This window comes from Flavobacterium aquidurense, assembly GCF_001404985.1.
Taxonomy (GTDB): Bacteria; Bacteroidota; Bacteroidia; order Flavobacteriales; family Flavobacteriaceae; genus Flavobacterium; species Flavobacterium aquidurense_B.
This window is the reverse complement of record NZ_JRLF01000012.1, coordinates 403,700-634,385: the sequence shown is the minus strand read 5'-3', so window position 1 is coordinate 634,385 and position 230,686 is coordinate 403,700. Positions and strand designations below refer to the sequence as shown.

The 230,686-nt window shown below is 33.5% G+C and carries 197 protein-coding genes, 7 tRNA genes and 1 pseudogene (2 of these 205 cut by a window edge); 124 read left to right on the top strand and 81 right to left on the bottom strand.

Annotation, left to right across the window (positions count from 1 at the left end; all coding sequences use genetic code 11):
* The 5 genes from RC62_RS14610 to RC62_RS14590 form a co-directional block, all read right to left on the bottom strand.
* On the bottom strand, window positions 1-170 hold the start of the coding sequence (locus tag RC62_RS14610; protein ID WP_055096418.1) for a putative glycoside hydrolase. It extends 910 nt beyond the left edge of the window; the window shows 170 of its 1,080 coding nt (coding positions 1-170); its start codon is at window positions 168-170; its stop codon lies beyond the left edge, outside the window.
* Between the two features lie 6 nt (window positions 171-176).
* Window positions 177-1,244, bottom strand: a complete 1,068-nt coding sequence (locus RC62_RS14605) for a carbohydrate-binding family 9-like protein (RefSeq protein WP_055096416.1) — start codon at window positions 1,242-1,244, stop codon at window positions 177-179.
* Between the two features lie 8 nt (window positions 1,245-1,252).
* On the bottom strand, window positions 1,253-2,218 hold the full coding sequence (locus RC62_RS14600) for a glycoside hydrolase family 130 protein (RefSeq protein ID WP_055096414.1): 966 nt from the start codon (window positions 2,216-2,218) through the stop codon (window positions 1,253-1,255).
* 225 nt (window positions 2,219-2,443) lie between these two features.
* On the bottom strand, window positions 2,444-4,321 hold the full coding sequence (locus RC62_RS14595) for a sodium:solute symporter family protein (protein WP_055096411.1): 1,878 nt from the start codon (window positions 4,319-4,321) through the stop codon (window positions 2,444-2,446).
* Between the two features lie 37 nt (window positions 4,322-4,358).
* Window positions 4,359-6,602, bottom strand: a complete 2,244-nt coding sequence (locus RC62_RS14590) for a GH92 family glycosyl hydrolase (protein ID WP_055096409.1) — start codon at window positions 6,600-6,602, stop codon at window positions 4,359-4,361.
* Window positions 6,603-6,723: 121 nt separating this feature from the next.
* Between RC62_RS14590 and RC62_RS14585 the strand changes: the two genes are divergently transcribed.
* Both RC62_RS14585 and RC62_RS14580 read left to right on the top strand, forming a co-directional pair.
* The gene (locus tag RC62_RS14585) at window positions 6,724-7,782 is read left to right on the top strand and encodes a sensor histidine kinase (RefSeq protein WP_055096407.1); all 1,059 of its coding nucleotides are present in this window, start codon (window positions 6,724-6,726) and stop codon (window positions 7,780-7,782) included.
* 67 nt (window positions 7,783-7,849) lie between these two features.
* Window positions 7,850-8,563: a LytR/AlgR family response regulator transcription factor gene (locus RC62_RS14580; RefSeq protein WP_055096404.1), complete on the top strand. Its 714-nt coding sequence runs from the start codon at window positions 7,850-7,852 to the stop codon at window positions 8,561-8,563.
* A gap of 338 nt (window positions 8,564-8,901) precedes the next feature.
* Here RC62_RS14580 and nagB read toward each other — a convergent pair whose 3' ends face one another.
* The 3 genes from nagB to RC62_RS14565 all read right to left on the bottom strand — a co-directional run bounded on the left by nagB (window position 8,902) and on the right by RC62_RS14565 (window position 14,097).
* Window positions 8,902-10,815: a glucosamine-6-phosphate deaminase gene (gene nagB / locus RC62_RS14575; RefSeq protein ID WP_055096401.1), complete on the bottom strand. Its 1,914-nt coding sequence runs from the start codon at window positions 10,813-10,815 to the stop codon at window positions 8,902-8,904.
* Window positions 10,816-10,954: 139 nt separating this feature from the next.
* On the bottom strand, window positions 10,955-13,054 hold the full coding sequence (locus tag RC62_RS14570) for an alpha-L-fucosidase (RefSeq protein WP_055096399.1): 2,100 nt from the start codon (window positions 13,052-13,054) through the stop codon (window positions 10,955-10,957).
* 221 nt (window positions 13,055-13,275) lie between these two features.
* Window positions 13,276-14,097: a phospholipase A gene (locus tag RC62_RS14565; protein ID WP_055096397.1), complete on the bottom strand. Its 822-nt coding sequence runs from the start codon at window positions 14,095-14,097 to the stop codon at window positions 13,276-13,278.
* Window positions 14,098-14,424: 327 nt separating this feature from the next.
* Between RC62_RS14565 and RC62_RS14560 the strand changes: the two genes are divergently transcribed.
* The 5 genes and pseudogenes from RC62_RS14560 to RC62_RS14540 all read left to right on the top strand — a co-directional run bounded on the left by RC62_RS14560 (window position 14,425) and on the right by RC62_RS14540 (window position 18,294).
* Window positions 14,425-14,802: a hypothetical protein gene (locus tag RC62_RS14560; RefSeq protein WP_055096394.1), complete on the top strand. Its 378-nt coding sequence runs from the start codon at window positions 14,425-14,427 to the stop codon at window positions 14,800-14,802.
* A gap of 116 nt (window positions 14,803-14,918) precedes the next feature.
* Window positions 14,919-15,371: pseudogene (locus RC62_RS14555) on the top strand (IS1595 family transposase); the annotation flags it as partial.
* A gap of 193 nt (window positions 15,372-15,564) precedes the next feature.
* Entirely contained in the window at window positions 15,565-16,101 is a 537-nt protein-coding gene (locus RC62_RS14550; RefSeq protein WP_055096390.1) for an STM3941 family protein, read from the top strand.
* A 74-nt stretch (window positions 16,102-16,175) separates the two neighbouring features.
* Window positions 16,176-17,054, top strand: coding sequence for an AraC family transcriptional regulator (locus tag RC62_RS14545; RefSeq protein WP_055096388.1), 879 nt, complete (start codon window positions 16,176-16,178; stop codon window positions 17,052-17,054).
* Between the two features lie 70 nt (window positions 17,055-17,124).
* A complete protein-coding gene (locus RC62_RS14540) occupies window positions 17,125-18,294 on the top strand; it encodes an iron-containing alcohol dehydrogenase (RefSeq protein ID WP_055096386.1) in 1,170 nt (389 codons plus the stop codon).
* A gap of 133 nt (window positions 18,295-18,427) precedes the next feature.
* Here RC62_RS14540 and msrA read toward each other — a convergent pair whose 3' ends face one another.
* The 4 genes from msrA to RC62_RS14520 all read right to left on the bottom strand — a co-directional run bounded on the left by msrA (window position 18,428) and on the right by RC62_RS14520 (window position 21,786).
* A complete protein-coding gene (gene msrA, locus RC62_RS14535; RefSeq protein ID WP_055096384.1) occupies window positions 18,428-18,922 on the bottom strand; it encodes a peptide-methionine (S)-S-oxide reductase MsrA in 495 nt (164 codons plus the stop codon).
* Between the two features lie 134 nt (window positions 18,923-19,056).
* Window positions 19,057-19,842 carry a DUF2490 domain-containing protein gene (locus RC62_RS14530; RefSeq protein ID WP_055096383.1) on the bottom strand — a complete coding sequence of 262 codons (786 nt, stop codon included), beginning with the start codon at window positions 19,840-19,842 and terminating at the stop codon, window positions 19,057-19,059.
* Window positions 19,842-20,561 (bottom strand): carbonic anhydrase family protein, encoded by a 720-nt coding sequence (locus RC62_RS14525; RefSeq protein ID WP_082421301.1) that lies wholly within the window; start codon window positions 20,559-20,561, stop codon window positions 19,842-19,844. Before RC62_RS14525 ends, RC62_RS14530 begins: the two co-directional genes overlap by 1 nt.
* Before the next feature lie 205 nt (window positions 20,562-20,766).
* A complete protein-coding gene (locus tag RC62_RS14520; protein ID WP_055096380.1) occupies window positions 20,767-21,786 on the bottom strand; it encodes a hypothetical protein in 1,020 nt (339 codons plus the stop codon).
* Window positions 21,787-21,983: 197 nt separating this feature from the next.
* On the opposite strand from RC62_RS14520, the gene RC62_RS14515 reads away from it, so the two are divergent.
* From RC62_RS14515 to RC62_RS14485, 7 genes are all read left to right on the top strand, one after another.
* Window positions 21,984-22,499, top strand: a complete 516-nt coding sequence (locus RC62_RS14515; protein WP_055096377.1) for an RNA polymerase sigma factor — start codon at window positions 21,984-21,986, stop codon at window positions 22,497-22,499.
* 50 nt (window positions 22,500-22,549) lie between these two features.
* A complete protein-coding gene (locus RC62_RS14510; RefSeq protein WP_055096375.1) occupies window positions 22,550-23,449 on the top strand; it encodes a FecR family protein in 900 nt (299 codons plus the stop codon).
* On the top strand, window positions 23,450-25,984 hold the full coding sequence (locus RC62_RS14505; protein WP_055096373.1) for a TonB-dependent receptor: 2,535 nt from the start codon (window positions 23,450-23,452) through the stop codon (window positions 25,982-25,984).
* 270 nt (window positions 25,985-26,254) lie between these two features.
* Entirely contained in the window at window positions 26,255-26,659 is a 405-nt protein-coding gene (locus RC62_RS14500) for an OB-fold protein (protein ID WP_055096371.1), read from the top strand.
* 7 nt (window positions 26,660-26,666) lie between these two features.
* Complete coding sequence (locus RC62_RS14495; protein WP_055096369.1) at window positions 26,667-27,509, top strand: DUF5777 family beta-barrel protein; 843 nt, start codon at window positions 26,667-26,669, stop codon at window positions 27,507-27,509.
* Window positions 27,510-27,529: 20 nt separating this feature from the next.
* Window positions 27,530-27,925: a c-type cytochrome gene (locus RC62_RS14490; RefSeq protein ID WP_055096367.1), complete on the top strand. Its 396-nt coding sequence runs from the start codon at window positions 27,530-27,532 to the stop codon at window positions 27,923-27,925.
* Window positions 27,926-27,930: 5 nt separating this feature from the next.
* The gene (locus RC62_RS14485) at window positions 27,931-28,485 is read left to right on the top strand and encodes a YceI family protein (RefSeq protein WP_167343862.1); all 555 of its coding nucleotides are present in this window, start codon (window positions 27,931-27,933) and stop codon (window positions 28,483-28,485) included.
* A gap of 548 nt (window positions 28,486-29,033) precedes the next feature.
* Here RC62_RS14485 and RC62_RS14475 read toward each other — a convergent pair.
* The 10 genes from RC62_RS14475 to RC62_RS14415 all read right to left on the bottom strand — a co-directional run bounded on the left by RC62_RS14475 (window position 29,034) and on the right by RC62_RS14415 (window position 46,912).
* A tRNA-Lys gene (locus RC62_RS14475) sits at window positions 29,034-29,107 on the bottom strand.
* A gap of 502 nt (window positions 29,108-29,609) precedes the next feature.
* A complete protein-coding gene (locus RC62_RS14455; RefSeq protein ID WP_157472528.1) occupies window positions 29,610-30,569 on the bottom strand; it encodes a hypothetical protein in 960 nt (319 codons plus the stop codon).
* Window positions 30,562-33,882, bottom strand: a complete 3,321-nt coding sequence (locus RC62_RS14450; protein ID WP_055096362.1) for a hypothetical protein — start codon at window positions 33,880-33,882, stop codon at window positions 30,562-30,564. The genes RC62_RS14455 and RC62_RS14450 overlap by 8 nt, the downstream gene beginning before the upstream one ends.
* Window positions 33,875-34,555 (bottom strand): condensin complex protein MksE, encoded by a 681-nt coding sequence (locus RC62_RS14445; protein ID WP_055096360.1) that lies wholly within the window; start codon window positions 34,553-34,555, stop codon window positions 33,875-33,877. Before RC62_RS14445 ends, RC62_RS14450 begins: the two co-directional genes overlap by 8 nt.
* The gene (locus RC62_RS14440; RefSeq protein ID WP_055096358.1) at window positions 34,525-35,850 is read right to left on the bottom strand and encodes a hypothetical protein; all 1,326 of its coding nucleotides are present in this window, start codon (window positions 35,848-35,850) and stop codon (window positions 34,525-34,527) included. The genes RC62_RS14445 and RC62_RS14440 overlap by 31 nt, the downstream gene beginning before the upstream one ends.
* A gap of 27 nt (window positions 35,851-35,877) precedes the next feature.
* Window positions 35,878-37,725 carry a UvrD-helicase domain-containing protein gene (locus RC62_RS14435; protein ID WP_055096357.1) on the bottom strand — a complete coding sequence of 616 codons (1,848 nt, stop codon included), beginning with the start codon at window positions 37,723-37,725 and terminating at the stop codon, window positions 35,878-35,880.
* Window positions 37,718-39,715, bottom strand: a complete 1,998-nt coding sequence (locus RC62_RS14430) for an ATP-dependent nuclease (RefSeq protein WP_055096355.1) — start codon at window positions 39,713-39,715, stop codon at window positions 37,718-37,720. Before RC62_RS14430 ends, RC62_RS14435 begins: the two co-directional genes overlap by 8 nt.
* 38 nt (window positions 39,716-39,753) lie before the next feature.
* Entirely contained in the window at window positions 39,754-41,916 is a 2,163-nt protein-coding gene (locus RC62_RS14425) for an AAA family ATPase (protein WP_055096352.1), read from the bottom strand.
* 24 nt (window positions 41,917-41,940) lie between these two features.
* Entirely contained in the window at window positions 41,941-45,675 is a 3,735-nt protein-coding gene (locus RC62_RS14420) for an AAA family ATPase (RefSeq protein WP_055096350.1), read from the bottom strand.
* Between the two features lies 1 nt (window position 45,676).
* On the bottom strand, window positions 45,677-46,912 hold the full coding sequence (locus RC62_RS14415) for an exonuclease SbcCD subunit D (RefSeq protein WP_055096345.1): 1,236 nt from the start codon (window positions 46,910-46,912) through the stop codon (window positions 45,677-45,679).
* 281 nt (window positions 46,913-47,193) lie between these two features.
* Between RC62_RS14415 and RC62_RS14410 the strand changes: the two genes are divergently transcribed.
* The gene (locus RC62_RS14410; protein WP_055096728.1) at window positions 47,194-48,681 is read left to right on the top strand and encodes a recombinase family protein; all 1,488 of its coding nucleotides are present in this window, start codon (window positions 47,194-47,196) and stop codon (window positions 48,679-48,681) included.
* Entirely contained in the window at window positions 48,668-48,832 is a 165-nt protein-coding gene (locus RC62_RS14405) for a hypothetical protein (protein ID WP_055096343.1), read from the top strand. Before RC62_RS14410 ends, RC62_RS14405 begins: the two co-directional genes overlap by 14 nt.
* A 188-nt stretch (window positions 48,833-49,020) precedes the next feature.
* On the opposite strand, the gene RC62_RS14400 is transcribed toward RC62_RS14405, so the two are convergent.
* The 3 genes from RC62_RS14400 to RC62_RS14390 form a co-directional block, all read right to left on the bottom strand.
* A tRNA-Arg gene (locus tag RC62_RS14400) sits at window positions 49,021-49,094 on the bottom strand.
* 29 nt (window positions 49,095-49,123) lie between these two features.
* A tRNA-Pro gene (locus RC62_RS14395) sits at window positions 49,124-49,198 on the bottom strand.
* Between the two features lie 17 nt (window positions 49,199-49,215).
* Window positions 49,216-49,299: transfer RNA gene (locus RC62_RS14390), tRNA-Ser, on the bottom strand.
* A 238-nt stretch (window positions 49,300-49,537) separates the two neighbouring features.
* Between RC62_RS14390 and RC62_RS14385 the strand changes: the two genes are divergently transcribed.
* From RC62_RS14385 to RC62_RS14375, 3 genes are all read left to right on the top strand, one after another.
* Window positions 49,538-50,716, top strand: a complete 1,179-nt coding sequence (locus tag RC62_RS14385; RefSeq protein WP_055096340.1) for an acetyl-CoA C-acyltransferase — start codon at window positions 49,538-49,540, stop codon at window positions 50,714-50,716.
* Between the two features lie 68 nt (window positions 50,717-50,784).
* A complete protein-coding gene (locus RC62_RS14380; RefSeq protein WP_055096337.1) occupies window positions 50,785-51,546 on the top strand; it encodes a C40 family peptidase in 762 nt (253 codons plus the stop codon).
* 29 nt (window positions 51,547-51,575) lie between these two features.
* The gene (locus RC62_RS14375; protein ID WP_055096335.1) at window positions 51,576-52,634 is read left to right on the top strand and encodes an SMI1/KNR4 family protein; all 1,059 of its coding nucleotides are present in this window, start codon (window positions 51,576-51,578) and stop codon (window positions 52,632-52,634) included.
* Window positions 52,635-52,702: 68 nt separating this feature from the next.
* Here RC62_RS14375 and RC62_RS14370 read toward each other — a convergent pair whose 3' ends face one another.
* Window positions 52,703-53,548 carry an AraC family transcriptional regulator gene (locus RC62_RS14370; RefSeq protein ID WP_055096333.1) on the bottom strand — a complete coding sequence of 282 codons (846 nt, stop codon included), beginning with the start codon at window positions 53,546-53,548 and terminating at the stop codon, window positions 52,703-52,705.
* Between the two features lie 118 nt (window positions 53,549-53,666).
* Between RC62_RS14370 and RC62_RS14365 the strand changes: the two genes are divergently transcribed.
* From RC62_RS14365 to RC62_RS14350, 4 genes are all read left to right on the top strand, one after another.
* Entirely contained in the window at window positions 53,667-54,653 is a 987-nt protein-coding gene (locus RC62_RS14365) for an aldo/keto reductase (RefSeq protein WP_055096331.1), read from the top strand.
* 135 nt (window positions 54,654-54,788) lie between these two features.
* Window positions 54,789-55,391, top strand: coding sequence for an NAD(P)H-dependent oxidoreductase (locus tag RC62_RS14360; protein ID WP_055096328.1), 603 nt, complete (start codon window positions 54,789-54,791; stop codon window positions 55,389-55,391).
* A 12-nt stretch (window positions 55,392-55,403) separates the two neighbouring features.
* Window positions 55,404-55,682: a putative quinol monooxygenase gene (locus RC62_RS14355; RefSeq protein WP_055096326.1), complete on the top strand. Its 279-nt coding sequence runs from the start codon at window positions 55,404-55,406 to the stop codon at window positions 55,680-55,682.
* Window positions 55,683-55,692: 10 nt separating this feature from the next.
* The gene (locus tag RC62_RS14350) at window positions 55,693-56,670 is read left to right on the top strand and encodes a zinc-dependent alcohol dehydrogenase family protein (protein WP_055096322.1); all 978 of its coding nucleotides are present in this window, start codon (window positions 55,693-55,695) and stop codon (window positions 56,668-56,670) included.
* A 292-nt stretch (window positions 56,671-56,962) separates the two neighbouring features.
* Here RC62_RS14350 and RC62_RS14345 read toward each other — a convergent pair whose 3' ends face one another.
* Complete coding sequence (locus RC62_RS14345; protein ID WP_055096321.1) at window positions 56,963-57,670, bottom strand: class I SAM-dependent methyltransferase; 708 nt, start codon at window positions 57,668-57,670, stop codon at window positions 56,963-56,965.
* Window positions 57,671-57,920: 250 nt separating this feature from the next.
* On the opposite strand from RC62_RS14345, the gene RC62_RS14340 reads away from it, so the two are divergent.
* Complete coding sequence (locus tag RC62_RS14340) at window positions 57,921-58,799, top strand: LysR family transcriptional regulator (protein ID WP_055096319.1); 879 nt, start codon at window positions 57,921-57,923, stop codon at window positions 58,797-58,799.
* 282 nt (window positions 58,800-59,081) lie between these two features.
* Window positions 59,082-60,359, top strand: coding sequence for a DUF2130 domain-containing protein (locus RC62_RS14335; RefSeq protein WP_055096315.1), 1,278 nt, complete (start codon window positions 59,082-59,084; stop codon window positions 60,357-60,359).
* Between the two features lie 68 nt (window positions 60,360-60,427).
* Here the strand turns inward: RC62_RS14335 and RC62_RS14330 are convergent, their stop codons facing one another.
* On the bottom strand, window positions 60,428-61,210 hold the full coding sequence (locus RC62_RS14330; protein WP_055096313.1) for an META domain-containing protein: 783 nt from the start codon (window positions 61,208-61,210) through the stop codon (window positions 60,428-60,430).
* Window positions 61,211-61,476: 266 nt separating this feature from the next.
* On the opposite strand from RC62_RS14330, the gene nirB reads away from it, so the two are divergent.
* From nirB to RC62_RS14280, 10 genes are all read left to right on the top strand, one after another.
* Window positions 61,477-63,990, top strand: a complete 2,514-nt coding sequence (gene nirB, locus RC62_RS14325; RefSeq protein ID WP_055096311.1) for a nitrite reductase large subunit NirB — start codon at window positions 61,477-61,479, stop codon at window positions 63,988-63,990.
* Window positions 63,991-64,216: 226 nt separating this feature from the next.
* Window positions 64,217-64,594 (top strand): nitrite reductase small subunit NirD, encoded by a 378-nt coding sequence (gene nirD, locus RC62_RS14320; RefSeq protein WP_055096305.1) that lies wholly within the window; start codon window positions 64,217-64,219, stop codon window positions 64,592-64,594.
* Window positions 64,595-64,740: 146 nt separating this feature from the next.
* The gene (locus RC62_RS14315) at window positions 64,741-65,325 is read left to right on the top strand and encodes a DUF4202 domain-containing protein (protein ID WP_055096302.1); all 585 of its coding nucleotides are present in this window, start codon (window positions 64,741-64,743) and stop codon (window positions 65,323-65,325) included.
* A 70-nt stretch (window positions 65,326-65,395) separates the two neighbouring features.
* Complete coding sequence (locus RC62_RS14310; RefSeq protein WP_055096299.1) at window positions 65,396-67,201, top strand: ATP-binding protein; 1,806 nt, start codon at window positions 65,396-65,398, stop codon at window positions 67,199-67,201.
* A 271-nt stretch (window positions 67,202-67,472) separates the two neighbouring features.
* Window positions 67,473-68,132, top strand: coding sequence for a response regulator transcription factor (locus tag RC62_RS14305; RefSeq protein ID WP_055096298.1), 660 nt, complete (start codon window positions 67,473-67,475; stop codon window positions 68,130-68,132).
* Window positions 68,133-68,227: 95 nt separating this feature from the next.
* Complete coding sequence (locus RC62_RS14300; RefSeq protein ID WP_055096296.1) at window positions 68,228-69,706, top strand: MFS transporter; 1,479 nt, start codon at window positions 68,228-68,230, stop codon at window positions 69,704-69,706.
* Between the two features lie 98 nt (window positions 69,707-69,804).
* Window positions 69,805-71,067 carry an alginate export family protein gene (locus RC62_RS14295; protein WP_055096294.1) on the top strand — a complete coding sequence of 421 codons (1,263 nt, stop codon included), beginning with the start codon at window positions 69,805-69,807 and terminating at the stop codon, window positions 71,065-71,067.
* Between the two features lie 185 nt (window positions 71,068-71,252).
* Complete coding sequence (locus tag RC62_RS14290) at window positions 71,253-71,966, top strand: endonuclease/exonuclease/phosphatase family protein (protein ID WP_055096291.1); 714 nt, start codon at window positions 71,253-71,255, stop codon at window positions 71,964-71,966.
* Between the two features lie 3 nt (window positions 71,967-71,969).
* Window positions 71,970-72,593, top strand: coding sequence for a class I SAM-dependent methyltransferase (locus RC62_RS14285; RefSeq protein WP_055096289.1), 624 nt, complete (start codon window positions 71,970-71,972; stop codon window positions 72,591-72,593).
* Window positions 72,594-72,848: 255 nt separating this feature from the next.
* Entirely contained in the window at window positions 72,849-73,619 is a 771-nt protein-coding gene (locus RC62_RS14280; protein ID WP_055096285.1) for an alpha/beta hydrolase, read from the top strand.
* A 73-nt stretch (window positions 73,620-73,692) separates the two neighbouring features.
* Here RC62_RS14280 and RC62_RS14275 read toward each other — a convergent pair whose 3' ends face one another.
* Window positions 73,693-74,403 (bottom strand): Crp/Fnr family transcriptional regulator, encoded by a 711-nt coding sequence (locus RC62_RS14275; protein ID WP_055096726.1) that lies wholly within the window; start codon window positions 74,401-74,403, stop codon window positions 73,693-73,695.
* 183 nt (window positions 74,404-74,586) lie between these two features.
* Between RC62_RS14275 and RC62_RS14270 the strand changes: the two genes are divergently transcribed.
* Window positions 74,587-78,105, top strand: coding sequence for a nitrate reductase (locus RC62_RS14270; RefSeq protein WP_055096283.1), 3,519 nt, complete (start codon window positions 74,587-74,589; stop codon window positions 78,103-78,105).
* A 77-nt stretch (window positions 78,106-78,182) separates the two neighbouring features.
* A complete protein-coding gene (locus tag RC62_RS14265) occupies window positions 78,183-79,613 on the top strand; it encodes a rubredoxin (RefSeq protein ID WP_055096280.1) in 1,431 nt (476 codons plus the stop codon).
* Window positions 79,614-79,645: 32 nt separating this feature from the next.
* Here RC62_RS14265 and RC62_RS14260 read toward each other — a convergent pair whose 3' ends face one another.
* Genes RC62_RS14260 through RC62_RS14250 form a run of 3 tightly spaced genes read right to left on the bottom strand, consistent with a single transcriptional unit; the run spans window position 79,646 to window position 80,979 of the window.
* A complete protein-coding gene (locus RC62_RS14260; protein WP_055096278.1) occupies window positions 79,646-80,104 on the bottom strand; it encodes a MarR family winged helix-turn-helix transcriptional regulator in 459 nt (152 codons plus the stop codon).
* Between the two features lie 21 nt (window positions 80,105-80,125).
* A complete protein-coding gene (locus tag RC62_RS14255) occupies window positions 80,126-80,563 on the bottom strand; it encodes an EVE domain-containing protein (RefSeq protein WP_055096275.1) in 438 nt (145 codons plus the stop codon).
* Entirely contained in the window at window positions 80,560-80,979 is a 420-nt protein-coding gene (locus tag RC62_RS14250; RefSeq protein WP_055096273.1) for an SRPBCC family protein, read from the bottom strand. Before RC62_RS14250 ends, RC62_RS14255 begins: the two co-directional genes overlap by 4 nt.
* Before the next feature lie 322 nt (window positions 80,980-81,301).
* On the opposite strand from RC62_RS14250, the gene RC62_RS14245 reads away from it, so the two are divergent.
* Complete coding sequence (locus RC62_RS14245) at window positions 81,302-81,925, top strand: hypothetical protein (RefSeq protein WP_055096270.1); 624 nt, start codon at window positions 81,302-81,304, stop codon at window positions 81,923-81,925.
* 112 nt (window positions 81,926-82,037) lie between these two features.
* Here RC62_RS14245 and moaA read toward each other — a convergent pair whose 3' ends face one another.
* The 16 genes from moaA to RC62_RS14165 all read right to left on the bottom strand — a co-directional run bounded on the left by moaA (window position 82,038) and on the right by RC62_RS14165 (window position 97,558).
* Window positions 82,038-83,045 (bottom strand): GTP 3',8-cyclase MoaA, encoded by a 1,008-nt coding sequence (gene moaA / locus RC62_RS14240; RefSeq protein ID WP_055096268.1) that lies wholly within the window; start codon window positions 83,043-83,045, stop codon window positions 82,038-82,040.
* Window positions 83,032-83,946, bottom strand: coding sequence for a bifunctional molybdenum cofactor biosynthesis protein MoaC/MoaB (gene moaCB / locus RC62_RS14235; RefSeq protein WP_055096266.1), 915 nt, complete (start codon window positions 83,944-83,946; stop codon window positions 83,032-83,034). The genes moaA and moaCB overlap by 14 nt, the downstream gene beginning before the upstream one ends.
* Window positions 83,939-84,376, bottom strand: coding sequence for a molybdenum cofactor biosynthesis protein MoaE (locus tag RC62_RS14230; protein WP_055096264.1), 438 nt, complete (start codon window positions 84,374-84,376; stop codon window positions 83,939-83,941). Before RC62_RS14230 ends, moaCB begins: the two co-directional genes overlap by 8 nt.
* 224 nt (window positions 84,377-84,600) lie before the next feature.
* On the bottom strand, window positions 84,601-85,671 hold the full coding sequence (moeB, locus tag RC62_RS14225; RefSeq protein WP_055096262.1) for a HesA/MoeB/ThiF family protein: 1,071 nt from the start codon (window positions 85,669-85,671) through the stop codon (window positions 84,601-84,603).
* An 11-nt stretch (window positions 85,672-85,682) separates the two neighbouring features.
* A complete protein-coding gene (locus tag RC62_RS14220) occupies window positions 85,683-85,919 on the bottom strand; it encodes a MoaD/ThiS family protein (RefSeq protein WP_055096260.1) in 237 nt (78 codons plus the stop codon).
* Entirely contained in the window at window positions 85,919-86,710 is a 792-nt protein-coding gene (gene cobA / locus RC62_RS14215) for a uroporphyrinogen-III C-methyltransferase (RefSeq protein WP_055096257.1), read from the bottom strand. The genes RC62_RS14220 and cobA overlap by 1 nt, the downstream gene beginning before the upstream one ends.
* 5 nt (window positions 86,711-86,715) lie before the next feature.
* Complete coding sequence (locus RC62_RS14210) at window positions 86,716-87,288, bottom strand: molybdenum cofactor guanylyltransferase (protein ID WP_055096255.1); 573 nt, start codon at window positions 87,286-87,288, stop codon at window positions 86,716-86,718.
* 188 nt (window positions 87,289-87,476) lie between these two features.
* The gene (locus RC62_RS14205; RefSeq protein ID WP_055096254.1) at window positions 87,477-88,223 is read right to left on the bottom strand and encodes a sulfite exporter TauE/SafE family protein; all 747 of its coding nucleotides are present in this window, start codon (window positions 88,221-88,223) and stop codon (window positions 87,477-87,479) included.
* 127 nt (window positions 88,224-88,350) lie between these two features.
* Entirely contained in the window at window positions 88,351-89,523 is a 1,173-nt protein-coding gene (gene glp / locus RC62_RS14200) for a gephyrin-like molybdotransferase Glp (protein WP_055096253.1), read from the bottom strand.
* Between the two features lie 176 nt (window positions 89,524-89,699).
* Window positions 89,700-89,948, bottom strand: a complete 249-nt coding sequence (locus RC62_RS14195) for a DUF6755 family protein (protein WP_055096251.1) — start codon at window positions 89,946-89,948, stop codon at window positions 89,700-89,702.
* A gap of 17 nt (window positions 89,949-89,965) precedes the next feature.
* Complete coding sequence (locus RC62_RS14190) at window positions 89,966-90,484, bottom strand: ubiquinol-cytochrome c reductase iron-sulfur subunit (RefSeq protein ID WP_055096248.1); 519 nt, start codon at window positions 90,482-90,484, stop codon at window positions 89,966-89,968.
* Between the two features lie 10 nt (window positions 90,485-90,494).
* The gene (locus RC62_RS14185) at window positions 90,495-91,064 is read right to left on the bottom strand and encodes a 4Fe-4S dicluster domain-containing protein (RefSeq protein WP_055096246.1); all 570 of its coding nucleotides are present in this window, start codon (window positions 91,062-91,064) and stop codon (window positions 90,495-90,497) included.
* An 18-nt stretch (window positions 91,065-91,082) separates the two neighbouring features.
* The gene (locus tag RC62_RS14180; protein WP_055096244.1) at window positions 91,083-93,299 is read right to left on the bottom strand and encodes a molybdopterin oxidoreductase family protein; all 2,217 of its coding nucleotides are present in this window, start codon (window positions 93,297-93,299) and stop codon (window positions 91,083-91,085) included.
* Window positions 93,300-93,382: 83 nt separating this feature from the next.
* A complete protein-coding gene (locus RC62_RS14175) occupies window positions 93,383-94,435 on the bottom strand; it encodes a hypothetical protein (RefSeq protein WP_055096242.1) in 1,053 nt (350 codons plus the stop codon).
* A gap of 27 nt (window positions 94,436-94,462) precedes the next feature.
* Entirely contained in the window at window positions 94,463-96,055 is a 1,593-nt protein-coding gene (locus tag RC62_RS14170) for a magnesium transporter MgtE N-terminal domain-containing protein (RefSeq protein WP_055096240.1), read from the bottom strand.
* A gap of 27 nt (window positions 96,056-96,082) precedes the next feature.
* Window positions 96,083-97,558, bottom strand: coding sequence for an MFS transporter (locus tag RC62_RS14165; RefSeq protein WP_055096238.1), 1,476 nt, complete (start codon window positions 97,556-97,558; stop codon window positions 96,083-96,085).
* Window positions 97,559-98,807: 1,249 nt separating this feature from the next.
* Here RC62_RS14165 and RC62_RS14155 point away from each other — a divergent pair.
* From RC62_RS14155 to RC62_RS14115, 9 genes are all read left to right on the top strand, one after another.
* Window positions 98,808-101,939, top strand: a complete 3,132-nt coding sequence (locus RC62_RS14155) for a SusC/RagA family TonB-linked outer membrane protein (protein ID WP_055096235.1) — start codon at window positions 98,808-98,810, stop codon at window positions 101,937-101,939.
* Window positions 101,940-101,953: 14 nt separating this feature from the next.
* On the top strand, window positions 101,954-103,426 hold the full coding sequence (locus tag RC62_RS14150) for a RagB/SusD family nutrient uptake outer membrane protein (protein ID WP_055096233.1): 1,473 nt from the start codon (window positions 101,954-101,956) through the stop codon (window positions 103,424-103,426).
* Window positions 103,427-103,454: 28 nt separating this feature from the next.
* Window positions 103,455-105,380, top strand: coding sequence for an arylsulfatase (locus RC62_RS14145; protein ID WP_055096231.1), 1,926 nt, complete (start codon window positions 103,455-103,457; stop codon window positions 105,378-105,380).
* A gap of 104 nt (window positions 105,381-105,484) precedes the next feature.
* On the top strand, window positions 105,485-106,036 hold the full coding sequence (locus tag RC62_RS14140; protein ID WP_055096229.1) for a DUF1254 domain-containing protein: 552 nt from the start codon (window positions 105,485-105,487) through the stop codon (window positions 106,034-106,036).
* Window positions 106,037-106,061: 25 nt separating this feature from the next.
* The gene (locus tag RC62_RS14135; protein WP_055096227.1) at window positions 106,062-106,655 is read left to right on the top strand and encodes a DUF1214 domain-containing protein; all 594 of its coding nucleotides are present in this window, start codon (window positions 106,062-106,064) and stop codon (window positions 106,653-106,655) included.
* 281 nt (window positions 106,656-106,936) lie between these two features.
* Window positions 106,937-107,998: a sterol desaturase family protein gene (locus RC62_RS14130; RefSeq protein ID WP_055096224.1), complete on the top strand. Its 1,062-nt coding sequence runs from the start codon at window positions 106,937-106,939 to the stop codon at window positions 107,996-107,998.
* Window positions 107,999-108,066: 68 nt separating this feature from the next.
* Entirely contained in the window at window positions 108,067-108,783 is a 717-nt protein-coding gene (locus RC62_RS14125; protein ID WP_055096222.1) for a rhodanese-like domain-containing protein, read from the top strand.
* A 6-nt stretch (window positions 108,784-108,789) separates the two neighbouring features.
* Window positions 108,790-110,406, top strand: coding sequence for a sulfatase-like hydrolase/transferase (locus RC62_RS14120; RefSeq protein ID WP_055096220.1), 1,617 nt, complete (start codon window positions 108,790-108,792; stop codon window positions 110,404-110,406).
* A 300-nt stretch (window positions 110,407-110,706) separates the two neighbouring features.
* Window positions 110,707-111,969, top strand: a complete 1,263-nt coding sequence (locus RC62_RS14115; RefSeq protein ID WP_055096218.1) for a YeiH family protein — start codon at window positions 110,707-110,709, stop codon at window positions 111,967-111,969.
* A 73-nt stretch (window positions 111,970-112,042) separates the two neighbouring features.
* Here RC62_RS14115 and RC62_RS14110 read toward each other — a convergent pair whose 3' ends face one another.
* Together RC62_RS14110 and rocD are read right to left on the bottom strand one after the other, a co-directional pair.
* Window positions 112,043-112,504: a DUF1810 domain-containing protein gene (locus RC62_RS14110; RefSeq protein WP_055096216.1), complete on the bottom strand. Its 462-nt coding sequence runs from the start codon at window positions 112,502-112,504 to the stop codon at window positions 112,043-112,045.
* Between the two features lie 253 nt (window positions 112,505-112,757).
* Window positions 112,758-114,011, bottom strand: coding sequence for an ornithine--oxo-acid transaminase (gene rocD, locus RC62_RS14105; RefSeq protein WP_055096214.1), 1,254 nt, complete (start codon window positions 114,009-114,011; stop codon window positions 112,758-112,760).
* A gap of 218 nt (window positions 114,012-114,229) precedes the next feature.
* On the opposite strand from rocD, the gene RC62_RS14100 reads away from it, so the two are divergent.
* From RC62_RS14100 to RC62_RS14080, 5 genes are all read left to right on the top strand, one after another.
* Entirely contained in the window at window positions 114,230-114,682 is a 453-nt protein-coding gene (locus tag RC62_RS14100) for an Lrp/AsnC family transcriptional regulator (protein WP_055096212.1), read from the top strand.
* A 90-nt stretch (window positions 114,683-114,772) separates the two neighbouring features.
* Window positions 114,773-116,899: a penicillin acylase family protein gene (locus tag RC62_RS14095; RefSeq protein WP_245176831.1), complete on the top strand. Its 2,127-nt coding sequence runs from the start codon at window positions 114,773-114,775 to the stop codon at window positions 116,897-116,899.
* Between the two features lie 101 nt (window positions 116,900-117,000).
* Window positions 117,001-117,774 carry a dienelactone hydrolase family protein gene (locus RC62_RS14090; protein ID WP_055096208.1) on the top strand — a complete coding sequence of 258 codons (774 nt, stop codon included), beginning with the start codon at window positions 117,001-117,003 and terminating at the stop codon, window positions 117,772-117,774.
* A 159-nt stretch (window positions 117,775-117,933) separates the two neighbouring features.
* Window positions 117,934-118,911 (top strand): DUF3667 domain-containing protein, encoded by a 978-nt coding sequence (locus RC62_RS14085; protein ID WP_055096206.1) that lies wholly within the window; start codon window positions 117,934-117,936, stop codon window positions 118,909-118,911.
* Window positions 118,912-118,917: 6 nt separating this feature from the next.
* A complete protein-coding gene (locus RC62_RS14080) occupies window positions 118,918-119,934 on the top strand; it encodes a M28 family peptidase (RefSeq protein ID WP_055096204.1) in 1,017 nt (338 codons plus the stop codon).
* A 181-nt stretch (window positions 119,935-120,115) separates the two neighbouring features.
* Here RC62_RS14080 and rho read toward each other — a convergent pair whose 3' ends face one another.
* Window positions 120,116-122,032, bottom strand: coding sequence for a transcription termination factor Rho (gene rho, locus RC62_RS14075; RefSeq protein WP_055096201.1), 1,917 nt, complete (start codon window positions 122,030-122,032; stop codon window positions 120,116-120,118).
* Between the two features lie 183 nt (window positions 122,033-122,215).
* Here rho and RC62_RS14070 point away from each other — a divergent pair, with 183 nt between their 5' ends.
* From RC62_RS14070 to RC62_RS14060, 3 genes are all read left to right on the top strand, one after another.
* Window positions 122,216-122,629 (top strand): DUF4293 domain-containing protein, encoded by a 414-nt coding sequence (locus tag RC62_RS14070; RefSeq protein WP_055096199.1) that lies wholly within the window; start codon window positions 122,216-122,218, stop codon window positions 122,627-122,629.
* A gap of 153 nt (window positions 122,630-122,782) precedes the next feature.
* Complete coding sequence (locus RC62_RS14065; protein ID WP_055096197.1) at window positions 122,783-123,445, top strand: response regulator transcription factor; 663 nt, start codon at window positions 122,783-122,785, stop codon at window positions 123,443-123,445.
* 46 nt (window positions 123,446-123,491) lie between these two features.
* On the top strand, window positions 123,492-124,418 hold the full coding sequence (locus RC62_RS14060; RefSeq protein ID WP_055096195.1) for a sensor histidine kinase: 927 nt from the start codon (window positions 123,492-123,494) through the stop codon (window positions 124,416-124,418).
* A 6-nt stretch (window positions 124,419-124,424) separates the two neighbouring features.
* On the opposite strand, the gene RC62_RS14055 is transcribed toward RC62_RS14060, so the two are convergent.
* Both RC62_RS14055 and RC62_RS14050 read right to left on the bottom strand, forming a co-directional pair.
* Window positions 124,425-124,919: a metallophosphoesterase family protein gene (locus RC62_RS14055; protein WP_055096193.1), complete on the bottom strand. Its 495-nt coding sequence runs from the start codon at window positions 124,917-124,919 to the stop codon at window positions 124,425-124,427.
* 203 nt (window positions 124,920-125,122) lie between these two features.
* A complete protein-coding gene (locus RC62_RS14050) occupies window positions 125,123-127,039 on the bottom strand; it encodes an SPFH domain-containing protein (protein WP_055096191.1) in 1,917 nt (638 codons plus the stop codon).
* A 502-nt stretch (window positions 127,040-127,541) separates the two neighbouring features.
* On the opposite strand from RC62_RS14050, the gene truA reads away from it, so the two are divergent.
* From truA to RC62_RS14015, 6 genes are all read left to right on the top strand, one after another.
* Window positions 127,542-128,282, top strand: coding sequence for a tRNA pseudouridine(38-40) synthase TruA (gene truA / locus RC62_RS14045; RefSeq protein WP_055096189.1), 741 nt, complete (start codon window positions 127,542-127,544; stop codon window positions 128,280-128,282).
* Window positions 128,283-128,431: 149 nt separating this feature from the next.
* Complete coding sequence (locus tag RC62_RS14035) at window positions 128,432-130,186, top strand: ABC transporter ATP-binding protein (RefSeq protein ID WP_055096185.1); 1,755 nt, start codon at window positions 128,432-128,434, stop codon at window positions 130,184-130,186.
* A gap of 142 nt (window positions 130,187-130,328) precedes the next feature.
* A complete protein-coding gene (locus tag RC62_RS14030) occupies window positions 130,329-130,913 on the top strand; it encodes an NUMOD4 domain-containing protein (RefSeq protein WP_055096184.1) in 585 nt (194 codons plus the stop codon).
* Window positions 130,914-131,183: 270 nt separating this feature from the next.
* Window positions 131,184-132,572 carry a dihydrolipoyl dehydrogenase gene (gene lpdA / locus RC62_RS14025; RefSeq protein ID WP_017496030.1) on the top strand — a complete coding sequence of 463 codons (1,389 nt, stop codon included), beginning with the start codon at window positions 131,184-131,186 and terminating at the stop codon, window positions 132,570-132,572.
* 369 nt (window positions 132,573-132,941) lie between these two features.
* A complete protein-coding gene (locus RC62_RS14020; RefSeq protein ID WP_082421300.1) occupies window positions 132,942-134,426 on the top strand; it encodes a DUF1254 domain-containing protein in 1,485 nt (494 codons plus the stop codon).
* A 191-nt stretch (window positions 134,427-134,617) separates the two neighbouring features.
* The gene (locus RC62_RS14015; RefSeq protein WP_055096182.1) at window positions 134,618-135,373 is read left to right on the top strand and encodes a YegJ family protein; all 756 of its coding nucleotides are present in this window, start codon (window positions 134,618-134,620) and stop codon (window positions 135,371-135,373) included.
* 118 nt (window positions 135,374-135,491) lie between these two features.
* Here RC62_RS14015 and RC62_RS14010 read toward each other — a convergent pair whose 3' ends face one another.
* Window positions 135,492-136,334 (bottom strand): hypothetical protein, encoded by an 843-nt coding sequence (locus RC62_RS14010; protein ID WP_055096180.1) that lies wholly within the window; start codon window positions 136,332-136,334, stop codon window positions 135,492-135,494.
* A 406-nt stretch (window positions 136,335-136,740) separates the two neighbouring features.
* Between RC62_RS14010 and RC62_RS14005 the strand changes: the two genes are divergently transcribed.
* From RC62_RS14005 to RC62_RS13885, 25 genes are all read left to right on the top strand, one after another.
* A complete protein-coding gene (locus RC62_RS14005) occupies window positions 136,741-136,875 on the top strand; it encodes a SymE family type I addiction module toxin (RefSeq protein ID WP_245176830.1) in 135 nt (44 codons plus the stop codon).
* 69 nt (window positions 136,876-136,944) lie between these two features.
* Window positions 136,945-137,844, top strand: coding sequence for an arginase family protein (locus tag RC62_RS14000; RefSeq protein ID WP_055096176.1), 900 nt, complete (start codon window positions 136,945-136,947; stop codon window positions 137,842-137,844).
* A 110-nt stretch (window positions 137,845-137,954) separates the two neighbouring features.
* On the top strand, window positions 137,955-138,629 hold the full coding sequence (locus tag RC62_RS13995; protein WP_055096174.1) for a carbonic anhydrase: 675 nt from the start codon (window positions 137,955-137,957) through the stop codon (window positions 138,627-138,629).
* A 145-nt stretch (window positions 138,630-138,774) separates the two neighbouring features.
* The gene (locus tag RC62_RS13990; protein WP_055096173.1) at window positions 138,775-139,419 is read left to right on the top strand and encodes a suppressor of fused domain protein; all 645 of its coding nucleotides are present in this window, start codon (window positions 138,775-138,777) and stop codon (window positions 139,417-139,419) included.
* A gap of 261 nt (window positions 139,420-139,680) precedes the next feature.
* Window positions 139,681-140,070, top strand: coding sequence for a DUF1801 domain-containing protein (locus tag RC62_RS13985; RefSeq protein ID WP_055096170.1), 390 nt, complete (start codon window positions 139,681-139,683; stop codon window positions 140,068-140,070).
* A 67-nt stretch (window positions 140,071-140,137) separates the two neighbouring features.
* Window positions 140,138-140,791: a hypothetical protein gene (locus RC62_RS13980; protein WP_055096168.1), complete on the top strand. Its 654-nt coding sequence runs from the start codon at window positions 140,138-140,140 to the stop codon at window positions 140,789-140,791.
* Between the two features lie 7 nt (window positions 140,792-140,798).
* Window positions 140,799-141,230, top strand: a complete 432-nt coding sequence (locus RC62_RS13975) for a GNAT family N-acetyltransferase (RefSeq protein WP_055096166.1) — start codon at window positions 140,799-140,801, stop codon at window positions 141,228-141,230.
* A gap of 40 nt (window positions 141,231-141,270) precedes the next feature.
* Window positions 141,271-141,765 carry a hypothetical protein gene (locus RC62_RS13970; RefSeq protein WP_055096165.1) on the top strand — a complete coding sequence of 165 codons (495 nt, stop codon included), beginning with the start codon at window positions 141,271-141,273 and terminating at the stop codon, window positions 141,763-141,765.
* Window positions 141,766-141,787: 22 nt separating this feature from the next.
* The gene (locus RC62_RS13965) at window positions 141,788-142,198 is read left to right on the top strand and encodes a hypothetical protein (protein WP_055096163.1); all 411 of its coding nucleotides are present in this window, start codon (window positions 141,788-141,790) and stop codon (window positions 142,196-142,198) included.
* A 128-nt stretch (window positions 142,199-142,326) separates the two neighbouring features.
* Entirely contained in the window at window positions 142,327-142,746 is a 420-nt protein-coding gene (locus tag RC62_RS13960) for a hypothetical protein (RefSeq protein ID WP_055096161.1), read from the top strand.
* A 187-nt stretch (window positions 142,747-142,933) separates the two neighbouring features.
* Window positions 142,934-143,713: a hypothetical protein gene (locus RC62_RS13955; RefSeq protein ID WP_055096159.1), complete on the top strand. Its 780-nt coding sequence runs from the start codon at window positions 142,934-142,936 to the stop codon at window positions 143,711-143,713.
* Window positions 143,714-143,847: 134 nt separating this feature from the next.
* On the top strand, window positions 143,848-144,333 hold the full coding sequence (locus RC62_RS13950) for an SRPBCC family protein (protein ID WP_055096157.1): 486 nt from the start codon (window positions 143,848-143,850) through the stop codon (window positions 144,331-144,333).
* A gap of 104 nt (window positions 144,334-144,437) precedes the next feature.
* Entirely contained in the window at window positions 144,438-145,334 is an 897-nt protein-coding gene (locus RC62_RS13945; protein ID WP_055096155.1) for an NAD(P)H-binding protein, read from the top strand.
* 12 nt (window positions 145,335-145,346) lie between these two features.
* Window positions 145,347-146,261 (top strand): helix-turn-helix domain-containing protein, encoded by a 915-nt coding sequence (locus RC62_RS13940; RefSeq protein ID WP_055096153.1) that lies wholly within the window; start codon window positions 145,347-145,349, stop codon window positions 146,259-146,261.
* A 36-nt stretch (window positions 146,262-146,297) separates the two neighbouring features.
* Window positions 146,298-146,714 (top strand): hypothetical protein, encoded by a 417-nt coding sequence (locus RC62_RS13935; RefSeq protein WP_055096150.1) that lies wholly within the window; start codon window positions 146,298-146,300, stop codon window positions 146,712-146,714.
* A 25-nt stretch (window positions 146,715-146,739) separates the two neighbouring features.
* Window positions 146,740-146,955, top strand: a complete 216-nt coding sequence (locus RC62_RS13930; RefSeq protein WP_055096148.1) for a hypothetical protein — start codon at window positions 146,740-146,742, stop codon at window positions 146,953-146,955.
* A gap of 41 nt (window positions 146,956-146,996) precedes the next feature.
* Window positions 146,997-147,677, top strand: coding sequence for an aspartate/glutamate racemase family protein (locus RC62_RS13925; protein ID WP_055096146.1), 681 nt, complete (start codon window positions 146,997-146,999; stop codon window positions 147,675-147,677).
* A gap of 16 nt (window positions 147,678-147,693) precedes the next feature.
* Window positions 147,694-148,392 (top strand): hypothetical protein, encoded by a 699-nt coding sequence (locus RC62_RS13920; protein WP_055096143.1) that lies wholly within the window; start codon window positions 147,694-147,696, stop codon window positions 148,390-148,392.
* 15 nt (window positions 148,393-148,407) lie between these two features.
* Complete coding sequence (locus tag RC62_RS13915; protein WP_055096142.1) at window positions 148,408-149,013, top strand: hypothetical protein; 606 nt, start codon at window positions 148,408-148,410, stop codon at window positions 149,011-149,013.
* A gap of 70 nt (window positions 149,014-149,083) precedes the next feature.
* Window positions 149,084-149,452, top strand: a complete 369-nt coding sequence (locus RC62_RS13910) for an ester cyclase (RefSeq protein WP_055096140.1) — start codon at window positions 149,084-149,086, stop codon at window positions 149,450-149,452.
* Window positions 149,453-149,587: 135 nt separating this feature from the next.
* Window positions 149,588-150,025: a DUF1801 domain-containing protein gene (locus RC62_RS13905; RefSeq protein WP_055096138.1), complete on the top strand. Its 438-nt coding sequence runs from the start codon at window positions 149,588-149,590 to the stop codon at window positions 150,023-150,025.
* Window positions 150,022-151,119 (top strand): MBL fold metallo-hydrolase, encoded by a 1,098-nt coding sequence (locus tag RC62_RS13900; protein ID WP_055096136.1) that lies wholly within the window; start codon window positions 150,022-150,024, stop codon window positions 151,117-151,119. The genes RC62_RS13905 and RC62_RS13900 overlap by 4 nt, the downstream gene beginning before the upstream one ends.
* Before the next feature lie 102 nt (window positions 151,120-151,221).
* Window positions 151,222-152,352, top strand: coding sequence for a lactonase family protein (locus tag RC62_RS13895; RefSeq protein ID WP_055096134.1), 1,131 nt, complete (start codon window positions 151,222-151,224; stop codon window positions 152,350-152,352).
* Between the two features lie 2 nt (window positions 152,353-152,354).
* Entirely contained in the window at window positions 152,355-152,897 is a 543-nt protein-coding gene (locus RC62_RS13890; protein ID WP_055096132.1) for a GNAT family N-acetyltransferase, read from the top strand.
* Window positions 152,898-153,002: 105 nt separating this feature from the next.
* Entirely contained in the window at window positions 153,003-153,584 is a 582-nt protein-coding gene (locus tag RC62_RS13885; RefSeq protein WP_055096130.1) for a TIGR00730 family Rossman fold protein, read from the top strand.
* Between the two features lie 14 nt (window positions 153,585-153,598).
* Here the strand turns inward: RC62_RS13885 and RC62_RS13880 are convergent, their stop codons facing one another.
* Window positions 153,599-154,432 (bottom strand): helix-turn-helix domain-containing protein, encoded by an 834-nt coding sequence (locus tag RC62_RS13880; protein ID WP_055096127.1) that lies wholly within the window; start codon window positions 154,430-154,432, stop codon window positions 153,599-153,601.
* Between the two features lie 86 nt (window positions 154,433-154,518).
* Between RC62_RS13880 and RC62_RS13875 the strand changes: the two genes are divergently transcribed.
* From RC62_RS13875 to RC62_RS13855, 5 genes are all read left to right on the top strand, one after another.
* Entirely contained in the window at window positions 154,519-154,914 is a 396-nt protein-coding gene (locus RC62_RS13875) for a DoxX family membrane protein (RefSeq protein ID WP_055096125.1), read from the top strand.
* 5 nt (window positions 154,915-154,919) lie between these two features.
* Window positions 154,920-155,870 carry a polysaccharide deacetylase family protein gene (locus RC62_RS13870; RefSeq protein WP_082421299.1) on the top strand — a complete coding sequence of 317 codons (951 nt, stop codon included), beginning with the start codon at window positions 154,920-154,922 and terminating at the stop codon, window positions 155,868-155,870.
* Window positions 155,871-156,078: 208 nt separating this feature from the next.
* Window positions 156,079-156,546: an SRPBCC family protein gene (locus RC62_RS13865; RefSeq protein WP_055096122.1), complete on the top strand. Its 468-nt coding sequence runs from the start codon at window positions 156,079-156,081 to the stop codon at window positions 156,544-156,546.
* 89 nt (window positions 156,547-156,635) lie between these two features.
* The gene (locus RC62_RS13860; protein ID WP_055096120.1) at window positions 156,636-157,004 is read left to right on the top strand and encodes an iron chaperone; all 369 of its coding nucleotides are present in this window, start codon (window positions 156,636-156,638) and stop codon (window positions 157,002-157,004) included.
* 6 nt (window positions 157,005-157,010) lie between these two features.
* Entirely contained in the window at window positions 157,011-157,691 is a 681-nt protein-coding gene (locus tag RC62_RS13855; RefSeq protein WP_055096118.1) for a mutarotase, read from the top strand.
* 92 nt (window positions 157,692-157,783) lie between these two features.
* Here the strand turns inward: RC62_RS13855 and RC62_RS13850 are convergent, their stop codons facing one another.
* The 4 genes from RC62_RS13850 to RC62_RS13835 all read right to left on the bottom strand — a co-directional run bounded on the left by RC62_RS13850 (window position 157,784) and on the right by RC62_RS13835 (window position 161,940).
* The gene (locus RC62_RS13850) at window positions 157,784-158,146 is read right to left on the bottom strand and encodes a VOC family protein (protein ID WP_055096115.1); all 363 of its coding nucleotides are present in this window, start codon (window positions 158,144-158,146) and stop codon (window positions 157,784-157,786) included.
* Between the two features lie 45 nt (window positions 158,147-158,191).
* Window positions 158,192-158,935, bottom strand: coding sequence for a DUF2625 domain-containing protein (locus RC62_RS13845; protein WP_082421298.1), 744 nt, complete (start codon window positions 158,933-158,935; stop codon window positions 158,192-158,194).
* Between the two features lie 163 nt (window positions 158,936-159,098).
* Window positions 159,099-159,758, bottom strand: coding sequence for a hypothetical protein (locus RC62_RS13840; RefSeq protein ID WP_055096113.1), 660 nt, complete (start codon window positions 159,756-159,758; stop codon window positions 159,099-159,101).
* A gap of 34 nt (window positions 159,759-159,792) precedes the next feature.
* Window positions 159,793-161,940, bottom strand: coding sequence for a cation:proton antiporter (locus RC62_RS13835; RefSeq protein WP_055096111.1), 2,148 nt, complete (start codon window positions 161,938-161,940; stop codon window positions 159,793-159,795).
* A 310-nt stretch (window positions 161,941-162,250) separates the two neighbouring features.
* On the opposite strand from RC62_RS13835, the gene RC62_RS13830 reads away from it, so the two are divergent.
* The 9 genes from RC62_RS13830 to RC62_RS13790 all read left to right on the top strand — a co-directional run bounded on the left by RC62_RS13830 (window position 162,251) and on the right by RC62_RS13790 (window position 174,530).
* Window positions 162,251-163,678, top strand: coding sequence for an L-serine ammonia-lyase (locus RC62_RS13830; RefSeq protein WP_055096109.1), 1,428 nt, complete (start codon window positions 162,251-162,253; stop codon window positions 163,676-163,678).
* A 151-nt stretch (window positions 163,679-163,829) separates the two neighbouring features.
* Complete coding sequence (locus tag RC62_RS13825; protein ID WP_055096107.1) at window positions 163,830-165,029, top strand: SH3 domain-containing protein; 1,200 nt, start codon at window positions 163,830-163,832, stop codon at window positions 165,027-165,029.
* A 49-nt stretch (window positions 165,030-165,078) separates the two neighbouring features.
* Window positions 165,079-165,897, top strand: coding sequence for a 3-methyl-2-oxobutanoate hydroxymethyltransferase (gene panB, locus RC62_RS13820; protein ID WP_055096105.1), 819 nt, complete (start codon window positions 165,079-165,081; stop codon window positions 165,895-165,897).
* Between the two features lie 117 nt (window positions 165,898-166,014).
* Window positions 166,015-166,368, top strand: a complete 354-nt coding sequence (locus RC62_RS13815) for a four helix bundle protein (RefSeq protein WP_055096103.1) — start codon at window positions 166,015-166,017, stop codon at window positions 166,366-166,368.
* A 66-nt stretch (window positions 166,369-166,434) separates the two neighbouring features.
* Window positions 166,435-167,124 carry an RluA family pseudouridine synthase gene (locus RC62_RS13810; RefSeq protein WP_055096101.1) on the top strand — a complete coding sequence of 230 codons (690 nt, stop codon included), beginning with the start codon at window positions 166,435-166,437 and terminating at the stop codon, window positions 167,122-167,124.
* A gap of 75 nt (window positions 167,125-167,199) precedes the next feature.
* A complete protein-coding gene (locus RC62_RS13805; RefSeq protein WP_055096099.1) occupies window positions 167,200-168,528 on the top strand; it encodes an aldehyde dehydrogenase in 1,329 nt (442 codons plus the stop codon).
* A 122-nt stretch (window positions 168,529-168,650) separates the two neighbouring features.
* Window positions 168,651-169,442 carry a hypothetical protein gene (locus RC62_RS13800; protein ID WP_055096097.1) on the top strand — a complete coding sequence of 264 codons (792 nt, stop codon included), beginning with the start codon at window positions 168,651-168,653 and terminating at the stop codon, window positions 169,440-169,442.
* Between the two features lie 91 nt (window positions 169,443-169,533).
* Window positions 169,534-173,586, top strand: coding sequence for a PAS domain S-box protein (locus RC62_RS13795; RefSeq protein ID WP_055096095.1), 4,053 nt, complete (start codon window positions 169,534-169,536; stop codon window positions 173,584-173,586).
* 92 nt (window positions 173,587-173,678) lie between these two features.
* On the top strand, window positions 173,679-174,530 hold the full coding sequence (locus tag RC62_RS13790; RefSeq protein ID WP_055096093.1) for a neutral zinc metallopeptidase: 852 nt from the start codon (window positions 173,679-173,681) through the stop codon (window positions 174,528-174,530).
* Window positions 174,531-174,701: 171 nt separating this feature from the next.
* Here the strand turns inward: RC62_RS13790 and RC62_RS13785 are convergent.
* The 5 genes from RC62_RS13785 to RC62_RS13765 form a co-directional block, all read right to left on the bottom strand.
* A tRNA-His gene (locus RC62_RS13785) sits at window positions 174,702-174,775 on the bottom strand.
* Between the two features lie 245 nt (window positions 174,776-175,020).
* A tRNA-His gene (locus RC62_RS13780) sits at window positions 175,021-175,094 on the bottom strand.
* A gap of 76 nt (window positions 175,095-175,170) precedes the next feature.
* The gene (bshB1, locus tag RC62_RS13775; RefSeq protein ID WP_055096091.1) at window positions 175,171-175,887 is read right to left on the bottom strand and encodes a bacillithiol biosynthesis deacetylase BshB1; all 717 of its coding nucleotides are present in this window, start codon (window positions 175,885-175,887) and stop codon (window positions 175,171-175,173) included.
* A gap of 114 nt (window positions 175,888-176,001) precedes the next feature.
* Complete coding sequence (locus RC62_RS13770) at window positions 176,002-177,069, bottom strand: chorismate-binding protein (protein WP_055096089.1); 1,068 nt, start codon at window positions 177,067-177,069, stop codon at window positions 176,002-176,004.
* A 3-nt stretch (window positions 177,070-177,072) separates the two neighbouring features.
* Window positions 177,073-177,504 carry a PaaI family thioesterase gene (locus RC62_RS13765; protein WP_055096087.1) on the bottom strand — a complete coding sequence of 144 codons (432 nt, stop codon included), beginning with the start codon at window positions 177,502-177,504 and terminating at the stop codon, window positions 177,073-177,075.
* A 253-nt stretch (window positions 177,505-177,757) separates the two neighbouring features.
* Between RC62_RS13765 and RC62_RS13760 the strand changes: the two genes are divergently transcribed.
* The 3 genes from RC62_RS13760 to purL all read left to right on the top strand — a co-directional run bounded on the left by RC62_RS13760 (window position 177,758) and on the right by purL (window position 185,544).
* Window positions 177,758-179,272 carry a hypothetical protein gene (locus RC62_RS13760; RefSeq protein WP_055096086.1) on the top strand — a complete coding sequence of 505 codons (1,515 nt, stop codon included), beginning with the start codon at window positions 177,758-177,760 and terminating at the stop codon, window positions 179,270-179,272.
* Between the two features lie 380 nt (window positions 179,273-179,652).
* A complete protein-coding gene (locus RC62_RS13755; protein ID WP_055096083.1) occupies window positions 179,653-181,518 on the top strand; it encodes an endonuclease in 1,866 nt (621 codons plus the stop codon).
* A gap of 372 nt (window positions 181,519-181,890) precedes the next feature.
* The gene (purL, locus tag RC62_RS13750) at window positions 181,891-185,544 is read left to right on the top strand and encodes a phosphoribosylformylglycinamidine synthase (RefSeq protein ID WP_055096081.1); all 3,654 of its coding nucleotides are present in this window, start codon (window positions 181,891-181,893) and stop codon (window positions 185,542-185,544) included.
* A gap of 51 nt (window positions 185,545-185,595) precedes the next feature.
* Here the strand turns inward: purL and RC62_RS13745 are convergent, their stop codons facing one another.
* Window positions 185,596-185,883, bottom strand: coding sequence for a hypothetical protein (locus tag RC62_RS13745; protein ID WP_055096079.1), 288 nt, complete (start codon window positions 185,881-185,883; stop codon window positions 185,596-185,598).
* 232 nt (window positions 185,884-186,115) lie between these two features.
* On the opposite strand from RC62_RS13745, the gene RC62_RS13740 reads away from it, so the two are divergent.
* From RC62_RS13740 to RC62_RS13730, 3 genes are all read left to right on the top strand, one after another.
* On the top strand, window positions 186,116-188,518 hold the full coding sequence (locus tag RC62_RS13740; RefSeq protein WP_055096077.1) for a TonB-dependent receptor domain-containing protein: 2,403 nt from the start codon (window positions 186,116-186,118) through the stop codon (window positions 188,516-188,518).
* 132 nt (window positions 188,519-188,650) lie between these two features.
* Window positions 188,651-189,082 (top strand): hypothetical protein, encoded by a 432-nt coding sequence (locus RC62_RS13735; protein ID WP_055096075.1) that lies wholly within the window; start codon window positions 188,651-188,653, stop codon window positions 189,080-189,082.
* A 179-nt stretch (window positions 189,083-189,261) separates the two neighbouring features.
* On the top strand, window positions 189,262-191,040 hold the full coding sequence (locus RC62_RS13730) for an AMP-dependent synthetase/ligase (RefSeq protein WP_055096073.1): 1,779 nt from the start codon (window positions 189,262-189,264) through the stop codon (window positions 191,038-191,040).
* Between the two features lie 91 nt (window positions 191,041-191,131).
* On the opposite strand, the gene RC62_RS13725 is transcribed toward RC62_RS13730, so the two are convergent.
* A complete protein-coding gene (locus tag RC62_RS13725) occupies window positions 191,132-191,713 on the bottom strand; it encodes a hypothetical protein (protein ID WP_055096071.1) in 582 nt (193 codons plus the stop codon).
* 1,221 nt (window positions 191,714-192,934) lie between these two features.
* Here RC62_RS13725 and RC62_RS13720 point away from each other — a divergent pair.
* On the top strand, window positions 192,935-196,027 hold the full coding sequence (locus RC62_RS13720; protein WP_055096069.1) for a DUF6493 family protein: 3,093 nt from the start codon (window positions 192,935-192,937) through the stop codon (window positions 196,025-196,027).
* Between the two features lie 5 nt (window positions 196,028-196,032).
* Window positions 196,033-197,361, top strand: coding sequence for a hypothetical protein (locus RC62_RS13715; protein WP_055096067.1), 1,329 nt, complete (start codon window positions 196,033-196,035; stop codon window positions 197,359-197,361).
* 119 nt (window positions 197,362-197,480) lie between these two features.
* Here RC62_RS13715 and RC62_RS13710 read toward each other — a convergent pair whose 3' ends face one another.
* Both RC62_RS13710 and RC62_RS23005 read right to left on the bottom strand, forming a co-directional pair.
* A complete protein-coding gene (locus RC62_RS13710; protein ID WP_055096065.1) occupies window positions 197,481-198,038 on the bottom strand; it encodes a peptidylprolyl isomerase in 558 nt (185 codons plus the stop codon).
* A 13-nt stretch (window positions 198,039-198,051) separates the two neighbouring features.
* Window positions 198,052-198,198 (bottom strand): hypothetical protein, encoded by a 147-nt coding sequence (locus tag RC62_RS23005; protein ID WP_167343861.1) that lies wholly within the window; start codon window positions 198,196-198,198, stop codon window positions 198,052-198,054.
* Window positions 198,199-198,612: 414 nt separating this feature from the next.
* On the opposite strand from RC62_RS23005, the gene RC62_RS13705 reads away from it, so the two are divergent.
* From RC62_RS13705 to RC62_RS13675, 7 genes are all read left to right on the top strand, one after another.
* Window positions 198,613-199,410, top strand: a complete 798-nt coding sequence (locus RC62_RS13705) for a hypothetical protein (protein ID WP_055096064.1) — start codon at window positions 198,613-198,615, stop codon at window positions 199,408-199,410.
* On the top strand, window positions 199,407-199,940 hold the full coding sequence (locus tag RC62_RS13700) for a hypothetical protein (RefSeq protein WP_157472525.1): 534 nt from the start codon (window positions 199,407-199,409) through the stop codon (window positions 199,938-199,940). Before RC62_RS13705 ends, RC62_RS13700 begins: the two co-directional genes overlap by 4 nt.
* A complete protein-coding gene (locus RC62_RS13695; RefSeq protein WP_055096060.1) occupies window positions 199,930-200,484 on the top strand; it encodes a hypothetical protein in 555 nt (184 codons plus the stop codon). Before RC62_RS13700 ends, RC62_RS13695 begins: the two co-directional genes overlap by 11 nt.
* A gap of 346 nt (window positions 200,485-200,830) precedes the next feature.
* Entirely contained in the window at window positions 200,831-200,986 is a 156-nt protein-coding gene (locus RC62_RS22895; protein WP_157472522.1) for a hypothetical protein, read from the top strand.
* A gap of 173 nt (window positions 200,987-201,159) precedes the next feature.
* On the top strand, window positions 201,160-201,660 hold the full coding sequence (locus RC62_RS13685) for a hypothetical protein (protein WP_157472519.1): 501 nt from the start codon (window positions 201,160-201,162) through the stop codon (window positions 201,658-201,660).
* Between the two features lie 77 nt (window positions 201,661-201,737).
* Window positions 201,738-202,598, top strand: coding sequence for a hypothetical protein (locus RC62_RS13680; RefSeq protein WP_055096055.1), 861 nt, complete (start codon window positions 201,738-201,740; stop codon window positions 202,596-202,598).
* Between the two features lie 110 nt (window positions 202,599-202,708).
* Window positions 202,709-203,107, top strand: coding sequence for a helix-turn-helix transcriptional regulator (locus RC62_RS13675; protein WP_055096053.1), 399 nt, complete (start codon window positions 202,709-202,711; stop codon window positions 203,105-203,107).
* Window positions 203,108-203,245: 138 nt separating this feature from the next.
* Here RC62_RS13675 and RC62_RS13670 read toward each other — a convergent pair whose 3' ends face one another.
* The 7 genes from RC62_RS13670 to RC62_RS22890 form a co-directional block, all read right to left on the bottom strand.
* Window positions 203,246-205,396, bottom strand: a complete 2,151-nt coding sequence (locus RC62_RS13670) for a UvrD-helicase domain-containing protein (RefSeq protein WP_082421297.1) — start codon at window positions 205,394-205,396, stop codon at window positions 203,246-203,248.
* Window positions 205,372-207,573, bottom strand: coding sequence for an AAA family ATPase (locus tag RC62_RS13665; RefSeq protein ID WP_055096051.1), 2,202 nt, complete (start codon window positions 207,571-207,573; stop codon window positions 205,372-205,374). The genes RC62_RS13670 and RC62_RS13665 overlap by 25 nt, the downstream gene beginning before the upstream one ends.
* 247 nt (window positions 207,574-207,820) lie before the next feature.
* Window positions 207,821-208,621 (bottom strand): TatD family hydrolase, encoded by an 801-nt coding sequence (locus RC62_RS13660; RefSeq protein ID WP_055096049.1) that lies wholly within the window; start codon window positions 208,619-208,621, stop codon window positions 207,821-207,823.
* Between the two features lie 398 nt (window positions 208,622-209,019).
* Window positions 209,020-209,517: a hypothetical protein gene (locus RC62_RS13655; protein ID WP_055096047.1), complete on the bottom strand. Its 498-nt coding sequence runs from the start codon at window positions 209,515-209,517 to the stop codon at window positions 209,020-209,022.
* Between the two features lie 483 nt (window positions 209,518-210,000).
* A complete protein-coding gene (locus tag RC62_RS13650) occupies window positions 210,001-211,422 on the bottom strand; it encodes an RtcB family protein (RefSeq protein WP_055096045.1) in 1,422 nt (473 codons plus the stop codon).
* Between the two features lie 312 nt (window positions 211,423-211,734).
* A complete protein-coding gene (locus RC62_RS13645; protein ID WP_055096043.1) occupies window positions 211,735-213,975 on the bottom strand; it encodes a hypothetical protein in 2,241 nt (746 codons plus the stop codon).
* A 241-nt stretch (window positions 213,976-214,216) separates the two neighbouring features.
* A tRNA-OTHER gene (locus tag RC62_RS22890) sits at window positions 214,217-214,333 on the bottom strand.
* 958 nt (window positions 214,334-215,291) lie between these two features.
* Here RC62_RS22890 and RC62_RS13640 point away from each other — a divergent pair.
* From RC62_RS13640 to RC62_RS13610, 7 genes are all read left to right on the top strand, one after another.
* Window positions 215,292-215,906, top strand: a complete 615-nt coding sequence (locus tag RC62_RS13640; protein ID WP_055096040.1) for a hypothetical protein — start codon at window positions 215,292-215,294, stop codon at window positions 215,904-215,906.
* Between the two features lie 267 nt (window positions 215,907-216,173).
* Window positions 216,174-217,211, top strand: a complete 1,038-nt coding sequence (locus RC62_RS13635; RefSeq protein ID WP_055096717.1) for a helix-turn-helix transcriptional regulator — start codon at window positions 216,174-216,176, stop codon at window positions 217,209-217,211.
* A 221-nt stretch (window positions 217,212-217,432) separates the two neighbouring features.
* Complete coding sequence (locus RC62_RS13630; protein WP_055096038.1) at window positions 217,433-217,891, top strand: MarR family winged helix-turn-helix transcriptional regulator; 459 nt, start codon at window positions 217,433-217,435, stop codon at window positions 217,889-217,891.
* 136 nt (window positions 217,892-218,027) lie between these two features.
* A complete protein-coding gene (locus RC62_RS13625) occupies window positions 218,028-220,418 on the top strand; it encodes a 3-hydroxyacyl-CoA dehydrogenase/enoyl-CoA hydratase family protein (protein WP_055096036.1) in 2,391 nt (796 codons plus the stop codon).
* A gap of 88 nt (window positions 220,419-220,506) precedes the next feature.
* Entirely contained in the window at window positions 220,507-221,688 is a 1,182-nt protein-coding gene (locus RC62_RS13620) for a thiolase family protein (protein ID WP_055096034.1), read from the top strand.
* 223 nt (window positions 221,689-221,911) lie between these two features.
* Window positions 221,912-223,717 (top strand): acyl-CoA dehydrogenase family protein, encoded by a 1,806-nt coding sequence (locus tag RC62_RS13615; RefSeq protein ID WP_055096715.1) that lies wholly within the window; start codon window positions 221,912-221,914, stop codon window positions 223,715-223,717.
* Window positions 223,718-223,993: 276 nt separating this feature from the next.
* Window positions 223,994-225,088: a glycoside hydrolase family 18 protein gene (locus RC62_RS13610; RefSeq protein ID WP_055096032.1), complete on the top strand. Its 1,095-nt coding sequence runs from the start codon at window positions 223,994-223,996 to the stop codon at window positions 225,086-225,088.
* 70 nt (window positions 225,089-225,158) lie between these two features.
* Here RC62_RS13610 and RC62_RS13605 read toward each other — a convergent pair whose 3' ends face one another.
* From RC62_RS13605 to RC62_RS13595, 4 genes are all read right to left on the bottom strand, one after another.
* On the bottom strand, window positions 225,159-225,509 hold the full coding sequence (locus RC62_RS13605; protein WP_245176829.1) for a hypothetical protein: 351 nt from the start codon (window positions 225,507-225,509) through the stop codon (window positions 225,159-225,161).
* Window positions 225,510-225,512: 3 nt separating this feature from the next.
* Window positions 225,513-225,644 carry a hypothetical protein gene (locus tag RC62_RS23195; protein WP_262494067.1) on the bottom strand — a complete coding sequence of 44 codons (132 nt, stop codon included), beginning with the start codon at window positions 225,642-225,644 and terminating at the stop codon, window positions 225,513-225,515.
* A gap of 212 nt (window positions 225,645-225,856) precedes the next feature.
* Entirely contained in the window at window positions 225,857-226,378 is a 522-nt protein-coding gene (locus RC62_RS13600) for a DUF4251 domain-containing protein (RefSeq protein ID WP_055096030.1), read from the bottom strand.
* Window positions 226,379-226,411: 33 nt separating this feature from the next.
* Window positions 226,412-226,846, bottom strand: coding sequence for an META domain-containing protein (locus RC62_RS13595; RefSeq protein ID WP_055096028.1), 435 nt, complete (start codon window positions 226,844-226,846; stop codon window positions 226,412-226,414).
* A gap of 210 nt (window positions 226,847-227,056) precedes the next feature.
* Between RC62_RS13595 and RC62_RS13590 the strand changes: the two genes are divergently transcribed.
* Together RC62_RS13590 and RC62_RS13585 are read left to right on the top strand one after the other, a co-directional pair.
* Window positions 227,057-227,584 (top strand): superoxide dismutase family protein, encoded by a 528-nt coding sequence (locus RC62_RS13590; protein WP_055096026.1) that lies wholly within the window; start codon window positions 227,057-227,059, stop codon window positions 227,582-227,584.
* A 106-nt stretch (window positions 227,585-227,690) separates the two neighbouring features.
* Window positions 227,691-228,893 carry an LETM1-related biofilm-associated protein gene (locus RC62_RS13585; protein ID WP_055096024.1) on the top strand — a complete coding sequence of 401 codons (1,203 nt, stop codon included), beginning with the start codon at window positions 227,691-227,693 and terminating at the stop codon, window positions 228,891-228,893.
* A gap of 34 nt (window positions 228,894-228,927) precedes the next feature.
* On the opposite strand, the gene can is transcribed toward RC62_RS13585, so the two are convergent.
* Together can and RC62_RS13575 are read right to left on the bottom strand one after the other, a co-directional pair.
* Window positions 228,928-229,566: a carbonate dehydratase gene (gene can, locus RC62_RS13580; RefSeq protein ID WP_055096022.1), complete on the bottom strand. Its 639-nt coding sequence runs from the start codon at window positions 229,564-229,566 to the stop codon at window positions 228,928-228,930.
* A gap of 120 nt (window positions 229,567-229,686) precedes the next feature.
* On the bottom strand, window positions 229,687-230,686 hold the 3' portion of the coding sequence (locus RC62_RS13575) for a SulP family inorganic anion transporter (RefSeq protein WP_055096019.1). Its footprint extends 650 nt past the window's final position; only the last 1,000 of its 1,650 coding nucleotides appear in the window; the start codon falls outside the window, past its right edge — the gene reads right to left on this strand; it ends in the stop codon at window positions 229,687-229,689.

The window sequence follows — 230,686 nt, the reverse complement described above, 5'->3', positions numbered from 1 at the left end:
TCGATTCCGCCTTCTTTATATTTTTTAAATTCTTTTGAATATTCTGCGTCGGATTTTTTAGGATCTGCCGTTGTCCAGACTCCAAATTTAAAATTGGTTTGTTCTTCTTTTTTAGCGCACGAAAAAATAGTAAGTGCGAATAAAAAAAGTAATAGTTTTGGTAGTTTCATAGTGGTTTATTTTTGTATTATTTTGCCATCTTGCCTAATAATAAAGGTTTGATTAGAAAATGGACTTTTAACGGAGATGTTATATCCCGAAGCGTGATTTTCTAGTATTGGTTTTAAAATCTTTCCGGCAACGCTGATGGTTTCTTTGGTAAGATCTGTTACTGATTTTGCCCAGACTTTATTTTTCTCATGATATTCTTTTTGAAATCTGTACAGATTATAGAGTTCCCATTTTATTTTTTCGTCCTGCGGAATGGTAAAGGTGTCTTTTGATTCTTTAGAAGAAAAATAAACATACCCCCATTTTTCCGGTTCATGCATGTTGATGACGCCCATTGGCGACCAAACCCAATTATACTCCGGCAAAAATTTTCCGTCAGCCCCTTTTTTGCGTTCATAATTTCCGTTTGTAATGTCATGCTGCCAGTTTACCCTCGAAAAATTGACTCTCCAAAACTTATCTGCAGGAACATTTTTGTCAAAATAAGATGTTTTATAAGATGCCCAGGGAATCGCCATTTCCAGTACCCAACCCTGATCGATATCGTTGGGGTTATTTAGCGTTCCGTTAATTTTTACCGCTGATTTCAGTCCTGGAATATTCCAGTCATTTAAAACAACATTATCATTTTCTCTGTAAGGTTTTGATAAAAACAGATCCCAGGCTGTATTTAAGGCATTTATTTCTAATTCATAATAGTTAAAAGTGTCGCTGTCAGGATCTATAAAAACTTCAAAATCGTTGTTGTAAAAAATAATGGTATCGCGTTGTTTTAAATTTGCCCAAACATGCGGTTCGTCAATTTTTGCTAAAATATAAAAATTGGTTTCATCCCAGAGCATTTTAACTTTTGTTGCATATTTTGGTTTTATATTATTTTCTATATCTTCAAAAAGATCAGTCCATTCTGTTTTATTCCACGAAGCATCATTTTCATCTCCGTCGATTACAATAGGACTTGTAGTTTTTGCGGCAACGTAGGTTTTAGGTATAATGGTTTTCTTCGATTGTGAATATCCCACAACCGAAAGAAAACCTAAAACTACAGTTAACCATTGAATTTTTAAATGCATGCTTTTTTTTATAAACTATTATCTTTTGTAAACTGAATCACTTCGCTTAATTTACCAAATGCCAGTGCTACCACTGTATCTGCTGCACCATAATAAACGGCTAATTTATCTTGTTCGATGTCATGCAAGGCAGCACAAGGAAAAACTACGTTTGCTACGTCTCCTACTGTTTCATAAATTTCTGCCGGTCCTAATAAGTACGGTTGTGTTCTGTATTTTACCTGATCCGGTGAATCGACGTCTAAAAGTGCTGATCCCATTGCGTAACGGAAACCATTACAAGTATTGATTACTCCGTGATAAATCATTAACCAGCCTTCATCTGTTAAAATAGGAATTGGTCCTGCTCCAACTTTGGTACATTGCCATGCACTTTGCTCAAAAGGAGATGGTTTCATCACTAAACGGTGTTCTCCCCAATATTTCATATCCGGGCTGTAACTGATCCAGATGTCTCCAAATGGTGTATGCCCATTATCACTCGGACGGCTTAACATGGCATATTTTCCGTTTATTTTTTGCGGAAACAAAACACCATTTCTGTTGAAAGGCAAAAAGGCATTTTCACATTGAAAAAACTCTTTAAAATCAAATGTATATCCAATACCAATTGTGGGTCCGTTGTAACCGTTACACCACGTAATCCAGTAACGATCTTCGATAAAAACAACACGCGGATCATATTTATAAGCTGATTCGATCATTTCTGTATTACCGGATTGCATTACAATTGGTTCATGATTAATGTCCCAATCGATTCCGTTTTTACTGAAACCGGCAAAAATATTCATTTGTACCGCTTTGTTATCACATCTGAAAACACCTGCAAATCCGTCTTCAAAAGGAACAACTGCACTATTAAAAATACTGTTTGATGAAGGAATTGCATATCTCTCGATAATAGGATTTTCAGAATATCTCCACATTACGTCATTGCTGTTTTCGGGTCTGTCTTGCCAAGGAATTACGCTCATTTTGTTTTGTTTTTATTATAGTTTGTTTTTTTGTCTCTCTGTTTTTGTCATTTCGACGAAGGAGAAATCGCACTAGCAATTCCGTAATCTAACTAGCAATTCTTTGTCGAGTTTCGTGTGTGATTTCTCGTTCCTCGAAATGACAAACTGAATGTATTAAGCTTCTAGTTATTATAATTGTCTAATTGACTAATTATCTAATTATCTAATTATCTAATTGTCTAATTAATCTTCTATTTTTCGAACTTTATCTAACCAGGTAAACTTCAATATTGTTGTAGTCACTAAAAATACAATTAATGCTGTTATCGCTTTTGGATAATCTCTGATGATAAAAAATATCGGTAATAAAATCATACTGGACTGCCACACAATCCCGATAACGCAATTGAGCATATCTTTCCAGAAGTCATTATTTTTTTCGAAAGCCTGATCTTCGATTTTCAATGTTTTATACACCGGATTCCACCATCCCCAAGGTCTTACATTGGTATAAAAAGACTTAAGAACTTCGATATCTGTTGGTTTGCTTAAGAAAGTTCCCAATAGACAACCTAAAATGGAGAATCCAAATATTATAGGAAAAAGATAAATGGCCTGAACTTGTGCCAAGTCATATAAAAGTGATCCTTCGGATAAGCTGCCTTTCGCCTGACCTAAAGCAAATTGTAAAGACGCTACAATTAATCCGGCGAACATTCCCCAGAAATAACCCCAGCCGTTAAAACGCCACCAAATCCATTTTAAGAAATTTGCTGCCACATAACCTCCGTATAAAGCGCTGGTAATCCATAAGGTTAAGGAATTAATTGAGTCTGCAAAAAATCCCATAAATACGCCCAGACCCACAACCAGGAAAGAAGAAATCTGGCTCACTTTTATATAATGCTGATTTGTTGCAACGGGTTTAAAGTATTTTTTATAAATATCATTTACAATATAAGCCGGTCCTGCGTTTACAAAAGCAGAGAATCCGGACATAAAAGCGGCTAATAAACCGGCTAATAAAATTCCTTTTATTCCTACCGGAATATATAAATTAACCACTTTTGGCATTAATAATTCTAAATCGGCTCCGGTTAAACCTGCATTGGCGTTTAACTCCGGCGCTAAGTTTACCAAGGCAATTACCACGATTCCGGTAATTAATAAATATCTTGGAATAAACAAAATCAAGTTGGTAAAACCACTCATATAAGCAGCCTCTTTTACAGATTTTGTAGAAAGAATTCTTTGTAAATCATAACTTGGTGTTGGGCCCGCAATACTGGCAAAAAAACCTTTGAACAATGTCATCCCGATAAAAGCACCAAACATTTTATATCCTTCTGAATCTATTAAATTATTAAAGGTTTGAAATTTATCACTCCATTGGGTTTCAAATTGCCAACCGAAAAAGACATTTTTCCATTCTTCGGTAATAACCGAATTAATCTGAAGATCTGTATAATTGATAAAAGCATATCCGGCAATTAGAACACCGGCAATAATCATGATTAAATATTGCACAACCTCTGTTGCCACGACAGAAAACATTCCGCCTTTTACCGTATAAATTGTAGTTAATAATATAATAATCAAAGCATAAGAACGCTCAGATGTCAGTAAAATTAAATCGCCATAATGAAGCGTTAAATCCCATGGAAGAATGATGGTTACAAATTTCCCGATTCCTTCAAAAAAGTAAGCAATAAAACCAATCGTAGAGATAATGGCAAAAATGGCTACAATAATATGAGATGCTTTTCCGGCTCTGTCACTACCAAAACGGGTCAAAATCCATTCAGAACCTGTCATTACTTTTGATCTTCTGATCCAGACTGCCAGGAACATCATTACAAAAATCTGATTCCATATTGGCCAAAGCCACATAAACATAAAACTTTTTACTCCGTATAAAAACAATACTCCAATCATCCAGGAAGTTCCTGAAACATCAAACATTCCTGATCCGTTGCTCAAACCTAGAAAATACCATTTGATTGTTTTTCCGCCCAGGAAATAATCATCTAACCCTTTTGATGCTTTTCTTGAAATCCAAATTCCTATTCCTACTGATAGTAGAATATAAGCTACGATGATTGATACGTCAATTATATCCATTAATTTTTGTTTATTTATTGGTTAGTTATTGTGTTAGTTATTTTTTTAATCCCCAGTTTTTATTTGGTTCAGCGCCCATTACAAAATGTAAAGTTCCGCCTTGTAGTATTTGTTTGTGTGTGATTACTGTTTTATCAAAAGCAACTCCGTTTAAGGTTGCTGACTGGATATAAAAGTTTTTATCCGAAACGTTTTCTGCTTCAATTACAAATGATTTTCCTCCTTCGAGATTGATTTTTGCTTTTTCGAAAATCGGACTTCCAATTTCGTATTCTCCAGAAGCCGGATTCATAGGATATAATCCCATTGAACTGAAAACATACCAAGCCGACATTTGCCCGCAATCTTCGTTTCCGCTTAATCCGTTTGGTGTTGTATTGTATTGCGTATCCAGAATATGACGTACCCAGTATTGCGTTCTCCAAGGCTGGCTGGCATGATTAAACATGTATGCAATATGATGACTTGGCTCATTCCCGTGTGCATACTGACCAATTAATCCGGAGATATCTGCTGAAACATTGTTTCCTGTAATTTCAGAACTCTCGGTAAATAACTGCTCTAAACGTTTTACGAAGATTTCATTGCTTCCGTGTAATGAAATAAAATCATCTACATTTTGAGGTACAAACCAACTGTGCTGCCATGCATTTCCTTCGGTATAATCTGTATGTTCTCTGTGGTTCGAATGTTTGGGATCAAAAGGTTCGTTCCATGATTTTCCATCATCAGATTTTCCTCTCATGAATCCTGTCTTTGGATCAAACAAATGCTGATAGGCTTTAGAACGATTTAAGAAAAATTGATAATCGTCAGTTTTGCCCAATGCTTTTGCCATTTGTGCCACACACCAATCGTCATAGGCATATTCAAGCGTAATTGTAACGGACTCATCTAATAGATTATAAGGAATATATCCGTATTTTTTATAGAAATTCAATCCGCGTTCGTCCTGCATCATAGTCGTTTTCATGGCTTGATATGCTTTCTCTGCATCAAAACCTTTAATCCCTTTTAAGTAAGCATCGACAATTACAGGAATCGAATGATATCCAGTCATGGTATTGGTTTCATTGGCGTAAAGTGTCCAGACCGGTAATATTTTTTTGGTTTCGTAATAAGCTAACATTGAGTTTACAATGTCTGATGTTTTCTCTGGTGCCAATAAAGTCAATAAAGGATTCTCTGCCCTAAAAGTATCCCATAGTGATAAGGTCGAGTAAGCGGTATAATCTTTTGCCGTAGCAATTTGATCATCCTCTTTTCTAAACTGACCGTTTTTATCACTATAGGTTACAGGGGCAACTTGGGCGTGGAACATCGCGGTATAGAAAATGGTTTTTAATGAATCAATTGGAGTTTCAACTTCAATTTTACTCAAAGCAGTATTCCAGATAGTTGCTGCCTGAGATTTTGTATTATCGAAAGTCGATTTTTCGCCGTCTAAATTATCTTTGGCATTAGCCACACTAACAGATGATAAGGCTACTTTTGCGAATAATTCATTCGTATTATTGGCTTCAAAAAATAATTGTGCTGCTGTATGCTCTCCTTCTGCTTTATTTCCTGCAATGACTTGTCTATTTGCCAATAAAACAGATTGTGAAATAGGTTTTGAAAATTTTGCGACAAAAAATACTTTCTGATTTTTTGCCCAGCCTGTACTATAGCGATATCCGCTTATAGTATAATTATCTTCAATTGTAATACTGGTTTTTAGTGCTTTATCCCAATTTATAGCAAATCCAAGATCAATGATTACGGATTGTTTATCATTTTTGGCAAATGTATATTTATGGAATGCTGTACGTTGTGAAGAAGTTAATTCTACATTGATTTTAGGATCTTCAAGAAAAACCTGGTAAGAGCCCGGTGTTGCTTTTTCGTTAACATGACTGTATTTTGATTTATAAGGTAATTGATCGCGTGAAGTTGTTTTTATTGTTAAGTCGAGTTCTTTATTGACGGGCATAAATAAAATGTCTGCCAGATCGCCAATTCCTGTTCCGCTAAGATGTAAATGGCTGAATCCTGAGACTATAGAATCTGAGTAATGGTATCCTGAGCACCAGTCCCAGTTCGAAATACCGTTATCCGGACTTACCTGCAACATCCCAAACGGAACTGTAGCTCCGGGATAAGTATGTCCGTGTCCGCCAGTGCCAATAAAAGGATCTACATGATGAACAAAAATATTTGCTTTACTATTATTTTTGTATGTCTTTATTTTACAACTTGCAATCAGAATTGCAAATAAGACCAACAGGGTAAAATTCTTCATATAAAACAACCTTAATTTAACTTTAAATTTAGATAAATTAGATTTTTATTAAAAGTAATTTAGACGGACGACATATAAACTAGGATAAACATCAAAAAAAGTCACAAAACACATCATTATTATGAATTTCAATTCCAGCAAACTATATCGCATACCATTGCATTATCACATCCTTTTTTGGCTAACTTACTTTTTATTTAATACATTTCGTTGGGGAAGCTACTTTAATGATTATCTCTATTCATTAAAAACAAACTTATTGGGATTTCCAATTCACATGACGTTATGTTATCTCAATATTTTGATATTTATGCCGTATCTCGTGTATCGAAAAAAATATCTTTTATATGTTCTTGCCGTTTTATCTTCGATATTTTTGATGGTTATTTTAAAATTCAATCTTACCTATTTATTAATCACACATAATGTTTGGCCGGAAGGACCTGAAATTATCAATAAATTAACCCTTAATTATACGATAGATATGATGATGGGAGAACTTTATGTGATCACTTTTGTAACTGCAATTAAGATTACTTTAGATTTCCTGAAGGAACAAAAAAGGGTAACGGACCTTGAAAAATCACAGTTAGAAACCGAATTGCTTTTTTTGAAATCGCAGATTTCTCCGCACTTTTTCTTTAACACACTAAATAATATTTATTCATTATCTGTAGAAAAATCAAACAAAACGCCTAAAATTGTTCTCAAACTTTCTGAGTTGATGCGTTATATGTTATATGATACAAAAAGCAAAAGACAGACTCTGGAAAATGAAATTCTTTGTATTCAGAATTATCTTGATTTAGAAAGAATTAGAAATGATGATCGATTAGAAGTTAATATGTCCATATCCGGTGATATTCATGACAAGGAAATTTCTCCTATAATTTTATTGACTTTTATCGAAAACGCATTTAAGCACGGAGTAAACAAAAATACCGGAAAAGTAATAATCAATGTTAACTTTAAGATCAAAGGTGATTACCTGCATTTTACAATTTCAAACCCGATGGCAGAAATTACGCACCACAAGGATAATTTTAACAAGTCAAGTGGTATAGGCATCGAGAACGTTAAAAAAAGATTAGAATTAGGTTATAATAAAAATGACTATAAGCTTTCTTTTAAGAATAAAAACAATATTTTTGTCGTAAAGCTTGTGATTAAAGTAACCTGACACAGCTTTTCTTCGTATATAGATTTACCTGCTGGATTATTTCGCTCAAATAACTAAGATTATAGAAATGAAAATAAATTGTTTGATTATAGATGATGAGCCGTTGGCAATTAATGTTATTAAAAATTATTTAGAACCAATTGAAAATTTCGAGGTAATAAATACTTTTAGTAACCCAATTGAGGGCTTGAATTTTTTAAAAAACAATACGGTTGATGTAATTTTTCTTGATATTAATATGCCGGTTCTCGATGGCATTAATTTTATAAAAAGCCTGGAAAATCCGCCAATCCTTATTATTACAAGTGCGTACAGTCAGTTTGCGATAGAAACTTATGAGTTGGATGTTTTGGATTATCTGGTAAAACCAATCGAGTTTCCAAGGTTAATGAAAACGCTGAACAAGATCAGCAAAAGACTCGAAACTAAAAATAATATCCCTCACGAAAACAGTCCCGAAAGCCCTTTTATTTTTGTAAAAATTGACAAAAAAAGAATGAAGAAGATTTTCTTTAATGAAATTCTGGTTATCGAAAGCTTAAAAGATTATTTAAAAATAAATACCCTGACAGGAAAATATATTATTCACAGCACATTATCTGATTTTACCGATTTACTTCCGGAACGAAATTTTTTAAGAATACACAGATCTTACACGATTGCAATTGATAAAATTGATGCCGTTGAAGGAAATAGTATCGAAATCGAAGGCCTTCGATATGTAATTGGAAGATCATATATCGATCACGTAAAACAGAGAATTTTAAATTCTTCGATTTAGAAAATTTACTTTTTAAATTTATAAAAAATCCTCTTTTAAAGTTTAAAACTTTGAAAGAGGATTTTTGTTTATCTGTATGAATCAAAATCGATCTTCGTAAAGAATTAGCGAATTTTGATACGGAGTTTGTTGCGGAGATCCCTCGTTCCTCGGGATGAGAAATTGCGGTGAAAATTTGAAAAGATTGTGGTTAAACTTCTAACATTTAACTAATAACATTTAACTTTTTCATAAAAACAAAAAAAATGCAGCCTAACCAGGGCTGCATTTTCAAAAAACTTGGTAACTAACCAAATAAACCACATGAAATAGTTTATTATATTTTTAAAATATATTTTCTAGAAGAAATATCGTTTAAAAGCTTCAATAGCGGAGTAATCTGCTAATCCTAAAGCGTGATATTTTTCTGCTGTTAATCGGTTTCTGTCCTCGACCCTTACCCAGAATTCGCGGCTGTCATCACCTTGAAACATTACGCCATCTTTTTGAGACTGGTGATAAAAAATAGCGTGGCGTTTTTTCAAAACCTGATCCGGACTCATAGGAACCGCCATTTCGATTTGGTAAGATTCCCATTCATGCCAAGCTCCTCTGTATAGCCAAACCCAGCAATCATCCATAAAACTTTTATGTTTTAATCGTTTCAGGGCTTCAAACAAACTGTCCAGACAAACTTTGTGGGTTCCGTGCGGATCTGCTAAATCTCCTGCTGCATAAATCTGATGTGGTTTTATCCTTTCGATAATATCACACATAATTTGAATATCAGCCTCTCCAAGGTTATTTTTCTTAACTGTTCCAGTTTCATAAAATGGTAAATCTAAAAAGTTAACATTCGAATCCGGTACACCTAAATATCTCGTTGCTGCAACAGATTCACTTCTTCTAATCAATCCTTTTAATCTTCTAACTTCTAATGAATCAATATCATTTGCTTTTTTATTTTTCAAAAAGTTGATAATATTCTCTGATTCTTCAGAATTCTTATTTAATGCTTTCGAAATTTCAGCAAATTTTAAAGCTTCCTCATTAGAAACTGCTATATTTCCTGATGTTTGATATGCAATATGCACATCATGACCTTGTTCTACAAGTCTGTCAAAAGTTCCTCCCATCGAGATCACATCATCATCAGGATGTGGACTAAAAATGATAATTCTTTTTCTTTCCGGCGTTGCACGTTCCGGTCTGTAAGTATCATCTGCATTTGGTTTCCCTCCAGGCCATCCTGTAATAGTCTGCTGCATTTTATTAAACATTTTTATGTTCAAATCATATGCAGTTCCTTCTTCAGTCAGGAGACTCGACATTCCGTTATCGTTGTAATCCTTATCTGTAAGTTTAAGGAAAGGTTTTTTGGTCAATTCGCTTAACCATGCAACGGCTTTAAGTTTTAATTCTTCTGTCCAGATTACCGATTTAACCAACCAAGGCGTTTTCACTCTCGTTAATTCCGATGAAGCTTCAATATCTAAAACAAATGTTGTGTTGTTATGCTGTTGTAAATACGTTGCCGGAACTCGTGAAGAAATTTCGCCTTCGATTGTTTTCTTTATAATTTCTGCCTTACTGATTCCCCATCCTAAAAGCACCACTCTTTTGGCATTTTTTACCGTACCAATTCCCATTGTAATTGCTTTTCTGGGTACATTATCAATTCCTAAAAATGATGATGCAGCATCTTGTCGCGTTAAATGATCCAGCGTAATACTTCGTGTTGCCGAGTTAACGTGAGATCCCGGTTCATTAAAACCAATATGTCCCGTTCTTCCTATTCCTAAAAGCTGAAAATCTAATCCGCCATAGGCTTTAATTTTCATCTCGTAATCGATACAATATTGTTGTAAGTCTTCATTACTGATGTTTCCATCAGGAATATTAACGTTTTGAGGTAAAATATCAACATGATTAAAAAGATGCTCATGCATAAAGTACCAATAACTCTGAATATTATTTTTTTCCATAGGATAATATTCATCTAAATTGAAGGTTACAACATTTGCAAAACTTAAACCTTCTTCTTTATGTAATCGAACCAATTCTTCATACACTTTTACTGGTGAAGATCCTGTTGCTAATCCTAAAACACATGGTTCGTTTAACTCTTCTTTTCTCTGAATTATATTGGCTATTTCCTGAGCTACTAATATTGAAGCTTCCTGAGACGAATCGAAAATCACATTATGAATCTTCTCAAAACGGGTTTCTTCAAACTTTCCAGCTTCTTTAAAATTTATACTTTCTTTAATCATTTGTGTGTTGTTGTGATTATTTGATATAAAATTAAATATTACATAATGTAAATAATCAAAAATTCGACTAATAACCTATAACCTTCGCTAGAAAACATAATTCGAAACTTTAAGAAAAAAGATCACAAATCAAAAGCCGTTATAGTGTTTCAATTACATTTATTTCTGCAATCGAAACCGTCGCTCCCTTCCCTACGGCTGACTTGGCAACAAAACGAATATATCTTGCTTTATCTTTTTTAAATGTCTTTATCTGTTCGATTGGATTGTTCTTTATATTCGAAAATTCTCCTTCAGACTTCAAAATCCACTTTGCATTATCTACACTCGTGTAGAATTCATAATTAGATATTAAATTGAGATTATTGCCTACTTGCTGCGGAACATAAGTAAATCCGTTTATATTTAAAATACTTCCCATATCGATTGTTATTTCCTGTGGAAGTTTATTAGAATCACCTCCAAAACTCCAGTCTGTATTTGGATTTCCATCGATAATTCGGTTGGCTGAATTTAAGTCACCACTGGAAACCGTTACTATTTTCCAATTTTCTTTAGAAGCACCGTATTTTGAAGTTTTTACTGCGCTGCTAATGTTTTCATCGGCATGAATTGCAACTGCTTTAATCACAACCGCTTTTTTGTATTGAAATTCTCCTTTATATAATGTGCTCTTTTTTGTTGGATTACTTCCGTCAGTCGTATAATAAACAGTATTTCCTTCTTCAGATTTCATTGTGACATTACCGTTTTTATCGCGTTGAACTTCCGGCATACGTACAAAAGTTGGCGCATTATAAGCCTGAATATTCGAAATAACAACACTCGCTTTAGAATCGGTAATATTTATTCTAAGCGCCGATGCCGTGATCCTGTCAATTCTTAAAATTCTTTTATAACCTATAGTTGTTTCACTTGCAACGGTTTTCCAGGTTCCATCTACTTTCGCTTCAACATTAAATGCTCTAATACGTTGTCCTAATGGTATGTATTCCTGAAGCAGAATACGATTTAATGCCGTTGGTTTACTAAATTCAAAAACTATCGAAGCAGATTTTACATTGTCATCCGTCGCCCAATACGTATTTTTATTTCCGTCAGCTACATTTTTTGTTGCAAATTCAACACTATTTCCTCTTACATTATCCGCTGTGATTTTACTGTCGGCTAACAATTCAGTTTTAAAATCTTCTTTGATCGTCGATACCAATTCTTTTAATCTTGCTTCATCATTTTCATGAACCAAACCTCTTTTATCTACCGGAAGATTAAGCAATAAAGTTGCATTACGCCCTATTGATTCGTAGTAAATATCAACCATTTCGTCCAGCGGTCTTACTTTATCATCTTCAACAGCATGATAAAACCATCCTGGTCGTATTGAAACATCTGCTTCTCCCGGAACCCATTTTTCTCCATCTTCATGGCCAGACATAAACTCTGTATAATGTACTTTTCCTGCCAGTTCATCTTTCTGGCGTAAAAGACTCCAATTTGTTTTTCCGGCACGTCCTTCTTCATTTCCAATCCATCTTGCTTCAGATGGACCAACGCCCCAAACCAAAGTTTTTGGTGCGGTTTTATAAATTAATTTATAGGTTTCATCCCAGTTATAATATTCTAGCGTATTTATTTTTCTGGTTTCATTTGCACCGCCATAGTATCCGTCACCTCCGTTTGCGCCATCAAACCACATTTCGAAAACATCGCCGTAATTTGTCAATAATTCTTTTAGCTGATTTCTAAAATAGGTAACATACTCCGGTTTACCGTAATCTGCACGGCTTCTGTCCCAGGGCGAAAGATATAATCCTAATTTTAAACCATATTCTTTACAAGCAGTAGCCAGTTCTTTTACAAGATCACCTTTACCCTTTTTCCACGGAGAGTTTTTAACAGATCGTTCTGTATAAGCAGATGGCCACAAACAAAATCCGTCGTGATGTTTGGCAACTAAAATAATCCCTTTCATACCTGCCGCCTTCACAACCCTCGCCCATTGCCTCACATCGAGATTCGTTGGATTAAAAAGCTGTGGAGATTCATCGCCATAGCCCCATTCTTTGTTTGTAAATGTATTTAAGGAAAAGTGTACGAAAGCATAAAACTCCATTTCCTGCCAGTCTACTTGTTTTTGAGTTGGCAAAGGACCAAATGGCTTGGGAAATTTTGCCAATTCCTGCGAAGAGATTGGGTTCATGAAACATAAAAAACTCAATAATAAAAAAATGTTTTTCATCTGGACTTTAAATAATTTTCGGTTTGAAGGTTAACTACCGTATAAATTTAAAATAAATGAATCTTCTATTTGATACTATTTCGACCAATAACATTTTTAAAAGAGTATTGGTAATGATTATAAATTTATTAGAGACGTATTTTTGATGTTTTACTATTGTACAAAACAAAAAAGCCACTTTAAGGAAAGTAGCTTTTGATATAATTTTTAAGGTTCTAAATTTAAAAAATTCCCATATTTTCAGGTTTAATCGTAAATCCTATACGCACCATACTTTTATGTTCCTGATAATCTATTAAACTTTCTGTATAACCCACAAACCATTGCAGCGTGAGATAATAATTTTCACTTTTATAGGGTCTCCAGTTTACCTGCGTTTGCAGAGATCCGTAATTAATAAGACCGCTTCCTTTCCTGAAAAGAATATCGGCGCTCCATCTTCCGGGTTGTATCTGATAGGTTGCGCTCGCTTCGCCATATCCCACATATTTGGTCAGTTCAGGGTTATCTTCTTTATCAACAAGCGGAATCCATCCTCGTAAACCAACAATCCATCGTGGAGAAATCTGAGACTTTAATGAGAACGCAAGCATGTTCCAGGTTCTGGAATAAATAGAATCTCTTCCGTTTGATTCGTGTTCGAGGGAGATTGTTCCGTATGTTAACCGATTCCCTTTTAAATAAAACGGACGAACAATTGCTACACCAGGATTAAAATTGATTTCTGAAAACGGTTTTGAACTTGCATAAATATCCCAAAAGGCTTTTTGAGTGTACATTAAATAAGGGAAAAATCCACCCCATAAAGGTTTTGAATTCAATCGAAGTTTAAAACTTACCTGATATTTAACATCTGCATTATCGCGCGTAATATCTGTATTTATAGGAACTCCTGTTAAAAAATAATTGTCTTTGTGAACTGAAAAACTGGGTTCTTTTAGCAGTGAATCTGCGGCACGGAAATTTTTTTTAGTCTCTAAAATTTGCGAATTTGATTTGATTGAAAATAAAATTAAAAAAATCAGAAGATATTTGAAATGCATTTATAAAAATTATATTGAGATTATTTTGAGCTTTAAAAATAAATGTACCTCCTTTTGATGAATTATATTGACTCAATAAAAAACAGGATTAACCCAATAAAACAAATATAATTTTTTCGTAAAAAAGGAAATTTCAAATGGTTTGCTTTAAAACATCACTGCTATTATTTCACACAAACAATTGCTGATTTTTTACTTAAAAGCGTATCAGCAGTAAAAAAAACAAATACAGGTACGCATTACGGATAATTAAATAGATTGATATCTATAATTTTGCAAAAAATCCCCAAGAAAGGATTTCCAAAAACCTAATTTAAATAAATACCTATGTCTGATTTTTTAAAACAATTTGGAGAGGATCTCAAAAAAAATGTACCTGGTTTTATTGCGGTTTCTGTAGCCGAAATCAAAAGCGGAATGTCATATTATTCACAATCTGTTCTAAGCGATTTCGATCCGGAATTAGCATCTGCATTTAATCTTGAAGTGGTTAAGGCAAAGATGAATGCTATAAAAGCCTTAAATTTAACAGGTCAGGTAATAGATAATGTAATGATTACGCTTACTTCTCAAATTCATATTATTGATGTTTCTGATAATGGCGAATATTTTATTTATTTAGCTGTAGATTCAACCAAAGCTAATTTGGGTATGACAAAATCTATTCTTAATAAGTATAAAAAAGAAATAGTAGAAAAACTGTAATTGTAATTTTTATAATTCTAAAAGAGAATATTCGATTTGAATGTTCTCTTTTTTTATTTAATCTGGTTTGTAACAGAGATTCTTTTATATTTATTCCCTAAATGAAATTTTAATAAATGGAATTAAGGGAGTACTTCGAAAAATATCAAAATGAAGAAACCTGCATTGAAGAATTAAAAAACAAACGTCTTCAAAATGGTTTAATTTGCAAGAAATGCCAACATAACATACATTCATTCAGAAGAATTGATCTCAAATTTCAATGCAAAAAATGTGGCAACAGACTAGGTCTTCGCTCCGGTACAGTGATGGAAAACTCTAATTTACCTATTAAATACTGGATGATTTGTATCGAATTAATGACACTTTCTAAAAGAAGATTCTCCATATTGCAAATACAATATCTTTTAGGACACAAACGATACGAACCCATCTGGTTAATGGTTCAGAAAATTCGTTTAGTGATGCACAACAGAGATAAAAAATACACTTTAAGGGCTTATTCTGAATTTGATGCTGAGTTCCTTAAAGAAATTGAGAAACTAACTTATTTAAAAAATAAAAAAGATATTCTAAAATAATAATTGAAGAAAAAAGACATCTAAGAATTCTTTTATCAAAGGAAAAAAAATCAAAACAGATTGGTCATTTTATAAAAAACTACGTCTGGAACCTACTAAAAACAGGGCTTTTTTTAATGAGTTTCATACCTTTGTTAGAAATTATTCTACAAAACAAATTAAATCTAAGCCGAAAAACACGATGGAAAAAGAAATTAAATTATTTAGAAATTCAAAAAAAACAAAAAATCTATTGCTTACTTCTCTGGCAGTCTGCATTATTTTATTACTTGTTATTATTTATAGCGCCGGAATATTTGATGGCGAATTAAAAATCAAACCACTTGTATTTTCATCGGGGGCATTTTTGATTATGCTTATTCTTTTATTAAAAAGCGTTCTGAGTTTAAAAGATAAAAGCCCATTAATTGAATTAAATAAGCAAACTTTTTATGGTAAAACTACACCCGTTTCAAAATCTTTTGGCATTGTAAACTGGGAAGATGTAGCCGATATTCAATTACAAAAAACCGGAGGAGATACTTTAGTCGTTGTTAGTATCAACAATCCTGAAAAATATGAAGGAAGACTTTCAAAAATGTTTTGGAATATCGCTTATAACAACAGTACCAATCAATTGACATTAATGTATTCAGCTTCTGAAATTGATATTGATGCTAATGAACTTTTCAACTTATTTAATAAATCCTGGAAAGAAAGTACTTCATTAAATCGATAAAAAATTCAATACTAAAATCCCTTAAAATCAGACTGCTTTTTCTTAAAGTGGTTTGATTTTAGAAATATAATTTAATGAACATAAAAAGATCAGAGCTTAAGAAAATTATTCAAAAAGCAGAAGATAAAAACTTGTCTTTCCGTGTTTTTGATTTAGAAAAAGAACATGTAGAGAACTATCAGCAGCCACATAAAAACGATCACTTTTTTATTATAATTGTAGAAACAGGAAAAGCTGAAATACAGATCGAAGACAAAATTCATTTTCTTAAAGCAGGAAAAATTTCTGTTATCTTTCCGGAACAAATTTGTTTTATAGCTAATTTCAGTGATGATTTAACGGGTAAAATAATTTTATTTGAAGAAGTCTTGTTCTGTTCAGATATATTAAAAAACGAATTAAGTCCTTATAACGTAAATCTTTCTGCAAATCTTAACTGTACTGCACTTGCAAATCCTGAATTCGATGAGGCAGTTACCCTTGTAAAAAGCATTCAGAATATTTATAATAAACCAAGCCTTGTCAAAAAAGAACAAGCCCGTTTTTACATCAAGGTTTTTTTATTGGGACTTATAGAATCAGTGCATGGCCAACATCCTGTATTGCATCAAAAAACAAATCAACATCTTTATATTGGTTTTAAAAAACTATTAAATCAAGAATATAGAAGTGAACGCACCGTACAATATTATGCCTCACAACTTGCCATAAGTCCTAAAAAGCTCAACGAAATAACAAAAAAACATTGTGGTGAAACTGCTATAAATGCAATTCACAACAGGATCCTGACAGAAATCAAACGCCAATTATTGTTTTCTGATCTCTCACACAAAGAAATTGCATTTGATTTAGGATTTAGTTCTCCATCAGCCCTTAATAAATTTGTACGGGCAAAACTCAAAGAAACACCTACCGAGCTCCAGCAGGAACTGGCGCAAATTTATACCGCATAGTCTTGTTTGTATAACATCCTGCCCTGCCCTCACATTTAACTTTGCATCAATAATTAAATACTATTTAAAGATGAGCAAATTATTTGTTGCAGGAGAAGTTTTCCATGGTCCCGGAAGCCTTGAAGAATTAAAAAATATAAAAGGTAAAAAAGCTTTTGTCGTAACCGGCGGAAGTTCTATGAAAAAAAGCGGAACGCTGGACAAAGCACTGGCATTTTTGAACGAAGCTGGAATCGAAACTTTTGTATTTGATGGTGTAGAAGAAGATCCGTCATCCGCAACCAGTTTTAAAGGTGCAGAAGCCATGCGTGAGTTTCAGCCGGACTGGATCGTGGGTATTGGTGGATGTTCTGCAATTGATGCCGCTAAAACAATGTGGATTTTTTATGAGCATCCAAATACAGAATTTGATTCACTTATCAAACCTTTTAGCGTACCGGTACTTAGAAACAAAGCCAGATTTATAGCAATTCCTTCTACTAGCGGTACAGGAACTGAAACGACCGGTTTGGCCGTAATCACAGACCGTGAAAAAGGAGTAAAATATCCAATTGTTTCTTATGAATTGACTCCCGATATTGCCATAATCGATGGAGAAATTTGTGCTTCGATGCCCGCTCACGTTACCTCAAATACGGGATTAGATGCTTTAACACATTGCGTTGAAGCGTATGTTTCTAATATTGATGACAATTTTGCTGATGTACTGGCAAAAGGCGGTTTACAAATTGTTTTTGATAATCTGGAAGAAGCGGTTAAAAACCCATCAAACATTACAGCGCGTCAGAACATGCACGATGCTTCGTTTATGGGAGGTTTGGCTTTTAATAATGCGTGGTTAGGTATTGTTCATTCACTATCTCATCAGGTTGGTGCTTTATATGGTATTCCACACGGATGTGCAAATGCAATCTTCCTTCCTAACGTTATTCGATATAATGCCGTAGCCACTGCTAAATTTCCGTCATTGGCTAAAGTAATCGGACTTGAAACTGCGGAAGAATTGGCGCAGGCAATTGAAGGATTAAGAAAAAAAGTCAACAATATTTCTTCTATAAAAGAATTTGGAATTTCAAAAGAAGACTGGATAAAAAACCTGGATTATATTGCAAATAATGCATTAATTGATCCTTGTACAGGTTTTAATCCAAGAGTAACAAACGTAGAAGATTTAAAAGATATTTATAATGCTTGCTACGAAGGTATTGTTTATACCAATGATGCTGTAGTTGTAAACTAGTTCTCATAATCAGAAAGAAAATAAGCCAGGCGTTTAAAATATGCCTGGCTTATTATTTTACTCCTATTTCTATTTTTCTATCACAGCTTAACAATAACTAATCATAATGCTACTGTTTAAGATTTGGTATCAATTATAAAAACGAAGTTCCAAATCGCTCAAAGTGACAGGTATATCCATTTGGGTGCTTGATAAGATAATCCTGATGATATTCTTCAGCTGGCCAAAATTTAGTAAAAGGCTCCAGAGTTGTAACCACTTTATTGGGCCATTTACCGGATTGATCAACGATTTGGATCACCTCATCAGCAATTTGTTTTTCCTCTTCATTTTGGATAAATATAGCTGATCTGTAACTTGAACCTCTGTCATTTCCTTGTCTGTCTATTGTGGTTGGATCATGCATCCTGAAAAAATAATCCAACAACTCCTTAAAAGAGGTAACTTCAGTATCATACGTAATTTCCATTCCTTCAGCATGTCCGGGATGGTTTTCGTAAGTTGGATTTTCATTGTCTCCACCAATGTAACCAACCTCAGTATTTTTTACACCCGGACGTACACGAAATAGCTCTTCCATGCCCCAAAAACATCCACCGGCGATATAAGCTTTTTTTAAATTTTCCATAATATTTTATTTTCAAAATCAATTAAAGGTACTATTCTTAAAAAATATTATCACTGAAAATATTTATTTTTAGATAATCACCTTAAATCAGATTAAATTGTATACTACTAATATACGTATTTCTTAGAGAATTATTATTTAGCTTCACGAGTCAAATCTATATTGAAATTTGCATTTACAATTAATCCGCTATTGGTTTGAAATACATTTTGTGAATTGATCTGTCTTCCAAATTGTACAATTTGATTGAGGTAACCGGCTTCTATTCTAACTGTTTTATTAAAGTTGTATCCCAGTAAAAGACCTACTCTATTTTGATCAAATACATTATTAGTTACATTTTTTCCAAAGCCAACAAAAATTTCATCATAAAGTGCCACATATGGTGTTTTATCTTTTATTTCAGATCCTTTTAAGGGAATCTGCATTCGTATCATATAACGAATTCTATTAAATAACGGAAACTCATCTTCGCTTGCAACAACCGGCGAGCTATATCGTCCTACAAATCTTTGTTCGAGCATAAAACGATGAGAAAAATTGACAATCCCCTCTTTATGTGATAATTGCACCATTTCAAAAATTCTATGTTCAGTAAAATCTCTGCCTAACGCATTGATTGGGTATTCTCCGTAAGGAAAAGTTTCAATCCAGGCATAACCAACTCTAAATAAAACACGTGGGTTCAAATTATAATTAAGACCAACTCTTAAAAGGCTTTGCTGCCAGTCTGTTATTACATTATCTCTACGCCATTGATACTCAGTATGGAGCCCGAATTTTTCAGACAATTTAAAAGTCCCAAAATAGTTGTACCAACCAATAGTGCTTTTAGTATTCAAACGATTGTTTTGTGCAAATATGCATTGGGCAAAAATGAGCAAAAGGATCGTGAAAAATGATGTTATAATTCTTTTCATTATTTTATAAACTCTAAAGTTCCATCAGTAAGATTATAAAACACCCCAACAATTTTTATTTGTCCTTTATCTTCCATTTCTTTTAAAACAGGGCTTTTTTCTCTGATTTGCTGGATTGTATATTTTACATTATTTTCTGAAACATACTTTACAAATTCATCATTTTTAGATGTTTTTTTGCCTTGAAAATCCTGGCTCATTTTTACGGCTGGTTTAATTTTAGCCAGCATAGCGGTTATATTTCCAAGTTTTACATCATCAATTGCTCCTTTTATTGCACCACAATGCTGGTGCCCCATTACTAAAACGAGTTTAGCTCCAGCTACTTTACAGGCAAATTCCATGCTGCCTAACAGATCTTCATTTACAAAATTCCCTGCAACTCGCGCCACAAATACATCACCCAAACCTTGATCAAAAACATCCTCAACCGGCACACGACTGTCTAAACAGCTCAATATAACAGCTTTTGGAAATTGGCCCGGTGCAGATTTACGAACTTGTTTGCTATGATCTCTCACTGTTGTAACACCACTTTGAAATCGTTTGTTACCATCGATAAATTGTTTTAAAACTTCGTCTGGTGTAAGTTTTGCCTGCTCTTCTTTTGTCATTACATGTGATACAGGCTGTTTTTTTTCTTCTTGTATTTTATTACTTTGATTACAAGAGATAAGAACCGCTAATGGGAAGGCCATTGCCAGAATTTTGATTTTCATTTGCTTTAAATTTTGATTATTTATTAATTAGGAGATTTAATTTAACCGACTTATATTTTTAAAATCAGGGTGTTTTTTCTTCTGTCAAGAAGCAAAAAATTGTGCTCCTAACTTTGTTTGCTATAAATTAAAGCTGACTTATTGACTTTTATCGCAGTACGCCCCATAAGTTTAGGGCATTACTTTATTACGATTGTGTTAGAATTTATTTTTTTTCGAAATAGAGATAGTGGGTACTATTACTGACATCTCTTAAACGTATTTGCGAATTATTAAATTCAAATAACTTCCAATTACTATTTAATTTACTAAGTAAATCTGTACTGAAATTTAGTTGTAATTCTCTCACGCCATTTGTCATATTACTTTGCCATTGACCTGTTTGAGAAATCGCTCCTTTTGTCGCAACCACAGATTGATCGTTATTAAAAACAAACGAATATGCGCTGTAAGACATCGTTTTTTCTGATCCATCGAAAAAATAAGGAATTATCCAGGTGCCTTTTGTTATTGTTTCTGTAAAATCAAGTGATACAATATTGTTTTCAGGACAATAATCAATAGCATATTTAATAGCATTTTCGAACTCTAAATTATTCGAAATTGATTTCGTCTGACCATTATAATCTACAATCGAAATAGGATATTTTAAGGAAATATACTGGCTGTCGTTTAAATTTTTTATAAAATTAAAAAATGACTGATCACTTATAATAGATTGGGAACTTGCAATTTGGCTCGCACTATTGTAGACATTAATTGTTAAAGGATAATTGATGTTCAGGCCATTTATTTTGGATAAAAGATCAGGATAAAGATTCCAATAATCAATTAAAGAATCAAAATCAGACTGATCCGGAATAAATTTCTCGATATAATTATAGTATACCATCGTTACCGGAAAATCTATTTTCACGACATCATCATCATAAGTACTGGCGTTGATATTGTCTACTACTTTTTGATAATCTGCCGTAGTATTCACTGCTATTTTTTCGTTATTAACAGTAACAGTATAAGGGAGTTTTATAGTACAATAACTAGATCCGTCGATTACATTATCCTGTACGGTTTTAACCATTGCAACCCTTTGCAGATAAGTTGTAAGAGGCGAAACATTTGTAACTGTTCCTTTTGCTGTATCATCCTGCTCATCTGTTTCACTCTGACAAGACAACACAAACAGCAAAACTATTAGTGATAAATATTTTTTTAAGGGAAGCATATTTATATTTTTACAAAGGTAATAAAATTTAAGAATCTGTTTTTTAATAAATTCGACATCAAAGGCTTCTGTTCCTCTTTCTATACTAAATTATCAAAATATAATAGTATTTATTCTTCTATAAAACAATCGTCTTTGCTTTTACCCTACTTAAATTAAAAACAAATACTTTTGCATCGTACAAATTGAAAATCTAAATGCCAAATAAAGCCCAATCAAACACTTGTGACGAAATAGTTTTTTCGTCTTTTTTTAAAAGTCAGATAAAAGCACTTCGAAATTTTCTTTTTTACAAATTTGGCAATATCGACCAGGCAGAAGATGTAGCACAAGAGGCATTTGTCAAACTTTGGCAAAACTGTGCTTCTGTACCGCTTGAAAAAGCAAAATCATACCTTTATACCGTTGCAAACAATAGCAGTCTCAACGAAATTGCACATCAGAAGGTCGTTTTGAGATATGAAAAAAACTTTACGGGCTTAGATAAAACAAATGAAAATCCAGAATATATTTTGGAGGAAAAACAATTTCAAGCCAAACTTTTGAAAGCTATCGAAAACCTGAACGAAAAACAGCGTATAGCTTTTTTGATGCATCGTATTGATGGAAAAAAATATAGCGAAATTGCCCAGGATTTAAACATTAGTGTCAAAGCCGTAGAGAAACGCATTCATTTGGCTTTATTAAGCTTACGTAAAGAAATTGACCTATAAAAGTAGGGTAAAATTAGTTCCAATTGTTTTAATAACATAATAGCAGTACAATGAAAAAAAATCGCTTATTAGCCAAATGGCTCAACAATGATTTATCTCCGGATGAATTAGCTGAATTTGAAGCAAGTCCCGATTTTGAAAAATACCAAAAGATAAAGAACTACACTGCTCATTTAGAAGTTGATAATTTCGATGAAAATGCTATGTTGTCTGCTATTCTTAAACAAAAAGAAGCAACTCCTAAAGTAGTTTCATTATATAAAAAATGGATGCTTAGAGGTGCCGCAATCTTTATTTTAGCTCTTGGAATTACTGTTGTACTTAAATTTTTAGTTCCCCAAACACAGAAAGCAGATTTTGGAGAAAAAACTACTTTCTCCTTACCTGATAATTCTGAAGTGGTACTAAATTCTGATTCTGAAATTAACTATAAAAAATGGAACTGGAACAGTAACAGGCATCTTGAATTAAAAGGAGAAGCATATTTTAGAGTATCTAAAGGAAAACGTTTTGAGGTACAGACCAATCTGGGAAAAGTAACCGTTTTAGGAACTCAATTTAACGTTAAAGCCCGAAAAAACAGGTTTGATGTAGTGTGTTACGAAGGTCGTGTAAAGGTAAATTATGCCAATGCTCAAATTGTATTAACTCATGGACAAAGTGTAAGTTTTGAAAATGGAAAACAGGTTGAAATGACAATAAGTTCATTAAAACCAGAATGGATGGATAATCAAATATGTTTTTATAAAGAAAATATCAGAACGCTGTTAGACGAAGTAGAAAGACAATATAATATTAAGATCGAATTAAACTCGAAAGATACAATATCCTTATTTACAGGAAAATTACCCGCTAAAAATCTGGATGTAGCTTTGCAAATTATTAGTACAACATATCATTTAGAGGCTAGAAAAGTCTCAAAAAATAAAATAATTTTTGACGAAAAATAAATGTTACTCCCCAAACAATTTCATTTTTTGTTTTTACTGTTTTTCTCTGTCCTGAATCTTTTTGCTCAGGACAAGGAAAAAGTTATGACCTTAAAAAAAATAATAATTGATATTGAAAAACAGCATCAGGTTAGTTTTAATTATACTGAGGATAATATTATCAATCTGGAGCTAACTCCCCCAAAAAAAGCACTTTCTTTAGAACAAAAACTGGAATATCTTTCCCTAAAAACGAATTTATCTTTTGAAAATATAGGAAACAAATTCATTAATATTTACAAAAAGGAAACTAAAGTTCCCATAATCTGCGGATACGTTTTTTCAGGTACAGATAAAAAACCTATTGAAAATGCAAATATTCATTTCATAAACAACACTCAGGTAACAACGGATTCAAACGGTTATTTTGAATGCGAAAAAGGATCAAAAAATATTTTTTTGATTAGTCATATCGGATTTATAACCAGAAGAATGACGATTGGCGCTATAGATCCTAAAAATTGTATCCAGATAATATTAGAACCTGAAATTACAGTACTTGACGAGATTAAAGCCAATGCTATATTAGCTTCCGGAATTTCAAAAAATACGAATGGATCATTTGAAATTAAACCCAAAAAGTTTGGTATTCTGCCCGGACTTATTGAACCAGACGCTTTGCAGACTATGCAACAAATTCCGGGTGTAAACAGTCTCGATGAAAGTGTCGCGAGTATAAATGTTCGTGGCGGAACCCACGATCAAAATTTATTCTTATGGAATGGGATCCGAATGTTTCAAACCGGACATTTCTTTGGTCTCATATCGGTTTTCAATCCTAATCTGGCACATACTATTTCTATCTATAAAAACGGCAGCTCAGCTTTTTACGGAGAAAGTGTTTCTAGTGTCGTGGCTATTTCCTCTATTCCGGAAACAACCGAAAAAAACACTTTTAGCGCAGGAATAAATATGATTAATGCTGATGTTTATGCAAAATACAATCTTTCGAAAAAGAGTTATATAGAAATTTCAGCACGTAAATCGATTACTGATTTTGCAGAAACCCCTACTTACAGAGAATATTTTGATAAAGTATTTCAAAACACAACAATTACTGATTTTTCACAAAATAAAAATATCGATTATCAAAGTGACAAAAAATTTAGTTTCTACGATGCTACCCTTAAATATGCTCAAAAAATTGGAAATAAAGACCAGATAATACTGGATTTAATTACCATAAAAGACAATTTAGAGGTTTTTCAGAGTGCGACTGTATACAACATCAACAAATCTGAAAACAATGTTTTACGTCAGCAAAATTATGGAGGTAATTTGTCCTGGAAAAGAAACTGGAACAACCTGAATACTACTAAAATCAATGTTTATAATTCTTCATATGAACTTTTGGCCAATCAAAAAACGACTTTAGGGGATCAAATCGTTATTCAGGAAAATACCGTTAGCAATAATGGAATCAACTTAGAAAACAATCATACTATAACACCTAAATTTAGTTTTAATGATGGATATCAGTATAATGAAATTGGTATTACAAATTTAGAAAAGGTACAGAATCCTGATTTCTATCGTAAAGTTAAGGACGTACTGAGAACTCACGCCTTAATTTTGGAAGGAAAATACAACGATACAATTTCCAGAATATATTTTAAAGCCGGAACAAGAATTAATTATATTGAAAAATTTAAAAAATATATTATAGAGCCCAGAATGCAATTTGGTTATGGTATTAGCAAAAGCTTAAATTTAGAACTTCTGGGCGAACTTAAAAGTCAGAATTCACAACAGATCATAGACTTGCAAAAGGATTATTTTGGCATTGAAAAAAGGCGATGGATTATCTCAAACAACACCACAATCCCTATTCAGAAAAGCCGACAGATATCTTTAAATTTATTTTACCAAAAGAACGACTGGTTGTTTGATATTGAAAATTTTTATAAAAAAGTAACCGGAATTACAACTTCCAGCCAGGGTTTCCAGAACCAGTTAGAATTTGTAAGGACAACTGGCGATTATGAAATTCTGGGAACCGAAGTTCTGATCCAAAAAAGAATGAATCACTTTCTAACGTGGTTGAGCTATACTTATAACAATAATAATTACCATTTTGCCAATTATGAATTTCATAGTTTTCCTAATAACTTCGAGCTAACCCATACCGTTTCCTGGGCAGGAATTTATGAAAAAAATAATTTTAAAATTGCCCTGGGTACAAAATGGTCTTCGGGACGACCAAAAACATCTCCTGATCTCTCACAAATTGATCTTTCAGATCCTGTATTAGTGTACAACAAACCCAACAATACCAATTTGCATATTTTTTCACAGGTTAATATTTCCTCTACTTACAAGTGGCAGACTGCAAACGGAATTCAATACAAATTAGGGATATCCATTTTAAATATCCTAAACAGAAAAAATGAAATCAGCGAATATTACAGAATAAGTTCTTTAACAAATTCTATAGAGGAAGTTGATACTTTTTCACTGCAAAGAACTCCAAATATGAGTTTTAGGGTTACATTCTAATTCATTTTCTTCATGGCAAAAAATACTTCTTGCCTCTTTTTTCATTTTTTTTTTACAAAATACAAATTCTTTGGTAGGGTAATCTGTACCAAAGCTGTTTTACTATTGAAATCTATAAAAGACTATTAGTCATCAGTTGTTTTTGCTATTTGTTTAAATCCCGCTATGACGAAACTTTTTATAGTGTTTCACAAAAGATCAAAAAAGCATTAGAAAAACTCATTATTTAAAATTAAAATGATTTTTCTATCGAAAATTAAACGATAAAATATGAAAAGAAAAAAAACAGCAACTGTTCTTGCGGTCGTATTGATAGTGGCTTCGGCAGGGATTTATTTTTATTACGGATTTCTCTATAAGGAGGCACGCAATATAGAATCAGAAATACCGGATTTTAATGTAACAGCAACAAAATTACTCAGCGATTATAGCACAAATCCCGTAAAAGCAGATTCCATATATCTCAATAAAACTATTGAATTAACAGGTATAGTAACAAAAGAAACAGATTCTGTAATCATTATTGAAAATAATGTCTTTTGTCTTTTCACTCAAAAAATAAACAACAAACTTATCCATAATAAAGTATCGGTTAAAGGCAAATGTATTGGTTATGATGAACTATTTCAAGAAGTTAAAATAGACCAATGCACCATTAATAAACAAAACAAATAATCAATTTATGAAGAAATTTTTAGTCCCAATCTGCTTTCTTTTAGCTACCATGGCCTATTCGCAGGATGATCTGCTAAAGGATCTTGATTCTACACAGGTAGAGCAAAGTTATTCTACTGCAACTTTTAAGGCTTTACAGCTGGTAACCTTACAGACAACAAAAATGCCCGCAAAAAAAGAGTTCTATTTTGTGGTCTCACATCGTTTTGGCACTGTTAAAGATGGCTTTGATAGTTTTTTTGGTCTTGATAATGCGACTACAAAACTGGGTGGTATTTACGGAGTTACTGATTGGTTATCAGTAAGTCTTTCCAGACATACTTTAAATAAAATGTATGAAGCCGGAGTAAAATACCGCATGATAAGACAGGACAACAGCTTTCCTCTGGACATTGTTGGGTATAGTGTTGCAGATATTAATACTTTTTTAGAAAAAGATCAATATCCAGGTTTAGAATTCAAGCACCGTATGACATATGTACAGCAACTTTTAATATCCAGAAAAGTTAATGAAAAACTATCTTTAGAATTAGTCCCTTCATTTGTACATAGAAACCTCTACAATCCTGATATAGAAAGAGATAATCAGTTTTCTTTTGGAGGAGGTGGACGTTACAAAATAACGAAAAGACTATCTGTCAATTTAGAGTACATGCACAACTTTGACAAACCTGAATTTTACAAAAATCCTTTATCAGTAGGTCTGGATGTAGAAACAGGCGGACACGTTTTCCAACTAATATTTACCAATTCACAATCCATGAGTGAGAGCGGATATCTTACTAATGCGTCTGGTGACTGGGGAAAAGGAGATTTCTTTTTTGGATTTAACCTATACAGAGTATTTTAATAACTACAATCAAATAATTTATGAAAAAGACAATCCTACTTACAATTTTACTTGCTGCATTAACGAGTTGCAGTGATTCTGACACCTATCAGGATATCGAAACACCACCAGACACAGTCACACCTCCTGGACCAGGAACACCAACGGAGCCAGTAGTCACATCTAGCTATACTAAAAACGCTAAAGCAATCATTGATGCTAATTGTATAGGCTGCCACCAAAGCGGAAGATCTGCAGGTTTCAGACCTCTGACTACGTATGCAGAAGTAAAAGCTGCAGTTGAAAATTCCGGTTTATTAAATAGAATTCAATTGCAAACCGGACAACAGGGTATAATGCCTCAGGCAGGAAGAATGTCTCAGGCAAATATCGACGTCCTTGTAAAATGGAATACTGACGGACTAAAAGAAAATTAATTATCATGAAAAAAACATTTATTAATTTCTTTGCATTACTGCTGATAATTATCGCAAATACAGATGGATTTGCTCAAAAATTAATCACAAAAACTGGCAGTATAAAATTTCAGGCTTCAATGCCTTCGTATGAAGAAGTCGCTGCAGAAAATAAAAGTGTGTCTGCCGTTTTAGAGCAATCAACAGGAGATTTCGCTGCTTTGGTACTTATAAAAGGTTTCCGTTTTAAGGTTGCTTTAATGGAGGAACATTTTAACGAAAATTATATGGAATCTGAAAAGTTTTCTAAAGCAACTTTAAAAGGTAAAATAGAAGATTTTGATATTTCTAAAATTACAAATACAGCCAAAAATTTTACATTAAAAGGAGATCTTACCATTCACGGAAAAACAAAACCTGTAACGGTAACCGTAAAAGTTTCAAAAGCTGCTAACGGAGTTAATGCTATTGGCTCATTTGAAGTAAAACCGGAAGATTTTGATATAGAAATACCAAGTCTGGTTAGAAAAAAAATTGCTGATAAAATAAAAATTAATTACAATTTTTTATTGATTAAATGATCGTTTTCAATACATCAATATTTAGATACTAGAAATTACCCACTACTACTATCTAAATAGCTCTTTTTGATTTGGAAGATCATTAAACATGACTAATGTTATGAGGTCAGTTTTTTATTAAACTGGCCTCTTTTTTTAATATCCTAAATAAATTCAAAATGATCCGCAAAAATTATATTGTTACCGGAGAAGATGTAAATGATTTTATGGTGATGGAAAATACGGCCTATATTTCCTATACACTTCGACTATTATATCATTTTTTGTTCTATAACGGATTTTCAAAAGAAAAACTCAACTCATTAAATCTTGGTTTACAAGAAGGAAATCATGTAGTCGTTAATTACAAAAATCTAATGTTTACAGAGTCTTTTTTTGTTGAGATGAAACATTGTTATATAGATGATAAAATCAGTATTAAAAGCTGTTTTTTCAACTCAAAAAATGAATGCTGTGCTGAAGTTACAAAAGAATTAGAATGGTTTGATCCTATTCGCAAAGTAGTCATAGCGTCACCTAAACGAATTCTACAACATTTTAATCGAAATATAACACAGAAGGATTCGAACCTTCGACCGTCCCGATTAAAAATCGGGATGCTCTATCCAACTGAGCTACGCTACTAAAAACAATTTAATACAAACAAAAAAGCCACTCGATTTGAGTGGCTTTTCGTGAACACAGAAGGATTCGAACCTTCGACCGTCCCGATTAAAAATCGGGATGCTCTATCCAACTGAGCTACGCTACTAAAAACAATTTAATACAAAACAAAAAAGCCACTCTATATGAGTGGCTTTTCGTGAACGCAGAAGGATTCGAACCTTCGATCGTCCCGATTAAAAATCGGGATGCTCAATCCAGCTGAGCTACGCTACTAAAAACCAATTTAATACAAACAAAAAAGCCACTCGATATGAGTGGCATTTTGTGAACGCAGAAGGATTCGAACCTTCGATCGTCCCGATTAAAAATCGGGATGCTCTATCCAACTGAGCTACGCTACTAAAAACAATTTAATACAAAACAAAAAAGCCACTCGATATGAGTGGCTTTTTGTGATCCCAGAAGGAGCGAATACGAACCTTTTACTTGAAGATTTAAAGATTTTAAGTGAGTTATCTCTAACAAATGTCATTTAAATTATGAAAATACATTTCCTTTAATACATTGCTTTCTTCTTCTATCCACAAATCATCTTTTACTAGTTTAGCAATTAGTTCTTGGGCATTAGAAGAAAACAATTTTCTGTCTAGTCCTGAAAAATCTAATTTGTAATCCCATCTGCTATAATGTTTAAAAGAATTTGTTGGAAGATATAAGTGTGGTGTTGTTGGAATAAGAATTTTAACATCCACTCCTCTTTTTTTTAATTTGTTGCTTATTCTTTGATAAATTTTTAATCCATCAAAATCCCAATCACAACTGTAATAAATTGGGTAAATTAATTCCATCTCATCAATATCATCTACTATAGAAATATTGTTCCCTCCTACATACCACAATTTAACTTCAAGTTCGTTAGCATTCCATGGTTGTTTCAGGAAAGATTTATTCTCGCAGAGTATTATTGCTTTAGGATTTATATAGTCAACTACTAATCTATACTGCAGATCTTTATTTGATTGTGGAAATTCTTCAATTTCAAGAATTTTTAATACAGCATTGCGAACACTATCCTTATGTTTTAAATATTTAGAGCCTGCATAATCGAAAATTTTTGCAGAAAAATCTTCAATATTTGACAGCTTATCCTTCAATTCATTTCTACTTTCGTAAATCAAAATCAACGTACGAATATCTTCTTCTGTGAAATTTTTGCCACCATCTGGGCGAATGTTCATTAGATTAAGAAAATCATAATAATATTTATAGGCGGCATAAAAATGATCTTCATAATACTCTTCATAACCATCTTGTGCTATCAATATTTTATTATTGCCCTTTTTTTGAGCAATTAAATCTGTTTGCATCATTAGATATCTTATGAAATCATTCTCTTGGATTTTAGCACCAGTTTTCTTTTTTTCATAAAGATCATTCAGGGCTTTTAGTACTGGCCATGTGAGATCCTTGCTATTCAATTTCTTCAAAAATTTCATCTATATTTTCTGTTAATTGACTATTATGAAATATACCTAAAGGAGGAACGTACGTTAAGCCAGTAGCATCTTTGTTATCTTGCATGATGTAAATATATTGTCCATCATCATTGATATCTCCGGCAGTTTCAATAGACATGCTTACAATTTGATAATTTTCCTTCTTGGCTAATTTATGCAACATTTCATAGTTGCTTCCTAAGCCCTCTGCTTCATCTATAGGCATAATTCGTATTCCTGAGTGATCTTTATCTTCAATAAGGGATAATCTAGCAAGACATAATAGGGCATTTGCAGTATATGTTTGTCCATTACTTCCTGAATTACTTTGCCCATCTTCTAATTTAATATCAAATAATAGATCAAAATATGAAAGAGGATTTAGTAGATCTTGGACTTTAGCTTCTCTAGTTCCATTTGCCTCTCTAAAAACATTAATCATTATCTCATCAATATCTTGTTTGCTGCCATTACCCGAAGATGCAAATATTCCAACATCTTGCATTTCATTAGTTAGACGTTTCCTGAAAATTTTCATCCAATCATCAGGATATCCCGGCGATGGTTTATGTTGCAAAGTTGCGTGATTACCTCCTGTGATTTGATTATTAGCCAAATATTTAGTTATTCTTTGGACGTTTGTCAAATAATCATTGTAGATTTTTTGTACTTCATTAAATACATTATGAAGAATTTCTATTTTTCTCGATCCTATATGTTGTAAATCGTTTGTCAGTTCTGTTAGTCTTTTTTCGATTTGTTCTCCTATGAGATCCTCTTGAATTTGTTGCGTAGGAAAAACAGTTGGTAACAACTTATGAGCAAGAATACCAACTGAATAATCTTTCAAAATAATTTTGTCTTCTATTCCACTAGAGGCCCACTCATATGAAGCTTCAAATTTACTTCGGGATTCATTAATCACGTTTTCTTTAGGAAGATATTCTATTTCAATCAAATCTTCAGCAAAATTGAAATCACGATTATACTCAACCATAAACATTGTTCTTGCTTCATTCAAATTGATTATACTTAAACTATATTGTTCTTGGCATTTTTCAAAATGAACTTTAGCTTCATTATGTTCAACTTCTACATCATTAGCCATTTGATAAAGCTTGCTGAATGATGGAATAATATTAAAAAGCTCTTCTTCTAAGTTTTGGATTTTTTCCGACGTTATATTTTTTTCAGATACAAGATTTTCTAACTGAACTTCAAGAGTCAAAATGTGATCACTTTCATCCTTTTTCAATTTTTCGAAATCGATCGAACCATATTGTTTTCTCATATTGTTTTCGATTTCAGTAATCTTTTCTTGGTTAGCTTTATCAATCTGCCTACTACTTGTAAAATTCTCATAAGCAATATCATAAGACTCTTTACTACTTACATAATTTTTTAAGTTCTTTTCAGAGTTTTCGAAAATAGAGATATACTTTTCCAGTTCTGTAGAAGTTAATTCTGCAATCTCATCTATCTCTGTAAATATTTCATCTTGATTTGACTTATACAAAAAAAGCATTTTTTCCAATGCAGGATAGGTTTCTAACTTTTCTTTTAATTTTTTTAAATTAATATGTTTTTCTTTTAATTCTTTAAGTTGTTGTCTTATGACATCCAAAGGCTCTTTATTTAATTTGATTTGATCAAGTGCCACATTCAAATATTGTTTTTCACAAGCCATTATAAACTCATAAATACCATTTAACTCGAGCCAAAATCCTCCACTGTCCACTTCTGTCGTAATTGCCTTTTTAAATAGTTTTTCTGGAAAAGGAAGAAATCTTCCTGTTGGTGGCACCGGAGCTATTCTCGATAATGATTGAAAATGAATAAGTAAACTCTCTTGTTCAAGACTCAAGGGTAATGATAAATATTCTATTGCCCAATTAGCTAATGATGCCGGATTGTCAAGATCAGAAAAGACAAGCTGTACCTCTAACTTTTCAATAGATAGTTCAAGGTCGGTTAGCTTTTTATTGCTTAATTTTCCAGCTTTTGAATAATCATTAAACCAATCTGATTTTTCTAAATCTTTTTGTAAATTATTATCTCTAAGGAAATTCTCAAATGTCTTGAGAGCTTCTACATCATTTATTTTAGAGCGTTCTGCTAAATGCCATTGTCGAATGGCGTCTAAATCGGCTCTATTATTAGTGAACCAATTGTTAACCTTTTCTACAATATCTTTATATTTTGTGCTTTCATCAAGTAATTTCTTTGCTCGATCCAAATCAGATATGAGTTTTTCCTTTTGCATTTCAGCATTTCTAATCTCATTTTTTAAATGAATTACTGTCTGATTGTGATTTTTAATATCCGCAAGTTTCACATTAGCCAATTTTCTTTTGATCAAAAGTCTTTTGATATTAATTGCTTGATGCTCTTGATTTGATTTTTGAAATTCTTTAAATTTAATATGATTTTGTTTAAACCAAAAACTTGCGTTTTCCAAACTGAACTTCATTTTTGATTGCTTAAAATTTTCGAAATCACGAAGTACATGTTCAATTTTTAGCTCTTTATCTTTGATCGTAGCAATTTCTTCCAACAAACGTTGATGTTGTTGTTGATCTAAATTAATATTTTGTACATCATCTTGGTATTTATCAAAAAGTCGTTTTTGATCATCATCTCCAAAAAGAAATTTTTTTAGAGCATCTGAATCAGTAAAAAAACCTTTTCCTCTTGAAAATGAACGAATAATTGCTGCATAACTTTTCAGACTTTGTATATTTTGACTAAGATCTACTGCTAGTAAACCATTATTAAAAAGTAATTGATGATACTTTTTATTGCTTACACCTTTAAGATACCCTGTATCTAAAGGAATTTTTTCCAAGTTTTGTAATGTTTCTATCTTTCCATCAACTAATAAATCCCTATAAAAAATGGGTTTGTCCATCGCGGATAACGCTTCTTCAAAATCATAACCAGATTGAATAATAAAAAAATGCATTTGACTACTAGTAGTTTCCAAGTAACCTCCCAAAACAATATATCTTTTTGGCTGCACCTCAACATTGATAAAAATATAACCTCGACCATATTTCCCATCTTGATTTTTAAGTGCCAGTCCACTTGTATCCCTTTGTTTTATACCTTCTGTTCCTGATTTAAAAACTTTTGAACCAACTAAAAGTAATTGAATAAAGTCAGCAATCAAACTTTTACCACTTCCACTTTCACCACTAAAGTCTGTCCTGAAATCGTTAAATTTATAATCACAATTAAAGTGCTGTCTTACATTAAGTGTCGATAAACTATAAATTTTTGGTTGGAAATTAGCCATGATTTTTTCGTTTTATAATATTGTCAATCGCTTCGATTTGCGGATAATAGATTTTTCGTAATCTTTCAAATGAAGGTTGATAAATAAAAAAATCATTATCATTAACATCTCTTGCTATCCAGCCAAGTTGTTCAAATTCTGTAAATGCTTTATAGACCAGAGTCCTTAACTTTTCTTCGTTCATATCAGAATCAGCATCACTTTCAATAGATGATACAATACGTTGCATTTTATTGAGTAATTCATCGTATTCTTGATACAGTAAATTGATAAAATCCGATATTTTAGCTAATTCAATATTTCCATCAACTTTGTAAATCTTAAAAAAAATCAATCCAATCAGAATATATTCTGATTTAAGGTATTTTCGATACTGATTATCCGTTGGAATTTTACCTCTAGAACCTTCATGAAAATCAATATAAAAATAGGTATTCCATTCTTCTCCTTCTTTTTTGAGCAACATATCAAAAAAGTCATCATAGTAGGCTTGCAAACTAACAAAATATTTATCTAAAAAGGCATAAAGCGAAACTGGTTTGGGAAAATTTCTCTGTATATGCATTCCTGATTTCAACAAATAATCAAGTTTAGCAAATGTATTTTTAGCTACTTTATCTAACATAAACGCATAGCGTAAATTTAGGTCCTTTTCAGTATCGTCATATTCCATAGTGAAAGATTTGCATAATTTGTATTACAATATTCGTTTTGATCGACAGTTATTTCATATTGACAGCTATTACACTGTTTTATCAATTTATGAGCAGTTTTTACAGCTATATTAAGATCATTCTTTTCATCACTAAGAATTCTAAAAAAAAATGGAGAAAAATCGAGTTTTCCGTCTTGCTCAATTTGGTCTATAGCTTTTTTTACCCAAGATTGTACTTTTTTCTTAAATTCAAGTTTTTCAATATTTTTTATCATCGTAACCCTTCTTCTTTCTTGATCTATTAATCTAACAACAGGTGGTAAAGGTGATTTAGTAACAAAATCTCTCTCTGTGAAAATATAAAATCGAGGGACAGATTCTGGGAGCCTAACACTAAATGATTCAATTTCATCAGGGAATACAAGTCTCTTTGGCTGATTCTCTTGACGCAGATAAGAAGTATTGTCTAATAAATAATGAAGAAACTTGTCAGTTTTTCTATCAAGTTCTCTTTGATTGAATTCAAAAATAAATTCACGAATGCGTGGCTTTATTTTGTCTATACGTACGCTTACTTGATCTAAATGATTCCGCACTTTTTGGTTGTAATCTAATATATAATTAATACTATCCAGAAGTTCAAAATTTTCTTGATTTTTAAGCATGTCCTGTAAGATATCATCTATATCATAAGTGATTTGAAAGCCCTTAGTCAATTCGTGAGTATGCTGTTTAATTTGGTCTAATCCTGCACTGATGGTATCAATTACTTGAATAATATTTGCTTGAGGTTGTTTGATCTGGAAACGAAATTCATCAACAGATTCGCTCACTTGCTGATCCAATATTTCAATTTGCAAGGCAAGTTCATTGCTTCTATGATTGAAATGATCGTCTATCCAAAACAAGATCTCAGCAGGATTTTTTTCAAGACTTGTTCTTAAAGTATCTAGTAAATGCTTGAATAAACGTTCTATTTTTGCAGGATGATAGCTTTCTGAGAGACGTTTGAATACTTTCTGACAAAATTCTTCTCCATAGTTTTTAAATCCATACACTTTTCTTTTCCTATCTCTCCAAAGAAAGAATTCTTGTAGACGTAGAATAATTGTATTGTTTCTATTATTTTCTTCTCTTTGTGAACCTCCTAAATCAGTTAGAACTTTATTTATGATTTGTATGATCTGGTCTTCCGTAAATTCCTGCTTTTGGTATTTTTGGTATAATGCAAGAATGATCAATCCATCTTCTTTATTGGGGATGAGCTGATAATAGCGTGGCTTCGCTTCAGAATATAAATCTATTTCTTTCATCTGCTTCTTCGATAAGTATAAATATGATTATTCATAATTATTCTGGGTGAAAGTATTTTGATCATTTCCAAATTTTTCGTGTAAGCTAACCCAAAATCGTGAGGGAGGGTACGAAAATGTTTTTTCTCCCCATCTTGTTTGTTTTGTAAACGATTCTGACCTTAAAAGAATACATGCTTTCTTTGCTCGACTGATACATACGTAACAAAGTCTTTGATCCTCACTCAGTGCAATCTCATCATTTAAATTTAAATAATACGGAAAATTTCCTTCTTCCATTCCTAACAAAATTACAACTTCAAACTCAAGACCTTTTGAGCTATGCCTAGTAGTAATAGTTACTTCATTTTCGGGCGATCCAAGATTTGCAAATCTTTTAATTTTTGAATCTTTTAGATTACGCAGTTTTGCTTCACTTAATAATTTATCTAAATTATCAATTTCATTAGGATAAATTTCTGAGTTTATAAGTGTATCCCTAAGTTTCAATTCATCTGTAATATGACGTAACCATTCATAACAATCATTACTTTCTAAGCTATTGGTAAGTACTTTATGAAATATAGTTTTTAGATAAATATCGACATTGTTTTTTCTTGAATCATTATGGATATTTATTAAATTTCTCCAAAAAATAAATAATTTCTCAAATGATTGCGTTTCTTTGTCTATGCACCATTGCGCGCAATCTTGTAACCATACAACAACTGCACTATTTTCAAAGCTCCATTTGACAATAAAAGAAGGTATTTCTTCTTGTTTCATGAAAATAGCCATGTGCTGAATTTGCGAATTAGAGCTGGCTATAATTCCAATCTCATTTAAAGCAATTTCCCTAGCTAACAAATTAGGAATTATTTTTTTTGCGATAACCTCATATTGAGGTTCCATTCCATTATCGCAACTAATAAAGGTGAAATCTGCAATATCATCTTTTCTCTTACCAGCCACATATTTTGGATAAGGGGGAACGGGTTTAAGAGCTTCAATCGAAGCATCGATAATGTGTTGAGAACTTCTATAATTAGACACAAGTTCAATTGTCTTTAGGTTGTCATTATCGGTAAGCTCTAATAAAAAATCTGGGTAACCTCCATTAAATCCATAAATCGACTGATTCGTATCTCCAACTGCATATAGTTTTATTCCTGCGTAAAATACTAATTCGAGAACCATTTCGTGAAGTGCTTTTCCTAAATCTTGATACTCGTCTACTAATAACCAAGGGAATTGACTTCTTAAAGTTTCTCGGACATATTCTTGTTCATTTATTATTTTAGCAGAAAGATTGATAATATTGGTAAAATCAATGTATTCAGTTTCACTAATTTTTGCTTCATAAATTTTAGCAGCCTTTATAATTAACTCGGACGACTCCATATTGACTAAACTGCGTCCTTGTAGGGAAAGAGATCTATGCTTATTGATATCAGACAGAGATAATTTATATGGATCTTCAATGCTTAAATCCTTAAGTGTAGAATGATAAAGTTTATTTTCTATATCATTAGGAAGGATTTTGATAGGATATATTACATTGTATTCAGGATATAAATGTGCAAAAGGTTGAATTACATGTAATAAACTAAAACTGTGAACTGTTCCTATAAAATCTTTGTTGCTTGCGGTGTAACCATAACTCTTTAATCGTTTTTTAAGTTCTCTAACAGATTCTCTACTGTAACTGATACATGCTAGTCCACAAGGCTTATGAATGTGACTCTTTGCAAGAGTTACTGCCTTTAGGGTTAATACCCGTGTTTTACCACTACCGGGACCCGCAATAATTACGGAGTTGCTCATTGATTGATAAGCTTCATATTGCTTATCATCTTTTTTTATTAGTTCTAAATCTTCAAAAAATAAATTATTCATAGGAATCTTTAACTTTTTCAACTATTGCTTCAATACCTTCAATAATATAACTAGGAACTAGTTCAGTAGTTAAGTTATCAGCAAGACGTTGCGCAAAGCGTCCCTTACTAATATTACCCTCAATTTTTTTAAGTGCTAACCAATAATCTTCTGCATCGATAGCTTCTTCAAAATTCTCCTGCATTTCATCTCCTCCTGATTTCAACTCCTTGTAAACTTTTTTGAGTATTTCAATTCCAGTATCATCTGCATCATTCATCATATCAACTTCAAGAGTATATTCCCCTATAAAACATCCTTTAGCTCTAATTTCGTCTTCATCCAATTCGTCATCTTCTGCTATGATTCCAAGTGTAGAAAGAATTTTTAAAACATTTTCATTCCCTTTGTATCCAAATTCTCGACCTGTATTTTTATCCATTATATGGTAAATTCGCTTGGTCTTATAATTACCTTTTTCATCAACATATTCTTCAACCTCATAATAATCACCATCAGTAAATAATACCCAAGGAATATAAAGAGCTTCTAGCAATTGAATATAAGGCTTAAAATTCGTGGAATCAATATTACAAACTACAATTCCGAAATTATCTAAGTTTTTTTCTATCAACTCTGCAGCAGCAGAAATAAAATATTCTTCTGTTATGCCTTCTGCCAGAATAATTCCTTTACCAAAATAAATCTCCCCTCGTTTAGCATCAATATAACGTTCAATATCTTTTTTCTCTTTACGCGATAATGATAAGTTGACTGTGGAGAAAACTTTACTGCTGTCGTCTATCTTTCGAATATGCACAATATAATTGAGTGGAGTTACGGATGTGATATAGGTTGAATGTGAAGTAAATATTACCGATGTATTACTACTATGAAGAACTTCTCGATAAATCAATCGTTGTAATGTAGGATGCAAATGTGCTTCTGGCTCTTCTACTGCTAAAATTGTAAATGCTTGGTGCCTATAGTTATGTTCATCCATGAAATCGTACAAAGATTCTATATCACTCTCTTCTATTTCTTTTTTTAGGACATGATTTCCTTTATCGCTTAATTCATATAATTTTGACAGTATTCCTTTTTCATCCTCAGTTAGTAGCAACTCAAATTGTTCAGCCTTTATTATAGGCAAAATTGTTTTGTCTTTTAATAAAATGAGCATCAAAGAGATGTATAGAATATTAGCTAGTCCTAAACTTAATTCGGATACAGGCCTTTCCTTTAATCCCATATAGACCTGCAATGTATAGAGTAGTCTTTCAGTATCAATATCAAAAGTCCTTAATGTTATTTTATGGTCCGTTTGAATTCCTGATAAAGAGGCAAAGCGATTGGAAAGAATCTCTTTAATATGAACAATTTCATCCAATTCTAGAATTCCTTCTGCGGCTTCTTTCAGAGCCTCAGATATTTCTTCCAAATCCTGTGTAGATACTTCGTATTGTTTAACCAGTTTATATAAAGGAGAATTCTTATTTGATTTAAGTTCTCTTTCAACATCTCTCAATGCTTTTATAACATAAATGTTAATGTAACTTCGATCTTCATTCGTGAATCTGTTATCTTCACTACTACCTTTAAAAATTATATATTTATAATTGATTATCTTTCCGAACTCATCTCTGTTAGCTACAAACTTGTAAGTAAATCGTAATGTTGGAGGATCTGCTGATATGACAGCATCAACAAATTGTGCTTTAAGTTTACTGTTATGCTCATAGCCTTTTATCTCCAAATTAATCTCAATTTCTTCCCCATTTTCCATTGGTTTATCAATACTATCGTGGAAATCTTCGGGGGTTAATTGTCTATCTGAATCAGAGTAGTCTTTGTCCAAAATGAGTTGTATAGCTCTTAAAAAATTGGTTTTTCCAACATTATTTTCGCCTATGATTACCTGTTTATGATCTAATTCTACATCAACATTCAGAAAATTTCGGAAGTTTTTTATTTGAACTCTAGATATGTATGGGTTTTTATGCTGTGCCATTTTTATTTTATATTTGTTTTTAGGTAGATTGACTTAATTCAGGAAAATATTTTTTCAAAGATTATTTCTAATTCGCATACCTCCAGTTCATCAATTTTGATTGTTGGTAAATGCTGTCTACAATCCTCATGCCCTCCGAGGATTCCCACAGCATTCAGTGCTTTGGTTGGCTTATCGTCGCCCGTAACGCCTTCGGGATAGTAGCTTTCTATAGCTCCGTGAGAAAGGATAAAAATATCAATGGATCTTAATGCTGCTAACAGAGAATATTTCTCGGGAATTTCTATAGTCTTATCTGTAAATACTCTTCGTCTCAAATTATTTTCCTCTTCTATGAATAAAAAATCAATTTCAAACGTTTCTTCTTCAGTTAATGCTTTACCATCTTTTATTTTTAGACCTAGTTCTTTTAGCTTATTATATCGTTCCTTCCAAGAGTATCTTCTTACTAATTCTTTTATTTTACTTCCAGGTAAATCTGCCTGTATGCCTTGTTCATCAGCTATTTTATCAAGTACACCCAACAACTGTTCTCTTTGTTTTTTTAACTCTTCTGAGACCGTAAATTTTTCAAAACCATCAATCAAAGCATCTGAATCGACGATACAGAAGCATTCTATTTGAAAAAACCCATAGAAATCAGTAAATCTTTTAACATTAGATTTTCCATTTATTGAAATGATTGGAATGTTATGAGCATCAAAATCCCATTCTGGATTTAGGAGTTTAGCTGTCTCCTTCAGATAAATTATATCTGAATCGCCTTCGACCAAAAGTACTTTGCTTGAGAAAAAGGCAGCTGTGTTGTTTTCATAGCATATAATCTGAAATGCGTCTTTTGCAGCCATCTCTTTTAGAAGATTGACCGTTAAGAACTTGCCATATGGCTTTCCTGCATCTGGATATTCTTTTACTACCTTAACAAAAGTTCCAGTGGAATTCGGTGAAAAAAACATGGGTGAATGTGTAGTAACGAAAACCTGATTATTTACCTCGGTTAGTTTCTCTAATGCTGCAAATAATATTTTTTGCGCACTCGGATGCAGGTATAATTCAGGCTCTTCAAATAGAAAAAGATATGGTTGCTCACTTACTTCGACGGCAACTTCTGCAACCTCTTGATTTTCTTCTACATCGACTTTTTTCAAAGCCGCAGCCTCTTTTCGTTGTTCTTTATATTGCTCAACAAATGTTCTTAGTAATGCAAAAGTTACAGCTCTTTTAATACCATCTCCCTTTGTTTCAATAATATCCCTTACACCGTCATCAATTAGTAATCTAGCATTAGTAAATACTTGTTTTAACTCTGGTTTAGGTATTTCAATTTCTATTTTTGATTTTGGAAAATTTTCTGAGAGGAATGAACCAATTTGTTTCTCTATATCTTGTAATTTTTCAATTCTATTGTCAGTAATCTGTTCGGCTTCTCTAACTACGTTTAGCAATCTATGCAAATCATCAAATGAATCAGTTATCCTTTCAAAATGTTCTGACTTTTCAAGAAACCTCATTAAGATACCTAAGAGTTTTCCGAAAGTTGCTGATTCTTTTGATTTAATATCATCCTTAAGATCCTTAACTGCAGCAATATAAATAGGTTCTGGCAAAAGAATTTTAATACTGTTTTCAATACCTGTAGGCAAAGGTGAAAGTTTCATTTCTTTTTGTTCAACAGGTAATTCATCTATAATTTCATCAAGTTTTGCAAAAACATCTTTTTGTGTAGTTAGCCCATCAAATTTGTCTTTATGCTCAGAAAGTATCTCTATAACTGCTACTGAAATATCTTTACCTCTTTTCCCCTTCATTAATTCTCCAATGACATTTTTCGCGTATTTTCCCTCTTTGGGAGTAAGTCGACTACATAGTAATTCAGATTTTCCATCTGTATAATAGTAACGGGTTAATGTTAGTTTATCATCAATAATTATTTCTTTAATTCTATCACGGTGATCAGGAGATAATCGATTTATGTCTCCCTCTTTTACATCTGAAAAAGTGAGTTCAATTTCAATAGCTTCTTCTTCATTGAAAAAATCAAATTTGCTTAAACTGCTACCTGAAAAGAACAGACTTGTTGCTAATAATATTGTTGATTTTCCAGCGTTATTCTCACCAATAATACAAATGAAAAGTGAAGCATCTAGTTCATCAGATTTTATACCCCTGTAATTCTTAATCTTTACACTTGATACATACATACTATTAAATTTTCTATAAATAAGTTATAAATTGTCAACTTCTACGATACTCTTCCCATTCTGCTGTTTACTCACTTTAATCTGTACAGGAATTCTTTCCGTCATTTCTTGAACGTGGGAAATCACGCCAACCTTACGCCCTTGATTGTGTAATCGTTCTAGAGCATCCATCGCGATATTGAGCGTAGTAGGATCTAATGAACCAAAACCTTCATCGATAAATAGAGATTCTACTTTCATACGGCTTGAGGATAACGAAGCGAGACCTAACGCAAGAGCAAGTGATACCAAGAAAGATTCTCCACCAGAAAGTGAATAAACTGTACGTACCTCATCTCCCATGTCATGATCTACTACTTGCAAACCAAGAGTAGTTGGAATACGTTCAATTTTATATCTGCTCGTGAGTTCCTGCAAATGAATATTGGCATAGCCCAGCAGAACGTCAAGTGTATATTCTTGTGCAATCTGTCTGAATTTTTTACCATCAGCAGAACCTATAATTTCGTTTAATTTACTCCAGTTTTCTGTTATATCAGCTTTTTGCCCAATGTTTGTGAGTAAAGCGCTTATCTGGTTTTTGTTGGTTTCATTTTGTTGTAATTTAAAACCAATCTCGCCCTTTTTCTGCTTTTGTTGTTCAGCCTCAGGTTTTTTAATAGCAATCAACTCATTCAATTCATCTAATGAGCGCTCTGATAATGCCGTTTGTTGATGAACATCTAATAATTGTTTCCTTTCATCGAGGATAGAAGTTGCTTTCGTTACTTCTTCCTCAATGAATTGCAATGCATTGCGTTCGGCTTCTATCCAACTGTTTTGTAATGCTAGCAGCTCATAAAGTTTTTCTGTACTTAGCAATTGATCGTTCTTGTGATTGTAATCACTAAGCCAGTTTTCTATTTTTTGTGCTGTTGCTGTTGCATCAATCTGCAATGTATTTATCGTATTTTCTAATTCTTCTTTTTGGGTATTGGCTTTTGTTAAATCAATACTCAGCTGTTGCAGCATTTCTCTAAACTGATCCAACTTTTGTTGTGCCTTTTCTACAGATTTTTTCAACTCTAATTCCAATTGCTCTGCAGGTCTTCCACCAAAAATATTAGCACGATCTTGAGTAATAACCTGATAGCTTTGATACTGTGCAGTATACGTTGCGGTCTTTTTAGTAAACTCTGCTGTGAGATTTTGAGATTGACTTTCCAGTTCTTTCAAAGTTGCTTCAAGTACACTTTTTTGACCAATGTATTGCTCCAGTTCTTCGGTGTATTGTTTCCAGGTTTGTGAAAAACTCGAAATATCATTAGTAAAATCAATTGGTGCAGCTTTCCATTTATCCATCCAGTTTGAGCTTTTGAAGTATGGTGAAAGTAAATCTTCTACTAAAACAAGATCGGAAGTTGCTTTGTCACGTTCTCTAGTTTTGCTGCTTAGTTGTTCCTGATATACTGATAGTTTGCTCTTCAGATCTTTAACTTCATTACCAAGTGTTTCAACAATTTCTTTTAAAGTATCGTTTTTATTTTTATCTACCTCCAGTTGTTGCTTTTGGCTGGCATGAACTTGTATTTTTGAAAGCAAATCAGCTTGTTTTTTTTTAAGTTCTTTTAACTTTCCTTCAATCCATTCGGCCTTTTTTTCATCTGAAAGTGAGAAAGCTTCTTTAGCAATATCAAATTGTTCCCAGACCTGCTTGTTCTTTTCCAGGTCCGATAATTTTGTCTTAATCTCTTCTTCCTGATTCTGAATAGTTTGACGCAAGATTTGAAATGCTTGTTCCAAAGCATTATGTTTTCCGAAACTGTTTAAGTAAATACGCTCCTTTTCATCATAAGCAGCTGTTAACACCTTCAATACATTTTCCAAATGAGGATTATGTTCGGCATAAGGGTGAGTTTTACTACCACATACTGGACAAGGTTCGTCATCAATCAATCCATTTCTAAGCGATTCTACATTTTCGGCGGATGCCAGAATAGCTTGCTGCAATAGTTGAGATGCGGTTTCTTTTTCCGCATTTTCCACTATTAATTGCTGAGAAAGTTCTTGTAAGGTTTGCTGATTTATCGGATAATCAGACTGATCTTTAATTTGTTTATTTTTTAAAATATCTAAGTTAGTTAAAGCATCATAAAACAATGACCAATGAGCTTGTGCTGTTATAGTATTTTCAACAGTATTATCTATCGCAATCTTATCCAACTGTATGGTTTCAATAGGAATTAACAGCAATTCTTTGGCTTTAACAGCATAGATTTTGGTTAAATTTTCCCATTCGAAAGCTTTTTTTTCCAAATTAGATTCGACTTCATTTTTTTTAGTTTCATCGATCTTGATCTGATCTTGCAATTGATTCAGTACTGTAGTCGAAGATTGAAAAATTTCTAATAGCTTTTGAGCATCTTGCAATTTGGACAAAATAATTTCTTTATTTTCAGCAATTGGTCTACTCTCCTTATTTTCATTCTTCCAACCCGTTATGACATTAATATGAGCAGAAACCCCAGAAAACGCAGTTTGTTTATCCGTGAGAACCTTTTGATGTTGATTTATAGCTGCTGTAGCATCATCTACATCTTGTTTTGCTTTTTGCAGTTGTTCACTTTTTTCAGCAATTATCGCATCCAGTTTTTTGGCTTGTTCTAAAATTGGCAGCGCATCATTCAAAGTTTTATTATTTGCAGTCAATGCAGTGGCCGAAGCTAAAATTTCATCATTCAACTTTTCTTTTTTTTCTTCAAGTGATTTTATAGTCTCCTTTAAAGTAATTAAGTTAGCTGTTTTTACTTCATGTTGATTTTGTGAGTGTTTCAAGGCATCTACCCAGCTCCTAGTTTGTTGAATCGCCTCAGTAACAAGCAATTTTTGTCTGCGTGGAAAAGTATTTATTTTTTCTTCATTTGCAGTTTGTAATGTAGTTTGAGCATTCTGATAATTGGTTTGTAACTGGAAAAGCTGTTCCTGCCATACAATTTCTGTTGCCAGAATTTCTATCTCTTTTTCTAAACTTTTAATTTGAATCTCCAAAATGCTTTGTTCCTCCACTAAACTCTTTTGTTCTTCGTCAGTTAGAATAATAACACCCTCTTTTCGCAAATTAAGATCCCGAAGTTGCTGTTCTTCCACTTTATATTTTTCAAATATTTTTTTTGAAATTTCAGAATAGATATGGGTTCCTGTGAGTTTTTCGAGTAAAGAAGATTTTTCATCTTTATTAGCTTTCATAAAGGCAGTAAAATCACCTTGTGCCAGCAATACTGATCGGGTAAATTGTTCAAAATTTAAGCCTACCAAACGTGTAATCTCATTCAAAGTCTCTTGCTTTTTACCTGGAATGACAGTATTCGAGCTGATATTTGTCAATGTTATAGAATCTGACTGCATACTACCCTCGGCCTTATTTCGAGCACGTCTTACACTCCAAATAACACGATAATTTTGCTCATCAATACCTCTAAAATCTACTTCAGCAAAACCCTCAGAAGTTCCGTCTCTTAAAATACCCCGAACATCACTTTGGTTCAATTTGCTTCCTTGGACATCATGAATTTCAATTCCTATTTCTTTTGCCTGTAGGTAGCGGGGTGTTTTTCCATATAAAGCAAGACATATTGCATCTAATATAGTTGATTTTCCTGCTCCCGTAGCTCCAGTGATAGCAAAAATTCCTGCAGAACACAATGGTTCGGTTGTAAAATCGATCTCTGTATTACCTTCTAAAGAAGCTAGATTTTTTATTCGAATAGCTAATATTTTCATGTTATTCGGCCGTTTGGTTAATCTCCTGCATCACTTGCTGGAAAAGTTGCAGAATCGTATCTGGGATTTCACTATTGTAACGCTGTTGGTATACTTTGTCAAATATATCTATAGGCTGTAATTCGTTCAATTTTTCTGGCGTAATAAATTCGGATACTTGCTGCGTTGATGATGGATATTTCACATCAATTTTAGCTAACCTTACTTTTTTACCCATTAGTGCAGTTTCTATTTTGTGTCGTAAAGCAGGTTCAGGCCCTTCCAGTAATATACGAACTTCCAGATATGGAAAAGGTTCTTTGATATCATCCGGTTCTGATAAATTCTCTAATAATCCTATGACTTCATGCAACGGCTGAGGAGCTTGTGGAATTCTTTGAAGTGGCACAGATACCGGAATTTCTATCGATTTTAATTCGCTAATTTCCTTGTCTAGTTTAAAAACAATAACCTGATGTTTATAATTTACTTCAGAAAAAGACATTGGTAATGGGCTTCCAGAATATCTAATATGATCTTGTCCACCTATTCTCTGTGCTTTATGAATGTGCCCTAGTGCTACATATTTTATATCTTCGTGAAATGCACTAGCTGGAATACATTCTACACCTCCCATAATAAGTCTTTCTGTTTTGTCTAAATCACTTACTTCTGCGTGATGTGTATGTAAATGTCCCATAGCAATTATGGTTTGTCCATCTTGCTTTTTTAAATTAACATATTCAAACGCCTCTTTATATAATGCAGTTACGCCTTCAGTGTAAGGATTTGCACAATTTAATAATGTTGGATAGTCACCCATGCGTAAAAATGGAATCGCAAGACACCATGCTTTTACCTTTTTAGAATCATCATAAATAGGCACAAGCAGCTTTTCGTAATCTATATTACCATTTACATCTTTTTCAACTACGCCTATAATATGTACATTAGATGATTCCAATAGGGGTTTTGGAGCCTCTAAACGAGATGCCGAATCGTGATTACCTGCTGTAATTACTATTTGTATATCAGGATTTATTTTAGTCGCATTCTTTAGAAAAGAATAAAACATTTTTATTGATGAGGCAGATGGATTTGAAATATCAAAAATATCTCCACTAACAAGTAAAACATCAATTTCTTCTGTTTGTAAGGTAGCAATTAGCCAGCTTAAAAACTGTTGATGTTCGTAAGTACGGTCATATTCGTGAAACAATTGGCCAATATGCCAATCTGCGGTATGTAGAATCTTCATATTTTACTTTTAATCAATATACATTTTCATTATCACATATAAGATAATTCAAATATCATTCTTTAGTATTAATCTTTTTTATGGAAAACCATAATCTCCCAAATATATCAATTCGCAAAAATCAACCACTAAGTATTTATACCTGTTTCTTTATAATTAATATTCACCTTTTAATTTACCTAACAGATTAGTTCTTTCGTAAATTTATATAAATAAACATGAGATATTCGGACAATTTACTAGCTAAAAACAAACCAAGAAATCTCTTTAAATTTTTTGTTATGGAAACTGCTTATTTATATGTCAGAGTAAGTACTGACGAACAAAAAAGAAAAGGTTACTCCTTGCCTGAGCAGGAGGAAAGATTATTGAAGTATTGCAAATTTTACAATATAGAAGTCAAAGGAATTTATCGTGAAGATTACTCTGCTAAGAATTTTAATAGACCTGAATGGAATCAATTATTTTCAGAAATCAAAAAGAAATCATCAGTTGAAAATAAAAACATATTATTTATCAAATGGGATCGATTCAGCCGCAATATAGAATATGCTTACGAAATGATTGGAAAGCTTCGGAAATATAAAACAACAGCAAAAGCTATTGACCAGCCAATTGATTTCTCTGTTCCAGAAAGTACAGTTATGCTGGCTGTATATTTAGCAGTCCCAGAAGCAGAAAATACCCGGAGAGCTCAAAACACGGCAAATGGCATGCAACGAGCTAAGTTGACGGGGAGATATCTTGGTAAAGCGCCATTAGGATTTATCAATTTAACATTAATGAATGGCAAAAAAGCTATCGCTCCTAAAGAGCCTGAAGCCGAAATTATAAAATGGGCTTTTTATCATGTTGCACAGAACGATCATAAAATATCCGAAATCATGAAGATAGCTAATGATAAAGGATTACTATGTTCAAGATCACACTTTTTCAGGATTTTGCATAATCCAGTTTATTGTGGGCTTGTACCAGTCAAACTAAATTCTAGTGAAAAGCAAATGATAAAAGGATTACACGAGCCATTGATATCTGAGTCTTTATTTTATCAGGTTCAATCTATTATTAATACAAAAAGAAAAACTACTGCTAAAAGAGATGATTTACAATCATTATTTTTCCTTAGAGGTTTTTTAACATGTCCTATTTGTAATCGAAAACTTGTCGGAAGTATTTCAAAAGGAAGATCAAAAAAATACCCATATTATCATTGCCGTGATGGCTGCAAAACAAGAATAGATGCAATTTCCCTTAATAATTGTTATCAAAAGAAACTTCAACAGTTTATACTCTCAAATAATACAATTGAATTATTTAAGAATATTTTGGAAGACCAGAATATAAAGACACTGAAAGCAAGTTATCTATACGCTCAAAAAGGATTAGAGAGAAAAATAAATGAGGAGAAGTTAATCCTTTCTCAAGGCAGAAAATTATTTATAACCGGAATATTAAAAATTGATGACTATAATGAATTAAAAAGAGAGAATCAAATCAGCACCCAAAATCTTAAAAAGGAAGCAAATGATATTACAGCTAAATTAAAAGCTATTGATAAAAAAAATCAAATAGAAGATAATACTTTAGTGAAAATCTTTGAAAGATTTTCTGAATTTGAAACCTCAGATAAAAGACATCTTGTAAATCTTATTCCACCGACTGATATTGATTTTAAAACAGGGGCTCTTTCTTTATATTTAAATGAAGCATTTTTAAAAATTTTATCAAAAAAAAATAACCGAAAAACTAAAAAAAATGAATTTCATTGAAAAGAATATTTCAGTAGAAAAAGCCGTTATTATTCTTTCCAAGAACGGCATTCAGGTAGATGAGAAGGAAGCTAAAATTATTTTGGAATTACTTTATTTAGTATCAAAAAATTACGACAAACCAAAAGAGAAAAAAATATCATATCCTTAATGAGACTTCGAACCACCCTTAGTCCCTGTTAAATCACGAATAACCTGCTTTTAGACTGTTATTTCAAAACAGACTAGGGATTCCCATGAAAAAAATCGAACCGTAAAACACTAGACGGTAAAAGCCTGACAAACAAACATTTATAGACATAAAAAAAGAGACAACTACAAAGTAATTGTCTCCTCAAGTGAACGCAGAAGGATTCGAACCTTCGACCGCCTGCTTAGAAGGCAGGTGCTCTATCCAGCTGAGCTATGCGTCCATTTCTTTTAAAACTTTGGCAAGTTTCTGTCGGGGTGGCAGGATTCGAACCTGCGGCCTCCTGCTCCCAAAGCAGGCGCGATAACCGGGCTACGCTACACCCCGAAGGCAAATTTATTAAGCGGAGAGACAGGGACTCGAACCCTGGCGACGGTTACCCGTCGACAGATTAGCAATCTGCTCCATTACCGCTCTGGCACCTCTCCAAGCTCAAGAAACGTGTTCTGTTTTGCGGTTGCAAATGTAAGACAACATTCCATATCTCACAACTATTTCGGCGCTTTTTTTTCACTTTTTTCAATCTTTTTTTTAAACCGCTTCACAATCAAACATATAGAATTAACAAAAAATTGATATTAAATTTAAAATCCAATCGAATTGCCCCAAAATTTGAATTTATTCAAATAAAGAGTAAATTTGCTTTATTAACTAATAATACAGAAAATGAACAAAAGAGTTGTTATCGTTTCTGCCGTTAGAACACCTATCGGAAGTTTCATGGGAGGGTTATCTACCGTACCCGCACCAAAATTAGGTGCTGCCGCTATAAAAGGAGCACTACAAAAAATTAACCTAGACCCAAAATTAGTTGATGAAGTATTCATGGGCAACGTGGTGCAAGCCGGAGTTGGCCAGGCACCAGCACGTCAGGCAGCACTTTTTGCAGGCTTATCTGAAGAAGTTGCCGCTACGACTGTAAACAAAGTTTGTGCTTCAGGAATGAAAGCCGTAATGTTTGCTGCGCAGGCAATCGCTTGCGGTGATGCTGAGATTGTGGTTGCCGGTGGAATGGAAAACATGAGTTTGATTCCGCATTACGTACAAATGCGTAACGGAACTAAATTTGGTCCTGCAACAATGCTTGACGGAATGCAAAAAGATGGCTTGACAGATGCTTACGATAACAACGCAATGGGAGTTTGCGCTGATTTATGTGCAACTGAATATAACATCAGTCGTGAAGAACAAGACAATTTTGCCATTCAGTCTTATGAAAGAAGTGCAAAAGCATGGGATGCCGGAAAATTCGACAACGAAATTGTTCCTGTAGAAGTACCACAAAGACGTGGTGAACCAATCATCGTTTCTAAAGACGAAGAATACACCAATGTAAAACTGGACAAAATCCCTTCATTAAGCGCTGTTTTCACAAAAGACGGAACTGTTACTGCCGCAAATGCATCTACAATCAATGATGGTGCTGCAGCTTTAGTTTTAATGTCTGAAGAAAAAGCAATCGCATTAGGGTTAAAACCCCTTGCCTACATAAAAAGTTATGCTGATGCTGCTCAGGAACCAAAATGGTTTACTACGAGTCCGGCAAAAGCTTTACCAAAAGCCCTGGACAAAGCAGGAATTGCAATTGGTGATGTTGATTATTTCGAATTCAATGAAGCATTTGCAGTTGTTGGATTAGCCAATTCAAAAATCCTTGGCCTTGATAATGATAAAGTAAACGTAAATGGTGGTGCAGTTTCCTTAGGTCATCCTCTTGGATGCTCAGGAGCAAGAATCATTGTAACTTTACTAAATGTTTTAGAACAGAATAATGCCAAAACCGGAGCTGCAGCAATTTGCAACGGTGGTGGCGGTGCTTCGGCAATTGTTATCGAAAGAGCTTAAATAAAATTACATCAGGAGTTATTTCATTTGCAAATAACTCCTGATTTTCAACTAATAAATGACTTTAAATGTTCGGAATTTGTAATCTAGCCATAGTACCCGTTCGATCTGAGCCAAGTGACAGAAGCGAAATCGTCACACAACTTTTGTTTGGTGAGCACATCGAGATTTTAGAACGCCAAAATCAATGGGCACGAATAAAAATACAGTACGATGACTACGAAGGCTGGGTAGATTCTAAGCAATATCAGGTAATTTCTGAAGCCCATTATAATCAACTAAGTAATGACGCTATTATTCTTAATGCTGATTTGATTGATTATATCAGTGCGCCTGAAAATTTATTATTACCAATTCCGCTTGGTGCATCGTTATCCTTTTTAAACAATAACGAAATCAATACTGCTAATTTCGAATTTGAAGGCACAAAAACAAGTGGCATAAAATCTAAAAGCGCTCTAATAAATACCGCTTTTATGTATTTGAACGCACCTTATCTTTGGGGTGGAAAAACACCTTTTGGAATCGACTGTTCCGGTTTTACACAAATGGTTTATAAACTAAACGGATACAAAATACATCGCGATGCCTCACAGCAGGCACTTGAAGGAGAACCCTTGAGTTTTATTGAAGAAAGCGAAGCAGGTGATTTAGCCTTTTTTGATAATGACGAAGGAAATATAATTCACGTAGGGATTATTATGGACAATAATTACATCATTCACGCAAGTGGAAAAGTGCGTATTGACCGCTTAGATCATTTGGGAATTTATAATCCTGAAATCAATAAACACACTCATAAATTACGTGTTATTAAAAAAATCATTTAATATCTCAATAATCTCTAAAACTTAGACTTTTGACAAAATTTTCATTATCTAAAACACATTTTCAAATAAATGAAGTTTCTATTCAATTTCCAATTGAGATTGCAATTTTAGAAAAAGTTCTGGGAAATTATCGAGTAAAAAAGAATAAATACAACCACGTTTATACCTGGGATGATCATGGAATTATTGCATTTTCTAAAGAAGGAATAGTCGCAGAAAATGTATTACTTGATTTAAATTACGGCACTTATGATTACTGCTCGAAACAGCCTTTTTCAGGGGAATTTATATTTGAAGATCAAAACCTTTTTGAATTTTATGAAGCCAATAAAAAGCAACTTGTAAAACTTTTCAAAGGAGATGACAGTGGCGCTTTTATTCTGAATGGCGTAAGCGTTTGGTTCAATAAAGAAGATGATAAAATAACATCAATCGACATAGCTGCCTACGAAGAAAAGATTAAAAAGCCTCGACTGCCACTTGATAAAGAATTTACACAATTTGAATCTTTATGGCAAGAATGGATTACTGAAATCAATAAAATTATTGAAGCAAATAATCGTTATTACAATCTCACAGATGGCATTTCTGCAGAAGATTTAAAAGAACATTCCGTTTTAGAAGATGAAATTACAATTCCGCCGGCACTTCTGAATTTTTATAAATTTCAAAATGTAGAATATGATGCCGTAACTTCTGCTTTTCAGTTTTTAATAGGCAACTGGACTTACGATCTTATTCCGTTTGAAGATATTAAAGAAGAATGGAATTCGATACAAGATTTACAATTTGATGAAGATGATCTTCCCGAATTGGAAATAGATTTTAAAAAAATACAAACCACCAACTACGCAAACCCAAAATGGATTCCGTTTGCAACAGGAAGAAATGGAGATTACCTACTCTATGATACGGATCCGGCCGAAAATGGAAAATTGGGACAAATTATAGAACTTCAAAATGAATCCTGGGAACGAAATATAGTAGCCGAATCTTTAGAAGAACTTCTGAAAAACGAAATCAACAACCTAAAAACAGGTAAAACAGAACATTTCGATTTTATAACCGGCAAAGAAAACCAAGATTAAAAATCATTTTAATCTAAAAAAATCCATGATAATCCGTGATAATCCGTGATAATTCGCGTGTCAATTCATCACGCACTAATACGAATCACTTTCCTAAATTCTGACGGACTATTTCCTCGTTGTTTTTTAAAGAATTTATTAAAGTGACTTTCATCCGTAAAACCAAATTCATACGCAATTTCATTAATTCGCTTATCGCTGAATTGTAGACGATGTTCAATCAGTTTCGTTTTATAATTACTGATATATTGCTGCATGGTTTCGTTAGCATGTTTCTTGAAATAACGACCTAAATACGTATTCGAAATACCAAAATACTCACTAAGTGACTCCGCTTTGATTCTTTCCGGATAATAAATATTATTCTGAATATATTGCAAAATATCCATCGCTTTAGCCTCACAACCAATATTTACTTGTTCCGGCAAATACTTGGCAATATTTCTGGCAACCACAATAATCAAAGTATTCACCAATTGCTGAATCAATTCTTTATTATAAACATCTTTATCCTGATGTTCACGAATAATCGCTTCAACCATAACTTTTACCAAACATTTATCGGCATCATTTTTCAAAATACAACCTGGCTGATGATTGGCATTTTGCAAAATATATTCTAAACGCTGAATATTCTCATTCTGCAAACTCGAATTTTTTAAATAAATATCATTAAATCTCAAAAAGAAAAACTTCGTTTTAGTTTCAATCGTAAAATTATGACAATCCTCAGGCGTCAATAAAAACATATGTCCTGCATCATATTCAAAAATATTTTTGTTGATACATTGTCTTCCCGTTCCGCCTAAAATATAAACTAATTCAAAAAAATTATGACGATCTCCAACATCCGGATATTCATCCAGCGTTTCAAAAGAAACCGTAAAAGGCTCGTATAAATTTTCTTTTTTCATAATACACTTTATTAATTCGGCTACAAATTTACATAAAAAAGACAAATATATACAACTTAACACTCTTAAAAATGGTATAATTTTGCCAAACAATTTTTAAGCATTAAAACATAAGATTATGGAATATAGAAAATTAGGCAATACTGAACTTGAATTATCAACTATTACATACGGTGCATTTGCCATTGGCGGAAACATGTGGGGCGGAAACGAAAAGAAAGATTCAATCGACTCCATTCACGCATCAATCGATCACGGCGTAACCACAATCGACACCGCTCCTTTCTACGGATTTGGATTAAGCGAAGAAATGATTGGTGAAGCTTTAAAATCAAAAGATCGTTCAAAAGTTCAAATATTAACTAAATTTGGTTTAGTTTGGGACGGAAGCAATCAAGGCAAAGGAGAATTCTTTTTTGATGCCGAAGACAACGGAAAAAAAATCCCGGTTTATAAATACGCATCAAAAAGCAACATCATTAAAGAAGTCGAAGAAAGCTTAAAACGCCTTCAAACAGACTATATCGACTTATTACAAATTCACTGGCCAGACGGTACAACTCCAATCCATGAAACTATGGAAGCTTTAGAAACCTTGATTCAACAAGGAAAAATCAGAGCAGCCGGAGTTAGTAATTATAGTGCAGAACAAATTAAAGAAGCACAAAAAACAATACAATTAGCATCAAATCAAGTTCCGTTTAGTATGCTGAACCAAGCAATTCAAACTGATTTAGTTCCGATTACCATTCAGGAAAACATCGGAATCATTGCTTACAGTCCAATGGAAAGAGGTTTATTAACCGGAAAATATTTCACTGATAGTAAACTAAAAGACAACGATCACAGAAACGGATATTTCGGTCAGTTTGATCTTCAAAAAGTAAAAACTTTAGTCGAAGAACTAAGTTCATTAGCAAACGCAAAACACATTTCAATTTCGCAATTAGTATTGCGTTGGACGACTTTACAAAAAGGAATCACAATAGTTTTAGCCGGAGCAAGAAACGCAGAACAAGCCATTTCAAACGCAAAAACATTAGATTTTGATTTATCAGTTTCTGAATTAGATTTCATTAACCAGGCAATTTCAAAATTAAAATAATAAGAATTTGGGCGTGTCCCAAGGGCCGGGCTATCCGTTACAATCTTTTATGCCTCCCGAAACCTCGGGACCGGCACAAAAGGATTTTCACTACTATCCCTCACGCAACCCAGATTCATCAAAAAATAAAGTAAAATGAAAAAAATATTTATCATCAACGGAAGTCAAAATTTCGCACATTCAGGTGGAAAATTCAATGAAACCGTTACCGATTGGACACTCGAATTCTTAAAGAACAGCAAGCAATTCGAAATTAAAACAACCGATATCAAACAAGATTTTGACTTAGACGAAGAAGTAGAAAAATTCGTTTGGGCAGATGTTATAGTGTATCATACACCAGTTTGGTGGTTTCAATTACCAAACCTTTTCAAAAAATACATCGACGATGTTTTTACTGCCGGACACCAAAAAGGAATTTACAAAAGCGACGGAAGAAGCAGAGTAAATCCTGACATCAATTACGGAACTGGCGGAATGCTACATGGACGTAAATATATGCTAACCACAAGTTGGAATGCGCCTGCAACGGCCTTTACAATTCCTGGAGAATTCTTCGAAGAAACATCTGTAGATGACGGAGCTATGTTTGGTTTTCATAAAATGAATAAATTTGTAGGTATGGAAAAACTAGACGGTTTCCACTTTCATGACGTTGAAAAAGGTGCAACTGCTGAAAACATTGACATCTTTAAGAAAAACTACACAAAGCACTTAGAAAATACTTTTAACCTTTAATTTTTCACAATTATGATCTCAATTACAGCAATTTTTAAAAGCAAACCTGAAAATATAGAACAAGTTCAAAGCATGTTAAATCATTTGGTTACCGAAACCAGAAAAGAAGCAGCTTGTGTTCGTTACGATCTTCACCATAGTGAAAATGTTTTCATTATCTGGGAAGAATGGAAAGATCAACCAGGTCTTGATATCCATAATAACCAACCATATTTACTTGATTTTATAGCCAAAAGCGAAAATTTAGTCGCTGCGCCAATTCAGGTTTATAAAACAGTACAAATACTATAATCTGAAAACAATGAGAGTACTATTAACTCATACTTACGAATCTGAATTTGTAAGCACCGAAATCGAAAAACCAACTCCTAAAAAAGGAGAAGTTTTAATAAAAATACATGCAAGCGGCGTAAATCCAATCGATAATAAAATCAGACTTGGACTTTCGCCTTATGCATCACCGGTTTTGCCTGCTGTTTTAGGAACAGATCTTGCCGGAGTAATCGAAGCAATTGGCGAAGGCGTTACCCAATTTAAAGTTGGAGACGAAGTTTACGGACTTGCCGGAGGTGTTTTAGGACTTCAGGGAACTTTAGCTGAATATACGGCGGTTGATGCTGATTTATTAGCAATAAAACCAAAAAATATAACCATGAAAGAAGCTGCCGGAGTTCCGCTTGTATTGCTTACTGCTTGGGAAGGTTTGATTGACAGAGCCAAAGTACAAAAAGGAGACAAAGTCCTTGTTCATGCTGGAGCCGGAGGCGTTGGTCATATGGTTGTTCAGCTTGCTAAAAATCTGGGTGCCGAAGTTTACGCAACAGTTTCTGACCAAAAAGCCAATTTTGTAAAATCATTTGGAGCAACCGCAATTGATAAAAACACTCCTGTTGAAGATTACGTAAATCAATACACAAATGGAGAAGGATTCGACATTATTTACGATACTCTTGGCGGTCAATCTTTTGATGACTCCTTAAAAGCCATTCGCCATTACGGGCAAATTGCAAGTTGCTATGCTTTTGGAACACATACTCTTGCAACAAGTTCGCTTCGTTCTGCCAGTATTCATGGCGTTTTTGTACTTCACCCAATGATTGGTAATGAAAGAAGAAAACATCACGGTGATATCCTGAAACAAACCACAAAACTAATTGAAGAAGGAAAACTAAAACCTATTATTGATCCTAGAAAATTTACTCTGGACAATGCTATCGAAGCGCATAAAGCGGTAAGCGATGGTTCTTCTGTAGGGAAAATTGTTGTAGATATTGTTTAAGTTTTAGATATTTTTTTGCCACGAATTTCACTAATTTTCACTAATTTATTACTTTACTCTTGATGCTTAAAATTCATGTAGATTTGTACAATTCGTGGCAAACTTTTAAATAAATAAAATTATAAAAGTATAACCCCTAATGGGGCTATTTTCATTATATACTTATTCTTTTCTACCAACATTTTGCTCCAAACGGAGCATCTAATAATCAATTTTATCACTGTGCCATCGGGACAACATTTTGGCAGAAAAAAATAGTGCATTTTAAAATTTATCTTGTAGGGATTACACCTTATTTAATTCCTCCAAAAGCGCCAAAACACATATTCTTATGTAAAATCTCAACGCTTTTAAAACCAACTTTCTTCATTAAATCCAATTGGTAATTCATAGATCTGGGCGTGTCTTCTTTCTCTACATAATCCAAAACTTTTTGGCGATATTCGGTACCGCCAATTCCTTCCAAATAATCTCCGTAACGCTGCCAGGTATATTCATTCAATAAATCCGTGTCTTGGGTAATCAAATCTGAAATCATGAAACAGCCACCAGGTTTTAATAACTTGATTATTTTAGCAAATGTTGTTTCCCAATCCTCATCATCACGCAAATGATGCAAAACTGCTCCGGCCAAAATAATATCAAAATGATTTTCCGGCAAATCGACTTCACGAATATCACCTTGCTTTACTTCTACTTTACCGCTGGTTTCTTTTGAGACTCTTTCAAAAGCTCTGTCTAACATGGGCAAACTCAAATCAACCAAAGTGCAATTCAAATTCGGAACTTTCGAAAGCATTTTTAAGCTATAATTCCCTGCCCCACAACCTATATCCAAAACAGTTGAAGCATTCGGGACAATTCTTTTAGAAGCTTCGGTAATTAATTCTAACGAGATTGTTGCATCAATTGTCGCAACTTGTCCGGTTTCTAAATTCGAAAATCGTTCGACATCATTATCAAATCTTTCTTTAATCTCTGCAATAGTTGATTTTTTCATAGTTTATTGTTTTAGGTTCTCTCACTGATTTGGCAGATTGAACAGATTTTTATTCAACATCGTTTTTGTTAAATCTAAAATCATTATAATATTTTAATCGTTTTAATCCGGGGCTAAAAAAACAAGCAGAAAGAAATAAATCTGCTCAATCTTCGAAATCTGCGAGAAACATTTTTTTATCAAAACTACTACTTTGATATATACTTCAAAAATACTTATTTTGTCAATTATTAATACTTAATAGGTATTTATGGAATTACGTCACTTGAAATATTTTTTGGCTGTAGCCGAAGAATTAAACTTTACCAAAGCCGCTGAGAAACTATTTATTTCTCAACCTCCGTTAAGCCGACAAATTATCGAACTTGAAGAAGAAATTCAGGCACGTCTATTTATCCGAAACAATAAAAAAGTAGAACTGACAGAAGCCGGAAAATATTTTGAAAAGGAAGTTCGGGAACTTTTTCAGCATTTGGAACGTATTACTCTAAAAACGAAGAAAATTGCAGAGAATGCTTCAGGAGAATTCAGAATCGCCTACATCAGTTCGATTTATTCGGCTGTAATTTCAGAATTGATAAAATATTTAAAAGACCAATTTCCATATGTCAATTTTAAACTTTTTGAAATTTCTACCACAAAACAATTAGATGCTCTGGAACTAGGGAAAATTGAATTGGGTATTATTCGATCTCCTGTAAAATCACCCAAAATAAAATCACAATTGTGGTTTCAGGACGGATTTTCGGTCGTTTATAATAAAAATGTGATTCAAATTAATTCTGAGAAGGAAATTCCAAATCTTAAAGATGAAACCTTTGTGTTTTTCAATAAAGATTATGCTCCTCATTATCATGAAGTTTTACTGGAACTCTGTGCCTTTTATGGTTTTACACCACAGGTTGTTCATGAATCAAACAATATTAATTCGATTGTACAATTGGTTAAAAACGGTTTAGGGATTTCGATTGTTCCATCAAATATCGCCAGAAACAATCAAGATCCGGAAATAGGTTTTATAGAATTAAAAAAAGTCAATTTATATACCGATGTTTCCATTATTACCTCTAAAGAAGATGATTCTGAAATCACAAAAATTGCTGTTGATTTTCTATTGAATAAAAAGTAGTTCACGCTGAGATGCTTTATAATTTAATCAGCTTAATCTTAAAATCTGCGTGAAACAAAAAAACTTTGCGTCTTGGCGACTTTGCGAGATTAATTCACAATAAAGGAAATCCGTAAAAATTAAAATCAAAAGGTATTTAAATTGCACACCATAGGAAGTAGAAAAAATTCGTGATTAGTGGCTAAAAAATCGTTACAATTTATCACACGAATCTCAATCATAAAAAGAGAACTTTTAAATACCTTAGCAGATTATTACATTACTTAAATAAAATCAATAAAAATGGCAGAGCAATCTTCAATTCAGTGCCCAAATTGCGGAACAACTATCGATGTAAATGATATTCTAAAACATCAGCTCGAAGATAGTATTCGTAAAGAATTTCAGCAGAAAGCGAACGCTCAGACTAGAGAACTGGAGCTTAAAAACGAGCAATTCGAAAAAGCAAAAACCGAATTTGAAGCCAAAAAGAAACAGGAAAATGAACTTTTTGCAGAACGTCTGGAACGTGAAAAAAAGGTAGCCGAAAAAGAAATTACCGAAAAACTAAAAACAAAACTCGACGAAGAAAATAAAGATCGTTTGCTTTCTATGGAAAAAGAACTTTCTGAGAAATCAGAAAAACTTCGTGAATTAAATAAAATGACTGGTGAAATTGCTAAACTTCAGCGTGAAAAACTGGAAATGAAAGAAGCCATCGAAGCCGAAGCTCAAAAACAGCTTAATGCTACTCTTGTACTGGAACGTGATAAAATACGCAAGCAGGAAGAAGAAAAAAACGAGCTAAAAATCAAAGAATACCAAAAGCAATCTGACGATCAAAAAAAGCTGATCGAAGAAATGAAACGCAAGCAGGAACAAGGTTCTATGCAATTGCAGGGAGAAGTTATGGAGTTGGCTATTGAAGAATGGCTCGCAAATAACTTTCCGCTTGATAGCATCGATGAGATAAAAAAAGGGGCTAACGGAGCAGATTGTCTACAGATTGTAAACACGCGTGAACTGCAAAATTGCGGTTCTATTTATTACGAAAGTAAACGTACCAAGGCTTTTCAACCAGCATGGATTGAGAAATTCAAAAATGATATCAGAACAAAAAGAGCTAATATTGGAGTTCTGGTTACTGAAGTTATGCCAGCCGGAATGGACCGAATGGGAATGCGCGACGGAATATGGATTTGTACTTATGAAGAATTTAAGGGATTAAGTGCCGTTTTACGCCAATCCTTAATTCAGATTAGTCAGGCAGTTCAGGCACAGGAAAACAAAGGTGATAAAATGTCGATGTTATATGATTTTTTAACAAGTAACGAATTCCGCTTGCAGATAGAAGGAATTGTGGAAGGTTTCACCCAAATGCAAGGTGATCTGGATGCCGAAAAAAGAGCGATGCAGCGTATCTGGAAACAACGCGAAAAGCAAATCGAAAAAGTAGTCCATAACACTTTAGGAATGTACGGATCGATTCGTGGTATTGCCGGTAATGCGGTGCAAACCGTTCGGGCTTTAGAATTGGATTTTATTGAGGACAATGAAGATCCTAAAGAATTATTAGAATAATTTTTCGACTTCGCTCAGATGAATAAATGAATTTTCAAACTGAGCGAAGTTGAAGCTTTTTATAGTTATTAATCTACTTTTCTAAAAACCAAAAGTTTGCCAGAAGGATTAGAAAGTGTCAGCCTGTTATCTCCAATAGAATAAGCAGTTATATTTTGCAGCGCTTTTATAAACTGATTTTCCTTATTTCCGGCACCACAAGCCATTTCAGTTGCAATTACTTTTGTAAATCTTAATAGGTCTTTTTCATAAAAAATAGTCCCGCTGATAGCATTACAACCTCCATAACCCATAAATTTATTTTCAGAAGAGTTGATTTCAAGACGTGGTAATTCTCTTTGAAAATCAGTTATAAAAACTTTAAATCCGTTCAGTTCTTCCAGGACCCAAATATCGTGAAGACGATAATCAGTATTATAAGTCCCGCATCCGCCTAATTTTGTAAAAGCAAGTTCAGCGTTATTTTTAATTTCAATTGAAACTTTATAAGGAGAAATTGCACCAGACATGGAGTTTTGACATTCTAATTGCTGAATAGTGATTGTTGCAGCTGCTGTTTCATTGCTTATTTTGTACATCTTTATATTGGCATCCATTGCTTTAACAACTTCGGTTGCCGGAAAAATAAGCTTCTCTTTTCCGGAAATCAACGAGGTAAACTCAATACCTTCTGTTCCCATTTTTAATGTCCAAAAAGGTTCATTTCCGGTCGCCGTAAAGTAATATTTCATTTGATCTTCCTGAGCTCCATACTCAGAAGTAGTTGTTTTTGTATCTGAGATTTTGCCGGCTGTAGATTTACAACTCACTATCAATGATAGTAATAGCAAAAATAAAAGTGCTTTTTTCATAGAATTTATGTTAAGAATATTTCTTTTAAATAAAACATATATAAAATTCTTATGAATTTACGACATTTTTTTGAAATCCTTATTTAGAATCTTTTCAAATTTACATAAATCATCCTGCCAAGATTCTCTCCAAACCTGCGCTACGTATAAGATCAAGATAAAATACGTAGTTAACACAGTATTTTGATTTAAAAAAATTAAAAATATTACGTATAAAATAAGTATAAATACTTATATTTGCGTAGTAATACTTAATTAAAGAAATCATGATTAAAGTAATAGTAGTTGGAAACGGCATGGTTGGTTATAAATTTTGCGAAAAATTCGTTGCAAAATTAGGAAACGAAAAGTATCAGATTACTGTATTTGGCGAAGAACCAAGGCGTGCATATGATCGTGTTCATTTAAGTGAATACTTTGGAGGTAAAACCGCAGATGACTTATCATTATCAACAAGCCATTGGTATTTAGAAAACAACATTACGCTGAATACTTCTGAACTCATTACAGATATTAATCGCAAACAAAAAACAATCCATACCCATTTAGAAAAAACCCATACGTATGATTACTTAGTTCTTGCTACAGGATCCTCAGCTTTTGTTCCTCCTATTGATGGGGTCGAAAAAGAAGGTGTTTTTGTGTATAGAACCATTGAGGATCTGGATGCTATTATGGCGTATGCTAAAAAAATAAAACAAAAAGGCGCCACAGAAGCGGCCGTTTTAGGCGGTGGTCTATTAGGCCTTGAAGCCGCAAAAGCAGTTCGTGATCTGGGACTGAATCCACATGTGGTAGAATTTGCTCCGCGTTTAATGCCCAGACAATTAGACAAAGGCGCAAGTGATATGCTGCAATCAAAAATCGAAGAATTAAATATCGGAATTCATCTTAACAAAGCCACACAATATATTGACGGGGAATCATGCATAACGGGAATGATGTTTGCCGATGATGAATTGTTAAAAGTTGACATGTTGGTTATTTCTGCCGGAATCAAACCTCGCGACGAACTGGCAAGGGTTTCAGGACTTGAAGTTGGTTTAAGAGGCGGAATTGTGGTAAACAATCAAATGCAAACATCAGATCCTTCTATTTATGCAATTGGCGAAGTGGCACTTTACAATCAGAATATTTACGGACTTGTTGCTCCAGGTTACGAAATGGCAGATGTAGCGGCTGAGCAAATCTTAAATGGTTCTAAAACCATGAGAGAAACCATCGATATGTCGACTCAATTGAAACTAATTGGTGTTGAAGTGGCGAGTTTTGGTGATCCTTTCGTAGAAAATAATGATGTAACTGCTATTATTTATGAGAATAAATTAAGCGGAATTTACAAAAGAATTAACGTGACCAAAGATTCTAAAACCCTATTAGGCGGAATTTTAGTGGGAGATTCAAGCGATTATAATTCTCTTTTTCAGATTTTCAGTAATGCCATGGCGTTGCCCAAAAATCCGGAAGATCTAATTTTAGGTTCCAGAGACGGATCTGAAGGTTCAAGTATGGGAAGTGTTCTGGATTTACCGGATACCGCAGTAATTTGTTCCTGCGAGAATGTTACAAAAGGTGCTATTTGTTGTTCCCTTTTAGACGAAACCTGCTCAAATTTCACAGACGTTGTAAAACATACCAAAGCTACTTCTGGTTGTGGAGGGTGTAAACCAATGGTTTCAGATTTAGTAAAAGCCACTCAAAAATCACTTGGAAAAGAAGTGAAAGATGTAATTTGTGAACACTTTAGTTATACTCGTCAGGAATTATACGACTTGGTTAAAATCAATAAATATGATAATTTCTACGAAGTGATTGATCATCATGGCAAAGGCGATGGCTGCGAAGTTTGTAAACCTGTCGTAGCCTCTATTTTTTCGAGTATTTACAATGATACCGCTAATAAACATGTAACTACACAAGATACAAACGACAGATTTCTGGCTAATATTCAGCGTAACGGAACTTATTCTGTAGTACCAAGAGTTGCCGGAGGCGAAATTACTGCAGAAAAATTAATCGTGATTGGCGAAGTAGCCAAACAATTCGATTTATATACCAAAATTACGGGCGCTCAACGTGTCGATTTATTTGGAGCACATTTGAGTGATTTGCCTAAAATCTGGAAAATTTTAATTGATAATGGTTTCGAAAGTGGCCATGCTTACGGAAAATCACTTCGTGCCGTAAAAAGTTGTGTTGGAAACGCCTGGTGCCGTTACGGAATGGATGACAGTGCCGGATTTGCAATAGAATTAGAAAACAGATATAAAGGCATCCGTTCTCCGCATAAATTAAAAGGCGGTGTTTCAGCCTGCATCCGCGAATGTGCCGAAGCCCGAGGAAAAGATTTCGGATTGATTGCTGTTGAAGGCGGATGGAATTTATACATCGCCGGAAACGGTGGTGCAAACCCTAAACACGCCGTTTTACTGGCAGAACAAATTAGTAAAGAAACCGTCATAAAATATCTGGATCGTTTTTTAATGTATTATATCCGCACTGCCGGTCCGCTTATTAGAACTGCAACCTGGTTAGAAAAACTCGACGGCGGTTTAGAATATTTAAAAGAAGTAATTATAGAAGACCGTTTAGGAATCTGCGAAACTTTAGAAGCTGAAATGCAGACTCTGGTAAACACTTTTGAATGCGAATGGAAACAAGTATTAGAAAAACCAAGATTATTAAAACGTTTCAACCATTTTGTAAACTCTGAAGAAAAAGACGATAATGTAGTTTTTGTTCCGTTACGAGATCAAAAAGCGCCAAAAGCCTGGTCTTAAAAAAGTTATTTTAATCTCGCAAAGACGCAAAATTAAATTGTAAAACTTAAGAAAAAAAAACTTAGCGCCTTTGCGAGCAATTTCCCGTCTACAGAAAATATAAGCTCCAAAAAAAAGAAAAAATATCAAAAACGTTTGCTGTCCTCTTACCCTCTTTTTTACTGCGCCATCAAACTCTCTTGATTGTAAAAAGAGGGATAAGAACAGGAACACAAAACTTATTAAAATGGAAGAAATCTTAAATCAATACGAAACGGTTCATCCTAATGATGCAACAATTTGGTTCAAAGCCGGAAAAACAGAAGATTTCCCAACCAATCGTGGTGGCTGCATCAAATACAAAAACAAACAAATTGCCATTTTTAATTTTACACGCCGCAACGAATGGTACGCTTGCCAAAACGCCTGTCCGCATAAAATGGAAATGGTTCTCGCAAGAGGCATGACAGGATCTGTAGATGACATCCCAAAAATTGCCTGTCCAATGCACAAAAAAACATTCTCATTAGTAGATGGTTCTAACCTAAACGGAGACGATTTTAAAATTGCAACTTATCCGATTAAAATTATTGAAGACGAAGTATTTGTAGGTTTTGTGGATTAGAAAAATTATGAGATGTTAAAAGAAAAATGTTAAATGAATTTTAGAACTGTAAGGTACATTCTCATTTTTCACTTTACTGCTCACATTTCACATTTCACTTATTTACTAATTCCGTATCTTTGAAATTCTATTATCCAACCAAAAAAATGAACACACCTTTTCAAAAAGCAAGCGAGTGGATTGATGCTGAAAACGCTCAGGATCCGAATATCGAAATCGATCAGAATACTGAATATCCAAAAGAATTATTGTATTCGAACAGAATGTACGATAGATTGATGCAGTTTGAACCTGAAGCTTCAGAACAAATTCAGATTGCCTCAAAAGCGCAACACATTTGCCGATGGAAAGTAGCTCGCGAATCTTACCCAATGGATCGTGTGGGCTATTTGAGATGGAGAGAAGATCTTAAAAAATTTCACGCTAAAACGACTGCCGAAATTTTAGAAAAAGCAGGATATAACCAGGACTTTATCGATCGTGTTTCTTTTTTAATCGAAAAGAAACTACTTAAAAAAGATGCCGAAACCCAACTTCTTGAAGATGTTATTTGCCTGGTATTTTTAGAATATTATTTAGATCCTTTTGTACATAAACACGATGAGGAAAAACTAAAAAACATCATCAAAAAAACCTGGGATAAAATGTCTGACAAAGGACATCAGGAAGCTTTGAAAATCAAATACTCTGAAGAAAATCTAAATTTGATAAAAGCTTCTTTAGGATTATAATTTGATGTTCATATAAAATGAGCTAAAACCGAATTCCATTTTCCGATAAAGAGAAAAATAGTATTTTCGAATGAAAAAAAGCAATCAGGAAACTGCAGATAAAATTACTTTCAAAAATTTACGACGTTGGTATTTTTTTGCACTTTGGACAATTGCTGTAACTGTCATTTTAAGTCAGATATTGGTTCAGTACAATTTGAAACAACAATTAAGTGATTCTAAAATCATCAATATTTCGGGTAAACAAAGAATGTTGAGCCAGAAAATTGTCAAAGAAGTTTTGATCTTAAATTATGTTTCGGATACTGTTTCACAAAAACAGATTTCGCATTTAAAAAATGTATTAGAACTTTGGAAAACAACTCAGAATGCACTTGAAAATGGTAATGACAGTTTAGCTTTTCCAAAAGAAAAAAGCGAAACCCTGAATAGATTGTATGCCGAAATAAATCCGGTTTTCAATAATATAAGTCAGGCAACCGATTCGTTTATTTTAAATTTAAAACGCAACTTACCTGAAAATCAAAAACTAGTTCAGACAATTCTGAAAAATGAAGGGACATTCCTTTTGAAAATGAACCAGATTGTAAGTCAGTACGATCTTGAAGCACATGAAAAGGTTACAGAACAGCGCAAAATAGAATATTGGATTTTTGCCTTTACGCTTTTCGTTTTGCTAATGGAGTTTTTCTTTATCTTCAAACCTACCAATAAAAAAATTGAAAAACTGATTGCCAAGCTCTTATCTTCAGAAAAGAAGGCCTTAAAGCTTGCTTATGACACTGAAATTATTAGTGAAATAAAAGAAAATTCAGTAAAAGAATTAAAATCCCTTAATTATGCCATGGAGAATACGCTGCTTTATTGCCGTATTGCACCTGATGGTTCCATCATTCATATTGGAGAAAAATTTGCCAAACTCATCAATTATACCCGATTTTCTTCGAACAAAAAATTCTCTGAAGTTCTGACAACTGATGAGAAGGAACAATTGAATATTGATCGAATTATCTTTGAGAAACACAGAAGTGGCTGGCAAGGCGAAATTAAAATTACCAATAAGGAATCTCAGACTTTTTGGCTCGACTTATCAATGGTTCCGGTAACTATCAAAAAAGAAGAATCGGAGCTTTTAATTATATGTTTCAACATTACTGAACGCAAAAAAGCACAGCGCGAAGTCGAACGTCTGAATATTGAAAACAGTACAGAAAAAATCAATCAGCAAAAGGTTATTTCGAGTAAAATTGTTGAAAATCAGGAAAACGAACAAAACCGAATCGCTAAAGAAATTCACGACGGAATTGGGCAGATGTTAACTGGTTTAAAGTTCAGTTTAGAAAGTATTAATCTGGACGACAAAGAAAAATCGGCCCAGAAAATTGAATATTTAAAGAAATTATCTCTTGATATTATTAAAGGCGTTCGTACGGCAACTTTCAATTTAATGCCTCCGGAATTAAGCGATCACGGTATCGTTTCGTCTCTGTCAAAACTCACGCAGGAACTTTCGAAACTAACCGGAAAAGAAATTCTCTTTTACAACAAAACCGATTTCAACCAGCGTTTAGATTCTCTAATCGAAATTAATATTTACCGACTAACTCAGGAAGCCATTAATAATGCCATAAAATATGCCGGTTCATCGCATATTATTGTACAGCTTTCGCACAGCAACACTTTGTTAAGCATTATTGTAGACGACAACGGAAAAGGCTTTGATATTAATGCCGTAGACAAAAAGCGCAACAGCGAATCCGGTATGGGATTATTGTTTATGAAAGAACGAATTCAATACGTAAACGGTCGTGTTTTTATTAATTCAATTCCAGGCGAAGGAACGAGAATTACCTTTAATATTCCGATACTTAAATGAGATAATGTGGCAATTTGATAATTCGGCACAAACCTCAAACTAAAACACCATTATACTCCATCTTGTTATCATGAACGATATCCCTAGACTTCGATAAATTGCAAAATATAACTTATAATGCAATTATTTTTTAATGATATTTTAATGTTGCCTTTAATATTAGAATTTGGAATTTAATAAAATTGGAATTTACTTTTCAAAAATTACGTATATTAGCATCTTCTTTATAGATGAATATACGTAAATATCCAAAATAAAATTTAAGTAAATTATGAGTAATATCATTCGTGTTGTACTGGCAGATGATCATGTTTTTGTAAGAGATGGAATTAAATCATTACTTGAAAACGAAGCAAATATCGAGGTTGTGGGCGAAGCTATTGATGGTGCTGATGCTATTGAAGTTGTTGCAGAAAGCAAACCGGATTTACTTATAGTAGATATTCGTATGCCAAACTTAACGGGTATTGAGGTAGTAGAAAAACTTAGAAGCGAAAATAATAACGTAAAGATCATCATGCTTTCTATGCACGAATCTGAAGAATACGTATTAAAGTCTATAAAAGCAGGAGCCGATGGATATTTATTAAAAGGTTCAAGCAAAGAAGAATTCCTGAAAGCACTGCATACCGTTGCTGCCGGCGGAAAATATTTTAGCGGCGATATCTCTTCTATATTAATTAGTCAATTGACAAACGCATCAGCATCATTGGAACCGAAACAAAATTTAGGCGAAGAAATGATGATTACGAAAAGAGAAAAAGAAATTCTTGCGCTTTTATTGTCCGGAAAAGGAAATAAAGAAATCGCTGAAGCCCTTGATATCAGTAAGCGTACTGCCGAAGTGCATCGTTTTAACCTGATGAAGAAATTAAAAGTAAAAAATTTAATGGAGCTTTCAAATAAAGCAACTGAATATTCTTTGTTATAAATTACGTATAAATACGTAATTATTTTTCAAAAACTGCGTTTTAGCAGTTTTTAACTAAGTTATAGTACTTATTTTTATCAAAAATTATAAGTGCTATGAAAACTACAAACTCATTATCTCAATCTCACAAAATTTTAATCTTGAACACATTGGCTTTTACAGTGTGTTTTGCCTGCTGGACACTAAACGGTGTTTTAGTTACTTTTTTAGTTGATAACGGAATTTTTCATTGGAGCGTTCTTCAGGTAGGATGGCTTCTGGGGATTCCAATATTAACGGGTTCTGTTATGCGTTTACCAATTGGAATTCTAACAGATAAATTTGGCGGAAAATACGTTTTTTCACTTCTACTTCTCCTCTGCTCGATTCCGTTATTTCTTCTCCCTTATGCTGACAGTTTTTTTATGTTTGCCTTATTGAGTTTCTTTTTTGGAATGGTAGGAACGAGTTTTGCAGTAGGAATTGGCTATACTTCAATCTGGTATCCAAAAGAATGGCAAGGACGCGCCCTGGGAATTTTTGGAATGGGAAATGCCGGAGCTGCAATAACTACTTTTTTGGCACCTTCATTATTAAATCATTTTTCTGTTGATGATCCTCAAAATGGCTGGAAAGTACTACCCGTTATTTATGCAATTTCCTTGTTGGTAATTGGCGTTGCCTTTCTAATTTTCGCAAAAAACAAGAAAATAGAGAACAATACTAAGAGCGTTTCTCAAATGTTAAGTTCTTTAAAATCAGCCAGAGTTTGGCGTTTTGGAGCGTATTACTTTTTAGTCTTTGGCTGTTTTGTTGCCTATTCGCAATGGCTTTTACCCAATTTCATGAACGTATATCAAACCAGTTTGGTAATGGGCGGTTTATTTGCAACTTTATTCAGCTTGCCATCTGGAGTAATTAGGGCTTTTGGAGGTTATTTGTCTGATAAATTTGGAGCCCGAAAAGTAATGTACTGGGTTTTGAGTTCATCTGTGATTTTAAGTGCCTTATTAATGATTCCAAAAATGGAAATTACTACTACGGGTCCGGGCGTTTTAGCAAGCAAAAAAGGAGTAATAACTTCTGTCTCAAATAACAATATCAAGATTGGTGAAACAGATTTTTCAGTAACTCAAAAGAAAGAAAAGCAAAGCGAAAATACTATTTTTCCAACAACTACATCATGGCAGCAAGTTGTAGTAGAACAAAATCAAACAGTGAAGAAGAAAGAACTGCTGGCAAAAGGAATTACAGTAATTAAATTTGATGCCAATATGTGGGTTTATCTGGTTCTGGTCATCCTAATTGGAATTTCATGGGGAATTGGAAAAGCCGCTGTTTACAAACATATTCCGGAATATTTCCCTACTGAGGTTGGAGTTGTTGGCGGGATGGTTGGCATGATTGGTGGTCTTGGAGGTTTTTTTGGGCCAATAATTTTTGGATATTTACTGACAGTAACCGGAATTTGGTCCAGTTCATGGATTTTTGTACTTGTATTTTCAGCTATTTGTCTGATTTGGATGCATTATACGATTACTAAAATCATGAACGAAAGACAGCCCGTTTTATCCAAATTAATTGATAAGCAATAATTTAAATAACAAATTTTGACTAAAAAAAATAAATATGACTTTTATCACATTACATGAAGTATTTTTCTTATAATTTTACCCATATTTAAAAACCAATTATGAAAAAACTAAAAATAATTCTTTTTCTGTTATTAGCAGGAATGAGCTTTGAAATTCAGGCACAAGAATTAGATGTAAATTTACAGATCAGACCTCGTTTTGAGTACCGTAACGGATATAAAACACTTATACCGGAAGGTCAGGAAGGAACTTCACAAATCTCGCAACGTTCCAGATTAAATTTTAATTACAAACAGGATCAATTAACTGTAAAATTAACTTTTCAAAATACCAGAACCTGGGGAGATGTTCCAACGACAGCAACCGCAGATAAAAATGGTGTAGCAGTTTTTGAAGCATGGGCGCAATATGATTTAACTGAAAAATGGAGTGCAAGAATGGGACGTCAGGTACTTTCTTACGACAATCAACGTATCATGGGCGAAATGGATTGGGCACAGCAAGGACAAAGCCATGATGCATTATTAGTTTCTTTTCACCCAAAAAACCATCAGCTGGATATGGGATTAGCATATAACTCAACTGCCGAAAATACTTTTCAGACTCCATATACTGTCGCTAATTATAAAGCTATGCAATATGCGTGGTATCATACTTCTTTTGATAAGTTAGGCTTAAGTTTATTATTGTTGAATACAGGTTATGAATATGCAAATACTGATGCGGATTTATTGGTAGATTACAAACAAACATTTGGAACTTACCTTACTTACAAAACCGGAAAATTGGATACTAATCTGAGTTTCTACGGTCAAACCGGAAAAAGTACTGACAGACAAGTTAGCGCGTGGGATGCAGCAGTAAATGTTGGATACAATGTTACTGATGCTTTTAAAGCTGGTTTAGGATATGAATTTTTATCTGGAAAAGCTACAAATGACGGGAGCACAGTAATAAAATCTTTTAATCCGATTTTTGGAACAAATCATGGATTCAACGGTTATATGGATTATTTTTATGTAGGCAACCATTTAAATAGTGTGGGTTTACAAGATGCTTTTTTAAAGTTAAATTATAACATTCAAAAATGGCAATTTGCTTTGATCCCACATGTTTTCTTAGCTGCTGCTGATGTAGTAACACCATTAAATGATAAAATGGATTCATATTTAGGAACTGAGGTAGATTTGACTTTTGGGTATAATTTCAAAAAAGACATTGTAGTTTCAGGAGGATATTCTCAAATGTTTGGATCTAAAACATTAGAATTCTTAAAAGCTCCCGGAGACGCTGGTCATACCAATAACTGGGCATGGTTAATGATTTCTGTAAATCCACGAGTTTTTACCTGGAAAAAATAGAGATTTTTACATCTAAATATTATAATTCACCCTTTTTCTTCTTTAGAAAAGGGTGTTTTTTTTAGACCAGTTACCGATTCTTTTGGTATATTTGATTTAGAAGTAATTTATTGTTTTCATAAGCTGACGCAGGTGTCAAAGCTCATAAATACAATTGACTTCTACTTAGAAACGACTTCACCAAAATGAAAATTATCGCTTGGAATTGTAATATGGCATTCAGAAAAAAAGCCGAATTTATTCTTGCTTACAATCCTGATATTGCCGTTATTTCTGAGTGCGAAAGTCCTGAAAAACTTAAATTTCCGGTTGGGACAAAATTACCAACTGACGTTCTTTGGTACGGAACAAACCCAAACAAAGGACTTGGCATTTTCTCCTACAGTGATTTTCGATTTGAATTACTGGATTGTCACAATCCAAATTTCAAAAACATCCTGCCAATTGCAGTTACGGGCAAAAAAACTAATTTTACTTTATTTGCTGTTTGGGCCAACAATCCGGCAGATAAAGATGGAGCTTATGTTACACAGGTATGGAAAGCCATTAATTTTTATGAAGATCTGATTAAGGAAACAAAAACAATTTTAATTGGAGATTTTAATAGCAATACTATATGGGACAAACCACGACGAGAAGGAAATCATTCTACTGTTGTGGAGAAATTAGGCACAAAAAAAATCTTTAGCACCTATCATAAATTTCACAACCAGATACAGGGAAAAGAACAGCATCCTACTTTATATATGTATCGCCATGAAAACAAACCCTATCATCTTGATTACTGTTTTGCATCAAATGATTTCATTGAAATTTTAGAAAATGTCGAAATAGGAACTTATAAGGATTGGACTTTACACAGCGATCATAAACCTTTAATAATTAAATTCAATTTATAAACGATGAAAAATACCTGGACAGACAGATGGAACGACCGCTACAGCAGCGAAGAATTTGCTTATGGCGAAGAGCCCAATAACTATTTAAAAGAACAATTAGAAAAATTAAAAACAGGAAGTATCCTTTTTCCTGCCGAAGGCGAAGGGCGCAACGCTGTTTTTGCAGCCAAACTGGGCTGGAAAGTTTCAGCTTTTGATATTAGTGCAGAAGGAAAAAACAAAGCCCTTAAACTTGCACAAACTAATAATGTCGAAATTGATTATCAGGTAGGGGAATTAGAAACTCTTAATTATCACGCAGAACAATTTGATGCTATTGTCTTAATTTATGCACATTTTCCAGCAGCTATTAAATCCTCTATTCACAAAACATTAGAGACTTATTTACGTAAAAACGGAATCATTATTTTTGAAGCCTTCAGTAAAAAACACTTAGAATATCTGGCAATAAATGATAAAGTTGGCGGGCCAAAAGATATTGAATCCTTATTTTCGATTGAAGAATTACAATCTGATTTTCCTGATTATGAAATTATTCAGTTAGAAGAAAAAGAAATTGAATTAAATGAAGGATTATTCCATAATGGAAAAGGTTCAGTTATTCGATTTGTTGGAAAGAAAAAATAAATTTCCTAAAACACGTTTCGTAGAGATGCACAAAAATTTACTACTGTGCATCTCTACACCATTTTACCCTTCAAAAAAATAACTAATTAAAATACAGTTATTTAAACCAAAATTATTTGCTAAAATAAAAACTTTTATTTGTATTTTAGTACAAAAAAGAAACTATCTACAATCGGCAACCTAAATTAAAAAGGTTGTTTCTCATTTTGCATTGCCCTATTCTAAAATTAGTATCAATTTTAAATAACCTTAATAATGGCAAAATCAAAAACAATTGTGTTAGTACACGGAATGTTCGTGAATGATAGTACCTGGTCAGAATGGAAAAATTACTATGAGCAAAAAGGATACACAGTGTATGCACCGGCAAATCCCGGACACGCTGGCGATCCTGCAGCACTTCGAGAAAATATTCATCCCGAACTTGTTGACACAGGCTTTATAGACGTGGTAGAGAATATTGCAAAACTCATCGATACCTTACCCGAAAAACCACTTGTAATTGGACACTCCATGGCGGGATTAGCCGTGCAAAAACTCATAGATTTAGGCAAAGCTGATGCAGCAGTTAGTATCAATGGTGCTCCCCCTAAAAATGTTCTCCCTCCACTTTCAACCGTAAAAATAGTTTGGCCTGCTGTAAACTTCTTTTCGAGTAAAGAATATTACTTAGGATCAAGAGACTGGTATAATCGTGCTTTTTTTAATACGCTCTCAAAATCAGAACAGGACAAAGCTTACGATTTGATTGCTGTTCCCGAAAGTAGAAAAATTGGCAGGGAAACCTTATTGAAATCTTTCTCAAATGCCGATTTTAAAAAACCACATCAGCCTATTCTATTTATTGGCGGAGGAAATGATAATATATTTCCACCAGCCTTAACCAAAAAAATTGCTGCCCAATACAAAGATCCCAACAGCAGAGTTGATGTAAAAATTTATGATAACAAAAGTCATTTTATCTGCGGCGAAAAAGGTTGGGAAGAAATCGCAGATTATATACTAAATTGGTACTCTAATTTATAAATCTCACAAAGAGACGTACAAAGAAATACATAATTGTGCGTCTCTAGATTATAAGTAATAGTACTTAATAAACTTAAAGAGCAAAATATTTATGCTCCATAATTTCAGATCGTAATTTAGATATAGCCAAAATTCCAATCCTCTTCCCAACAGTGTTAATCAGCATTTCTTTTTTTAGAGTAGAAATTACGCGAATGGCCTGCTCTTCTGTAGTTCCTGCAAAATCAGCAATTTCTTTTCTGGAAAGTTCAATATCAATTAAACCATTAATCTGACCAAACTTACGATGAATATACAATAACAAATCAATGACGCGCTCACGAACATTCATATGAGCAATTTTGCGAATATTGTTCTCACTTTTATTCAGTTCATCAGCATAAAATAACATCAAAGCATAAGTAAACTCAGGAATGCTTTGAAGAATTTCTAACATCGTTTCGTTACTAAAATTACACAAAACAGTATCTTCTAAAGCAGAGGCGCCAATTAAATATCTTTTGCTGGTTCCAAATCCACGAAAGCCAACTGTATCTCCATTTTTTGTTAATCGAACAATTTGTTCCCTTCCATTAATTCCGGTTTTTATTGTTTTTACTTTTCCTGAACAAATAAAATATAGCCCTTTTATAGGATCGCCTTCTTTAATGAATGAATTTGATTTTTTGCAAACAAAAGTCTGTTTCCTTACAACATACTCTTTCATTTGTTCTAAGTGCAAATGTTTCTTAATGAAACAATTTTCATTGATACAATTATAACAAATAGGAAGTTCTTCTTTCATCAGACCTGATTTTATACATTTTACAATAAATTCCGGTTGCTTTTTTATTTTCATCAAAAGTAGAAAAATAAATTCTAAAAATAAGTATTAATACGTAAAAATACTTATTTTTGTTTTGAAATAAATACGTGATTTATTTAGTTGTTAAAAACAATTAATCAGTAGTATCAAAAAAAGACTGTAATGCAAAATACCAAAATCAAAACTACCTGTTCTTATTGTGGCGTTGGCTGTGGCATAATCGTTACAAAGGATGCCAAAAATGGCGTAATGGTTACGGGCGACAAAGACCATCCGGTGAACAAAGGGATGTTATGTTCTAAAGGAATGAATCTGCACTATGTAGTCAATGACACTTCAGACAGGATTTTACATCCTGAAATGCGTGGCAGTAAATCGTATCCGCTGGAACGTGTTAGTTGGGATACGGCACTCGATCGCGCTGCGGCGGTCTTTACTTCTATAACAAAAAAACACGGCCCGGATAGCGTTGGATTTTACATTTCTGGCCAATGTTTAACCGAAGAATATTATTTGGTAAACAAACTAGTAAAAGGTTTTCTGAAAACCAATAATATAGATACAAACTCTCGTCTTTGTATGAGCTCTGCGGTTGTGGGGTATAAAAAAACTTTTGGAGAAGATGCTGTACCCATTGCTTATGATGATATCGAACTTGCCGATACTTTCCTGATTACCGGTGCAAATCCGGCTTGGTGTCATCCTATTTTATTTAGAAGAATCGAAAAACACAAAGAGAAAAATCCCAAAATAAAAATTATTGTTGTAGATCCCAGACGAACTGATACAGCAGCTTTTGCCGATTTGCATTTGCAGATTATTCCGGGATCAGATATTATATTATACCATGCTATTGCCAAACGCATTATCGAAAAAGGATATGTAGATCACGATTTTGTAAAAAATAATGCCGAAAATTTCAAACAATACAAAGATTTGGTTCTAAGCACTTCATTAGAAAAAGCTTCTAAAATTTGCGGTATTTCGGTAAGTGATATCAAACTTGCGGCTGATATTATTGGCAAAGCAAAAGGTTTTATTTCGCTTTGGGCAATGGGTCTCAATCAAAGTGCTGTTGGAGTTGATAAAAATACGGCATTATTGAATTTATCATTATTAACGGGGCAAATAGGCAAACCCGGTTCAGGGCCTTTTTCATTAACCGGACAACCTAACGCAATGGGCGGAAGAGAAGTTGGCGGAATGGCAACACTTTTAGCGGCACACAAAGAGATTGCAAATCCGGAACACCGCAAAGAAGTAGCTGATTTTTGGGGCGTTGATGCAATATCAGATAAGCCGGGTTTAACAGCAACTGAAATGTTTGAAGCTCTCGAATCCGGAAAAATGAAAGCCATCTGGATCATTTGTACGAATCCGTTAGTTAGCTTACCTGATTCCCGCCGAATCGAAAAAGCATTGAAAAATGCCAAATTTGTTGTTGTTCAGGATATTTCACATAATGCTGATACTTCAAAATATGCTGATTTATTACTGCCTGCCGCCGGCTGGTTAGAAAAAGAAGGAACAATGACCAACTCAGAGCGTCGGATTTCTTATTTACCAAAAGGAATCAACGCTCCCGGAGAAGCACTTCCTGACATAGAAATCTTAATTCGATTTGCAAAAAAAATGAATTTCAATGGTTTTAATTTTAATAGTGCCGAAGAAATCTACAAAGAACATTGTGCCCTGACTAAAAATACCAATATCGATATTTCATTTTTAAATTATCATAGATTAAAAACCGAAGGAACTTTTCAATGGCCTGTCCCTGATTATGGACATGCCGGAACTCCGCGGTTGTTTACGGATAAAAAGTTTTATACGCCATCGCAAAAAGCAATTTTTAATTTACCAACAGCTATTGAAAATACTTCGGAACAACCAAGTCCGCAATTTCCGTTTATATTAACAACAGGACGAGTTCGGGATCAATGGCACACTATGACGAAAACCGGAAAAGTATCCCGATTAATGACACATACTCCAAGTCCGGTTTTAGAAATAAATCCAATTGATGCTTTTAAAAATGATATTAAAAATGGTGATATTGTCGTTGTATCAAGCAAAAACGGAGAAGTTCGCGTAAAAGCAAAAGTGACGGATTCTATTAAAGAAAAAATCATTTTTTTGCCCATGCACTGGGGTAAACAGCTCGAAAACGATTTGAACCGAACTAATAATCTAACGAATACAGTTGTTGATCCGGTTTCTAAAGAACCTGATTTTAAATATACTACAGTTGCGATTAGGAAATATATAAAACCTTTCCAGAAAATTGCAATTATTGGCGCCGGAGCAGCAGCTTTCAGGTTTATTCAAAATTATCGAGAATTTAATTCTACAGATGAAATTGTTGTATTCTCGAATGAAGCGAATCCGTTTTACAATCGGGTTTTACTTCCGGAATACATGACAGGCGAATTTACCTGGGAACAACTTTTAAAAGTAAAAGATGGCGAAGCGTTAAAAAAGTTACAGATTACGATGAATGCTGGAGTGGCTATTGATAAAATTGATGCTGCTAAAAAGACAATTACAGATAATCAGGGTAAAATTCACACTTTCGATTCTTTGATTTTAGCAACTGGAAGCCGGCCTTTTGTTCCTGAAAATGCTCAACTTCATCTTCCCGGCAGATTTACCGTAAGACGTAAAGAAGATGCTGACCGTTTAAAAAAACATCTGGACAGCACAAATCTTCCACCTGAAGAACAACATGTTGTAATTATTGGCGGAGGATTGTTAGGATTAGAATTGGCTGCAGCTTTAAAACATAAAAAAGTAAAAACAACTATAATCCAAAGAGCGTCCCGCTTAATGGAACGTCAATTAGACAGAATTTCAAGCAAATTATTAGCAGAGGAAGTTCAGCTTCGTGATATTCAAATCTACTTTGATAATGAAGTAAGTACCGTTTTTGAAACCGATAATCCGCATGAAATAGAAATCGCTTTAAAAAGTGGCCGGATCATCACGGCAAATGCTATTGTTTATACCATAGGAACAATTCCGAATATAGAAATTGCCAGAGAAAGCGGCCTTGCCTGCGGACGTGGCGTAAAAGTAAATCAGTATTTGCAAACCTCAAATCCTGATATTTTTGCCATTGGCGAAATAGCCGAATTTAATAATAAATTATTCGGAATCACATCAGCTGCTGAAGAACAAGCAGATATACTGGCTAACTTTTTGGCTGGTGATATTAGCAGTTTTTACAAAGGTTCTATCTTAATGAATATTCTGAAACTGGAAGATATTAATTTATGCAGTATTGGTGATATCGAAATTCCGGAGAATGATGATTCATATGAGGAAATAATTTTTGCTGATCTAAAAAAACGATATTATAAAAAATGTATTGTTAAGGATGATCTTCTTGTTGGCGCTATTTTAATGGGAGATAAAAATGAATTTGCCGAGTTTAAAACCATGATTGAAAGCAAAATCGAATTATCAGACAAACGAAATTTATTACTAAGGGGAAGTTCAAATGCAAAACCAGTCCTCGGTAAATTAGTTTGTTCCTGCAGTCAGGTTGGAGCCGGGAATATCGAAGAAACAATAAAAAGCGGCGTTAACAATTTTACCGATTTATGCAAAAATACCGGCGCAGGATTAGGCTGCGGAAGTTGTAAAACAGAAGTTAAAGAGATATTAGCGAAATGTAAAATTTAGTTTTCAGTCGCAGTCACAGTTTTCAGTGATAACTGGGACTGAGACTGAGACTGTGACTAAAACCTGAAACAAAAAAAATGGAACTAACAAGATTAATAGTAAAAGGAGGCGTTATTTCGCCGGGAGAATTAAGAGAAGTAGTCAATATGGCGATGGATCAGGGTTTAGATTCTATTTCGTTTGGATCCAGGCAGGATATTATTTTCCCAAAAGGGTTTAAAACCTTAGATAAAGAACAATTAGGCAAACATCATTTTGTTTTTCCGGAGCAAAAAAGCGGCAATAATATTGTTTCCTCTTATGTTTCTACCGATATTTTTAGAAACACGAATTGGCTTACGGGCAATAAGTTTCTATACATTTTAGAGCAATTTAAGGAGCAGCCAAAATTAAAAGTCAATATAAACGACCCTAAGCAGCAACTTGTTCCATTATTTACCGGACACCTTAATTTTATTGCTTCAGAACATGAAGATTATTGGTATTTATACATTCGTCTGCCCAATTGGGAACGCATGGAAATTTATCCTATTTTGATTTACAGTTGGGATATTGCACAATTTTATTATGAAATCGAAAAAATTTCAGCCGAAGAATCTCTTGGCATCGATATGATATTTGCCTTGGTCAGTGAGGCTTTAGATACCAATAACAGAACAATTGATAAACCACTTAATATTCCATTTTACCCTTTTCCTTATTACGAAGGCATGAACCGTATGGGAATCGATCAATATTGGCTGGGGTTGTATTGGAGAAATAATTTATACGATTTAGGCTTTCTAAAAGAAATGTGCGATTTGTGTTTTGATTGCAAAATTGGAAAATTATGTATTACACCCTGGAAATCCTTTATTGTAAAAGGTATCCCTAAAGACAGAAAACTGGAATGGGAAAAATTTTTAGGAAAAAGAGGAATCAACGTTCGTCATTCTTTATTAGAACTCAATTGGCATTTGCCTGTCGCTATGGAATGGGCGCTAAATCTCAAGACCTATCTTGTTCGAACACTGGATCAGTTTGATATCAGCACGTACGGATTAACTTTTGGAATTTCTGAATACAATCGCGATGGGCATTATTTTACTTCAATTGTTGTCGAAAAAAATGAATTGCCAAAAGATCTGGAGTCCATAAAAATCAGAGATACTTATAATGTTTTATATGCCAGAAATTTTGATCCTAATACCCGGGAATATATAATTCATTCTCAAGATATTGACAAACTGGAATTACCCACAATTTTAATCGAATTAAGTCGTAAATACTTTGAAGAACTAGGAAATTCTGTTCCTGAAGCAACAGAAAATCCACAGAAAAAAGAAAAACCGGAATTGGATATCTATCAATGCCAGGAATGCTTAACACTTTATAAATCTGAATACGGAGATGAAAGTCAAGGTATCCCGAGAGGTATTTTATTTACTGATTTACCTGAAACTTATTGTTGTTCTTTATGTGAAGGATCAAAAAGTAATTTTAAAATTCTGGAAACTGTAATTAATTAGAAATCTTACTCTGACAAAACGGATTACCGGAATTATTTCTGATCTAATAATGCTATTAAATTTTGGTTTAAATCTTTCGTATTTACACCACTAACAGAAAAGAATTTTCTATCAAAATCTTCTACAGTTATGATAGCTTTCTTAATGGTATCTTTTCCTGAATCCGTAAGCACAACTACTTTTGCTCTTGTATCTGTGGCGTGTTCCTGTCTTGTAACAAGACTTTTTTGCTGCAAAGTTCTCAGGACTGTAGAAGTCGTCATAGGATCAATTTTAGTATGAGCCGAAAGTACAATTTGTGTCACTTCCTGTTTATGGAGCATAAGCCAATGTATGCTTGCCATCAATACAAATTGTGAATGCGTTAAATTGTATTTTTCTAAAGCTTTTTTGATTTCTCTTTGCCAAAGATTTGTTACTTGCCACAATAAAAAACCAGAACTTTCTTCTGGTTTTTCAACACTAAATGTATTATCATCTGATTTACTCATTTTTTATTTTCTTATTGTGAATTAGTCAACATTTGCTTTAAAAGCCATTTTTGAAGTTATAAAGTTAAAATCATTTTCATTGATTTCAAAAAATCCATATCGAAATGGATATCCCCACGACTTTTTATTGGATATAAATTCAAGATTTTCAATTAACGGAAGTATCGAAACTTCATTGCACTCCATAAATTGAATATTTCGTCTAAAAGGCACAAAATTTTCAGTCATCTGAAAATCATATACCTCATCATCAATTACTTTTCCCAGAGCCGTAAAAGCCTGACATTTTTCATTTTCTTCCATTGTTATTTTAGAAGAATATACAAGTAGATAATCTTCCTTTTGCATCCTTTTCAGCGGTGCTTGTTTTCCGTGGCAAACCTGAATAAATCCGCCATTTATTGCCCTTTTTGTATGCTCCTTTGAAATTGCAGCAATCCAATATTTTTTTGCTCTCATATTTTAGACGCTGCTTTAATTTGTCCCTGAACGTCAGCTGGTAAAGCATCAACGATTTTTTGAGCTACTAGTTTTACCCAAAGAAAACCTAATATCCCTTTTACCGTTATAATATTGGTAATCTTCAATCCATCAGGAGTTTCTTCGAATAAATGCTCGTCATACATTTTTGCCAAAGGAAATTTAGTAACATCCAGAAATCTTTTATTTTCTACAACCTCTAACAATTCTACTTTTACGTCCGGCCCTCCTTTTGGTCTTAGTAAAAAATGATTTCCTTTTTCAAAATTACCTTCTAATTTGGCATATTCAATACCTGTATCCCAAATATGCCAATTATTTACATCTGCAAAGAGATTCCACATTTGTTCTTTTGTCACTGTTTTTGTTGTTACAGAATGAGATCTTGACCACATATTTTTCGTAAATTAAATTAATAAGTACAAATATAGTAAGTGAACTTATAATAATAAAATATTTTTTAATTTTTATTTTTGAATCATTGAAAAATAAACAACAATTCTGGCCAAAAATCTATTTTTTCGTCAGTGGAATTGTTAAGAGATTTTAATTTAAAAAAAACATCAAAAACCCAACATATTCAAAATAAACACCTTAATGTTAAATTATAATTAAAAACTTAACATTGGCGAACTTGTTTTATGTTTATCTTTACTTAACTGTTAATTAACAATTTAGTTACATTGTTAGCGAAATCTCATCTAAAGCATATTGATTATGGAAAACAACAACGAAGAAATTATCCCTGAGAAAATCGATTCACCAACACCTGAAAATGTTCAGCCCGTTACAGAAAATAAAAAAACGGTAAATACACCAGCTGCAAAAACACCGGTTCGAAGAGTAACTCCTGTTAAACCAACCACCGCTGCACCAACAGCAGCAACACCAAAGGCTACAGCAAAAACTGCGGCAACAACAACACCAAAATCTGCTGTGCGAAAAGCTCCGGCAAGAAAAATTACTCCAGCTGCGATTGAGAAAACAGAAGAAATAACAACTCCAAAAGTAACAATCAAAGAGCCAAAGAAAAAAGATGTATCAGAAAGCAAAACTGATAACGCGATTGAAACAACAGCAGAGAATAAAAAAGATAAATCAGATAAAAAGAAGAAAAAAGTGAAAGACAAAGACAAGGAAAAAGAGAAAAAGAAATTAGCTAAGAAAAAAGATCAAGCTAAAAAAGACAAAAAGAAAGAGAAAGCTAAAAAAGCGAAACTAAAAGCTACAGCCAAGAAAAAAGAAAAAGCTAAAAAAGCTAAGGATAAGGCGAAAGCTAAAAAAATAGCAAAAAAGAAAGCTAAAGCTCAGAAAAAAGCAAAAGCTAAAAAGAAAAAATAATTCTAGAAAGAAGGTTTAACTTTAAGTTGAACCTTTTTTTATTCTCATTTTGTATCATTGCAGTTTTTTCTTTGTGAAAGTTTGAAACTTTGGCAAAGATTGTTGTCAAAAATTACCCTCCAATGGCAATCATACTCCGATTATCAAAATGCAGGGAAGGATCATCCATTTCTTCAATGGTTACCATTCCGGACCTCACTTTCTTTTTGGTTTTAATAGATTCTGAGATCAAATTCGTAATCGATTCACCTTTTCTAAAAGGCGTAAGTAAATCAGTTTCAGAATTCGAGAAAAGGCAATTCTTTATTTTTCCGTTTGCTGTGAGGCGGATTCTGTTGCAGCCGTCACAAAACGGATTTGTGATTGAACTTATGATTCCAAAATCGCCCTGAAAACCTTTTATTTTATAAGTTCTGGCAGTAAAGTTTTTTTCGTCTTCGAGTTTCTGAATTTCTTCAGAACAGAACGTTTTTTCCAACTCTAATAAAATTTCTTTTTGAGATATCATTTTACTTCTGTCCCACTCGTTTCCGGCAAAAGGCATAAACTCAATAAAACGAACCGATACAGGTAAAAACTGTGTTAGTTTAACAAAATCTACAATTTCATTTTCATTAAAACCTTTCATTAAAACGACATTTATTTTTACTTTAAAATCATTATTTAAAAGCAAATGCAAATTATCAACCACCTTCTCAAATTGGTTTCTGAGCGTTACCGTATGAAATTTAGAAGAGACTAAAGTATCTAAACTCAAATTGATTTTATTGATTCCGTACTGCTTTAAAACATCAATATGGCGATCAATTAAAATTCCGTTTGTAGTAATGGAAAGAGAAACGCTAAGACTTGCTAATTTTGATGCAATCTCTGGAAAATCTTTTCTTAAAAGTGGTTCTCCTCCTGTTAACCTAATTTTATCAACACCATTTTCGACGAAAGTTTGGGCAATCGAAAAAATCTCATCGGCCGTCATTAAACTGGCTTTTGGAGATAATACTATTCCGTCAGCAGGCATGCAATACGTACAACGCAAATTGCATTTCTCTAATAGCGAAATACGCAAATAATTGTGTTTTCGCCCAAAATCATCCGTTAAAATAGTTTTAGAGGGTATCATGATTTTTTCCTTTTAAAATATGAAAAACATGCAATACATGAGGAAAAACAGCATCCATAGATTCTCTGGCTCCATTTGTAGATCCCGGCAAAGCCAAAACCAAACTTTTTCCTAATGTTCCTGCCACTGTTCTGGATAACATCGCATACGGCATTCTCTGCTGTCCGTAATTGCGAATCGCTTCTTCTATTCCGGGAATTCTGCTTTCAAGTAATGGCGATAAAGCTTCGGGGGTAACATCTCTTGGAGACAATCCAGTTCCTCCGGTAAAAATGACCAATTGATGTTCTTTTGCTAATGCTTTTACTCTTTCCTGAATAATATCTAATTCGTCAGGAATAATTTCATAATGCGCGGTTTCGACTCCGCAAGCTTCCAGTTTTTCCACTATAATTTTTCCGGAACGATCTTCCTTATCACCTGCAAAAATAGAATCAGAACAAACAAAAACTGCTGCCTTAATTACATTCGGAAATTTATTCTTGAAAGACGATTTTCCACCTTCTTTATTAATTAGTTTAATAGTCGAAATTTCAATTTCTTTATCAATCGGTTTCAGCATATCATACATTGTCAACGCCACTATCGAAGCGCCATGCATGGCTTCAACCTCAACTCCGGTTTTGTAAACGGTTTTTACATTAAAAATAATCTGAATCGTTAAACCTTCTATTTTATATTCTACCGAAGTAAACTCAATGGGAAGAGGATGACAATCCGGAATCGACAAATGTGTATTTTTTACCGCGAAAAGCCCGGCTGTTTTAGCCATTTCAAAAACATTCCCCTTTGGCACCAGATTATTCACCACAGCATCAATTGTTTCTTGTTTACTAACTTTGACAATTGCCGTTGCTGTAGCTATTCTTAAGGTACTTACTTTATGTGTAATATCAACCATTAGTGTTTTGTTTCCAGGTGAATGTATCGTTTTCAAACATTTCTTTACCAAAAATTGGAACATCGGTTTTAATCCAGTTTACAATGGCTTCCGTTGCTTCATAAACCTGTTTACGTCGTGTTGCCGAAACAAATACAAACAAACAAATTTCACCTGCTTTTACTACACCTAAACTATGATATATATGCATACAGGTTAAGTCGAATTTAACAAAAGCTTTTTCACGAATTGTATGTAAAGCTTCATTTGCCATATCAGTATAAGCTGTATAATCGATTGCTACAACAGTATTATCATGAATAACATCAGCGCGAACTTGTCCTAAAAAAATATTGTGCGCACCAATCGTATGTTTTGATTGGTGTTTTGCAATCGATTCTGCTATAAATTCTGAAGAAATCGGTCCTTCTACAAATACATTTTTACTCATTTTTTTTCTTTATTTTTTACCACAGATTATATGGATTAAGTGCTTTTTTCTTTTGCCGAGAATTACACTAATTAAATTTATTCATAAAAAACTAACCCCAATGCTGTCATTTCGACGGAGGAGAAATCTCCGTAAAAAAATCCATAATCTTTGTCGAGCTACTGACGAAGATTCTTCGTTCCTCAGAATGACAAACGAAGCGACTAACTGCTTTTAATCTCTGGCTATACTTTTTCTCTTAATATTTGATTGAATACTAAAGCGCCATCTATAACACTTTTTGCATTTTTAAACTCATTCTTGTGAAGCAATTCAACTGCGATTTTACTTCTGATTCCGGATTGACAGAAAACATAAATCACTTGGTTTTTATTCAATTTTTCAATTTGATTTTCTAAGTTTAAAAGTGGAATCTGAATTACGTTCTTGAAATTTATTTTTGGAACTTCATCTTCGTCTCTCACGTCTAAAAAAAGAACTTCAGTATTATCAATTTCATTCAAAATTTCATTCATAGAAATTTCTTCTACTTGATTTTTAACTTCTTTATATTTTTCTTCAAAAACCTCTTTAATTATTACAATATCAGTATTCTTTTCGAAGTCATATTTCTGCTGATCATTATTTAAAATATTATATACCAAAATTTTACCGCTTAATATCTCTCCTATTTCCAGAATCATTTTTATAACTTCATTTGCCTGAAGCATTCCAATAATCCCAACTGTAATTCCAATTACTCCGGCATCTTCACAATTTGCAGATTGAGTATTTTCATCTGGATATAAACATCTGTAAGTGGGTCCGTTTTGATAATTAAAAACCGAAACCTGACCTTGAAACCTGAAAATGGATCCATAAACCATTGGCTTATTTGTTATTAAGCACGCATCGTTTATGAGATATTTTATTGCAATATTATCTGTTGCATCAACAATAATGTCATAATTTTCAAATAAGGAAATGGCATTTTTTCCGGATAATTTCTCAGCAATTGCATGGACTTTTACAAGCGGATTCAATTCAGAAATCATCGATTTAGCTTCCTCTGCTTTGTATTTTCCAACAGCTGAACTTTTATAAATTACCTGACGATGCAAATTCGAAATTTCGATAATATCATCATCTGCAATTCCTATTTCACCAACACCGGCAGCAGCCAGATAAGGTAATATAGAAGCTCCCAAACCACCTGCGCCAATAACCAGAATTTTAGCCTTAGATAATTTATCCTGACCATCCTCTCCTATTTCAGGAAGTATTATTTGTCTGTTATAACGTGCTGTTGTATTCATTTCAATTTAGTTTATCCTCCCGCAAATGGAGGCAAAAGCGCCACAATATCAGTTGTTTGTAACTTATAATCAGTTGTTTTTGATACAATTTTTTGATTCACTGCCACACTAAAAGACATGGATTCAAATCGATATTTTTCTTCTAAATCGTGCAGCAAATCCTGCAATGATAATTCAGAAGAAACTATCTTTTCGAAACTACATTTCGTCTTTTCAGCTACAGCACCAAAATATTTAATCTCAATCATTATTTTAAATTTAAATTCTGAAAAATAAATTCATCATCAAAATGTTCCTGAAAATAAGACGTCAGCCTTGAAGTATTTTTTACTACTTCTCCAATAACAATAATTGCCGGTGACGAAATTTTATTTTCAGCTACTAATTTACTAATTGAATTTATCGTTCCTACTACTTTTTGCTCTGTATTTTTAGTTCCATTCTGAATAATCGCTATGGGCAGATCATCTTCCCGATTTTTTTGATAAATAGAAATGATTTCCTCTAATTTATGCATTCCCATCAAAATAACCACCGTCGCATTTGATTTTGAAGCTAAATGAACATCTTTTGACAATTCATGATTGGAAGTTGTTCCTGTAATTACCCAAAAACTTTCTGCTATCTGTCGCTGTGTTAAACTTATTCCAACTGAAGCCGGAACACCTAAAGCAGATGAGATTCCCGGAACAATATCAGTTTCTAACCCAAATTGTTCGGCATATTCAATTTCTTCACTTCCTCTTCCAAATATAAACGGATCACCGCCTTTTAAACGCACCACATGACCATAACGGTTTGCCATAGAAACAATCAATTCGTTGATCTGATCTTGTGTGTAAGCATGACAGCCTAATCGCTTACCAACAAAAACAATTTCTGCATTTGTGGCATATTGTAATAATTCTTCGTTTACAAGCGCATCATATAAAACAACATCAGCTTTTTCTAAAGCTTTTATGGCTTTTAATGTAATCAATTCGGCATCACCCGGACCTGCGCCCACGATCGTTAATTTTGGTGTTTTTAAATTTCGCATAGTTTTTAACTTAAATTGATATTCAGATCATTTAATTCGTCAGCCGAATTAATATTGGTCAAAGGAAAATTTTCACTCTCTTCTATTTTGATGATTTGATGCGGAACCTTCGCTATTAAATTCATCATTTTTAAATCGTCATTATCAATTGCGCTTTTGATAACGGGTAATAGTTTTTTTGAATAAATCCCTATTAAAGGATGCATCCTGCTTTCTGAAGCAAAAACGGTAATTTCAGCTTCCTGATTGTGTTTCGAAATTAATTGCAATAATAATTCGGTTGAAATTAACGGAATATCACAACTTAAAATAAGGTTAAATTCGGTTTCAGAATTTACTAAAGCGGTATAAATTCCTCCCAAAGGTCCTTTATCCGTAATTATGTCGGGTATTTTTTGGTAGCTTAAATAATCGTATTCTCTATTATTTGTTATTAATTTTATAATTGAAGTTATAGGTAAAACAGCTTTAATAATATGTTCAATAAAAGGTTTATCCTGAAATAAAACCAATCCTTTCTCTGACTTCATTCGGGAACTTTTTCCTCCACAAAGAATAAATATTGTTAAAGCTTCCATATTAAATCATTTATAATTATAGCTTTTTAACACATAGAAACATAGCTTTTCAGACCGTTTAAAAGTAGTTTCACTTTGTATGAATACATTTCGATGCTTCGGGACTATTTGTGATAACGTTTTATCATTATTCTCTTTTCGCAAACTATAAAGTCTATATTTCTATGTGTTTAAAATTTAAACTCATTTTACGGAAAAATCAATTTTATACTTGCCATTAATATCACAGTTCCTAAAACAAATTTTAATGTTTTATTAGAGAAATATCCACTTCCGTAAAATCCGCCTAAAACTCCTCCAATCACTGCAATTGGAACTAAATAAAAACTTTCCATCGGGATCGTTTTTCCTCCTAAAAAAAATCCTAACATTCCCGCAAATGAATTCACAAAAATGAATAAACTTGATATCGCCGCTGATTCTTTAACATTTGCCCAGCCTAAAAACAATAAAATCGGACTTAGTATAATACCACCGCCAATACCTAACATCCCGGATAGCAGCCCTATTATAAATCCTATTGCCAATGCAAATGGCAGTTTAATTTCAACAGCTTCTTTTTCTTTAAAATTAAATATTCCAAATAGTCTGAGTGCCGCAAAAACGAGGACTATACCTAATATAATTTTATAAATCGTATTATCTAATGTTACAAAACCACCAATAAACGCAGCCGGAACAGAAGCTATCGCGAACGGATAAAATAGTTTTGGCCTGAAATAATTCATTCTGTAATAAAAGAAAAACGAAATACTTGATACAAATAAATTCAACAGCAAAGCCGAAGGTTTCATAATAGCAACAGGAAAAGCAAAAATCGTCATCAAAGCCAAATAACCCGATGCACCGCCATGCCCTACACTAGAATATAAAAAAGCGATCACAATTAAAGCGAAGCTGAATAAAAGAATATTTTCGGAACTCAATAAATTCATAATTTTGTTTCAGGTTTGTTTTTGGTTTCAGGTTGTATGCTATATGTTTTAATTTACATACTGCATTTCAAAATTTTTATTCTATTCTCTTTCCTCTTTACTCTATCCTCTTTCTTCTAAAAAACCTCTAATCAATCGGCAACAATGTTACTGGTTGTCCTTTTTTCAGGTTTTCTATATCATTTGGCACAATCAATAAACTATTGGCAATTGCAAATGTATTGAGCATTGCAGAGCTTTGTCCGTCCAGGATTGTTACATTTGTTTCGTCGTATAATGCTTTTAAAAACAATGTTTTTCCAGTCGTATTTGTAAATGCTGAATTTAATTTTCGAACTAATTTTGGCAAGTGTGTATCAGAAAAACCCATTCTGTTTTTTATGGCCGGATATACATAAATATAAAAATTAGTTAATGACGAAGCCGGATTTCCTGGCAAAGCAAAAACCAAAGTTTCATTTTTAGAACCAAAAAACATTGGTTTTCCAGGCTTTTGATTGATTGTATAAAAAAGTTCCTGTACTTCGTTTTCGAGTAAAGCTTCTTTCACAAAATCATAATCTCCAACAGAAATTCCGCCGGAAATTAAAACAATATCATATTTTTTTAAAATTTCTTTTAGGCTTTTTTTAGTAGCTTTAAGACTATCCTTAACTTTATAGACCTTCGTTTTCTTTATTCCAATTGTTTGAAGCGCAGCCTGTAACATCACAGAATTGCTTTCGTAAATTTTTCCTTTCGAAAGTTTTTCACCAGATTTTATCAATTCATTTCCTGTAACTAAAATAGCTACTTTAGGTTTTTTATAAACTTCAATTTCAGTTATTCCTAAGCACGCCAGAAAACCAATTGCTGCAGGTGTAATCAAAGTATTCGCATCAAAAACAATTTGTTCCTGACCAATTTGTTCTCCTTTATTACGCACATTTGTATATCGTTCTGGCATTCTGGTAATCAAAATAGAATTTTCATTTGCCATTACATGTTCCTGCATAACCACCGTATCAGCATTATCAGGTACATGAGCACCGGTAAAAATCCGTACTGCTTCGTTTTCTTTCAGCTTTATTTTCGAATGATCTCCTGCCTGAGAAATACCAACTATATCATATTGATGTTTTTCGCTATGAATAAAAGCATAACCATCCATTGCTGATTGACGAAATGGCGGCATTGCAATGGGTGAATAAACCGTTTCTGCCAAAATATATCCTAATGATTTACTCACCTGGATTTTCTGAACAGGCATACGAGTGCTATTCTCTGCAATAATTGATAATGCTTCTGCGACTTGAATCATGGCTGTTATTTTATACAAGCAAAAATACTTATTACAAATATAAGTACTTTTACTTAGTTTTAATCATTAATAATCTAAAATTTTTAAAGAATATAAATTTAAGCTTAATTCTCCATAAACTTTCAGAAAAAATGATAAATAGCCTTTATTAGCTTTATTTACTGAAGATTCCTAAATTATTTTCTCTTAAAATTTCCTGTTGGTAAATAATACATCCATGCAAATCCAATAAAAAATAAAACTGCAGAAGCTATAAAAGCCGGTAACAGTATTTCTTTATTATTATCTAATGCATTATTTAACGAAGCATATAATAACCAAATCTGAATACTCACGTTTAAAATTAAAACAAAAATGAGTGTAGACAGTATATTATTAAGCTTATTAGGATTTGCGCTGTTCTGACTTCTTCTAAATGTACTCATTGCTACGAATTTAGGATTTATAAATAAATGTCTTTTTTCTCTATAAGTGCTTTTACATAAACTGCATTGTCTTTAAAAAATACATCTAATTGAGGTAAAGCTCTTGGCGGTGGTCCTGCAATTACATCGCCTGTCATGGCATCAAATGAACCTTCATGACAGGGGCAATGAATTATTCCTGTTCCGGGTTTATAAAATACGGAACAGGAAAGGTGTGTACATTTTTGTTCATAAGCCCTGAAATCACCACTTTCGAGATGTATCAATATATAAGGAATTGTACTTCCTTCTATTACAAAGCCTCGGGTTCCTCCTACCGGAACTTCGTCTTTATTGCATATAAAATGTTCGCCCTGAACACCTTCCTTTGGTAGCAAATAAGCTTTTGCAGCAACAAAACCGCTTCCTACCATTAATCCTCCGGAAACAAAAGTCAGGAATTTAGCAAAATCCCGACGGCTTACCTGAGTTGATTCCTGTTTTTTTATTGGGAAATCTTTTTTCCAGTTTTCATTTAAATTATCTTCTTTTGACATGGATATAGATTTAATATATTCTTAATTCTTTACTTCCTTTAGGCATCATAATATTCACTTTGGTATTTACCGTTTCTTTCCCAAAAATAAACGAATTGACTGGTGAACTGTTTGGTCTCATTTCATCGATTTCGGCTCTTGTTCCGTAAAACAAAGCACCGCTTGGACAAACAGTTGCACACATTGGTTTTTTACCAACGCTGGTTCTATCATAACACATGGTACATTTCATCATCAAATCATACTCTTCCATCTTTTTTGGAACTCCAAAGGGACATGCCATTACACAATTTGAACAACCAATACATCTTTCTGTATTTGCTGTGTGTACCACTCCAAATTCATCTTGCGAAATTGCATCGGCCGGACAAACATTTGCGCATACCGGATCCTCACAATGCATACAAACTTGTACGGTGGTTTGAATTGTGGAAGATCGTTCTACATAATTTACGCTTATTAATGATTCCTGCCCGTTTGTTTCACATTCTGCACAAGCCATTTCACAAGCTTTACAGCCAATACAACGTTGCAGATCTACAAAAAACTCTTCGTTTTTATTGAAATTAGTTAAATTCATCGTGTCATTTTTTATAGATTAAACACTTGCATATGCTTCAGATTCTTTAGATGGCGGCGCTATTATTCCTTGCGGATCTAATAAACAGGCACAAACTTTAAATTCAGGTATTTTAGAAACAGGATCTAGAATTCCGGTCGTAAGTTGATTTGCTGATTTGGCTCCTGGCCAGTGATAAGGTATAAAAACCGTGTCTTTTCGGATAGTTTCTACGATATTTGCCGGAAAAATCCCTTCACCTCTTCGGGTTGCAACTCTTACTAATTCTCGTTGTTTAATTCCGTATTTTAAGGCAAGTTCCGGATGAATTTCTAACATAGGTTCCGGAAATTGGTCTACCAGTTTACCAATCCTTCGTGTTTGTGTTCCGCTTAAATATTGGGAAACTACACGTCCTGTAGTAAGTGTTACAGGGTATTCATCGTTAGTAATTTCCCCTGGTTCTCTATAAGGAGCCGGATTAAAGTGTGCTTTTTTATCCGGAGTAGCAAATACTTTATCTTCCCATAATCTGGGTGTTCCGGGATGGTCATCTGTTGGGCAAGGCCAGAAAACACCCATATTGTCTTCTACTTTTTTATAGGAGATTCCAAAATAATCTGCTGTTCCTCCTTTTGATGCCACACGCAATTCATTAAATATAGCTTCACTATTTTCATAAGTAAATTTATCTTCTTCACCCAATCTTTTGGCCAGTTCTAAAAATATTGAAGTATCTGTTCTTGCGTCTCCCGGAGGCGTTACCGCCTGACGAATTCTGATAACACGACCTTCTGCAGATGTTGTAGTTCCTTCCTCTTCTTCCTGCAAAGATCCTGCAAGAACAATATCTGCATGACGTGCTGTTTCATTCAAAAAGAAATCGATACAAACGTAAAACTCCAATTTTTCTAGTGCAGATCTTACATAATTATTATTGGGAAGCGAAACTAGCGGATTAAAACAAATAGAAATCAATCCTTTGATCTCTCCGCTATGAATTGCTTCTATGATTTCGTAAGCTGTCAATCCTTTGCCTGGCATATCTTTTTCGTCAATTCCCCAAACTTCAGAAATATATTTTCTATGCTCTGGATTTTCTATATCCCTATTTCCAGGTAGTTGATCACATTTATGTCCGTGTTCACGGCCTCCTTGTCCGTTTCCTTGACCGGTTATGGTACCATAACCACAATATGGCCTTCCAATTCTTCCGGTTGCTAAAACAAGATTAATACAGCCTACAACATTATCAACACCTTTTGAATGGTGCTCGATTCCGCGTGCATGAAGCAAAAAGCTCGTTTTTGCTTTTCCCCATAATTCAGCAGCTTCTCTAATTTTATTTTTATCAATACCTGTAATTTCTTCTGCCCATTCTAGTGTATAATCTTTTACTGCATCTATTGTTTCCTGAAAACCAGACGTATAATTATCTATAAAATCATGATCAAGCATATCGTGATCTACCAAATACTTAAGCATTGCACCATATAAGGCTGAATCAGTTCCGGGTTTTACGTCTAAATGAACATCTGCTGTTCTGGCCAATGGAATCATTCTGGGATCTATAACGATTAATTTAGCTCCGCGATCTCTGGCTTTCCAGATCCAGTGTGTTAATGTTGGGAACGTTTCACTAATATTTGCACCCGCAACGATTATTACTTCGGCATATTCTAAATCCGAATAATTATTTGAGGCACGATCTAATCCAAAAGCTTTCTTATTTCCGGCTCCGGCACTTACCATACAAAGTCTACCATTATAATCCAGATTTCTGGTTTTTAAGGCTACACGGGCAAATTTTCCAACCAAATAACTTTTTTCATTGGTCAATGAAACGCCAGATAACATTGAAAAAGCATGTTTACCATATTTTTCCTGAATTCTTTTGATCTCAAAAACGGTTTTATCCATCGCTTCATCCCATGTCGTTTTCTCGAAACCTTTTCCTTCTACTCTTTTTATTGGGTGTAAAAGTCGGTCAGGATGATTATTTTGTAAATAACGCTGTACTCCTTTTGGACACAAACGTCCTTCATTAAAAGGAAATTCCATCCAGGGTTCAAAACCTACTACTTTATTTTCTTTGACTAATAATTGAATCCCACATTGCATTCCGCAAAAACAGCAATGTGTTTTTACAACTTCATCCGGTTCATCTCTACCTGCGTAACCATCTTTTGGCCCATAATTTAAATGCGGTCCAAAATCTTCAATAATCTTTTCTGTTGATACGGGTAATTTTGCCATTTTTGTTTTGTTTATTTTGTTTCAGGTCTCAAGTTTCAGGTTCAAACTGTAACTGAAAAATGTGACTGTATACTTTCTAAAAATTATCCAAATAAGCTTCCGCCGCTTTCTAATCTCGCTTTTAAATGTGCCTGAGCTAAACGGGACCTTTTTCCTTCGGGGCTTAAATCAAGGTGTGAAGTTCCGTCTTCATGGGTGAAGTCGAAACCTAATTGTCTGGTAACAATTTTTAGATCTTCGATATGTAATTTTGTTGCAAATTCTTCTCCGGTATGCGGACAAACTGCCATTCCCATTTTCATTCCTTCTTTTTTGTAAATATGAGCTCCGATCTGAGCCGGACGCTGAATAATGTGGAAGAATTTTCCAAACGGAATCCATATTAAAAACATAATTACGGTTACGGCATGAATTACAGCTAAGAAATCATATGCGAACCCTTTCATAAACTGGTATGAATACGTAAGACACAATCCTGTAACTGATATGGCTATTAATAAAATAAGCGGCAGCAAATCTCCTTCAAAGGTTTGGGTTGCTATTAGTCCCGGATTTGTCAATCGTCTTCTCAAATAATATACAGAACCAAATATTACCAGCCATGAAGACCAATTTAAAGCATGGAAAATTAAGAATGCCAATACAGATCCAATTTTAAAATCCATCATTTTAAATCCAAAAAAATGAGCTTCATAAATTGATATTGAATTGGGAGCCAATGTAAAATGTATCCATCCGAATGTAAGCGGAATGGTTATCGCAAATGCAGACAAACATCCTAATGCAATACAAAAATGCGCTGCCCAACGGTACTTACTTCTGGGATAAATGAACTTTTGAACCACTATATTCTCAACGGTCTCTTTACTTAAAAACCAGAAATGCGAGAACATTTTTCCTGTAAACAGAAATTTAATACTACGTTTGAAATACATCCAGGTTGGCGGGCGCTGCAACCAAACAGAATAGCGGTAAACTATCCCGAAGAAAGCAAACACTGTTCCGAATAAATAAGTAACAAGAGCAGCATCAAAATTTTGCAATTGTCTCGATCCGTAAAATACAAGCACAATAGTTAGTGCAGAGACCAGAGTTGCAACCAGTAAAGCTTTGGTATTAAATGTTTTATTTTTCATCCTTAATTTTAATTTAATGATTACTCCTTAACTTGGTTTTTCACAACCTTTACGATTATAGAACCACCAATTGATACCTGTAGCTAATATAGCGAAAAACGAAACGCCTATAAAAAATTGATTTACAGTACCATTAGCGGAAATATTATTGCCAATTAATTTAGAAAATATAAAGGGGCCAAATGCTGCAATTGCTGCTGTCCATCCTATAACTCCAGCGGCCTGGCGCTGATTTTCTGCAAAAATAATTGGATATTGTCTAAAGGTTCCTGCATTTCCAATTCCCGTAAAAAAGAACATTCCTAAAATTACTGCTACAAAAAGCGGAAACTGATCCATACTTGTCGGGGCTACTAATCCCTCAGTAACTAAAATTACAGAACCCGCCAAAATTCCTAAACCGGTAATTGTAGTCAGTATAGCACCTCCTACTTTATCAGCAACAAAACCAAAAGCAATTCTACTCGCAGACCCAATCAGCGGGCCATAAAAAGCATATACCAGCGGATCCGGAGCATTATGAAAATCCCCATATAAGAACTTAATCATTAAGGGAAATGCTGCAGATAAACCTGCAAATGTTCCAAATGTCATTACATAGGTAATCGTACAATACCAGGTATGTTTGTTAGAGAAAATATCCATTTGTTCCCTGATGGAAGCTTTCATAGGAATACTTCTTAAATAAACCCAGCTTAAAATAGACAAGATGATTAAAAACGGAACGTACCAAAATGCTGCTGATTGCAGGTAGATCTCTTTATTGCTGACAGCTGTATTATCCGGACTTATATCATTAAGTATTTTCTCTGCCAGTTTTGGATTTGCATTTGCAATAGCCTTAGCTTTTAATTTTACAGGCAATGAGGTAAAAATAGTAACTTGATCATCAGACTTAATTGCTGTAGTAACAGAATCAATTATGTTCTTATTTACGTTTGATAGTATTTTAGTCTGCACATCAGAACTAAGGGCTGCAAAAACTTCTTTTTGTTTTTCTATGCTTGAATTTTCAAAAATTGTTACAGTTTCTTTTGGGTTAATACTTGTAAAAACTGATGCTGCGCCATAAATTCCGACACTAATAATAAGCGGTGTTACAAATTGAGCTACTGAGACTCCAAAATTTCCAATTCCTGCCTGAATACCAAGTGCTGTTCCCTTAAGTCTTTTAGGAAAAAACAAACTTGTACTTGGCATGTAGGATGAGAAATCTCCCCCTCCAAAACCAGTTGTAAAAGCTAATAATGCAAATACCCAAAACGGAGTATTGATGTCCATTACTGCAAAACCAATTCCAATTACTGGGATCAGTTTAATGGCTGTCGCAAAAGAAACAACGTGTCTTGTACCAAAAATGGGTAATATAAAAGTATGTATGATTCGCAAAAATCCTGCTGCTAATCCAGGAATTGCGGTTAACCAGAAAAGCTGGTCTTTAGAAAAATTAAATCCTAATCCGGGTAATTTAACTGCTATAACGCTCATCATAAACCATGATGCGAATGACAGTACGAGGGTAAGAGTTGTAATCGTTAATGTTTTCCATGCAATTTTACTACCGGCAGAACTCCAATACGCTTCATCTTCGGGTTCCCATTTGTCTAACCAAGTTTTCATATATGTATATGTTTTAAATTATTTGTTTTAATGATTGTCTTCTATATCTCTGGTAAAATTTGGAGATTTTGTTCTCATGACATTTATTATTGTTCGATGCATCCAAAGCAGACACAGAATTGATATTATGAAAATAAATATCCATGAACTGGTCCAGAGACCGGTGTAATTAAGGAGATAACCAAAAATGATTGGACCAACAAAACCGCCCAAACCACCTATTAAACCAACCATTCCTCCTACAACACCTACTTCATTAGGAAAATATTCCGGAATATGTTTGTAAACTGCTGCTTTACCAATTCCCCAGGAAATTCCAATAAGGATTACCAGGATTACATAAACCCATAGGTTAGCACTAAACTTAATTTGTGTTACGCCCTGAGCCAGTAGTTCTTTCTTTTTTACTTGTTGGTTTTGTTTTACTACAATTTCCTGCCAGGAATTTTTTACAGGAAAAATAGCTGTTTCATGATCTTGAGAGGTTCCTTTTTGATTGATAGTATGTACTTTACCATTAACAACTATTGCATCTGCGGCAACTTCTGTAACAACACCGCTACTTGTAGCAAGAACTCCGGGACCTGCTGTAAAAATTTCCATTTTAGGAAACATTAATAAAAAGCTTATTACGATTGATGAGCCTAATACCCAATACATTACTTTTCTGGCTCCAAATTTATCCGACAGATATCCTCCAAATGCCCTGATAATTCCGGAAGGCAGGCTAAACATTGTGGCAAACATTCCTCCCATTACCAATGAAGTATGGTAAACATTCATGAAATTTGGAACAAGCCATTGTGAATAGGCGACAAAACATCCAAAAACTAAAAAATAATACGTTCCAAACCTCCAAACTCTAACATTTTTAAGAGGAGATAATAGTTCTGTCATGGTTTTCGAAACTCCCGGATTGGTTTTATTTTTAGCAAAAACAACAAAAAGAATTCCTATAAGTACCAGAACAGCGGCATAGATAACAGGAAGTAATTTCCATCCATTTTGTGGATCTGTTTCTGAGAAATTATTCAATAAAGTAGGTGCAATAAAAGTAGTAATTGCGGCACCTGCATTTCCCATTCCAAAAATACCCAACGCTCTGCCTTGCCAATTTTTAGGATACCAGATTGATGTATATCCTATTCCTACAGCAAAACTGGTACCTACTAAACCAAAGAAAAAACTTAGTACGGCAAAACTCCAAAAGGAATTAGCAAAAGGAAGGAGAAATAGTGGAATTGAACATAAAAATAGTAAAATAGAAAATATAATTTTACCGCCATATTTATCTGTTAATATACCAATAGGAAGCCTGAAAACTGATCCTGATAAAATAGGAATTCCTAAGAGCCAGCCTGTTTCGACAACTGTAAAATTAAATATCCCTTTATCGACAAGATAAGTAATCAGAACACCATTTAAGGTCCAGCAAGCGAAACATACTGAAAAAGCCAGCGTATTCAAAAATAAAATTCTGTGTGATTGAGATAGATTATTCATAGAGAAATATTAAAAACATCTAATTTTAAGATTTATTGAGTCCTAAATTCCTCAATTGAGAACAAAATTAATCAGTTACATTCTTACAAAATATGATATATATCATATCAAAGACTTTCTTGTCTTTTATACAAATCAAATAATAATAAGTGCTTATACAATAGATAATTTTAACCAAAAACAATAATACATTATGAACAGTAATCCTGTCATTTTAAAAGTATTTGTAAGAATAAATGATGATAGTATTAGAGAGATAAAAATTCATAGAAATATATTCTCTTAATTTTTAAGGCGGTATTTAACACAATAAAAATAGGAAAAATATTAAAGCTAAATAATTAATTATTAGTTATTTACATTAAAACTTTAAAATAACTTCATTTTAAATTGGTTAATGTGTGTGTTTGCAGGTCTTTACAAGTTAATATTTTTCTTATAAATTAAAATTCTTCGTAAGATTGATTGATTGTCAAAAAAAATTGTATCAAGCTGCTGAACATCTATTATGCGACGTTTTTGCATTGATTTTCAATCCGCTAAGTTTTTATAAATTAAAAAATTAAGTATAAAATACTACATTTTAATGACAAAATTACTTAATTTTTTAACATTTGTTTGAGTTTTAAAAATACTTAAAATACTAAAAATCAATAACTTAAATACATTATTTTATGTATTACAATATTTCTGTTTAAAAAAAATGAACAAATTTTTGGATTTTATTATATTAAAATTAACTTTGTCTATAGGATTAGTAGAGTATAAAAATATTTAAAACCATAAAGAATTATATTTTGAAAACAACCGAAAGCATATCGTATTACATTCTTCCTAAAAAATATACTTATAACAGTTTTTGTTATATGTGCTTCTGTTGCTAATTCCTGGCTTTTTTCGTTTGCATTCGGTTTCTCCTTTACTATCGAATCGATTAAAAAACGAATCTTTAAAAAACACCACAATATTTACCTTATTGAAATTATAAAAAAGTCTGTTTGATACATCATTTGTATTGAAAGGATTATTGAAACTATACTTATAAATTAAAAAGAAAAATAACTAATAACTAAAAAAACTAAGATGAAAAATATGCAAGATTGTTGCTGTAAATAAAAAAAGCCATTTCTGCGGCAACAGAAATGGCAAGGCTTAAAGAACATTTATCACTAAATCAAGGAAAACACGAGAGAGTTGAAAATTCAACTTTCAAGGCGCCTTGTTAATTACTTAAAACCAGTACAAAGAAATGAAAAAAAATTTAAACATATACTCATTGCTTTTTATCCTGTTATTATCAGCGGGAATTAATGCCCAGAATACCACTCCTCTCATACAATCTAAGCTCGATGGAACTGTGGTCGATGATATTACAAATCAACCTATTATTGGAGCTTCGATAAATATAAAAGGTACCACTCACGGGGTTGTTACAGATGCTGAAGGAAAATTTTATTTTCAAACCGGACAAAAATTTCCTTATACTTTAATTGTAAGTTACATTGGATATAAAAAAGCAGAAGTTATCGTTGATAAAAATCCTGTTATAATTCACCTTAAAGAAGAACGTCAGGAATTAGATGAGCTTGTAGTTGTAGGATACGGTTCTCAAAAACGAAAAGACATTACAGGTTCTGTCGCATCAGTTCCTAAAGCCAACTTATCTCAGGTTACCTCATCTGCAGATAATTTATTAAGAGGAGCAATTGCCGGAGTGGTAGTTACACAAAGTTCAGGTCGTCCGGGCGCTTCTTCAAGTGTTCGTATCAGAGGAGGAAACTCGATTACGGCCGGTAATGAGCCTCTTTATGTTGTAGATGGAATATTAATTTATAATGACAACAATAATAGTTCAGCCGGAGTTTCGAATGCCGGTGCCTCTGTCAATGTATTATCTACTATAAATCCTGCTGATATTGAATCGATTGAAGTCTTAAAAGATGCATCAGCTACTGCAATATATGGGTCTCGTGGTGCGAATGGTGTTGTAATTATCACGACCAAAAAAGGAACAAAAGGACAAGATAACATTTCGTATCAGGGGTATTTTGGATTCCAGAATGTTTCAAAAAAATTACATTTAATGAATGCCAGCCAATGGGCAAGCTTACGTAATGATGTTCAGGCAAGCATTGGTCAGGCACCTGCTTTTTCTGCAGATCAGATAGAAGCATTAAAAACTTCAGGAGGATATGACTGGCAATCTGCACTTTTTAGGACTGCAGCTCCAATTCAAAATCACCAATTATCATTTTCAGGTGGCGATGAAAGATCAAGATATGCCGTTTCTGCAGGTTATTTTCAACAAGACGGAATCGTAATTGCATCAGATTTCAAACGAATTTCTCTTCGTGTGAACTACGAAAGAAATTATTCACAGGCTTTTAAATTTGGTGTCAATGCCAATTACAGTAATTCAGTTTCAAATGGTGTAGGAACAAATGGCGGCGCTTCTGCAGGAAGATCTCCAAGTCCTTTGGTTGTCGCTCTATATCAACCGCCTGTAGTGCCTATTAAAAATGCAGACGGAAGTTACAATTTAACAAATAACCCTTATGCAACTGCAATAAACGGAATCATACCAAACCCTATTAATGATTTGGTAAGTACAACCAATGAAACTAAAATAAACAGGATTTTGACAAGTTTATTCGGGGAATATAAAATAACCAAAAAGCTTGTGGCTAAAGTTGCTGTTAGCGGAGATGTCATCAATACCAAACAAAATTATTATGCTACGGCTACCACTACATCCGGTGCAGGAACTAAAGGTTTAGCATCAGTTGGGGATCGATTGGTAAGTTCTGTATTGAATGAAAATACTTTGAACTACAATACTACGTTTGGCGAAAATCATAAATTCTCTGCTTTAGGTGGTTATACGCTTCAATACACTCAGGGTGAAGTTGTAAATGCTGGTGCAAATACTTTTGTAAATGATGCCAATAGTTACAATGCCTTGCAAGATGGTGTTCCGGTAAAACCTTATAGTGACGCATTCGAAAGTGTATTAAAGTCATGGTTGACCAGAATAAACTATTCTTATAAAGGAAAATACAATTTTACGCTTTCAGCACGTGCTGACGGTTCGTCACGATTTGGTTCTGAATCGCTTTGGGGTTATTTTCCTTCAGCGGGTTTTTCATGGAATATCACCGATGAAGACTTTGCTAAAAATATTAAAGGTGTAACTGAAGCTAAATTAAGAATTACGGCAGGAACAACAGGAAATCAGGAAATTGGAAATTATCTTTCTCTTGCCTCAATGGGTTCTGTAAATTATGCTTTTGGAGGTACATTGCAAACAGGTCTTGCTCCTACCCGATTGGCTAATCCTGATTTGAAATGGGAAAAAACAGATCAATATAATGTTGGTTTAGATTTATCTTTATTAGATCGAAAAATCAATTTTGTTTTTGATGTTTATTACAAAAAAACAAATGATTTATTGATTAATGTACCAGTGCCGTTAACTTCCGGATATGCAACAGTACTTCAAAATATTGGTGGTGTTGAGAATAAAGGTGTCGAAATTGGCCTGACCACAGAAAACCTGAAAACAGAAAATTTCTCGTGGAATTCAAATATTGTATTTTCAGCAAATAAAAATAAAGTTGTATCGATAGGAAACGGAGTTGACCAGTTTTTTCCAGTCGTACCAAATGGATCTTTATTACAGCAACAACCTGTCACTGTAAAAGTAGGATTGCCATTGGGAACTTTTTGGGGATATAAAACAAATGGTATTTTCCAGACTCAGGAAGAAGTAAATACGCAACCTAAAATAAACAGTTTAGCCAATACAAAAATTGGTGACAGAAAATATGTTGATACTAACGGAGATGGCGTAATTACAGCACTTGATAAAGGAAATCTGGGAAGTTCACAGCCCAAATTTGTTGGAAGTTTCAGTAATACAATTTCTTATAATGATTTCGATCTTAATTTCTCTTTTCAGGGATCTTACGGAGGAAAAATATTCAACGCATTGAATCAGCAATTAGAGATTTCGACTCTTGGAACAAATGCTAATGTAACTCTTGAAGATCGCTGGACACCAGCTAATCCAAGCAATGAAATTCCAAGAGCTACCAGTTCACCACTTGGTATTGTATCTGAACGTTATGTAGAAGATGCTTCTTTTTTAAGATTAAAACTAATCACTTTGGGTTATACATTCCCTAAAAGTCTTTCTTCAAGACTTGGTGCCAAGAGCATTAAATTCTATGTTTCTGCAGAAAATTTAATTACATGGACAAAATACACTGGTTATGATCCAGAGGTAAGTTCATACGAACAAAACAATTTATATCCCGGAATTGACTTTGGTTCCTATCCAAATTCCAAAACATTTATTTCCGGTCTGAACGTAACTTTTTAAGTAAAAAATATACCATGAAAAAGATTCTATTAACAATCCTACTAAGTGCCGGTTTATTTGCATCGTGCACAGATCTGGAGGTAACACCTACCTCTTTTGTAACCGAAGACAATTATTTTAAAACCCAGGATGATGCTATTGCAAGTGTAACCGCTGTTTATGCTTCATTAAGTCTTGATCCTGGAGAACAAAGTTTATTTGGCCGAAACCTTTATTTCTTAACAGATATGGCGACAGATTATGCTGCAGCCGGAGTTTCTGCTACAAACCCGCAAGTACGCGCATTGAGCAGTTTGACCCATGATGCCACTTCTGATCGTGTTCAGGTAGCCTGGCGCCAGATTTATGCCGGAATAAACAGAGCAAACGTATCTATAGACAACATTCCTAAAGTAGCCGGAACAGAGGTTATTAAAACAAGATTAATCAATGAAGCAAAATTTATAAGAGCTTTATTGTATTTTCAGGCAGTTCGTCTTTGGGGCGGAGTTCCAATTGTTTTACATGAACCAACTTCTATTCAGGTAGAAAGTTTAAAATCTAAAAGAGCAACCGTCGATGAAGTTTATGCACAAATAATTACAGACTTAAAAGATGCCGAAAGCTTGCCTGCGACTTATGCTGCAACTGATGCCGGACATGCTACATCCGGAGCTGCAAAAGCAATTTTAGCTAAAGTTTACCTGACCAGAAAGGATTATCCAAATGCAATTTTAAAAGCAAGAGAAGTAATCAATGGTGGTTACGGATATGCACTTTTTGAAAGTTTTGGGGACATATTCGCAAAAGCAAAAAAGAACGGAAAAGAACATATTTTCTCTATTCAGTTTGAGCCAAATCAGGCAGGAAACGGATCAAGCGGAAGTACTTTTCAGGCAACTTCATTTACAGGATTTACAGCAACAGAACCTGCAGATATTATTTCTGATGTAGCAAAGTTCTATGATATATATGCAGCCGGAGATACCAGAAGAGATGTAAGTTACGCCAAGACACTACCAATTCCGGGTACAGCAAACACTTATACTTTTCCTAAACCAATTTTTAAAAAATATCTGGATTTAACCAATCTCGCAACTCCAAGTAACGTAGCCATTAATTTTCCTGTTATTCGTTATGCCGATATTTTATTGTCTCTGGCTGAAGCAATAAATGAACAGGGAGCACCAACAGCAGAAGCATATGAATTGATCAATCAGGTAAGACGAAGAGCTTTTGGCAAATCAATTACAACGCCGGATGCAACTGTAGATCTAATTGGATTAACACAAACCACTTTTAGGGCTGCCATTCAGGAAGAACGCAAAAAAGAATTTGTTCAGGAAGGACAACGCTGGTACGATTTAGTTCGTTGGGGAACTCTGGTTACCGAAGTAAAAAAGGTAACGGCTAAAAACTCTGTATCAGAAAGAAATAATTTATATCCAATCCCGCAAAGCGAAAGAAATATTGATCCGGTTGGTTTACCACAAAATCCCGGATATTAAATAAAACCACAACCAAAAAACTATAGTTATGAAAAATTTTAAATTTAACAGTACAATCAAAAGCTCACAAAAAGGGCTTTTGATTACGGCATTGCTTGTTGCTCAATTAGGTTTTGCACAAGAAAAAGAGGCAGAATACAAAGGTGTCATTGGTAAAACTCTGGCAGATTCTAAAGAATATTGGCCAGATCCTGTAAAAGCTCCTGCGGGTGCGCCAAACGTTATCTGGATCTTATTAGATGATGTAGGATTTGGAGCTTCAAGTGCTTTTGGAGGTTTAATCCAAACCCCAAATTTTGATCAATTGGCAAATAACGGTTTACGCTATACCAATTTTCATACAACTGCTATTTGTGCTCCTACCCGTGCAGCATTATTAACCGGTAGAAATTCAGGCAAAGTACACGTTAGCGGATTCTCTCACACTATTCTTTCAGCAGGTTTCCCTGGTTGGGATGGCAGAATCCCATCAGATAAAGGAACCATTGCAGAGATTTTACGCGAGAATGGTTATAACACTTTTGCAGTTGGTAAATACGGAGTAACACCAGATGAAGAAGCTACAGATGCCGGACCGTTTGACAGATGGCCAACCGGAAAAGGATTTGACCATTTCTATGGTTTCTTAGGCTCACAAACAGATCAGTACAATCCTGATTTAGTAGAAGATCAAACACATATAAAACCAGACGGACGCCATTTAAACGAACTGATTACGGACAAAGCAATTAGTTTTATCCAGAAACAGCAAAAAGCGGCACCTGGAAAACCATTCTTTTTGTATTATGCTCCTGGCGCAGCTCATGCACCGCATCAGGTGGCTACAAAATGGAGTGATCCTTATAAAGGAAAATTTGACAAAGGCTGGGATGCATATCGTGAAGAAGTTATAGCAAACCAAAAGAAATTAGGCGTAATTCCTGCAAATGCCGTCTTACCGGAACGCAATCCTCTAATTACCGACTGGAAAAAATTAACTCCGGATCAAAAGAAAGTGTATGCCCGTTTTATGGAGGTTTATGCAGGATTCCTGACCTATACTGATTATGAAATTGGAAGAGTAGTAAACTATCTAAAAGAAAGCAATCAGCTGGACAATACCGTAATTTTTGTTGCAATTGGTGATAATGGAGCCAGTAAAGAAGGAACTACAGAAGGAACAATTAACCAAAGTTTATTTTCTCAAGGAGCATCTGACGATGAAAACCTAAAGAAAAACTTAGCTAATATTGATGAAATTGGTACCGCAAAGGGTTTAAATACCAATTATCCTTTAGGATGGGCACAGGCAACAAATGTTCCTTTCAAAAATTGGAAACAAGATGCACAATCTGAAGGAGGAACACACAACCCGTTGATTGTTTTTTATCCAAAAGGAATTAAGGAAAAAGGCGGAATCAGAAATCAGTACAGTCACGTAACAGATTTATTGCCTACCACATTGGATATTGCAGGAATTAAAGCTCCGGAATATATCAAATCAGTAAAACAAGATGCTATACAAGGTTCGTCTTTATATGCTTCTTTGAATGATGCCAAAGCAGAATCTTTACATAAAATCCAGTATTATTATATTTTTGGAAACAGAGCTATTTATAAAGATGGATGGAAAGCCGGAGCAGCACATTTACCGGATTCATTTGCTGTAAAAAAAGCGTTAGGGAAAAATGAAAAACCTGCCGAAAGCAATTTTGATACAGATGTTTGGGAATTATACAACTTAAACGAAGATTTTAATGAGCGTAATAACCTGGCAAAAAAATATCCTGAAAAATTAGCAGAGCTTCAAAAACTGTTTGATGAGCAAGCCAAAGAAAACAATGTTTATCCGCTTATCGACTGGCAGGATGTATACAACAGAAGAATTCATAATACCGGAGCAGACAAAGGCAAAACGCTACAGGATTTAGTAAAACAAGTTACCAAAGGCGGAGATGCCGGAAATTCTAAATAACTGTTCCAAATGAAGCATTCAATAGAAAAATAAAAACCCATCAGAGCTATTAATTATTTTATGCAATAAGATTTTAATGGCTCTGATATTAAAACAAGTAAATTATGGCAGCAGCAAAACCAATTTTGAAAAAGGGCATTTTTACCTTGATTCTTGTAGTAATTGCGGTGAGTTTTTACTACCTGACGATCTGGATAACTCCTTATTATGTGCAAAATAAATTTGCCGAGAAAAGTTTGGGAGCTATTAATACACCCCGATTTGGAGATCAGCCAAATGCTGAAAACAGCAGAGTGATTCCGTTACCAAATCCGGACTTTTTATATTCTACAATCAATTATGATTTGAAAGATAACGTACTGAAAATTTCAGGAATTGTACCGGATTCAACCTATTGGTCCATCTCTGCATATCAGGAAAATACCACTAACTTTTTTGTGGAAAATGAAGAGAAGGTAAAATCAAAATTCGAATATTACTTAGCCCCTGAAGGAAGTACCTCTGAAGTTTTGAAAAATATCCCGAAAGAAAAAATCATTTACAGTCCAACAACCAAAGGATTGATTCTCTTTCGTTATCTGGTTTCAAAAGCATATCCTGTAGCAAAACTAGCCCAATTGCAACACGGCGTGACGGTAGAAAAGTTAGTAAAATAATAGCTCAACTTAAAATCAAATAAAAATGGCTTTAAATCAAAAAATTAAAAAGATAGGTCTTGCAGTTGCATTGATCATTCTTGCGATAGTATTAGGAAGCGCGGTTGGTGTTTACAACATTAAATCCGGCAAAAGTAATTCGCAGCGTATTATTGGCAATTGGCAAACGGTTGACAAAGACAAAGACCTTAACTCAGCTGATTTACTTACAATTGCACAAGTAGCTGTTTACGGGCCGTATGCCCTCACAAAAAAAGAAGTAATCTATTTAAGCACAAATACCGATAGCGATGGAAACGAATTGGATCCTAAATCAGATTATATCATAAGCGGAAAAAAACTGGATGCTAAATACTGGAGCATCACGGCATATGATGAAAATGGTTTTTTAATTAAAAATCCAATCAACACATACAGCTATAATCTTGAAGATGTAAAATATGAAGCCGATAGTACTTCCTATAAAATCAATCTTTCTGGTTCTGCACAAAAAGAAAACTGGCTGCCTATCAGCAACGTAAAAAAAGCAACCTTGATTATACGTTTGTATTTACCATCAGAAAAACTCAGAGACAATTTAACGGTTGAAACACTGCCGTCTATCAAAAAAATAAAATAAAGAAGTATTATAACAATTTTCTGGAAAACAATTAAATAAAACTCTACTATATCCATAGAATTAGAAGTTATATTTTTAATTTTACCATTCTTTAAAAACACTGATTATCAAAACATTGAAAAAGAATCACAAACCAGAATAAAATATAGAAACACATGAAACGAGTAGATTATGAAATTATAGGAAAAAAGATTGTTGTGGGAACAATTCTCTTTTTAGTTCCGCTGGCAATTTTGGCCGGAGGTTTAGCATTAGTAAATCAAATTTTAAAATAAGAAATCATGGCAATAGTTCAAAAATCAAAACTAACAAGAGATTTAAGTATTAGTCTTTTGTTATATACACTGCCGGTAGTGGCAATATATCTTTATTTCAAATTAGGCAATGGCGTGATAACAGATTCTCACATTACATTACCCTCATTTTTGCAATTTGCACAACCTGCATTTGCTAATATCAGAACCTGGGGATTAACAGTTTTCATGCTTGTTTTGGGAGTCATCGAATTTGGCGCAGGTTTATATGACGATCAATGGACAGGTGAAGAACGCAAAATAGATATCATTTCCTTCCTGGCACCAAAACTAATTTTACCTCCGGTAATTGCTTTTTTCAGCTTAACAGCTTTACCTTATTTAATTCCTGATCTCGCCAACTCACTTTCCTGGGTTCCGTTTTGGGGGGGGTTCTTTTTGATCGCTGTTGCAGATGATTTAACACAATATTGGTATCACAGGCTTCACCATCAGGTTCCATTTTTATGGCGTTTTCACAGAACACATCATTCCGCTCCATACATGGGTATGGCAATGCTTTCGAGACAAAACTTTATTTACACCATTTTCTTTTCTCAAATTTATTTAACAGCCGCCCTGACTTATTTAGGTTTAGGTCTACCGGCATTATTTGTTTTGGTAATCAAAAGTTTTATTACTCTGGGAGCACATTCTAGTATTGCCTGGGATAAACCGCTATACAAATACAAAGTTTTACACCCTATTGCATGGGTTTTAGAACGTTTGATTTCTACTCCTGCAACGCATCACGCGCATCATGCTGATACAAGCGGTGATGGAGTTGGACATTTTAAAGGCAACTTTGGTAATATGTTCTTTATTTGGGATGTAATTTTTGGTACAGGTTTAATTACACGCAAATTTCCAAAATCGTACGGAATCAAATCGTATAAACAAGAAGAATGGTATGCGCAGTTTTTGTGGCCAATATTCAAATCTAAAAAAGAAGGAAGTGCCCTTGCCGAAGGTGTTTTTGCTGTTCCACTAAAGCAAAAAGAAGAAAGTATTTCTCCAAGTCCGGTTTATTACGAGCAAGCCCAATCATAAAAAAATTAGTTCAAACAGTGTATTTATCATGGAGATCAATACACTGTTTGGCTATAAAAACAAAAATTATGAAAAATATATTACTTAAAACCAGTACAATTTTATACTTGTTTTTTACTACTCTTGGTTTTGCTCAGGACAAAGGTGTCAGCAGTATTGTATTACTGGATGCTTTTTATGCAAAAATTAAAAGTCAAAAAAATCCACAAATAATTGATGCCAGAGGTCCGGAAGAATTTGCCTTAAACCATATCGAAGGTGCATTGAATTTCAACCTTAAATCAGAAAACTATGAAAAATCTGTAGCCGCGCTAAATCCTTCACAACCCGTTTTTATTTATTCGATTGCCGCATATCGAAGCGGTCTTTTATCTACTGAATTAATAAAAAAAGGATTCTCTGAAGTGTATATTTTAGAAGGCGGAATTGCAGCCTGGATTGGTGGTGGAAAGCCTTTTTACTCCAATTTAAAAAGCAAATTATCACTGCCGGAATACAAAAAAATAATCGCCGAAAATGAGTATGTTTTAGTAGATATTGGATCAAAATATTGTGCAACCTGCAAAACCGTAAAGCCTATTTTAGAAAATCTTAGAACCCAATATGGAGAGAAACTCAAAATTGTTCAAATTGAGTTAGAAGAAAGTCCTCAGGTTATTGCCGACTTAAAAACGGTAAAGGTCTTTCCTACCCTGATATTATATCAAAATGGCAAAATTGTTTTTAAGAATGATGGTTTAGGAGATTTAAAAAATAATGTTGATGTGGCTTTGGCTTCAAAATAAAAAAATATGGCGCTATCCAAAATAAAAAAAATCAGCCTGTCAATAGTGATTCTCCTTTTTCTAATAGCATTATTTCTATTCTGGCCTATCAACACTGACGGAACTTTAATGCAACCGAATAAAAAGTTATTAGCAGGAAAAGCAGCATTTCTGTCCGAAAAAGTTTCTACAGACAGTTCTTTCAAAAAACCAAATATTATCATTCTTCTTGCCGATGATTTAGGAAAATATGATATTTCGCTATACGGAGGAAAATCCACACCAACACCACAAATAGATTCATTGGCATCTTCCGGTGTAACTTTTCAGGATGGTTATGTTTCGGCTTCCATTTGTTCCCCTTCTCGTGCCGGAATTTTAACAGGCCGTTATCAGGAACGTTTTGGACATGAATTTCAACCCGGAGATAGATATCCCAAAAACAATCTGGAATATTATGGTTTTAAATATTTGATCAATACAAATAATTGGAGACTGAATGATAAAATTAATTATCCAAACGAAGCTTCGATTGCAACACAGGGATTGCCCCAATCTGAAATTACTTTTGCAGATCTGGCCAAAAGACAAGGTTACAGTACGGCAATTATTGGTAAATGGCATCTGGGGCATAACAAAGGATTTTTTCCTTTAGATCGTGGCTTCGATTATCATTACGGATTTTATCAGGCATTCTCACTTTATACTCCCGAAGATGATAATCCGGATATTATCAACCATCATCATAAAGATTTTACCGATAAAATGATTTGGGGAAATGGCCGTGTAGGGATTGGACAAATTCGTCGCGACACCACCATCATACATAATAAAGCATATCTAACCGAAACATTTGCTGATGAAGCAGAAGCTTTTATTGATAAAAACAAAACCAAACCTTTCTTATTGTATGTTCCTTTTAATGCACCACACACGCCATTTCAGGTTCGCAAAAAATATTACGACCGTTTCCCGAATGTAAAAGACGAAAACAAACGTGTTTATTTTGCTATGATCAGCGCATTAGATGATGCTGTGGGAAGAATTAGGGCTAAAGTCAAAAAAGAAGGCCTCGAAGATAATACCTTAATCTTTTTTGCCAGTGATAATGGTGGGGCAGATTATACTTTTGCCACAACAAATGCACCGCTGAAAGCCGGAAAATTTTCTCATTTTGAAGGCGGGGTAAATGTTCCCTTTGCATTGTCATGGAAAGGAAAAATCAAACCACACACAATTTATAAAACACCGGTAAGTACATTGGATATTTTTAGTACGATTGCAGCTGCGATCCATTCTGATTTGCCAAAAGACAGAGTTTATGATGGTGTCGATCTTGTGAGTAGAGTTAATGATAACAAACAAGCGCACAAAACTTTATACTGGCGTTCCGGCGATGCAAAAGCAATTAGAAGCGGTGACTGGAAATTAATCATCAGCGGAAAAACGCACGAAGAATGGCTTTACAATTTATCAAAAGACAAATCTGAAACCACAGATCTTGCCAAAAAAAATCCGGCAAAAGTAAAAGAATTACATCTTGCTTTGCAAAACTGGGAAAAAGACCTGGTAAAACCTTTATGGCCAAATCTTACGCATTATGAATTTGATTTTGGCAAACAAAAATATTTTGTCGATTTGTAATCTTTATAATAACAAACCCGACAGTCCCGAACTCTCGGGATAAAAACCTGTCGGGTTTAATTATCAAACAGATATTTCCATATTCAAAGTAAGTGCCGTTAGGCACTAAATATTGGTAGATATTAGATATGAAAAGTCGTTGGCGTGCCGTAGGTACGCAACAAAACGATAATCGTTGCGTACGCACGCTAAATATTAAACAAATCTGTGTTTCCTACCAATATGGAGTGCCTAGCGGCACATTTTAAGTTTGATTTTCATTATCAAAATTTCACATCTAACAAATTAATAAACATTACAATGTCAACCCCAACCAAACCATTCACTATTCACGAAGACTGGACAGTCGTAATTCTCGGATTTATAATCATTGGGATTTCTCTTTTTGTTTTTCTTCCGGAAGTTCCCGTTTTCAAATGGTCTACCGGAACAGATTTGTTACACGATGTATTTGATTTCGAAAACCTGAAAATCATCGGATTACAATTTTTATATCTTATCATTATCGGAACTCTGGGCGCTTTCCTGATTGGTAAATCAGTAAAATACTTTCTGTTTGGCTTTCCGGTTGTCTATATCTTAACCGTTATTGCATTGATGATTGCAGGAAATACCCAAGTAAAAGCATTGAATTTAGAAGCTGTAATTTTTAGCTTGATTATTGGTCTGGCGATTGGCAACTTCTTTAAACTTCCGGATTGGTTTCGATCTGCACTTTCTACAGAAGTATTTGTAAAAATTGGATTGGTTTTATTAGGAACCAGCGTTATCTTTTCAGACATTCTAAAAGCAGGCTCTTTAGGATTAATTCAGGCTTTGATTGTCGTATTATCTGTTTGGTATTTTGCTTTTTGGCTGTGTAAAAAACTAAAAGTCGATGACGAACTGACTATGATGATTTCAAGTGCTGTTTCTATTTGTGGAGTTTCTGCTGCAATTGCTACGTCCGGAGCAATAAAAGGTGATTCTAAAAAACTGTCATATGTTATTTCGATTGTGTTGGTAACAGCAATCCCAATGATGATTTTTATGCCAATAATTGCCCGGTATTTCAATTTCCCAGAAGAAGTTACCGGAGCCTGGTTAGGCGGAAGTATTGATACATCTGGCGCCGTTGTAGCTTCTGGTTCTTTGGTTGGTGAAACAGCTTTGAAAATTAGTACCATTGTAAAATTTTCCCAAAATGTATTATTAGGCATAGCTGCTTTTGCAATCTCCGTTTATTGGACGTATACACATAACAAATCAGAAGAAGTTATAGCATCAAAACCTACCTTGAGTGTTATATGGGAACGTTTTCCAAAGTTTGTAATTGGTTTTATTGCGGCTTCATTACTATTTTCTTTCCTGCTAACTCCAGAAGTCAGGGATGGCGTAAAGGACAGTTTGAAAAATCTACAAGGCATTTGGTTTGCACTCGCTTTTACCAGTATTGGTTTAGAAACCAATTTCAAAGATTTACTCCGTAATAATAGCCGTAAACCTTTATATGCTTTTTTAATAGCACAATTATTCAATGTAATTATTACGCTGATTATTGCTTTTTTACTGTTTAGCAAATAAAATGAAACGCAACAAAAATGAAAAAGCCATTCTACTAAAAATAGAATGGCTTTTTTTCCTTGTAAGTGGAAATTTATGTTAATGCTTCAACAGCTGGCGACATTACTTCGACATTAGTAATAGATAGTGTTAACGGATCTGAATATCCCATAAAAAAGGTATTTAATATTTCCTGAAATACAGGATGAGCACCTTCGACCTGAGAAAAAAGTGTCATAGACGAACATAATTTACGAGCTCCTAAATCTCCTAAAATACCCTCGATAGATTTTCTTTTAAATGTGAGCAGAAGCTCTGAAATTTCTATAAGATGTTTTGCTAAAATAGGATGATTTAAAAATTCTTTAGCTTCTTCAAGATCAGCAATCGCATAATATTTAGAAATATTACTTGTTCCTAATCCTTTTATTTGCGGGAAAATAAACCACATCCAATGCGTTTCTTTTTTTCCTTTTTTAATTTCGGAAATAGCGGTAAGATAAAGTTTATTCTGCGCATCTAAAAAACGTGTTATATCATTATTTGAGTAAGCCATTATAATAGAATTGTATTTATAAAAGTTAATAAACCGTTTTAATCGTTCTTCTTCTTCTTCAAAAATTAAATAAAAATCTATTTTTAAGATTCGTTTTAATTCCGTTTTAAAGACATTTCAAAACTACTTATCAAGTCGCTTTAAAAAATTATACAATTAATGTCCATTGTTACATAATTTTTAGCCTTCGTATAAAAACAAAAAAGTTGCAAGAACTATCCTGCAACTTTTATAACGATATTAATGTTGTTTTTTATTCTCTGAAATCATTTAATGATTTCTCGATAATTTCCAGACATTCCTGAATTTGTGCCTCATTCATAACCAATGGCGGCGCTAATCTTATTTTGTTACCATGAGTAGGTTTTGCCAATAATCCGTTATCTCTAAATTTAAGACAAATTTCCCAAGCAAGATCTGAATCTTCACCGCAATTAATTACAATGGCATTCAATAATCCCTTACCGCGAACAAGCGTAATCAGATTATTTCTCTCAGCAATTTCGTTTAAACCTTTTCTTAGAATAATTCCTAAACGTTCTGCATTTTCAGCCAGATTTTCTTCCTTAATTACTTCAAGCGCAGCAATTGCAACGGCAGCAGCAACTGGATTTCCGCCAAAAGTAGATCCATGTTGACCTGGTTTAATCACATTCATAATTTCATCGTTACACAAAACTGCAGAAACCGGATAAACTCCGCCAGAAATTGCTTTCCCTAAAATCAAAATATCAGGTTGCACATTTTCATGATGCACCGCTAATAATTTTCCGGTACGTGCAATTCCGGTCTGAACCTCATCTGCAATAAACAAAACATTATGTTTCTCACACAATGCTTTTGCTTTAGATAAATATCCCTCAGAAGGCACATAAACTCCAGCTTCACCCTGAATTGGCTCGACTAAAAATCCTGCTATATTTTTTGATGATTCCAAAGCTTTTTCAAGAGCTTCAAGATTATCATATTCAATTTTTATAAATCCTTCTGTAAACGGACCAAAGTTTTTACGGGCACCTTCATCGTTTGAAAATGAGATAATCGTTGTTGTTCTGCCGTGAAAATTATTTTCACAAACAATAACCTGTGCCTGATTTTCCGGAATACCTTTTACTTCATAAGCCCATTTTCTACACACTTTTAGTGCAGTTTCAACAGCTTCAGCACCAGTATTCATTGGTAAAACTTTATCAAAACCAAAATATTTAGTTACAAACTCTTCATAATCACCTAGTTTGTCATTATAAAAAGCACGGGAAGTCAAGGTAAGCTTTTGTGCCTGATCGACCATTGCTTTCACAATTTTAGGATGACAATGTCCTTGATTTACCGCAGAGTAAGCAGATAAAAAGTCATAATATTTTTTCCCGTCTACATCCCAAACATACACACCTTCTCCTCTTTCTAACACAACCGGAAGCGGATGATAATTATGAGCTCCGTATTTATTTTCTTTTTCTATCAAAACTTCTGATTTCGACGAAAGTGACTTTTCAGTTTGTATCATGATCTATTATTTTAAAAAGCAAAAGTATCAAAAATTATTAATTATAAGACTATATATTTATAATTTTGACTTTTACAGCCGTTATTTAAGTCAAATATAACATTTTAAGGCTTTAAAAAATAAATTATATTAATTCAAAAAAGAGCATATTCCTTTTTATAGAAAAAAATAATTACTTTTATAAATCTGAAAAGTAAATTTTAACTCAATTTAAAATAATGGATATATTAGACGAATTTGATATTAGCATCATTAAAGAATTAGAAAAAGATGGCAGAATGGCTTTTTCTGCAATCGCTGCTAATTTAAAGATCTCAAATACTATGGTACATCAACGTATTAATCGAATGGTCGAGCAAGGTGTTATTGCAGGTATAAAACCCATTATTCAGGAAAAAAAAATAGGGTATGACTGGGCATCTTTTACGGGAATTACGCTAAACAAAGATTCTGATTCTGACCGGATTATTGAAGCTCTCAAAGATATTCCTGAAATTACAGAATGTTATTATGTAACAGGATCTTTTACACTTTATATCAAGATCATTGCAACAAACCACGAGCATATGCGAAGAATTCTTTATGAAAAAATCGACAGCATTCCCGGTATCGCCAAGACAGATTCTATTATTGAATTAGGTTGTGCTTTTAAACGCAATATTACCTTGTAATAACATCAAATAATCATGTTCGATTACCCAAAAATACTAAAGTTACTTTTTCTCATTTGCTGCATCAATTCTCAGATTTCGGCACAAAAAATGAATCAAAAAGAAATCAGTCGTCTGGAGAAATTAGCGCAACAGGTTTCTGTTATCCGCGATAAATGGGGAACTCCGCATGTGTATGGAAAAACGGATGCTGATGCTGTTTTCGGATTATTATATGCGCAATGCGAAGATGATTTTAAACGCATTGAGATGAATTATATTGAAAAACTCGGCAGGCTTTCAGAAATAAAAGGGCAATCCGTTTTATATAATGATTTAGAAATCCGACTTTTGATTGATACTGAAGAAGCAAAATCAGATTATAAAAAAGCACCTCTCTGGCTTAAAAAACTTTTGAATAGTTACGCTGATGCCATCAATTTCTATTTATACAAAAATCCACAAATAAAACCCGCGCTTTTAACCCATTTCGAACCTTGGTTTCCGTTACTCTGGACAGACGGAAGTATTGGCGCCATAAGTACGGCAGATCTTTCTACAGGAGAATTAAAAGCATTTTATTCCGGTAATAATGATAAAGTAGCTTACGTTGAAAGAGAGAAAAATGTACAAACCGGATCGAATGGCTTTGCCTTTTCTCCTTCTAAAACTGCTGACGGAAATACTATTTTATACATTAATCCCCATACTACTTTTTATTTCAGGCCTGAAGTTCAAATAACAAGTGAGGAAGGATTGAATGTTTATGGAGCCGTAACATGGGGACAATTTTTTATTTATCAGGGTTTTAATGATAATTGCGGATGGATGCACACTTCATCAAACGTAGATGTCGCGGATATGTATGCGGAGAAAATCACCAATAAAAACAATAAATTATATTATGAATTTGATAAAAAGCTTTTGCCCGTTATCGAAAAAGAAATCGTAATAAAGTATACCGAAGGCGGAAAACTGATTCCCAAAAAATTCAAAACCTATTACACCAATAATGGTCCTGTTATGGCCAAACGAGATGGAAAATGGATTAGTTTAAAATCGAATAACAGGTCGATGACAAGTTTGATCCAGAGTTGGGTCAGAACCAAATCAACTAGTTTTGACGATTATAAAAAAGCAATGGATTTAAAAGCAAATACATCCAACAATACCGTATATGCAGATAATAAAGGAAACATTGCATACTGGCATGGCAATTTTATCCCTGTAAGAGACAAAAGTCTCAATTGGTCTAAAGTAGTCGACGGATCGATCTCTTCTACACAATGGAAAGGTTTGCATGAAGTCAACGAAACTGTCCATATTTATAATCCTGTAAATGGCTGGCTGCAAAATTGCAATTCAACTCCTTATACTGCTGCCGGAGAAAATAGTCCTAAAAGAGAGAATTATTTGCCTTATATGGCACCTGACGGAGAAAACTTCAGGGGAATAAATGCCGTTAGAATTTTTAGTAAAGGCAACAAATATACTCTGAACAAGGTAATTGCTGACGGATACGATACTAAACTATCTATTTTTGAAATTTTGATTCCAAGCCTTATTACTGTTTTCGAAAAAAATATTAAAACTACAGATCCGGATTATACGGAACTTAATGAAGCAATTTCGATCTTAAAAAATTGGGATTATTATGCGAGAGAAAATTCGATCGCAACGACATTAGCGGTAGAATGGGCTTATAACTTAGACCCCATTATCTTAAAAGCTTATATTGATGAAGGTCAGGTAGATCAGGTTGAAAACACCAAAAATTTTGCTGCAAATGCAACCGTAAAACAACTCATACCGCAATTACAGGAAGTTTTAAAAGATTTAAAATCAAAATGGGGATCCTGGAAAGTAGCTTGGGGAGAAATAAACCGTTTTCAGCGTACCAGTGGTGATATTGATCTAAAATACGACGACTCTAAACCAAGTTTACCAATTGCTTTTGGTCCGGGTTCCTGGGGAAGTTTACCTTCTTTTAAAAGCAGTTATCAAAATGGTTCAAAAAAACGTTACGGATATAATGGCAATAGTTTTGTTTGTGCCGTTGAATTTGGTTCAAAAATAAAAGCAAAATCATTATTAGCGGGAGGAAATAGCGGTGATCCTAATTCAAAACATTTTAATGATCAGGCCGAAATGTATCAAAATGGAGAATTTAAAGAAGTCTTGTTTTATAAAGAAGATGTTATTAAAAACGCCGGGAAAACATATCATCCCGGCGAATGATTTTTAGGGTATAAAGTAACTTACACGAACCTCGAAAGAAATACATTTCGGGGTTTTTTTGTAACATAATATTTCTGATATTTGTTTAAAATTGTATTATTATGAAAAATTCAGCACTTGTATTAGTCGCTACCATACTGTTTTCGAACACTATAGAAGCACAATTAAAATCTGTAAAATATACAGATGGTTCTCAGGCATTAAATGGATTATTTGCAAAATCAGCTAAAAAAAGCAATCAGAATCCAGGGATTTTATTGCTGCCAGCCTGGCTTGGAATTGACAAAGCATCAAAGGATATTGCCGAAAACTTATCTAAATTAGGTTACAATGTTTTCATCGCTGATATTTATGGCGAAGGTAATTATCCCACAAATACAACCGAAGCCGGAAAGCAAGCCGGTTATTATAAAAAGAACTACGAAATTTACCAAAAGCGTATTAATGCTGCTTTACAGGAATTGATAAAATCTGGCGCAAATGCTGATAATATTGTCGCTATTGGATATTGTTTTGGAGGAACCGGAGTACTTGAGGCAGCACGAGGACATTTGAACCTAAAAGGCGTGGTATCTTTTCACGGAGGTCTGGGTAAAGATGCAGCCCGTAAAGTTGAGCCAATTACGTCAAAAGTTTTGGTTTGTCATGGTGCAGATGATCCGTTTGAATCTGCAGCAGAAATTACTGCTTTTCAGCAAGAAATGCGTGACTCAAAAGCCGATTGGCAAATGATTTATTACGCAAATGCAGTTCACTCTTTTACAAATCCCGAAGCTGGAAACGATAACTCAAAAGGGGCAGCTTACAATGCAGTTGCAGCAAAAAGATCATTTGAGCATTTACAGCTTTTCCTGAATGAGGTATTGAAAAAATAAACTTTTGAATAACTCACAGATGTTACGGGTTAAACGGATTATTTAATAAAATATTCGCATTAATTAGTAGAATTCGTGGCAAAAAACCAGTGCAAACCCCTTTAAATCCTTAAAATTAGTGAACAAGAATTAACAACCAAAACCAAACCAACCAAACCAATGTCACACAGTCCGATTAGAAAAGATAAAACCTGCCTGAATTGCCGGCACGTTGTCGAACAAAATTTCTGTCCAAATTGCGGACAGGAAAATACAGATAGCAGAAAAACATTTCATCATTTATTTATTCATTTTTTTGAAGATCTGACGCATTACGAAAATGCCTTTTGGAAAACCATTCGCAATCTGCTTTTTAAACCCGCTACATTAACCAAAGAATATCTTTCAGGAAAAAGATTGTCCTACCTGGCTCCCGTCCGGCTTTATATCTTTATTAGTTTTATTACTTTTTTAATGATCGCTTTGTTTCCCGGCGAAAGCAAACCCATTGTAACTTCAGATAAAAATCACACAAAAAGTCAAAAAGAAATTCCTAAAAACATCTTTACAGGAGATTTAAGTGATCTTAAACCGGGTGCTGAATTTGACAGTTTTACAAAAAATGTCGATTCTATACAAAAGTTTGCTCCAAAAGAAAAGAAACTTGATGGCTTTAGTTATTGGATTATAAAAAAGGTTAAATATGTAAAAGATCATAATACCAAGAAGGAAATAATAGAAAAATTTACGGAGTCATTTGTTCATAATATCCCCAAAGTATTGTTCATTATAATGCCATTTTTTGCTTTCTTTTTATGGGTTTTTCACAATAAAAGAAAATGGTATTACTTTGACCATGGCATTTTTACACTGCATTATTTTTCATTCCTGCTTTTAATGTTTCTCATTTTATTTATAATCCAAAAACTGATTGGGTTATTTGGAGAAGATAATCCGTTGACTTTTATTTCTGATATAGCTGATTTTGTGGGATTTATATGGATGAGTTATTATTTTTATCCTGCACACCATCGTTTTTATGGAGAGACCAGATGGGTATCATTTCTAAAAAGTGTCGCTTTGTTTTTTATTAACTCCTTTTTTATTCTATTTTTACTAATCATATATGCTTTTTATACATTTCTAAACTTACATTAAACAACAATGAAAAAACTTATAATTCTATTATTAATCGGTACTGCTTTTTCTTGCAAGAGTCTTCAGTCGACTGCATCAAAAGACAATTCTGATCCAAGCAAATACATAAAAGCAATTAGCGAAAAAGATCTTAAAACAATGTTATATGTAGTTGCTTCTGATGAAATGGAAGGCCGCGAAACGGGATCTAAAGGACAGAAAAAAGCAGGCCTTTATATGATTGAACAGTACAAAAAAAGTGGAATTTCTTTTCCTAAAGGAGCAACAGATTATTACCAACATATTCCGGCTTCTTTCCTGAACGCGAGACGAAACGAAAATTTACCGGATTCAGAAAATATCTGGGCTTACATTGAAGGTTCTGAAAAACCGAATGAAGTGCTTGTAATTTCTGCACATTATGATCACGTAGGAATAAAAAACGGCGAGGTTTATAACGGAGCTGACGACGATGGTTCCGGAACTGTAGCTGTAATAGAAATGGCAAAAGCATTTGCAAAAGCTAAAAAAGACGGACATGGACCAAAACGTTCGATCCTTTTTCTACACGTAACCGGTGAAGAACATGGTTTACACGGATCACGTTATTATTCTGAAAATCCTTTGTTTCCAATAGCAAATACTATTGCAGATATTAATATTGATATGATTGGTCGTCGTGACGTAGAGCATGCTCAAACCAATAACTATGTGTATGTAATTGGAGCTGACAGACTTTCAACGGATTTACACAATATTGTGGTAGCTCAAAACGAAAAATATGCCAAATTAGACTTGGATTTTAAGTTTAATGACCCAAAAGATCCAAATCATTTCTATGAGCGTTCTGATCATTATAACTTTGCAAAATTTGGAATCCCGGCCGTTTTCTTCTTCAACGGAGTCCACGAAGATTACCATGGAAAAGGTGATGAACCTCAAAAAATCGAATATGATGCTTTGACAAAAAGAACTCAATTAGCATTCTCAATCGCCTGGGATTTAGCCAATAGAGAGAATAGACCGGTAGTTGATAAAAAATAGTTGCAAAGTTTCAGAGGTACAAAGTTACAAAGGTTCAAAAATTTCTCTAAGAATCAAACATGTTACGGACTGGCTAAAATCACAAAAAGGGATGAGTTTTAAAACTCATCCCTTTTTTATATTGTAGATTTCAAAAAGAAAACCTCAGATCCTTTTTAACTTTGTACCTCTGAACCTTCCTCTAGTCATTCATAGAGATCAAAAACTCTTCATTATTTCTTGTTTTCTTGAAACGATCGTTTACAAAATCCATAGATTCCACCGGATTCATATCTGATAGATATTTACGCATGATCCACATTCTTTGTAATGTTTTCTCATCTAATAATAAATCATCACGACGTGTACTTGACGAAGTAAGATCAATTGCTGGGAAAATACGTTTGTTGGCGATTTTACGATCCAGTTGAAGCTCCATGTTACCGGTTCCTTTAAATTCTTCAAAGATAACCTCATCCATTTTAGAACCTGTTTCAGTCAATGCAGTTGCGATAATACTTAATGAACCGCCATTTTCTACATTTCTTGCTGCTCCAAAGAAACGTTTTGGTTTTTGTAATGCATTTGCATCAACACCACCACTTAAAACTTTTCCAGATGCTGGCTGAACAGTATTATAAGCTCTTGCCAAACGTGTAATCGAATCTAAAAGAATAACAACATCGTGACCACATTCTACCAGACGTTTTGCTTTTTCAAGAACGATATTTGCAATTTTCACGTGTTCTTGTGGTTCTCTGTCAAAAGTAGAAGCAATAACTTCTCCACGCACGCTACGCTGCATATCTGTAACCTCTTCAGGACGCTCATCGATCAAAAGAACAATAAGATAAACCTCAGGGTGATTTGCTGCAATTGCATTTGCAATGTCTTTTAATAACATTGTTTTACCTGTTTTAGGCTGAGCTACAATCATACCACGTTGTCCTTTACCAATTGGAGAAAACAAATCGATAATACGGGTTGAAACTGAGCTGCCTTTTTCGGCTAATTTAAATTTTTCTGAAGGGAAAACTGGTGTCAGGTGTTCAAAAGAAACTCTGTCGCGAACTACTTGCGGATCGTGACCATTGATTTTAAGTACACGAACCAAAGGAAAAAATTTCTCACCTTCTTTAGGAGGACGAACCACTCCTTTTACAGTATCTCCGGTTTTAAGACCAAATAATCTGATTTGTGAAGTTGATAAATAAATATCATCCGGTGAAGCTAAATAATTATAATCTGATGAACGTAAAAAACCATAACCGTCCGGCATCATTTCAAGAACACCTTCACTTTCGATAATTCCGTCAAATTCAAAGTCTGAATCTCTAAAATTATTTTTCTTGTTTTTATGATTTGGATTTTGATTCCCATTATTCCCATTTCCATTTCCGTTACCATTTGCATTTGGATTAGCGTTTGGATTAGGATTCTGATTTGCAGTTTGGTTAGGGTTCTGATTAGGATTAGGATTCAGATTCTGGTTTGGGTTCTTATTTTGGTTCGGATTAACCTTTTTAACCGCAACTGGTGCTTCTGTTTTTTCAGCAGTTAAAGTTTCTGCTACAGCTTCGCTTTCCGGAGTTACTTCCTTCGTGGCTTCTTTTTCTTTTTGCAAAGCGACTTTTTTCTCGTAAGCTGATTTATTAAATTTTACGATTTTTGGTCCTTTTTTCTCTGACACTGCATCCTCAGCCGTTTCCTGAACTTCAGGATTTTCCTGCTCTGCAACTATCTTTTCTTCTGCAGGTTGTTTAACTACAGGAGCTTGTTTCGTTTTAGGAGCTATTTTAGCTGCTGGAGCTTTTACAACTGCCGGAGTTTCTATTTTTTCAGGAGTTTCCTCTACTTTATCAAATTCTAATACTGGAGCATTTTTGCTAATAGGCGCTTTTTTTACAGGAACAATCCTTGCTCTTTTCGGCTTATCATCAACTTTTTCAGTTTCAGTTACAGCACTAGCAGGTGGTGCTATAGTGGTTTCCTGATGTGCTAAAATCTGGCTAATTAAGGCCTCTTTTTTGACACCGGTAAACTTTATAGTTTTAGCTAACTTAGCTATTTCTTGAAGCTCAGAAAGCTTCATTTCTTTTAATGCAGAAATATCAAACATGAATGTTCTATGAATTTAATTATTTTAACGGAAATACTGTAAAAAGAATAGGTAGATAATTGTTTTCGATTGACCGCAGTATGAAGTGCTTACGGTATTATGATGCAATAATACGAATAAAATTTAATCATACAATAGTATTTTAAAAAAAGAAAATATATTTTTGTAAAACAATTTTAGATCATGATACAACGAATTCAAACAGTATATTTAATTCTTACCTTTTTAATTACGGGGGTATTATTATTTTTTATTCCGCTTTGGACATTAAATAATGGTAAAACATTTTATTTTATGCAAGATCAGTTTTACACAATTTTGCTGGGATTAAGTACTATGCTTACTATCATAAGTATCATTTCATACAAGAAAAGACAAAATCAGTTTGTAATGGGCAGACTGAACATAATATTAAATTTAATTTTATTAGGATTGTTTGTATATCGCTCTCTAAATTTATCTGGAGAAACAGTTGCTGTTTCAGAGAAAGGTATTGGGATGTTTCTGCCAATTGTTGCTATCGTATTATTAGTTTTAGCTAATAAGGCCATCAAGAAGGATGAAGATCTCGTAAAATCTGTAGACCGTTTGAGATAAACCTATAAACTTAATTTTTTTGTGCGAAGAGAACCCGAATTTATAATTCGGGTTTTTTTGTATCTCTGTTTTTCAAAATCAACTTATAGAATTTAAAACAACTTTGTAAGATATTTTTTTCATAAATTTGCTTTTTAAGTTCCATAAAAAATCATGACACAAAAAATAAGGATACATCTTGCTGATGATCATCAAGTACTTATCGATGGCCTTACGAATTTACTCCAGACTGTAAACAACTTTGAGGTTGTAGGCAGCTCCTTAGACGGAACTACTGTTTATGATGATGTTATTATGGACAACGCCGATATTTTGATCCTGGATATAAGCATGCCTAAAAAAGATGGCATTGAAACACTAAAAGAATTCAGTAAGAAAGAGTTTCCCTGTAAAGTTATTATTTTATCCAGCTATGATGATCTAAAACTTATAAAGGAAGTAATGAAATTAGGCGCTAAAGGTTATCTCACAAAAAAATGTGCCGGCGAAAACATCATTGAAGCCATCGAAGCTGTCTATCAGAATCAGGAATATTTTTGTGATGCTGTCAGAGAAAAAATCTTTAACAGATTCACTCATAATAATCCTAAATTCAACAAGGATCTTTATGTTATGAATCCCATTTTAAGTGCTCGTGAAATCGAAATTACGATATTGATTTCACTCGAATATAGCAGCAAGGAAATTAGCGAGGAACTTTTTATCAGCATGAATACAGTTGAAACCCATCGAAAAAACATCATGAAAAAACTACAGATCAAAAGCACTATTGGTCTTGTAAAATATGCATTGAAAAATAATTTAATAAATCCTTAGTCACATTCAAAAAAATTAAATCTATTTCGTAATTCACAGTTGGTTTATGGCTTTAATCAGAGTTTTTATAGCATTTATTTTCTTCACTTCTATAGGCGGAAATACTATATTGAGTCAGCAAAAATCACTTGTAAACACTCATGAATCAAGTATTACAATTCAGGAGAATTTAAAGAAAACAACTGAAGCTAAAATTCAAAAAACTGAGCAATTACACAATAAAAAAATCGTCAGCCTTTCTATTGTTATTATAATTATACTTTGTTTTTTATTCTATTTCTTTTATCAAAACAACAAACTCAAACAAAAAATTAAACGCAAGGATACCAAGCAAAAAATATTGCTTAATATTATTAATGCAGGAATTGACAGCAATGAAATTGAACGCAAAAAAATCGCCTCATTTTTACATGACAATATTAATTCCTTGTTATCTTCTGTAGGCTTGCATTTAAACACTTTTACAGCACAAAATAATATAAAATCCGAAGAAATCCAGAAAGCAAAAACTATTTTACAAGAAGCGCATGATCTTTTACGAGATATGTCACATGATCTGATTCCAGCCCTTTTGGTTCGTTTTGGTTTAATCTTTGCGCTGGAGGATTTGTGTGAGAAAAACTCAAACTCCAGTATTAATTTTGCATTTTCAAGTAAAATCCCAACAGATAAAAGGTATACGGAAAAATTTGAAATGAAAGTCTATTTTATTGTTTCAGAACTTTTTAGTAACATTATAAAACATAGTGGTGCAAAAAAAGCCCACATTTTATTAGAAGAAAAAGAAAATAAATTCTGCATTATCATAAATGATGACGGAAAAGGTTTTAAGACCGAAAAACTAAATGAATCCGAGGGTTTTGGTCTAAACCAAATCAGAGCAAGAATTAAAAAATACAAAGGAAGCCTGTCAATTGTTTCAAAAGCAAATGAAGGCACTTTAATTAAAATTAAGATTCCGCTTCCTCATTAGCATGTACTACTTCTTACCGATTTCTATAATCTCCAGATCTTTTATTTTATCATCATCGATTACAAACCTCAGCATGGTTCGCACCTGGTGAAATCCACTTTTTCCTGCTGCACCGGGATTCATATGCAATAAATTATTCTTTTTATCGAACATTACTTTTAAAATATGTGAATGTCCGCAAATAAATAATTTAGGCGGATTTAAAGCCATTTCTTCCCTAATTGCAGGATTGTATTTTCCTGGATAACCGCCAATGTGAGTAATCCAGACAGCAACATTTTCGCATAAAAATCTGTTGTGCAAAGGAAATTCTAATCTGGCTTGTGCATCATCTATATTCCCGTAAACGCAACGCAAAGGTTTTAGCTTTTTTATGGTATCTGTAACATTCAAATCACCAATATCTCCGGCGTGCCAGACTTCATCTGCCTGATGAACATATTTTAAAATAGTATCATCAATATGACTGTGAGTATCGGAAAGCAAGAGGATTTTTTTCATTTTATTTGAAGGGCAAAGTTTCAGAGGCTCAAAGGTACAAAGGTTTTTTTTAAAGATGCTAAGGTTCTAAGTTGCTAAGATTCTAAGTTTTTTTATATAAAAAAATCCGATTGCTTTCGCAAATCGGATTTTCATATTTATGTTAGATGCGTTGTTTTTCACATATCTACATTTCACATCTAACCTTTTACATTTTACAACAATTACTGTTTCTTAGGATTCTTAACATCTTTAGAATCTTTGGTATCCATCATTTCCATTAGTTTTAATCCTAATAAGCCACTGATAGAGCCATCAGAACCGCTATTCCCTGAAATCAATACATCCGGAATTACTTTGATATTTCCTTTACCAATTTCCTCAGTTACTTTGTATCTGGTAAAATTGTCTCCACCCATTGCACTAACCTGAAGCTGGTATGATTCAGCAGTCGATTTACCAATTGCCATAATTTTCTCCGCTTCAGCAAGACCTGTTTTAGAAATTCTTTCTGCTTCTGCGCTTGCGTTTAGTTTCGTAGCTTCTGCCTGCGCTCCTGCTCTAGCTTTTGTAGCTTCGGCTTCGGCATTTGCGCGCATTTTTGTTGCTTCCGCTTCAGCGTTTACGTTTAGTTTTAAGCTGGTTGCATCTCCTTCTGCTTTTTTAACCGTTGCATCTGCAGTACGTTGTGCGATCTCAACACTTTGCGAAGCACGAACAATTTCTTTTTGCATATCTGCAATCGCAGTTTCTTTCTCCATTCCCTGACGCTGTTCTTGCGCCATTCTTTGGGTTTGATATGTTTTTTGTTCTTCTTCAGCCAGTTTTCTGTCCGTTAAGGTTTTCATCAATGAATCTGGCGGAACGATATCTCCAATCAAAGTATCTACAGCATTTACGTTATATTCGTCAAGCACTAATTTGATATGATTTTTAGCAGATTCCTGACGTTCTTTTCTTGTACTTAAAAAAGAAATCACATCGCTGTCCTGAGCCGAGTTTCTAAAATAGTTACCAATTGTAGGTTCTAAAACCTGAGAAACCAGATTATTCATGCTTCCAAAACGGGCAATTACTTTTGGCGCTTCGTTTGCCGGAACGTGAATAATTTGTGCCACATCAAGGTTAAATGGAAAACCATCTTTTGAACGAACAGTGATCGTAGAAAGATTTTTATCTAAATCATGCGATTCGCTTCTTGCATTTGCCCAGTTCAAAACTAAGTTGGTTGTTGGAACCGGTTCTAATTTTGTCGTATATTTATTCAATGCATATTTTCCTGGTCCAAAAGGTTCCATCCAGACACCACGTTGTCCTTTCGAAACAATATTTCCGTGTTTAAAAGTATCACCTGTAACATCTTGACCGTCTTCGCCAATGTAAGAAATCACCACTCCAACATATCCAATAGGCACATCTGTCATTGGGTTTTGTTCAATTAAAATCCCCCAGGTATTAATGTAGTATGAACCTGCTAACATTACCTGTGGCTGTAATCCACGGTTTCCGCCTTTGTCCAGAAATTTATCAAAATCCTGAAAGTTATTATGACCTTCAACAAATTTACCCGCAATTTGTCCTTGCGGAATTGGTTCTCCGTCAAGAGCCGTTACAATACCAATCATGTTCTCGTAGATTTTGATTTGATCTGCAATTACAATTTCAAACAAGAACGTATTTATACGATACGAACCTGTTGTAATAAAAGCTGTCTGACGCCCTTTTTGTCCGCCATTGTTTAAGAAAAAAGTAGCATCCTGAAAATTGTCACTGTCTACTTTTCTGGCTAAGATTCTCCCGGTTGGGATTTCCTGTCCGTCTTTACTTAAAACGAGTCCAATTTTACCTTCAGGTATAACTGTAAATCCGGTCATATCTATCGAATATTGCCAGATCCACATTCCCCAGTACAAACCCGGGGCAAGCGTTTTTGCCTGATATCCTGCTTCTCCTTTTGTCGCAATAATACGACCATCAGGAAGCGATTTATCCGCTCCAAACAAAACGAATTTTTTGGTCACTAAACCAATTTTATCTTCCGGAACCATTACCATCCCGAAGAAAACCCGTAAAATAAATTTGTAAAAAATAATGGAGAATAAGATTAAAATTATCCACCAATAAGAAGTAATTTCATTCATAATTTTTGGTTATATTAGATTACAAACATAGCAGAAATATTTCCTATTAAAATGAAATAATTTTAAAATTAACTATTGTCAGTTTTTTCAAAATAATGTTAAAAAAAGCCTTTGATTAAATCGTTGGAATTGTCAATTTCTGACACGATTTTTTACTGTGTAAACTATGATTTGTATTTTAGGTTTTAACAGTTTCTGGAAGAAGTTATAAAGGTGCAGAGATATTAAGGTGCAAAGGTTTTCTTTTTTAGATTTATTACAGCCTGTCTTTTTTGTATTCACATAGAAACCTGAAAGTTTTTAAAAATCTGTCAAGGTCCGGCAACGCTAAAACCTTTTTCGTTTTCTTACTTTAAATCTATCAAATGTTAGACGCACTGCTGTGCGCCTCTACGATATACATTTCGGAAAAACCTATGAACCTTTGTCCCTTTGTTTCTTTGAACCTTAAAAAGAAAAAAAACCTTTGTACCTTTGCACTTTAGAACCTCTTTACCTTAAAATGAGATATTTTATTCAATTTGCCTATAACGGAACACATTATCACGGTTGGCAATTTCAGCCCAATGCCTCTTCTGTTCAGGAAACTTTAAACAAAGCACTTTCGGTTTTATTAAATTCACCTATTAATGCAATGGGTGCCGGACGAACTGACACTGGTGTTCATGCAAGGGAAATGTATGCGCATTTTGATTTTGACACTTTAATAGATGTTCCGGTTTTAATACATAAACTCAACTCATACTTGCCAAAAGATATTGCGATTTTTGATATCAAATTAGTTCACGATGACGCTCATTGTAGATTTGACGCGACTAAGAGAACATATGAATATCATATCAATACTGTTAAAAATCCCTTTTCGGAAGAATTGAGTTGGTATTTTAACCAAAAATTAGACGTAGATTTGATGAATGAAGCCGCAAAAATCTTATTGAATCACACCGATTTTCAATGTTTTTCTAAAGTTAACACAGATGTAAACACTTTTGATTGCACGATTTTTGAGGCGTATTGGAAAACAGAAAACAAGAACTTAATTTTTACCATATCAGCAAATCGTTTTTTACGAAATATGGTTCGTTCTATTGTTGGCACTTTGGTAAATATTGGTTTACACAAAATATCTCTGACTGATTTTGAAAAAATCATTGCGAGTAAAAGCAGAGAAAAAGCCGGTTTCTCGGTTCCGGCACACGGATTATATTTAACCGAAATTGATTACGATTACATCATAAAATAGCCCTGATTGCAGTGAAAAGCTTTTTTGAAAAAAATGCAGTTTTTGTAATTTTTATGGAGCGACCAGCGGAAGCTTTATAAAAATAATACAAAAACACATTTTTGAGAAAAACTTGTAACGTAAAGCGGGAATAGCTCCAAAAAATAAAAATGAAAGCAAAAGCATTTGATACCGGATTATTCAAACGAATTTTAAAATATACCAAACCCTATAAATGGCGCTATTACGGCGTTATAATTTTTGCCGTTTCGCTGTCAATTTTTGCAGCACTTCGCCCCTATTTATTAAAACAAACGGTCGACGGCTATATCAAGACACATGATAAGCAGGGTTTGTTGATGTATATTATTTTAATGGGAGTGGTTCTTTTATTTGAAGTTTTCTCGCAGTTTTATTTTGTTTATTGGGCAAACTGGCTGGGTCAGGATATTGTAAAAGATATTAGAACGAAACTTTTTAAGCACATTTTGAGTTTTAGAATGAAATATTTTGATTTGGTTCCGGTGGGTCAATTGGTTACCAGATCAGTTTCTGACATTGAATCGATTGCCCGTATTTTTAGCCAGGGGTTGTTCATGATCATTAGTGATTTGATGAAAATGCTGGTGGTACTGATTTTTATGTTTTACATGAACTGGAAACTAACCTGGATCGTTGTGGTTGCAATGCCAATTCTGGTTTTTATTACCCGAATTTTTCAGCGTAAAATGCAGGTAGCTTTCGAGGAGGTTCGAACTCAAATTGCCAACATGAACTCGTTTGTACAGGAACGTGTTACGGGAATGAAGATTGTACAGCTTTTTAACCGTGAAAAAATCGAGGCTGAAAACTTTAAGGAAATCAACAATAAACACCGCGTTGCGTGGATAAAAACAATTTTATATAACTCGATATTTTTCCCGATTGCAGATATCATTTCGTCAATTACTCTGGGATTGGTGGTCGTTTACGGTGGATTTAAAATCCTGAACGGGGATCATTTTACCACTTTTGGAGATTTATTTTCTTATACAATGTTTATTGGAATGCTGTTTAATCCGTTACGTCAGATTGCGGATAAATTCAACGAGATGCAACTAGGAATGATTGCTGCCAATCGTGTTTTTGATATTATAGATACTCAGGATCATATTCAGGATACCGGAACGCTTGAAGCACCGGTTTTTAACGGAAGTATCGAATTTGAAGCTGTCCGTTTTAGTTACATTCCGGAGGAAGAAGTTATAAAAGGAATTGATTTATCTGTGGCTTCCGGACAAACTATTGCCATTGTAGGTTCTACCGGAGCAGGAAAATCGACTATTATAAATTTACTGAATCGCTTTTATGAAATAAACAGCGGAACTATTTTTATTGATGGTCACAACATCGAAAATTATACACTGGCATCATTACGAAAACAAATTGCTGTGGTTCTACAGGATGTGTTTTTATTTGCTGATACGATTTATAACAACATTACTTTGCATAATCCTGAAATTACGCGTGAGCAGGTCTTAAATGCGGCTAAAAAAATTGGTGTGCATGAATTTATAATGAGTTTGCCAGATAATTATGATTTTGATGTTAAGGAACGTGGTGTAATGCTTTCTTCAGGACAGCGACAGTTAATTGCGTTTTTACGCTCATATGTCAGTAATCCCAGTATTTTGATTCTGGATGAAGCTACATCGTCAATTGATACTTATTCTGAAGAATTGATTCAGCGTGCCACCGAAACAATTACCAAAGGAAGAACTTCGATTATTATTGCACATAGATTGGCCACAATTGTAAATGCAGATAAGATCGTAGTAATGGATAAAGGGTTAATTGTAGAACAGGGAACGCATCAGGAATTACTGAATAAACCCGACGGATACTATAAAAACCTCTATGATTCACAGTTTTCGGTCGCTAACTAGATTTTCAAATGCTAAAATATTTCTTAAAAAAGTTAAATTAGCGTTATAGGAATCATAAAACTGGTAATTCATAGAAATTATGTAACAATTGTGCTTTTTGAATTAATTATATTTGAGAATCTATAATTAAATGTAAAAGAAAATGCCACAAAATAGATTTTATCCAAACGAACAATTCAAAGAAATAGAAATAAACGCATCATTACAACTTAGATATGCAATTTCAAATAAAGGTCGCTTAATCAGCTTTTCAGACGAAATACAAAACGGACGTATTTTAAAAGGCGGTTTAAGTGATGGTTATCCAACTTTTAGATTTAAGGTTAAAAATGACGACAAAATTGTCAATAAATATCTCTTTTTATACAAATTAGTTGCCCAATATTTTATCCCTAAAACATCCGAAGATCAAACCTATGTCCTGCACCTGGATTATAACCGAAGCAATGATGATGTAAATAACTTACGCTGGGCGACAAAAGCCGAAATGATGGCTCACAGTCGTAAAAGTCCACGTGTGATTCAGGCTAAAAAGAACCTGATTGAACACAACTTAAAAGCCGACGGAAGAAAATTAACAACTACCAAAGTCATGTTAATCAAAAAAATATTAGCAAGACCGGAACAAAAAACACGTCTTAAAATGATTGCCAAACAATTTGGCGTAAGCGAAATGCAAATCAGACGTATTGCCAGCGGAGAAAACTGGGGGCACGTTAAAGTTTAATTGTCTTTTTTTTTTTGTAAAATGATAAAGGTAAAATGTGAAATGTTTGAATATTAAATCAACATTTCACATTTTACCTTTTTTTCTTTTTACATCTTAAACATTTTTACAGCTCACAATTTTCACATTTTACTTTTTACTTTTTTACATCTTACTAGTTTTTTAAAATAAATCCTTAAATTCGCAATCACAAATAACAAAAGAATAAATCGGAAAATGAGTTTCGGAATTAAACTTCGTTTTCGGTAATAAATACTAAAAACCAAAAAAATGAAATACGACGTTATTGTTTTAGGAAGTGGTCCTGGCGGATATGTAACAGCTATTAGAGCTTCACAATTAGGCTTTAAAGTAGCTGTAGTTGAAAAAGAAAACCTTGGTGGTGTATGTTTAAACTGGGGATGTATCCCAACAAAAGCATTACTAAAATCAGCTCAGGTTTTTGATTATTTAAAACACGCTTCTGATTATGGATTAAAGGTTTCTGAATTCGATAAAGATTTTCCAGCCGTAGTACAACGTAGCCGTGGTGTTGCTGAAGGAATGAGCAAGGGAGTTCAGTTTTTGATGAAAAAAAACAAAATTGACGTTATTGAAGGTTTTGGAAAACTAAAACCAGGTAAAAAACTTGACGTTACTGATAAAGACAATAAAGTTACTGAATATAGCGCTGATCATATTATCATCGCAACCGGAGCTCGCTCTCGTGAGTTACCAAACTTACCACAAGATGGTGTAAAAGTAATAGGATACCGTCAGGCAATGACTTTACCAACTCAGCCAAAATCTATGATTATTGTAGGTTCAGGAGCAATTGGGGTTGAATTTGCTCATTTTTACAACTCAATGGGAACTGATGTTACTATTGTAGAATTTATGCCAAACGTTGTTCCTGTAGAAGACGAAGATATCTCAAAACAATTTGAGCGTTCTTTGAAAAAAGCCGGAATTAAAGTGATGACGAACTCATCTGTTGAGCGTATTGACACAACCGGTGCAGGAGTAAAAGCGTTTGTTAAAACGGCTAAAGGTGAAGAAGTTCTTGAAGCTGATATCGTACTTTCGGCTGTTGGAATCAAAACTAACATTGAAAACATAGGTTTAGAAGAAGTTGGAATCGCTGTAGACAGAGATAAAATCTTAGTAAACGCTTACAACGCAACTAATATTCCTGGTTACTATGCAATTGGAGACGTTACTCCAGGACAAGCTCTAGCTCACGTAGCTTCGGCTGAAGGAATTAACTGTGTAGAGAAAATTGCTGGTTTACACGTAGACCCAATCGATTACGGAAACGTTCCTGGTTGTACATATGCAACTCCTGAAATTGCTTCTGTAGGTTTAACAGAGAAACAAGCTAAAGAAAAAGGATACGAATTAAAAATTGGTAAATTCCCATTCTCAGCTTCTGGAAAAGCTAAAGCTGCCGGAACTCCGGACGGATTCGTAAAAGTAATCTTTGATGCTAAATACGGAGAATGGTTAGGATGCCACATGATTGGTGCTGGTGTTACAGATATGATTGCTGAGGCAGTTGTAGCACGTAAATTAGAAACTACAGGTCATGAAATCCTTAAATCTATTCACCCTCACCCAACAATGAGTGAGGCTGTTATGGAAGCTGTAGCTGATGCTTACGGCGAAGTAATTCACTTGTAAAAAATATTGTATTGATGTAAAAGCATTGATACGAGTTACATATTATTTTCAATTTAAAATCCGATTTGTGAAAGCAAGTCGGTTTTTTTTTTACCTCTTCATTACTACAAAAATCTTTTTTTTTAGATTATTTCTCTAAAGACAGAATCAAAAAGCTAAAAAACAGCTACATACAAAAAATAATATTTTTCTTATTATGTTTTTTTTGTATTTTTATCTATACTAAAAATCTGACAACACACCCTTTCCATTACCAACTAAAAATCATTTAAACTGATCTTATAATCTGAACCAAGTTTCAATAAAGTTCAGTTTTACTTACAAAAGATGAAAATAGTAAAATTTTATAACCACTAATAAATAGCCATTATGAAAAAAATCTTTCTTTATTTTTTATCTGTGCTTCTTTTGACAGCTTGTAATCAAAGTAAAAATACAGATCTAAATACATCAAATTCTAAAGAAACTGATACAACTAACGTAAATAAACAATTGCCCCCTGGTCCGGATATTAATATTAAAATCACTGAATCTTATGCCAGACAAGTTGCAAGAGATGCTTATTTTTGGGCATGGCCAATGGAAAACATTTACAACAGGCGTCTTGCTTTTAAACAATCTCCAAAGGTTGGGCTTATGAATGGTGTATTGCCTTTTGCACCATTAAATTCTTTAGCCATGCTGCACGATTACATAAAACCTGAGCAACGCTGGGTTGCCTGCCCTAATCAGGATGTTGTATATGGTGCTGCAATTGCTGCACTCGATGAAACTCCGGTTGTGATACAAGTACCGGATTTTGGTGATCGTTTTTGGGTCTATCAAGTGGTTGATTTGCGAACAGATGCTTTTGCTCAAATAGGTAAAATGTACGGAACAAAGCCCGGTTTTTATTTATTAGTGGGTCCAAATTGGAAAGGCGAAATACCAAAAGGAATTACAAAAACGTTTCGCAGTAAAACAGGAACGGCCTTTATTGTACCAAGAGTATTTCAGGACGATACTCCCGAAGATAAAAAAGCAATACAAAAGATAATAAACAATATCGATGTATATGCTTTGGATAAATTTGATGGTAAAACAAAAGTTCAGGATTGGAGTAAATTACCATCTCTCGCTTCACCAACAAAAGACAATGGTACCAGCGAAACCAAATGGGTTTTTCCTGAGACCTTTTTTGATGAACTCCCTGCTATTCTTAAAGATGCCCCACCTTTGCCGGGTGAAGAATCCCGTTATGCACAAGTCCTTGCTGTAATTGAAGCTGCAAAAAAAGATCCTGCACTAAAAAAAGCTATGATAGAAGAAGCTCATAAAGCAGATAAAGAATTAATTGATCCGTTACTACAATTCCGAAATTGGGGAATACCACTCTCCAATAACTGGACAACGGCCAACAATTGTGCCGCTTTTGGAACAGATTATTTTACCCGTACCGCTATTGCCAAATCAAATATACTGGTAAACACAGGATTAGAAACAAAATACTATTATCAGGATCTTGATGCAAATGCCGTAAGACTAAATGGTGCAAATCAATATACAGTAACGTTTGCAAAAGATAAAATGCCACCTGTAAAAGGCTTTTGGTCACTTACTTTATATGATGAACATCACTTTTTTTCTCCCAATGAAATAAAACGTTATTCTTTGGGTACAAAAAATAAAGATTTAAAATATAATCCTGACGGATCGCTTACTCTATATATACAAAACTCAGAACCTCAAGGCGATAAAAAAGCCAATTGGCTGCCTTGCCCTAAAGGTATTTTCTGTCTTTATTTTAGATGTTACGGACCCGAAGAAAAAACAATTAAAAATGAGTGGACGCCACCCGGAGTAATAAAAACATAAAATTAAAAACGAAAAAATCTTCTGGGAAAATTAATTCCGATTTGTGAAAGCAGGTCGGATTTTTTGGACGCGCTATAAAAATCAAGTTAAACAGCATAAAAAATTCTTAAAAATTGACACATAATATATTCGTTTTGTAGCAAAAATTTTATATTTACCTAATATGAAATAATTATTCTAAAATATCAGTAATGGAAAATACACCAATATTTTTTGCAGACGGAGAAAGCCCAAAAATGATTGAAGCATTCAAAAAAGCACAAGAAACTTTTAAATATTTCTGGAGAGAACTATCCTGGGAATATCGCCGCATAGTTCCTGCCCTTGATGTTGCCTGTGTAAAATTAGCTTTTACCCAGGAAATAGATAATGAAACTGTAGTAGAACATATGTGGATAAACGAAATCAATTTTGATGGCGATAAAATAAAAGGCATATTAGTAAACGATCCTAACGAATTAACGAATGTCAGAAATGGCGAATATGTCGAAATTCCGGCAAATCAAATTAGTGACTGGCTATTTGTTACTCAGGATAAAACGTATGGAGGTTTCACGATACAAGCCATGCGATCAGAAATGAACGAAACCGAAAGAGAAGAACATGATGAAGCCTGGGGGTTAAATTTTGGTGATTACAACGATATTCTGGTTGCATATGAACAAAAAGAAAAACCAGAAAACCTCATCGAGCACCCAATGAGTAAAAACATGAACGAAAGTCTTCTGGAATTTATAAAAACCAATCCAGGCGAACTTACTTCTCAGGATGAATTAGGGTATACTTTTTTACACCGCGAGGCAATTGCAGGAAACAGCACAACCGTAAAAGTATTAATAGATGCCGGCGCAGATGTAAACGCAAAAACGCACAATAACAAAACGGCTTTAGATTTTGCAGAGCAACTTAAATGGGAACATTTAATTCCAATATTTACAATGAATTAAAATGTGTTATGATAAAAAAAGCCAATCTATATAGATTGGCTTTTTGTTTTATTGATTTCTAATTTGCTTTTAATTCTTTAAACTGTTCCGTATACATCAAGTGCTTTTTTTAAGCTATTTATTTCTGTTTAATAGTCAAATTGTTATACAAGATTATGTTATCAGGTTCATGATTTCTTTTTTGTGTTATTTTAAGCTCAGATAATGTCCATTTAGGTACGATTTGCGCACCTTTTTCAGTATTTACTTTTTCGCTAAATGTCATTGCACTATTTATAAAAATGTTGCCATTAAATTTTTTATCATTATATAATGCTGTATAGGTATTTTGCTTAGAATCACTGTCTGTTAAATAAGTGTCGTTTGTCTGGTCTCCATCATCAATTGTAAATTCGTAATAACGACTGTGTTTAGAATTCCCAAACATGCTAGAATTAGACGTTTGTTCGTTCCAGGTATACATTTCGATTTTTACTGCAGAAAATAATATTTCCTGTGTTGATCCCGCAACATATTTGTTTGCCAGCATTTTGCGAAGCTCATATTGTTGGGTGAAATTTCCGGGTTTTAAAATCGAAACAAAAAAGGAAGAATTTGCAAGTTTAACTACAATACTGTCTCGTGTTTGTTTTACAAATTGATCCTCAATTGACTCGGACATAAGTGAAGAAGTTACTTTTATTTCTTCCTGAAAATTATAATCAATTTTGTTTTGCTGATGTTTAGTAGCATCAGCCGTTATAGGTTTCAAAACATAAACAACATCAGGAGAAGAATCAAAATCTTTGATTTTCACATCAAATTTTAGAGTTTCTCCTACCTGAATATTGTTCCAAACTGATCGTTCATTACTTTTAGATAAAGTAAAATTGGCTTCATTGTGCTTAATGGTTTCTGATGAATTATTTTCTTCACTACATGAAGCAAGACCGACTAAAATAAAAAAGAGATATTTTTTCATATTTAATTTTTTTTCAAATTAATATTTAAATTTTTTTCAAATTAATGGCTTTATAATATCATCTTTATCCGCTAAAAGTTTTTAGAATAACAGAATAGGGTTACAGGTGTTTTATTTCTTAAAAAACATTTTATTTCCTAAAAAAATAATTCTATAAATTTGAGAGTATCTAAGTAGAAAATTTACAAATCAGAATAATATTAAAATATTTACATTCATAAAAACCTTAAAATCAATACTTAAATATCAAAAACATCTTTGTCAACTTTTAAGATGACAACTTTCTCAGAAAATTATATCACATTTGGTCTGATTAAGAAATAAACCAAAAAAAGCTTTTAATTATACGACAATGATAAACTCAAGAACACTAAAAATTCACACAAAATCCAAATCTGGAGTGCATATGCCTACAAAAATTCCGGTGATAAGACTTGAAGGTAAATGGCTTAAAAAACTAGGTTTCAACGAGGGACAAATGATAAATGTAACACAAGAAATAAACAGGCTCATAATTACTATTGATGATCTGGAGAAATGATCTTATTTTAATAATTCAACAAAAATTAAAGGCTATATTTTTATAACTTTATACCTAAATAATAAAGTCATGAAAGAAATATGCATTGTTGAATTTCCATCAAATTTGGGTTTAAAAGAACCTCAACCCGGAAAAGAACCAGGCGTAAAAAAATTGCCGGACTGGTTATGGAAACATAATTTGCATAAAGAAATTGATCCTAAAAATATTCTAAGACTTGATCCGCCAAAATATACCAATATCAAAGATCCTGAAACTACTATTCTTAATGCAAATGCATTAGTAGATTATGCCAGAGAACAAGCCTATTTAATAAACAATTTACTTTCTCAAAATAAATTTCCGTTTGTACTTGGCGGAGATTGCAGCATATTATTAGGTCCTGCAATTGCTTTAAAACAAAAAGGCAATTACGGATTATTTTATCTCGACGGCCATACTGATTTTATGGATGTTTCCTTATCTGAAACTGGCGGAGTTGGCGGAATGGCCGCTTCAATCGTAACCGGAAAAGGACCTGAAAAGCTAACTAATATTCTTAATCTCGCACCTTATATAAAAGAGGAAAACCTATGGTGCACAGGCAATCGGGAATACGACGATGAATATGAAAATGAAATTCGCAATTCGTCTGCAACTTATATAAGTCTGTATGAATTACGAAAACAAGGCATTTCAAATTGCATTGAAGCATTTCTATCACAAGTAAAAACTAAAAATCTTGATGGTTTCTGGCTTCATATCGATGTCGATGTACTAAATAACTCGATAATGCCATGCGTAGACAGCCCAAGTCCGGACGGACTTACTTATGATGAATTTAATGAGCTTACCTCCTGTTTGTTTCAAAGTGAGAAACTAAGCGGACTCGAAATCACAATCCTTGATCCCGATCTTGATACAACAGGACAATATACAAAAGAGTTTGTAAAGCAGCTCACAACTACTTTTAACAAGTATAAAAGTTAGATTTATTTAATACAGAAAAAACTTTTTGTGGCAGTTTCAATTTTAAAAGGCAAGTAATTTTGCACGGTTCTATTAAAACATAATAGATCACAACTTTGAAAAATTGAATTATGAAAACAAAAATCGCAATATTATCCCTGATATTTTTTACCGTACTTGCTTGTAAACAAGGAGAATCGCAAAGCAATAATGCTTCTAAAAACAACGAACTTACTCCTTTAGAAAAACTAACAGCCGGAAACCAGCGTTTTCTGGATCAAAAATCACTGCATCCGCACCAGAATAAAAAATCTGTTTTAGAAAATCAAGACTCACAAAAACCTTTCGCTGTAGTTATTACCTGTTCAGACAGCAGAGTTTCTCCAGAAATTGTATTTGATCAGGGTATTGGCGATTTGTTCGTGATACGAAATGCCGGTAACTTAATTTCTGATATCGATATGGGAAGCATAGAATATGCCGTAGAACATTTAGACACCAAACTTATTGTCGTTTTAGGACATACAGAATGCGGTGCTATAAAAGCTTATATCAATGATAAAGATGGGGCTTACAAAAAGCATTTTAATCACATTGACAATATTGTCGAAACAATTTCTTTAGAAAATGAAGAAATCGAAGCCGATAAAATTACTCCTAAAATAAACAATTATTTAGGCGCTATTAATGCCAATATCAAACATTCGGCAAAATTAATAGAAGATAATCCGGTTTTGAAAAAACAAAAAATAAAAATCGTTTCCATGCAATACGATGTACATACCGGAAAAATAATGGAGTTATAATTCCAGCATAAAAATAAAGAATATGAATCCGATTTGTGAAAAACAAGTCGGATTTTTTTATTGTATATCGTCCTTATTTCAATTTTTATTAGGACAATTTAAAAAAAGTTTTAAATTTATAATATCAATATTCAAAGCTCAAAACATGACATTAGAAGAGTACAAAAAACAATTTTCAGATGACGATGCTGTAGGCTGGTTGTCTATAGACAAAGAGCTTGATGCACTTTATCCGGATCAGGAACCCAAACATTATGTACCGCCAATACCTTATATGCTTGGTGGCCCAGATCCTCTTGACGGCATAAGTGTTTACGAAAGCAAAAAACAAACAGACCACCTTCATTTTGTAACCTACGGTTTTTCTGAGTTGTACTATGACGAAGCAAAATTAGAGAGCGAATTTAGCAAATGGGGATTTGAACTCACTTTTAGGCTTAAACCTTTTGAAGCAGATAACGGAAATCCAAGTTGGGCAATTGCACTTTTGCAAAACATTGCCAGATATGTTTTTGACAGCGGAAACTGGTTTGAGGAGTTTCATTATATGCCCGCAAACGGACCAATACGTCTTGATACTGATACCGCTATAACTGCTTTGATTATTGTCGCAGATTCAGAGCTGGAAAAAATACAAACCCCACATGGCGAAGTTACCTTTTTGCAAATCGTAGGAATCACATCTGCTGAATATGATCAGTTGATAGAAAACCCGGAAACTGCCGAGGAATTAGTAAATAAACTCAAAGAAAATAATCCGTTGCTGATTACTGATTTGACAAGGAAATAACGCATAATCCGATTTATAAAATTAAGTCGGATTTTTATTTGGGCGTTACCCGCAGAAAAAGCGGGTCGGGCTTTCGGCTCAATCTTTTGTATTGCTCCGCTTACAAAAGGATACCGCCTCTATCCCTAACGCAACCCAGTTTTTAAGAACATTTTATTTCTAAATTAAAGATTATAATAAAAAGATTATTTTAGCTTTGTTTAAAATTCAGCATCAAAACAAACACATTCAATTAGTTACAATCTAAAAAAGGGTATTATTATGAATGCAGAAATACTGGAATACAACAAATTACAAACTCCCGCAGATCAGGAAATCTGCAATCAGTTAGCGGCAATAATCGATAAAAATCTTCCCAATGCCGAAAACAAAATCTGGCACGCACATCCGGTTTGGTTTTTAGACGGTAATCCTGTCGCCGGTTACAGCAAACTAAAAGATAGTGTTCGTTTATTATTTTGGAGCGGACAATCCTTTGATGAAGAAAAACTACTTGACGAAGGTTCCTTTAAAGCCGCAGAATTACGATATACAAATGCTCAGCAAATAGACACTCAGGACTTAGAACGCTGGCTAAAAAAAGCACAGGAAATACAATGGGATTATAAAAACTTAATTAAGCGAAAAGGAATTTTAATACGATTAAAATAATAGAAAATGATTATTTTTAGTTTCTAAACCAAGAATAGCAATTCAAAAAATAATCAATTAAACCTGAATGGAAAAAGAGCAGATAATACAAATATTAATTTATTCTCACGCTCTATTTGGCGGCATTGCCTTACTTTCTGGTTTGATTTCATTAATAGTCACAAAAGGTAAAAAAACACATAAAAAATCAGGCAAGATTTTTTATTACTGCATGCTTTTATCTGCTTTTACAGCTTTGATTATTGCTTGTTTACCAAAACATAAAAGTCCTTTTTTGTTCGCTGTCGGAATTTTTAGTTCTTATTTTATCGTAACGGGTTACAGAGCTTTACGATTCAAAAATAAAAATGTCAATTTAAAAACCGACAAAATAATCTCATGGATTATGATCCTTACTGGTATCATAATGATTGTATATAATCCTTTGGTTCATCAAACAATAAATATCATTTTGACGGCTTTTGGCAGTATTGGATTCTTTTTTTCGGCCAGAGATTTAATGCTTTACAAGAACATACATAAACTAAAAACCGACTGGCTAAAACTGCATTTAGGAAAAATGATTGGCGGATATATTTCTGCTGCAACAGCTTTTGTTGTGGTAAATAATTTTTTCTCAAGCTTTTATGGCTGGTTTATTCCCGGAATAGTAGGCGGATTTTATATAATCTACTGGATAAAAAGTATAAATAAAAAACAAGCACAAATAAGGTTAGAATAAAATTATTATGAAAATTGTAACCATCAAAAAAAATCATTACGAAGCTTTAAGAAAACTGTTTTTAAAAGAGAGACAAAATACGTTCTCGTGGCTGGATACTTCAAAATATAAACTGGACGATTTTGAAAAACATACAAAAGGAGAACTAGTATTAACAGCTTTAGATCAGGAAATCCCAATTGGGTTTATCTCTATCTGGATGCCAAATAAGTTTATTCATCATTTATATCTCGATCAAAAATATCAAAACAAAGGTATTGGAACTCAATTGCTCAAAGCAGCAATTCAGGAAACAGGCTTGCCAATTACCTTAAAATGTTTAGAGGATAATGTCAAGGCAGTCGAGTTTTATGAAAAAAAAGGATTTATTGCCATAGAAAGAGGTCCATCTGAAAATGGAGAGTACATATTATTTGAATTATCAGAAAATTTAAAATAACAATACCTAAATACACCAAACATAACCTAAATCCAAAAACATGAAAACAAACACCATTATTTTGCTTGCGGGCTTAATACTTATTTTAGTTTCTATTTTTACTTCTTATAGAAAAGCGCAAAAAAACGAAACCTTGAAAAATACAGATCCAAATCAATTAATTCCCGGACCTATAGTTCACAATCAGTTAAGTGAGGAACAAATCGAAAAAATAACCAAAATTCAATCTGTTTTTTCAGATGTTTATCCAATTTCACTCGAAGATTCTATAAAAAACTTTAAAAGAGATCGAAATCCGGATAACGAAATAAGAGTGTGGTTTAATATGATGAACGCTTATGAAAAGTTCGTTTCTAAAGATCCACAAATTACGGTAGAAAAAAAATCTGAGGTTTTTAAACTCATTTTATCCCGATCCATGATGGAAGAAAGCAAAGTAAGAAGCCAAACCGAATTTAAATTATTAAGCGATACTGAAATCGATGAGATATTTGCCAATTACACTTTACAATCAAAACCAATAATTACAGCATAACATACTTTAAAAAAGAAACATAATGGCGCACACTTTCTATTCTTATTTAGCATTTATAACACCTGATTCTGATGCAGGCCTGATTGCTTTAAAAAACAATTTAGACACTTTTTATGAAAAATCAGAAATAGAAAACAAACCTGAAATTGTCCTTAATGATCATCAGATCGATATTATTTTTGATGATGAGTATCGTTTTTATATTGCCTTCTCGCAAGAAGAATATGTAAATGAAGAGGCGCTTGAATTTGCACAGGAAAATAAAATGGACTGGAATGAAGAAGTCATAGATAAAGCAAAACTGGAAACCTGCTATAAAAGATTTGAAGTCTGGGGTGATGACGACTTTGATATGGATTATTTTAACGATAGTTTATTTATTATAGAACAAATAGAGAAGTTTAACGACGTGATTATTTTTGCTGTTCAGTAAGAGACTTAATGCATTAAATTTTACAAAAAGAAAACAATAAACAATTCTTTTAAGAGATTAAACAATTACAACGCAACCATTTAATAAATCTTACATCTATTAATTAAACCAACGTAAAATTTATAACTATGAAAAAATTGTTCTTGTTAATCGCAGTTGTCTTATTTTGTTCTTGCAGTAATGATGATAACCATTCGTCTCAAAACGATTTAAAAGGCAAATGGAACCTTACTAATACTTCTGGAGGTATCACTGGTACAACATATCCTAACCCTGCAGATCAGCAAATGGTTTTAGAATTTTCTGAGAATACTTTAAAAACCTATTTAAATGGCACTTTATTAAATACTCAGACCTATAGTTTTCAAACAAAAAAATCAATTTTTGGAGGCGTTAGAAAAATGATAGTTACCCAAAGTAATGCAATAGCGAATGACATTAACAGAGTACAATCTTTTAAAATTGTTGGCGACAAATTATACCTAAGAGACGAATGTTTCGATTGTTACACATCAGAATATATGCGTATAAATCCTGCTGCATTCTAAAAATAATGCCATTAGATCACAAACATAAAAAAGGCTTAAAAAGTATTATTTTTTAAGCCTTAAAAAAAGCTGATTTTTATTTTATAAGCTTTACACTGCTTTTCCCTATTCTGTATTCTGGTTTTAATTTGTATTTTCGTTCTAGTAGAAACGAATTATTAAAATATAAATAAGTCAACTCATAATTATGGAAGAAGCAATAATCGAAAAATCAGTTTTTGAAGAAATCCCAACAGAAAAAATTTACACCGAAAAAGCAATTACTGTCGGTACTTTTTTAGGAGGGCCATTGGTTGCCGGTTATTTTATGGCAGAAAATTTTAAAGTTTTTGGTGATTTCAACAAAGCGAGAAAAACATGGATTATAACGATTCTCGCCACCATTTTTATCTTTGGACTGATTTTTTTGATCCCTGAAAATATAAATATTCCCAATATGATTTTCCCCATTATTTATATGGGAATTGCCGCTTATTTTACCAAACAATATCAGGAAAAACAAATCAATAAGCACATCGAGAATGGCGGGGAACATTATAATTGGTGGCGCACCATATTAATTTCATTTATAGGAATTTCTGTTTTGCTTGGTGCTATATTCAGTATTTCCTTTTTGACAGAAACTGTAAACGGAGGACTTACAGAGTCAACAAAAAAATATGGCACTATGAATCATGAAATTGCCTATCAAAGCAACATTAATGAAAATGAAGCAGACAGGATTGCTACAGCTTTTGAGAAAACAGCCTTTTTTGACGATTCTATAACTAAATATGTCTATCTGGAAAAAATCGATAACAACTACGAAATTTCTATTTCATGCAATGAATCGGTTAAAGATGATACTGCAGCCGCACAACCGTTTGTACAATTAAGAAATGATATGCAAAAACATTTTCCTGATAATAAAATCATTCTCAAACTTGTCGTTGATAATCTTGATAATGTGGTCAGGAGAATTGAGTAAATACAGGATACTGATACAAATAAATCTAATAATCTAAAACTGTCTGATCTAACCTTAAAATTGTCCTTAAAGAACCCTAAAGCATTGATTTTTAAACAGTAAATTTGTTTTACTAATTTCTAACATCAAATAAAATGAGTGCACAGGATTTTACCACAACTATAAAAACTGACCAGTCTCCTGAAAAAGTTTTTAACGCCGTTACCAATGTTCGCGGTTGGTGGTCTGAAGAAATTGAAGGCAATACCACCAAACTTAATGATGTATTCGAGTATCATTATGAAGACATTCATCGCTGTAAAATAAAACTTATTGAGGTAATTAAAAATAAGAAAATCGTTTGGGTGGTCGAGGAAAACTATTTTAAATTCACGAAAGACAAAACAGAATGGACAGGTACGAAACCTACTTTTGAAATCTCAGAAAAAGACGGAAAAACTGAACTCCGTTTTACGCATTTTGGTTTGGTTCCGGAATACGAATGTTTTGAAATTTGCCGCGATGGATGGACAAATTATATCCAGAATAGTTTGCAAAAGCTTATTACAACTGGCAAAGGCGAACCTAATGCAACCGGAAAACCACAAACAGAAAATGAGAAAAAATTGTCTCAAAAATAATTTCATTCTTTTTTACTCCCACTTTTAGGCTACGACAATAATAGTTTTGGCTAAATCTGTTTGTTTGATGTTGCGCAACTTTGTAACATCAAAAAGATAAACACATGAAAATTACAATTACAGGTTCTTTAGGGAACATCAGCAAACCGCTAACGCAAGAGTTAGTGCAAAAAGGACATAACGTTACAGTGATTAGCAGCAGTAATGAGAAACAATCCGAAATTGAAAGTCTTGCCGCTCTGGCAGCAATAGGTTCTGTTGAAGATGTAGCTTTTTTAACAAAAGCGTTTACTGGTGCAGATGCCGTGTATTGCATGATTCCTCGTGCAAATTATTTCGATCCCAATCTTGATCTGGATGCTTTTACCCGAAAAATTGGGAATAATTACGCAGAAGCTATCCAGAAATCAGGCGTAAAACGTGTCGTGTTTTTAAGTAGTATTGGCGCACATTTAGAGCAAAATTCAGGAATTATCCAGCGCTATAATGAGATAGAAACTGTTTTGAAACAATTACAGAATGTTTCGTTTACGTTTATGCGTCCAACCTCTTTCTATTATAATTTGCTGGCTTATATTCCGGCAATTAAATCTCAAGGCATAATTGCTGCAAATTATGGAGGAGACAGCATGGTTCCCTGGGTTTCGCCAAATGATATTGCGGCTGCAATTGCTGAAGAAATAGTAAAATTACCGGCAGGAAATAACATTCGTTATGTAGCAAGTGAAGAAGTTACAGGCGATGAAACGGCTCGCATTTTAGGTGCAGCTATAGGCAAACCAGATTTAAAATGGGTATTAACCAGCGATGAAGAAACGCTAAGCGGTTTGGTAAATATTGGCATGCAGCCTAAAATAGCGCATGGTTTGGTCGAAATGTACGCCGGACTTTACAGTGGTTTACTAGGCGAAGATTATCAGCGCAATAAACCTGCTGTTATGGGAAAAGTAAAACTGGCAGATTATGCCAAAGAATTTGCTGCAATTTATAACCAGAAATAAGTACCTTAGACTATGGCAAATCATCAACCTGTTCGAATAAAAACGATAAGCGAATTTCATGAATTTAGAGATTTGCAAAAGCCGGAACATCCTTTAGTGAGCGTTTATAATTTTGAAGATCTTAAACGTCTTAACGAAGATGAACCAAAAAGTTTAATGCTTGATTTTTATTCGATCGCCCTAAAACGAAGTCCAAATGCAAAGATGCGATACGGTCAGCAGGAATACGATTTTAACGAAGGTGTTTTGTTGTTTATTTCGCCGGGGCAGGTTTTTTCTATAGAAGGTAATGCAGAATTAGAACATACAGGATGGGCATTAATTGTTCATCCTGATTTTTTGTGGAATACGCCACTGGCAAAAAAAATTAAACAATATGAGTATTTTGGTTATTCGGTTCATGAGGCTTTGCATTTATCAGATAAAGAAGAGAAAATGATTATAGGCATCATGAAAAATATCCAGCACGAATATCAGTCTAATATTGATAAATTCAGCCAGGATGTTATCATTGCCCAAATCGAATTGCTGCTTACTTATGCTGAACGTTTTTATAACAGACAATTTATTACCAGAAAAATAAGCAATCATCAAATTCTGGCTCGTTTAGAAACTTTACTTGAAGATTATTTCAGCACAGATTCTTTGGCTAAAAGTGGCTTGCCAACCGTTCATTATATTGCAGAAACCTTAAATGTTACACCCAATTATTTAAGTGGTTTGCTAAAATCACTTACCGGTCAAAGTACGCAGCAGCATATACATGATAAATTGATCGAAAAAGCCAAAGAAAAACTTTCGACTACCAACTTATCAATAAGCGAAATTGCTTTTGATCTGGGTTTTGAGCATCAGCAATCATTCAGTAAATTATTTAAGACCAAAACCAATGTTTCGCCTTTAGAATTCAGACAGTCTTTTAACTAAATTTTATTTTTAGTAAATTCGCTACAAAAAAGCTTTATGAATCCAATTTTTAAAAATACTTTGGCTGTAATAATTGGTCTTTTTGTTGGCAGCGTTGTCAATATGGCAATTATTTTAATGAGTGGTTCTGTAATTCCTCCTGCAAATGGTGCAGACGTTACCACTATGGAAGGACTAAAAGCTACAATGCATTTATTCGAACCCAAACACTTTATTTTTCCTTTTCTGGCACACTCCATTGGTACTTTTGCAGGTGCGGCAGCAACCGCTTTAATTGCAGCAACCCGCAAAACAGAATTGGCTTTGATAATTGGATCCTTCTTTTTATTGGGTGGTATTGTAAATGTTTGTACATTGCCTTCACCAATTTGGTATAATTTTATAGATCTTGCATTTGCCTACTTACCAATGGCGTACTTTGCCAGAAAAATAGTCGCAGGGAAAAAATCATAAAAGTATCATTTAAACTATTTTCGAAATGAATGAGAAATCAAACACCAGAAAACCGGCAAAAATGTGTTACGAACATATTGGTGGAAAATTAGGCCAATTGATTCTGGAAAATTTTGCTGATAAAGGCTGGATTGCCAAAAACAAACCAACCGATAAAAATTTTTATATTACTGATTTAGGACAAACAGAATTTGTAAAATTAGGCATAGATCTTTCACAGATAAAATCAGAAGCTTTATAAATACACAGCTGATTTTGCCCCATAATAATAACAATAACAGAATGAAAAAAGTTGGACTTGTAGGCGGAATCAGTTGGGTTTCTACCATAGATTATTATAAATTAATTAACGAAGGTGTAAATAAAAAACTGGGTGGATTGCAGTTTGCAGAATGTTTGATTTATTCTCTGAACTTTGGTGACATTCAGGAAAAAACCTGGCCGAACTCATACGAACTGTTATTGAATGCATGTCTAAGTTTGCAAAAAAGCGGCGTTGATGCCATTGTACTATGTGCCAATACAGCCCATATGCATGCAGACAAAATCGAAAAAGAAATTGACATACCCTTAATTCATATTGGTACCGAAACTGCTAAAGCGATAACACAAGAAAAAATTACAACTGTTGGCCTATTAGGAACTTCGTTTTCTATGGAAATGGACTTTTATAAAGATCGTCTCAAAAGTTTTGGATTAGATGTTATTATTCCTGAAAAACAGGAAACCAGAGATTATATACAACATGTTCTGAAAGAAGAACTGGGCAGAGGGATTATCAATCCTGAATCGCAACAAAACTATATCAAAATTGCAAACGAACTTATTGAGCGTGGTGCAAAAGGTATAATTTTGGGCTGTACCGAAATTCCGTTATTAATAGACCAATCCCATTTTTCAGTTCCTGTTTTTGATACCACAAAAATACACTCAGAAGCGATTGTGAACTTTATACTTGCTTAAATTTAAATTATAATCTATGAGTTATTTTGGCGGACTTGGCGCAGGAAAAGGCTGGAATAAATTTAATTTCATCCTTACACCTCAGCAATTTGAATCAATTTTCAGCGAACTTAAATTTTACTTTGTTATTACAAACACAAGAGTTGCCATAGATTATACCGCAACTGATAAATCGTATGTATTAGATGGTTACAAAGACTTTTTTAACGAAATCATAATTAGTAACAAAGAATACGATAGAAAAGATCATTGGTCTTACGAGAATAAAATAAGATTATCGATTACTGATGATATCAATAAAATTGGATTTAAAGAAATTATAGACAAAAAAGGAATTGTTTCTGATGCCTTTAAATTGGTCGATCCAACAGAACCTGTAATCAATATCACTCCTTTTTATCTTACCTTTTTAGAGAATAACCAAAGTTTAAGCATAGCGCATATGAATACCGAAGGTACAATAGGTTTAGAACTAACGTATCCTAAAGTTATAAGTTTTTCTAATGACAAATTCAATTCGGTTATTGATACACAACAATTCAATAATCACCAATTATACAACAACTTAATAAATAATATAAAAGCATTATCTAATAAAGCAAAATTACAAAGCAGCACAAAACTATATCGTCCAAATTTCTGGATTAGTCCCGAAGCAAAAAAAGTAATCAATGAAAATCGATATTTAAAATCGAACTCATTAACTATAATTTAATTCCATAAATTGGATATGAAAAAGATTGCAATACTATTATTACTTCTATTAGTTTCGGTTTCATTAATAAACTGTGCTTCGTTTTCTAAAAAAGATTTTAAAGAAGACTATATCAGCTTAAATGCGGTTGATATTTATTCCTTTAACGGAAAATATACTTTTGCACCAATAAAGAAATACGATAAAAAAAATGAACATTCTGATTTAGAAAGTATAAAAAAATATATCAATTCTTATCATTATATCACAAATGATATTTTAAAATTTGAAAATATAGATTCTACCGTAAACAATGTTTCCCAGTATTACATTGAATTAAAAATCCTTAATACTACTGAATTAAGTATCGAACTATTTAAAAATAATAACAGCCTGAAAAAGCAGCAAATAAAAGGAACCCTAAAAAAAGACGGAATGTTTTATCTCGATAATAATTACCTGAAATGTACCGGAATCCCCTATCTTTTTGGAGGATGTAACAACGACAAAAGACGAATTGCTATTTCAAAAAACAATAATTTAATTGTAAATGAAGCAGTTGATAATTCGGGTGCATTATTATTTCTTTTTTGGGCAGGAAAAAGTTATAATAGTGCATATGAATTTAAGCGTCTGGAATAAATATTAAGTGTTTTTTTGGTTTTCCTAAACACATATTTTATAACTTAGTTAGCTTTTAAATTTTAAAATTATGACGAAGAAAGAAATAGCCCGGGACTTTTTAAAACTTGCTGCTAACGGACATTCACACGAAGCGTTCCGTCTTTATGTTGGTGAAAACTTCAAACATCATAATGCCTATTTCAAAGGTGATGCAGACACTTTGATGCTGGCAATGGAAGAATCAACCAGAACGAACCCTAATAAGGTTTTTAAAATTCACCACATTCTCGAAGACGGGGATCTGGTCGCCGTACATTCTCATTTAAAACAAACTCCGGTTGATTTGGGTTTTGCTGTGGTTCACATTCTGAAATTCAAAGCCGATAAAATTGTTGAATTTTGGGATTTAGGACAACCCATCCCCAAAGAACCTATTAACGAAAATGGAATGTTCTAGTTTATAGTCGCAGTCGCAGTAAACAGTTTACAGTTTACAGTTTACAATTGCGACTGAAAACTGCGACTGAAGACTGCGACTGAAGACTGCGACTGAAGACTGCGACTGAAAACTGAAGACTGAAAATTAAATAATATGGCAAAAAATAAAACTACAGAAACACAAAGCAGTGTTGTTGATTTTATAAATGCTTTTGTTGAAGATGAAGCCAAAAGAAAAGATGCTTTTGAACTTACCAGAATAATGCAGGAAGTTACCCATTTTAAACCCAAAATGTGGGGACCAAGTATTATAGGTTTCGGGAGTTATCATTACAAATATGCCAGTGGTCACGAAGGCGATGCACCACTTGTTGGTTTTTCTCCAAGAAAAGCCGCAATTTCGCTTTATATTTACACCTCAGCTGAAAATAAAGATGAATTACTTTCTAAATTAGGAAAACACAAAGCCTCAAAGGGTTGTATTTATATCAAAAAATTGACGGATATTGATCTTGAAGTCCTGAAAAATATGATTACACTTTCTGTTGAACATTTAAAAAACTTATATCCCTCAAATTATATACTACCATGATTATTACCGTACTAATTCTTTTATTCGCCTTGCTTATTTTCGTTTTTCAACATCCCAGATATGGCAAAAGACCTTCCGGTGAGAGATTGGCTTTGATACAAAAGTCACCTAATTATAAAAACGGAAAATTCGAAAACGTCAATTTTACGCCTGAACTTGCAGAAGGTTACGGCTATTTTAATATAATTTCTGAGTTTTTATTTAAAAAAGTAGACAGAAAAATCCCAACGGATCTGATTCCATCAATCAAAACCAATTTGCTTGAACTTTCTATTGATCAGGACGTTTTGGTCTGGTTTGGGCATTCTTCTTATTTTATTCAGCTTGAAGGAAAACGGTTTTTAATCGATCCGGTTTTTAGCGGTAACGCCTCCCCTGTTTACGGAACCACAAAAGCGTTTAAAGGAACTGATATTTATACTGCTGCCGATATTCCTGAAATTGATTATTTACTCATCACACACGATCATTATGACCATCTGGATTATAAAACAATTATGGAATTAAAACCAAAAATTAAAAATGTAATCTGTGCACTTGGCGTAGGTTCTCATTTTGAATTTTGGGGATTTCCTAAAAACATTATTATCGAAAAAGACTGGCATGAAAAAATAGAACTCGACCAGAATTTAACACTTTATACTACGCCTTCTAGACATTTTTCAGGCAGAAGTATCAAACGCTGCAATACACTCTGGACTTCTTTTGTATTAGAAGCCAGCCATTTTAAAATGTATTTGGGCGGTGATAGCGGTTATGATTCTCATTATGCAGAAATTGGTAATAAATTTGGCCCTTTTGATATTGCACTTATCGATAACGGGCAATATAATCCCGCATGGAAATACATTCATAATCTACCCCAAGATGTAATAAAAGCCATGAAAGACATACAAGCAAAAAGAGTTTTTCCGGTACATTCTTCAAAATTTTCACTGGCACTTCACCCTTGGGATGAACCTTTGATAAAAGTAACAGAATCGAATGCCGCTTCAGAAAACCCAATCCCGCTAATCACACCCAAAATTGGAGAATTAGTAGAATTGAAAAATGAAAACCAAGAATTCCAGCAATGGTGGAAAGGGATTCAGTAATTTTAGATTGCAGATTTTAGATTTTAGATTGAAAACTGAGACTGAGACTGAGACTGAGACTGAAAACTGAAAACTGAGACTGAAAACTTAAAAAAACCTCAAATGAAACTAAAATTCATAGCTACAACCATTATTCTCCTGATTACCCATACTATTTTCTCCCAAGGTACCTATGTGTTTTTAGGAAGTTATAATAGGGATAAAACGGCTGAATCTATTCAGGTTTACCAATTAGATACCATAAACGGAAACCTAACCAAAGTAACCTCAGCAAAAAACACTATCAATCCATCGTATTTGACTGTTTCGCCAAACGGAAAATTTCTTTATGCCTGTACCGATACCAGAACACCAAATGCCGGAAGTGTGAGCAGTTTTGAATTTAATACCGAAAATAAAACCCTGACTTTTTTAAACAAGCAATCCAGCGGTGGAGAAAATCCTGTTTATCTGTCAGTTCACAAAAGCGGAAAATGGCTGGTAAATGGCAATTATACAGCGGGAAGTGTTTCGGTTCATCCGATATTAGAAAATGGTCAAATCGATTCTCTTGCACAGAATTTTCAATATTCTGATGGAAGTATCAATAAAGAAAGACAAACCAAATCGCACGTTCATTCGACGGTTTTTTCTCCTAAAAATGATTATTTATTTCTTCCGGATTTAGGTGCGGATAAAATTCGTTGTTATCGTTTTGATGAAACCCTCAAACAGCCTTTAGTCGAAACAAAAGTCCCGTTTACAAAAACAGATTTAGAAGCCGGACCAAGACATTTTACTTTTCATCCTAACGAGAAATTTGGATATTGCATCGAAGAAATGTCGGGATCAATAAGCGTTTATCAATATAAAAACGGGACTTTAAAGCAAGTTCAGCGTATCAATACACATCCGGATAGTATAACATCAGGTTTTGAAAGTTCTGATATTCATATCTCGCCCGACGGAAAATTTCTATATGCCTCAAATCGAGGAAAAGAAAATAACATTGCTATTTTTTCTATTGCTAAAAACGGACTTTTGAAAAACATTGGTTATCAATCGACTTTTGGAAATCATCCGCGCGTTTTTGCCCTTGACGAAAGCGGAAAATTTTTGATAGCAACCAATATGAATTCCGGAAATGTCACTGTTTTTAAGAGAAATTCTAAAACACGATTACTCGATAAAGTTGGCAATGAAGTTAAAATGGACAATGTAACTTGTGTACAGATTAAAAAGATAAACTTATAAAAATGAATAATTCAGAATTCAATTTACAACCAGAAATTTTAGAAGATGACATTACAAAATTAGTTCCGCTTCAGGAAAGTGATTTTGACGCACTTTTTAAAGTAGCTTCAGATCCCTTAATTTGGGAACAACATCCCATGAAAGACCGATATAAAATAGAAGTTTTCAAACCATTTTTTGATGCAGCCATAAATTCGAAAAGTGCCTTTTTGATTTTAGATAAAAAGACAAATGAAATTGTAGGCAATACCCGTTATTATGATTACAATCCGGAGAAATCCAGTATTGCAATTGGTTTTACCTTTATTGGTCGAAAATTCTGGGGTGGATTATACAATAAATCAAATAAAAAACTATTAATAGATTATGCTTTTCAACATGTAGATTCGGTATTATTTCATATTGGTACAGATAATATACGTTCACAAAAAGCAGTATCAAAATTAGGCGCTATAAATATTGGTGAAGTAAATATTATAGGTAATATTCCAGTCAATTTACCTCATTTTGAATATGAGCTAAAGATTGAAAATTATAAATTGTAAAAATGTGAAATGTCAGACGTAAAAGCATTTCACATCTAACATTTAAACTTTAACTAATAATCATCTTACTTCTAACATTTAACGAATAAAATATAACATATAATAATGAAAAGAATTACAGTTTTCTGCGGATCGAGTTTTGGTACCGAAGAAATTTATAAAGAACAAGCCGAATTACTTGGAAAAAAATTAGCACAACAAAATATAGAATTGGTTTATGGTGGAGCAAACGTTGGTTTAATGGGCGCTGTAGCCGACGGTGTTTTAAACGAAGGCGGAAAAGCAATTGGCGTTTTACCAAATTTTTTAAGATCAAAAGAAATTGCACATCTTGGTTTAACCGAATTAATTTTGGTGGAAAGCATGCATGAAAGAAAAACTAAAATGAGCGATTTATGCGATGGAGTAATTGCGCTTCCGGGTGGTTTTGGAACTCTTGAAGAGCTTTTTGAAATGTTGACCTGGGCACAATTGGGACTTCATAAAAAACCAATTGCCATCTTGAACATAAACGGCTTTTATGATGCCCTGATCGAATTAACAAAAGTTATGGTCGAGAAAGGTTTATTAAAAGACGTTAATCAGCAAATGCTTTTAGTGAGCGATAACATTGATGATTTATTACATCAAATGAAAAATTATGTTGCTCCGGCCGTTGGTAAATGGATTGATAAGGATAAAGTATAAATTAGTTTTAAACCCTAACTCTTAAACTGCTTTTTATAGTCACTTGGATTTACTCCTGTATATTTTTTAAACAGCCTATTCAAGTGACTTGCATCGCTAAAACCAAATTCATACACAATTTCGTTGATTTGCATGTTGGTAAATTTCAATCTCGTTTCGATTAGTTTTATTTTATAGGCCATCGTATATTGCTGAATACTCTGACCCGTTTTGGTTTTAAAATACTCGCTGATATAAGTAGGCGAAACATTAAATTCTTTTGCCATTTTAGCTGCTTTTAATGCCTCAGGGTTATAAATATTCTGATGCACATAATGCAGTAAATCCAGACTTGGTTCTGCATTAGACGGAGCAATTGCAAGTGGTGCAATAAGTGATATATTTCTGGCTGCAATGGTAATAATTGTATTCAGAATTTGTTTAATTACTTCTTGCTGCTGCGGAAAATTAGTCTTTTCTTCGCGAATTAAAGCTTCAACCATCGCTCTTAATAAAGGTTTATCGGTTATTGTTTTTAAAATGCAACCCGGCAAATGATTGTGGTTATGAAAAATGAATTCCAGTTTCCGTATCCAGTCGCTGCTTTGTGTTTTAAGATAGCTATCCTGAAAACGAATAAAGAAAAATTCTGTTCTTTCAGCAACTTCAAAACTATGTTTATCCTGCGGAAAAATCAAAAACAGTTTATCGCTGGCGTATGGTAATCGGTGATCGTTAATCATCTGAATTCCTTTTCCTTCTAAAACAAAAACCATTTCAAAAAATGTATTCCTGCGCTCTTTTACTTCGTATTCTGAAACCTCCAGAAACTGAAGTTCAAAAGGTTGGTATAAGTTTCTAATTTCCATCTTCCAAAAATACAAATTATTCCAACGATTGTACAAATTTTAAAAAACAGTTCTTCTCAATTTTGTAGTATAAAATGATATAAAATATGGAAACAACATCTTTCTTACTATTACGTCTTGCCATAGCCATAAGCATGTTTGGCCACGGATTGGTACGTTTACCAAAACTAACCACTTTCAGTAACTGGATGATTGGCAGTTTTGAAAATTCTATGCTGCCTAAATTCATCGTTACGCCTTTTAGTTACGTTTTACCAATAGCCGAATTTGCAATTGGTTTGCTTTTAATTCTTGGTTTATTTACAAAACCTTCTTTGATTGCCGGAGGATTTGTGATGTTGGCTTTATTGTTTGGAACTTCGATGATTGAAAACTGGGAAGCTATTCCGTCGCAACTCATTCACATTGCATTTTTTGCTTTGCTATTGCATTTTATCGATTATAATAGTTGGGCAATTGATACCTTTTTAATTAAAAAATAATAATTATGAGCTCAAGAAGAAATTTTATAAAACAAACTGGAATTATTGGAATGATTGGTATGATAAATCCAATAGAAACATTCTCTGCCGCACCACAAACAAACTCTTTTTCATCACCACAAAAAACAAAATGGGCCGATGGTTCCAGATTAGTGGTTTCAATTTCGATGCAATTTGAATCAGGCGGGCAACCTGAAAATGCTGAAAGTCCGTTTCCTCAAAATATACAAAAAGGATATATTGATCTGCCGGCCTCAACCTGGTATGATTACGGCTATAAAGAAGGGATTCCGCGTATGTTGGACAATTGGGATAAATTGGGTGTAAAAGTCACTTCGCATATGGTAGGAACAGCGGTTTTAAAAAATCCTGAACTTGCCAAAGAAATTGTACAACGCGGTCATGAAGCCGCTGCGCACGGTATGAGTTGGAGCACACAATACACGATGCCTTATGAAGAGGAAAAAAAATTTATAAAAGATGGCGTCGATGCTATTAAAAACATAACAGGTTTTACTGCTGTTGGCTATAATGCAAACTGGTTACGTCGCGGAAAAAACACACTCGACATCTTACAAGAACTGGGGTTTAAGTATCATATCGATGATCTCAGTCGCGATGAACCTTTTATTATTCAGGTAAAAAATAAAGATTTTGCCGTAGTTCCTTATACACTAAGATGTAATGATATTGTTTTGATTGAGGGAAAAAACTTCTCAACTGACCAATTTCTGCAACAAGCCAAAATGGAATTTGATCAATTATATGCCGAAAGCGAAACACAACGCAGGCAAATGTCGATTAGTTTTCATGATCGCATTGGCGGAACGCCACAAATGGTCAAAGCTGCTAATGATCTTATTAAATATATGCAGCAACATAAAGGTGTGAGTTTTAAACGTAAAGATGAAATTGCTGAAATGGCATTAAACGATAAAACTACAATACGCGAATAAAATTATATTTAAGAATTTGAAATCCATACAGGTGAAAACTTGTGTGGATTTTTTTTGAAGGTATTTGGGATTTCTTTCTTAATTTAGGGATCGTAAAAATTTGTTTCAAGTTTTTTTGTTTCAAGTTTCAAGTTACACGCCATTCAAACTAAACTTTATTCACATTTTATATCTTACAAACAACATTTTACAAACAACCTCTCACCAAATGAAAACAGAAAACAACCACTTCGCAAAAGCCGAAATGCTGATTAGAAAACCTGTTTCAGAAGTTTTTCAGGCTTTCACAAATCCGGAAATAACATGTAAATTTTGGTTTACAAAAGGTTCCGGAAAATTAGAACAAGACACAAAAACCGAATGGACATGGGAAATGTACGGTTTTTCATTAACCGTAACAACTCATGTTTTGCAGGAAAATAAAAAAATCGTGATCGAATGGGGAAATCCTGATGAAACTACTATCGTCGAATGGATTTTTAGCCCGCTAGACGAAAATGAAACATTTGTAAGCATTATCAATTCAGGTTTTAAAGGAGATCATGATAAAATAATCGATCAGGTTCGCAATTCAACAGAAGGTTTTACGTTAGTTTTAGCAGGAGCAAAAGCATATTTAGAACACAATATTCAGTTGAATCTGGTATTAGATCGATTTCCTAAAGGATTGGCATAAAGAAAGTTTATTTTGTTTCAAATTTCAGGTTTTCGCAACAAACCTGAAACCTGAAACTTTTTAAACCGGAAACAAAAACAAATAAAGAAATGGAAACAAAAAAACCGGAAAATATTGATGAATATATTGGCGCATTCCCTAATGATGTTCAGGAGATTCTAGAAAAAATAAGAACAACCATTCAGAAAGCAGCGCCTGATGCCAAGGAGAAAATCAGTTATTCGATGCCGGCTTTTGATCAAAACGGAATCGTAGTTTATTTTGCCGCTTTCAAAAATCATATTGGTTTATATGCTTTGCCAAGCGGTCATGAAGCTTTTACAGCAGAACTTTCGCAATATAAATCAGGAAAAGGATCTGTACAATTTCCGCTGAACCAGCCAATACCATATGAATTGATTACCAGAATTGTAAAATTCAGAGTAAAAGAAAATATTGAAAAAGTAAAAAAGAAATAATTTTTAATGGATTTAATCACACATTACGATCAGCTTTATAATACATCATCTAAAGCTATTTTAGAAGAAAATTATAAACTCGATACGCAAATAAAAGACACATCAGATTCCCGATTTGGAATCACCTTACTTATGCGCCCAAACGAAACCATTAAAGCAAAAATTCAGTTGTTTCTGGAGGAGTTAAAAACAATCGAACCGGAACAATATTATTATCCGGATTCAGATCTTCATATTACTGTGCTATCCATTATTTCATGTTACGACGGTTTTACTTTAGACAAAATACAGGTTAAAGATTATATTAGCGTGATTCAGCAAAGTCTTGTGCATCTGGATAAAATAAATATTGAGTTTCGCGGTATAACAGCTTCTCCTTCTGCAGTGATGATCCAGGGTTTTCCTACAGATGAATCTTTGAATAACTTCAGGGATAAACTGCGTGAGAACTTTAAAAAATCAGATTTGGAACAAAGTATCGATAGCCGATACACCATTGCAGCAGCACATTCTACCGTAATGCGATTTCAGGAAAAGCTTCAAAATCCAGAAAAATTAATAGAAATTACAGAGAAATTTCGTGATTATGATTTTGGAGAATTAAAAGTAAAAAACTTAGAATTGGTTTATAATAATTGGTACCAGAGAGAAGAAAACACCATACATTTAGCCGATTTCATTATTTGATTTTTAAGCCATGAATTTTTTAAATAATTAAATTTTAAGTGTATTCTAATTAGTAAAAATTAGTGTGATTCGGCAAACTTCAAGCATTAAAATTATTTATTAAACTTGCCAAAATGCCATAAAACACCCGAAGGATCGTGTAAAAAACATTCGCTTCCCCAGTCTAAGTGGCGAATTGGCGTTAGTTTTACACCATATTTTTCAGTTACGTTCAAAGTTAATAACTGATTGTAATAATAATCGACATCCACGACTTCAAGAAAAATCATGGTATTTTCTATCCATTCTTTTGCATAATAATCCTGAAGATAAAAGGCTAAATCCCCTGTTTTAAAAACAGAAAAATTAGACTCTAAAACGATTTCTTCAAAACCTAAATCACGGTAAAAACTTCTGGAGACTTCAAAATCTTTTGCTCCAATAAAAGGTCGGATTGATATTGCTTTGTGATTCATTTTGTCTCTTATTTGAAATTCGTTTCCTCGACTCAGAACTAACTTTTATTGATCAAATCCAAGTTGTTTTCTCAAATCCAGATTTAGATTATATTGTTCCTGAACCGGAATAATTTTGCGGGAACTTTTATTAATATCACTTCCTTCGGCAGACCAGAGAAACGGGTAAAAATTAAAAACTTCATCCCCTTTTAATTTAGAAACTTCCTGTCTCCATCCATTCCATCTGTTACCTTCGTAAAACTTATCCAAATCATTATTAAAACAAAATCCTAAAAATTCAGAATACGTAATATCCAGTTGTTCATATTCAAGATTATCAGGAGAAAAATAATATACTTTTCCAACATCAGTTCCTAATCCCCCTCCATTTAAAAGATAAAAACCACCTATTGCATCATCTGCAATCAATAAAAAAGGAGGCGTTTCGCCAAACTCTTTAAACGATTTTCCTTTGTTCCAATCCGGAAGTGTGCGATTGAATTTTAAGTTTCCGGAACCTAAAATCCTGATCCATCCGTCATCAATTAAAAGACCGCCTGTCATAAAAACTATCGCTCCCATAGACGAGCGTGTTGTAACCTGGGTTTTGTACAATGCATCTTTCGCTTTTAATGCATCTACGGGCAAAACCTCTACTTTGTTTTTTGCTGTTTTAATCCAGTCTTCGACAATTGTCCAGCCCGGATCAGCCTTGTCTATAAGTTCTTCTGCTTCTTTCATTTTGGTTTGTGCAGTGGCTGCAAAAGTTATAAAAGTCAATACAATTAATGGAAACCTTACTTTCATTTTTCAATTGTAAAAATTAATTTAATATAATTATCCTTTCTTCAAAATATTCCCTAAACTTCAAAACTGTGTTTTAAAAACATAAATAATAACAAAAACTTTCAGAAATATTGAAATCGATATGTCTTTATCATTCATTTATTAATAATGGAAAACCATATAATTAGTTCTCTTTACGATATATCATTATTGTCCTAGCTATCATTTGATAGACAACTACAGACGTTATCCATATAGTAACAAAAAAAGAAAGTTTGTCTAATAAGTCATTAAAGTGATTAATATAAACATCTCTTATCATTAAAAATAAAATAGCAAATGGGATAGTCCAAATTAACATTGCGGGAATCAGTATAAGTAAACCAAAAATAATTTCTACAAGATTAGCCTTTTCTCTAATAAAATTTGAAATTGAATTTGTGAAAGCATATGGTTTATAAATTCTTGTCAAATAATTATTAAAATCGTCTTCTTTAAACATTTTATCAAATCTTGATTTGGATATAATGTTAAATGCCACCAAAATTTCTTGCTTCTGATGACTTACTGAATTTAAATCATATAAGACATACACAAAAACCAACGGTATTAGTTTAAAAAGTATAGATGTATCAGTTATAGATACTGGTCCTAAGTTCAAATTTTCGATTTTTAGATTCCCTGCAAATAAGTAAAGAAAAATAATAACAATTTGCCATACAATTAACTTATCTTCTTTTTCATTCAATACAGTTAAATTTTCAAACAGTTTATCATGATAATCCTTTATTGTTGATTCATCATTATTAGCTAAAAATTGATCTACTTTCTCAGAATTTTTCATATGACTAAAGCTATTTTATAATAAGTTGTTTTCTTTATCCCTTTTTCAAAATATTTCCAAGACCACGACCAATTTGTTCAATCGCTTCTAATCCTTTTGTTAATGGCGTAGCAGTAAAATCCTCATACGCATCCATAGAAGTTCCTTTGCGATCGTCATGTGCATACACTAAAATCAAGTTGTTTTCACTGAATGATTTTTCGAATTTCTGAGGCAATTTATCAAAGATCGATTGGTACGAAACTGACCCTTTTCTGGATAAATTAAATACAATCAGATCGGTTGGTTTAATTTCATCTGAGATCGATTCAAAATCATCCCAATCCAGAATGCTTTTAAACCCTAATTTGGCATTTAGTTTTAAATTAGCCGCAACTTGCTGGATTGCCTGATGTGTTTTATACTCGGCATAAATTATAATAGGAATACTTAATTCTTGTGATAATCGGTAGATTTTCTGTAATAAAAGATGAAAACCAACTCCTCTTTCTGAAAAAGGCGGGCAAATAAAAACCAATCTTTTTTCTTCTATAAAAGTTTTTTGAAATCTGCAGATAAACAGACTCTTGTCTACATTATTGATAATTGAATCAACATTTTCTCCAAAAATTTTATCCAGGAAACCTGTTTTTCTTGGCCAGCCTACAATCACAATATCCGACATGATTTCTTTTGATGTTCTCGCAATTCCGCTTGCAGGATTATGGTCGATTCTGGCAATCGTATTTATTTTTACTTCAGATGCTGATCCCTGAATTACAAATTTATCAACTGCTTTTCTATACTTCAAAATATTTTTCTCAGCCTGATCATTATTGGGAACAATAGTTAGTAAAGTGATAGGATTAGCTGATTTTTTATCCTTTATCAAAAGTGCAAAGTCTAATAAAGTGGCTGTAGCCGAAGTTTTTGCTAACGGAATCAAAATATGTTCATCTAAAATCTGGTCGCTGTGAGCATCTTCATGAGAAACTTCTTCTTCGCAAATCGCAATTTTTTTTGCTGCTTTTTCCGTTGCGAAAGAAGCCACAATACACGTTATTAGAATTAGGATAATAGTTCCGTTTAAGATATTCTCATCCAGGATTTTTGCTTTAAAACCAACCAGAATAACCGCTAAAGTTGCTGCAGCATGTGCACTGCTTAATCCGAAGATAAGCTGTCTTTCTGTCTTTGTATATTTAAAAACGATCTGTGTAAAAAAAGCGGCAATCCATTTCCCAAAAATAGCCACAACACTCAGGGTTCCGGCTACAATTAATGCCGTTGGTCCGCTAAGAATCACACTGATATCGACCAGCATTCCAACAGAAATCAGGAAAAACGGAATAAACAATGAATTTCCAATAAACTCAATTCGGTTCATTAAAGCAGACGAATGCGGAATCAGCGGATTTAATGCCAAACCGGCAACGAATGCTCCAATAATTGGCTCTACTCCTGCTACTTCGGCTAAAAACGCTGCAAAGAAAACTACAGAAAGCACAAAAATATAATGGGCATGTTTCTCACTTTCTAATTTCTTAAAAAACCATTTTGCAATTCTGGGAATAACCAAAAACATAATGGCGGAAAAAATCGCCAATGAAACGGTTAATTTTATCCAGAAAGCCTGATTTAGATTCCCTTGGCTGCTTCCCATAATAACCGCCAGTATAATCAAAACGGCAGTATCAGTTAAAATTGTACCTCCCACAGTAATGGCAACAGCCTGATTTTTTGCGATACCAAGTTTACTCACAATTGGGTAAGCTACAAGTGTGTGCGTAGCAAACATGCTCGCAGTCAAGAAACTGGCATTAAAATCATATTGCAATAAATAATAACAAACCGGAAACCCAATCGTTAAAGGAAAAATAAAGGTGAAAAAACCAAATAATAAACTCTTATTTCGGTTTGCTTTAAACTCATTCATATCCAATTCCAGACCCGCAATAAACATGATATATAAAAGTCCGATTGTTGAAAATAAATCTACCGCTGAATTTTTTGCCAGAATATTAAGTCCGTGTGGTCCAATGATAACACCGGAAATAATAAGACCGATAATTCCTGGAATATTTATTTTTTTCAGTAAAATAGGCGACAACAGAATAATGAAAAGTATCAAAGAAAAAATCAATACTGGGTTGCTGAGTGGTAATTCGAATTCTTGTAAAAAATGCTTGAAAAATTCTATCATAATGTAATTTTATCTTCTCTGAGTTATTTTAGTTTTTCGTAAAAAGAGTATTCAAATTAAAATAAAACCAAGAAGTTATTTACCGATTTATTTAAAACAAAAAATCGGATTCTTTAGTGATTGCTTCATTACAAAAATACCTAAAAAAAATGCGAACTTTTCACGAAAACCGCATATTAAGCAATAAAAAATGTTTCGTTGCCAAATTATTAATATTTAATATATTTTTTAACAAAACTGCAACATTAACAAACGAAAATAAATGTTCATTGCATTATTCAATTATCTTTGTCTTAATAAATATTGCACAATGGAAGAATGTATCTCTGTTTTTGATATGCTTAAAATTGGCGTTGGTCCCTCAAGTTCTCATACTTTAGGGCCTTGGAGAGCCGCAGAACGTTTTTTAGAAGAGTTAAAAGACGAATCAATTTTAGACCAGATTAAACGTGTAAAAGTAGACTTATACGGATCTCTTTCTTTAACCGGAAAAGGTCACGCTACAGATTTATCTGTGATGTTAGGTTTAAGTGGACAAGATCCCGAATATATTCCTATCGATGATATTGCGGGAATCATTAAAAACATTGAGGATACAAACGAAATTATTCTGGCAAACGAATATAAAATCCCGTTTTATTTTCTTCAGGATATTGTTTTCAATAAAGAGTTTCTTCCTTTTCATGCAAACGGATTAAAATTCACTGCCTATAAAGCCGATGATTCTGAATATGAATCTACTTTTTACTCTATTGGAGGAGGTTTTGTCGTTAAAGAAGAACGTACAAATGCCAAAATCAAAGAGGTTATAAAATGTGCTTTTCCATTCCCGATTCAAAATGCTGTTGAGCTTTTAAATTATACTATTTCAGAAAACAAATCGATTTCGGAAATTGTTTATGAAAACGAAAAATCGATGCGTCCGGAAGCAGAAATTCATTCTGAATTAATGCGCATCTGGAACACGATGTTAGAATGTATGTATATTGGCTGTCATACCGGAGGAATTCTTCCTGGCGGATTAAACGTTCGCAGAAGAGCTTTTGATATGCACCAAAACTTAATAGGTTTATCCAATTATTCAAACCCGCAAACGTGGCTGGAAGAAATCAGAAAAACCGAAGTAAAATTTCGTCAAATCCTAAAATGGGTAAGCTGTTTTGCACTTGCCGTAAATGAGGTAAATGCTTCTTTGGGTCGTGTAGTTACGGCGCCTACAAATGGAAGTGCCGGTGTAATTCCGGCCGTTTTAATGTATTATCTGGTGATTGAAAATCATAATGCAGGCGAAAAAGAAATCAAACAATTCCTGATGGTTGCCGGAGAAATTGGAAGTATCTTTAAAAAAGGATCTACTATTTCTGCCGCAATGGGTGGTTGTCAGGCTGAAATTGGTGTTTCGTCATCTATGGCCGCTGCCGCACTTTGCGAATTAATGGGCGGAACGCCTGCTCAGGTTTTAATGGCTGCCGAAATCGCAATGGAACATCACCTGGGTTTAACCTGCGACCCGATTGGCGGATTGGTACAGATTCCGTGTATTGAACGAAATACAATGGGTGCCATAAAAGCCATAAATGCTGCCGAATTAGCCCTTGAAACTGATTCTAAAAATGCAAAAGTACCTCTTGACAAAGTCATCAATACCATGTGGCAAACCGCAAAAGACATGAATTCTAAATACAAGGAAACCTCAGAAGGCGGATTGGCAATTGCCGTAAATATGGCAGATTGTTAAAAAATATTTTTGTTTCACGCAGATTTGAAAGATTAGAGCAAATTAATTTTAGATTTTTATTAAATTAATCTGCGCTTATCGGCTTAAATCTTTTTAAATCTGCGTGAAAAAATAATTCGTGAATTCGTGGCAAAAAATCAAAATCAACTTCATGAAAAAACAGTACTTTCTCTTAATCTTATTATTTTGCTCTGTTTTATTGCATTCACAAGAACGCTATTTCCTTAATTCGGATACGCGTTTATACACTTCACCAAATAATTCGGCTGAATTTCTGGGCTATTTTCGATATGGTGCCGAAGTACAATTAGTATCCGAAAGCAAAAATGGCTGGTATAAAGTAAAAGCCGACAATCTATCTGAAGGTTATATTCCTGAAAAATATGTCGCCACAAGATTAAATGCAAAAGATATTAAAGTCAAAGACAATGAAAATCCAATTTTAGAAGGCGGAGATAATTATTATGGCGGAAACCATCTTTTTGTTTTAGTAGCCGGTTTAAAGGCACGTGCACAACCCGATAAAAATTCAAAAATCAAGGAAATTCTATATACCGGTGATCCGGTTGCTATAAATTATTTGCCAAAAAATCAGGATGAATGGGTAAATATAGGTGGGAATTTCAGCGATGAATATGCCCGATTTACATTAAGAAAATTTGTAGGCAACAGACCGGATTTCAATGCTTTAATAAAAGACTTTGACAAACTGGATGTAACCAATAGTACAGATCGCAAAACAATTGGTGAACGACTTGTAGAACTGGCCTGGAATAGTGACAACACAACACTTGCTCCTGCATATCAACGATATTATGAAGTGGTCAAACAATTAAATGATACTAAACTTCTTGCTGATACAGAGCTAAATATCGCTATAGCAAAAGGTGTAGCAAAACACAAAAAACCAGAAGAGATTCTTGCTTTCGTTAAAAAATCCGAATTTATTCTAAAAGGAATAAAAACCAAAGCCTGGTACCTGACTCAAAAAGATCTGGTAAAAACATTTGGAAAACCTGCAAAAAAAGCAAATGTAAGCGATGAATGCGGTGTCTATTTGAGTGAACTTTTTTACTATTATCCGGACTTGCAAGCCTCTGTAGAGGAACAAAAAAACCAGGCTGAGATCACTAAGGTTTTTATCAACGAAAACAACAAACTGGTTTTAAACCCAAATGCAATATTAGACCACACAGTATCTGAAAAAGCATTTATAGAAAAATACGGTACTTATATTGGTGCTTCCATAAAAGCGCCACATTCTTACTCCATACAAATAGAAGACAGCGAATTTAGATTAGAATTTAAAGATGGAAAGTTATATACCATCGAAATATTCTTCTATTGCTGATTTCAATCTATAATTATTCAATACTTTTACATCTTCAAAAAAAAACAAAATGTCAGTAGCAAAAAAAGATTATAAAAGAATCACAACAAAGTCATTAATCGAAATGAAAAGCAACGGAGAAAAAATCTCTATGCTAACGGCTTACGATTTTACAATGGCCAAAATTGTTGACACCGCAGGAGTCGATGTGATTTTAGTTGGCGATTCAGCATCAAATGTTATGGCAGGTCACGAAACGACGTTGCCAATTACCTTAGATCAAATGATATATCATGCTTCATCTGTAGTTCGCGCTGTAGAAAGAGCTTTGGTTGTGGTAGATCTACCTTTTGGAAGTTACCAGTCTGATCCTAAAGAAGCATTGCGTTCTGCCATCAGAATCATGAAAGAAAGTGGCGGACATGCTGTAAAACTTGAAGGAGGAAAAGAAATTAAAGAATCTATCAAAAAAATATTAAACGCTGGAATCCCGGTTATGGGCCACTTGGGTTTAACACCACAGTCAATCTATAAATTTGGAACTTACAGCGTTCGTGCCAAAGAAGATCAGGAAGCTGAAAAACTAATTGAAGATGCCAAACTGTTAGAGAAAATTGGTTGTTTTGGAATTGTTTTAGAAAAAATCCCAGCTGATTTAGCTCAAAAAGTTGCTGAAAGCATTTCGATTCCAGTTATTGGTATTGGTGCCGGAGGTGGTGTTGATGGTCAGGTTTTGGTGATTCACGATATGTTAGGAATGAACAACGAATTTAGTCCACGTTTCCTGCGCCGTTATTTAAACCTATACGAAGAAATGACAAAAGCAATTGGGCAATATGCAGCTGATGTTAAGTCGAGCGATTTTCCTAATGAGAAAGAACAATATTAGATTAGACTTACTTAGATTTTTAGACTGACTTAGACTTCTTAGATTTCACTCTTTAGTTCATTAAAACATAAATCTAAGAAGTCTAATATCTGAGACATCTAATCTAAATCTTAAAATATGCATCAATTTAAAGAGCTTTTAATTTGGAAAAAAAGCAGATTGTTTTGTTCTAAAATTTATAGTGCGACTTCAACTTTTCCAAGTGAAGAAAAATTTGGAATAACGAATCAATTACAAAGAGCTTCTGTTTCTATTCCTTCAAACATAGCAGAAGGTTCCTCAAGAAACTCCAATAAAGATTTTGCGAGATTTTTAGAAATTGCAATTGGTTCTGCTTACGAAGTAGAAACGCAACTTTTAATATCATCTGATTTGGGATTCATTAATGAAGAAAAAACTAGTGAATTAATCCATATGTTAGAAGAAATTACAAAAATGACATCCAGATTTAGAGCGACTTTAATAGTATAAAAAATAAATCTAAAAAATCTAAGTCTAAGAAGTCTAAGTCAGTCTAAAAATCTAAGCCAGTCTAAAATGAAAGTACTTTCTAATAAAACAAACCTCCAAATTCTACACGAAGACAATCATATTATCGTGGTCAATAAACGTGTGGGCGATATTGTGCAAGGTGATAAAACGGGTGATAAACCTTTATCTGATGTTGTAAAAGAATATATTAAAGACAAATACAATAAACCTGGCGACGTGTTTCTGGGTGTGATTCATCGTTTAGATCGTCCTACAACCGGAATTGTTGTTTTTGCCAGAACGAGCAAAGCGTTGACCCGAATGAATGAAATGTTCAGCAATCGTGAAACTCAAAAAACATATTGGGCAGTTGTTAAGAATAAACCACAGGAAAAAACGGCTAAATTGGTTCATTACTTAAAAAGAAACGAGAAAAATAATACTTCAAAAGCACATTTAAAAGAAGTTCCGGACAGTAAACTGGCTAGTTTAGATTACACTGTTTTTAAAGAACTTCAGAATTATGTAGCGCTGGAAATCAATTTGCATACAGGACGTCATCATCAAATAAGGGCGCAATTATCAGCGATTGGATCTCCTATAAAAGGTGATTTAAAATATGGTTTTGACCGAAGTAATCCTGACGGAGGAATTCACCTGCATGCCAGAAAGCTTGTTTTTGTTCATCCTGTTTCTAAAGAAAATATAACAATTGTTGCGCCAACTCCGGACGAAACAATTTGGAATGCGCTTTGATTTTATGATACAATTCAGAAAATTTTAAATTTTATCGATTAACTTGCATAGGAAAAATCAAGTGAATCACAAAAAATGGACTATAAAAACGACATCGGATACAGAAAAGAAACGCTAAAAAAATTGTTGTATAACATTCAGAAAAGCGAAGACTTAATTGTAAAAGCTTTATACGATGATTTTAAAAAGCCTGAATTTGAAGCTGTTTTAACCGAAACAAACTATGTTATTTCGGAACTGAAAGACACTATCAAAAACATCAATAAATGGGCAAAACGAAAACGTGTTTTACCATCACTTCTCAACTTTCCTTCTACAGATTATATTTATAAAGAACCTTATGGAAACGTTTTGGTTATTGCACCCTGGAATTATCCTTTTCAATTGGCATTATGTCCTTTGATTTCTGCTGTGGCTGCCGGAAACAGAGTAGTTTTAAAACCCTCTGAACTTACTCCCAATACCTCAGCGATAATTGCAAAAATAATCGAGAAAACTTTTCATATCAGTCATGTTGAAGTTTTTGAAGGCGGTGTTGAAGTCTCTAATAAATTATTAGCACAGCGTTGGGATTACATTTTCTTTACAGGAAGTGTCTCTGTTGGGAAAATCGTCGCCAAAGCCGCAGCCGAAAATTTAACTCCGGTAACCTTAGAATTAGGCGGGAAAAATCCTTGTATTGTCGATGAAACTGCCAACCTAAAACTAGCAGCAAAACGCATTGTATGGGGAAAATTCATCAATGCCGGTCAAACTTGTATCGCTCCGGATTATATTTTGGTTCAAAAAAACATGAAGGTTAATTTCATCTCTTTTTTGATTGAGGAAATCATCAAATCTTATGGAAAGAAATTAGAAAAATCTCCAGATTTTGCGCGTATTATCAATACTAAAAACTGGTTAAGGCTCGCTAATATGATAGAAGCCGAAAAAGTAATTTTTGGCGCAGAAACAGATGCTAATAAACTCTACATATCTCCAACATTAATTGAGGAACCAGCATTGGACAGCCCGGTAATGAAAGAAGAAATTTTTGGACCTATTTTACCAATCCTGACATATGAAACTGAAGAAGACATAGAAAACGTAATCAGACGTTATGAGAAACCTCTTGCATTTTATATTTTTAGCGAAAATAAATCGTTTGCCCGCAAATTAATCAAAACCTACTCATTTGGAGGTGGTTGCATAAATGACACAGTCGTTCATTTTTCTAACAAAAGACTGCCTTTTGGCGGTGTTGGACATAGCGGAATCGGGGCATATCACGGCCAGTTGAGTTTTGATGTTTTTTCGCATCATAAAGCAGTTGTAAAAAAAGGCAACTGGCTTGATTTACCAATGAGATATGCACCTTACAAAGATAAATTAGCTACTATTAAAAGAATATTGGACTGGATATAAACCTAAAAAACAATTTCGTAATGTTTTTTTGATTTTCATATGAATTTGATTAAAAATATTATATTTACGTCACATTATTTATCTAAATCCCGAATTATAAAACAATTCTACTTTTACAAAAAATGAAATCTACACTTGATCAAATCAAAGACATTAAGAATCATGGTTATACCTTAGATTTTTCAACTGTCTTTAACAATGCTTTTGAAAACTACAAAAAAATAGCCCTGTACGCAGGATTGATATTATTGGTGTTTTCAATAGTTTTTGGTATAATTGCTTATAGTATTTTAGCTGCAATTTATGGTATAGATAAATTAAGTAATCCTGAATTTTTCAACATACAAACACAACATTTATCACAAATTAAACTTGTTTATTATGTGGTGGGCACTGCCCTTTTTTCGGCAATATTGAGTCCGTTTGCTGCAGGATTCCTAAAAATGGCCGAATGTGCAGATAAGGATGAGGAATTTAATGTGTCTACAATTTTTACATATTACAAAACCAGTCATTTCTTTCAAATTTTTATTGCAACCCTTCTTATTTCATTATTTGGCGGTATAATATCTACCTTTCTTGAAACTCAAAAATTAAATAATTTAGGCCTGCTAATTTCACTGGCGATATCTTATTTCACATTTTTAACTATTCCGCTTATTGTGTTTGGAAACTTAAAAGCAATTACTGCAATACAATCAAGTTTTATCATCATTTCAAAACAGCCTTTTGTACTTTTAGGCTTGATGATAACTATTATAGTAGCATTACTTGTGGGTTTTCTTGCCCTTTTTATTGGGATTCTTTTTACCGTTCCGCTAAGTTATTCGATGACATACGCTATATATTACGCAATTTTTAAAAATGATAAAGAAGATCCGATTGATTCCATTGGGCAATCGGGTTTAGAATAAAACAGAAAAATCTAAGCAAAAGCAGAGCTTAACCTACTCTGCTTAGATTTTTAAAAAAGCCATTTACTAAACCAAACATACCCCGAATTCTATGGTAGAAAACTATAGTTTTTTCAATTCGTTGATTTCAGGAATTGCCGCTATTGGCAATGGCCTAAAATCAATTATTGCAAACTGGTATGTTTTTACTTCAGATATAATTTTTTACAACAATCCTAAACTCATTATTTTAGGATTATCATTATTTGGGTTCCTGGGAATTCTCGTTTACCAGTTTTTTAAGATAAAAGCCAGAATTGGTTATTTTATCGAAAAAAAATTAGAAACAGAAACTGCCAACAGAGAATATCAGCTTTATCTTTTATTTTTTGGTATTGCAATTATTGTAATCGAAATTATCAATGAGATATTTAAAATCAGGCCGCGTAGTTTATTGGTTTTAAATGTCACAATTGGCTCAGCAGTTCTCTTGATTTACCTCATTACAGATAAAGTCAAATTTTTGCGCAATAAAGTCCAGCAAATTTTTATTACGCTTTTTTTAAGCTTTCTCGTTTATGTAGGCTACAACATTATATATCTGGATAATGATGTTGTCCCTATCGTTGCTTTTTTAATTTCATTTTACTTTTCATACAGCATCTTAAAACCTATAAAAGTATATTGGGCTTTTGTTGGAATTGTTTTTATCTATCTGATGATCAATGTTATTTTTCATCTCATCCCAATAAAATCATCCATTTTACTGATTAATTACTGCATTATTGTTTTTATAATAAATCAGGTTAAATATGCTGTTTTATTAAACAACAAAGATAATTTCAGGTTTACAAATGAAATTGTTCATAAAGGAAATTCCCTGACAATTGCTACCAATAAAAAAAATGAAGTCGTTTTTTGCAGTGAAACCATAACTTCAATCTTAGGTTATTTGCCAGATGAAGTAACAGGTTTGAAATTCTGGAAACTAACAAAAGAAACCGAATTTATTACTGATATAAAAAACCTGAATCACGAAGAAAACAAACTGTATATCCGGAAATTAAAAAGCAAAAATGGCGAGTATAAATACATTCAATGGAAAGACAAAAAATTCTCTGAAGATTTAATTATCAGTATTGGCCAGGATGTTACAGAACAAATAAATGTTCGTGATCAATACAAAAATCTGATTCAGACTGCAACTGATATTATTTTTGAAATTGACACTGATGGTTATTTTACTTTTGTAAATGAATTTGGGTTTTCGATTTTAGGATATTCTGAAGACGAAATTATCGGTCAGCATTATTCTAATTTCATTCACGAAAATTATCAGAGAAATGCGGTTGACTTCTACGAAAATCTGGAAATCAATGAGAATAATTTTCCAACAATCGAAATTCCGATTTTAAAGAAAAGTGGAAAAACATTATGGATTTCACAAAAAATAATTGTTCGCAAGAATGATCTGGAACAAACTATTGGTTTTGCAGGTATTGCCCGTGACATTACGGACATTAAAAACATAGAAAACGAGAAAAAAAAGCGTCTTAAAAAAATCGAGGCCTACAACAGTTCCACAAAAAAATTATCGACATCAGATTTTAGCCAATACGATAATTTAGATTCTGTTATTGATTATATTATTAAAGAAGCCGCGACAGTCAGCAAAACAAATCGCGTAAGTTTCTGGAAATATTATAACGATTTAATTACTTGCAAAAATTTATTTAGTGTAGACAATCAAAACTTAAGTGATAAAAATATCCTGGATAAAGAATCGTATCCCATTTATTTTGAAACCCTAAAAAGCAAGGCAATTATAAATGCTCCGGATGTTTTTAACAAGTTAGAAACATCAGAATTCCAGCGATTATATTTTACCAAAAACCAAATTAAATCAATGCTGGATGTCCCGATTTTTTTAAACGGACAATTGGCAGGTGTGGTTTGTTTTGAAAGCACTGATGAAAAAAGAGATTGGGATAATGAGGATATTAATTATGCAAGAACAATCTCTGATGTAATTTCCTTAGCGATTTCGTCGCAAATGCGTCTTGAAGCTGAGCGCAGATTAGAATTTAAGAGTCAGTTACTTTCTGCACTTTCGTTATGTACAGAGAAATTTTTACTGAGCAAAACAACTCATGAAATGTTTCAGGAGACCTATGATTTAATAGGTAAAGCCGCAAAAGTCGATCATATGTATTATTATGAAAGAGACTTTACAACAGATACGGTCAGCCAGAAATACAAATGGTCCAGAAAAGGAATTCAGCACCAAATAACGGAATTACGACAACTTACAAAAGATAACCTGCAGGAAATCTACGAAGCGGCACAAAACAAAAAGATTTTAAACACACATACCCGTAAACTCGAAGATACATTTTTTAAACAGTTATTAATCGAAAATGAAATTCAGTCGATTTTGATTTTACCGCTGTACATCAACGATATTTTTACCGGATTTATTGGTTTTGATGATTGTACAAAAGAACGAAAATGGTCTGAAGAAGAAATCTATATCTTTCAGGTTCTTGCCAACAACATTTCATCTGCTCTGGAAAGAAATAGAAATGAAACAAGAATTGTCGAAAGTGAACAGAAATTTAAATTAATTGCCAATAATATTCCAGGTACCGTTTACTTGTCTAAGTTTGATGCTTTTTCGACCAAAATTTTTCTTAACGATGAGATCCTGAATCTGACAGGATATTCGAAATCTGAATTTATAGAGAATAATTTATCCTTTTTATCCCTGATTCATCCGGACGACAAAGATGAAGTTATCAGCAATCAGATTGATAATTTACAAGCTGGAATGCCACTGCACAATGTCTATAGAATTCGTCGAAAGACCGGTGAATACATTTGGGTAGAAGAATTTGGCGACGTTATTAAAAAAGGGGATGAAATTGAATTTGTGGGCGGAATTTATTTTGACATTACCAACAAAAAAGAAACTGAAGATGCCATAAAAGCCAAACAACTTGCCGAAGCAGCCAATAAGTCCAAATCTGACTTTCTGGCTAATATGTCGCATGAAATCAGAACACCATTAAATGGCATTATAGGTTTTACGCATTTATTGATGAAAACGGAACTGGAGGAAATTCAGGAAAAATACATGACAACCATCAATCAATCTGCACATTCACTATTAGAGATTATAAATGATATTCTTGATTTTTCTAAAATCGAAGCCGGAAAACTCGAACTTTTTATTGATTTGTATGATATCAAAAAAGTGCTGGGTCAGGTTTTTGATCTGATTGTTTATGAATCGAACCAGAAAAATCTAAAGCTGGAATTAAATGTAGATCCTGATGTTCCTAAATACATCTGGACTGATATTGTCAGAATCAAGCAAATTCTAATCAATTTGCTTTCAAATGCAGTAAAGTTTACGAATGAAGGCTCTATTAAACTGAATGTTTCTGTTTTAGAAAAAAATAAAAACAGCAATTGCATTATCAGATTCTCTGTTGTTGATACCGGAATTGGAATTCTGGAGAAAAACCAAAAGAAAATTTTTAAAGCTTTCTCACAGGAAGATAGCTCTACAACGCGAAAATTTGGAGGTACCGGTTTAGGATTAACAATCTCGAATCAGCTACTGGCCTTAATGGAAAGCAGACTTCAGCTGGAAAGCCAAATTGATAAAGGAAGTAACTTTTATTTTGACTTAAACTTAAAAACAAGCAACCAGAGTATTAATGAAAAATACAATGCCGAGCTTAAAAAGATCAATCTTGAATTAAGCGCTAATGGTATTAGTACAAACCATAAAAACATTACATTTTTGATTGTAGAGGATAACAAAGTAAACATGTTATTACTAAAAACCATCATTAAAAATCTCTACAGTACAGCTTATATCTACGAATGTGAAAATGGCTATGAAGCCGTAAATCAATTTGAAAGTATTAATCCGGATCTTGTTTTTATGGATATCCAGATGCCAATCATGAATGGTTACGAAACCACAAAAGCAATTAGAAACACTATTATCGGCAAAGATATTCCTATAATTGCCGTAACCGCCGGAGCAGAAAAAGACGAAAGAAACAAATGCATCTCTGCCGGAATGGATGATTATATCTCCAAACCAATCATAAAAGGAACCGTAGAAGAGGCTTTGGTAAAATGGTTAAAATAGTAAAAACTAAATTGTAACTGTAATGTGTATCTCCTGAAAAATATATAAATTCGTACAAGAAAAAATATAATAAACTAAAAATACACTATACTATGAAGTGGTTAGGCAGAAGACAAAGTGATAACGTAGAAGACAGAAGAGGAGTTTCCGGAGGAAAAGTAGCTCTTGGGGGCGGAGTTATTGGTATCATTATTTTATTATTAAACGTATTTGGAGGAGAAACCGGTCAAACCGTAGGAAACGTGTTGGAGCAAATGCAAGGCGGACAGCAGACACAAACTGAAGCCGCAGCTCCGTTAAGCAAGGAAGATGAAGAAATGGGCAATTTTGTCCGAGTTATTTTAGCTGATAACGAAGATATCTGGAACAAAATATTTACCGAAAACGGTATGACATACAAAAATCCTAAATTAGTACTTTTTAGAGGTTCTGTAAACACTGCCTGTGGTGGTGCATCATCTGCTTCAGGTCCGTTTTATTGTCCGGGCGATCAAAAAGTCTATATGGATTTAGGCTTCTTTGAGGAGTTAAAAAATAAATTTGGTGCCAAGGGTGGTGATTTTGCAATTGCATATGTTATAGCGCATGAAATTGGGCATCACGTACAGACTTTATTAGGAACCTCAGCAAAAATGCGTCAGGAACAAGAAGGAAAAAGCGAAGCCGAAGCCAATAAACTTTCAGTAGCATTAGAACTACAAGCTGATTTTTATGCCGGAGTATGGTCACATTACAACGAGAAAAATTTAGATGTGGGTGATATCGAAGAAGCTTTAAGTGCAGCTAATGCAGTTGGAGACGACGCTATTCAGAGTAAAATGCAAGGACATGTTGTTCCGGACTCCTTTACACACGGAACATCTGAACAAAGAATGTACTGGTTTAAAAAAGGTTTTAAAACCGGCGATATCAAGCAGGGAGATACTTTCGACGAAATCCGATAATTCATAAACCAAAAATAACAACCAAAAAAGCATGACTTAATCGTCATGCTTTTTTTATATTTTTTCCATCTAATATAGATAAATTTTCTATATCCGGTTTAATGTTTTATGGGCTCCGAAAATTATACGCACAAAAAAAGCCTTGAATTTCTTCAAGGCTTTAAATTTCTGGGTGGCTGACCGGGTTCGAACCGGCGACCCGCGGCACCACAAACCGCTACTCTAACCAGCTGAGCTACAACCACCATTTTTGCTTAGCGAGTGCAAATATACAACAAAGGTTTACTTATGCAAAAAAAAAGGCTTCAAAAACGGGAGATATCAGGCAAGAAAATGGTTTTATAAAATAATACATTTCACAAACTAAACCGTAACAACCAATAAATCAATATTTAAACATTGCTCTTTTTTTTTGAAATGACAAAAAAACGTTCAAAAAAATAAACGCACAAAAAAAGCCTTGAATTTCTTCAAGGCTTTTACAATTCTGGGTGGCTGACCGGGTTCGAACCGGCGACCCTCGGCACCACAAACCAATACTCTAACCAGCTGAGCTACAACCACCATTTTTCTTTGCGGTTGCAAATATACAACAAAGGTTCGCTTCTCCAAAGAAAAAAATGAAATTTTTATCTCAAAATTACATCAAATCTTCTAAGCTATTGACTGCCAAACATCTTTCGACAGTAAAACCTTCTGCAAAATCTTTACCAACTAACCTTCCTAAGTCCTGCGCACGATAATTTAAGCTTTCCATAAAGTTTTTACTTGTAATTGGCGTAGCAGGTTCTTTTGAATTTGGATCATAAAATTGCGTTTTATACGCCATGACAGCTTCAATTTTCTTGTCTTCAAATCCTGTAATATCGACTACAAAGTCTGGTTCGATATTTTTCCACTGAATATAATGGTATACGACTTTTGGTCTCCATGCTTCTTGTTGTTCTCCATCTATAGAAGTTTCAATTTTCATCAATCCTGATAAAAAGCAGGCATCAGATACTAATTTGCTTCCTTTACCGTGGTCGATATGGCGATCGTCAATAGCGTTGCATAACACAATTTCAGGTTTGTATTTTCGAATCATTTTTATGACTTCTAATTGGTGCTTTTCATCATTGGCAAAAAAACCATCACGCAAACCTAAATTTTCACGAACTAAAACCCCTAAAATTTCAGCTGCATCTTTTGCTTCCTGATCTCTGGTTTCTGCGGTACCGCGGGTTCCTAATTCACCACGCGTTAAATCAACAATACCTACTTTCTTGCCCAGAGATACTTCTTTTAAAATTGTTCCCGCACAACCCAATTCTACATCGTCCGGATGCGCACCAAAGGCTAATATATCTAATTTCATTTTTTTTATTTTTAGTCACAGTTTACAGTCTCAGTATTTAGTCTCAGTATTCAGTCTCAGCAAAACTGAAAACCGTGACTGAGACTAAATACTGAGACTGTAAACTTATTTTTTTTAAGCTATTCTCAAAACTCTTTTCATTGTCATTGACTTATTTACGCTTTCCTCCCATTCTTTTTCAGGCATACTTTCTTTTGTGATTCCGCAGCCCATATACAAAATAGCGTTATTGTCCTGAATTTGCATGCTTCGTAAATTTACAAATAAATCAGAACTAATATCATTATGTGCAAAACTGCTGTTTAATTCGCCCAGAAAACCCGTATAAAAAGTTCTGTCGTAATTTTCGTTTTCAATAATAAATGTTCTTGCTTTTTTCTTTGGCAAACCACAAACTGCAGGAGTTGGATGCAGCGTATCGATTACTTCTTCCAAGGTAGAATTATCATTCAGAACTCCGGAAATATCTGTTTTAATGTGCCAGATTGAACCCGCTTTTACACTGTAAGGCGCTGTTACATGTACTGAAGAAGCTACTTCGCGCAATCGTTTTACAATAAAATCAGTTACATATTGCTGTTCATCTTTTTCTTTTTGCTGCCACGCAATATCAGTTTCCAAAGTTGCTTTTTGCGTTCCGGCCAAAGCCATTGTTTCAAAAACATTTCCGTTTGCCTTTAATAATTGCTCCGGCGTTGCCCCCATCCAAAAACCAATTTCAGGATGAAAAAAGCAATACGAAAAAGTAGTAGGATACAATTCGATCAAATGCTGAAAAGTGGTTATAAAATCAAATTCGGCCAAATTAACCTTTTCGCTTCTCGACAAAACCACTTTTTTGAATTCTTCATTTTTAATCGCTTCAATTCCTTTTGATACTAAATCTTCATATTGTGTTTTGGCGTCTGAATCAAAAATCAGATCTTCGATTTCAATCGTATCAAAAGAAGTTTCGTCTTGTTCTGCTGTTAAAATTTCAGATTCGTTCTCCGGAATCAAAATCAGTTGTTTTTCATCAAAAGATGCAAACACAAAGCCTTTTTCTTTATAATTGAAGATTTTATGCAACGTATCATTTTGCTGTAAAAGCCCAAAAATATTTCTGGAATTGGGTTTAGAATACATTACAAAAGGCAGTTGCTTATCGTAATGTTTTTTTATTTTAGAAAAAAAGTCATTCATGTTCTATTCTGTTTTCTTTTTTTCCAAAACCATATTGGTCAGTTTGCAAAGCGATATGAGATTTCCGGCTTCATCAGTGATTTTTATTTCCCAAAGATGAATACTTCTTCCTTTATGGATGATTCTTGCCGTCCCAAAAACCCAGCCTTCGCGAATACTTTTTAAGTGATTGGCCGAAATTTCAATTCCGCGTACTTCTTGTTCTTTTGGATTAATAAAAAAAAATGATGCTGCACTTCCCACACTTTCTGCCAAAGCTACAGATGCGCCTCCATGCAAAAGTCCCATTGGTTGGTGAACGGACGGATTTACTGGCATTTTTGCTGTCAAAAAATCTTCTCCGGCATCTATATATTCTATTTTTAGCGTTTCCATTAGCGTGTTTTTAGAAAACTCATTACAACGCGCTAAGATTTGCTCTTTTGTATAATTCATTTAAATCAGGCTTTAAAATCGTAAAATTAAAGAAAAGAAGAGATACAAATTAGAAAATCCAATTCTAAATTAAAAATCAACTTCAATCATGTAAGTTTTTTGTTATTTTTACAAAAACAATCAATATTAATCTGCGGCTGAAACGTAATTTTTTTTGCCACAGATTACACAAATTAAAACAGATTAAATATTTATAGACAAGAGTCGAAAAATCTTTTTAATCCTTTTAGTTGTGGCAAAAAACTTTATTCAAATGCGTCAATACTTTATACTTTTTATTTTTGGTTTACTTATAACTTTCAGCTCTTGCAGAACTGATTTTGATACCGTTGCCAGTTCCGGAGATTTAAAGTTTTCAAAAGATACGGTGTATTTAGATACTGTATTTAAAAATATTGGCTCTAGTACTTACCAGCTTAAAGTATATAACAAAAGTAAAGACGATATTTCGATTCCTGTAATTCAGTTAAAAAACGGATTAAATTCAAAATACCGAATGACGGTTGACGGAATGGCCGGAACCAACGGAAAAATCTTTAAAGATGTTACGCTTTTAGCCAAAGACAGTTTGTATATTTTTATAGAAACTACCGCAGATATCACAGATGCAAATCCTGCTGATTTTTTATATACAGATCAAATTCAGTTCGACAGTGGCACAAATCTTCAGGAAGTCGCACTGGTTACTTTAGTTCAGGATGCTGTTTTTCTTTATCCAAAACAAAATCCTGACGGAACTAAAGAAAAAATCAAAATTGACGGAAAAGATGTTGATGGTTTTTATCTGAATGAAAATGATGCCGTAAACGGAAATGAATTGCTCTTTACCAAACAAAAACCGTATGTTATTTATGGATACGCAGGAGTTCCTGAAAGTAAAACCGTTACTTTTGAAGCCGGAGCACGAGTTTTTTTTCACTCTAATTCAGGACTTTATATAGACAATCAGGCATCACTTCAAATTAATGGTACTGCATCTTCAACTGATAAACTGGAAAATGAAGTTATTTTTGAAGGTGACCGGCTGGAATCTCTTTACGATGATATTCCCGGACAATGGAACTCTGTTATTTTTGCAAACGGAAGTAAAAATCATTCCATCAATCATCTTACCTTAAAAAATGCCATTACAGGTTTAAACATAAAAAGTCCTGATAATACAACTACCATCCAAATAAAAAACACACAGATTTATAATTGTGCCGAATATGGAATCCTGGCTCAAAACGCGCATATTAACGGAGAAAACATTGTGATCAATTATGCCGGATTAGCGGGTTTATCTTGTGTTTATGGCGGAAATTATATTTTCACACATTGTACCTTCAATAATAATTGGCAAGGAAGTTCACAGTTTGCCGTTAATTTAAGCAACAGTTTAGCCGGAGCAACACCGGAAACCAACCCTTTAACTCAGGCAACTTTCAATAATTGCATTATTTATGGTTCAGCAAGCAACGAATTTAATTTGAATAAAAATACAAATACTGCTTTCGTTTATCAATTAAACAATTGTTTACTAAAATTCAGTACCACTTCAAATCCTGATTATCAATTTAAAACAGATGTGGCACATTACAACCAAATCATCTTAAATGAAAATCCCAAGTTCTTGAATGTTTCAAAAAACAAATTCAATATCGACAATACTTCTGCCGCTTTCGCGAAAGGGAATCCCGCTTATATAATTCCGTTAGATATTATTGGGGCAACCAGAACTTCTCCTCCTGATTTGGGCGCATATCAAAGCGCGGCTTTCCCTAAGTAGTTTTGTTTTCACTATATAAGTGATATAAGAATAATTTAAGTTTTTTTTTGAACGTGCTATTTGTCATTTCGAGGTACGAGAAATCACACTAAAAATTCCGCAAAGAAAATCGACATGTAGATGTACGAGTGCGATTTCTCGTACCTCGAAATGACAAACTTAATGATAAAAAAAACTTTGCGACTTCGCGTCTTTGCGAGATTATTTCAAAAACTTTCAAAAGTTCACTTATACAACTCAAAACCAAACAGTAAGAAAATTTTTCTAAAATTAAAGATCACTTAACACAGTGTATTCTTAAAAGTAGTATTTTTGATACAATTAATAAATTAGAAACCTAAAATTCAATTTATTAGCCACCCAAATCTTAAACTATTTTTATGAAAAAAAACTACTCTTTGCTCTTATTGATTTTTGTTACGTTGGGTTTTGCCCAGATACCTTCAGGTTATTATAACACCGCAACCGGAACAGGTTATACCCTAAAAACTCAATTGTACAATATTATTAAAGACCATACTAATAATGGTTATGCCGGTTTGTACACGACTTATCAAACCTCTGACGTGGATAATTTCTATGAAAATGACGGAACTGTTTTAGACATGTATTCTGAAAATCCGTCAGGAACAGACCCATACAATTACAGCATCGGAAGCACACAAAGATGTGGAAATTATTCTGCAGAAGGCGATTGCTATAACAGAGAACACATTATACCACAATCTGTATTTAATGAGCAATCACCAATGGTTGCTGATGCACATTTTATAACTCCAACCGACGGAAAAGTAAACGGAATGCGTTCTAATTATCCCCATGGAACTGTAAGTTCAGTAACTTACACTTCACAAAACGGAAGCAAATTAGGATCAAGTTCTGTATCTGGATATTCAGGAACTGTTTTTGAACCTGTAAATGCTTTTAAAGGTGATATCGCCAGAATGTACTTTTATTTCGCCACCCGATATGAAAATAACGTTGCAGGTTATAGCTATGCCATGTTTGATGGTTCAAGTAATAAAGTTTTTACAACTGCCTTCTTAAATATGCTTTTAGCCTGGAATGCACAAGATCCTGTAAGCGCAAGAGAAATTGCAAGAAACAATGCAATTTACGCACGTCAGAACAATAGAAATCCATATATCGATCATCCGGAATATGTAAATCAAATTTGGGGAGGTACTGCTCCTTCCGGAGATACTCAGGCTCCAACTACTCCAACCAGTTTGGCTTCTACAGCAAAAACAGCAACCTCTATTACAGTTGCATGGAGTGGTTCTACAGATAATGTTGCCGTAACTGGTTATGATGTTTATGCAAATAATGTCCTGAAAAACACGGTTAGTACTTTAGATTATACCATTACAGGATTAACTGCTTCAACAACTTACAGCATTTATGTTAAGGCAAAAGATGCTGCAGGAAATACTTCCGGATCAAGCAATGTAATTTCTGTTACAACAAATGCAGGCGGCGGAACCGGCGGAACAGCAAGCGATATCTTATTCTCTGAATACATTGAAGGATCAGGAAATAATAAAGCCCTTGAAATTGCCAATAACACCGGAAGTTCTGTAAGTTTATCTGCTTATACTGTAAAAAAACAAACTAATGGCGCCGGATCATGGAGCACAGGTTTAGCATTAAGCGGAACATTAGCTTCGGGAAGCAAATTTACGATCGTAAACAGTTCGATGTCATCAACTTGTTTTGCTCCGAGCTCAGCAAATATTTCGACAACAGCAACTGAATTGACTTTTAACGGAAATGACGCTGTAGGTTTATTCAAAAATGGTGTTTTGATTGACATCATAGGAACTTTTAACGGAGGAACTGCCAACTTTGCTGCTGATGTTACTTTAAGAAGAAAATCAACGGTAACGGCTCCAAGTACAACATTTAGCCTTAGCTCACAATGGGATTCATACACAGTGGACACTTGTTCTAATCTGGGTGCTAAACCTGGAGAAACTCTATCTGTTGATACACCAGAAGAAACTATTACTGAATTGAGTGGACTTATTTTATATCCAAATCCAACTCACGGTAACTTTACCATTTACTTTGATAATACTGGTTCATCATACTCTATCGAGATAATTTCTATAGTAGGTCAAAAGGTATTTGAGCAATCAAACATCACTGATTCATTATCGACGATAAACAATTTGCCAAAAGGCATTTACATTGTTCGTATTAATAAAGATGCTGAAACTTTTGCAAAAAAGATCATTATCAACTAATTAATAACGAGTGCTTACTAAAGTAAAAGCGGCAATATTGCCGCTTTTTTTATACAAATACTTGAGTTTTTTTTCACGCAGATTTAGCAGATAAGGGAGATATAAAGCTTACTAAATGATTTGCGCAGATTTAATAATTAATTTAATCAATTAAAAATCCGCTTAATCTGCCAAATCTGCGTGAAACAAAAAAAAAACTTCGCGTTATACGACTTTGCCAGCAAAATTCACACACTAATTAGATGAACTTATATTACTTATATGGTTTAAAAAAACATCTATATATTTTTTCAAAAGAGTTTCTTTTCAAATTTGCGCTTACTATTTATTTACACTAAATTTGCACCTCAATACAACAAACTACACATCACAATGATCCATTTCTTTGAAAACCAAAGCAAAACTGTTTTTGCCGTACAAACGCAAAACGAAATTTCGGCTCAAGACATTTCAAAACTAAACTGGCTTTTTGCCAACTCTAATAAGATCGAAAAATCCGCCTTGACGGATTTTTTTGTTGGTCCACGTGCCACTATGATCACACCTTGGAGTACAAATGCTGTAGAAATTACTCAAAATATGGGTATTCCGGGCATTATCAGAATTGAGGAATTTCATCCGGCAACGGAAGATTTCACGGATTTTGATCCAATGCTTTCACAAAAATTCAATCAATTAGATCAGGAGATTTTCACGATTAATGTTCAGCCGGAACCAATTTTGGAAATCGATGATATTGCAACTTACAACAAAGTCGAAGGTTTGGCTTTAAGCCAGGAAGAAGTAGATTACTTAGACAATCTTGCTGTAAAACTAGGAAGAAAGTTAACTGATTCTGAGATTTTTGCTTTCTCACAAGCGAATTCAGAACACTGTCGTCACAAAATCTTCAACGGAACTTTTGTAATTGACGGCGAAGAAAAAGAGACTTCTCTTTTTAAATTAATCAAAAAGACATCACAGGAAAATCCTAACGATATAGTGTCTGCTTACAAAGACAACGTTGCTTTTGTAAAAGGACCAAAAGTGCAGCAGTTTGCACCAAAAACAGCTGACAAACCAGATTATTATGAGATAAAAGAATTTGATTCAGTTTTATCTTTAAAAGCAGAAACACACAATTTCCCAACAACTGTAGAGCCTTTTAACGGAGCTGCAACAGGTTCTGGAGGAGAAATTCGTGACCGTTTAGCTGGTGGTCAAGGTTCTTTGCCATTAGCCGGAACAGCAGTTTACATGACTTCATATTCTCGTTTGAACGACGAAAGAAAATGGGAAAATGCTGTTGAAGAAAGAAAATGGCTGTACCAAACTCCAATGGATATTTTGATCAAAGCTTCAAACGGAGCTTCTGATTTTGGAAATAAATTCGGGCAACCGTTAATTACAGGTTCAGTTTTAACTTTCGAACATTCAGAAAACGACCGTAAAATTGGTTACGATAAAGTAATCATGCAAGCGGGTGGAATTGGTTACGGAAAATTAGATCAGGCAATCAAAAAGAAACCACAAGAAGGTGATAAAATCGTAATTCTTGGTGGAGAAAATTATAGAATTGGTATGGGTGGAGCTGCGGTATCCTCTGCAGATACAGGAGCTTTTGGTTCAGGAATTGAATTAAATGCTATTCAGCGTTCAAACCCTGAAATGCAAAAACGTGCTGCTAACGCCATTCGTGGTTTGGTAGAAAGTGACAATAACCCAATTGTTTCGATTCACGATCACGGAGCTGGAGGGCACTTAAATTGTCTTTCTGAATTAGTGGAAGAAACCGGTGGATTAATCGATTTGGATAAATTGCCAGTTGGAGATCCAACACTTTCTGCAAAAGAAATTATTGGTAACGAATCTCAGGAAAGAATGGGATTGGTTATTGGTCAAAAAGATATTGATACTTTACAAAGAATTGCCGACAGAGAGCGTTCGCCAATGTATCAGGTTGGAGATGTAACGGGAGATCACCGTTTTACTTTCGAATCAAAATCAAATGGTTCAAAACCGATGGATTATGCTTTAGAAGATTTCTTCGGAAGTTCTCCAAAAACGGTTATGAACGACAAAACTATTGATAGAAAATATGCTGATGTTGCTTATGACAAGGCTGATTTCGAAAAATATTTACAAGATGTTTTACGTCTTGAAGCTGTTGCATCAAAAGACTGGTTGACTAATAAAGTGGACCGTTGTGTGGGTGGAAAAGTAGCAAAACAACAAAACGCAGGACCTTTGCAATTGCCGTTGAATAATGTGGGAGTTATGGCGCTGGATTATTTAGGTAAAGAAGGAATCGCAACTTCTATTGGACACGCTCCTATTGCTGCTTTGATTGATCCGGTTGCAGGAAGTAGAAATGCTATTGCAGAATCGTTATCAAACATTGTTTGGGCACCAATTAAAGATGGTTTAAAAGGAATTTCTTTATCTGCAAACTGGATGTGGGCTTGTAAAAACGAAGGTGAAGACGCTCGTTTGTACGCTGCTGTTGAAGGTTGCTCCCATTTTGCAATCGAATTGGGAATCAATATTCCTACAGGAAAAGATTCACTTTCGATGAAACAAAAATATCCAAACGACGAAGTAATCGCCCCGGGAACGGTTATTATTTCGGCTGGAGGAAATTGTACAGATATTAGAAAAGTAGTGGAGCCGATTTTACAGAAAAACGGAGATTCTATTTATTATATCAATTTGTCTCAGGATGATTTCAAATTAGGAGGTTCCTCTTTTGCACAAATCAGAAACACAATCGGAAAAGAAACTTCTACAATTAAAGACGCTTCTTTCTTCAAAAATGCTTTTAATACCGTTCAGGAATTAATCGGCGAAAGCCAAATTTTAGCCGGACACGATATCGGAAGCGGTGGTTTAATTACTACTTTATTAGAATTGTGTTTTGCTGATGTAAACCTTGGAGCTAAAATTGATTTCTCTGCATTTACTGAAAAAGACTTATTGAAAATTCTTTTCGCAGAAAACATCGGAATCGTTTTCCAGGCAAAATCTGATGCAGTTGTTGAAGCTAAATTAAACGCTAACAATATCGAATTTTTCAAATTAGGTACAGTAACGACAAGCGAGACTTTAGACCTTGGACTTTGGACTTTAGACATAAAAGCTTACAGAGACATTTGGTTCGAAACTTCTTATTTATTAGATCAAAAACAATCTAAAAACGGAAGAGCTCAGGCACGTTTCGAAAACTACAAAAATCAGGTTTTACAATATACTTTCCCAGCGCACTTTACAGGAAAAAAACCTGTAATCGATGCTTCAAAACCAAGACCAAAAGCGGCTATTATTCGTGAAAAAGGAAGTAATTCTGAGCGTGAAATGGCAAATGCTATGTACTTAGCCGGATTTGACGTAAAAGACGTTCACATGACAGATTTAATTTCTGGTCGTGAAACACTTGAAGACATTCAGTTTATTGGTGCAGTTGGAGGATTCTCTAACTCAGATGTTTTAGGTTCTGCTAAAGGTTGGGCCGGAGCATTTTTATACAATGAAAAAGCAAAAACAGCTTTGGATAAATTCTTTAAAAGAGAAGATACTTTATCTGTTGGAATCTGTAACGGTTGTCAGTTATTTATGGAACTTGAAGTAATTAATCCAGAGCATGAAGTTCACGGAAAAATGCTTCATAACGAAAGCCAAAAACACGAAAGTATCTTTACTTCTGTAAAAGTACAAGAGAATAATTCGGTTATGTTATCGACTTTGGCCGGAAGTACTTTAGGAGTTTGGGTTTCACACGGAGAAGGAAAATTTAATTTACCTTATGCAGAAGACCAATACAACATTGTTTCTAAATATGCTTACGAAGGATATCCAGCAAACCCTAACGGTTCTGATTATAACACGGCAATGATGTGTGATAAAACAGGAAGACATTTGGTTATGATGCCTCATATTGAGCGTTCGACTTTCCAATGGAACTGGGCTCATTATCCAAAAGACAGAAACGACGAAGTTTCGCCTTGGCATGAAGCTTTTGTTAACGCAAGAAAATGGATTGAGAAAATCTAAATTTAGTTTTCATTATAAAAAAAATGCCTCGATGTTATCGAGGCATTTTTTTTAACGTTTTAAGGAAGTTGCCAGACCCGTTATGATACTGGCAGAAGCAAAAGCAACTAATCCCGAAGCAATAGCGGCTTGTCCCGCAAAAAACTGATCTTCGATGATTCTTGCCTGAAATAGTGTTCCACCGGCTAATCCGGCAATTAATCCTAAACCAATTCTACCAAGATACCACCATGGTTCAGGATCTGGCGGCGGAGGTGTAGGAAATTTAAAAAAACGTCTCCACCAGCCCGGGTAAAGTGTTCCACACCATCCCAGCGCTAAATAAAATAAAGTTGCCATACTATTAAATTTAAATATTGCCTACTCGTTTGCTTTTCGGCGTTCGCATCTTAATAAGACAAAACTATATAACACTCTAATAAATTTTATAAGGTTATTTCCTGTTTATTAAAGGGAAAAACACCCTTTTTTAGATAATATTTATTTCTGTTTAAGCGTTTCTAAGATTAACTTAATAATATCTTAAGGCACTTTAAGAAGCTGTATTTACTGGGATAAATATCTTTGTCTCATGAAAAAATGGAGCCAAAACCTATCGCTTTTAAGTATCTTATTTATATTAAGTCAATTTTCATTTGGACAAAATTCCTCTTTAAAAGGAACTGTCTCTGATGGAAAACTTCCTGTGGAATTTGTAGATGTTATTTTAAAAAATGCAAATGATTCTACAAAAGTTGCAGGTTATGCTGTTACAGATGCTTCTGGGAATTTTGATTTAGAAAATATCCTTTCCGGTGATTATCAATTATCTTTCAGATTGATTGGATTCAAAACTGTTTCTCAAAAAGTAAAACTTAATGGTTCTCCCCTTTTTATAGGCAATATAATTTTACAAAATGACGCTAATTTACTGAATGCTGTTGTGGTGAATTCCCAGAAAAAACAAATTCAGAAAACAGACGAAGGTTTTGTTTTTAATGCTGTTTGGAATATTTCCCAATCCGGAGGAACGGCGACAGATATGCTAAAAAGTATTCCGACAGTTGCTGTTGATGCTGATGGTGGAATAACGCTGAGAGGAAAATCGCCTATGATTTTGATTAACGGGAAAAATTCTGCCATTACTAATATGGATCAGATTGCAGCAAGCAGTATCGAAAGCATTGAGGTTATTAGTAATCCCACGTCCAAATATGATGCGAATGCAGAAAGCGGAATCATCAATATCAAGTTAAAGAAAAACAATCAAAGTGGGATTAATGGTGCTGTAGTTCTAGGCAGTGGCTTTGGCGCAAAAGGAAGACTGAACAGTTCTGTGCTTTTAAATCAAAAAACGGAGAAATGGAATTTTGGTTTAGGATATGACAATCGATTTGCCGGAAGAACAAAAAAGATAAAAGGAGAAAGAATTAATAATTTTATTGATGACGAACATTTTATCAATCAAAACAGAAATGACGAACGAACTGAAGGATTGCAGAATCTAAAACTGAATATTGATTTCTCTCCAAACGATCGAAACAGCTTTTCGTTTGAAGCTCTGGGCAATATGGAAAGTCAGGATAATGATGAAACTTTATATACGCACGTAAACACAAGTACAAATCAGTTTTATTCTTTCAACAGGAGACATTCTCTGGAATTAGAGCGTTCAAAAGTGGGTGAACTGGCTTTAAGTTATGATCGCAAATTTACTGATGATCGCAAAAACCTCAACGCCAGTATTACTTCCTCTTTTAATAAACATAGAGAAAATACCAATATTGATACTTTTAATTACGATCAGTATAATACTCAAATTGCTGACGCTTTTTTGCAACGGACACATAATTATGAACACGAAAATATATCTAATGCCATTGTCAATTATGCATTCCCTGTTTCTGATAAATCGATTGTAGAAACAGGTTACAAAGGAACTTTCCGTTTTTTTAATTCTGATTTCGAAAGTGCTGATATGACAAATGGTGAATATGTAATAAATCCTTTGGCGAGTAATGGTTTTAAATTCAACGAACAAATAAATGCGGTTTATGGTTTGCTAAACTCTTTTATTGGTGATAAAGAGAATCCAAAATGGAAATACAATCTGGGTTTGCGTGCAGAAAATGTTTCTAACACCGGAGCCACAAAAAACAATAGTGATCGTTTTAATAATGATTATTTGAAGCTTTTTCCATCAGCATCTTTGCAATTGAATTTAAAAGGAGATGAATTTGTAAAAATTGGATATAGCAAACGTATCAACCGTCCGGATTTAGATGATCTGAATCCATTTATAGATATTACGGATGCCCTGAATCCTCATGGTGGAAATCCGTATTTGAAACCTGAAATTATTCATATCGCTGAGATGAGTTATAATAAAGACTGGTCGAAATACTCGTTTTCTACGAATGCTTTTTACAGAAATGCTACTAATACGATAAAACAATATGCAGAACTACAGGATAATGGAGTGATTTTGCTGCAGCCACGTAATATAGGAAGTACCATAACGTATGGTCTGGAAACTATTTTTAGTCTAAAACCAATTGGCTTTTATGACGCCAATATTAGCATAACAGCTTTTGAGCAGAATATAGATGCTTCAAATCTCGCACAAGATGTTGTAAATAACGCTTTTAGCTGGTACGGAAAAATCATCAATAATTTTGCTCCCTGGAAAGGCGGAAAACTACAAATAATTGGTAATTATAATTCGGCATTGGCAACTCCGCAAGGAAAAAGAATTCCTATTTATAATGTTGATATGGGTTTTCAGCAGAAGATTGGTAAAGGAAATGCGCGTTTAGGATTAGTGGTCACAGATATGTTCAACACACTTGAAAGCGGCTATAAAAACAATACCTTGTTATTTAGTAACAACAGAACTTCAAAATCAGACACTCGTGCTTTAATGCTAACTTTTGCTTATACTTTTAAGTCTGATTTTAAAGAAAAACTATTAGAAAACCAATTTTCAACGGAGTAAATTTTCATATAAATAAAAAAATTCATTCTTGTAATTTGGATTCATTTTTCTATCGAAATTTGAACTATATTCGCCAAAAAAATTATGCCACTGATTTTTTTTCGTTTCCAAAAACTCTTAAACCTACATAGAATGAAATCAATACATTTATTGCTTATCACATTATTTTTTGTCTCAGCACAATCTTATTCTCAAGTTCAGGTTGACCAAATTACCTATAATGGTCGTGATCATTATATTACCACAACTATTGGTTATCCAGCTCCCGGAACTTATATTCCAACAGGTCAAAAAGCGCCCAGTACGGTTTTAAATCCGGATGGAACAGGTGTTATTCAGGCAGATGATTTAACTAAAACAAAAATAAACTGGGGAATCGAATGTACGGAGGAAGGAATTCCGGTTTTTAAAGAAGGTTTCAATAGTGCCTCTTATACATTCTGGTATAGAAACAACGGAAGTGAAGCCTGGAATTATTCTCAATTTTCTATTCATTTTACCAAGAAAAAAATGTTTTTAATGGGAGAAAGAGTAAAAGATTATGTGGATTATAATGTGCAATAATCACATTCAGGATTTGCGTAAAATATAAGGTTTTCTCGGTATTTCAAAAAATTACTACAAAAAAGAAAACGTTTTCGTAAAATTTCTATATTACCTATAATTTTTCCCATAAAATTGTATAAAATTAAAAATCATACCTAAATTTTATTTAATTTGCGGTAAAATTCAATATATTAAACATGGTTTCAATCACACGCCTTTTTGATTTTCCCTATTATCAACAAGAAACTTACAACCTTCCAGTTGCTTTGGCAACCAAAAAAAATGGAGTCTGGGAAAAAACATCTAGCCAGGAATATATTGCAAAAGCTAATGCTGTTTCAAGAGCATTATTACGTATGGGCATTCAAAAAGATGATAAAATTGCCTTAATCACTTCAAATAATCGCAGCGAATGGAATATCATGGATATTGGTATTCTGCAAACCGGAGCTCAAAACGTTCCTATTTACCCAACAATAGCCGAAGAAGACTACGAATATATATTAAATCACAGCGGTAGTATTTACTGTTTTGTATCTGATGAAGAAGTACTTGGCAAAGTAAATGCCATTAAAGCAAATGTACCCTCATTAAAAGAAGTCTATTCATTTAATGAAATCGAAGGCTGCAAACACTGGTCTGAATTATTGACACTTGGTGAAGATGAAAGCAACCAGAATGAAGTTGAAACAAGCAAAGACAGCATCAAAGAAGATGATCTGGCTACTATTATATATACTTCAGGAACAACCGGAAGACCAAAAGGCGTTATGCTGTCGCACAAAAATATTGTGTCGAATGTTTTAGACAGCGCACCAAGAATTCCGTTTGATGCAGGAAAAAGCACCGCTTTGAGCTTCTTGCCTATTTGCCATATTTTTGAAAGAATGATTTTGTATATCTATCAATATTATGGTGTTTCTGTTTATTTTGGTGAATCGATTGATAAAATTAGTGACAACTTAAAAGAAGTACGACCTACAGTAATTACAGCTGTACCGAGACTTTTAGAAAAAGTTTACGATAAAATTTATGCTAAAGGAACTGAATTGACCGGCATCAAGAAAAAACTATTTTTCTGGGCTATTGATTTAGGTTTAAAATATGAGCCATACGGAGCCAATGGTTTCTGGTATGAATTTCAGTTAAAAATTGCCCGCAAACTTATTTTCAGCAAATGGAAAGAAGGATTGGGCGGTAATTTAGATTTAATGGTATCAGGAAGTGCTGCTTTACAGCCACGTTTAACGAGAGTTTTTGCTGCTGCCGAAATTCCGGTTATGGAAGGTTACGGTTTATCAGAAACATCGCCTGTAATTGCCGTAAACGACCAAAGAAACAAAGGTTTTAAAATAGGAACCGTTGGAAAAGTAATTCGTAATGTTGAAGTTAAGATTGCACAAGACGGAGAAATCCTTTGCAAAGGACCTAATGTAATGTTGGGATATTTTAAGGATCCTGAAAAAACTGCCGAAGCTTTACAAGACGGATATTTTCATACTGGAGATATTGGTGAAATTGACAGCGAAGGTTTCCTGAAAATTACCGACCGTAAAAAAGAAATGTTCAAAACCTCAGGAGGAAAATATATCGCTCCGCAGCTGATTGAAAATGCCATGAAACAATCTCGTTTTATTGAGCAAATCATGGTAATTGGTGATGGCGAAAAAATGCCGGCTGCCTTTATTCAGCCAAACTTTGAGTTTGTAAAAGAATGGGCAAAGCTTCACAAAATAACTTTAGGAAGCAGTAATGCAGAAATTAGTGCCAATCCGGATGTCATTAAACGTATCGACGAAGAAGTAGAAGGAATTAATGAAAAATTTGGACATTGGGAAAAAATCAAACGTTTTGAGTTAACTCCGGATGTCTGGTCTATTGATGGCGGACAATTGACTCCAACTTTAAAACTGAAACGTAAAATCATCAAAGAAATTTACAAAGATCTTTACGCTAAAATCTACGATCATAATTAAATCAAAATAATATAACCAAACGAAAAAGGCTGTCTCATAAGGACAGCCTTTTTTACTTTATGAAGATTTCCTTCAATTGAATAATGGCGTTCTAGCCACTCGAAAACCTTGGATTTCCCGGATATCTCTCCTGATCTCTTTTCTTAGAAAACAGCGTTGTGAAATTTGAAAAAAGATTCCTTTGTTTAGGATATTCTCCTGATTTTTCATTTTTATCTTGTCCAAAATCCGCTATTTCTCTGGTTTTTTTCTCTACTTGAACAATCGGTTTAGCTTTGTAGCTGCTTTCAATTTGTTTAGCATCTTCCATTCTACACATTTTATTAAAGTTTTTAAAAGGACGCGGTTGAAAATCGACCATAATTGCTGCAAGGTTTATTGCATCAATATTCGTTGGGTCCGTTTCGCCCTTAAAGAAAGTTTCGATAGGTCTGAACTTATCTTTCTGCTCCTTAAATTTATTCTTTTTGGTATGATCGAAATCTATAGAAAATAAATTTCTAAAAACATTCAAGTCATCCTGAGTTGCGTTGTTCTCGAAAATAAGCCAGCAAAAATCACGTAGTTTTCCACGAGAAGGGCTGTACAAATAATCAAAGTATTCGCCTTCTTTTTCTATCTCATATTTATTTCTAATTGCTTTTTTGTATTGGTCTAATGTATTGTTATTCATAATATTTTATTTTAACTGGTTATTGTTAATCTTAGGTAATCTGCCACTAAGGCTCAAAGACACTAAGGTTTATTTTTTATTTTTACGGGATAATCACTCGCTTTTTTGTTTCATTAATATTTTTTCTGTCTCTCGCTAAGACGCCAAGTCGCTAAGCTTTTTACTTTGAATCTTTGCACCTCTGCGACTTTGCACGAAAATCATTTTACGCATTACTTTTTCAGTCTGTTGCTAAGTCACTAATTTTTTTAATTCAGTTCTTTATAAAAAATCTTTGTGCCTTAGTGCCTTCGTGGCAAACTTTATTTTTTTTGCATAAAAAAAGCACCCGATTAAAGGTGCTTCATGAGATTGCATAAGATATGTATATCCTACTGCCATTCATGCACCTGTATTGTAAAACATCCCGAAACGAATCCTGGGGCGTGTAATTCTCTACTATATGAGTTATATTTAAAATCCATTTTATTTTTATTTGTTGTGTTGTATTTATTCTATTGTATGTTTAAATCATTGTTGTTTGAAATTCTATCTTCAGAATTCTTCGACAAAGATATAGTGTAAAATATCAATTATCCAAATCATTTTTAACATTTATTTTACTGATAATCAATTACTTACACTCAAAAAAGAGCATAAGAATTCCTGTCCGCATACTTGAGCAGATTCTTAATTATATCAATTGATTGTATCTCACCAGATTACTTTTCAAGATTATATTTTGCTATTTGATTTAATCATTAAACTTTGGTTTATTATTTTTTTAATTATTTTTAGTCAACTGTTATTTTTTATCATTTTCTGTCTTAATAAGTAATCTAAATTGTCGCACTTCGATTTTTCTCAGTGTGGCAAAAACAAAAAAAGCGCCCCGAAAAGGACGCTTTTTTATATATTTATGTTGAGCTTGTAACTATCATTTACACTTCAATTCATTAAAATACATATCACATCCTGAACCTTTAGCAAGAATAAATCCGGCTAAACGATCGCTATATTGTCTTTCCGACACGGTGATATTTATGTTTTTCATTTCCATTTCAGGAACAAATGTACAATATATTTTAACATTTATATAGCATTAGTGCTGAAATATTTATCAAACAGACCTCAATTTTAACCTAAATTTTCCCTTTAAAAACCGTGTTACCTCTTAATAATTTTATATTTTTGAGAATATACGCACACTTTATTTTTTATCAATACAGTCCCTAAAATAGCATGAAAAAATACCTCAAATACATCGACGGAAACTCTGATAAGTTTTGGCAAATTGAAGTTACAGGATTAGAATATACTGTAACTTATGGAAAAAACGGAACATCAGGAACTTCTCAAATCAAATCATTTGCTACAGACGAAGAATGTCTGAAATCAGCAGAAAAAATACTAGCCGAAAAAGTAAAAAAAGGATACTCAGAAACGGGTGATGTTGCTGTGGCTTCAAAACCCAAAACAGCCAAAAGCGCTAAATCTGATGAAGTTCTGGAAGAATATGAAGCTATTATAAAAGCTAAAAATATAGATTTATTATTGCCTCTTCTTAAAGAAAAATCAAAAGGAAATATTGAGGCTTTAAAAAAGCTGATCAAAAAAAGCAAACGTTATTTTATGACCTACACAGATCTTACAAAAGATCCTGGTTATGTAAAAAAAGACAAACATGATTATGGCTGGGGAACCCGCGGCGATAAAAAACAAAGCGATATTATCACACTTAGCGCCATCGCCTTATTTGATAAAACCGAAATTAATTCCTGGGATGAAGCTTTGAGTTTATTAAACGAACTTGACGAGAAACCTCAGGTTATGGAGATTTTATTGTGGGCAAAACCGAACTGGCTTGATACGTTTATTTTAGATAAAGTAAAAAGACAAGACTGGGTAGGATTTAATTATCATACGCTGCGAAAATTAGAGGAACAGAATTTATTACAATTTAATCCCGAATTATACGCTTTGACTCTTGCCGCAACAAATGAGTGGCGCGCAAAGGTAAAAACACGGGCTTTTATCAATAATTTATTAAAGGATAAACTGGCTTATGAAAGAGATATTCCGGAATTGTTTAATTACGAAACTATTTTGCACAACAGTTACTTTAGAGATAACGACTCGCAAAACTATGATGAATTTCTAACTTGGGCGGTTGTTTATCAATCATTATTGAAAGAGAAAAAGATGGATCGTGCTTTTTTCATCGAAAATGCCATACTTATCCAGACCAAAGAATGGAACAATAACCTGAAGTCATTTTTTAGAAAAAGAATCGAAGAATTTAATCTTACTGCCGATGAACTTATCCTTCATCAGGAAAATATATTCTCTTTTCTACACAATCCGTATCCGCCTATAACGAGTTACGGAATTGAACTGATCAAGAAAATTTACGATCATCCCAAATTCAAAACCAAATCATTTCTGGAATGGCTCGAACCGCTAATGATGCGAAGCGATTGTAAAGCAGCTATTAAAAATGTTTTGCCAATTCTGGAAAAAATCACCAAATCGAATCCTAAACTAAGCGCAAACATCGCATTAATTATTGCAGATATTTATGTCATTGCAGATCTGGCGCTGCAGGAACGTGCTACCAAAATTATTACCAAAATTGCGAACGTAAAAGATAAAGTACTCAAAGAGAAATTATCATCGTATGTAACGCTGATGCAGGGAAATATAAAATCAGGATTGACGCAATTTATAGATGAAGATTCCTTGACAATTGATGATTCTGCACTTGAAGAATATACATTTAATCCTCAAAAAGAGTTATTGCTTACTGAGGAAGTTCAATTGCCAAAGGATTGGAATGATGTTGTTTTTCAGTTTGGAAATTTCATCAATTCAGAAGAAACCGTAGATTCAGAAATTCTATTGAATATCTATATTTCACAAAGAGATTTGTTTCCGGCAGATTATGCTTCGCAATTGCAGCCTTACGAAAAACAATTGCAGAAACATTATTTTGAAGCCGTTCATAAAAATTTTGTGAAAGCATTTTTGCAAAACAAAATAGCAAATATCGATAACAGGTTCAACAGCAAAGTCAACCATTATTCTAAGATTAATACCCTTACTTTAATGCAGTCTTTAATGGAAAAAGTACAGCAAAAAATAGATTCAGGCTCTACTTTGCCCCTGCTTTCTTTACCGAGTCATAAACCATATTGGGTTGCTCCAAAGGTTTTACTGGAAAGAGTTATTGCGTACCAAAATACCAATGAAGAAATTGATTCTGTCGATTTAGCAATTGCAATTGCACGTATGCCGAGAGAAAATGTAGCAGAAGCGATTCCGTTATTAGATAAAATCGAAGGCGAACTCAAACAATTATTATCATTTTGCCTGGGCGTAAATGAAAAAGTCGAATTAGATCCTACGTCTTTATTCTCGAAACTTCTGGCAACAATGGGTAAAACAACCAAAGAAACCGGAAATTTATCGTTATGGGCGGTTGCGGCAAGAACTTTTTATCCGGACAATACTTTCCCTGAATTTGAGAATACGTATCTAAAAGAGATTCCGTTTGTGGTTGCTCCTTTTCAACCTCAACTTAAGTTTAAGGAAAAATGGAACGAATGGACGAATTATCAAACCAAAGAAAAAGAGAGAACGCCGTCGTGGTATGAACTAAGATTCGACTTGCCTAATTATGCTAAAATTCCTAATTATTTGATTTACAGTCTTGATATTTATCAACGATCAAACAGTTGGGATTATTTAATAAATTATGCAGGAAATACCTATTACTGGCACAGTCTTACGCCACAAAACTCAGACGCGCTGGCTTTGACTTTATTACAAAATTGCGGAGTTGCCGATGGTGCAAAACCGGAATTAAAAGGTTTTCTGGACGTAATAAACCGACCAGAATTTAGATTCTCAGACATTAGTTTGTTTTTGTATGCCTGCTGTTTCTTTCAGGAAAAGAAAGATTTACGATTAATGGCATCCGAAGTTTTGATTCAGCTAATCGAAAAACAAGCGATTGAAATTGAGCTTTTTGCCCAGAAAATCGCCTATCTCGCAACCGAAAAATATGGTGTGTTTTTAAGATTGGTCGACGGGTTAATCGCCATCAAGGATGTTTCGTCCTTGCATAATGATGCTTTATTGAAGTTGTTGAACTCATTTTTTTCAACTCTTGATTTAAAAGACAAGTTGCCAACCAACTTCAAGAAAATTATAGAAAACTATCTTGATATTTTAACCAAAACAAATCAGAAACCATCTGCTGAGGCAATTGTTTTCTTTGAGCAATGGAAAGATAACGCATCGCTTAAATCATTGATTAAGCAAATTTTAAAATAAAGAAAATGACAGATCTCGAATATAATTATAAAGGAATTTCGACTTACAGTAAAACCAAAGGCATCAACAATCTGGTTCTGGCGCACCAAACCGAAATTGAAGAAGTCAATAATATCCCTTGTTTTTTCTGGGGAAGTTTGACTGATCCTTACATTACGGCAAAATGCTGGACTACGATTGCCAAAGTGGTTCGTTCCAGTTTTGGACCAATTCCGCCAAGTCTTCGCGATCCTATTGTTTCGGCAGGATCTGAGCGATTGCGTTTCGAAGGATTTTCGTCTTGCAACGGTGTTTATGTGCGACTGGACATGAAACCCGAAGCCATCGACGGAGAATTTATTGCCAACGGAACGACAAATGTCGACTTTAACGACCCGATGCTGAATGCGTTAAACGCTATCCAGAAAAACGAAAAAGTAACACTTGCCGTTGGTCAGCAGGATGTTCAGGTAATTACCAGCAAAGCAAAAGTGACGGAAAAAAAAGTGACTTTGCCCATGCGCTGGATAAAAGGATTAACGAGCGTTCAGTTGTATCTGGCAGATATGGATATTAAGTTTGAATTGAATAAAATTCAGACCATTCAATTGTTTCAAAGTTTACCAAAAGGAGCAGTAAAAGGTGATTTTTTCATAACCAAAAGAGCCGGAAAGTTTATGTTTTCGACTTTAGCAACAGCCGATAGTGTTAGAATTGGCGGTGTACAGCGTTTACGATTATTAGAAGGAATTCTGGCCATTGTAGATAAAATTTTCATTTACGAATCGTCAGACAAACAAACTTGTGCGATAGTGGCTGAGTTTGGAAAAATGCAGCTTCTGATGGCTTTTTCTCCTGATTCGTACCGCGGATTTTCGGGAGAAGGAAATGTACTCGAAACCATGACCGAAAACCTGCCAATAGAATGGGTTTACGGTTTGAACAGTTTACTTAAATCAAACGAAACTTTTGACCCAACAATGCTTTCTATCGAAAATGATATCGATTTTGGCACAATGGACAACCTGACTTCGAATTTATCGTCGATGGGATTATTGGGTTATGATTTAAGCGAAAAGGCGCATTTCTACCGTCGTCTCCCTTTTAAGACTGAACGTATTTTATCGCTAAACCCAAGACTTAAAAATGCAAAAAAACTAATCGATAACGAAGACATCGAAATCGTCGAAAGAAGAGCCAATTATATCGAAGCCAAAGTAAAAGGTTCAGGCGTTTTGCACAAAGTAATAATCGACCACAATTCGCAAAGATGTACTTGCGACTGGTTTACGGCTTATCAGGGCAAAAGAGGAATTTGCAAGCATATTTTGGGAGTTAAGATGATGGTTTCTTAGAAATGATAACTTTTATATAAAAATAAAAATCGCCCTGATGTTGGGGCGATTTTAGACGCAGATTATACGGATTCGCTTTCGCGAAAACGCTGATGTACAAGGATTTTTTTAGATTGTTTTTAATCAATCACACTCAAAATATAAAAAATCGATTTAGGCAAATCATCATAGGTTTTAAGAACAACATAGTACCATTTATTTTCAGTAATATCAACTTCAAACAGATCATTCTTTTTATGGTTTTTAATTGCATCTTCAAATGTTTTGTGCATAACTCCTTCATTAAACCATCCTAAATCACCTTTATTAAAATTACTATCCATAGTATAAATAGTAGCTAATTCTCCAAATGATTTACCTTTTTTGTATAACTTGATAATCTCTTGTCTTTTTTTATTAATAGTTAACTTATTACCATCTAAATAAATATAACTCACTCTCATCGAGACAATAGGTTCCGTTTTTACGATTCTGTATTTATCTATAATATCTTTTTCGAGAAATCTCTTTTTATAATACTCCAGACTATCATTACTAATTTCTAAAGTTGTAATTTCTGCTTTTGGATTTAATTTAATAAAACTCTCAGCTTCTTCAATAGAATTAATTTTTTCCAGATTTTGAGAAGAAGCAACAGTTAAATAAAGAAAGTTAAGCCCAATCAGTAAGTATTTCATCACAATATTATAGTTATTTAATTTTTTTTTCTTTTGATATACTGTTTTCGCTAAGTCGTTTTGCTTGTGCTCTCGCTTTTTCTAAGGTAACAGGAGATTGTTTGGATAGAATTTCCATGCCTAACCTGGCTCTTTCCTGAAATGATATTTTGTAGTCCATTTTTCATGAAGTTTATAATGCAAATATAAAGATTTATAAAGCTATCATTACCTGACAAAAAAAAGCACTTTATTAAAACAAGAAAGAGCAGCATTTCATTCAGACTGATAAACAGAACCTAATATTTAGAAAATATCATAAAAACAACACTATTCTTGATAAGAGAATTTCTCATTATATAAAATGTGCAATGAAAATTGCACATTTTTTTGTTCTACAACAGTTAAGATTAGTTTTATAAATAATTATTTTTAGATTATTTCTTATTATTTTATAAAATTTATATTTAAAAAATTGTTTACTATATTATTTTGTAATATTTTTACCTCAATTTATTTCTTTAAAACAAAGAACAAGTAAGAAATATTTTATTTTACAATAATATCAAATTAGTATAAACCAACAATTTTTATTATGTTTAGAGATAGATTTGGAAAAAATGGAAATCCATTTGATAGTGATGATTTTATGAGTGATAACATCTGGGAAAGAAAAGATGTTATGGGAGGAATGCTGGAAGCCAGAAAAAGTAAAGATCGTTTTGATTCCTTTTCTTCCAGCAATAATTTTTTTGCTGATGGCCCAAATAGAAGAGCTACTGAAGGAGAACTTTATTTTGAGAGTAAAGACAATACCATTTATCGAGGAAACCGCGACGGCAGCTGGACAAAAGCGACACAGCTGAGCGAAGTTGTAGTTAAACATTTAGTACGTGTAGGAATAAAAAGAGATGGTATAAGAGTTTTTGGGTTTGGTGCAGACCCAATTGCAGGAAGCGGAAATATAAAAAACGACAGAGGTTCCGGATCTATTGATACTCCGGGTCATGATTTTAATACTTGTATTGATTTAGGCAATTTATTAGGTAATTTATTTCCTAAATCTTCATTAATGTTTCCGTGGCTTCTGGAATTAGAAATGATATTAAAATACGGAGTTCCTAATAAGCAACCAATGGTTACAAAAAATGCAACTTTATCTGATCCCGATTCAATTAGTATGGAATTATATCGCTATAAAGCTACTGATGCTTTTGGAGTAACTAAATCAGCAATCAACGAGAAAAAATTAAAAGATTCAACAGTACATATATCTCAAAAAGATAAATTAAATCAAATAAATGATAGAGCTCTTCAAAAAGCCACACAAGAACAAGAAGCAAAAAATCTTGAATTTCAAAAACGTCTCGATTATTATAACATAAAAAAATGATGAAAAAATTAGTCTTTTTTTTTACAGCCTTATTTCTAACACTTATTTCTTGCAAAAAAGAGAAAAGGATATTGGAAAGAAGTGATAATTATAAAATAAGTTTTGTTTTTCCTGACACTGTATTTGTAAATGAATTATATGATGGAAAAATAAATTACGAAAATGATTTAGATACAATTGATACTACTTTAAATAACCCCAAAAAATATAGATATATTGATTACTATTTTGTAAAAACAAAAAATGTAAATTATGGTGATAAATATCTAAAAAAAATAATCACTGATACATTTACAGCTGTTCACCACAGAAGTATTCCTTTATATGCTATTCGATTTGATAGTTTAGGTGTTAATTATATTGATGGTATGATAACCGACGAAGTCATGATTGAAAGCGAAATGAAAAATGATAGAGGTCAACCCTTGACTCGAATCATTACTAATGAATTTAGAATTACGAAAAAAGTGTTTGTGATTAAGGATCGTACTCAGAAAGTAATTTTTGATCATGTAGATAATGAAAAATAAAACAATAAAAAGTCTAACCTTTTTCGTGATAACTATATTCGTAGTTCTAGTTTCTTGTAAAAAAGAGAAAAAGATAGTAAACAGAAGCGCCAAGGACAATTATGAAATAAATATTGCTTTTCCAGATACGGTTTTTCTAAATGAGAGATACGACGGGAAAATAAATTACAGAAATAATTTAGATACATTAACCACTGAAATACGCAAGTTACAAAAGAATACTAGATTCCTAGAATTTGCCCTGACTCAAACTAAAGACATTAACTACGAGGACAATCATTTAAAAAAAATAGCAAATGACACATTTGTTGCAACTAGTAATATACTAATCCCTCTATATAATATTAAATTTAATAAGTTAGGTTTGAATTATATTGATGGGATGATAACCGATGAAGTTATGATTGAAAACGGAGCAAAAAATGATAAAGGTGAACCTATGATGAGAATAATTACCAATGAATTTAGAGTTACAAAAAAAGTGTTCGTGATTAAGGATCGTACTCAAAAAGTAATTTTTGATCATGTAGATAATGAACAATAAAAGAATAAAAAGTCTAACCTGTTTCTCGACAATTATATTCTTAATTCTAGTTTCTTGTAAAAAAGAGAAAAAGATAGTAGAAAGAAGTGATAATTATAAAATAAGTTTTGTTTTTCCTGACACTGTATTTATAAATGAGCTATATAATGGAAAAATTAATTATAAAAATAGTTTAGATACTATTACTACAAGTTTCGATGACATTAAAAAAAATAGATATATATACTATTCATATATAAAGAACAAGTCTATAAATTATGATGATTCTTTAAAAAAAATTATAAGGGATACATTCGGTGCCAGAAATAATAAACTTATTCCTTTATATAATATCAAATTCGATAAGTTGGGTTTAAATTACATTGATGGCTTCATAACCGACGAAGTTATGATCGACAACGGAGCAAAAAATGCTAAAGGTGAATCTATGACAAGAATAATTACCAACGAATTTAGAGTTACGAAAAAAGTGTTCGTGATTAAAAACCGTACTAAAAAGTAATTTTGACTTTCAAGAAATGAGCAATAAAACAATAAAAAACCTAACCTGTTTCTTGACAACTATATTCGTACTTCTAGTCTCTTGCAAGCAAGAAAATAAAAAAATTCAAGAAAAAAAATTAGATTCAATTAAACGAGAGCTCTAGAAATAAAACATTAATACAAAAATAAGCGATGAAAAAAAATGCAATCTTATTAATCGTCTTGATGTTGGTAATCTGTTGTAAGAAGAACAATGATAATGATATGGTAAAGAAAAAGTATTTGAAAAGTTCTACTATCTCTGTGGATTTCCCTGATACCGTTATTTTTGGCAGAGGATATGATGGTAAAATAAATTATAAAAATGATTTAGATACAGTAACAACCAAACTACTGGATATTAAAAGATTAAGATTTATTGAATATGGGTTTTTAAAAACTACTACAATAAATTACGATTATAAATATTTAAAAAAAAACTTGATAGATACTTTTACCTCAGAAACTAATAGAACTATCCCTTTATACAATATTTCCTTTGACAAATTAGGAGTAAATTTTATCGACGGTATAATTACTGATCAAGTTAGAATTGATAGCATTATGCTCCGCGATGGTATAATGCAGCCAAGCACAAGAATCATTACCGATGAGTTTAGAGTTACAAAAAAAGTATTCGTGATCAAGAAATAAGTTTTTTTAAGATTGTCAAAATACACCGTTAATAAACAGACTTAACTATACCAGAAACCAATTAAACAAAGAGAAAATTGAAAAAAAATATTTTATTACCAGTATTAATTTGCTTTCTATTTTCTTGCTGTGAGAAAAAAACAGTAATTGAAAATGAATTAAGCAGAATAGGATTTACTAAAGAAAATTATAAGGTAAGAGACACATTTTATTATGAAAATAAAAAAATAAAAACAATACGGTTTTACAAAGCAAAATCAGATTATATTATGGTTGATTTTTACGAATCCGGGAAAAAGAAATCACTTGTCAGTATTAAAAACAAAAATGTAATTTATGATAAAGTGGTCGATTGGTATGAAAACGGAAGACCAAAAGATGTTCGTGAATATGATAGTAATGGAAAGCAAATTGGAGAAAACATAAGTTTTAGAGAGAATGGAAACCTAGAACACGTTTACGATAATAATACAAACGAAGCAACTGATTATTGGATAAATGGAAAACCAAAATTAAAATATATAATAAACGTATCGCAAAGTTATCATTACTTTAATGGAAACTTTATGGAAAAATATGTACAAAAAGTAAAAGGAGAATATTATGTAGAATATTTTAGCGAAAATAAAGATTTGGTATTTTCAGGACTTTATAAAAAAGATATTCTGTTTAAAGACAATGTAAGATATAATGGGAAAATCATTTGCTATTTTAACAATGGGAAAATTTCGCACTTTGAAAATATTGTAAATGGAATCCCAAATGGAAAAATTTATGCATGTTTTGGTAACGGAAATCTAAAATATGAAAGTGAAATAAAAAATGAAAAAGAAATTTATTATAAGGCTTATTATGAAAATGGAAAAGTTTATTTTATTAGGAACAGAACAAAAAACACCTATACAGAATGGGACAAAAAAGGAAACCTAATAAAATAAAAACCACTTATATAGTCTTAGCTTAAAACAACATAAACTGTATTTTATCAGATTGAGCTTGTTTTTTACTGATCTGTATTTTTTTAAAGAATTTTAAATACCTTTGAATTATGAGCACAGCAACTAAACCAAAACATATTGGCAGGAATATTAGCCGAATCAGAGAGCTTCGCGGAATGAAACAAGAAGCGCTTGCAGATGCAATTGGCGTAACTCAGCAAACTGTTTCCAGTCTTGAAGGAAGTGAGGAAGTTGAAACTAAAAGACTTGCAGAGATTGCCAAAATCCTGGGAGTTACCGTAGAAGCTATTGAAAACTTTTCGGAAGAATCTGTTTTTAATTATTTCAATAACTTTTATGATAATAGTGCAAGTAATGGTCAGATAAATGGTCCTAATAATAATTGTACTTTCAATCCTCTTGATAAAGTCGTGGAGCTTTACGAACGTTTGGTTCAGTCTGAAAAAGAAAAGGTTGAGTATTTAGAAAATATTATAAAAGGGAAGTAAGATTCTTGATAATGAGGATTTATTATATATAAAATGCGCAATGAGAATTGCGCATTTTTTTGATGCTATTGCGATTGTTGCTACGAACTAAGTAGATTTTTTATTTTTATTCCAATTCTATCTGCCTGTTTTTAATTGTTATAACTTATCAACATCAATTAAATTATCTCCAAACCATTCTTTAGCAGTCTCAAATATCAAAGCATTTTCCGTTTTATTTATACCGTAATAATATATTGCTAAATCTTCTTTTGCTCTTGTACAACATACATAAAATATCTTTTGCGTTCTTTCTAAAACATTTTCACTTCCTTTTTTTTCAAAAAGATATTTAAAATTGTAATCATTCCATTTTCCATTATCAAGTACAACTAGCACATTATCAAATTCATCTCCTTTAGTTTTATGTTGAGTAGAAAATGGTGTTTTGCCTTCTAAGTAATTGTACAAATTTATAAACTCTGTAAAACCAACTTCTTTAACTTTGTCATAAAGATATTTTTTTTCTATTTTAAACTTATTAAATCTATCATCTTTATTAAGATTTAACAGTCCTGATTCATTAACAAAATCTAGTATATTTTCTATTTTTTCGGTAGATTTTGATTTTAAATCATCAATTATTTTTTTTAATCTATTTTTAAAAGTGATAATACCTTCTCCTTCTTTTTTCTTTAAATCAATTATTTGCAAAAATTCATTGAATTTATTTTCCTCATAAAGATCAATTGAAAATTGAATTTTATACAAAAATTTAATTAATATATCTCTTTTTGAACCTTTTTTACTTTCGTCTTCTTCATTTTGTTTTTTATCATCAATTAAATTGTCTTTATCAAAAAAAAGAGATCTAACCTTTTGGTATTTTTCTTTCTTTATGGTATCATATAAATGAGCAAATCTAGGATCAATACCTTTCTCAATTTCCTTCATAACTTTAATTTGATAAATAAAATCAATATCAATAATTCCCGTTTGTTCTTTAAATTTAAAAATTACAGACCTATCTTCTTGTTTAATAGTATTATTGTCTATTGGTTTTATTTTATCCAATAAATTTTGTGTAGTTAAAGCATGTAATGGATATTTAATTATTAAATTCTCAATAAATTTTTGAACCGTGAAAGATCTCAAACCTAAACTTTTTACTTTACTATCAATATCTGATTTTAATGAAATAACTAAATTATCGACTGTAATCATTTCATCGTGAGAAAAATTAGTAAGCCTTATATACTTCCTAATTGATTGTAAAAATTTCACAATCGGATCTTTATCATAAATTTCGATAAGATTTGGAAATCCAGCCTTTTTTGCTATTAAATTATGTGTAAGATTTAATTCTTTTGTTTCTTTATTGTCTTTAAAATCCCATAAAAAATCCTCTATTAAATTTTGTTTCACAATGTCATTTTTTTCGTCTTGGCTATAATAAAAAATCACTTTTCCCTCTTTTACTTCTCCAGAATTTTTATCCATATTTGGTGCATTCTTGTCATTTGAATGAGTTTGAACTAATCCATCTGTTCGCAATTCATTTGCTAGATCATAAACTCGTTTTGGATTTCTTCTATTCTGAGTTTTTTGCACTTCTCTTACTTTATCATGTTCTCCAATATATTCATCTATATTACCAATTCCACCTTCATAAATAGATTGCATTGCATCTCCAAAAAACCCAACGATGGATTTTTTTTTACTATTTTTTAAATGATGTAAAAATATCTCAATTACTTCTTTTTGGGTATCTTGATATTCATCAATAAAAATAAAGGGAAATTTATCTTTAACTATAGAACATAACTTTATTGAATTTTTAAACATTTTTTCAGCTAATAGAATAACCTCATCGTGTGAAATTATTCCATCCGCTATCCTTAAAAAATTATCATATTTGATTTTTTCTAAATTATCATAATAATCTAGTCCAACTTTCTCATTATTTATCGTACTTATTTTTGAACTACTCTCATTTATTAATTCAATCAAATTTTCCTTTAAATCTTTTTGATAATTACTAATACAATCCCAAAGAAAGTCGTGAATCGTTGTTACATTTAAGTTTTTATGATTAACCCTCTCTTCAATCTCTTTTACAGCGGAATTAGTGTAAGTCATACAAGCAACTTTTACAAAGGGATTCTCTTCAATTATCTGTCTAATAACTTGAACTAAAGAATATGTTTTACCACTCCCCGCACCCCCACTCAACAAAAAATTGTTTCCGTTGTCTATATGTTCAAATATTTTTTGAACCTCTAGTTCTAAATCTGCTCTTTTCGTAACCATAATAATCCTTGTTTTATATATGCAGGAATTTTCCATTCAGTATAATTTTCATCGCTATTTAGAAGAATATCTATAGCAAAGGAACCTTTACTTTCAATACATTTTTCTCCTAAATCATATGCATCCTTTGAAGTATCATAAAATAATTTCATGTTTTTTAATCCATTGAATTTACTTCTATTCTTTTTTATGAAATTAATATTCTCATCAATATTAAAAAATGCATCTTCAAAACTTCGAGGACAATAATCTTTCACATCTTTTATTTGAAAAGCTATCTGTAAAAAACCGTTCTTATTATTTGTCCAAGTTGACTCTTTTAAAAATCTTTTTTCTTCTACAGATTTGGACAATAAATCAGAAAAAAGTAAACTTGGAAAAAAGAAATTTAAAGTAGGATTAGTTGTCTTTTGCCCTTCTATAACTCTACAACTAAAATCAGCTTGTCTATCTATACCATTTTTAGTTTTTTTTATTTCTCCTTTATTATCTCTAATAAAATCTCTTTTTACAGAATCTAAATCTGTTATAACTAAACTTTTTACTTCAATAAAATTTATAAAACGTTCAAAAATATTTGCATAATTTCCAACTTCTACAATTGATATATTTTGCGAAAGTAATTCAAGTTCATCGGCAAGTAACGCTTCTTCCAAATCAAGTTTTTTCATCATTGCAGGTAAAAGGATTCTTTCTGTATCTCCTTCTATAAAAATAGCCTTATCTGCAAAAAACAACTCAGATCTATTTAATGTTAAATATTGTTTTAGGAATCTGTAATTTTTTTCCTCTCCTGCTTTTAAATAGTCTTTCTCTAAGTCTTTAAGATTTTTTGCTTTTATACTATTCTGACTTTCTTTTTTCAAATATTTAATCGCGTTAAAATCTTTACAATTAGAAACAATGTGTGATGAATGTGTTGATATTATATATTGCAGTTTTTTATTTGTACATCCACCCTTTATAATACCTTCTTCTAAAAGTGATTGTATATTAGTAATAAATACATATTGCATTTGTGGGTGCGTATGTGCTTCTGGTTCTTCAATAAATAGTAAATTTATATCTGCCGGTTTTTCATCTTTAGCTCTCTTGAATTCCTGAAGAAGAATTTCAATTTCAAAAATCATACTAATAAGATTCATATAACCTAAACCATTATAAAATTCCGGTAAAGAATTAGACGCATCATGTTCATAAACTACGGTAGTATTTCCTTTAAGCAATTCTCGTCTCTCCAATGAGGAAATTACTTTTATTACAGATTCTCCTTTTTTAATTCCTCCAAATTGTCCAACTTTGTCAACTATCTTCTCAAAAAGAGTTGTATAAACATTGGTAAGAGTTTCGTCTGTTTCAATCAATGTTTCCTTAAATTCTTCTATACTTTTACTGTCTTCTTCATTCTTTTCACTTCTTTCATAAATTTGTGATGTCTGAGAAGAGAGAGTTTTATCCGCCTCTTTATTAGTGACATTTCTTCTCGCACTTATATATTTAAAATTTATAACATTCTTTAAATTTACTTTTGTTGAACTATTATCTAAATCAATAAATTTGTTCTCAAGTATAACTCTACTTGTATAATCGCATGCTATAGACTTTCTTTTGTAACGAAAATATTTATCTTGATATAACTTAAAGAAAATATCAAATCCTTTCTCTTTATATAATTTTCTTTCATTTTCGGGCTTGCCTTTTTCTTTTTTTATAGATTCATTTAATTTTCTTTTCTCATCAATTTTGAAAGCTTTAAAATCAGATCTGAAAATTTGATATTCATTAAAATGCATAGAATAATCATATCCTAAAATCAAATAATTATTATTAGGATCTAAATCCATCATTAATTTTGAAATATTTTCAAAATCATCTTCATCAGAGTAAGAAGCTATTATTCTTAAAGTAATTCCTTGAATATCTTTATTAAAATCTTCTTCACTCAATTCATTTGATGATTCTATCAAATTTTTAATTTCTTCTTTATAAGATAAGTTGAAATCATCAGCCGAAATTTTTTTATTCTCAGATTGATTTATAAACTTATCTAAAGCACTCAATATTGAAGTTTTTCCTGAATTATTTTTTCCCAAGACAAGAGATAAATCCTTCTCTAAATCTAATTTTAAATCTTTTAGGAGTCTAAAATTTCTAATTAATACAGATTCTATTTTCATATTTTTATTTATTTCTTTTTAAACTTAACTATTATTTTCTCCTAAACTTAATCTAAATCAATAGATTGAATTATATCAGATAAAATCGATCAAATATGCAGAAGATTTCTATAGCTTTTTTACGGTTTTCCATAATCAGTATAATTTTTTAATTATTGTTTGTTCTCAAATATATACAAACAAAAAGCCTTTAAACCCAGTACAAACACCTGATTTAAAAGCCAACAAATAAAATCTCTAATAATACCTAAATTCTAAAAAACTCCTTCGCATTCCTCGTAGTTTCCTCCGCAATCACAATACCCGAAACTCCTTTAAACTGCGCAACAGTTGCTGCAACAAAAGGCAGAAAAGCAGGTTCGCAACGGCGTTCGTGGTATTTTTTCAAGAGATTGTTTGGTACATTTTTCGGCAGCATAAACGGCGCATCGGTTTCGATCATCATTCGGTCGAGCGGTACGTATTGAATGACTTCTTTTAAATGCTCAAAACGTTTACTGTCGGATATTGCTCCGGTAAAGCCAAGATAAAATCCGTTATCGAGATAGGTTTTGGCTTCTTGCAAAGTTCCGGTAAAACAATGCACAACGGCTTTTGGCAATTGTGGCAAATAGTCTTTGGTAATACTCATAAACCTTGTAAAAGCAGCTCTTTCGTGCAAAAACAGAGGTTTCCTGACTTCAATCGCTAATTCTAGTTGCGCTTTGTAACAGGTTTCCTGTACATTTCTGGGCGAAAAGTCACGATCAAAATCGAGTCCGCACTCACCTACTGAAACTACGTGTTTCTGCTTTAATAAATTGCGAAGTCTTGCAATGCTTTGAGCATCAAAACTTTTCGCATCATGCGGATGAATCCCCGCTGTGGCATATAATATTCCGGGATATTCTTTTGCCATTTGAGCCGAAGCTTCACTATTTTTCACGCTTGTTCCGGTGAGTATCATTTGCGATACATCAGCATCTAAAGCGTTTTGTACAACATCGTCTATGTCGTTGTGGAATTGTTTATTGGTTAAATTAATTCCTATGTCTATATATGTATTCATTTTTTTCTTTTAAATTACAAAGGCTCAAAGGGACAGAGGGACAAAGGTTTCTTCTCTTTGAGTCTTTTTATTATTTTTTATTCTTTTACTACTTAGGCGCTAGGCGCTAAGTTTATTTCACGCAGATTTAAAAGATTTATGCAGAGGTTCGCAGATTATTTATAAAAATCATTTTAAATCTGCTGGATCTGTTAAATCTGCGTGAAAAATTCTTTAACCACCCCGTTTGTCATCCTGAGGAACGAAGGATCACATCTAATATTCCTCAAAGAGAATCGCTAATCTTTGTAGAGTTTCTTATGTGATCCTTCCTGAGTCGAAATGACATAAAATGAGGATAAACCTTTGTCCCTTTGCAACTCTGAACCTTTGAACCTTCACTTTTCAATTTTCAATTTTCAATTTTCACTAAGCCATTTCTCTGCTTTTTCGACAACTTCTTGTTCGATAGTATCCAGATTAAGATCTTTATTATACCAATAGACTTCGCCTGCCAACAGATCATCCCAAACATATTGAAGAGAATATAAATCACGTATATCTATTTCTTTATTAAAATCGTAATCGATATACAGCAATCTTTTCAAATTGGTTTTTACATCGTCATGTTTCACTATTCTATTGAGAAAATATCTTATATGGCATTTTTCTGATTCCTCTTTATCTTTTAGCTTTAGATTCAATTCTGAGAGAACGGCTTCAAGATAAGGCTGAACTTCATGAGGATCAATTGGTTTATAGAAACAAGCCAGGTTATAAATAGCTTCACTCTCATAACCTGAATTGATTAATTCGATTGCCCAGTCTTCGATTAGATCAACATTTAGATATTCATAAAAATGAAAGGTCAGGATGTAATCTGTGAGTATTTCGAAGTCTCTGTTTAGTATTTCCATGTTTATTTTTTTTTGCCACTAAGACGCTAAGACGCAAAGTTTTTTGTTTTCTTATATTTTTAGCCACTAAGGCGCTAAGGCACAAAGTTTTTTGTTTCACGCAGATTTAAAAAGATTTAAGCAGATGTTCGCAGATTATTTATAAAAATCATTTTAAATCTGCTGGAATCTGTTAAATCTGCGTGAAAAATCTTTAACCATCCCGTTTGTCATCCTGAGGAACGAAGGATCACATCCAATATTCCTCAAAGAAAATCGCCAATCTTTGTAGAGTTTCTAGTGTGATCCTTCCTCCGTCAGGATGACATAAAATGAGGATAAATTTTTCCTCAGAATGTGTTAGACGCACTGCTGTGCGCCTCTACACTGAAAACTGTTACTGCGACTGATCACTAAAAACACGCCCCTACAATGAAAACTGAGACCGTGACTGAACACTAAAAATAAGTCTCCACACTGAAAACTAAGACTGAGACTGAACACTTAGTCCTCACGACTTCCATCATCTGCCATTCTCACCAATTTAGGTGTAAATTTCGCAACGACATCAACCAAATCCTGTTGCGCTTCCATCACCTGATTGATATCTTTATACGCCATTGGCGCTTCGTCAAGACCTGCACCAATAAGTGTTACCCCATGATGTGTTAAAATCGATTGCATTTCGGTTTTAGTAATATTTTTTATGGCTTGAGTTCGGCTCATTTGTCTTCCTGCTCCATGCGAAGCCGAGTTTATGGCGTTCTCCTCGCCTTTTCCTCTCACTAAAAATCCCGGCGCGGTCATACTTCCCGGAATGATTCCCATCACGCCTTTTCCGGCTGGAGTTGCTCCTTTTCTATGCACAATCACTTCTTCGCCGTTCCAGATTTCTTTCCAGGCAAAATTATGGTGGTTTTCTACTTTGGCTAAAATCGTGGCTCCCAGAGCGCTTTCCATTTTGTTATGGATAATCTCATGACAAGCCGAAGCGTAATCTCCCGCCAAATTCATCGCCATCCAGTATTCCTGACCCAATTGGGAGTTCATATCCAGATAGGCTAAATTTTTCGCCACTTCCGGAAGTTTACAAACATCTTTGGCCATTTTAGTATAATGTCCGGCAATTGTGGCTCCCATTCCGCGTGAACCTGAATGCGTTAACAAAGCCACATATTTACCTTTTGGGATATTTAAAACCGCATCGTCTTTGGCAAACTCCATGATTCCGAATTCGACAAAGTGATTTCCACCACCTGAAGATCCCAATTGCGACCAGGCTTTATCTTTTAAATTCTTCACAAACGGAGTCATATTAAAAGCATCGTTTTCTAAAACCGCATGATCTGATTTGTATTGTCCGTGAAATCCGTGTCCAGCTCCAAAAATAGAATTCGCAATTAATTCTTTTTTGAATTTGGCTTCGTTTTCAAAGTAAAAATCTTCTGCAATATCATAAACTGACAATGCCATTCTACAACCAATATCAACCCCAACTCCATACGGAATAATAGCATTTTTAGTCGCTAAAACTCCACCAATCGGTAATCCGTAACCTTGGTGCGCGTCTGGCATTAAAGCTCCTGCAACGGTCACGGGCAATTTCATGGCCACTTCCATTTGTTTTCTGGCTCCGTCTTCGATACCTTCTAATCCGTAAGCCGAATACGGATTCGGATTTTGATTTAAAGCGATGAAATCTTCCGGTTTTTCATTTGCTTTTTCGATCAAGGCAATTGCCAGTTTACTAAAAATAGCATCGTCAATATAATTCTCTGGTGTTTCAAGGACATTCTTGAAATTAGCAATCATTTCGTCTCTTGTGAATCCGTTTCTTTTGCTGTTTATTTTTAAGGCAATCCCAATTGTTTTTCCTTCAGGGAATCCTAATTCTAATATATCTGTACCGTTTATTTGTGTTTTCATTGTTTTTGTTTTTTGATAGTACAAAGGTTATTATGTACTGCGCAGTTATTTTGCGTAGATTTTATTTCACGCAAAGTCGCAGAGTCGCAAAGTTTTTATTTAAGTGATCTACACACAGTTTGTCATTTCGACGAAGGAGAAATCTCCACGAGAAGCTCGACAAAGATTGGACTTTCGTTACGGAGTTACTTGCGAAGATTTCTCCTTCGTCGAAATGACAAACTATACGCTTAAAACTACTTTAATAAAAAACTTTGCGGAGACGCACAGCAGTGCGCCTCTACAAAAATCTTTGTACCTTTGTACCTTTTCTTAATCAATCAATAATTGCGTAACTGCCGCAGCATTTATCGCCCATTGTGTGTCGTAAACCTCATCGGCATTTTGATCTTCGGTGATGGTTAAACCTTGGGCTTCCGCTTTAAGTTGTAATAAACTACCAATATTCAATTTGCTGCTTAGTTTTGATAACAAAGCCTGAACTCCTTTAAAATCCAAACCTTGAACAACTTGTCCTCCAAAGGTCATCTCTAACCAAACGATTTCTCTTTTGGCTACATCAAGAACTCCAAAGACCAAACCTTTGGCAACATTTTGCGTCACACGAACCTGATGATCTATACACGACGGATCGTATGCGACTCCGGTTTTCTCAGAGATTTTCATCGGGTGTTTGCTATTCATCCAACCTACGACAAGATTTGGCGTAATACTTCCGTTGCTGTACGCATTACAAGTAAAAGTCACAAATTTTGCGTTGGCTTTCGCCAATTTAGCGATATCTATATTAATGTATTCAGCCGTTCCTACTTTCGCAGGAATACTTCTAATATCACCGCTATGTTTACAACCAACAGTTTCTAATTGGCTATAAGAACATATATCAGCTTTATCTTCGTATGCAATATGGCAGCTTAAATCCATATCAAGGTGTTGTGCCGGTAAACCTGCGCCCCATTGCATAAACAATCGCACTTCGTTACCTTCAATCGGGAAACGTGTTCCCATTAAAGCAACCGGTAAATCCTGAACAGTCTCGCTTCGATCTCCTATAGAAACCGGCATATTAAACAATTGCGGATCGATATAAATCGTTTTATTTGGGTTTGCAATTGCAGCAAATCTTTTCTTCATTGCCAACAAACACAACGCTTCGATTTGATTTTTCATCGCCTCTAATTGCGCTTCGTCGTACAAATTCAATAATGCATTTGGTGCAATTCGTTTGTTGGTTCCACCCAAAGGTTTTACGCTTCTTTGCATATTTTTATCAAAATAATTTTGAGCATACATATTCAAAGTAAACACCAATCTTGCCGGAACTTTATCGATAATTTCTGCAAAATACGCCACGGTTTCGTCTGCACCAAACCAAAGCATATTTGAGAATAACGAACGTGCAAACAATCCCGGACGTTGTTTTAATAATGCAAATGTTTTATCGGCATCAAATTTCAAACGTGACGTGTTTACTTTGCTTTGCCAAACATCATACACCTGGTTGTAAAATACATCCATTAAAAAAGCTAATTTCTCAAATCCTTTTCTTTTGCTGTATTCTGCCAAACGTAATGCTCTGATAAAACGAACCCACATTCCTCTTTTTGGGTGCATGATTTCGCATATTGTCTCCACATCCATATCAAGATTGTTCAACCAGTTTGCCACCATTAAACATTCTTTTCGGGAATATTTAAGTTTCAAATCATTTGTAGATGCAATTCTGGCTTGCGCGCTTGTATCTAAAACATTGAAAAAGTGCTGAGCATTTTTTGATGTTCTTTTAATGATGGTTTTAGGCTCGATAATTTGCAATAATCCTGTATTCTTGAACCATAAATATCGTAAGATATCTGTTGGAGATTTAAAATACTGAGACGCATTTTCGGCTTGACCTTCTTCGATTAAAACATCAATAACAAGCATTAAAGTTTCCTTCATTGCAACATCTGTTTTTGGCAAAGGCAAATATTTTAATGCCGTTTTTAAACTATCTACCTGCGTAGCGTCTAAAGCCGTTTTTGATTGCAACAATGATTTATAGAAATCTTCTAATTCAGTTTCTGACCATAAATCCAATACTTTTAATTTGCTTCCTTGTCCGTAATTTTCGATTTTACCAAATTCAAACGGAGTTCCGCAAAACGGACAACCATTGTATCGTTCTAACGGAAAAGTATTATCCGGAATAATATGTCCGCATTGCAAAGTTGTTCCGCTCTTTATGTTTAGAACATTCCAGAAATACGTAACAATATGATCTAAAACAGATTCTCCGGTTGGGATATTCCATTCTTTAACTAAAGGCGTCCAGTTTTTATTGGTTCCTAAAACTTCTCTTAGCACTTCTAAAACTTCAACTTTATAATTTGGGTTTACATTATTTAAAGCGTGTAATAACGACTCAGAAAATGTAAATCCAAGTTTTGAAACATTGGCCACTAAAACCGATGTTGTTCCTGATAAATTTTTGATATCATTCGAGATCATTGCTGATGGAATGAAAATAGCATTTTGACGTAAACTGATTTTTAATAATTCTTGTGTTTTCATTTTTTTTAATTTTTAAAATTTAGATAATTGCGTTTCTGATTTCTACCTAAAAGAGTTTTGAAGTAAGAAACACTTGACCTGAAATTGGAGTGTAATTGATGAACTATTTTATCTGATGGGTTTCCCCGAGAAGTAAGTTAATCTTGACCCTCCTTTTTATTAATGATGATTTTAAAACTTGTTCGGACTCGAACCGAAAGTTACCAATTTCCTGAAGTAAGTTTTAATTGACCATTAATAGTGAAGCAGATGGGATTCGAACCCACGACCCGGACATTAAAAGTGTACGAAGTAAGTTTTGATTGACCTTTTAAGGATAATTTCAAAACTACCTGCTCTACCGCTGAGCTACTGCCTCATGATAATTGAATAAAAAGGTAATGGTGTAAGTGTTTACATTGGAAAGTTTTCGAAGTAACTCAAACTTGACCTGTTTTATTCTTTATTTTTATTTCTATGAACGTTTGTTTTTATTTCCTGAACAAAGATTTCAAAACTACTGCGCAATTATTTTGCGTAGTAAAAAGAAATCTATTTTTGAGTAAAAAGGTAATTGTATAAGTGTATCTCTTAATGGTTTTTTTGAAGTAACTTAAACTTGACCTGCTAAACTCTTTATTATTTTAATGAACTTGTTTTGTTTTGACAGGACAAAGATTTCAGAACTACTACGCAATTATTTTGCGCAGTAAAAAAAGTTTTTTAAATTTGATTAAATATTGATTTAATTAAATTGTCTAAATCCTTTTAACAACGGCATATTTGTAGCATTTTAGATAAAGTAAATGAAATCTCGGAGGGATGAATATTTATTGCCATTTTCAATAATGCAAGCCCCAGCGGGGTGATATATTATAGCATTTAGATAAAATAAATGAAGTCCCGGAGGGACGGCATATTTATAGCCATTTTTCAATAATGCATTTTAAAGCCCTCAGCGGAGTGACATATTTATAGCTTTAGATAAAAACAATAAAGTCCCAGAGGGATGAATATTTATTGCCATTTTCAAGAATGCATTTCAAAAGCCCCAGCGGGGTGACATATTTATAGCTTTAGATAAAACCAATAAAGTCCCAGAGGGACGCCATATTTATAGCCATTTTTAAGAATGCATTTCAAAAGCCCCAGCGGGGTGACATATTTATTGATTAAATAAAAAAAACCGAAATATCGCTCCGCTGGAGCTTTTGATCCTCTTTGTAATAAATTGCTTTAGATATTCCGTTCCGGCGGAGTTTGATGCTGAATAATGTAAAATTGATTATAAATATTATGCTTCTTTGTAGCTTTCATCAGATTTAAATAAAAACAACATGAATTTAAACCAAATTTATTCTGAATTACTTTCGAATATTGGCTTTTCAGCACATGAGATTCAACAAAACTGGATTGATTTAGAAAAAGCATATTCTAAAAAGTCAAGACATTATCATAATCTGACGCATATTTCGGCTATGATTGAGAGTTTTGAAACGTATCGCAATAAACTTCAAAAACCTGACGAAATATTATATTCTATTTTTTATCACGATTATATCTATAAGAGTTCTAAGAAAGACAACGAACTTAAAAGTGCCGAATATGCTTTGTCGATTTTATCTGAAAATATCTCATTTGATCGTCAATTGGTTTTTGATGCCATTTGTGCTACACAATTACATCAGCAAAATATAAAGGAAGATATTAATTGGTTAATCGATTTTGATTTGAAGATTCTTGCGCGAGATTGGGAAGATTATAAAATCTATTTCGAACAAATTAGGAAAGAATATCGCATTTATCCTGATTTTCTATACAAACCCGGACGTGCAAAAGCATTGAAACATTTTCTGGAGAATGAATTTATTTTCCAAACTGAGGAATTCAGGAATTTATATGATGAGAAAGCAAGAAAAAATATTGAACAGGAAATTTTATTGTTAACCTGAATATTTACGATGTTAAACCTGTCAGGTTTAATCGAAACGTGAATAAATTGTGGTTACGTTGTGTTAGACGCACTGCTGTGCGTCTCTACAGAAATTGGAACGGAAATTGGAAACGGAAATTGCTTTTAAAAACAGATATAATAAAATATTGTTGTTGCCTAAAATGCGTGAGGGATTGCAGTGAAAATCCTTTTGTTTTTTTCTTTAAAAAACAAAAGATTGAAACGGAAAGCCCGACCCAGAGGGACACGCCCAAAACATGAAACTATGTCACAAAACAAGAATGCCTTAATAAGATATAAAACAATTGATAAATGCCTACAGAATAAATACAGACAATGGACATTAGAAGACTTGATCGAATGCTGTTCTGAAGCTTTATTTGAATATGAAGGTCGTGAAAACCGCATCAGTAAGAGAACGATTCAGATGGATATTCAGCTCATGCGAAGTGAAAAACTGGGATATAATGCGCCAATTGTCGTGTATGATAAAAAGTATTATAAATATGAAGACGATGAGTTTTCGATAACCGATATTCCGCTGACGGAAACGGATATGAATGTTTTGACAGAAACGGTTTCGATGTTGAAACAGTTTAAGGATTTCTCTTTGTTTAATGATGTATCAGATATTTTACAGCGACTGGAGGATAAAATCTATGCCGAGAAATCACATACCAAACCGGTTATTTATCTGGATAAAAATGAGGATTTAAAAGGTTTGCATTATCTGGATGAAGTATATCAGGCGATTATCAAGAAGATCGTTCTGGTAATTAGTTACAAATCTTTTAAATCTATAGAGGAAACTAAATTTCATTTTCATCCTTTTATCCTCAAGGAATTTAATAACAGATGGTTTTTAGTGGGAAAGAAAAAAGGGTCTGCTCCTATTACCAATTTGGCTTTGGACCGGATTATTGGCATCGATTATGATTTTAACCTTCCTTATTTAGAAGAAGATTTTGATGCTGAACTATTCTATAAAAATGTAATTGGCGTGACGGTAAATTCAGGTTTGCATCCCAGAAAAATTGAACTCTGGATTGATGCCGTAAATGCGCCTTATGTTCTCACAAAACCTTTGCATCATACGCAAAGACTAATTAAGGAAAATGAGGATAAAAGTGTCATTGTGCATTTATTTATTTCTCCTAATTATGAAATGGAACGCATACTATTAGGTTTTGGTGACGGAATTGAGGTTTTGAAACCCGAAAACCTGCGAAATCGTATGAAAAAGATACTCGAAAAGGCAATCTCACGATATGAACCAGAAAGTGTTTCTGAATTAAAATCATGATTTTTTACAAAATGTGGAATTAAATCTTAATTTAAAACCATAAAATAATTTTTACAACATAAATTTTGTTAAAATCACAAAAAAGAATAGTATATTTCAATTAAAATTAAACCATAAACCACTCTAAATCAGAGATATTTTTTTACTAACCAAAAAATTATCACAAAATAATATGCATGCATAGTATTTTTTGATTATATTTGAAATCGATATAGTTACATATGAAAGACAAAACAATAGATTATATTTTGAGAGCTACATGGCAAGCTGTATCAAGAATGTACAACGAAGAAGCAGCGAAATACGATGCTACAATGGCGACGGGATTTGCACTTTTAAGTATTGATAAAGAAGACGGGACTCCATCGACAGCTTTAGGGCCAAGAATGGGAATGGAAGCCACAAGCCTGACCAGAACATTAAAATCAATGGAAGACAAAGGTTTGATTGTTCGCAAAAAAAATCCAACTGACGGTCGCGGTGTTTTAATATACCTGACGGATTTTGGAAAAGAAAAAAGAGAATTATCTAAAAATACGGTTCTGAAATTTAATGAAACAATCAGAAAACATGTCTCAGATGAAAAGCTGAAACATTTTATCGAAGTTTCTGAAATCATAAACGAATTAATTCAGGACAAAAACATATTTAATCAAACAGAAAAACTGGAAAATGAATAACCTTACTTAATCAAGGAAACCTCAAATTCAAACAAAAACAAATATTAACGACTTATGAAATCGCCCACATTAATTTTTTTTCCAAATAATAAAAAGGCGATAACATATTTGACCAATAGAAATAAAATTAACAAATATGAAACGCACAATTAAAAAAGTTGCTGTAATTGGATCCGGAATTATGGGTTCAGGAATAGCTTGTCATTTTGCCAATATTGGTGTTGAAGTTTTATTACTTGACATCGTACCACGCGAATTGACAGAAGCTGAAACTAAAAAAGGATTAACGCTTGAAAGTAAAGTTGTTCGCAACCGTGTGGTAAACGAGCACTTGGCGAATTCATTAAAATCGAAACCGTCTCCTATTTACAGTCAGAAATTTGCTAACAGAATTACGACTGGAAATACTACTGATGATATGGCAAAAATTGCCAATGTAGACTGGATTATCGAGGTTGTTGTAGAACGTTTGGATATCAAAAAATTAGTATTTGAGCAAATCGAGAAATTCCGTAAGCCGGGAACTTTGGTTACTTCAAACACTTCTGGTATTCCAATTCATTTTATGAGCGAAGGAAGAAGCGAAGATTTTCAACAACACTTCTGCGGAACTCACTTTTTTAACCCTGCGCGTTACTTAAAGTTATTTGAAATTATTCCTGGTCCAAAAACTTCTACTGAAGTATTGGATTTCTTAAACGAATACGGATCTAAATTTTTAGGAAAAACTTCGGTTGTTGCTAAAGATACTCCGGCGTTTATTGGAAACAGAATTGGTATTTACGGAATTCAAAGTTTATTCCACTTGGTAAAAGAAATGGGATTAACAATTGAAGAAGTTGATAAATTGACTGGTCCGGTTATTGGTCGTCCAAAATCGGCTACTTTCCGTACAGTTGACGTTGTTGGTTTAGATACTTTGGTACACGTTGCCAATGGTATTTATGAAAACTGCCCGAACGACGAACAACACGAATTGTTTAAACTTCCTGATTTCATCACAAAAATGATGGAGAATAATTGGTTAGGAAGCAAAACAGGTCAAGGTTTTTATAAAAAAGTAGATAAAGATATTCTTTCTTTAGACTTAGATACATTAGAATACCGCGCTGCTAAAAAAGCAAATTTTGCTACGCTTGAATTGACTAAAACGATCGATAAACCTATCAACCGTTTTAAAGTTTTAGTGAAAGGAAAAGACAAAGCGGGAGAATTCTACCGTAAGAGTTTCGCCGGAATGTTTGCTTATGTGTCAAACAGAATTCCTGAAATCTCAGACGAATTATTCAAAATTGATGATGCGATGAAAGCTGGTTTTGGATGGGAAAACGGTCCATTCGAAATTTGGGACGCTATTGGTGTTGCAAACGGAATCGAAATCATGAAAGCAGAAGGTCTTGAACCAGCTGCATGGGTTACTGAAATGTTGGCTTCCGGAAGCGATAGTTTCTATTCTGTAAAAGAAGGAGCCACTTATTTCTATAACATTCCAACAAAATCACAAGTTAAAGTTCCTGGACAAGATTCATTCATCATTCTAAACAACATTCGCGAAAGCAAAAAAGTTTGGAGTAATAGTGGTGCAATCATTCAGGATTTAGGAGATGGAATTTTGAACCTAGAATTCCAATCTAAAATGAATACAATTGGTGGCGATGTACTTCAGGCTATCAATAAGGCAATCGACTTATCTGAAAAAGAATATCAAGGTTTAGTTATTGGTAATCAGGCAGCGAATTTCTCTGTTGGTGCTAATATCGGAATGATTTTCATGATGGCTGTTGAGCAGGAATACGACGAGTTGAACATGGCGATCAAAATGTTCCAGGACACGATGATGCGCGTTCGTTATTCTTCGATTCCAGTTGTTGTAGCACCTCACGGAATGACTTTTGGTGGTGGTTGCGAAATGAGCTTACATGCTGATAAAGTGGTTGCAGCTGCTGAAACTTATATGGGATTAGTTGAGTTTGGTGTTGGTGTACTTCCTGGTGGTGGTGGATCTAAAGAAATGGCTTTGAGAGCTTCAGATTTATTCCGCAAAAACGATGTGGAATTAAACGTTCTTCAGGAGTATTTCTTAACTATCGCAATGGCAAAAGTTTCGACTTCTGGTTATGAAGCTTTTGATACAGGACTTCTTCAACATGGAAAAGATGTTATTGTGGTAAACAAAGATCGTCAGATCGCTGAAGCTAAAAAACATGCTTTGTTAATGGCTGAAGCTGGTTATACACAACCGATCAGAAGAACTGATGTGAAAGTATTAGGAAAACAAGCTCTTGGAATGTTCTTAGTAGGAACGGATCAAATGGAAGCTGGAAAATACATTTCTGAGCACGATAAGAAAATTGCTAACAAACTTGCTTACGTAATGGCTGGTGGTGATTTATCTGAAGCAACTTTAGTATCTGAACAATATTTATTAGATATCGAACGTGAAGCTTTCTTGAGTTTATGTACTGAACGTAAAACTTTAGAGAGAATTCAATATATGTTAACTAAAGGAAAACCACTTCGCAATTAGAGAATAGATGCAAGAAACAAGAAGCAAGACTTTATAATATCTTGCCTCTTGCCTCTTTCTTCTAAGAAATCTTAAAAAACAAAAACAAATGAAAACAGCATATATAGTAAAAGCTTACCGTACTGCGGTAGGAAAAGCACCAAAAGGGGTTTTTAGATTTAAAAGACCTGATGAATTAGCTGCAGAAACCATTCAGTTTATGATGGATGAGTTGCCTGATTTTGACAAAAAACGTATTGATGACGTTATGGTAGGAAATGCCATGCCGGAAGCTGAACAAGGACTTAACGTTGGACGTTTGATCTCTCTTATGGGATTAAAAGTAGAAGATGTTCCTGGTGTAACAGTTAACCGTTATTGCGCATCTGGATTAGAAACTATCGGAATGGCGACTGCTAAAATCCAATCAGGAATGGCAGATTGTATCATCGCTGGTGGAGCTGAAAGTATGAGTTTTATTCCAATGGGAGGTTACAAACCAACTCCGGATTATAAAGTTGCTGCTGCAGGTCACGAAGATTACTATTGGGGAATGGGTTTAACTGCGGAAGCGGTTGCTAATCAATATAAAATTTCAAGAGAAGATCAGGATGAGTTTGCTTACAATTCTCATATGAAAGCCCTGAAAGCTCAGGCTGAGGGAAAATTCGACAAACAAATCGTTCCGATTACTGTTGAGCAGACTTTCATCAATGAAAATGGTAAAAAAGAAACTAAATCTTATGTTGTAAAACAAGACGAAGGTCCAAGAGCCGGAACTTCTGTTGCTGCTTTGGCTGGTTTAAGACCTGTTTTTGCTGCTGATGGAAGCGTAACTGCCGGTAATTCTTCTCAAATGAGTGATGGTGCTGCTTTTGTTTTAATCATGAGCGAGGATATGGTAAAAGAATTAAACCTTGAGCCAATTGCCAGACTGGTAAACTTTGCTTCTTCCGGTGTTGAACCAAGAATCATGGGTATTGGTCCTGTAAAAGCAATTCCGAAAGCCTTGAAACAAGCGGGATTAACATTGAATGATATCGAGTTAATTGAATTAAACGAGGCTTTTGCTTCACAAGCTTTAGCAGTAACTCGCGAATTAAATATTAACCCGGAAATCGTAAACGTAAACGGTGGAGCGATCGCTTTAGGACATCCTCTAGGTTGTACTGGTGCTAAACTTTCGGTTCAGTTATTCGACGAGATGAAACGCAGAGGTAATAAATACGGAATCGTTTCTATGTGTGTGGGAACTGGGCAAGGAAGTGCTGGGATTTACGAGGTATTGTAGAAAAGTATACACAATTTTTGTCATTCTGAGGAACGAAGAATTACACTAGCATTTCCACAAAGTAACCATTTAGTTTGTCATTCCGAGGAACGAGGAATCTCCGCGACAATTATCCTCAAAGTTTGTCAATCGTTGAGGAGCTACTTACGAAGATTTCTCCTTCGTCGAAATGACAAGATTGACGAAATTATATCATAAAAAAAACATACAAAAAACAAAAGCAATGGCAGATACAATCGAAAAAAACGTAACCCGTGGTGGTCAGTTTTTAGTTAAAGAAACAAAATGCGAAGATATCTTTACACCAGAAGATTTTTCGGAAGAGCAGTTAATGATGCGTGACTCTGTAAAAGAGTTCGTTGACAAAGAATTATGGGCACATAAAGATCGTTTTGAGAAAAAAGATTATGCTTATACTGAATCATCTATGCGTAAAGCTGGTGAACTTGGACTTCTTGGAGTTGCGGTTCCTGAAGAATACGGCGGATTAGGAATGGGATTCGTATCTACAATGTTAGTTTGTGATTACATTTCTGGTGCTACAGGATCGTTCTCAACTGCTTTTGGTGCACATACAGGTATTGGAACTATGCCAATTACGCTTTATGGTACTGAAGAACAAAAGAAAAAATACGTTCCTAAATTGGCTTCTGGAGAATGGTTTGGAGCGTATTGCTTAACTGAACCAGGAGCAGGATCTGATGCTAACTCAGGAAAAACTAAAGCAGTTTTATCTGAAGATGGAACACACTACTCTATTACAGGACAAAAAATGTGGATTTCGAATGCAGGTTTCTGTAGCGTTTTCATCGTTTTTGCTCGTATTGGAGATGACAAAAACATTACTGGTTTCATCGTAGAAAACGATCCGTCTAACGGAATTTCTATGAATGAAGAAGAGCATAAATTAGGAATCCGTGCTTCATCTACGCGTCAGGTTTTCTTCAACGAGACTAAAGTTCCTGTTGAAAACATGTTGTCAGAAAGAGGAAACGGTTTCAAAATTGCAATGAATGCTTTGAACGTTGGCCGTATTAAATTGGCAGCTGCTTGTTTAGATGCTCAACGTAGAGTTACTACAAATGCAGTAAAATATGCTAACGAAAGAATTCAGTTCAATACTGCAATTTCATCTTTTGGAGCAATTCGTTCTAAATTAGCTGAAATGGCAACTAATGCATACGCCGGAGAAAGTGCTTCTTACCGTGCTGCAAAAGATATCGAAGACAGAATCGCTGCTCGTGAAGCTGAAGGAACTACGCATCAGGAAGCTGAATTAAAAGGTGTTGAAGAATATGCTATCGAATGCTCTATCCTAAAAGTTGCAGTTTCTGAAGACGTACAATCTTGTGCTGACGAAGGAATTCAGATTTTTGGTGGAATGGGATTCTCTGAAGACACTCCAATGGAAAGTGCCTGGAGAGATGCTCGTATCGCTAGAATCTACGAAGGAACAAACGAAATCAACAGAATGCTTTCTGTAGGTATGTTGATCAAAAAAGCTATGAAAGGTCACGTTGATTTACTTGGACCTGCAATGAAAGTTCAGGAAGAATTAATGGGAATACCATCTTTTGATACTCCTGATTTCTCTGAATTATTTGCTGAAGAAAAAGGAATTATCGCTAATCTTAAGAAAGTTTTCTTAATGGTTGCTGGTAGCGCTGTTCAAAAATACGGACCGGATTTAGATTCTCACCAACAGTTATTAATGGCTGCTTCTGATATCTTAATCGAAATTTACATGGCTGAAAGTACTATTCTTAGAACTGAAAAATTAGCTAAAAATCAAGATGAAGCTAAAGTACAAGAACAAATTGCCATGGCAAAATTATACTTATACAAAGCGGTAGATATCGTAAACTCAAGAGGAAAAGAAGGAATTATTTCTTTTGCTGAAGGTGACGAGCAACGTATGATGTTAATGGGATTAAAACGTTTTACAAAATATACAAACAATCCAAATGTTGTAGCTTTAAGAGAGGTTATTACATCAAAATTAGTTGCAGAAAACGAATACTGCTTCTAATACAAAAATAGTTTTTAGCTTTTAATTTGTTTAAACCCGCACTAATCCGAAACAGTGCGGGTTTATTTTTTTATTTTTATTTTTCACGATATTATTCTAGAGACGCACAGCAGTGTGTCTACGTAACGAGAAGACGTACTGCTGTGCGTATCTACATTACGTTTCGAGATCATTTCACAAATCTTTATTAAAATTGCATTTCTGGTACAATATCAATAGCAAAATTTATAATCTAATGTTTTATATTTAGCGTTCTAAAACTTCAAAAAATATAAAATGAAACAAATTAACCTAATTGCTCTTTTATTTCTTTGCCTGATATCTACAAATATTTTTGCTCAGAAAAATAAGAAATTTGATATCATTGCTTACTACACAGGCGATGATAAACTAATTAACGAATACGAAGTAAACAAGCTGAATCAAATAATTTTTAGCTTTTGTCATCTTAAAGATGGCAAACTAAGCGTTGATTCTCCTAAGGATTCCACTACAATTAAGTACCTGGTCTCTTTAAAAGCAAAAAATCCACAACTTAAAATTATTCTTTCACTTGGTGGCTGGGGAGGTTGTGAGCCTTGTTCTGCTGCATTTTCTACTGCTGAAGGAAGATTGACTTTTGCCAAATCAGTAAAAGAAGTGAGCAACTATTTTAAAGTTGATGGTTTAGATTTAGATTGGGAATATCCGGCAATTGAGGGACTGCCAGGACATTTATACCAAGCTGTAGATAAACCTAACTTTACAGAATTAATTAAAATTTTACGTTCTACGTTAGGTAAAAAATATGAATTGAGTTTTGCAGCCGGTGGATTTCAGAAATATCTGGATGAATCTATAGACTGGAAAACCGTAGCACCATTGGTAAACCGTATCAATATCATGAGCTACGATTTAGTAAATGGATATTCTAAAGTTACCGGACATCATACGCCTTTGTATAGCACCAACCCAAAAGAAGAATCTACAGACAGAGCCGTAACTTACTTAATAAAACAAGGAGTTCCTGCCGAAAAATTAATTATTGGAGGCGCTTTTTATTCCAGAACCTGGAAAAATGTAGAAAATATAAATAATGGCCTTTATCAGCCTGGTGAACACATTCAAGGTGTCGATTTTAAAAACTTTGCTTCAACTTACACTGAAGCTAATGGCTGGAAATATTTTTGGGATAATAAGGCAAAAGCTCCATATTGGTACAATGCAGCATCAAAAACCTTTGCAACATCTGACGATATAAAATCGATAAAAGAAAAAACTGAATATGTAAAATCCAAGAAATTAGGAGGTATTATGTTCTGGGAACTTACTTTAGATAGTCCGCATGACGGAATGGTAAGTGCAATTTATGAAGTAAAAACAGCCAAATAAATCAGGTTTGAACACAGAAAAAAACGGCAGTTATAAAATTATAACTGCCGTTTTTTATTTATAAAGAAAACTATTGCAATTTTGATTTATCCAATTCTCCTATAAAAGGAATAGATTCTAAAATTTCAGCGCGAATAACCGTTTGTAAATAAACTTCTAACTGAAGAAATTTTGCAGCATTTATGGCGCCAACAGCCTTTTTAGCTTGTCCATAAGTCTTAGAGTATAATTTTTCATACCCCAGGTGATTTTTAAGAGTTCCTTTTGCCAACTCATCCGCTTTGGCATCTGTAAGGGTCGCATAATTTGCAGCATAATCATTAATTAGTTGAAATTTTGCCTGACCTAAAGCTTTACGTTCTGTTTCGTAATTATCGTAAACTTTTGTAAAAGCAGCATTTTGAGTATCAGACAAATTCATATATTATTTTACAAGATCGCTTTTTGATTTACCATAAACACTTTGCAGTACCTCAACATCTTCTTTAAATGAAGATTGAGCATAAGATGAAAACGAGGCAATCGCCATAACAAGAATTAAACTTAATTTTTTCATAGTAATAAATTTTAATTTGTTTTTTAAAAATTCACGCACTATCAAATATACTGATTTTTAACACATTAAAATCGTTAATATAAAAACATTCCTACACTTAATAATAAAACAAAAAAACTTTTTATCCTAAAATTTACCAGTTTAATACAATCTTAATTTCATCCATAATTGTTTCGTCCTAAAGAAAACTTTTTAGAGACAAACTAAAGCTATTATTTAATTTCTTTAGTCTTAGTAGCTCTGATTTCTCCATCATAAGAAATTGGCCCTCTGTTATTGCTATTTACAGAAAGTGTCGCCCCGCCATTAAAAAAGACAGAAAACATTAAATCATACGAATCGTCTTTGCCTCTGACAGTAGCTCTTATAATATAATTTTTTTTATTTTTTTCAATTTTTATATTTTCAGGTTTTCCTTCAAATTTTATTCCGCCATCGCCACCATATGGTACATTAAAACCTCGTCCAAAAAAGGGTAAATCGCAGGTTGTCTTTTCAGTATTAAACTTTAGAAAATAAGTATTATAATCCAGAAAAATAAGCCTTCCTCCTTGCGGATTAGCTTTTTGTGCTTCAAAATCAAACTTCTTAGAATCAATCAGAGTTTCAATTTCTTTTTGTTGCTGCAAATCTCTTTCTGCTTTTAATTCTTTCTTTGTTTTTTCCTGTGCAAAAACGCCGAAACTTAAAAAGCATAATAACACTATCAATAAAATGGATCGTTTAGTTTTCATAAAACAAATATTTAGCAGAACTAAAAAGTACTTTTATTTTTTAGTAAATCGCATCATCGCAATATCTCCTGAAATAAAATTCAAGGTTTTTCCATCATCAGTAACATCAAATGAAGTTATTTTTTGTAAAGTGCCCATAAAAACCTGTTCGCCCTGCGCATCAACACACATCATTCTGGTAACAGCCATAGGTTGGGTGAAATCAATTTTATTATTGGTTACCTTTAATTTTCCTGTAAAAGAATTACAGCTGTTGTTTCCGGAAACCTGATTTTCCTTTACATTAAAATTTAGGATTGGCTTTTTATTTGGATACAAACCATCAAAAGTTATTCGCGGTCCGGTTATGTAATTAAGCTCCCAGCTTCCTTCGAGTTGCGAAACAGAATCATTTTTTGGAGTCTTAGAAGCATTGCACGATAGCAAGACAATTCCTGAAAAAACTAAAATCAAAACATTCTTTATCATAATTTTATAAATTAAATTAAAAAATAATCACACTGATTTCTTGAAATTTTCAATTCGAGGCAATACGAAATTACGCAATAATAATTTGTTGTCTCCTTAAAACAGCATTAAATTACAAGCAATAGTTTTAGATTTTTTTAACTCTTAAGGCAAATCAATGTCGGAATTTTATGTTAAATTTACTTAATCTTTAATTTAAAAGCCTTTCATATGAAAAAAATAATCGTTTCTTTCGCTATAATTACAGCCTTAATTGTTGGCTGTAAGACCAATACAAAATCAAATGATGCCAAAACACTTACTGTTGCCTTAGAGCCTAAAAGCAATAGTACAGTTGCCGGAACTGCTACTTTTACAGAGAAAAATGGTAAAGTAACGTTTGTTGCAAAAATGACTGGTTTAGAACCGGGAGTACACGCGATTCACATTCACGAAAAAGCAGATTGCAGCTCTGCAGACGGAAGTTCAGCCGGAGGACACTGGAATCCTACTTTTAAAAAGCATGGAAAATGGGGTGTTGCAGAATATCATAAAGGTGATATTGGAAACTTTACCGCTGATGCAAAAGGTAACGGAACTATTACACTAACAACTGACGAATGGTGTATTGGTTGTGGAGACACCAATAAAGATGTTCTTGGAAAAGGTTTAATTGTGCATCAGGGAACTGATGATTTTACAACCCAGCCTACCGGAAATGCAGGCGGAAGAGTTGCCTGTGCGGGAATCATCAAATAAAAAACACGATAACCACTAGATTTTCACAAAATCTAGTGGTTATTTCATTTAAAACTTATCCTAACACAAGAAAAAGATATAGCTTTGCAGCTATAAATTAAAGTTAATGATTAACCCATCGGCATCAGGTTGGATAGACAAGTTTTTTAGTGAACAAAAGTTCTCAGAGGCAATTCCTTTTGAGACTACAGAATCTTTTTACTATAAAGTCAGAGAAACCGGTTTTATCTATGGCCATATCATAGCAATTGATTCTCAGGTTGAGATACGTATAAAAGGCTGGTTTAAAACCGAAATTTCTAAAGTAGCTTTACTAAATACTTTATATCATGTTTTTTGTTTGGAAAAAAGAAGTTCTGAACCAAAAAACTTTATAACCGAAGTATTGAAATTTTATAATGAGATGAATCCGGAAGGATTTAATTTATTTAAAATTTTACTTCCTAAAGACACTCCTTCCCTGTCTTTAGAAAATATAATTGATCAAAGAGTACAAACTAACGATAGTATTATTAGCAAAAACTTTTCGCATTTAGTTACAAATGCGCTTTTGTTTATTGATGTTTTAGCTTTTAGGCAGTATCTTCAACATGGTTCAATTCCTGAAAAATATCTAAAACGAATTGAAGAGACTGTTTTAGGTATTGTAGCATTGGCCTTAAAAACCAAAACAGTCAAATCGCAACACGATGATTTATTGATTAAACTTTTTGAAGCTTCAATACGCTATTCTAAATTCTCGAAAGTAACTGTTGATACTTTAGAAACTTTGCAATTAGAAAATTTCAGCAACAAACTGGAACACTATTATTTTATCGACATGGCCGGAATGGCGTTATGGAGTGATGGTGTTGTAGAAAATGAAGAATCTTATTTTCTATATTCTTTAGGCTCAATGATGGGCGTTTCTGATGATTTTGTGACCAAAAGTATTGATACAACCCACACCTTTATAACAACTCATAAAAAGAAAATTCCGTATTTTAATTATTCAAACCCTGTAAAACATTTTTATGATCAAATGACGCACAGCGTTGTAAAACTGATTGTAAGAAACAAAAACAGACTTGTTAAGGAAATTATCCAGAGTAAGGAATTAATGGTTTTATTAGCCTATTCTACAACCAGAGATCTGGATGCCAAAGAAAAGAAGAAAGTAAAAAAACAGTTATTGGATATTTGCAAAACGATTCCGTCACTGACGATATTTTTACTTCCGGGCGGAAGTTTATTATTGCCTATTTTAATAAAGTTTATTCCAACGTTGTTACCATCTGCGTTTAATGAAAATCTGGATGAAAACGAATAAAAAAAATCGCCCTTTTGAGGCGATTTTTATTTTTTTATAGATTGCTTAGTTGGTAAACCTCATCTAATTCATCATTTGATGCGATATTTACATTAAGATCCGTTACAAAACCTGAATTTAGACCATAAACCCATCCGTGAAGCATTAAATCCTGACCGTTTTTCCAGGCACCTTGCACGATTGATGTCTTTGCTAAATTGTAAACCTGCTCTTTAGCATTGATCTCTACAAAAGCATTAAAACGTTCTGTTTCATCTTCAATTGAGTTTAGGTATTTATCATGTAAACGATACTCATCTTTAATATGACGAATCCAGTTATCTATTATTCCAACAGATTGATTACCCATTGCAGCTTTTACACCACCACAACCATAATGTCCGCAAACAATAACATGTTTTACCTTTAGAACATTTACAGCATAATCTAAAACACTCAGCATATTCATATCAGAGTGCACTACCATATTAGCGATGTTGCGATGTACAAACACTTCTCCAGGTTTAGCACCAATAATTTCATTTGCAGGAACACGGCTGTCAGAACATCCAATCCATAATAATGGTGGTGTTTGTCCCTTAGCTAAATCTGCAAAATAATTAGGATCTAATGCTAATGATTTTTCAACCCACTGTTTGTTGTTTTCTAGTAATTGTTTATAAAACTCTCTCATTTTTTTTGTTTTTTGATGGTACTTCTACATGTTTAAACATATCAAAATAACTTTACTGTAAAGTTATCTAATTTTCATACTTCTCACAATGAAGAAATACCTTTAATTAATTTAATTTGTTTAAAAATCTTCTTTTACCGTTTCTTTTTTAACCAATGCTCTTTTGGCAACATCATAATAATGCTCTATAGATACATGGTTGTTGATATCAGGAGAGTTTTCGAGTTCGTATGCTTCTTTAAATCCTTTTAGTTTTACCTTGATATTCTCATCAATAGCTCTTGTTTCTTTAAACTCACGAATCAAGTCTAAAACATCATGGGCAATATACTCTGTATCATGAGCATTGATGATTACTTTTGAGTTTTGAGGAATCTCGCTCAATGTCAATTTAATGGCTGCTTTATTCAGGAATGAAACTTCCTGTGCTAAATCAATATGAATAACATCTCCGTCTTCGTATTCTTCTTTTTTGAAACTGTAAGCTCTTTTTAGATTTCCTCTCAATACAAAAATTATACTGATAATGATTCCCAGTGCAACTCCTTTAAGTAAGTCTGTTGCTACAACAAACACTAATGTTGCCACAAAAGGAATGAACTGGTATTTACCTTTCTCCCAAAAATGTTTGAAAGTTGCAGGTTTCGCTAATTTATATCCAACAAGGATTAAAACGGTTGCCAAAGTTGCCAACGGAATTTTATTTAAAATTGTTGGTATTGACAAAACACTTATCAGCAAAAGTACACCGTGAATAATAGCTGACATTTTTGACTTTGCCCCTGCATTATTATTTGCAGATGATCTTACCACAACTGATGTCATTGGTAAACCACCTAAAAGTGAACTCAGGATATTACCAATACCTTGTGCCCTAAGTTCGACATTTGTATTGGTATAACGTTTTTGAACATCCATTCTATCCGCAGCTTCGATACAAAGTAATGTTTCTATAGAAGCTACAATGGCAATTGTAATAGCAACTACCCAAACTTGCGGATTTGTAACCGCTGCAAAGTTTGGTGTAATCAGAATAGATTTAAATTCATCAAAAGATTTTGGAACTGGCAATGAAACCAAATGTTCTTTTGCAATTGCCAATGAGCTTCCTGAAGAAACA

Bases quoted from the DNA above. Each gene is read 5' to 3' on its own strand.
- RC62_RS14605 (WP_055096416.1), bottom strand. From the start codon at position 1,244: ATGCATTTAAAAATTCAATGGTTAACTGTAGTTTTAGGTTTTCTTTCG.
- RC62_RS14600 (WP_055096414.1), bottom strand. From the start codon at position 2,218: ATGAGCGTAATTCCTTGGCAAGACAGACCCGAAAACAGCAATGACGTA.
- RC62_RS14595 (WP_055096411.1), bottom strand. From the start codon at position 4,321: ATGGATATAATTGACGTATCAATCATCGTAGCTTATATTCTACTATCA.
- RC62_RS14590 (WP_055096409.1), bottom strand. From the start codon at position 6,602: ATGAAGAATTTTACCCTGTTGGTCTTATTTGCAATTCTGATTGCAAGT.
- RC62_RS14585 (WP_055096407.1), top strand. From the start codon at position 6,724: ATGAATTTCAATTCCAGCAAACTATATCGCATACCATTGCATTATCAC.
- RC62_RS14580 (WP_055096404.1), top strand. From the start codon at position 7,850: ATGAAAATAAATTGTTTGATTATAGATGATGAGCCGTTGGCAATTAAT.
- nagB (WP_055096401.1), bottom strand. From the start codon at position 10,815: ATGATTAAAGAAAGTATAAATTTTAAAGAAGCTGGAAAGTTTGAAGAA.
- RC62_RS14570 (WP_055096399.1), bottom strand. From the start codon at position 13,054: ATGAAAAACATTTTTTTATTATTGAGTTTTTTATGTTTCATGAACCCA.
- RC62_RS14565 (WP_055096397.1), bottom strand. From the start codon at position 14,097: ATGCATTTCAAATATCTTCTGATTTTTTTAATTTTATTTTCAATCAAA.
- RC62_RS14560 (WP_055096394.1), top strand. From the start codon at position 14,425: ATGTCTGATTTTTTAAAACAATTTGGAGAGGATCTCAAAAAAAATGTA.
- RC62_RS14550 (WP_055096390.1), top strand. From the start codon at position 15,565: ATGGAAAAAGAAATTAAATTATTTAGAAATTCAAAAAAAACAAAAAAT.
- RC62_RS14545 (WP_055096388.1), top strand. From the start codon at position 16,176: ATGAACATAAAAAGATCAGAGCTTAAGAAAATTATTCAAAAAGCAGAA.
- RC62_RS14540 (WP_055096386.1), top strand. From the start codon at position 17,125: ATGAGCAAATTATTTGTTGCAGGAGAAGTTTTCCATGGTCCCGGAAGC.
- msrA (WP_055096384.1), bottom strand. From the start codon at position 18,922: ATGGAAAATTTAAAAAAAGCTTATATCGCCGGTGGATGTTTTTGGGGC.
- RC62_RS14530 (WP_055096383.1), bottom strand. From the start codon at position 19,842: ATGAAAAGAATTATAACATCATTTTTCACGATCCTTTTGCTCATTTTT.
- RC62_RS14525 (WP_082421301.1), bottom strand. From the start codon at position 20,561: ATGAAAATCAAAATTCTGGCAATGGCCTTCCCATTAGCGGTTCTTATC.
- RC62_RS14520 (WP_055096380.1), bottom strand. From the start codon at position 21,786: ATGCTTCCCTTAAAAAAATATTTATCACTAATAGTTTTGCTGTTTGTG.
- RC62_RS14515 (WP_055096377.1), top strand. From the start codon at position 21,984: ATGCCAAATAAAGCCCAATCAAACACTTGTGACGAAATAGTTTTTTCG.
- RC62_RS14510 (WP_055096375.1), top strand. From the start codon at position 22,550: ATGAAAAAAAATCGCTTATTAGCCAAATGGCTCAACAATGATTTATCT.
- RC62_RS14505 (WP_055096373.1), top strand. From the start codon at position 23,450: ATGTTACTCCCCAAACAATTTCATTTTTTGTTTTTACTGTTTTTCTCT.
- RC62_RS14500 (WP_055096371.1), top strand. From the start codon at position 26,255: ATGAAAAGAAAAAAAACAGCAACTGTTCTTGCGGTCGTATTGATAGTG.
- RC62_RS14495 (WP_055096369.1), top strand. From the start codon at position 26,667: ATGAAGAAATTTTTAGTCCCAATCTGCTTTCTTTTAGCTACCATGGCC.
- RC62_RS14490 (WP_055096367.1), top strand. From the start codon at position 27,530: ATGAAAAAGACAATCCTACTTACAATTTTACTTGCTGCATTAACGAGT.
- RC62_RS14485 (WP_167343862.1), top strand. From the start codon at position 27,931: ATGAAAAAAACATTTATTAATTTCTTTGCATTACTGCTGATAATTATC.
- RC62_RS14450 (WP_055096362.1), bottom strand. From the start codon at position 33,882: ATGGCTAATTTCCAACCAAAAATTTATAGTTTATCGACACTTAATGTA.
- RC62_RS14445 (WP_055096360.1), bottom strand. From the start codon at position 34,555: ATGGAATATGACGATACTGAAAAGGACCTAAATTTACGCTATGCGTTT.
- RC62_RS14440 (WP_055096358.1), bottom strand. From the start codon at position 35,850: ATGAAAGAAATAGATTTATATTCTGAAGCGAAGCCACGCTATTATCAG.
- RC62_RS14435 (WP_055096357.1), bottom strand. From the start codon at position 37,725: ATGAATAATTTATTTTTTGAAGATTTAGAACTAATAAAAAAAGATGAT.
- RC62_RS14430 (WP_055096355.1), bottom strand. From the start codon at position 39,715: ATGGCACAGCATAAAAACCCATACATATCTAGAGTTCAAATAAAAAAC.
- RC62_RS14425 (WP_055096352.1), bottom strand. From the start codon at position 41,916: ATGTATGTATCAAGTGTAAAGATTAAGAATTACAGGGGTATAAAATCT.
- RC62_RS14420 (WP_055096350.1), bottom strand. From the start codon at position 45,675: ATGAAAATATTAGCTATTCGAATAAAAAATCTAGCTTCTTTAGAAGGT.
- RC62_RS14415 (WP_055096345.1), bottom strand. From the start codon at position 46,912: ATGAAGATTCTACATACCGCAGATTGGCATATTGGCCAATTGTTTCAC.
- RC62_RS14410 (WP_055096728.1), top strand. From the start codon at position 47,194: ATGGAAACTGCTTATTTATATGTCAGAGTAAGTACTGACGAACAAAAA.
- RC62_RS14405 (WP_055096343.1), top strand. From the start codon at position 48,668: ATGAATTTCATTGAAAAGAATATTTCAGTAGAAAAAGCCGTTATTATT.
- RC62_RS14385 (WP_055096340.1), top strand. From the start codon at position 49,538: ATGAACAAAAGAGTTGTTATCGTTTCTGCCGTTAGAACACCTATCGGA.
- RC62_RS14380 (WP_055096337.1), top strand. From the start codon at position 50,785: ATGTTCGGAATTTGTAATCTAGCCATAGTACCCGTTCGATCTGAGCCA.
- RC62_RS14370 (WP_055096333.1), bottom strand. From the start codon at position 53,548: ATGAAAAAAGAAAATTTATACGAGCCTTTTACGGTTTCTTTTGAAACG.
- RC62_RS14365 (WP_055096331.1), top strand. From the start codon at position 53,667: ATGGAATATAGAAAATTAGGCAATACTGAACTTGAATTATCAACTATT.
- RC62_RS14360 (WP_055096328.1), top strand. From the start codon at position 54,789: ATGAAAAAAATATTTATCATCAACGGAAGTCAAAATTTCGCACATTCA.
- RC62_RS14355 (WP_055096326.1), top strand. From the start codon at position 55,404: ATGATCTCAATTACAGCAATTTTTAAAAGCAAACCTGAAAATATAGAA.
- RC62_RS14350 (WP_055096322.1), top strand. From the start codon at position 55,693: ATGAGAGTACTATTAACTCATACTTACGAATCTGAATTTGTAAGCACC.
- RC62_RS14345 (WP_055096321.1), bottom strand. From the start codon at position 57,670: ATGAAAAAATCAACTATTGCAGAGATTAAAGAAAGATTTGATAATGAT.
- RC62_RS14340 (WP_055096319.1), top strand. From the start codon at position 57,921: ATGGAATTACGTCACTTGAAATATTTTTTGGCTGTAGCCGAAGAATTA.
- RC62_RS14335 (WP_055096315.1), top strand. From the start codon at position 59,082: ATGGCAGAGCAATCTTCAATTCAGTGCCCAAATTGCGGAACAACTATC.
- RC62_RS14330 (WP_055096313.1), bottom strand. From the start codon at position 61,210: ATGAAAAAAGCACTTTTATTTTTGCTATTACTATCATTGATAGTGAGT.
- nirB (WP_055096311.1), top strand. From the start codon at position 61,477: ATGATTAAAGTAATAGTAGTTGGAAACGGCATGGTTGGTTATAAATTT.
- nirD (WP_055096305.1), top strand. From the start codon at position 64,217: ATGGAAGAAATCTTAAATCAATACGAAACGGTTCATCCTAATGATGCA.
- RC62_RS14315 (WP_055096302.1), top strand. From the start codon at position 64,741: ATGAACACACCTTTTCAAAAAGCAAGCGAGTGGATTGATGCTGAAAAC.
- RC62_RS14310 (WP_055096299.1), top strand. From the start codon at position 65,396: ATGAAAAAAAGCAATCAGGAAACTGCAGATAAAATTACTTTCAAAAAT.
- RC62_RS14305 (WP_055096298.1), top strand. From the start codon at position 67,473: ATGAGTAATATCATTCGTGTTGTACTGGCAGATGATCATGTTTTTGTA.
- RC62_RS14300 (WP_055096296.1), top strand. From the start codon at position 68,228: ATGAAAACTACAAACTCATTATCTCAATCTCACAAAATTTTAATCTTG.
- RC62_RS14295 (WP_055096294.1), top strand. From the start codon at position 69,805: ATGAAAAAACTAAAAATAATTCTTTTTCTGTTATTAGCAGGAATGAGC.
- RC62_RS14290 (WP_055096291.1), top strand. From the start codon at position 71,253: ATGAAAATTATCGCTTGGAATTGTAATATGGCATTCAGAAAAAAAGCC.
- RC62_RS14285 (WP_055096289.1), top strand. From the start codon at position 71,970: ATGAAAAATACCTGGACAGACAGATGGAACGACCGCTACAGCAGCGAA.
- RC62_RS14280 (WP_055096285.1), top strand. From the start codon at position 72,849: ATGGCAAAATCAAAAACAATTGTGTTAGTACACGGAATGTTCGTGAAT.
- RC62_RS14275 (WP_055096726.1), bottom strand. From the start codon at position 74,403: ATGAAAGAAGAACTTCCTATTTGTTATAATTGTATCAATGAAAATTGT.
- RC62_RS14270 (WP_055096283.1), top strand. From the start codon at position 74,587: ATGCAAAATACCAAAATCAAAACTACCTGTTCTTATTGTGGCGTTGGC.
- RC62_RS14265 (WP_055096280.1), top strand. From the start codon at position 78,183: ATGGAACTAACAAGATTAATAGTAAAAGGAGGCGTTATTTCGCCGGGA.
- RC62_RS14260 (WP_055096278.1), bottom strand. From the start codon at position 80,104: ATGAGTAAATCAGATGATAATACATTTAGTGTTGAAAAACCAGAAGAA.
- RC62_RS14255 (WP_055096275.1), bottom strand. From the start codon at position 80,563: ATGAGAGCAAAAAAATATTGGATTGCTGCAATTTCAAAGGAGCATACA.
- RC62_RS14250 (WP_055096273.1), bottom strand. From the start codon at position 80,979: ATGTGGTCAAGATCTCATTCTGTAACAACAAAAACAGTGACAAAAGAA.
- RC62_RS14245 (WP_055096270.1), top strand. From the start codon at position 81,302: ATGGAAAACAACAACGAAGAAATTATCCCTGAGAAAATCGATTCACCA.
- moaA (WP_055096268.1), bottom strand. From the start codon at position 83,045: ATGATACCCTCTAAAACTATTTTAACGGATGATTTTGGGCGAAAACAC.
- moaCB (WP_055096266.1), bottom strand. From the start codon at position 83,946: ATGGTTGATATTACACATAAAGTAAGTACCTTAAGAATAGCTACAGCA.
- RC62_RS14230 (WP_055096264.1), bottom strand. From the start codon at position 84,376: ATGAGTAAAAATGTATTTGTAGAAGGACCGATTTCTTCAGAATTTATA.
- moeB (WP_055096262.1), bottom strand. From the start codon at position 85,671: ATGAATACAACAGCACGTTATAACAGACAAATAATACTTCCTGAAATA.
- RC62_RS14220 (WP_055096260.1), bottom strand. From the start codon at position 85,919: ATGATTGAGATTAAATATTTTGGTGCTGTAGCTGAAAAGACGAAATGT.
- cobA (WP_055096257.1), bottom strand. From the start codon at position 86,710: ATGCGAAATTTAAAAACACCAAAATTAACGATCGTGGGCGCAGGTCCG.
- RC62_RS14210 (WP_055096255.1), bottom strand. From the start codon at position 87,288: ATGGAAGCTTTAACAATATTTATTCTTTGTGGAGGAAAAAGTTCCCGA.
- RC62_RS14205 (WP_055096254.1), bottom strand. From the start codon at position 88,223: ATGAATTTATTGAGTTCCGAAAATATTCTTTTATTCAGCTTCGCTTTA.
- glp (WP_055096253.1), bottom strand. From the start codon at position 89,523: ATGATTCAAGTCGCAGAAGCATTATCAATTATTGCAGAGAATAGCACT.
- RC62_RS14195 (WP_055096251.1), bottom strand. From the start codon at position 89,948: ATGAGTACATTTAGAAGAAGTCAGAACAGCGCAAATCCTAATAAGCTT.
- RC62_RS14190 (WP_055096248.1), bottom strand. From the start codon at position 90,484: ATGTCAAAAGAAGATAATTTAAATGAAAACTGGAAAAAAGATTTCCCA.
- RC62_RS14185 (WP_055096246.1), bottom strand. From the start codon at position 91,064: ATGAATTTAACTAATTTCAATAAAAACGAAGAGTTTTTTGTAGATCTG.
- RC62_RS14180 (WP_055096244.1), bottom strand. From the start codon at position 93,299: ATGGCAAAATTACCCGTATCAACAGAAAAGATTATTGAAGATTTTGGA.
- RC62_RS14175 (WP_055096242.1), bottom strand. From the start codon at position 94,435: ATGAAAAATAAAACATTTAATACCAAAGCTTTACTGGTTGCAACTCTG.
- RC62_RS14170 (WP_055096240.1), bottom strand. From the start codon at position 96,055: ATGAAAACTTGGTTAGACAAATGGGAACCCGAAGATGAAGCGTATTGG.
- RC62_RS14165 (WP_055096238.1), bottom strand. From the start codon at position 97,558: ATGAATAATCTATCTCAATCACACAGAATTTTATTTTTGAATACGCTG.
- RC62_RS14155 (WP_055096235.1), top strand. From the start codon at position 98,808: ATGAAAAAAAATTTAAACATATACTCATTGCTTTTTATCCTGTTATTA.
- RC62_RS14150 (WP_055096233.1), top strand. From the start codon at position 101,954: ATGAAAAAGATTCTATTAACAATCCTACTAAGTGCCGGTTTATTTGCA.
- RC62_RS14145 (WP_055096231.1), top strand. From the start codon at position 103,455: ATGAAAAATTTTAAATTTAACAGTACAATCAAAAGCTCACAAAAAGGG.
- RC62_RS14140 (WP_055096229.1), top strand. From the start codon at position 105,485: ATGGCAGCAGCAAAACCAATTTTGAAAAAGGGCATTTTTACCTTGATT.
- RC62_RS14135 (WP_055096227.1), top strand. From the start codon at position 106,062: ATGGCTTTAAATCAAAAAATTAAAAAGATAGGTCTTGCAGTTGCATTG.
- RC62_RS14130 (WP_055096224.1), top strand. From the start codon at position 106,937: ATGGCAATAGTTCAAAAATCAAAACTAACAAGAGATTTAAGTATTAGT.
- RC62_RS14125 (WP_055096222.1), top strand. From the start codon at position 108,067: ATGAAAAATATATTACTTAAAACCAGTACAATTTTATACTTGTTTTTT.
- RC62_RS14120 (WP_055096220.1), top strand. From the start codon at position 108,790: ATGGCGCTATCCAAAATAAAAAAAATCAGCCTGTCAATAGTGATTCTC.
- RC62_RS14115 (WP_055096218.1), top strand. From the start codon at position 110,707: ATGTCAACCCCAACCAAACCATTCACTATTCACGAAGACTGGACAGTC.
- RC62_RS14110 (WP_055096216.1), bottom strand. From the start codon at position 112,504: ATGGCTTACTCAAATAATGATATAACACGTTTTTTAGATGCGCAGAAT.
- rocD (WP_055096214.1), bottom strand. From the start codon at position 114,011: ATGATACAAACTGAAAAGTCACTTTCGTCGAAATCAGAAGTTTTGATA.
- RC62_RS14100 (WP_055096212.1), top strand. From the start codon at position 114,230: ATGGATATATTAGACGAATTTGATATTAGCATCATTAAAGAATTAGAA.
- RC62_RS14095 (WP_245176831.1), top strand. From the start codon at position 114,773: ATGAATCAAAAAGAAATCAGTCGTCTGGAGAAATTAGCGCAACAGGTT.
- RC62_RS14090 (WP_055096208.1), top strand. From the start codon at position 117,001: ATGAAAAATTCAGCACTTGTATTAGTCGCTACCATACTGTTTTCGAAC.
- RC62_RS14085 (WP_055096206.1), top strand. From the start codon at position 117,934: ATGTCACACAGTCCGATTAGAAAAGATAAAACCTGCCTGAATTGCCGG.
- RC62_RS14080 (WP_055096204.1), top strand. From the start codon at position 118,918: ATGAAAAAACTTATAATTCTATTATTAATCGGTACTGCTTTTTCTTGC.
- rho (WP_055096201.1), bottom strand. From the start codon at position 122,032: ATGTTTGATATTTCTGCATTAAAAGAAATGAAGCTTTCTGAGCTTCAA.
- RC62_RS14070 (WP_055096199.1), top strand. From the start codon at position 122,216: ATGATACAACGAATTCAAACAGTATATTTAATTCTTACCTTTTTAATT.
- RC62_RS14065 (WP_055096197.1), top strand. From the start codon at position 122,783: ATGACACAAAAAATAAGGATACATCTTGCTGATGATCATCAAGTACTT.
- RC62_RS14060 (WP_055096195.1), top strand. From the start codon at position 123,492: ATGGCTTTAATCAGAGTTTTTATAGCATTTATTTTCTTCACTTCTATA.
- RC62_RS14055 (WP_055096193.1), bottom strand. From the start codon at position 124,919: ATGAAAAAAATCCTCTTGCTTTCCGATACTCACAGTCATATTGATGAT.
- RC62_RS14050 (WP_055096191.1), bottom strand. From the start codon at position 127,039: ATGAATGAAATTACTTCTTATTGGTGGATAATTTTAATCTTATTCTCC.
- truA (WP_055096189.1), top strand. From the start codon at position 127,542: ATGAGATATTTTATTCAATTTGCCTATAACGGAACACATTATCACGGT.
- RC62_RS14035 (WP_055096185.1), top strand. From the start codon at position 128,432: ATGAAAGCAAAAGCATTTGATACCGGATTATTCAAACGAATTTTAAAA.
- RC62_RS14030 (WP_055096184.1), top strand. From the start codon at position 130,329: ATGCCACAAAATAGATTTTATCCAAACGAACAATTCAAAGAAATAGAA.
- lpdA (WP_017496030.1), top strand. From the start codon at position 131,184: ATGAAATACGACGTTATTGTTTTAGGAAGTGGTCCTGGCGGATATGTA.
- RC62_RS14020 (WP_082421300.1), top strand. From the start codon at position 132,942: ATGAAAAAAATCTTTCTTTATTTTTTATCTGTGCTTCTTTTGACAGCT.
- RC62_RS14015 (WP_055096182.1), top strand. From the start codon at position 134,618: ATGGAAAATACACCAATATTTTTTGCAGACGGAGAAAGCCCAAAAATG.
- RC62_RS14010 (WP_055096180.1), bottom strand. From the start codon at position 136,334: ATGAAAAAATATCTCTTTTTTATTTTAGTCGGTCTTGCTTCATGTAGT.
- RC62_RS14005 (WP_245176830.1), top strand. From the start codon at position 136,741: ATGCCTACAAAAATTCCGGTGATAAGACTTGAAGGTAAATGGCTTAAA.
- RC62_RS14000 (WP_055096176.1), top strand. From the start codon at position 136,945: ATGAAAGAAATATGCATTGTTGAATTTCCATCAAATTTGGGTTTAAAA.
- RC62_RS13995 (WP_055096174.1), top strand. From the start codon at position 137,955: ATGAAAACAAAAATCGCAATATTATCCCTGATATTTTTTACCGTACTT.
- RC62_RS13990 (WP_055096173.1), top strand. From the start codon at position 138,775: ATGACATTAGAAGAGTACAAAAAACAATTTTCAGATGACGATGCTGTA.
- RC62_RS13985 (WP_055096170.1), top strand. From the start codon at position 139,681: ATGAATGCAGAAATACTGGAATACAACAAATTACAAACTCCCGCAGAT.
- RC62_RS13980 (WP_055096168.1), top strand. From the start codon at position 140,138: ATGGAAAAAGAGCAGATAATACAAATATTAATTTATTCTCACGCTCTA.
- RC62_RS13975 (WP_055096166.1), top strand. From the start codon at position 140,799: ATGAAAATTGTAACCATCAAAAAAAATCATTACGAAGCTTTAAGAAAA.
- RC62_RS13970 (WP_055096165.1), top strand. From the start codon at position 141,271: ATGAAAACAAACACCATTATTTTGCTTGCGGGCTTAATACTTATTTTA.
- RC62_RS13965 (WP_055096163.1), top strand. From the start codon at position 141,788: ATGGCGCACACTTTCTATTCTTATTTAGCATTTATAACACCTGATTCT.
- RC62_RS13960 (WP_055096161.1), top strand. From the start codon at position 142,327: ATGAAAAAATTGTTCTTGTTAATCGCAGTTGTCTTATTTTGTTCTTGC.
- RC62_RS13955 (WP_055096159.1), top strand. From the start codon at position 142,934: ATGGAAGAAGCAATAATCGAAAAATCAGTTTTTGAAGAAATCCCAACA.
- RC62_RS13950 (WP_055096157.1), top strand. From the start codon at position 143,848: ATGAGTGCACAGGATTTTACCACAACTATAAAAACTGACCAGTCTCCT.
- RC62_RS13945 (WP_055096155.1), top strand. From the start codon at position 144,438: ATGAAAATTACAATTACAGGTTCTTTAGGGAACATCAGCAAACCGCTA.
- RC62_RS13940 (WP_055096153.1), top strand. From the start codon at position 145,347: ATGGCAAATCATCAACCTGTTCGAATAAAAACGATAAGCGAATTTCAT.
- RC62_RS13935 (WP_055096150.1), top strand. From the start codon at position 146,298: ATGAATCCAATTTTTAAAAATACTTTGGCTGTAATAATTGGTCTTTTT.
- RC62_RS13930 (WP_055096148.1), top strand. From the start codon at position 146,740: ATGAATGAGAAATCAAACACCAGAAAACCGGCAAAAATGTGTTACGAA.
- RC62_RS13925 (WP_055096146.1), top strand. From the start codon at position 146,997: ATGAAAAAAGTTGGACTTGTAGGCGGAATCAGTTGGGTTTCTACCATA.
- RC62_RS13920 (WP_055096143.1), top strand. From the start codon at position 147,694: ATGAGTTATTTTGGCGGACTTGGCGCAGGAAAAGGCTGGAATAAATTT.
- RC62_RS13915 (WP_055096142.1), top strand. From the start codon at position 148,408: ATGAAAAAGATTGCAATACTATTATTACTTCTATTAGTTTCGGTTTCA.
- RC62_RS13910 (WP_055096140.1), top strand. From the start codon at position 149,084: ATGACGAAGAAAGAAATAGCCCGGGACTTTTTAAAACTTGCTGCTAAC.
- RC62_RS13905 (WP_055096138.1), top strand. From the start codon at position 149,588: ATGGCAAAAAATAAAACTACAGAAACACAAAGCAGTGTTGTTGATTTT.
- RC62_RS13900 (WP_055096136.1), top strand. From the start codon at position 150,022: ATGATTATTACCGTACTAATTCTTTTATTCGCCTTGCTTATTTTCGTT.
- RC62_RS13895 (WP_055096134.1), top strand. From the start codon at position 151,222: ATGAAACTAAAATTCATAGCTACAACCATTATTCTCCTGATTACCCAT.
- RC62_RS13890 (WP_055096132.1), top strand. From the start codon at position 152,355: ATGAATAATTCAGAATTCAATTTACAACCAGAAATTTTAGAAGATGAC.
- RC62_RS13885 (WP_055096130.1), top strand. From the start codon at position 153,003: ATGAAAAGAATTACAGTTTTCTGCGGATCGAGTTTTGGTACCGAAGAA.
- RC62_RS13880 (WP_055096127.1), bottom strand. From the start codon at position 154,432: ATGGAAATTAGAAACTTATACCAACCTTTTGAACTTCAGTTTCTGGAG.
- RC62_RS13875 (WP_055096125.1), top strand. From the start codon at position 154,519: ATGGAAACAACATCTTTCTTACTATTACGTCTTGCCATAGCCATAAGC.
- RC62_RS13870 (WP_082421299.1), top strand. From the start codon at position 154,920: ATGAGCTCAAGAAGAAATTTTATAAAACAAACTGGAATTATTGGAATG.
- RC62_RS13865 (WP_055096122.1), top strand. From the start codon at position 156,079: ATGAAAACAGAAAACAACCACTTCGCAAAAGCCGAAATGCTGATTAGA.
- RC62_RS13860 (WP_055096120.1), top strand. From the start codon at position 156,636: ATGGAAACAAAAAAACCGGAAAATATTGATGAATATATTGGCGCATTC.
- RC62_RS13855 (WP_055096118.1), top strand. From the start codon at position 157,011: ATGGATTTAATCACACATTACGATCAGCTTTATAATACATCATCTAAA.
- RC62_RS13850 (WP_055096115.1), bottom strand. From the start codon at position 158,146: ATGAATCACAAAGCAATATCAATCCGACCTTTTATTGGAGCAAAAGAT.
- RC62_RS13845 (WP_082421298.1), bottom strand. From the start codon at position 158,935: ATGAAAGTAAGGTTTCCATTAATTGTATTGACTTTTATAACTTTTGCA.
- RC62_RS13840 (WP_055096113.1), bottom strand. From the start codon at position 159,758: ATGAAAAATTCTGAGAAAGTAGATCAATTTTTAGCTAATAATGATGAA.
- RC62_RS13835 (WP_055096111.1), bottom strand. From the start codon at position 161,940: ATGATAGAATTTTTCAAGCATTTTTTACAAGAATTCGAATTACCACTC.
- RC62_RS13830 (WP_055096109.1), top strand. From the start codon at position 162,251: ATGGAAGAATGTATCTCTGTTTTTGATATGCTTAAAATTGGCGTTGGT.
- RC62_RS13825 (WP_055096107.1), top strand. From the start codon at position 163,830: ATGAAAAAACAGTACTTTCTCTTAATCTTATTATTTTGCTCTGTTTTA.
- panB (WP_055096105.1), top strand. From the start codon at position 165,079: ATGTCAGTAGCAAAAAAAGATTATAAAAGAATCACAACAAAGTCATTA.
- RC62_RS13815 (WP_055096103.1), top strand. From the start codon at position 166,015: ATGCATCAATTTAAAGAGCTTTTAATTTGGAAAAAAAGCAGATTGTTT.
- RC62_RS13810 (WP_055096101.1), top strand. From the start codon at position 166,435: ATGAAAGTACTTTCTAATAAAACAAACCTCCAAATTCTACACGAAGAC.
- RC62_RS13805 (WP_055096099.1), top strand. From the start codon at position 167,200: ATGGACTATAAAAACGACATCGGATACAGAAAAGAAACGCTAAAAAAA.
- RC62_RS13800 (WP_055096097.1), top strand. From the start codon at position 168,651: ATGAAATCTACACTTGATCAAATCAAAGACATTAAGAATCATGGTTAT.
- RC62_RS13795 (WP_055096095.1), top strand. From the start codon at position 169,534: ATGGTAGAAAACTATAGTTTTTTCAATTCGTTGATTTCAGGAATTGCC.
- RC62_RS13790 (WP_055096093.1), top strand. From the start codon at position 173,679: ATGAAGTGGTTAGGCAGAAGACAAAGTGATAACGTAGAAGACAGAAGA.
- bshB1 (WP_055096091.1), bottom strand. From the start codon at position 175,887: ATGAAATTAGATATATTAGCCTTTGGTGCGCATCCGGACGATGTAGAA.
- RC62_RS13770 (WP_055096089.1), bottom strand. From the start codon at position 177,069: ATGAATGACTTTTTTTCTAAAATAAAAAAACATTACGATAAGCAACTG.
- RC62_RS13765 (WP_055096087.1), bottom strand. From the start codon at position 177,504: ATGAATTATACAAAAGAGCAAATCTTAGCGCGTTGTAATGAGTTTTCT.
- RC62_RS13760 (WP_055096086.1), top strand. From the start codon at position 177,758: ATGCGTCAATACTTTATACTTTTTATTTTTGGTTTACTTATAACTTTC.
- RC62_RS13755 (WP_055096083.1), top strand. From the start codon at position 179,653: ATGAAAAAAAACTACTCTTTGCTCTTATTGATTTTTGTTACGTTGGGT.
- purL (WP_055096081.1), top strand. From the start codon at position 181,891: ATGATCCATTTCTTTGAAAACCAAAGCAAAACTGTTTTTGCCGTACAA.
- RC62_RS13745 (WP_055096079.1), bottom strand. From the start codon at position 185,883: ATGGCAACTTTATTTTATTTAGCGCTGGGATGGTGTGGAACACTTTAC.
- RC62_RS13740 (WP_055096077.1), top strand. From the start codon at position 186,116: ATGAAAAAATGGAGCCAAAACCTATCGCTTTTAAGTATCTTATTTATA.
- RC62_RS13735 (WP_055096075.1), top strand. From the start codon at position 188,651: ATGAAATCAATACATTTATTGCTTATCACATTATTTTTTGTCTCAGCA.
- RC62_RS13730 (WP_055096073.1), top strand. From the start codon at position 189,262: ATGGTTTCAATCACACGCCTTTTTGATTTTCCCTATTATCAACAAGAA.
- RC62_RS13725 (WP_055096071.1), bottom strand. From the start codon at position 191,713: ATGAATAACAATACATTAGACCAATACAAAAAAGCAATTAGAAATAAA.
- RC62_RS13720 (WP_055096069.1), top strand. From the start codon at position 192,935: ATGAAAAAATACCTCAAATACATCGACGGAAACTCTGATAAGTTTTGG.
- RC62_RS13715 (WP_055096067.1), top strand. From the start codon at position 196,033: ATGACAGATCTCGAATATAATTATAAAGGAATTTCGACTTACAGTAAA.
- RC62_RS13710 (WP_055096065.1), bottom strand. From the start codon at position 198,038: ATGAAATACTTACTGATTGGGCTTAACTTTCTTTATTTAACTGTTGCT.
- RC62_RS23005 (WP_167343861.1), bottom strand. From the start codon at position 198,198: ATGGACTACAAAATATCATTTCAGGAAAGAGCCAGGTTAGGCATGGAA.
- RC62_RS13705 (WP_055096064.1), top strand. From the start codon at position 198,613: ATGTTTAGAGATAGATTTGGAAAAAATGGAAATCCATTTGATAGTGAT.
- RC62_RS13700 (WP_157472525.1), top strand. From the start codon at position 199,407: ATGATGAAAAAATTAGTCTTTTTTTTTACAGCCTTATTTCTAACACTT.
- RC62_RS13695 (WP_055096060.1), top strand. From the start codon at position 199,930: ATGAAAAATAAAACAATAAAAAGTCTAACCTTTTTCGTGATAACTATA.
- RC62_RS13685 (WP_157472519.1), top strand. From the start codon at position 201,160: ATGAAAAAAAATGCAATCTTATTAATCGTCTTGATGTTGGTAATCTGT.
- RC62_RS13675 (WP_055096053.1), top strand. From the start codon at position 202,709: ATGAGCACAGCAACTAAACCAAAACATATTGGCAGGAATATTAGCCGA.
- RC62_RS13670 (WP_082421297.1), bottom strand. From the start codon at position 205,396: ATGGTTACGAAAAGAGCAGATTTAGAACTAGAGGTTCAAAAAATATTT.
- RC62_RS13665 (WP_055096051.1), bottom strand. From the start codon at position 207,573: ATGAAAATAGAATCTGTATTAATTAGAAATTTTAGACTCCTAAAAGAT.
- RC62_RS13660 (WP_055096049.1), bottom strand. From the start codon at position 208,621: ATGAATACATATATAGACATAGGAATTAATTTAACCAATAAACAATTC.
- RC62_RS13655 (WP_055096047.1), bottom strand. From the start codon at position 209,517: ATGGAAATACTAAACAGAGACTTCGAAATACTCACAGATTACATCCTG.
- RC62_RS13650 (WP_055096045.1), bottom strand. From the start codon at position 211,422: ATGAAAACACAAATAAACGGTACAGATATATTAGAATTAGGATTCCCT.
- RC62_RS13645 (WP_055096043.1), bottom strand. From the start codon at position 213,975: ATGAAAACACAAGAATTATTAAAAATCAGTTTACGTCAAAATGCTATT.
- RC62_RS13640 (WP_055096040.1), top strand. From the start codon at position 215,292: ATGAATTTAAACCAAATTTATTCTGAATTACTTTCGAATATTGGCTTT.
- RC62_RS13635 (WP_055096717.1), top strand. From the start codon at position 216,174: ATGTCACAAAACAAGAATGCCTTAATAAGATATAAAACAATTGATAAA.
- RC62_RS13630 (WP_055096038.1), top strand. From the start codon at position 217,433: ATGAAAGACAAAACAATAGATTATATTTTGAGAGCTACATGGCAAGCT.
- RC62_RS13625 (WP_055096036.1), top strand. From the start codon at position 218,028: ATGAAACGCACAATTAAAAAAGTTGCTGTAATTGGATCCGGAATTATG.
- RC62_RS13620 (WP_055096034.1), top strand. From the start codon at position 220,507: ATGAAAACAGCATATATAGTAAAAGCTTACCGTACTGCGGTAGGAAAA.
- RC62_RS13615 (WP_055096715.1), top strand. From the start codon at position 221,912: ATGGCAGATACAATCGAAAAAAACGTAACCCGTGGTGGTCAGTTTTTA.
- RC62_RS13610 (WP_055096032.1), top strand. From the start codon at position 223,994: ATGAAACAAATTAACCTAATTGCTCTTTTATTTCTTTGCCTGATATCT.
- RC62_RS13605 (WP_245176829.1), bottom strand. From the start codon at position 225,509: ATGAATTTGTCTGATACTCAAAATGCTGCTTTTACAAAAGTTTACGAT.
- RC62_RS23195 (WP_262494067.1), bottom strand. From the start codon at position 225,644: ATGAAAAAATTAAGTTTAATTCTTGTTATGGCGATTGCCTCGTTTTCA.
- RC62_RS13600 (WP_055096030.1), bottom strand. From the start codon at position 226,378: ATGAAAACTAAACGATCCATTTTATTGATAGTGTTATTATGCTTTTTA.
- RC62_RS13595 (WP_055096028.1), bottom strand. From the start codon at position 226,846: ATGATAAAGAATGTTTTGATTTTAGTTTTTTCAGGAATTGTCTTGCTA.
- RC62_RS13590 (WP_055096026.1), top strand. From the start codon at position 227,057: ATGAAAAAAATAATCGTTTCTTTCGCTATAATTACAGCCTTAATTGTT.
- RC62_RS13585 (WP_055096024.1), top strand. From the start codon at position 227,691: ATGATTAACCCATCGGCATCAGGTTGGATAGACAAGTTTTTTAGTGAA.
- can (WP_055096022.1), bottom strand. From the start codon at position 229,566: ATGAGAGAGTTTTATAAACAATTACTAGAAAACAACAAACAGTGGGTT.